Origin of the sequence: Candidatus Nitrospira nitrosa (assembly GCF_001458735.1) — a bacterium.
Taxonomy (GTDB): Bacteria; Nitrospirota; Nitrospiria; order Nitrospirales; family Nitrospiraceae; genus Nitrospira_D; species Nitrospira_D nitrosa.
In genome coordinates this window covers 114,606-345,291 of the sequence record NZ_CZQA01000001.1, presented here as the reverse complement: position 1 = coordinate 345,291, position 230,686 = coordinate 114,606, and the positions used below count along the sequence as shown (strand labels likewise).

At 55.2% G+C, this 230,686-nt stretch carries 201 protein-coding genes, 4 tRNA genes, 2 other RNA genes and 4 pseudogenes (2 of these 211 only partly in view); 139 read left to right on the top strand and 72 right to left on the bottom strand.

Annotated elements, in window-relative coordinates:
• The 3 genes from COMA1_RS01610 to COMA1_RS01600 form a co-directional block, all read left to right on the top strand.
• A protein-coding gene (locus COMA1_RS01610; protein ID WP_090742833.1) for a DUF2868 domain-containing protein crosses the window boundary here: on the top strand, positions 1–1,112 show its 3' portion. The gene continues 385 nt to the left of window position 1, outside the view; 1,112 of the gene's 1,497 nt are visible here — the last part of the coding sequence; the start codon falls outside the window, past its left edge; it ends in the stop codon at positions 1,110–1,112.
• The gene (locus tag COMA1_RS01605; RefSeq protein ID WP_090742830.1) at positions 1,109–2,578 is read left to right on the top strand and encodes a GTPase domain-containing protein; all 1,470 of its coding nucleotides are present in this window, start codon (positions 1,109–1,111) and stop codon (positions 2,576–2,578) included. Before COMA1_RS01610 ends, COMA1_RS01605 begins: the two co-directional genes overlap by 4 nt.
• Positions 2,579–2,726: 148 nt before the next feature.
• Positions 2,727–3,968, top strand: a complete 1,242-nt coding sequence (locus tag COMA1_RS01600; protein ID WP_090742827.1) for an NnrS family protein — start codon at positions 2,727–2,729, stop codon at positions 3,966–3,968.
• A 116-nt stretch (positions 3,969–4,084) separates the two neighbouring features.
• Here COMA1_RS01600 and COMA1_RS01595 read toward each other — a convergent pair whose 3' ends face one another.
• Positions 4,085–4,762: a class I SAM-dependent methyltransferase gene (locus COMA1_RS01595; protein WP_218055281.1), complete on the bottom strand. Its 678-nt coding sequence runs from the start codon at positions 4,760–4,762 to the stop codon at positions 4,085–4,087.
• Positions 4,763–4,987: 225 nt separating this feature from the next.
• On the opposite strand from COMA1_RS01595, the gene ssrA reads away from it, so the two are divergent.
• Positions 4,988–5,337, top strand: a transfer-messenger RNA (tmRNA) gene (gene ssrA / locus COMA1_RS01590).
• 393 nt (positions 5,338–5,730) lie between these two features.
• On the opposite strand, the gene COMA1_RS01585 is transcribed toward ssrA, so the two are convergent.
• Positions 5,731–7,515 carry a glycoside hydrolase family 15 protein gene (locus tag COMA1_RS01585; protein ID WP_090742824.1) on the bottom strand — a complete coding sequence of 595 codons (1,785 nt, stop codon included), beginning with the start codon at positions 7,513–7,515 and terminating at the stop codon, positions 5,731–5,733.
• Positions 7,516–7,563: 48 nt separating this feature from the next.
• Here COMA1_RS01585 and COMA1_RS01580 point away from each other — a divergent pair, with 48 nt between their 5' ends.
• Positions 7,564–9,804, top strand: coding sequence for an alpha,alpha-trehalose-phosphate synthase (UDP-forming) (locus COMA1_RS01580; protein ID WP_090742820.1), 2,241 nt, complete (start codon positions 7,564–7,566; stop codon positions 9,802–9,804).
• Between the two features lie 21 nt (positions 9,805–9,825).
• A complete protein-coding gene (gene otsB / locus COMA1_RS01575) occupies positions 9,826–10,650 on the top strand; it encodes a trehalose-phosphatase (RefSeq protein WP_090742817.1) in 825 nt (274 codons plus the stop codon).
• Between the two features lie 135 nt (positions 10,651–10,785).
• On the opposite strand, the gene COMA1_RS01570 is transcribed toward otsB, so the two are convergent.
• The gene (locus COMA1_RS01570; RefSeq protein ID WP_090742814.1) at positions 10,786–12,333 is read right to left on the bottom strand and encodes a fused MFS/spermidine synthase; all 1,548 of its coding nucleotides are present in this window, start codon (positions 12,331–12,333) and stop codon (positions 10,786–10,788) included.
• Positions 12,334–12,530: 197 nt separating this feature from the next.
• Between COMA1_RS01570 and COMA1_RS01565 the strand changes: the two genes are divergently transcribed.
• Positions 12,531–13,850: a UDP-glucose dehydrogenase family protein gene (locus COMA1_RS01565; protein WP_090742811.1), complete on the top strand. Its 1,320-nt coding sequence runs from the start codon at positions 12,531–12,533 to the stop codon at positions 13,848–13,850.
• A 97-nt stretch (positions 13,851–13,947) separates the two neighbouring features.
• On the opposite strand, the gene COMA1_RS01560 is transcribed toward COMA1_RS01565, so the two are convergent.
• The 7 genes from COMA1_RS01560 to COMA1_RS01530 form a co-directional block, all read right to left on the bottom strand.
• Positions 13,948–14,655 carry a HEAT repeat domain-containing protein gene (locus COMA1_RS01560; protein WP_090742808.1) on the bottom strand — a complete coding sequence of 236 codons (708 nt, stop codon included), beginning with the start codon at positions 14,653–14,655 and terminating at the stop codon, positions 13,948–13,950.
• 35 nt (positions 14,656–14,690) lie between these two features.
• Entirely contained in the window at positions 14,691–15,455 is a 765-nt protein-coding gene (locus COMA1_RS01555) for a HEAT repeat domain-containing protein (protein WP_176697773.1), read from the bottom strand.
• A 72-nt stretch (positions 15,456–15,527) separates the two neighbouring features.
• Positions 15,528–16,628 (bottom strand): HEAT repeat domain-containing protein, encoded by a 1,101-nt coding sequence (locus COMA1_RS01550; protein WP_176697772.1) that lies wholly within the window; start codon positions 16,626–16,628, stop codon positions 15,528–15,530.
• A 5-nt stretch (positions 16,629–16,633) separates the two neighbouring features.
• Positions 16,634–17,731, bottom strand: coding sequence for a HEAT repeat domain-containing protein (locus COMA1_RS01545; RefSeq protein WP_090742799.1), 1,098 nt, complete (start codon positions 17,729–17,731; stop codon positions 16,634–16,636).
• Between the two features lie 222 nt (positions 17,732–17,953).
• Positions 17,954–19,309, bottom strand: a complete 1,356-nt coding sequence (locus COMA1_RS01540; RefSeq protein WP_176697771.1) for a HEAT repeat domain-containing protein — start codon at positions 19,307–19,309, stop codon at positions 17,954–17,956.
• Positions 19,302–19,769 carry a hypothetical protein gene (locus COMA1_RS01535; protein ID WP_090742794.1) on the bottom strand — a complete coding sequence of 156 codons (468 nt, stop codon included), beginning with the start codon at positions 19,767–19,769 and terminating at the stop codon, positions 19,302–19,304. Before COMA1_RS01535 ends, COMA1_RS01540 begins: the two co-directional genes overlap by 8 nt.
• Before the next feature lie 5 nt (positions 19,770–19,774).
• Positions 19,775–20,821, bottom strand: a complete 1,047-nt coding sequence (locus COMA1_RS01530) for an alkaline phosphatase family protein (RefSeq protein WP_090742791.1) — start codon at positions 20,819–20,821, stop codon at positions 19,775–19,777.
• 145 nt (positions 20,822–20,966) lie between these two features.
• Between COMA1_RS01530 and COMA1_RS01525 the strand changes: the two genes are divergently transcribed.
• The 3 genes from COMA1_RS01525 to COMA1_RS01515 all read left to right on the top strand — a co-directional run bounded on the left by COMA1_RS01525 (position 20,967) and on the right by COMA1_RS01515 (position 23,788).
• Positions 20,967–21,998 (top strand): YlbF family regulator, encoded by a 1,032-nt coding sequence (locus COMA1_RS01525; protein ID WP_090742788.1) that lies wholly within the window; start codon positions 20,967–20,969, stop codon positions 21,996–21,998.
• A 7-nt stretch (positions 21,999–22,005) separates the two neighbouring features.
• Positions 22,006–22,458 (top strand): hypothetical protein, encoded by a 453-nt coding sequence (locus tag COMA1_RS01520; protein WP_090742786.1) that lies wholly within the window; start codon positions 22,006–22,008, stop codon positions 22,456–22,458.
• Between the two features lie 61 nt (positions 22,459–22,519).
• Positions 22,520–23,788, top strand: coding sequence for a hypothetical protein (locus tag COMA1_RS01515; protein WP_090742784.1), 1,269 nt, complete (start codon positions 22,520–22,522; stop codon positions 23,786–23,788).
• On the opposite strand, the gene lon is transcribed toward COMA1_RS01515, so the two are convergent.
• Positions 23,785–26,181 (bottom strand): endopeptidase La, encoded by a 2,397-nt coding sequence (gene lon, locus COMA1_RS01510; protein ID WP_090742782.1) that lies wholly within the window; start codon positions 26,179–26,181, stop codon positions 23,785–23,787. The genes COMA1_RS01515 and lon overlap by 4 nt on opposite strands.
• 328 nt (positions 26,182–26,509) lie before the next feature.
• Here lon and COMA1_RS01505 point away from each other — a divergent pair, with 328 nt between their 5' ends.
• Positions 26,510–27,052: an NUDIX hydrolase gene (locus tag COMA1_RS01505; RefSeq protein WP_090742779.1), complete on the top strand. Its 543-nt coding sequence runs from the start codon at positions 26,510–26,512 to the stop codon at positions 27,050–27,052.
• Positions 27,053–27,124: 72 nt separating this feature from the next.
• Here COMA1_RS01505 and COMA1_RS01500 read toward each other — a convergent pair whose 3' ends face one another.
• From COMA1_RS01500 to COMA1_RS01490, 3 genes are all read right to left on the bottom strand, one after another.
• Positions 27,125–27,487 (bottom strand): PilZ domain-containing protein, encoded by a 363-nt coding sequence (locus COMA1_RS01500; protein WP_090742776.1) that lies wholly within the window; start codon positions 27,485–27,487, stop codon positions 27,125–27,127.
• Between the two features lie 229 nt (positions 27,488–27,716).
• Entirely contained in the window at positions 27,717–28,076 is a 360-nt protein-coding gene (locus tag COMA1_RS01495) for a PilZ domain-containing protein (RefSeq protein ID WP_090742773.1), read from the bottom strand.
• Between the two features lie 215 nt (positions 28,077–28,291).
• The gene (locus COMA1_RS01490) at positions 28,292–28,774 is read right to left on the bottom strand and encodes a hypothetical protein (RefSeq protein WP_090742770.1); all 483 of its coding nucleotides are present in this window, start codon (positions 28,772–28,774) and stop codon (positions 28,292–28,294) included.
• Positions 28,775–28,963: 189 nt separating this feature from the next.
• On the opposite strand from COMA1_RS01490, the gene COMA1_RS01485 reads away from it, so the two are divergent.
• Genes COMA1_RS01485 through COMA1_RS01475 form a run of 3 tightly spaced genes read left to right on the top strand, consistent with a single transcriptional unit; the run spans position 28,964 to position 30,805 of the window.
• Positions 28,964–29,680, top strand: a complete 717-nt coding sequence (locus COMA1_RS01485) for an A/G-specific adenine glycosylase (RefSeq protein WP_090742767.1) — start codon at positions 28,964–28,966, stop codon at positions 29,678–29,680.
• 7 nt (positions 29,681–29,687) lie between these two features.
• Complete coding sequence (locus COMA1_RS01480) at positions 29,688–30,092, top strand: (deoxy)nucleoside triphosphate pyrophosphohydrolase (protein WP_090742765.1); 405 nt, start codon at positions 29,688–29,690, stop codon at positions 30,090–30,092.
• Positions 30,089–30,805, top strand: coding sequence for a 3'-5' exonuclease (locus tag COMA1_RS01475; protein WP_090742761.1), 717 nt, complete (start codon positions 30,089–30,091; stop codon positions 30,803–30,805). The genes COMA1_RS01480 and COMA1_RS01475 overlap by 4 nt, the downstream gene beginning before the upstream one ends.
• Before the next feature lie 12 nt (positions 30,806–30,817).
• Here COMA1_RS01475 and COMA1_RS01470 read toward each other — a convergent pair whose 3' ends face one another.
• Positions 30,818–31,792 (bottom strand): hypothetical protein, encoded by a 975-nt coding sequence (locus COMA1_RS01470; RefSeq protein WP_090742758.1) that lies wholly within the window; start codon positions 31,790–31,792, stop codon positions 30,818–30,820.
• 84 nt (positions 31,793–31,876) lie between these two features.
• A complete protein-coding gene (locus COMA1_RS20855; protein WP_176697770.1) occupies positions 31,877–32,014 on the bottom strand; it encodes a hypothetical protein in 138 nt (45 codons plus the stop codon).
• A gap of 785 nt (positions 32,015–32,799) precedes the next feature.
• Between COMA1_RS20855 and COMA1_RS22270 the strand changes: the two are divergent.
• Positions 32,800–34,284 (top strand): annotated as a pseudogene (locus tag COMA1_RS22270) (DUF7948 domain-containing protein).
• 68 nt (positions 34,285–34,352) lie between these two features.
• Here the strand turns inward: COMA1_RS22270 and miaB are convergent.
• Positions 34,353–35,684, bottom strand: coding sequence for a tRNA (N6-isopentenyl adenosine(37)-C2)-methylthiotransferase MiaB (gene miaB, locus COMA1_RS01455; RefSeq protein WP_090742750.1), 1,332 nt, complete (start codon positions 35,682–35,684; stop codon positions 34,353–34,355).
• Positions 35,681–37,018, bottom strand: a complete 1,338-nt coding sequence (gene mtaB / locus COMA1_RS01450) for a tRNA (N(6)-L-threonylcarbamoyladenosine(37)-C(2))-methylthiotransferase MtaB (protein WP_090742748.1) — start codon at positions 37,016–37,018, stop codon at positions 35,681–35,683. The genes miaB and mtaB overlap by 4 nt, the downstream gene beginning before the upstream one ends.
• A 125-nt stretch (positions 37,019–37,143) precedes the next feature.
• On the opposite strand from mtaB, the gene COMA1_RS01445 reads away from it, so the two are divergent.
• The 3 genes from COMA1_RS01445 to COMA1_RS01435 all read left to right on the top strand — a co-directional run bounded on the left by COMA1_RS01445 (position 37,144) and on the right by COMA1_RS01435 (position 39,492).
• Entirely contained in the window at positions 37,144–37,548 is a 405-nt protein-coding gene (locus COMA1_RS01445; RefSeq protein WP_176697769.1) for a hypothetical protein, read from the top strand.
• A 198-nt stretch (positions 37,549–37,746) separates the two neighbouring features.
• Positions 37,747–39,033 carry an AmpG family muropeptide MFS transporter gene (locus COMA1_RS01440; RefSeq protein ID WP_245630803.1) on the top strand — a complete coding sequence of 429 codons (1,287 nt, stop codon included), beginning with the start codon at positions 37,747–37,749 and terminating at the stop codon, positions 39,031–39,033.
• Between the two features lie 195 nt (positions 39,034–39,228).
• Positions 39,229–39,492, top strand: a complete 264-nt coding sequence (locus COMA1_RS01435) for a hypothetical protein (RefSeq protein ID WP_090742742.1) — start codon at positions 39,229–39,231, stop codon at positions 39,490–39,492.
• A gap of 68 nt (positions 39,493–39,560) precedes the next feature.
• Here COMA1_RS01435 and COMA1_RS01430 read toward each other — a convergent pair whose 3' ends face one another.
• Complete coding sequence (locus tag COMA1_RS01430) at positions 39,561–39,851, bottom strand: hypothetical protein (protein ID WP_090742739.1); 291 nt, start codon at positions 39,849–39,851, stop codon at positions 39,561–39,563.
• A gap of 98 nt (positions 39,852–39,949) precedes the next feature.
• Between COMA1_RS01430 and COMA1_RS01425 the strand changes: the two genes are divergently transcribed.
• The 5 genes from COMA1_RS01425 (at position 39,950) to COMA1_RS01405 (ending at position 47,018) form a co-directional block, all read left to right on the top strand.
• Positions 39,950–40,321, top strand: coding sequence for a DUF4359 domain-containing protein (locus tag COMA1_RS01425; RefSeq protein WP_090742736.1), 372 nt, complete (start codon positions 39,950–39,952; stop codon positions 40,319–40,321).
• A gap of 279 nt (positions 40,322–40,600) precedes the next feature.
• A complete protein-coding gene (locus COMA1_RS01420; protein ID WP_090742734.1) occupies positions 40,601–44,134 on the top strand; it encodes a vitamin B12-dependent ribonucleotide reductase in 3,534 nt (1,177 codons plus the stop codon).
• A gap of 249 nt (positions 44,135–44,383) precedes the next feature.
• The gene (locus COMA1_RS01415) at positions 44,384–44,794 is read left to right on the top strand and encodes a hypothetical protein (protein WP_090742731.1); all 411 of its coding nucleotides are present in this window, start codon (positions 44,384–44,386) and stop codon (positions 44,792–44,794) included.
• A gap of 3 nt (positions 44,795–44,797) precedes the next feature.
• Positions 44,798–45,475, top strand: a complete 678-nt coding sequence (locus COMA1_RS01410) for an SPOR domain-containing protein (RefSeq protein WP_090742727.1) — start codon at positions 44,798–44,800, stop codon at positions 45,473–45,475.
• Between the two features lie 274 nt (positions 45,476–45,749).
• Positions 45,750–47,018, top strand: a complete 1,269-nt coding sequence (locus COMA1_RS01405; RefSeq protein ID WP_090742723.1) for a hemolysin family protein — start codon at positions 45,750–45,752, stop codon at positions 47,016–47,018.
• Positions 47,019–47,020: 2 nt separating this feature from the next.
• Here COMA1_RS01405 and ligA read toward each other — a convergent pair whose 3' ends face one another.
• Positions 47,021–49,036 carry an NAD-dependent DNA ligase LigA gene (gene ligA, locus COMA1_RS01400; protein WP_090742720.1) on the bottom strand — a complete coding sequence of 672 codons (2,016 nt, stop codon included), beginning with the start codon at positions 49,034–49,036 and terminating at the stop codon, positions 47,021–47,023.
• A 95-nt stretch (positions 49,037–49,131) separates the two neighbouring features.
• Between ligA and COMA1_RS20530 the strand changes: the two genes are divergently transcribed.
• A complete protein-coding gene (locus COMA1_RS20530) occupies positions 49,132–49,374 on the top strand; it encodes a hypothetical protein (protein WP_141654176.1) in 243 nt (80 codons plus the stop codon).
• A gap of 302 nt (positions 49,375–49,676) precedes the next feature.
• Here COMA1_RS20530 and COMA1_RS01395 read toward each other — a convergent pair whose 3' ends face one another.
• On the bottom strand, positions 49,677–50,693 hold the full coding sequence (locus tag COMA1_RS01395) for an IS110 family RNA-guided transposase (RefSeq protein ID WP_090742717.1): 1,017 nt from the start codon (positions 50,691–50,693) through the stop codon (positions 49,677–49,679).
• Between the two features lie 179 nt (positions 50,694–50,872).
• On the opposite strand from COMA1_RS01395, the gene COMA1_RS01390 reads away from it, so the two are divergent.
• From COMA1_RS01390 to trpA, 8 genes are all read left to right on the top strand, one after another.
• The gene (locus COMA1_RS01390) at positions 50,873–51,523 is read left to right on the top strand and encodes a LysM peptidoglycan-binding domain-containing protein (protein WP_090742712.1); all 651 of its coding nucleotides are present in this window, start codon (positions 50,873–50,875) and stop codon (positions 51,521–51,523) included.
• Positions 51,524–51,544: 21 nt separating this feature from the next.
• A complete protein-coding gene (gene trpE, locus COMA1_RS01385; RefSeq protein WP_090746705.1) occupies positions 51,545–53,029 on the top strand; it encodes an anthranilate synthase component I in 1,485 nt (494 codons plus the stop codon).
• A 103-nt stretch (positions 53,030–53,132) separates the two neighbouring features.
• Complete coding sequence (pabA, locus tag COMA1_RS01380) at positions 53,133–53,696, top strand: aminodeoxychorismate/anthranilate synthase component II (RefSeq protein ID WP_090742709.1); 564 nt, start codon at positions 53,133–53,135, stop codon at positions 53,694–53,696.
• A 22-nt stretch (positions 53,697–53,718) separates the two neighbouring features.
• Positions 53,719–54,732 carry an anthranilate phosphoribosyltransferase gene (gene trpD, locus COMA1_RS01375; RefSeq protein ID WP_090742706.1) on the top strand — a complete coding sequence of 338 codons (1,014 nt, stop codon included), beginning with the start codon at positions 53,719–53,721 and terminating at the stop codon, positions 54,730–54,732.
• Between the two features lie 7 nt (positions 54,733–54,739).
• Positions 54,740–55,567: an indole-3-glycerol phosphate synthase TrpC gene (trpC, locus tag COMA1_RS01370; RefSeq protein ID WP_090742703.1), complete on the top strand. Its 828-nt coding sequence runs from the start codon at positions 54,740–54,742 to the stop codon at positions 55,565–55,567.
• A 14-nt stretch (positions 55,568–55,581) separates the two neighbouring features.
• Positions 55,582–56,211 (top strand): phosphoribosylanthranilate isomerase, encoded by a 630-nt coding sequence (locus tag COMA1_RS01365; RefSeq protein ID WP_090742700.1) that lies wholly within the window; start codon positions 55,582–55,584, stop codon positions 56,209–56,211.
• Between the two features lie 48 nt (positions 56,212–56,259).
• Positions 56,260–57,453: a tryptophan synthase subunit beta gene (gene trpB / locus COMA1_RS01360; protein ID WP_090742697.1), complete on the top strand. Its 1,194-nt coding sequence runs from the start codon at positions 56,260–56,262 to the stop codon at positions 57,451–57,453.
• Positions 57,450–58,253 carry a tryptophan synthase subunit alpha gene (gene trpA / locus COMA1_RS01355; protein WP_090742694.1) on the top strand — a complete coding sequence of 268 codons (804 nt, stop codon included), beginning with the start codon at positions 57,450–57,452 and terminating at the stop codon, positions 58,251–58,253. The genes trpB and trpA overlap by 4 nt, the downstream gene beginning before the upstream one ends.
• Before the next feature lie 323 nt (positions 58,254–58,576).
• Here trpA and mrtJ read toward each other — a convergent pair whose 3' ends face one another.
• On the bottom strand, positions 58,577–58,903 hold the full coding sequence (gene mrtJ, locus COMA1_RS22085; protein ID WP_407921309.1) for a JDVT-CTERM system glutamic-type intramembrane protease MrtJ: 327 nt from the start codon (positions 58,901–58,903) through the stop codon (positions 58,577–58,579).
• Positions 58,904–59,124: 221 nt separating this feature from the next.
• Between mrtJ and COMA1_RS01345 the strand changes: the two genes are divergently transcribed.
• The 6 genes from COMA1_RS01345 (at position 59,125) to COMA1_RS01320 (ending at position 75,438) form a co-directional block, all read left to right on the top strand.
• Positions 59,125–59,885, top strand: a protein-coding gene (locus tag COMA1_RS01345; protein ID WP_090746701.1) for an IS5 family transposase whose coding sequence is annotated in 2 segments (ribosomal slippage) — positions 59,125–59,458 and positions 59,458–59,885 — 762 coding nt in all. Because the reading frame shifts where the segments join, the coding sequence is not laid out codon by codon here.
• Between the two features lie 389 nt (positions 59,886–60,274).
• Entirely contained in the window at positions 60,275–69,298 is a 9,024-nt protein-coding gene (locus COMA1_RS01340; protein WP_176697768.1) for a DUF4347 domain-containing protein, read from the top strand.
• A gap of 21 nt (positions 69,299–69,319) precedes the next feature.
• Entirely contained in the window at positions 69,320–71,245 is a 1,926-nt protein-coding gene (locus COMA1_RS01335) for an ATP-binding protein (RefSeq protein ID WP_090742685.1), read from the top strand.
• Between the two features lie 101 nt (positions 71,246–71,346).
• Positions 71,347–73,659: a PBP1A family penicillin-binding protein gene (locus COMA1_RS01330; RefSeq protein WP_090742683.1), complete on the top strand. Its 2,313-nt coding sequence runs from the start codon at positions 71,347–71,349 to the stop codon at positions 73,657–73,659.
• A gap of 100 nt (positions 73,660–73,759) precedes the next feature.
• Entirely contained in the window at positions 73,760–74,203 is a 444-nt protein-coding gene (locus tag COMA1_RS01325) for a bactofilin family protein (RefSeq protein ID WP_090742680.1), read from the top strand.
• 137 nt (positions 74,204–74,340) lie between these two features.
• Positions 74,341–75,438, top strand: a complete 1,098-nt coding sequence (locus COMA1_RS01320; RefSeq protein ID WP_090742677.1) for an AI-2E family transporter — start codon at positions 74,341–74,343, stop codon at positions 75,436–75,438.
• Positions 75,439–75,647: 209 nt separating this feature from the next.
• Here the strand turns inward: COMA1_RS01320 and COMA1_RS01315 are convergent, their stop codons facing one another.
• Genes COMA1_RS01315 through COMA1_RS01300 form a run of 4 tightly spaced genes read right to left on the bottom strand, consistent with a single transcriptional unit; the run spans position 75,648 to position 80,243 of the window.
• Positions 75,648–76,241 carry a Tll0287-like domain-containing protein gene (locus COMA1_RS01315; RefSeq protein WP_090742674.1) on the bottom strand — a complete coding sequence of 198 codons (594 nt, stop codon included), beginning with the start codon at positions 76,239–76,241 and terminating at the stop codon, positions 75,648–75,650.
• On the bottom strand, positions 76,190–78,673 hold the full coding sequence (locus tag COMA1_RS01310; protein ID WP_090742671.1) for an ATP-binding protein: 2,484 nt from the start codon (positions 78,671–78,673) through the stop codon (positions 76,190–76,192). The genes COMA1_RS01315 and COMA1_RS01310 overlap by 52 nt, the downstream gene beginning before the upstream one ends.
• A complete protein-coding gene (locus COMA1_RS01305) occupies positions 78,670–79,779 on the bottom strand; it encodes a sensor histidine kinase (protein WP_090742668.1) in 1,110 nt (369 codons plus the stop codon). The genes COMA1_RS01310 and COMA1_RS01305 overlap by 4 nt, the downstream gene beginning before the upstream one ends.
• A gap of 29 nt (positions 79,780–79,808) precedes the next feature.
• Positions 79,809–80,243, bottom strand: coding sequence for a response regulator (locus COMA1_RS01300; RefSeq protein WP_090742665.1), 435 nt, complete (start codon positions 80,241–80,243; stop codon positions 79,809–79,811).
• A gap of 247 nt (positions 80,244–80,490) precedes the next feature.
• On the opposite strand from COMA1_RS01300, the gene COMA1_RS01295 reads away from it, so the two are divergent.
• The 3 genes from COMA1_RS01295 (at position 80,491) to COMA1_RS01285 (ending at position 82,110) form a co-directional block, all read left to right on the top strand.
• Complete coding sequence (locus COMA1_RS01295; RefSeq protein ID WP_090742662.1) at positions 80,491–80,730, top strand: BolA/IbaG family iron-sulfur metabolism protein; 240 nt, start codon at positions 80,491–80,493, stop codon at positions 80,728–80,730.
• A 6-nt stretch (positions 80,731–80,736) separates the two neighbouring features.
• Complete coding sequence (locus COMA1_RS01290; RefSeq protein ID WP_245630793.1) at positions 80,737–81,063, top strand: glutaredoxin family protein; 327 nt, start codon at positions 80,737–80,739, stop codon at positions 81,061–81,063.
• Between the two features lie 216 nt (positions 81,064–81,279).
• A complete protein-coding gene (locus tag COMA1_RS01285; protein WP_218055278.1) occupies positions 81,280–82,110 on the top strand; it encodes a cyclase family protein in 831 nt (276 codons plus the stop codon).
• On the opposite strand, the gene COMA1_RS01280 is transcribed toward COMA1_RS01285, so the two are convergent.
• A complete protein-coding gene (locus tag COMA1_RS01280; RefSeq protein WP_176697767.1) occupies positions 82,082–82,747 on the bottom strand; it encodes a DUF429 domain-containing protein in 666 nt (221 codons plus the stop codon). The two genes, COMA1_RS01285 and COMA1_RS01280, sit on opposite strands and share 29 nt — an antisense overlap.
• Before the next feature lie 353 nt (positions 82,748–83,100).
• On the opposite strand from COMA1_RS01280, the gene COMA1_RS01275 reads away from it, so the two are divergent.
• The gene (locus tag COMA1_RS01275; protein WP_090742653.1) at positions 83,101–83,874 is read left to right on the top strand and encodes a slipin family protein; all 774 of its coding nucleotides are present in this window, start codon (positions 83,101–83,103) and stop codon (positions 83,872–83,874) included.
• Positions 83,875–83,998: 124 nt separating this feature from the next.
• Here the strand turns inward: COMA1_RS01275 and COMA1_RS01270 are convergent, their stop codons facing one another.
• The 3 genes from COMA1_RS01270 to metK all read right to left on the bottom strand — a co-directional run bounded on the left by COMA1_RS01270 (position 83,999) and on the right by metK (position 87,974).
• The gene (locus COMA1_RS01270) at positions 83,999–85,201 is read right to left on the bottom strand and encodes a PrnB family protein (RefSeq protein ID WP_090742651.1); all 1,203 of its coding nucleotides are present in this window, start codon (positions 85,199–85,201) and stop codon (positions 83,999–84,001) included.
• A gap of 243 nt (positions 85,202–85,444) precedes the next feature.
• On the bottom strand, positions 85,445–86,704 hold the full coding sequence (gene ahcY, locus COMA1_RS01265) for an adenosylhomocysteinase (RefSeq protein ID WP_090742648.1): 1,260 nt from the start codon (positions 86,702–86,704) through the stop codon (positions 85,445–85,447).
• A gap of 121 nt (positions 86,705–86,825) precedes the next feature.
• Entirely contained in the window at positions 86,826–87,974 is a 1,149-nt protein-coding gene (metK, locus tag COMA1_RS01260) for a methionine adenosyltransferase (protein WP_090742645.1), read from the bottom strand.
• Positions 87,975–88,302: 328 nt separating this feature from the next.
• On the opposite strand from metK, the gene COMA1_RS01255 reads away from it, so the two are divergent.
• Positions 88,303–88,860: a peroxiredoxin family protein gene (locus tag COMA1_RS01255; RefSeq protein ID WP_090742642.1), complete on the top strand. Its 558-nt coding sequence runs from the start codon at positions 88,303–88,305 to the stop codon at positions 88,858–88,860.
• A gap of 5 nt (positions 88,861–88,865) precedes the next feature.
• Entirely contained in the window at positions 88,866–89,609 is a 744-nt protein-coding gene (locus tag COMA1_RS01250) for a cytochrome c biogenesis CcdA family protein (RefSeq protein WP_090746695.1), read from the top strand.
• Between the two features lie 92 nt (positions 89,610–89,701).
• Here the strand turns inward: COMA1_RS01250 and COMA1_RS01245 are convergent, their stop codons facing one another.
• Positions 89,702–90,631, bottom strand: coding sequence for an outer membrane protein assembly factor BamD (locus COMA1_RS01245; RefSeq protein ID WP_176697766.1), 930 nt, complete (start codon positions 90,629–90,631; stop codon positions 89,702–89,704).
• Positions 90,632–90,844: 213 nt separating this feature from the next.
• On the opposite strand from COMA1_RS01245, the gene COMA1_RS01240 reads away from it, so the two are divergent.
• From COMA1_RS01240 to COMA1_RS01230, 3 genes are all read left to right on the top strand, one after another.
• Positions 90,845–91,837, top strand: coding sequence for a 3-oxoacyl-ACP synthase III family protein (locus COMA1_RS01240; RefSeq protein WP_090742635.1), 993 nt, complete (start codon positions 90,845–90,847; stop codon positions 91,835–91,837).
• 77 nt (positions 91,838–91,914) lie between these two features.
• Positions 91,915–92,535, top strand: a complete 621-nt coding sequence (locus COMA1_RS01235) for a DUF47 domain-containing protein (protein WP_245630791.1) — start codon at positions 91,915–91,917, stop codon at positions 92,533–92,535.
• A gap of 103 nt (positions 92,536–92,638) precedes the next feature.
• Entirely contained in the window at positions 92,639–93,631 is a 993-nt protein-coding gene (locus COMA1_RS01230) for an inorganic phosphate transporter (RefSeq protein WP_090742632.1), read from the top strand.
• Here the strand turns inward: COMA1_RS01230 and pnpS are convergent.
• From pnpS to COMA1_RS01200, 6 genes and pseudogenes are all read right to left on the bottom strand, one after another.
• A complete protein-coding gene (gene pnpS, locus COMA1_RS01225; RefSeq protein WP_090742629.1) occupies positions 93,604–95,463 on the bottom strand; it encodes a two-component system histidine kinase PnpS in 1,860 nt (619 codons plus the stop codon). The two genes, COMA1_RS01230 and pnpS, sit on opposite strands and share 28 nt — an antisense overlap.
• A gap of 5 nt (positions 95,464–95,468) precedes the next feature.
• Positions 95,469–96,170, bottom strand: a complete 702-nt coding sequence (locus COMA1_RS01220; protein ID WP_090746689.1) for a response regulator transcription factor — start codon at positions 96,168–96,170, stop codon at positions 95,469–95,471.
• A 177-nt stretch (positions 96,171–96,347) separates the two neighbouring features.
• A pseudogene (locus COMA1_RS01215) lies at positions 96,348–96,662 on the bottom strand (integrase core domain-containing protein); the annotation flags it as partial.
• 18 nt (positions 96,663–96,680) lie between these two features.
• Complete coding sequence (locus COMA1_RS01210) at positions 96,681–97,145, bottom strand: hypothetical protein (RefSeq protein WP_090742626.1); 465 nt, start codon at positions 97,143–97,145, stop codon at positions 96,681–96,683.
• 355 nt (positions 97,146–97,500) lie between these two features.
• Positions 97,501–97,995, bottom strand: coding sequence for a cupredoxin domain-containing protein (locus COMA1_RS01205; RefSeq protein ID WP_090742623.1), 495 nt, complete (start codon positions 97,993–97,995; stop codon positions 97,501–97,503).
• A gap of 176 nt (positions 97,996–98,171) precedes the next feature.
• On the bottom strand, positions 98,172–99,578 hold the full coding sequence (locus tag COMA1_RS01200; protein ID WP_176697765.1) for a c-type cytochrome: 1,407 nt from the start codon (positions 99,576–99,578) through the stop codon (positions 98,172–98,174).
• 330 nt (positions 99,579–99,908) lie between these two features.
• On the opposite strand from COMA1_RS01200, the gene COMA1_RS22080 reads away from it, so the two are divergent.
• Both COMA1_RS22080 and COMA1_RS01190 read left to right on the top strand, forming a co-directional pair.
• Positions 99,909–100,202: a dodecin domain-containing protein gene (locus COMA1_RS22080; RefSeq protein ID WP_090742617.1), complete on the top strand. Its 294-nt coding sequence runs from the start codon at positions 99,909–99,911 to the stop codon at positions 100,200–100,202.
• A 13-nt stretch (positions 100,203–100,215) separates the two neighbouring features.
• Complete coding sequence (locus tag COMA1_RS01190) at positions 100,216–100,887, top strand: MlaC/ttg2D family ABC transporter substrate-binding protein (protein WP_090742614.1); 672 nt, start codon at positions 100,216–100,218, stop codon at positions 100,885–100,887.
• A 140-nt stretch (positions 100,888–101,027) separates the two neighbouring features.
• On the opposite strand, the pseudogene COMA1_RS01185 reads toward COMA1_RS01190, so the two are convergent.
• From COMA1_RS01185 to COMA1_RS01175, 3 genes and pseudogenes are all read right to left on the bottom strand, one after another.
• Positions 101,028–101,783: pseudogene (locus tag COMA1_RS01185) on the bottom strand (IS5 family transposase).
• 43 nt (positions 101,784–101,826) lie between these two features.
• The gene (locus tag COMA1_RS01180; RefSeq protein WP_176697763.1) at positions 101,827–103,395 is read right to left on the bottom strand and encodes a B12-binding domain-containing radical SAM protein; all 1,569 of its coding nucleotides are present in this window, start codon (positions 103,393–103,395) and stop codon (positions 101,827–101,829) included.
• A 2-nt stretch (positions 103,396–103,397) separates the two neighbouring features.
• On the bottom strand, positions 103,398–104,393 hold the full coding sequence (locus tag COMA1_RS01175) for a hypothetical protein (RefSeq protein ID WP_090742608.1): 996 nt from the start codon (positions 104,391–104,393) through the stop codon (positions 103,398–103,400).
• Positions 104,394–104,803: 410 nt separating this feature from the next.
• Between COMA1_RS01175 and ispH the strand changes: the two genes are divergently transcribed.
• Both ispH and smc read left to right on the top strand, forming a co-directional pair.
• Positions 104,804–105,766 (top strand): 4-hydroxy-3-methylbut-2-enyl diphosphate reductase, encoded by a 963-nt coding sequence (gene ispH, locus COMA1_RS01170; protein WP_090742605.1) that lies wholly within the window; start codon positions 104,804–104,806, stop codon positions 105,764–105,766.
• Positions 105,767–105,983: 217 nt separating this feature from the next.
• Positions 105,984–109,664 carry a chromosome segregation protein SMC gene (gene smc, locus COMA1_RS01165; protein ID WP_090742602.1) on the top strand — a complete coding sequence of 1,227 codons (3,681 nt, stop codon included), beginning with the start codon at positions 105,984–105,986 and terminating at the stop codon, positions 109,662–109,664.
• 108 nt (positions 109,665–109,772) lie between these two features.
• Here smc and COMA1_RS21310 read toward each other — a convergent pair whose 3' ends face one another.
• On the bottom strand, positions 109,773–110,093 hold the full coding sequence (locus COMA1_RS21310; RefSeq protein ID WP_218055277.1) for a septal ring lytic transglycosylase RlpA family protein: 321 nt from the start codon (positions 110,091–110,093) through the stop codon (positions 109,773–109,775).
• A 12-nt stretch (positions 110,094–110,105) separates the two neighbouring features.
• Entirely contained in the window at positions 110,106–110,486 is a 381-nt protein-coding gene (locus tag COMA1_RS21305; protein WP_218055276.1) for a hypothetical protein, read from the bottom strand.
• 303 nt (positions 110,487–110,789) lie between these two features.
• Here COMA1_RS21305 and COMA1_RS01155 point away from each other — a divergent pair, with 303 nt between their 5' ends.
• The 26 genes from COMA1_RS01155 (at position 110,790) to COMA1_RS01030 (ending at position 138,688) form a co-directional block, all read left to right on the top strand.
• On the top strand, positions 110,790–111,047 hold the full coding sequence (locus tag COMA1_RS01155; protein ID WP_090742599.1) for a hypothetical protein: 258 nt from the start codon (positions 110,790–110,792) through the stop codon (positions 111,045–111,047).
• Positions 111,048–111,489: 442 nt separating this feature from the next.
• Positions 111,490–113,673 carry a squalene--hopene cyclase gene (gene shc / locus COMA1_RS01150; protein ID WP_090742596.1) on the top strand — a complete coding sequence of 728 codons (2,184 nt, stop codon included), beginning with the start codon at positions 111,490–111,492 and terminating at the stop codon, positions 113,671–113,673.
• Positions 113,670–114,497: a phosphorylase family protein gene (locus tag COMA1_RS01145; protein ID WP_090742593.1), complete on the top strand. Its 828-nt coding sequence runs from the start codon at positions 113,670–113,672 to the stop codon at positions 114,495–114,497. The genes shc and COMA1_RS01145 overlap by 4 nt, the downstream gene beginning before the upstream one ends.
• A gap of 205 nt (positions 114,498–114,702) precedes the next feature.
• Positions 114,703–115,476 (top strand): MlaE family ABC transporter permease, encoded by a 774-nt coding sequence (locus COMA1_RS01140; RefSeq protein ID WP_090742591.1) that lies wholly within the window; start codon positions 114,703–114,705, stop codon positions 115,474–115,476.
• 2 nt (positions 115,477–115,478) lie between these two features.
• A complete protein-coding gene (locus tag COMA1_RS01135; protein ID WP_090742587.1) occupies positions 115,479–116,249 on the top strand; it encodes an ABC transporter ATP-binding protein in 771 nt (256 codons plus the stop codon).
• Positions 116,249–116,692 (top strand): outer membrane lipid asymmetry maintenance protein MlaD, encoded by a 444-nt coding sequence (gene mlaD / locus COMA1_RS01130; protein ID WP_090742584.1) that lies wholly within the window; start codon positions 116,249–116,251, stop codon positions 116,690–116,692. The genes COMA1_RS01135 and mlaD overlap by 1 nt, the downstream gene beginning before the upstream one ends.
• Before the next feature lie 62 nt (positions 116,693–116,754).
• Positions 116,755–117,396, top strand: coding sequence for an MlaC/ttg2D family ABC transporter substrate-binding protein (locus tag COMA1_RS01125; RefSeq protein WP_245630787.1), 642 nt, complete (start codon positions 116,755–116,757; stop codon positions 117,394–117,396).
• Between the two features lie 30 nt (positions 117,397–117,426).
• The gene (locus COMA1_RS01120; RefSeq protein WP_176697762.1) at positions 117,427–118,623 is read left to right on the top strand and encodes a BamA/TamA family outer membrane protein; all 1,197 of its coding nucleotides are present in this window, start codon (positions 117,427–117,429) and stop codon (positions 118,621–118,623) included.
• A gap of 419 nt (positions 118,624–119,042) precedes the next feature.
• Entirely contained in the window at positions 119,043–120,989 is a 1,947-nt protein-coding gene (gene dxs, locus COMA1_RS01115; protein WP_090742580.1) for a 1-deoxy-D-xylulose-5-phosphate synthase, read from the top strand.
• Positions 120,990–121,034: 45 nt separating this feature from the next.
• Positions 121,035–122,219: a flavodoxin-dependent (E)-4-hydroxy-3-methylbut-2-enyl-diphosphate synthase gene (gene ispG, locus COMA1_RS01110; protein WP_090742577.1), complete on the top strand. Its 1,185-nt coding sequence runs from the start codon at positions 121,035–121,037 to the stop codon at positions 122,217–122,219.
• 110 nt (positions 122,220–122,329) lie between these two features.
• Positions 122,330–123,676, top strand: coding sequence for a glycosyltransferase 87 family protein (locus COMA1_RS01105; RefSeq protein WP_090742574.1), 1,347 nt, complete (start codon positions 122,330–122,332; stop codon positions 123,674–123,676).
• A 62-nt stretch (positions 123,677–123,738) separates the two neighbouring features.
• Positions 123,739–123,813: transfer RNA gene (locus COMA1_RS01100), tRNA-Cys, on the top strand.
• Between the two features lie 598 nt (positions 123,814–124,411).
• Positions 124,412–125,428 (top strand): adenosyl-hopene transferase HpnH, encoded by a 1,017-nt coding sequence (gene hpnH, locus COMA1_RS01095; RefSeq protein ID WP_090742571.1) that lies wholly within the window; start codon positions 124,412–124,414, stop codon positions 125,426–125,428.
• A 65-nt stretch (positions 125,429–125,493) separates the two neighbouring features.
• The gene (locus tag COMA1_RS01090) at positions 125,494–125,886 is read left to right on the top strand and encodes a hypothetical protein (RefSeq protein WP_141654174.1); all 393 of its coding nucleotides are present in this window, start codon (positions 125,494–125,496) and stop codon (positions 125,884–125,886) included.
• A 463-nt stretch (positions 125,887–126,349) separates the two neighbouring features.
• A complete protein-coding gene (locus COMA1_RS01085) occupies positions 126,350–126,877 on the top strand; it encodes a hypothetical protein (protein ID WP_090742565.1) in 528 nt (175 codons plus the stop codon).
• 61 nt (positions 126,878–126,938) lie between these two features.
• Positions 126,939–127,421, top strand: coding sequence for a c-type cytochrome (locus COMA1_RS01080; protein WP_090742562.1), 483 nt, complete (start codon positions 126,939–126,941; stop codon positions 127,419–127,421).
• Between the two features lie 381 nt (positions 127,422–127,802).
• The gene (locus tag COMA1_RS01075; protein WP_176697761.1) at positions 127,803–129,515 is read left to right on the top strand and encodes a cytochrome ubiquinol oxidase subunit I; all 1,713 of its coding nucleotides are present in this window, start codon (positions 127,803–127,805) and stop codon (positions 129,513–129,515) included.
• A gap of 39 nt (positions 129,516–129,554) precedes the next feature.
• Positions 129,555–130,367, top strand: coding sequence for a c-type cytochrome (locus tag COMA1_RS01070; RefSeq protein WP_090742557.1), 813 nt, complete (start codon positions 129,555–129,557; stop codon positions 130,365–130,367).
• The gene (locus tag COMA1_RS01065) at positions 130,367–131,302 is read left to right on the top strand and encodes a QcrA and Rieske domain-containing protein (protein WP_176697760.1); all 936 of its coding nucleotides are present in this window, start codon (positions 130,367–130,369) and stop codon (positions 131,300–131,302) included. Before COMA1_RS01070 ends, COMA1_RS01065 begins: the two co-directional genes overlap by 1 nt.
• Before the next feature lie 18 nt (positions 131,303–131,320).
• On the top strand, positions 131,321–132,442 hold the full coding sequence (locus COMA1_RS01060) for a cytochrome b (RefSeq protein ID WP_090746684.1): 1,122 nt from the start codon (positions 131,321–131,323) through the stop codon (positions 132,440–132,442).
• Between the two features lie 24 nt (positions 132,443–132,466).
• The gene (locus tag COMA1_RS01055) at positions 132,467–133,462 is read left to right on the top strand and encodes a hypothetical protein (RefSeq protein ID WP_090742551.1); all 996 of its coding nucleotides are present in this window, start codon (positions 132,467–132,469) and stop codon (positions 133,460–133,462) included.
• A gap of 16 nt (positions 133,463–133,478) precedes the next feature.
• The gene (locus COMA1_RS01050; RefSeq protein WP_141654173.1) at positions 133,479–135,338 is read left to right on the top strand and encodes a cytochrome ubiquinol oxidase subunit I; all 1,860 of its coding nucleotides are present in this window, start codon (positions 133,479–133,481) and stop codon (positions 135,336–135,338) included.
• A gap of 92 nt (positions 135,339–135,430) precedes the next feature.
• Complete coding sequence (locus COMA1_RS01045) at positions 135,431–136,054, top strand: c-type cytochrome (RefSeq protein WP_090742544.1); 624 nt, start codon at positions 135,431–135,433, stop codon at positions 136,052–136,054.
• A 9-nt stretch (positions 136,055–136,063) separates the two neighbouring features.
• On the top strand, positions 136,064–136,780 hold the full coding sequence (locus tag COMA1_RS01040; protein WP_090742540.1) for a c-type cytochrome: 717 nt from the start codon (positions 136,064–136,066) through the stop codon (positions 136,778–136,780).
• Between the two features lie 52 nt (positions 136,781–136,832).
• Positions 136,833–137,666: an ethylbenzene dehydrogenase-related protein gene (locus COMA1_RS01035; RefSeq protein ID WP_090742537.1), complete on the top strand. Its 834-nt coding sequence runs from the start codon at positions 136,833–136,835 to the stop codon at positions 137,664–137,666.
• On the top strand, positions 137,663–138,688 hold the full coding sequence (locus tag COMA1_RS01030) for a c-type cytochrome (protein ID WP_090742534.1): 1,026 nt from the start codon (positions 137,663–137,665) through the stop codon (positions 138,686–138,688). Before COMA1_RS01035 ends, COMA1_RS01030 begins: the two co-directional genes overlap by 4 nt.
• A 110-nt stretch (positions 138,689–138,798) precedes the next feature.
• On the opposite strand, the gene ubiA is transcribed toward COMA1_RS01030, so the two are convergent.
• Positions 138,799–139,692 carry a 4-hydroxybenzoate octaprenyltransferase gene (ubiA, locus tag COMA1_RS01025; RefSeq protein ID WP_090742531.1) on the bottom strand — a complete coding sequence of 298 codons (894 nt, stop codon included), beginning with the start codon at positions 139,690–139,692 and terminating at the stop codon, positions 138,799–138,801.
• A 315-nt stretch (positions 139,693–140,007) separates the two neighbouring features.
• Between ubiA and COMA1_RS01020 the strand changes: the two genes are divergently transcribed.
• Both COMA1_RS01020 and COMA1_RS01015 read left to right on the top strand, forming a co-directional pair.
• A complete protein-coding gene (locus tag COMA1_RS01020; RefSeq protein ID WP_090742528.1) occupies positions 140,008–141,822 on the top strand; it encodes a hypothetical protein in 1,815 nt (604 codons plus the stop codon).
• A gap of 102 nt (positions 141,823–141,924) precedes the next feature.
• Positions 141,925–142,000 (top strand) — tRNA-Thr (locus COMA1_RS01015).
• 217 nt (positions 142,001–142,217) lie between these two features.
• On the opposite strand, the gene COMA1_RS01010 is transcribed toward COMA1_RS01015, so the two are convergent.
• On the bottom strand, positions 142,218–142,970 hold the full coding sequence (locus tag COMA1_RS01010) for a hypothetical protein (RefSeq protein WP_090742524.1): 753 nt from the start codon (positions 142,968–142,970) through the stop codon (positions 142,218–142,220).
• Positions 142,971–143,317: 347 nt separating this feature from the next.
• The gene (locus COMA1_RS01005; RefSeq protein WP_218055275.1) at positions 143,318–143,692 is read right to left on the bottom strand and encodes a DUF4870 family protein; all 375 of its coding nucleotides are present in this window, start codon (positions 143,690–143,692) and stop codon (positions 143,318–143,320) included.
• Positions 143,693–143,873: 181 nt separating this feature from the next.
• Between COMA1_RS01005 and COMA1_RS22075 the strand changes: the two are divergent.
• A pseudogene (locus COMA1_RS22075) lies at positions 143,874–144,008 on the top strand (Na+/H+ antiporter NhaA); the annotation flags it as partial.
• A gap of 65 nt (positions 144,009–144,073) precedes the next feature.
• Here the strand turns inward: COMA1_RS22075 and ftsH are convergent.
• The 3 genes from ftsH to COMA1_RS00985 all read right to left on the bottom strand — a co-directional run bounded on the left by ftsH (position 144,074) and on the right by COMA1_RS00985 (position 148,770).
• Positions 144,074–146,236, bottom strand: a complete 2,163-nt coding sequence (ftsH, locus tag COMA1_RS00995; RefSeq protein WP_090742513.1) for an ATP-dependent zinc metalloprotease FtsH — start codon at positions 146,234–146,236, stop codon at positions 144,074–144,076.
• Positions 146,237–146,857: 621 nt separating this feature from the next.
• Positions 146,858–147,535 (bottom strand): transposase, encoded by a 678-nt coding sequence (locus COMA1_RS00990; RefSeq protein WP_090742510.1) that lies wholly within the window; start codon positions 147,533–147,535, stop codon positions 146,858–146,860.
• A gap of 929 nt (positions 147,536–148,464) precedes the next feature.
• Positions 148,465–148,770, bottom strand: a complete 306-nt coding sequence (locus tag COMA1_RS00985; RefSeq protein WP_090742507.1) for an RNA recognition motif domain-containing protein — start codon at positions 148,768–148,770, stop codon at positions 148,465–148,467.
• A gap of 273 nt (positions 148,771–149,043) precedes the next feature.
• Here COMA1_RS00985 and COMA1_RS00980 point away from each other — a divergent pair, with 273 nt between their 5' ends.
• Positions 149,044–149,943 (top strand): integrase core domain-containing protein, encoded by a 900-nt coding sequence (locus tag COMA1_RS00980; RefSeq protein ID WP_090742504.1) that lies wholly within the window; start codon positions 149,044–149,046, stop codon positions 149,941–149,943.
• A gap of 47 nt (positions 149,944–149,990) precedes the next feature.
• Here COMA1_RS00980 and COMA1_RS00975 read toward each other — a convergent pair whose 3' ends face one another.
• From COMA1_RS00975 to COMA1_RS00960, 4 genes are all read right to left on the bottom strand, one after another.
• The gene (locus COMA1_RS00975) at positions 149,991–150,287 is read right to left on the bottom strand and encodes a hypothetical protein (protein ID WP_090742497.1); all 297 of its coding nucleotides are present in this window, start codon (positions 150,285–150,287) and stop codon (positions 149,991–149,993) included.
• Between the two features lie 822 nt (positions 150,288–151,109).
• Positions 151,110–151,382: a hypothetical protein gene (locus tag COMA1_RS20520; RefSeq protein ID WP_141654172.1), complete on the bottom strand. Its 273-nt coding sequence runs from the start codon at positions 151,380–151,382 to the stop codon at positions 151,110–151,112.
• Between the two features lie 58 nt (positions 151,383–151,440).
• Positions 151,441–151,812, bottom strand: a complete 372-nt coding sequence (locus COMA1_RS00965; protein ID WP_090742492.1) for a hypothetical protein — start codon at positions 151,810–151,812, stop codon at positions 151,441–151,443.
• Between the two features lie 857 nt (positions 151,813–152,669).
• The gene (locus COMA1_RS00960; protein WP_176697759.1) at positions 152,670–153,302 is read right to left on the bottom strand and encodes a LuxR C-terminal-related transcriptional regulator; all 633 of its coding nucleotides are present in this window, start codon (positions 153,300–153,302) and stop codon (positions 152,670–152,672) included.
• 421 nt (positions 153,303–153,723) lie between these two features.
• Between COMA1_RS00960 and COMA1_RS00955 the strand changes: the two genes are divergently transcribed.
• Together COMA1_RS00955 and COMA1_RS00945 are read left to right on the top strand one after the other, a co-directional pair.
• Positions 153,724–154,209: a thermonuclease family protein gene (locus tag COMA1_RS00955; RefSeq protein ID WP_090742486.1), complete on the top strand. Its 486-nt coding sequence runs from the start codon at positions 153,724–153,726 to the stop codon at positions 154,207–154,209.
• A gap of 634 nt (positions 154,210–154,843) precedes the next feature.
• A complete protein-coding gene (locus tag COMA1_RS00945; RefSeq protein WP_176697758.1) occupies positions 154,844–155,344 on the top strand; it encodes an NUDIX domain-containing protein in 501 nt (166 codons plus the stop codon).
• 138 nt (positions 155,345–155,482) lie between these two features.
• Here the strand turns inward: COMA1_RS00945 and COMA1_RS00940 are convergent, their stop codons facing one another.
• The 3 genes from COMA1_RS00940 to COMA1_RS00930 form a co-directional block, all read right to left on the bottom strand.
• On the bottom strand, positions 155,483–155,785 hold the full coding sequence (locus tag COMA1_RS00940; protein WP_090742477.1) for a hypothetical protein: 303 nt from the start codon (positions 155,783–155,785) through the stop codon (positions 155,483–155,485).
• A gap of 166 nt (positions 155,786–155,951) precedes the next feature.
• Positions 155,952–156,299 (bottom strand): 4Fe-4S dicluster domain-containing protein, encoded by a 348-nt coding sequence (locus COMA1_RS00935; RefSeq protein WP_090742474.1) that lies wholly within the window; start codon positions 156,297–156,299, stop codon positions 155,952–155,954.
• A gap of 273 nt (positions 156,300–156,572) precedes the next feature.
• On the bottom strand, positions 156,573–156,980 hold the full coding sequence (locus COMA1_RS00930) for a hypothetical protein (RefSeq protein ID WP_141654171.1): 408 nt from the start codon (positions 156,978–156,980) through the stop codon (positions 156,573–156,575).
• Between the two features lie 333 nt (positions 156,981–157,313).
• On the opposite strand from COMA1_RS00930, the gene COMA1_RS00925 reads away from it, so the two are divergent.
• The 7 genes from COMA1_RS00925 to COMA1_RS00895 all read left to right on the top strand — a co-directional run bounded on the left by COMA1_RS00925 (position 157,314) and on the right by COMA1_RS00895 (position 165,212).
• On the top strand, positions 157,314–157,820 hold the full coding sequence (locus COMA1_RS00925; protein ID WP_090742469.1) for an NUDIX domain-containing protein: 507 nt from the start codon (positions 157,314–157,316) through the stop codon (positions 157,818–157,820).
• Between the two features lie 391 nt (positions 157,821–158,211).
• On the top strand, positions 158,212–158,475 hold the full coding sequence (locus tag COMA1_RS00920) for a hypothetical protein (protein ID WP_090742466.1): 264 nt from the start codon (positions 158,212–158,214) through the stop codon (positions 158,473–158,475).
• 1,033 nt (positions 158,476–159,508) lie between these two features.
• Positions 159,509–163,279: a GumC domain-containing protein gene (locus COMA1_RS00915; protein WP_176697757.1), complete on the top strand. Its 3,771-nt coding sequence runs from the start codon at positions 159,509–159,511 to the stop codon at positions 163,277–163,279.
• A gap of 2 nt (positions 163,280–163,281) precedes the next feature.
• Positions 163,282–164,112, top strand: coding sequence for a hypothetical protein (locus COMA1_RS00910; RefSeq protein ID WP_090742460.1), 831 nt, complete (start codon positions 163,282–163,284; stop codon positions 164,110–164,112).
• A 71-nt stretch (positions 164,113–164,183) separates the two neighbouring features.
• A complete protein-coding gene (locus tag COMA1_RS00905; protein ID WP_090742457.1) occupies positions 164,184–164,465 on the top strand; it encodes a hypothetical protein in 282 nt (93 codons plus the stop codon).
• 76 nt (positions 164,466–164,541) lie between these two features.
• Entirely contained in the window at positions 164,542–164,814 is a 273-nt protein-coding gene (locus tag COMA1_RS00900; protein WP_090742455.1) for a hypothetical protein, read from the top strand.
• 149 nt (positions 164,815–164,963) lie between these two features.
• On the top strand, positions 164,964–165,212 hold the full coding sequence (locus tag COMA1_RS00895; RefSeq protein WP_090742452.1) for a hypothetical protein: 249 nt from the start codon (positions 164,964–164,966) through the stop codon (positions 165,210–165,212).
• Positions 165,213–165,389: 177 nt separating this feature from the next.
• Here COMA1_RS00895 and COMA1_RS00890 read toward each other — a convergent pair whose 3' ends face one another.
• On the bottom strand, positions 165,390–167,186 hold the full coding sequence (locus tag COMA1_RS00890) for an OmpA family protein (RefSeq protein WP_090742449.1): 1,797 nt from the start codon (positions 167,184–167,186) through the stop codon (positions 165,390–165,392).
• A gap of 571 nt (positions 167,187–167,757) precedes the next feature.
• Here COMA1_RS00890 and COMA1_RS21735 point away from each other — a divergent pair.
• The 4 genes from COMA1_RS21735 to COMA1_RS00870 all read left to right on the top strand — a co-directional run bounded on the left by COMA1_RS21735 (position 167,758) and on the right by COMA1_RS00870 (position 170,942).
• The gene (locus tag COMA1_RS21735; RefSeq protein WP_090742446.1) at positions 167,758–168,792 is read left to right on the top strand and encodes an SEL1-like repeat protein; all 1,035 of its coding nucleotides are present in this window, start codon (positions 167,758–167,760) and stop codon (positions 168,790–168,792) included.
• 279 nt (positions 168,793–169,071) lie between these two features.
• On the top strand, positions 169,072–169,971 hold the full coding sequence (locus COMA1_RS00880; RefSeq protein ID WP_141654170.1) for a hypothetical protein: 900 nt from the start codon (positions 169,072–169,074) through the stop codon (positions 169,969–169,971).
• A gap of 147 nt (positions 169,972–170,118) precedes the next feature.
• Positions 170,119–170,388 (top strand): hypothetical protein, encoded by a 270-nt coding sequence (locus COMA1_RS00875; RefSeq protein ID WP_090742440.1) that lies wholly within the window; start codon positions 170,119–170,121, stop codon positions 170,386–170,388.
• Between the two features lie 206 nt (positions 170,389–170,594).
• Positions 170,595–170,942 carry a DUF3574 domain-containing protein gene (locus COMA1_RS00870; RefSeq protein WP_141654169.1) on the top strand — a complete coding sequence of 116 codons (348 nt, stop codon included), beginning with the start codon at positions 170,595–170,597 and terminating at the stop codon, positions 170,940–170,942.
• Positions 170,943–171,761: 819 nt separating this feature from the next.
• On the opposite strand, the gene COMA1_RS00865 is transcribed toward COMA1_RS00870, so the two are convergent.
• Both COMA1_RS00865 and COMA1_RS00860 read right to left on the bottom strand, forming a co-directional pair.
• Positions 171,762–172,211 carry an HIT family protein gene (locus COMA1_RS00865; RefSeq protein ID WP_090742434.1) on the bottom strand — a complete coding sequence of 150 codons (450 nt, stop codon included), beginning with the start codon at positions 172,209–172,211 and terminating at the stop codon, positions 171,762–171,764.
• Complete coding sequence (locus COMA1_RS00860) at positions 172,187–172,825, bottom strand: hypothetical protein (protein ID WP_090742431.1); 639 nt, start codon at positions 172,823–172,825, stop codon at positions 172,187–172,189. Before COMA1_RS00860 ends, COMA1_RS00865 begins: the two co-directional genes overlap by 25 nt.
• A gap of 153 nt (positions 172,826–172,978) precedes the next feature.
• On the opposite strand from COMA1_RS00860, the gene COMA1_RS00855 reads away from it, so the two are divergent.
• From COMA1_RS00855 to COMA1_RS00815, 9 genes are all read left to right on the top strand, one after another.
• A complete protein-coding gene (locus COMA1_RS00855; RefSeq protein WP_090742428.1) occupies positions 172,979–173,851 on the top strand; it encodes an HD-GYP domain-containing protein in 873 nt (290 codons plus the stop codon).
• 9 nt (positions 173,852–173,860) lie between these two features.
• A complete protein-coding gene (locus COMA1_RS00850; RefSeq protein ID WP_090742425.1) occupies positions 173,861–174,283 on the top strand; it encodes a secondary thiamine-phosphate synthase enzyme YjbQ in 423 nt (140 codons plus the stop codon).
• Between the two features lie 121 nt (positions 174,284–174,404).
• Entirely contained in the window at positions 174,405–175,394 is a 990-nt protein-coding gene (locus COMA1_RS00845) for a S1C family serine protease (protein ID WP_245630785.1), read from the top strand.
• Positions 175,395–175,455: 61 nt separating this feature from the next.
• On the top strand, positions 175,456–177,192 hold the full coding sequence (locus COMA1_RS00840; RefSeq protein WP_090742419.1) for an AAA family ATPase: 1,737 nt from the start codon (positions 175,456–175,458) through the stop codon (positions 177,190–177,192).
• An 88-nt stretch (positions 177,193–177,280) separates the two neighbouring features.
• Positions 177,281–178,807, top strand: coding sequence for a proteasome accessory factor PafA2 family protein (locus tag COMA1_RS00835; RefSeq protein ID WP_090742416.1), 1,527 nt, complete (start codon positions 177,281–177,283; stop codon positions 178,805–178,807).
• Positions 178,804–178,998, top strand: a complete 195-nt coding sequence (locus COMA1_RS00830; protein WP_090742413.1) for a ubiquitin-like protein UBact — start codon at positions 178,804–178,806, stop codon at positions 178,996–178,998. Before COMA1_RS00835 ends, COMA1_RS00830 begins: the two co-directional genes overlap by 4 nt.
• Positions 178,999–179,100: 102 nt before the next feature.
• On the top strand, positions 179,101–179,868 hold the full coding sequence (locus COMA1_RS00825) for a proteasome subunit alpha (RefSeq protein WP_090742409.1): 768 nt from the start codon (positions 179,101–179,103) through the stop codon (positions 179,866–179,868).
• Between the two features lie 13 nt (positions 179,869–179,881).
• Entirely contained in the window at positions 179,882–180,691 is an 810-nt protein-coding gene (locus COMA1_RS00820; RefSeq protein WP_090742405.1) for a hypothetical protein, read from the top strand.
• A 4-nt stretch (positions 180,692–180,695) separates the two neighbouring features.
• Complete coding sequence (locus COMA1_RS00815) at positions 180,696–182,183, top strand: proteasome accessory factor PafA2 family protein (protein ID WP_090742402.1); 1,488 nt, start codon at positions 180,696–180,698, stop codon at positions 182,181–182,183.
• Between the two features lie 145 nt (positions 182,184–182,328).
• On the opposite strand, the gene COMA1_RS00810 is transcribed toward COMA1_RS00815, so the two are convergent.
• Complete coding sequence (locus COMA1_RS00810; protein WP_176697756.1) at positions 182,329–183,342, bottom strand: YheT family hydrolase; 1,014 nt, start codon at positions 183,340–183,342, stop codon at positions 182,329–182,331.
• 88 nt (positions 183,343–183,430) lie between these two features.
• Here COMA1_RS00810 and COMA1_RS00805 point away from each other — a divergent pair, with 88 nt between their 5' ends.
• Positions 183,431–184,093: a class II aldolase/adducin family protein gene (locus COMA1_RS00805; RefSeq protein ID WP_090742396.1), complete on the top strand. Its 663-nt coding sequence runs from the start codon at positions 183,431–183,433 to the stop codon at positions 184,091–184,093.
• 98 nt (positions 184,094–184,191) lie between these two features.
• Here COMA1_RS00805 and COMA1_RS00800 read toward each other — a convergent pair.
• The 10 genes from COMA1_RS00800 to COMA1_RS00755 all read right to left on the bottom strand — a co-directional run bounded on the left by COMA1_RS00800 (position 184,192) and on the right by COMA1_RS00755 (position 190,995).
• Positions 184,192–184,267: transfer RNA gene (locus tag COMA1_RS00800), tRNA-Asn, on the bottom strand.
• A gap of 63 nt (positions 184,268–184,330) precedes the next feature.
• A complete protein-coding gene (locus tag COMA1_RS00795; RefSeq protein WP_090742393.1) occupies positions 184,331–184,600 on the bottom strand; it encodes a hypothetical protein in 270 nt (89 codons plus the stop codon).
• A 78-nt stretch (positions 184,601–184,678) separates the two neighbouring features.
• Positions 184,679–184,957: a pyruvate ferredoxin oxidoreductase gene (locus tag COMA1_RS00790; RefSeq protein ID WP_090742390.1), complete on the bottom strand. Its 279-nt coding sequence runs from the start codon at positions 184,955–184,957 to the stop codon at positions 184,679–184,681.
• 18 nt (positions 184,958–184,975) lie between these two features.
• Positions 184,976–185,683 (bottom strand): 2-oxoacid:acceptor oxidoreductase family protein, encoded by a 708-nt coding sequence (locus COMA1_RS00785; RefSeq protein ID WP_090742387.1) that lies wholly within the window; start codon positions 185,681–185,683, stop codon positions 184,976–184,978.
• A gap of 18 nt (positions 185,684–185,701) precedes the next feature.
• Positions 185,702–186,610 (bottom strand): thiamine pyrophosphate-dependent enzyme, encoded by a 909-nt coding sequence (locus COMA1_RS00780; protein WP_090742384.1) that lies wholly within the window; start codon positions 186,608–186,610, stop codon positions 185,702–185,704.
• A 53-nt stretch (positions 186,611–186,663) separates the two neighbouring features.
• Positions 186,664–187,875: a transketolase C-terminal domain-containing protein gene (locus COMA1_RS00775; RefSeq protein WP_090742381.1), complete on the bottom strand. Its 1,212-nt coding sequence runs from the start codon at positions 187,873–187,875 to the stop codon at positions 186,664–186,666.
• A 40-nt stretch (positions 187,876–187,915) separates the two neighbouring features.
• Complete coding sequence (locus tag COMA1_RS00770; protein ID WP_090742377.1) at positions 187,916–188,551, bottom strand: carbon monoxide dehydrogenase beta subunit family protein; 636 nt, start codon at positions 188,549–188,551, stop codon at positions 187,916–187,918.
• A 268-nt stretch (positions 188,552–188,819) separates the two neighbouring features.
• A complete protein-coding gene (locus tag COMA1_RS00765; protein ID WP_176697755.1) occupies positions 188,820–190,031 on the bottom strand; it encodes a tetratricopeptide repeat protein in 1,212 nt (403 codons plus the stop codon).
• 207 nt (positions 190,032–190,238) lie between these two features.
• Entirely contained in the window at positions 190,239–190,520 is a 282-nt protein-coding gene (locus tag COMA1_RS00760) for a YciI family protein (RefSeq protein WP_090742371.1), read from the bottom strand.
• Positions 190,521–190,545: 25 nt separating this feature from the next.
• Positions 190,546–190,995, bottom strand: a complete 450-nt coding sequence (locus COMA1_RS00755; RefSeq protein WP_245630780.1) for a DUF2203 domain-containing protein — start codon at positions 190,993–190,995, stop codon at positions 190,546–190,548.
• Between the two features lie 457 nt (positions 190,996–191,452).
• Here COMA1_RS00755 and rho point away from each other — a divergent pair, with 457 nt between their 5' ends.
• From rho to COMA1_RS00660, 19 genes are all read left to right on the top strand, one after another.
• The gene (rho, locus tag COMA1_RS00750; RefSeq protein WP_090742368.1) at positions 191,453–192,700 is read left to right on the top strand and encodes a transcription termination factor Rho; all 1,248 of its coding nucleotides are present in this window, start codon (positions 191,453–191,455) and stop codon (positions 192,698–192,700) included.
• 97 nt (positions 192,701–192,797) lie between these two features.
• Positions 192,798–193,004 (top strand): 50S ribosomal protein L31, encoded by a 207-nt coding sequence (gene rpmE / locus COMA1_RS00745; protein ID WP_086424673.1) that lies wholly within the window; start codon positions 192,798–192,800, stop codon positions 193,002–193,004.
• An 84-nt stretch (positions 193,005–193,088) separates the two neighbouring features.
• Positions 193,089–194,168 (top strand): peptide chain release factor 1, encoded by a 1,080-nt coding sequence (gene prfA / locus COMA1_RS00740; protein ID WP_090742365.1) that lies wholly within the window; start codon positions 193,089–193,091, stop codon positions 194,166–194,168.
• A gap of 18 nt (positions 194,169–194,186) precedes the next feature.
• Positions 194,187–195,080, top strand: coding sequence for a peptide chain release factor N(5)-glutamine methyltransferase (gene prmC, locus COMA1_RS00735; RefSeq protein ID WP_090742362.1), 894 nt, complete (start codon positions 194,187–194,189; stop codon positions 195,078–195,080).
• Positions 195,073–196,341, top strand: a complete 1,269-nt coding sequence (gene murA, locus COMA1_RS00730; RefSeq protein ID WP_090742359.1) for a UDP-N-acetylglucosamine 1-carboxyvinyltransferase — start codon at positions 195,073–195,075, stop codon at positions 196,339–196,341. The genes prmC and murA overlap by 8 nt, the downstream gene beginning before the upstream one ends.
• 9 nt (positions 196,342–196,350) lie before the next feature.
• Positions 196,351–197,049: an ATP phosphoribosyltransferase gene (gene hisG, locus COMA1_RS00725; protein WP_090742357.1), complete on the top strand. Its 699-nt coding sequence runs from the start codon at positions 196,351–196,353 to the stop codon at positions 197,047–197,049.
• On the top strand, positions 197,046–198,329 hold the full coding sequence (gene hisD / locus COMA1_RS00720; protein ID WP_090742354.1) for a histidinol dehydrogenase: 1,284 nt from the start codon (positions 197,046–197,048) through the stop codon (positions 198,327–198,329). The genes hisG and hisD overlap by 4 nt, the downstream gene beginning before the upstream one ends.
• Positions 198,326–198,934 carry an imidazoleglycerol-phosphate dehydratase HisB gene (gene hisB / locus COMA1_RS00715; RefSeq protein WP_090742351.1) on the top strand — a complete coding sequence of 203 codons (609 nt, stop codon included), beginning with the start codon at positions 198,326–198,328 and terminating at the stop codon, positions 198,932–198,934. Before hisD ends, hisB begins: the two co-directional genes overlap by 4 nt.
• 520 nt (positions 198,935–199,454) lie before the next feature.
• A complete protein-coding gene (locus COMA1_RS00710; RefSeq protein WP_090742348.1) occupies positions 199,455–200,705 on the top strand; it encodes an acyltransferase in 1,251 nt (416 codons plus the stop codon).
• 254 nt (positions 200,706–200,959) lie between these two features.
• Complete coding sequence (gene hisH, locus COMA1_RS00705; protein ID WP_090742345.1) at positions 200,960–201,568, top strand: imidazole glycerol phosphate synthase subunit HisH; 609 nt, start codon at positions 200,960–200,962, stop codon at positions 201,566–201,568.
• The gene (locus COMA1_RS00700; protein ID WP_090742342.1) at positions 201,559–202,308 is read left to right on the top strand and encodes a hypothetical protein; all 750 of its coding nucleotides are present in this window, start codon (positions 201,559–201,561) and stop codon (positions 202,306–202,308) included. Before hisH ends, COMA1_RS00700 begins: the two co-directional genes overlap by 10 nt.
• A gap of 1 nt (position 202,309) precedes the next feature.
• Positions 202,310–203,035 carry a 1-(5-phosphoribosyl)-5-[(5-phosphoribosylamino)methylideneamino]imidazole-4-carboxamide isomerase gene (gene hisA / locus COMA1_RS00695; RefSeq protein ID WP_090742339.1) on the top strand — a complete coding sequence of 242 codons (726 nt, stop codon included), beginning with the start codon at positions 202,310–202,312 and terminating at the stop codon, positions 203,033–203,035.
• Positions 203,036–203,097: 62 nt separating this feature from the next.
• Positions 203,098–203,880: an imidazole glycerol phosphate synthase subunit HisF gene (hisF, locus tag COMA1_RS00690; RefSeq protein ID WP_090742336.1), complete on the top strand. Its 783-nt coding sequence runs from the start codon at positions 203,098–203,100 to the stop codon at positions 203,878–203,880.
• A gap of 4 nt (positions 203,881–203,884) precedes the next feature.
• Positions 203,885–204,553 (top strand): bifunctional phosphoribosyl-AMP cyclohydrolase/phosphoribosyl-ATP diphosphatase HisIE, encoded by a 669-nt coding sequence (gene hisIE, locus COMA1_RS00685; protein ID WP_090742333.1) that lies wholly within the window; start codon positions 203,885–203,887, stop codon positions 204,551–204,553.
• Positions 204,554–204,617: 64 nt separating this feature from the next.
• Positions 204,618–204,962, top strand: coding sequence for a histidine triad nucleotide-binding protein (locus COMA1_RS00680; protein WP_090746675.1), 345 nt, complete (start codon positions 204,618–204,620; stop codon positions 204,960–204,962).
• Between the two features lie 122 nt (positions 204,963–205,084).
• Positions 205,085–206,908 carry a DNA primase gene (gene dnaG / locus COMA1_RS00675; protein WP_176697754.1) on the top strand — a complete coding sequence of 608 codons (1,824 nt, stop codon included), beginning with the start codon at positions 205,085–205,087 and terminating at the stop codon, positions 206,906–206,908.
• A 2-nt stretch (positions 206,909–206,910) separates the two neighbouring features.
• Entirely contained in the window at positions 206,911–208,725 is a 1,815-nt protein-coding gene (rpoD, locus tag COMA1_RS00670; protein WP_090742327.1) for an RNA polymerase sigma factor RpoD, read from the top strand.
• 155 nt (positions 208,726–208,880) lie between these two features.
• A tRNA-Ile gene (locus COMA1_RS00665) sits at positions 208,881–208,957 on the top strand.
• A 53-nt stretch (positions 208,958–209,010) separates the two neighbouring features.
• The gene (locus COMA1_RS00660; RefSeq protein ID WP_090742324.1) at positions 209,011–209,787 is read left to right on the top strand and encodes a zinc ribbon domain-containing protein; all 777 of its coding nucleotides are present in this window, start codon (positions 209,011–209,013) and stop codon (positions 209,785–209,787) included.
• Between the two features lie 230 nt (positions 209,788–210,017).
• Here COMA1_RS00660 and COMA1_RS00655 read toward each other — a convergent pair whose 3' ends face one another.
• The 3 genes from COMA1_RS00655 to rnhC form a co-directional block, all read right to left on the bottom strand.
• Entirely contained in the window at positions 210,018–211,928 is a 1,911-nt protein-coding gene (locus tag COMA1_RS00655) for an alpha amylase C-terminal domain-containing protein (protein WP_090742321.1), read from the bottom strand.
• Between the two features lie 347 nt (positions 211,929–212,275).
• Entirely contained in the window at positions 212,276–212,791 is a 516-nt protein-coding gene (locus COMA1_RS00650; RefSeq protein WP_090742319.1) for a hypothetical protein, read from the bottom strand.
• Between the two features lie 110 nt (positions 212,792–212,901).
• Positions 212,902–213,567, bottom strand: coding sequence for a ribonuclease HIII (gene rnhC, locus COMA1_RS00645; RefSeq protein WP_090742316.1), 666 nt, complete (start codon positions 213,565–213,567; stop codon positions 212,902–212,904).
• Positions 213,568–213,681: 114 nt separating this feature from the next.
• Between rnhC and COMA1_RS00640 the strand changes: the two genes are divergently transcribed.
• The 16 genes from COMA1_RS00640 to COMA1_RS00565 all read left to right on the top strand — a co-directional run.
• On the top strand, positions 213,682–214,545 hold the full coding sequence (locus tag COMA1_RS00640; protein ID WP_090742313.1) for a M48 family metallopeptidase: 864 nt from the start codon (positions 213,682–213,684) through the stop codon (positions 214,543–214,545).
• A gap of 90 nt (positions 214,546–214,635) precedes the next feature.
• Positions 214,636–215,062, top strand: an RNA gene (gene rnpB, locus COMA1_RS00635) — RNase P RNA component class A.
• Between the two features lie 235 nt (positions 215,063–215,297).
• The gene (gene ilvB / locus COMA1_RS00630; protein ID WP_090742310.1) at positions 215,298–217,073 is read left to right on the top strand and encodes a biosynthetic-type acetolactate synthase large subunit; all 1,776 of its coding nucleotides are present in this window, start codon (positions 215,298–215,300) and stop codon (positions 217,071–217,073) included.
• 96 nt (positions 217,074–217,169) lie between these two features.
• Positions 217,170–217,688 carry an acetolactate synthase small subunit gene (gene ilvN / locus COMA1_RS00625; protein WP_090742307.1) on the top strand — a complete coding sequence of 173 codons (519 nt, stop codon included), beginning with the start codon at positions 217,170–217,172 and terminating at the stop codon, positions 217,686–217,688.
• Positions 217,689–217,743: 55 nt separating this feature from the next.
• Positions 217,744–218,757 carry a ketol-acid reductoisomerase gene (ilvC, locus tag COMA1_RS00620; protein ID WP_090742304.1) on the top strand — a complete coding sequence of 338 codons (1,014 nt, stop codon included), beginning with the start codon at positions 217,744–217,746 and terminating at the stop codon, positions 218,755–218,757.
• Between the two features lie 145 nt (positions 218,758–218,902).
• Complete coding sequence (locus tag COMA1_RS00615) at positions 218,903–219,553, top strand: phosphatidylserine decarboxylase family protein (RefSeq protein ID WP_090742301.1); 651 nt, start codon at positions 218,903–218,905, stop codon at positions 219,551–219,553.
• On the top strand, positions 219,550–220,356 hold the full coding sequence (gene pssA / locus COMA1_RS00610; protein WP_090742298.1) for a CDP-diacylglycerol--serine O-phosphatidyltransferase: 807 nt from the start codon (positions 219,550–219,552) through the stop codon (positions 220,354–220,356). Before COMA1_RS00615 ends, pssA begins: the two co-directional genes overlap by 4 nt.
• Before the next feature lie 555 nt (positions 220,357–220,911).
• Complete coding sequence (locus tag COMA1_RS00605; RefSeq protein ID WP_090742295.1) at positions 220,912–222,459, top strand: 2-isopropylmalate synthase; 1,548 nt, start codon at positions 220,912–220,914, stop codon at positions 222,457–222,459.
• Between the two features lie 63 nt (positions 222,460–222,522).
• A complete protein-coding gene (locus COMA1_RS00600) occupies positions 222,523–222,885 on the top strand; it encodes a cupin domain-containing protein (protein WP_407921308.1) in 363 nt (120 codons plus the stop codon).
• A 35-nt stretch (positions 222,886–222,920) separates the two neighbouring features.
• Positions 222,921–223,994 (top strand): 3-isopropylmalate dehydrogenase, encoded by a 1,074-nt coding sequence (gene leuB / locus COMA1_RS00595; RefSeq protein WP_090742290.1) that lies wholly within the window; start codon positions 222,921–222,923, stop codon positions 223,992–223,994.
• A 16-nt stretch (positions 223,995–224,010) separates the two neighbouring features.
• Positions 224,011–225,219 (top strand): NHL domain-containing protein, encoded by a 1,209-nt coding sequence (locus tag COMA1_RS00590; protein WP_141654168.1) that lies wholly within the window; start codon positions 224,011–224,013, stop codon positions 225,217–225,219.
• Between the two features lie 7 nt (positions 225,220–225,226).
• Positions 225,227–226,249, top strand: coding sequence for an aspartate-semialdehyde dehydrogenase (locus COMA1_RS00585; protein WP_090742284.1), 1,023 nt, complete (start codon positions 225,227–225,229; stop codon positions 226,247–226,249).
• Between the two features lie 237 nt (positions 226,250–226,486).
• Complete coding sequence (locus tag COMA1_RS00580) at positions 226,487–226,741, top strand: DUF2905 domain-containing protein (protein WP_090742281.1); 255 nt, start codon at positions 226,487–226,489, stop codon at positions 226,739–226,741.
• Positions 226,738–227,958, top strand: a complete 1,221-nt coding sequence (locus COMA1_RS00575; RefSeq protein WP_176697753.1) for a SpoIID/LytB domain-containing protein — start codon at positions 226,738–226,740, stop codon at positions 227,956–227,958. Before COMA1_RS00580 ends, COMA1_RS00575 begins: the two co-directional genes overlap by 4 nt.
• Entirely contained in the window at positions 227,958–228,977 is a 1,020-nt protein-coding gene (gene queA / locus COMA1_RS00570) for a tRNA preQ1(34) S-adenosylmethionine ribosyltransferase-isomerase QueA (RefSeq protein WP_090742275.1), read from the top strand. The genes COMA1_RS00575 and queA overlap by 1 nt, the downstream gene beginning before the upstream one ends.
• A gap of 239 nt (positions 228,978–229,216) precedes the next feature.
• Positions 229,217–230,686, top strand: the 5' portion of a protein-coding gene (locus tag COMA1_RS00565; RefSeq protein ID WP_176697752.1) for an nSTAND1 domain-containing NTPase. The gene runs 1,266 nt beyond the window's last position; the window shows 1,470 of its 2,736 coding nt (coding positions 1–1,470); its start codon is at positions 229,217–229,219; its stop codon lies beyond the right edge, outside the window.

Sequence of the window (230,686 nt, the reverse complement as noted above, 5' to 3'; positions counted from 1 at the left end):
TTGGGTTGCTCTACAACTTCGTCGTGTCTCGATCAGAATCAGATCTGGAACAGCCCGGCCTGCCGGGGCTGGTGGAATGGTTTGTGGGACTGACGGTGAAGGGACGGCTGAGTCGCCTGCGGTCCGATCGGGTCCAGAGTCCTGGTGAAGTGCAGTGGATCACCGCATCCCTTGCGTCTTACGCCGTGCATCTGCTCCACAGTAGTCGAGGCTTGGTGGTGACCCATGCCCGCAGCCTGTTGCACATGGCTGCGGCAGCGCTGGCGATCGGTGTGATCGCGGGGCTCTATATACGTGGCATCAGTTTGTTGTATCAGGCAGGTTGGGACAGCACCTTTGTGGAGGCTGAGGGGGTCCATCGATTTCTCTCAATCCTCTTTGCTCCAGCCAGTTGGCTCTTGAGCATTCCGATTCCCGGCGTGGATGCCATCGCCGGCTTGCGCGGCCCGGCGAAGGCTCATGCGGCGATTTGGATTCACTTCTGGGCGATGACGACAGTGCTATTTATTATCCTCCCACGAACCTTGCTGGCGGTGGCTGCCTGGAGGAGAAAGACTCGCCTGGCTGCTGACATGCAGCTCCCAGTCAACGAGCCCTACTTTCGACGCCTGCTGAATCCATATCAAGGGAAAGGGCTGCTTGTGGAGGTGCTGGCGTACAGCCATCGGGTAAAAGATGCTGACGATCGTCTCCTCACATTCCTCAGCGAGGCCTTTGGTCTTCTGGCTCACATCCAAGTCGGGAACTCAGTCCAATACGGCGACCGGCATCCCCAGTTTCAGGCCGACTCCGATCGCGGTCTGTGCGCGGTGGTCTTGTTCAATGTGGCCCAGGCGCCCGAGGAGACCCACAGTGAATTTTTGGAGGAGCTGAAAGCGACAATCCAAAGCAGAGGCCGACCGAACATGCTGTTGATTGTGTTGGATTGCGAGGCGTACGCGCAACTTGACCACGAGAAACGGCTCAAAGAACGGTGCCAAGCCTGGGTGGCTCTGGCAACCGAGTGCGGGCTTCGGGCTGTGCGATACCGAGACCCTTCTGGATCGCCGGATGGAGAACTGCAGGCTTTACCCGATTGTTTGTGGCCCGGTGATTTTCGAGGCACAAAATGAGCGTGCAGAAATCCCAGATCGCGCTCTCTTTGATTTCCCATACCAACATCGGGAAGACCACCTTAGCAAGAACGTTGCTCCGGAAGGAGATCGGACTCGTCGCCGATCGAGCCCATGTCACACTCGACAATCAAAAGTATACGGTGCTCGAAACGGAAGCAGGGGAGTCGCTGCAACTGTGGGATACGCCAGGCTTTCCCAACTGTCAGAAGATCCTGGCGCGACTACAAGGGGCTAAGAACCCGATCCTTCGGATTCTGACGGAAGTATGGGACCGATTTCGCGATCGGCCATCCTGGTGTGCCCAGCAGGCGGTCTTGAACGTTCAGCACGAGGCAGATGTCGTGCTCTATCTTGTGAATGCGACCGAAGAGCCGAACATGGCCGGCTACATTGCATCAGAACTGCAACTGCTCGAATGGATTGGGAAGCCGGTCATCATCCTCTTGAATCAAATCGGCCCACCCAAAGCCCGCGACGAACAGCAGCGTCTTGAACAACCTTGGAAGGACTACTTTGCTCGGTATGGCTTCGTCAGGGCGGTGCACAGTCTTGATGCGTTCAGCCGCTGTTGGGTCCAGGAAGGCATCCTCTTTGAGACCATTCAATCGTTGCTTCCTCCGGACGACCGTCAGCTGATGACACGCCTGTTTGTTGCCTGGAAGCACACGAATCTCACGGTGTTCCACGCGGCGATGCAGCAGTGGGCGATGCTGGTGTCGACTGCCGCAAGAGCTCGGGTGATGACCAAAGGTGACGGCTCGCCGATGGAGCGGCAAAAACAGCAGGCTGTCGATGGTCTGTTGAGGGGGTTGGTGAACGAGGTGGGGGCGACGACGAAAGCCGTCATTGCTCTGCATGGCCTGGAGGGAGATGCAGTTGGGATCATCCAGGCCAGAATGGAGCATGTGGAAGTTCAACGGGGCTCGCGTGGCCTTGATGAGACGACCCTCGGCGGTACTGCGATTGGCGGGATCGGTGGAGCCTTGACCAGCGGGGCCTATGCCGGGCTCCATCTGGACGCGGCGGCTGGCGGAGTCAGCATGGGGCTGTTTACGGTCGCCGGGGCAGTGGTTGGGGGTGTCCTCGGATTTTTTGGAGGAGAGGCCTGGGCGGAACGACGTGTCGGTAATACACCGACCCCAGTCACGTGGTCGGATGAGTATTTGGATTTGCTGGTCCAAGACGTCATTGTACGGTACCTCGCCATCGCGCACTTCGGCCGAGGCCAGGGGCAGTATGTGTCGGATCCGGAAAATCCCAGGTTCTGGGTCGAGAAAGTAAAAACCTTGGTAGCGAGGCAACAGGCGACCTTGCACGAACAATGGACTGTTCTGCGGGCGCAAGACTCCAAACCTCGAACGGATAAGAATCCGACACCACTCACTGCGCTGCTGACATCCATGACGCTCGAACTGCTCTGGAGCGTCTACCCTGCCTCCAAACGGTTTCTGGATCGCATGTGAAGGTTGTGCGTCAGTTGACCGACCTGCTTTCAGTACATCACCGCTTCATGCGCTCTGCTGGTTTCCCACCTTTCTGACACAGACGTATCTATGTGATGCATGCACTCGGTTGACAGGAATCTGATCCGCACACGAGAATCAGGGGCCTATGCCATCGAAAGAGATACCAGTGGTTGGTCAGCCAGCTGCAGCCGTGCAGCAAGCAGATGAACCCACATTTCCTCGTTATGCCGGGCCGGCATTCCTCTCTTATGGCTTCAGACCATTCTTCCTTGGCGCTGCCGTGTTTAGCGCGGCATCAGTCTTGGCTTGGGTGGCGATCTATGCAGGGTATGGACAGGCCGACTTTCTCTATCCTCCACGCGAATGGCACGTCCATGAAATGTTGTTTGGGTATATTCCTGCCTTGATTGCGGGATTTCTGCTGACAGCCATGCCCAACTGGACGGACCGCATGCCGTTGAGAGGCGTGCCGTTGCTGGCAATGTTTCTACTCTGGCTTGCAGGGCGGCTGCTCATGGCCATACCGTTTACGAGCGGTCCGGCTGCTGCGGTCATCGATGGAGCGTTTTTGGTGTTTTTGGCTGCCTATGTCTGGCGGGAGATCAGTGCCGCACATGCCTGGGACCGGACCCCGATAGGTGTCCTCGTAAGTCTCTATGCGGCTACGAATGTGTTGTTTCATCTGTCGGCAGTCCAGCATCTCTCCACAGACCTTCCTGAACGGCTAGCCTTGTCGATTATGACGATGATGCTCACGGTGATCGGAGGTCGGCTGACGCCAACCTTTACGATTGAGTACTTGGAAGGACGGAATGAAGCAAAACTGCCTGCTGTGTTTACCCGTTTCGATGCCGTCGTGATGCTGTTGGTTCTTCTAGCTGTTGTTGTCTGGGTGGTTCAGCCGGAAAGTAACTGGACAGGGATCGCGTTGATCGTGGCAGGACTGGCGAATCTGGTGCGTCTCCTCCGATGGCGAGGGTGGAAGACGTGGCGTGAACCGTTGGTGTTTATCTTGAATGTCGGTTATGGATGGGTTGGACTGTATTTGATAGCCCTTGGTGCTGCGATTCTGGGGGTTGGGTTTGAGCCTGCCAACGCAGTTCATCTGCTGACGACTGGTGCGATGGGAGCCATGACGTTGGCGGTCATGAGCCGTGCAAGCCTTGGCCACACGGGACGACCGCGACACGCGGATCGGCTCACCGTGGCGATCTATCTGTTGGTCAACGCTGCGGCGTTGTTTCGAATCTTTGCTCCGCACCCCGAGACACCCACTGCGCTGACTCATGCCATGCTCGGGATGTCTGCGCTTGGCTGGAGCGGGGCCTATCTTCTGTTTGTCTTCCACTATGGGCCGTACCTGGTCCATCCCAGTCTTGATGACTAGCGCCTGCATGAGAAAGTGATTGCTGGTTCTTGGGGAGAGGGAGTCGATATTGGAATCCGGACCTCTGCGGCGCCTCGGCTTCTTGAAGGGGGGCAGGTGAAGATTCGAGAACCAACCTACGATGTCACGTGGCAGCGTACGAAGTTCAGCAGGTGTCCTCGATAAGATGGCTTGAGCGGTTCGCTGAATTCAAGATGCGTCTCCGTATAGCCATAGCCTTGTGAGGTGAGCTTGGCACTCATCTCGCCGCACCGGTGTCGGCCGGGATCGGCGAGCAGTATTTGGCAGGTTGGTCTCGCATGTCCGGCCAGAAAGCTTGCCAGTAGGGCAGGATGATTTCGCTCGTACAATAGGTCGCTGCCGATGATGAGATCGAAGCGGCCCAGCTCAACAACAGGATTTAGCCATGGGGCGTTGAAGAAGGGAATGGGTGCGAGCCCGTTGAGATCTGTGTTTCGGCGGAGGAATTCCTCTGCCAGAGGGTGGTAGTCACAGGCGGTGATATTGGCACCACGCCGTTGCAAGACGAGGCTGGGGAGGCCGATCCCACACCCGACCTCGAGAATCTGTTTGCCTGCGATGGGAAACCGACTCATCTCCTCAGCGAGCGCGAGTCCGGCCGGCCACACGACACCAAAGAGAGGCCAAGAGGCGGAGGAGATTCCGATTCGTTCGGCGCAACCGTCAGGGTCGGAGAACTGACGTCGATCGCGGAGGGCTCGAATCTCATAGGACACCGTCCCGATCTGATAGCGGGTCGTCTCGACCTCGTACCCTTGTGTAGTCACATCCACGTAGGATCCACTATAGTCCCATGTCGAAAATGGGACTAAGGATTTCGTGATTTCGATCAGGGAGGGCGGTTTTACGAGGTCCTGGTATTCCCTTGACCGGTGCGGTATGGTAAAGACGTAAAATGTGAGGTGTGAAAGGTGAACGTTGCTTGAGTGTAGAGTGAATCTTTTTTACGCTGCACGTCTCTCACTTTGTACATTTTACTTTTCGAGATTTTGAAGAAAGGGGGCGACCGGTTTCGACGGGGGTACTGAGGTCACTGTCGCATGTCGAGCTCTCGGGAACTCGTAAAAGTCCGAGAAAACGCAACTGCCAATCAAGAACTGGCACTCGCAGCCTAATTTAGGCTGAGACGTCGTTCCATCTGAGGCCCGCGGGGGTGGAATGGCGCGATGCAGCGGGCTGGTCCCAGGCCGGTGCTCAGCGGCCGAGGACGAGAACTTTCTGGGCTAGTGGCTGTTCTAAGCCTGCCGACGGGCGTGGATGGCTGCGAAGCTTAAATTGTCGGCTACACATGTAGACACAGTGCACTGACGATCTTCGGACAGGGGTTCAACTCCCCTCGCCTCCACCAAACAAAGCTCGCTCGACCCGGAGCCCTTATGATGGCTCCGGGCGACGGGATAAACACCTCCAGTGTCTTTCTTCTAATTCCACACTTCGTGCGTACCGGCGGCTCACTCCCTGACTGATGCCGCTGGATAGAGTCTTCAACCCATAGGTACCCCCACTTGCTCGACCCTGAGTCTATATAATGATTCCGGTCGACGGGGGACACTCCACCAGTGCTTCCTAATTTCTTGGTAATGCCTCGCTTGCGTGTGCCGGCGGCTTATCCCTCGATTGACGGTGTTGGAAACAGTCCTCAACTCACCAGTGGTGGAGTGGTTGGATAGGCACCGATTTCGTCTTGGGATCGAACAGGTGTTATCGATAGAGAATAAGAGCGAGAAGTCTTCGCCTGTTGCTACAGCACGTCACTCCAGGGAGGGCTGAGGGCGAAGGCGGCGTTGATCAGGCCGACGTGGGAATAGGCTTGGGGAAAGTTCCCGAGTTGCATATGGGTGTTCGGCACAAAGTGTTCGGCAATGAGTCCAACGCTGTTGGCGCCGGTGAGGCACTGATTCATGATCTGCTTGGCTTCCGGCAAGCGACCGAGTTTCGCCAAGGCCTGAACGACCCAGAATGAGCAAATCACAAAGCTTGCCTGGGGTTTGCCGAAGTCATCTTGCCGCAGGTACCGGTAGAAAAACCCGGTCTCCTTCCCCTCGTGCTTGAGGGCGAGAGAGTGCTTGATCTGAGAGACCGTTGTATCGCAGACCTCTCGATCCGGAAACCCGACAATGGCCAATTGCGCTAAGGAAGCATCGTAACTGTCGTCCTTGGGGCCGTTCCGTAAGGCCTTGTCCTTCATGGCTCGAAGCAGGGCGTTGGCTGCCTTCGCTCGTGCCGCGTCGAGATCGATCGTGAGGTCGCGGAGAAACCCCGCTCGCTGGATTCGGTAGGCGCGATCGAGGCCAGCCCAGCACATGAGGTTCGTGAAGGAGTGTTCCTGCCAACCGTTCCGAATTTCCCAGAGCCCGGCATCCGGTTGGGAGATGCTTCGTTCGCATAGTCGGATTAAGTTTGCGACCAGCGCTTCATGATCCCTTGTCCGAAGGTCATAAAAACGGTTGTCAAAAAAGATCGGTGCCAGCGTAAGAAGCATCTCACCGTAGACATCATTTTGCACATGCTCGGCGGCCTGATTTTGGCTGCGTACTGGTCCGCTTCCCAGAAAGCCTTGCCAGTTGGAATGTTCGGTTTCGGGGAGAGGGAGGTCTTGGCTGAGTGTGTAGACCGGCGCCAGCCGATCATGTGATTGTTCACGGGCATAACAGACGTTCAGCAAAAACTTCAGGAACCCTTCCATTTCCTCAAAATGTCCCAGGTTATAGAAGGCAGAAAGTGAAAAATGCGCGTCGCGCAGCCAACAGTAGCGATAGTCCCAATTCCGAGTGCCGCCGGGTTCTTCAGGGAGGCTCGTCGTCAATGCCGCAAGGATTGCCCCCGTGTCTTCGTAGCAGTGGAGTTTGAGTGCAAGGGCGGAGCGAATGACTTCTTCTTGATAGAGTACAGGGATTGAGCAATGTTTCACCCAGATGCGCCAATATTTCGTGGTCTGGTCCAGAAATTCGTGGCTGACCTTGACAAGGTCGTCTTCAATTCCGATCCCCCAGGTCAAGGCGAAGTACATCTTTGAGGTCAGCGCGACCGGCGTTTCCTCGCAGAGGTAGGTGAGTGGCATATCGGTCAGGAGCCGCAAGTATTCACCGCGTATGTCGTACCGGAAGTGACTATTGCCACGAACGAATCGCACCGGCGTTTTGTCCCATCCGGACACCGGCTTGCAACAGACGCGAATGGAAGGAGTGCCGCTGAGCGGCTCCACAATTCGAAAGAGGGCGGTCGGCCGATAGACGCGTCCATACTGCAGAAAACGCGGACAGAAGTCGGTGATTTGATACGCGTCTCCGTTCGGGAGGGAGACGGTGGTCACCAGGATATTGGTGTTCGGGAGATAGTGTTGCTTGGAGGTCGTTTCTGACAGAGGGACCGACGGGTCGATCGAAAAATGGCCCCCTTCTTGGTCTAGGATCCTCCCAAAAACAGGGGGACTATCCGGTCTCGGCAAGCAGAGCCAGTCGATCGACCCATGGGTGCTGATCAACGCCGAAATTTGGCAGTTTCCGATGAGGCCGAACTGGTACACAGCATGACCATATTTGATTTCTGGATGAAAGTAAACTAACTTGTTTCCATGAGGCTCTTCGCGCTTTCGCTAAGGTTTGTCCTCCCCTTGGTGATCGTATTAGCCGTGATCGCCTACGGGGTTATTCCGCTGGTCGATTCATTCCAACTGAAATGGTTTGTCCGCGATCTCGATATGCGGTCCAAGCTCATGGTCAGCACAATGGGGGGGCCGCTGGCCGATCTACTGGTTTCTAACTCAAAGGGCAAGATCTCCGCCTATTTTACCCGTATCATTCAGGATGAGCGGTTATACGCCTTAGGTTTTTGCGACCTGGAGAACCGACTTCTGTATGAAACGCAGGCTTTCCCGGAGGATGTCACCTGTCAAGAAATGACGAGTCTCGCGCCAAACTTTTCCACCGTACGCACGTTCGGTAGCGGACCGCTGCATATCACGTCGGCAACGATCGAATCCAGCGGACGTCGGCTAGGACGTCTTCTCCTTCTCCACGACATGAGCTTTATCCAGCAGCGGAGTAGCGATACCAAACAATATGCCTTCTATCTGTTTGCCGCGCTCACGGCGATTATCTCACTGGTGACCTTGCTCATTGCGCATTTCAGCTGGAAGGAGTGGGTGGCCGGAGTGCGGGCGATGGTCAAGGGCGAGCGGCTCTTGACTCCATTGGCGCAGGAGCAACATGCCCCGGAGCTTCAGCCACTGGCGAAAGATTTACGCTCGTTGGTAGAGGCGCTTGAAGCCGATCGTCGCATGCGCGATGAGAGTCAGATTTCATGGACCCCGGCCAGTCTCAAGTCGATTCTTCATGAGCAACTTGCCGGAGACCAGGTACTGATTGTCTCAAATCGGCAACCCTACGCCCATTATTGGCAAGGACAAAGCATTGCGGTACAGGTGCCGGCCAGCGGGCTGGTGTCGGCGCTCGAGCCGGTGATGCGCGCCTGTTCAGGCATCTGGGTTGCGCATGGAAACGGATCCGCGGACAGGGACGTTGTGGATGAGCGCCACCATGTCAGTGTCCCACCTTCGAATCCCTCGTATCAAATTCGTCGGGTGTGGCTTACTGCGGAGGAAGAGGCTGGGTATTACTATGGATTTTCCAATGAGGGATTGTGGCCGCTCTGCCATATCGCACATGTTCGGCCGACCTTCCGGTCATCAGACTGGAAACAGTATGTGGCCGTCAATGAACGGTTTGCCCAGGCCGTGTATGAGGAAGCGACGACCGACAATCCAGTCGTGCTCGTTCAGGACTACCATTTTGCCCTCCTCCCGAAGCTCATCCGAGACCGTTTGCCGACCGCCACGATCATCATGTTTTGGCACATTCCATGGCCGAACGCGGAAAGCTTCGGAATTTGTCCCTGGCGCGAGGAAATTTTGGAGGGGCTCCTGGGGAGCAGCATTCTCGGGTTTCATACCAGAGTGCATTGCAATAATTTCATCGATAGTGTCGATCGTACCCTCGAGGCACGGATCGATCGGAACAGCTCCACGGTGTCCTACGGGGGGAAACTGACGGCGGTCAACCCCTATCCGATCTCCATCGAATGGCCGTTACAGTGGCTCCCTAGCCAGCAATCGATCCAAGAATGCCGAGCCAAGCTGCGGGCGGCATACGGCATGCCGGAGGATCGCTTCATCGGCTTGGGGGTCGAGCGGTTGGATTATACGAAGGGCATACTCGAGCGGTTCATGGCGGTGGAACGGCTGTTGGAACTCCAACCGGAATGGATCGGAAAGTTTACCTTTATTCAGATCGCGGCTCCGAGCCGCTCCGTCATCGAACAGTACCATCATTTTACCAGTCAGGTCGCTGCGTTGGCCGAGCAGATCAATAAACGCTTCGGGCATGCCGGCTATGAGCCGATCTGTCTCCGCATTCAACATCACGAGCCGGCTCAGGTCTGTGAGTGCTACCGTGGAGTGGATCTGTGCGTGGTGAGCAGTCTTCATGATGGGATGAATCTCGTCGCGAAGGAGTTTGTCGGTGCCCGGGACGATGAGCAGGGGGTGTTGATTCTGAGCCAATTCACGGGGGCTGCTCGGGAACTGACGGAGGCGCTGGTGATCAATCCCTATGACATCGATCAGTTCGCCGCAGCGCTTCATCTTGGTCTGACGATGCCGAAGGTGGAGCAACGGGCCAGGATGCAGAGCATGCGTGGGCTGATCCAAGAGTTCAATGTGTATCGGTGGGCGGGCCGGATGCTCATCGATGCGGCTCGCATGCGACAAAAGGAACGAGTGATGAAACAGGTACGACGGCCAAGTTTACTGGGTTGAGGGAAAGGTATCACAGGCATTATGGATTACCTCTTGACGGAAGCAGGCAAGCTGGAGTTAGCGAAACTCGTAAAAGGGAGGTCGCTGTACGCGTTTGATTTTGACGGCACCTTGGCGAAGATCGTCCGGGAGCACCATGCGGCCAAACTGTCGCGCCCCATCCGCGTCTGGCTCGAAAAACTTGCACAGGGAGTCCCCACCGCAATTATCTCGGGACGCTCCGTCGAAGATCTGCACTCACGGGTCGGGGCGATCGTGCCCCACTTGATCGGCAACCATGGTTCAGAAGGCCCTCATACGCGCCAAGAGGATCAGCAACAGGTCCGCGAGACCTGTCGGGCGTGGTTGCAGTCGATCACCGAGCGGTTTCACGATGAGTTGTCACAATGTGGAGTGTCCATTGAGCATAAGTCCTATTCACTCTCCTTTCATTATCGAACCGTCGGTCACCGAGATGCGGCACGGCTGCTGATCTCTCGGGTGATCGGCGAGTTGTCTCCGCCTCCTCGCATTGTTCTTGGGAAATCCGTCGTCAATGTGATGCCGCCAACGGCTTCACACAAAGGGACGGCATTGTTGGAGTACATGCGTCGGCTTGACTGTTCCCTGGCGCTTTACGTGGGGGATGATGAAACCGATGAAGATGTCTTTGCGCTGCATGACCATCGCATCCTGACGGTGAGGGTCGGTAAGAAGAAGGGTTCGTCAGCCCGCTATTTTCTGAAAAGACAGGCAGAAATTACCGCCGTACTCCAGTTCCTGGTCGAGGGCTGTGATCGTGGTCTTCAGAGCTGGAGCGGGTGCCATGAACAGGGAGTTCCCAGTCCCATCCCCCCACTCTCATGAAACGCGTTGGCTGGATGTTGAAAGAGTTCTATGTTGTCGTGCTTGGATCGGTTCTACGTGTGTGAACGCTATCTCGTGAAGCGCCGTTCGGTTTCGAGATACAAGGTGTGAATAACGAGGGAGGAACAATCGGTTTTACTCCACCAATTGCGATCGCTCTCGACCAAGCAGCAGGTCGTACGGGGCGAAATCGTCGGTCAACACCACACCCTGTGGCCAGGGGTCGGTTCGTCGCGTACTCAATAACGCGATCGTTTCCATCGGCAATCGCTGATTCATCGCTGTCTCGGTAATCTTCGCCAGAACAGAGTCTGCTGAGGTTTGTTCAATGAAACGGCCTCCAAAGAATACCAAGTTCTTCGCCGGGGACATGCCGGTCTTCCAAGGCCCTTCCACGGCGAAACTCTCCAGGGCTGGGAAGGCCTGCTTCATCGTCTGCACGACCGCGGATGCGCGGGCGAGGTCACCTTCTTTTCCGGACGAGGCCAGGTTGACCGCAACAATGCCGTTTTGGTTGAGGTGTGTCCGTACCAGCGAATAGAACTCCGTCGTGGTCAGATGAAACGGGATCATGTCTCGTGCGAAGGCGTCGATCCATATAAGATCGTATGTTTGTTCTGTCGCGTTGAGAAAGGCTCGACCGTCTTTCACAAACACATGGTGATTGGTCGGCGCCTGATAGGCAAAATACGCTTCTGCCATACGGACGACGACCGGGTCGAACTCCACGATATCCAGCTCCAATGTCGGCCACTGTTGTGCCAACCACTTGGCCAATGACCCACCGCCATGGCCGATGATGAGACCACGCTTTGGTTCGGACACCAAGGCCAATGACGCGACCATCATTTGGCTGTAGGGGAGAAAGAGAGACGTCGGTTCGACTTTCCACATGGTGGCGTGGAATGTCCTGTCCAAGACTAGATACCGAAACAGATCATCCTCACGAATACGGACCTGCTGGTAGGGACTTTCCTCTTGATGGACGGGAGCTCTGAGTCGTTGAATAGGGTTGAGGGCCAACATCCCCAGTAGCCCGATGCATCCAACCGCGATCAGCGGGACGAAGGGGCGAGCGGGTGTTGCTCTCATCAGCCACAGAGCCCCAAGTCCGACCTGGATGCCACCCAGGCAGGTAAGGAGCGATTGGCTCCCAAGCCATGATAACAGGAAGAAGGCGGTTCCCCAGGTGCCGGCCAGACTGCCCACGGTCGAGAGGGCGATCATACGGCCTGTCTGTCGACCGAGGTGATCCATGTCGGCCACGGCTAGTCGTAACATGGCGGGTAAGACACCGCTGAGGCCGAATGCGGGTGGAGCAAGAAGGACGGTAGCGGCGAGACAGGGGCCCCAACGGGGGTCCTGCACGAGTTTCTCGATCTCAAATAGAATAGGCTGGTTCGCCCATGCGACGAGAAACGTCCACCCTCCGGAAAACAGCAATAGGGCCGCCAGAACTCGTCCGCTGGGATATCGATCGGAAACCCATCCACCGAATGCATATCCGCTGCTCATCGCGGCGAGAATCACGCCGATCAATGCGCCCCACACGAACAATGAACTGCCGAACACAGGGGCCAACAGCCGACTTCCCAAAATTTCCAAGGCCATAACGACTGCCCCGGTCACGAGGGCCGTGCCAAGTAAGAACCAGCGTGGAATTCGAGGTGGGTGAAGCGTCATCGGAATTGGATGGGAGTCTGGGAACCTTTCTCCTGCATTAAGTCCAGGGCGGCGTCGGATTGTACTCAACGCATTTTGTGAGAGTCAACGAAGGTCGATGGGCAATTAGTTGCGGGCCGATGATGGAATTCATTGCCCGAGGCGGTTCAGGTTGTTATACTTTTGAACAAATTCCTTAAGGTGAAGGAGGATCGGGCATGCATATCAGTGTGATCGGAACCGGCTACGTTGGACTGGTGACAGGGGCCTGTTTTGCTGAGTTTGGAGTGAATGTCACCTGTATGGATAACGACAGCCGAAGGATCGAGAAGCTCAAAAATGGAGAGATCCCGTTTTTTGAGCCAGGGGTGGCGGAACTTGTGGCGAAGGGGAGCAAGGAAGGCCGGTTAAGTTTCACGACGGATATTGCTCAGGCAGTGGACAAGGCGCTGGCGATTTTCATCGCCGTCGGTACTCCACCAAGCCCGGATGGCAGTGCCGATTTGTCGTTTGTCAAAGAAGTGGGGAGAGGCATTGCTCTCCATATGAACAGTTACAAAGTGATCGTCACCAAGTCAACGGTGCCGGTCGGAACCGGTGAAGCGATTCGTGAAGTGGTTAAAAAAACCCAGAAAACGCCGATCCGGTTCGATATGGTCTCGAATCCTGAATTTCTTCGAGAGGGATCGGCCATTGAGGATTTCATGCGGCCGAATCGCGTGGTGATCGGTGCAGACAGTGATCAAGCGGTCGCCATCATGAAGGATCTCTATCGTCCGCTCTACCTGATTGAAACCCCGATCGTCGTGACCGATGTGCCGACGGCCGAACTGATCAAGTATGCGTCCAATGCGTTCCTGGCGACGAAGATTTCGTTCATCAACGAGATCGCCAATCTGTGCGAGCGAGTCGGGGCCAATGTGCAACTGGTATCGAAGGGGATGGGATTGGACCATCGAATCGGGTCCAAGTTCCTTCATGCGGGCCCAGGATTCGGCGGGTCGTGCTTCCCCAAGGATCTCGCGGCGCTCATTCAGACGGGGGAGCGCAACGGCTATCCCATGCAGATTGCTTCAGCGGCGTCGCGTGTCAACGATGTCCAACGTGGGAAAATGATTGATAAGATCCGGGACGCTGTCGGTGGACTCAAAGGAAAAACCGTGGCATTCCTTGGCCTGTCGTTTAAGCCCAACACGAATGATCTCAGGGAAGCTCCGGCGCTGGCGATCGGGCAAGAACTGTTGGCAGAGGGCGCGACCATTCGCGCGTATGATCCAGAGGCGCTGACGGAAGCCTGTCAGTTGATGCCTAAGCTTCAGCCTTGCCAAGATGCCTACCATGCGGCTGAAGGTGCGGACGCCTTGGTGATCATGACTGAATGGAACATCTTCAGAAATCTCGACTTTGAGAAGCTGAAGTCTACCATGCGCGCGCCGCTCCTGATCGATCTTAGGAATGTCTATGATCCTGAACGAGTCACTGCGGCGGGCTTTAAGCACGTATCAGTGGGACGGTCGGCTTACAGCCCCAAGGGGTAGGAGCTGAACAGATTTAAGTGTTTCATTTCTGGACCGGCTCAGGGCGGGCCCTTTGACCCGCCTGCTCTGAGCGATCGGTTTATCAGTGATACCTGCGCTACGTCAGCCGCGGCAATTCAGCTTTGGGAGCCGCATCCTTTGTTTTGGGTTTATACCCCATTCGGTCCAGCACCTTCATAATCCTCGTCTTGAGCCGATCGTCGGCATCACCTAAGGCCGTAGCGAGCGGTTCAACGGCGGGCTTGCCGATTTTTCGGAGAATTTCCGTCGCCGATTGGCGGATCTCGTCTTCTTCCGATACGAGGAGTGGAATCAGTGAGGAAACGGAAGGCCCTCCGAGCTTGATGAGTGAATCGTAGGCGCGTTGGCGGACATCACCGACTTCGTCGGTCAATGCCGCAACGAGCGGCTCAACCGCGCGTGGATCTTTTAGTTCACCCAGCACTTCTGCCGCGTACTTCCGATTCAGCCAGTGCGAATCCTTCAGGTCGAGCAACATGGCATCGGCTCGCGCGGTATTCGGATCTTTGGGACGGATCTTGAAGCTCTTTGCGACTCGCTTCCCGCCTTCCTCCACGACACGGATGGTGGCGCCGTCCCCAGCCTTGATTTTTTTAAGATCCTCTAGTGCCTCTTCCGCCACCTCCAACAAGACCGTCTTGCCGTCGTAGGCCAGGAGTTCGACCTCCAGCTGCCGGCTCTCTGGATTAACTGCGACAACCCGTTCTGTGACGAGGTTAAAGCCGTCTTTTTTCTCGCCGCCCTTCGGCGCAATCTGAATCAACTTTGGTGCGTCATCTGCCATGGAAATTTATCCTCTTGAGTATGAAGTAAAAGGGTTTACTGTTCAGGAGTCCACCCGAGGCTTGCCAATACCGCCTCGACGGTTTCCTGGACCATGGTATTTTCGTCCTCACGTAACGGCAACAAGGGTTGAATGGCTTCCTGTGCGCCGAGACGAGCCAGTGACTCGGCTGCATTACGCCGGACGAGCCAATCTTCGTCGCCCAGCGATTCAATCAAGGGCCCGATGCCTCGGCGATCACCGATCTTGCCCAGCGCCTCTGCCGCATGACGGCGAACCATCCAATTAGGCCCAAGCAGTCCGTCGATCAGGGCTTCAACCGCTCGCACGTCGCCGACCTTCTTGAGCACGCGGGCTGCATCCTCTCGGAGCGTGCTGTCCATGAGGGCTTCAATCAATCCAGGGACGGCTCCTGAATCGCCGATCCGCTCAAGTGCCCATACTGCGGCTGTCCGTACCGCTCCGTCACGGTCCTTGATGGCCTTCACCAACGGTTCAACTGCACGCCGGTCTCGCAATTTTCCGAGTGCGGATGCCGCCTGTTCGCGGATCGCCCAGGAGCTGTCTTGAAGCGCCTCGATCATCGGTTCAACAACCGAGAGACCCATTCGCACGACGGCGCTGGTCGCAGCCTCTCGAATGACCACGTCCTCATCGGCCATCAGGTCGATCAGCCGGGGCAGTGCGTCCTGGCCGGTTTGGCCGAGGCTCGCGATCGCGTGATCACGTAGGGCTTCGTTTTCGTCGTAGAGCGCATGAATCAATTGCTCGATACGATTAGACTCAGAATGCTCAGACATGCTCATTACCCTCTTCTCGGATCTGGTGCTCCGATAGATATCAATTGCTCGATGCGATCGAATGTAGGTTGCTCAGTCATGCTCGTGGTCCTCTTCTCGGGTCTGGCTTTCCATAGCCATGATGGCCTCAAGCTTATCAGCGATCAGGCCGGCATTATACGAGACCAGGCCGTCACGATCTGTCCGAAGTTGGTCAAAGGTATCCTTGTACGGACGCAAAACTCCCACATCCTTGATCTTGGCCAAGGCTTCCATCGCATAGACCCGGAGCGGTCGGATGGGAATGGCATTGAGGTAGAGCTGGGTCGGACGTGAATCGCCGATCAACCCCAACGCTTTGATCGCCAGCTCCTTCACTCCGGTATCCTTGTCCTGTTCAAGTCGCTTCATCAGTGGGATGACGGCCCGTACATCTCCGATTTTTCCAAGAAGGTCGGCTGCCGCTTCGCGCACGAGCCAATCCTCATCTTCGAGATATTCGAGAAGGATTTCCACACTCGGTCGTCCAATCCCCAGGAGGTCGATGACGGTCGCCATCCGCGCCTCTTCCCGCTCACTGGCCCCTTCAACGTCGCGCAGTGCATTGAATGTCATATCAATGCGTTCTCGAATGGCACTCAGTTTTTTTAATGTGCCGACGGCGATTTCTCGAACAGCCGGCTGTCCCATCGCATCGATGAAGGCGTCGATGGAACGGGGGTCTAGCAATTGATCAAGCATCAGTGCCGATGCAATTTGCGCCTCAGTATTGGGGTGTTTGAGTAGGTCGCACAAGGGAAGCACAGCGGTGGGAATGGCGCCGATCAGGTGCGTGAGCACCTGCCTTGTCGGCCCTTCCGGTGTGTGGGGTAACAAAGAGACCAACGCTCCTGCAGTGTCCACATCAAGCACACCTGCCATCTGTTCAAGGGCCGTCGCCGCAGCCTTGCGGACACCGTCCTCATCGAGTTCGAGCAGTTCGACAAGGGCGACTCCGGCCCGTGGGTCCTTGATACGAGCCAACATTGCCGCCGCTTCCTTCTTCAGCTCGGTAGAACCGGTTCGTAGGGCATCCATCAGCGCCTGGACTGATCGTGGTCCACCGGCCACACAGGCTGCCGTCGCCCGCATGCGGCGCCAATCTTCTTCGTGCGTGAGTTCGGAGACCAGAGTCTCAATGGTTTCTTTTGACATGGTGTTCAGAGGCGGCTGATGGAGATCTGCCGTGGTCTCCATCCCACGAGGGTCAAGGTCTCGCGAACATGGAACCGGAGGTTGTCGTCCAGCGAATCAGTTAGCAGTGGAATGAGAACGGGAACGACCTTCGATCCGAATTTGGCCAATGAGGCGGCTGCCTCTGCGCGGGTATGGGTCGGACTCAGCGCCGCGACGAGCGAAGGAATCGCCCGGTCGTCACCGATCAGCCCCAATGCTCGTACGGCGGCCCCTTGCGTGATGAGCTCCTCATTCCACTGATCCCCACAGCCGACTGCTGTCCTGGTCGCTTCCGGAGGGGCGCCGCCTGTGACGACATCGATTAGGACGGGCACGGCGGTGGGATTGCCGATACGTCCGAGTGCCTCGACCGCTACGGTCCGTAACCCCGGTTCACGCATAGCTACGCATAAATGATCGACGGCTTCAGCATCACCGATTTCGCCCAACGCCCGCACGGCATCTTCGCGAACGGCGGAATCAGCATCGTTGAACAAGGCCGAAAGCAGCGGTTCCACTGCACGAGGGGATCGCGTCTTTCCGAGCGATTCCACTGCATGCAGGCGAACCAGCCAGTCTTCATGCTTCAACGCCTGCACTAAACATGGGATGGCGGTGTCACCGATGGCTGCCAGAGCTGTGGCTGCTTCCTCGCGAACCGCCTTGACCTTATCCTGCAGCAGCGGAATCAGGGCGTCGACGGTATCTGCGCTTTTCACACGGCCCAAGGCTTGAGCCGCGTGCATCCTGACGATCCAGTCGCTGCTCTTCAGTGCCAACATGAGTTGAGTGAGCACTCGTTCATCCGCGATGGTCGCCAGGATAGACGAGGCTGCCTCTTGAACTGCCAAACTGCTTTCAGCCAGACAGGATCCGAGCGCTTCTACTGCCGGAGTTCCGATAGCACGCAACGCTTCTACTGCCGCTTCACGCACGGAACGGTCCTCGTCCCCAAGAAGGGGCACGAGGGGAGCCACCGCGCGCGGATCTTTGAGCTGACCGAGCAGACGTGCCGCCTCCTCACGGATCGCCCAATCCTCATCCTTGAGTGCTGCGATCTGTTCTGCAACCCTATCGACCATGTTGCTCTCTACCAGGATGTTGAAGCCGTCCGCCAGATTCCTTTGTCGCGTCGCTCGGAAGCCTCAACATACGGACTTAAGTATGCGGCGCCTCGTCACTGGTCGCGGTCTTGCTGGCCGGTCGTTTGAACATCCTGTGGGATAGTGACATGCTACGTGCGATGGTACAGCAACCTGCTCAGTGACTGTGTTGCGAAGGAATGCGGCATCCGCCGGATTGAATCAGACAATGTCACCGGATGGCCCAAACCGTCCGGTCTGTCCCAACGGCCGATCGATTCGCAGGTTGTCGGCTTGGCTGGAACTGATCTCGACCTCCTCATCGGAAGGGGTCCATCCAAGCGTTTCCAACGTTTCGAGCGTAATCTGCTTGAGAGCATCTTTGGCCGTCAGGCGAACCGAGGCGTACGAGAGCACCCGTTCCTTTTCCGCTTCAACTTCCGAGGCTTTGGGGTCGTAGAGAAAGGCAATAAGGGGTTCGATCGCCGCATCGCCGATGACGGTCAGGGCTGCCGCGGCTTTTTCACGTAAGACTCCGTCTTTCAACAGCATGATCAGATCAGGAATCACGCGTGGATCGCGAAACTGGCCCAGCGCGGTCGCCGCCGCTTCTTTGATGAACGCATCCTCGCTGACGATACATCCCGGTGTCGGCGAACCCTCCTGCTTGATCCCTTTACCCTTCAAAGCGTCCAGTACGGCGGGGAGTGCACGCGGGTCGCCGATCATGCCGAGTGAGGCGATAGCATGGCGCTTCACGGCACCGTCTTTCATGGCCTCGATCAGCGCATCGATTGCTCGTGGGTCGCTGATCATGCCGAGCGCGATCGTCGCATCTTCACGAACGGCCCGATCCTGGTCTTTCAATGCGGTGATGAGGGCTTCTACCACCTTGGCATCACGGACCCAGGTTCGGCCGATTTGATAGTCCGTCGTCATCCCACCCAACGCCCGGGCTGCGTGACAGCGGACCACGAAATCCTTGTCGCTGAGGCTCTCAATCAGCGGATCGACCGATGGTTGTCCGATGTACATCAGCGCGGTTCCTGCGGTTTCTCTGACGATTTTTGAAGAGTCCCGGAACAGTTTGATCAATACTGGAACGGCCGTCGGATCGGCGATTCGGCCAAGGGCCTCTGCCACGGCACTCTTGACGGCTCCGTCTCGGTCACGACAAGAAACCATCAGCGCTTCGACGGCACGAGGATCTTTTATCTTGCCGGCAACTTTGGCGGCATGTTCTCGGACGCGCCAACGCTCGTCCTTCAACGCTGTTATTACGCGGTCGACGGCAGGTGAGCCTACCTTGGCCATGGCCTCGACTGCCTGGTCTCGAACCTCCATGATCGGGTCATTGAACAAACCGATCAGGGCTTCAATTGCCTTGGGGCCGCCGATTTTTGAGACGCCACAGCCCGCATAGGCCCGAACCGACCAATAGTCGTCGCTGCAGGCAACGAGTAACGCCTCGAGGGTTGACGGATCACCCAGATCGGCGAGGGCTTTCGCCGCCTCCTCACGAGTAGCGTCGTCCACGTCCTCAAGTGCGTCTAATAGGTTGTCGAGTGCGTTAGCCATTGTTTGGTTTCTGGTTGTAGTAAGGGTCAGGCTGTCCACCATGGGGGTAGGTGCGTTTGCACAGCACAACCAAGGTTTGGGTTCCACGACCTTGCACGCATTGGTCCAAGGCCGGTGAAAAATCGATGGTGCCGTTCAGGCCGACGGTAAATGGAAAATCGAAGGTGAAACTGATGAATTTGTACTTGCCGGGTCGGAGCGAGAGGTCACGACGCTCAGATGTCTTAGGGGCATCAAGGGACTCCGGATCGGAATTCCAGATCGAGGGCGTCACGCCGGGTATCTGCCACCATGACATGGGGACTAACTTGGTCGCATCAATGGTGATCTGGTGTTCATGAAGATGGGCAGCCGGACGGTCTCCGGCGAGGCTCTCTTGAAAAAGCACGACAGTCAGCAGGCCAATGGCGGCGATGCAGGGGAGGAAGAGCCGGTATGGTATTTCGGTCTTGGAGCGCATGGTGGTTAGCGTTTCTTAGCACGGGGTACAGCACGGGCGGCTGTGTCGTTCTGGAAAATCTCTTCGATCACCTTGCTGTCCCATTCCGTATGGGTCTCCATCTTGAGCATTCGCATGACCGTCGCTCCGGTATCGATGATGGACACTGGTTGACGGATGACCTGGCCACGCGCGATACCTGCTCCGGAAACGATCCAAGGAACAGCCGGCGCCTCAGCTTGTGTCGTTTCCCCACCGGCGTCATTCCCCTTGGTGCTGAGCGTTGTCACGAGGACGGCTGTTCGGTCTAAGAGATTGTAGTGATTGAAGAGGTCCAAGACGGATTTCATCGCGGTATCAACCGTCTTGAGCGCCTCCTGGTACTCTTTTGAGTTCCAACCGTGAAGCACCCCGGCCCGCCCCGCTTCTGGAAGATGTACTACTAACAGATGTGGGAGGGCATGGACTGCATGGCCGTACCCATGACCGCTTGAGGCCTTCTGGAAATACTGTTGAATGTAAGCGACGAGCTTCTGTGCGCCGCACTCCGGCCGCAATGCCCCACAGAGTTGATAGTCGGTGTAGGGTGCCGGTTTCGCGAGTTGATAGAGTGCCTCGTCCATAAAAAAGACGGCACTGTCTCGGCCTCCGGCGACATCCAAATAGTCGAAGAGGCTAGGGGCGCGTGGATAGCCCCGGCTGAACTCAAACGAATTCCAGGTAATCCCATGTTTCTCAACCGGTAGGCCGGTGACGAGCGACGCCATCATGGGAAGCCGTAAGGCCGGCTGAACCGCGTTGGCCGACCATGTCACAGACCCTTCTTTGACGAGCTTGCTGAGAACCGGCATGGCGCCGCTCTTGAGCGAGTCCTGGCTGAATCCTTCAAGGACGAACAGGATGACATGCTCTGTTACGGAGTTGAGCGGAGCGGCTGCTTCGCCGACGGGAGGCGTCGCATAAACGGGTGTGGAGGCTCCGATAGCAAGCCAGCAGGCGAGAAGAGCTCCCAACCTTGTGCATATGCGCGAAGAACGATGTGTCATGACGTGACGATGATCCGCTTGTTTCATAGGCGAAAGGAGTACCCTAACATGCAAATTTTCCGGAAGGCAAGGTGGAGACGGCACCCGCCGAATGCTGGCAGAACCGTTGTCTCGGTGTTAAGCTGATTCCACCAGTCGTTCCATCTGCCGCGTACAGGCGAGAGGGTATGCGATGTCCGGTCGATTCCAGCAACCGTCATTGCCCCGCTATGTGGCTCTGTACAAGACGTGTCTTCTGGTTTCGTTCCTGCACATCATCGCTGCCGATTTCTTTCTCCTACCTCCTGCATTTGCAGAACCTCGAGTCGTGAATGCCCAAGGCGAGCATCGCATGGGCAACCGCGATACTCGTGAGGATGCGATCCGGCTCGCGACGGAGGCGGCGAAGCGGAATGCCTTGGAACAGGTTGCCACGTATCTGGAAAGTGTGACAATCGTGAATGGCATGGACGTGACCAAAGACGAGATTCGCACGTATACCGCCGGTTTGGTGCTGGTGCTCAATCAACAGATCTCCACGACTCTCGACGGCGATGTTGTGGTCATCAAGGCAGACCTTCTGACGCAGATGGATACGGAGGAAGTCGCACGCGCGATTACGGCGCTCCGAGAAAACGAAGATGCCCGCGTGCAGTTGGCCGAGCTGAAGCAAGAAAATGAACAGCTGCAAGAGGAACTCCAGGCAGCCAATCAGGCGCTGGGGACTGCGTCCACACCGGATCAAGTGCAGCAGGCCGCGCTCAGGCGGAAAGAAATTCTGAACCGTGTGCAATCGAATGCGATGGTGTCGCAGGCTTGGACCAATTGGGTGCTCGTCTCGCCGATGGGAATCCCGCAAGGTTTCTTGAACAGTGCGAGCGGCCTCTTCCCGGCCAATCCACATATCGCTATTGCCCAACAGATCATCGCCTACCGGCAACCCCATACAGCACCGGCTCCCCCGCGACCAGGGAGTTACCCAGGTCGGATGCCGAGCCATGAGCTTGTCCCACCTCCAGGCGGATCTGTAGGGGCTCGCCCGCTCAATGAGTCTATTCATCGGACACCTCGTGGGGTGCCTCAGGGGGATCGTCAACCAATGGGTCAATCGGGACAGGGGTTTGGCGGAGCGAGGCGAATGCCTCAGGGACAGTCTGGGTTACAACAACCAGGCTCGCCTCATCGGGGAGCTCCGTCTTTCGGACTGCCGGGTGGAGGTCGCTAGGGTTAAAATGTTGAAGAAAAGCTTGGGAATTATTGTAGTCACGGTGAGTCTCTGGCTAGGTTGGGGACTTGTTTCTGATACGGCGCCCGCCTCTGAAGTTGGCTACTCTGCGGATCAGTACTGGATCGGTAAAGGACAGGGCGATCTGGCCAAAGGGAGAGCGATCTGTCTGCGCGTGTCGGAGCTGTCGGCTCGGACGGATCTGGCCAAGCAGATTCGTGTGTTGGTCAAAGAGCATCTTATCGACCGTGTTCGTGAACGGTCTGGGCGTGAGACCGAGCAGGACATCGAACTGACCCGCGAAGAAATCGTTCAAGAGTATTTACAGGATGTGAAGATTGTCGACCGACGAATTGATGAGGAGAATAAGATTTGTACGGCCACTGCTGTGATGTCGAAACGTCAAGTACTGCCGAAGCTTCCTGATCCAACCCCAAGCCCCTCTGATACCCATCAGTAACGTATCGCTATCCGGCAGGTTGAGTTGCAGTCCTGAATCCAGATCGGATATGTAATCTGTCATGCCGATCGAAAATAATTTCCAACACGATGAGCTGTCACGGAAGAACCCTGGTCAGCGTTTGCATATCGCCGATCTGACGGACGTCGTTCCTTCGGATTCTCCCCGATGGGGCGAGGCGATGGCTCAGCATGGGACGAACCTGTCTCAAGCCGGTGTCGCAAGCGTGGTTTTTCTCCATGGCTCGATCCATGGGACCGATCTTTTTGGCATGCAGCGGTTGGATGAGGCGGGTGGATTGAAACGGGGCTATTCACGAGGTGTGTCGGGGGTCGATGCCGTACTCGCGGCGATGCGCGAGGAAAGCAACGGGATTCCCCTCCTGCCGAGAGGACTCAAGCCACCGTTGGTCAACGATGATGCTACGAAAACCCTTCTGGATGAGCAGATCGGTGACGCGGGGAACTTCACGGAGGCCTACGTTCAATCATTCAAGAACGCCATCAACAAGAATCTGTCTCAGCCCATCTCATGCCGCAGGTTGCTCTGGTCATGCGAACACCACCATCTGGGGCGGGCTCTCGGCGCTGTGTCCCTGCTCGCAGAACTCCATAATCTCTGTAAACAGCAACGGTTGGGAAAAGGGCATCGAATTCTTGTCCAAGCGCATGGACAAGCGGGACTGGTTCTGGCGCTGGCTTCAAATATGCTCTGCCCGAGTCCCATCACTGGGCGACCTAAGCTGTTCAAGACCCTGAGCAGTTATGCTGAACAGACGAACCAGTCTGGACTCGCTGACACTGTGCAGTGTATCGAATCTCTGTCGTCAACAATGACACCCCTGAATGGTGTTGTGCTCGACATCGTGACTCTTGGTACACCAGTTCGCTATGGGTGGGATCCGTTCGGCATCGGGAAGCTCCTGCATATCGTCAATCATCGAAATTTGCGGACGGACGGAAAAAGCTGGTTGGCCAAGATGGAACTGCCTCAAATTACCATGGAGATGCCTATTGCCTGGGGTGGGGATTATGTTCAGGAGTTAGCAGTGGCCGGCAGTGATGCTGTGCCAATAACGGAACCAGCTAAGGCTGCGAACAAAATGGTATGGGAGATAGTGGAGCCTTATGATGGATTTGAACGGTGGCTGGAATGTGCGAGGCGGGCCGTGCGGTTTCCCAGCGAAGGCCGCTGTCTGCTCGTCGATTACAAAGACAGCACCGGCTCAACGAATCCGCGTGACCATTACTTTGGTCACGCGGTGTATACGCGTCGGCACGCGTTGCTCTTCAACACCGCACAGATTGATCAGACTCTCTACCACTCTTAACGGTCTTCCGTGGTGCTGACAGCGCCTACGGGTTCGCTGCCAGCCGGCGCATTGTGGGAATCGAGATTGAAGGCTGCCGGCAAGACTTCCTCAATCCGTTCCGCCAGGATGAAGGTCAGTTCGTCGCGTACTTCCTGCGGAACATCTTTCAGATCTTTCTCATTGGCCTTCGGCAGAATGATCCGCTTGATTCCGGCGCGATGGGCCGCCAGTACTTTTTCCTTGATGCCACCCACGGGTAAGACGAGTCCACTCAGGCTAATTTCTCCTGTCATCGCCGTGTCGCTTCGCACGGCTCTGTTCTCATAAGCGGAAGCCAAGGCGGTGGCCATGGTGATGCCAGCCGACGGACCGTCTTTTGGAATAGCCCCAGATGGGACATGGATGTGGACTCCGTTTCGCTTGAAGCGTGAGATATCCAATCCCATACTTTCAGCGTGCGACCAGAGATAACTTCTTGCCGCACGTGCCGACTCCTGCATCACGTCGCCTAGTTGCCCAGTCAAGGTCAACTCGTGGCCACCAGGGAGTAAGGTGGTTTCAATATAGAGTACATCGCCGCCGGTCGGCGTCCAGGCGAGACCTGTCGCGACGCCGGGAGGCAAATGTTTCCTTGCTTCTTCCGGCATAAACCGCTCGGATCCCAACCACTCGCTAAGCATGTCGGCCTGTATAGCGACGGGTTGGCGATGCTGGCCGTCCGGCAGATCAGCGAAGGTTAAGGCGACTTTTCTGGTCAACCGTCCCAGCATCTGTTCGAGTTGTCGTACGCCGGCTTCCCGTGTGTAGCGCGAGATCACAAGATTCAGCACGTCATCTGTGAGTACCGTCTGGCTTTCCTGAATGCCGGCTTCCGTTAGTCGCCTGGGCCAGAGATAACGACGAGCGATTTCGGCTTTCTCACGCTCGCTATACCCCTGAAGGCGAATCACTTCCATCCGATCCAATAGGGGTTGGCTGATGGTATCGAGCGTGTTCGCCGTGGTGATGAAAAATACCTTCGAGAGATCGAAGGGAAGATCCAAATAGTGATCGCGGAACGTATGATTTTGTGCTGGGTCCAGAACCTCGAGCAGCGCAGCTGCGGGGTCGCCTCGGAAATCGCGTCCCATCTTGTCGACCTCATCGAGCATCAAGACAGGGTTGTTGACCCCTGCCCGACGGATAGCCTGAATGATACGGCCGGGGAGCGAGCCGACATAGGTGCGGCGGTGGCCTCGCAATTCAGCCTCGTCATGGACGCCGCCCAGACTGAATCGCTCGAAGGTTCGGCTCATGGCCCTGGCAATCGATTGACCGAGGCTGGTCTTGCCGACACCAGGTGGTCCGACGAGACAGAGAATCGGGGCCTTGGCCTTTGGGTTGAGCTTCAAAACCGCCAAATGTTCGACGATCCGTTCCTTAACTTCCTTGATGCCGTAGTGATCTTCCTCCAACACCTCACGGACCGTAGCGAGATCGAGGTGCTCCTCAGAAGCTTTTCTCCAGGGGAGTTCGAGGACCAGCTCAAGGTAAGTCCGAAGGACCTGATGATCCGGTGAGGTTGGTGGTACTTTGCCTAATCGGGTGACTTCTCGCTCGACTTCTTTGCGGATATGGTCAGGGAGATCCGCTTCCGCGATTTGGCGCTTGAGGCGAGCCACTTCATTCTCATCACTCTCGCCTTCACCGAGTTCCTCCTGGATGGCCTTCAATTGTTCCCGTAAGACGTACTCGCGCTGGGTTTTCCCGATTTTTGTCTGTGCATCTCGGGTGATTTTTTCCCGAAGTTGCAAGATTTGGATTTCTTTCGACAGAGCGGCATAGAGAGTGCGTAGGAGGTCGAGAGTCGATGCAGACTCAAGCAAACGCTGTTCCTCCACTACATTGAGATTCACCAGAGAGGCGATACGATAGGCCAGCGCGACAGAGTCATTTTCATTGCTCAATATCGTCCCGACTTCTTGAATGGCAGGAGCTTGGATCAGTCTGGGCAACTCGGACACAAGTTCTTGAATGGCTCGGTGAAGGGCTTGCACCTCCGCTCCCTCGTCCGACGGACGCTCAAGAGTCCGAACGCGTACGGTGGAGTAAGAAGCTGATGATTCCTCTTTTAAGAGGACGACGCGATCCAGGCCTTGAACGAGGGCGTGGATCGTTCCCTCTGAGGCTTGACCGATTTGTTTGATGGTGGCTTTTGTCCCGATGGAGTACAGATCAGCCAACCCGGGCTCTTCGGTCTGGGGATCTCGTTGCGCCACGACGACGATCGTCTTTTCCTCCGTCTTCATCGCGGCATTGACAGCGGCGACGGATCGTTCACGACCAATCGTCAGCGGCATCATGATTCCTGGAAACAAAACCGTGCGCTTGACGGGGAGTATCGGCAGTACCGATAAGACACTCTCATCCATAGGTAACCATCCTTGCTGAACGTTCATGGCATTATAACAACCTAATAGGTTGCTCTGTATAGAAGTCAAGGGGATGGCAGTACTGCACGTCGATAACTTGTTGAAAGCTAATCTCTTTGCCGTATTTCTTAAGTAGGAGCCTGAATGGCATCGGTTCAGATCTACGCCAGGCGGGGTGTTTGTCCTTTAGAACAATGGGCAGCCGTCGGTGTGACGGAGGTGCGGTACCGACGTGCAAAGCCTGAGCGATTGTGTTATCCATGCCTACCAGTGCAGTTGTGTTGCCGACATTTCGTTCTTGGTAGGTCAGCCTGGGAACCCATCGGCTATGAACTATTGTAGTCATTGTGGCGCGACCGTCACACACAAAGTTCCAGTGGGTGACAATCTTCCGAGGCATGTGTGTGGCCAGTGTGAGCGCATTCATTATCATAACCCCAAGATTGTCGCGGGCTGTATTCCAGAATGGGACGGCCAAGTCCTCCTCTGCCGTCGTGCGATTGAGCCACGTCTTGGACTCTGGACGTTCCCTGCGGGATTTATGGAGTTGGGCGAAAGTACTGAACAGGCGGCAGTGCGTGAGACGATGGAGGAGGCGCAGGCTGATGTCACGATTACCGGACTCTACGCCGTGCTCAGTCTACCTCATATCGGACAGGTCTATCTCGTGTTTCGGGGACGGATGAAGGCACCAACTTTCATGGCGGGACCTGAAAGCTTGGATGTCAGGCTCTTCTCACACTCCACCATTCCTTGGGAGACCATGGCTTTCCCGGTGGTCGGCGAAGCTCTGAGGCGCTATGTTGCCGATGCGAAGAACGGGGAGTTCCCAGTCTACCTCGCCAGCCTGCCGGATCAACCTGCGTTTTAGTAAGCCGCGAAAAATCTCTTGGATGTTCTGTTCCCTGGTGTGGCGTGGTCGTATGCCTATTTCGCGGTATCCCTATTCCAGTAGGTACTCCAACCATTCCGGCTCTTTTTTTCGGTCGGCCCGTAACTCCACACCGAACCATCGCCCGTTTACCCAAGAGACGGTGGCCTGGGGAATGCAGAGCGGACTCTCCTGATCAGGCAGTTCGAGGAACAGGCCAAGCTCCATGCCGACCTTTACGTGTTGATTTCCTTGGATCCGGAATCCATATCGGCTCAGGTCGGTGATGGTGCCGTGGCCGATGATGATGTCAGCTCCTTCGGAACCGGAGTATCGTACTTTAAACGTTCCTCCTATGCGAGGCTCTCGTCGGCGGTCGGAGTCGAGACGAACGGCTTCTTGCTTGGCTTTTGCTGAGGACTTCCACCACTTCACAGCTCTCTCCCAGCCTAAGTTACAATAATGATTCGGCAATCTGCCGACGCAACTTGAGAGAAATGAGGAGGAATTGATTCACACTTCTTCATCAGGAATGGGGTAGGCCAACTTCATTGTGTCTAAGGCAAAACCAAACTCCTTCGCCAGTAGGTCTTCGTTGATAAGAATCTCGCAGGAACATCAGTGCGGAGACGATGTCCGAGAGGAGCGTGTCTGAGGGAAACAGTCACTTCTTTGGTAGCTCGCCTTTCGGTACGATCAGGGCCTGTCCTGCTGTGAAGGAGAGCTGTTCCACCATTTGTTTGAGGCGTCCTTGGTCTGAGGCGTCAATGGTTACAAATTCGACGCCAATACCTTGAGACCCGGACCATCGAACCGTTCCCTTGCTGATGTGGATTGGGGTGGCATCTGCTTCCATCTGGATGAACAGTTCTACTTGCATGCCGGTGAAGGGACGAAGGGTACTTTCCAACCGGCATCCTTTGAGGGAAAGGTCTTTCACCACGGCGTTGTATCGCAATTTATCCCGTTGCACTAGCGTGCTGGGAGCTGAAACCGGAAATCGCGGAAACTTCCGAACAACCATCTCGTATCCCTTTGATTTAGGTCTTGCCGTCTGCCAATGAGTGGGCTCGAGAAGTATATGAGTCCCATGATCGGGTGGATATGAATCGGTCTCGATCACACCCTACAGAGCAGGCTATGTGGTGAGGGCGTCGTTGTCAATGAAAAGCCCGATCTGAACAGTAGTGAAGCAAGCGGGAGCTGTAAAGGTCTCTCCGTCGCTGTCGTCTGCTGCCATTACCATCGATAGCCCCAATAGCCGAAGTGCCGGTGTCCCCAATAGGGGCGGTAGTACGGCGGGGCGTAGAACCCAGCGTCTCCGAAATGGAGGCCTAAGCCGAGTCCAAGCCCAAGAGCCGGTGCTAGGGCGTAGCTATAAGGATTGCCATATGAAAATGGAACGACGCTGGTCGTGGGGCGCTCAGCAAGCTGTCGTTGCAAATTAGTCGTTGCTGCAGATTGCCGGTCCAGCTGTTCCTTGAGTTGGCCGACGGTACTTTGCTGGGCCTGGAGTTTCCCTTCCAGCTCGGAGATTTTCTTTTGTTGCGCTTCCATGAAGGCATTTACACAGCGAGTCTGTGCGTCTGTCGTATAGTTTGAACATTCCCACGGTACTTGGAGGGTTTCTGCTCCGGATGGAAAGGGGGTGAGGACACAAGTCAAACTTCCAGCGAAGACCGAAGCTCGTATCCATTGATTTCGGAAGGTCTTCCAGCTCATGGCCGCCCTCCTATGCTTTTGGTTAGAGCGTACCATGCGAAATTCACTTTGAACAGACGGTCTCCGTTGACTGTGAGGTGCCGATCGATACGGCCGTGATCAAATGGCCTGTTTGATTTTTGTGGAACGGGACTCCTACAATGCCACCGGTTATGTGAGTGTGAGCAAGCGTGAGTAGAGGTTCGGTACATGCCAGGTCGACGCCCTTCCAATAAGAAAAAACCACGCAAGGCAACGCTTCCCGATCTTTCTGCAAAGCGGCGGTTTCAGCAGCGACTCTTGAAGTGGTATGGAGAGCATGGTCGGGATTTGCCTTGGCGAAAAACATCGGATCCCTATCACATTCTTGTATCCGAAGTGATGTTGCAGCAGACGCAAGTTGATCGAGTCATCCCCAAATACCAGGAGTTTCTCAAGCGCTATCCGAGCTTTGAAGATTTGGCGGAGGCGCCGGTGGCTGATGTGAAGAAGACGTGGTATCCGCTGGGATACAACGTTCGCCCGGAACGGTTGCATGGGATTGCTTGTGAAACGGTGGAACGGTATGGGGGGAAACTTCCCAGTGATGCGGAGGAGTTGCTTTCGTTCAAAGGGATCGGACGGTATACCGCCGGAGCGATTCGCTCGTTTGCGTTCAATGAAGATGCCCCTATTCTGGACACAAATGTGATACGGGTCCTACACAGGGTGTTTGTCGCCGAAGGGGACCCGAAAGCGCAGAAGACGATGCTATGGGAATTGTCGGAAGTCCTGATCCCTCCGAGGAAAGGGTACGACTTCAATCAGGCGATCATGGATTTTGGCGCGATGGTCTGCACGGCGCGCGATCCGTACTGCCTGCTCTGTCCGATGAAGGCATTTTGCAAGACCTATCCATTCAGCCCAATGGAACGGAGACGGTCGTAGAGTGTCTATGCAGGTCATAGAGGTGGCAGCCGGCCTGATCAAACGGAATAATCGCTATTTGATCGCCCGTCGGAAGGCTGGTGTTCATCTCGCCGGATTCTGGGAATTCCCCGGCGGTAAACGGGAAGCAGGTGAATCATTTGCGGACTGTTTGCAGCGAGAGCTATGGGAGGAGCTCAACATTCGGATCGATTCTCCCATTGCATATCAAATCGTTCGGCATGAGTATTCCGACAAGGTTGTGGAGCTTCACTTCTTTCACTGCGCGATCGAACAGGGAGAGCCGGTCCCTCTGGGATGTGAAGAGATTCGATGGGTATTTCCTGAGGAGCTGACGAAGTTTACGTTCCCCCCTGCTGATTACGCCGTGATTCAGTCGTTGCAGCGTGAAACCTCTGGAGTGTCGCGATGAAGGTTGTCCTCGATATCGAAACGGTCCAAGCGCCTCGTGAGGAGTGGGCTCGTCTCGTGGGGAAGCCGACAGAATGTCAGGGCCCTGTTTCTGAGGAACCTGGCTACGATCTCTTTACGGTGAGTGCGGTGGAGGAAGCGCGTCGTGCGGACGACGAGGCTTACGCAAAATCAGCGTTCGATGGGACGTTCAGTCGCATCGTTTGCATCGGGCTGCTGGAATTTTCTGATCAGATGGAGGCGCGCAGCGCCATTGCCTGGTATGGGGTGAATGAACGCGAGTTACTGCGGCAATTTTGGGCCAGGTTGGCTCAAGACAGGCCGACGTTATACATCACGCACAACGGGCTGGGGTTTGACCTTCCCTTTATCAAGAAGCGATCAATCATCAATCAGGTGAAGCCCAGTGTCGAAATCAATCTGGCCAAATTTCGGACGGAGCCGGTGTATGACACGATGGCCATTTGGAGCAATTGGGATACGAGAGGCTGGGTCAAGCTCGATGTATTGGCCCGAGCATTACAAGTCGATACGAAGTCAGGGAGTGGGGAGCAGGTCGCCGAAATGTGGGAGAAGCGGCAGGGGCGCGAGCTGGCTCAATACTGCTTACAAGATACCTATGTGACGTATGCCTGTTACAGCCGCATGAATTTTCGCCAGCCGCTCTCCAGAGAAGTCATTCTGATGCAACCGGAATTGTGCGACATCGGCTGAATCAATTGGTCTTCAGCGCGTCCGGCGCGCTTCCGCCGTTTTCTTCTTCGGAGCTGACGGGGCTGAGGCCTTACTGGCCTTCAAGGCTTTGACTTCGTCTGTCCGCTGCCGGAGTTCCTTCTTTACCAGCGAGGCTTCTTTCTTGAGCGTCGCGATTTCAGAATCTTTCAGTTTGTTCGCCTCTCGCGCTGCTCGGAGCTCGTCCAGTTTTCTATTGAGCAATTCATCGGTGCTCAATTGGAGTGCGTCTGTTTCGGTCCTAATAGGGGCTGAGGTTCCTGAAGGATCAAGAAGGGCCTCATCGTCCCGTGACAAAGCGGCGTCTGTGACTTGGGTACTCGGCACCGATGAGGCAGCGTCTTTTGGGGCATCGGCTACGACAACCGATCCCGGCGTCGAAGCCTTAGCAACCGCCTGGTAGTCGATCACCAGGGTCATGGCTCCCTTTCCCATCGCCACAAAGGAAGGGGCCTTTTCGATACGAGCGGCAGTTGGAAGAGCGTATCTTTGCCGCTTGTTCGCTTGAGCAGAAGCAATCGTCAGATAGAGGGACCCCTTGTGCACATAGAGGGTGCCCGCTGTGGGTTCAGCGCCTGACCCTGCCGATGAAAACACCTTGAAACCGACAATCTGCTCCGGTTTCGCTTCTGATAGACCTTGGGCTAGCAGGGGAGCGAGAAACTCGGCGTCTTCATCGCTGAATACTCTCATCGGCTTGCTGCCACTGGCGGGCATGTTGGATAACGGTTTGATGGTGTCCTCGGTTATCACTCCTTTGACGACTGTGCGGATGGTCGTCTGGTCGATCGTCGCAGGATGGCTCGCCTCAAACGACCAATCGGCGATGTCCTTGAGATAGACGGATCCCTTCGTGGTTTTCGCAACTTTTGATTCTCCCGAGAGGGTTGAGCATCCGGTCATGATCAAGTTGATGGCCAAAAAGGCGCCGGCATACTGGGCACCGCGGAGGCTCAACCATGTATCCATAAGAGGTCTCCTTTTGTACTACTCGCAAGAAGTATCATGACTCTGGGATGAGGCCCAGGAGTTTTCGTTTTTCTGAATGCCCTGCTACCAAATGCCGAGACCCATGAGCACTATACCGATGGCCAACCAACCGACTACACCGACAGAAATGATTGCCTCGAGCGTGATGCGGGAATCGGATTGGTTGGGATTGGGTTTTGATTCAGCGTCTGTGGGTTTCATGACGTGCGAAACTCCCTCTGATCATTTATTGGGGCGGACGTGGAAGATTCAGCAAGGTCCATGCCTTCTAGTCTTTCGATTAGAGGGGCGGTGCTGATGTCGGGCACAGAACGAGTTCTTTTTGACGATCCCTTCATGGGCATGAAGAGGAGTGGGTAGGACTCATAGCGGCAGACAGATAATGTGCTTTGGGAATCATGTAGTTAGCCTTGAGCGGTGGTTGCGCAGGACAGGGAAGCATGTGGTGGCACGGTCGGCTGTGGCGAGGTGATACAAAATAAGAAAGGGGAAACACGGTTCAATCAGCCCTTGGCCGATACGCAAGGGAATCGCCAGAAAATGTCCATTTCTACCGTTGGCCGTACAGAATTGTCCTAGGACAATGGAATGAGACAGCTGTTTGAGACAGCGAGACGCATGGATCGAGACAACCATGATGAGACCGACGGACATGGCTGGGGTTCGCTCGTTCTGTCCCGTATACAGTCGCACCGAGGCAGTGCACAAGAGGAGAGCCGTGGCAGGCTGAATCCTTCAGTGGCCGCCTGACAGAACCTCGAGTGCGGTAGAGCTACTTAGAAACACGATCATGAAGGAGTATTTTAAGTATAATTACTCAAGCGTTTTAACGTAGAGTAGTCCACGGTCATCGCTCGTACGGCCAACTTGTGTACGACGGCCACCGGTGGCTCAGCCGTTTCATTGCTGCTAGGGCGCATCTGGTACTCGTCCCCCTCGCACCTGAGCATTCTCTTCAAGACCATAATTTAATAAGGAGGGCTCGTATGACTAATGTTGGGTATACGTCCCGATGTCTCAGGCCTCTGCTCGTGCTCCTCGCCGTGAGTCTTACCCCCATGCCCATTCTGGCGGAGGACTCGCCGGAGAAACCGACGTTATCCACACCCTCGACCGCCACCGTGCAGTCGGCCTATGGCAAACTGCCGCTCAGCTTCGAAGCCAATCAGGGGCAGGTCGATGCACAGATCCAGTTTCTTGCGCGTGGGCGAGGCCAGGCGCTGTATCTCACGCCAAGCCAAGCGGTGTTGACCGTGCGAACCGGTGAGACGAAGACCGACGGAGGCGCGGAGCACGCCGTTCAGCACAAGCCGTTACGCAGCCCGTCGAATATCCCACAGTCGGTCGTGCGGATGACATTCGCCGGGGCCGATTCAGCAGCCAAAGTGGCGAGGCTCGAGCCGCTGCCGGGTATCGTCAATTATTTCATCGGCGATGATCCCTCTCGGTAGCGCACGAACATTCCGACGTACCAGAGGATAGTCTTCAAAGACCTTTATCCTGGGATTGACCTGGTCTATTACGGAACGGAGGGCCGGCTCGAGTATGACCTCATCCTGGCCTCTGGGGCTGATCCCACCCAGATCAGGGTGGCGTTCGAGGGCGCGGACCAGCGGGCGGTGGACCAGGCGGGCGATCTCGTCCTGACCCTGCCGCCAACCTCGATGTAGACAGGCACGGGCATGGCTCCCACGCTGCGTGTGCAAAAGCCGGTGGTCTATCAGCGAGATGTCCAGGGGGAGAAGCACCTCCTGGCCGGGAGTTATATGCTGCTGGCTGTGGAGTCCGCGACCACCCACTCGGCGTCGGTGGTGCCCCTGTCACGCACCACAGCGCAAGTGGCTTTTCAGGTAGCGGCTTATGACCAGAGCCGACCGCTCATCATCGACCCCGTGTTGTCTTGGGCCACCTATCTGGGCGGCAGTGGTTTTGAAGCAGGCACTGGGATTGCGGTGGATGCGACGGGCAACGCCTCTGTGAATGGGTTTAACAAATCGTCGAACTTTCCGGGGACCACGGGTAGTGCCCAGAGTACGTACGGCGGCAATACCGATGTGTTTGTGGCGAAGATTACCGAGGGCAGCTCGATCATCTCGTTCGCCGCGATTGGGCCGAAAGCTGAGATCCATGTGCTCGATCAGGCATTCGAGCTGCAGGCGACCTTCACCCTCGGTTCCGGTAATAACGGGATCGCTCCGCTCATGGAGCCGGTGGTGGTTCATGTGGGCACGTTCTCCACCACGATTCCGGCCGGCTCCTTCAAACAGTACAAGGGACGCTTCGTCTTCGAGGGGACGATTAATGGCGTGCACCTCGAAGCGGTGCTGCGGTCGTTGATTCTCGGCAACGACTACGGACTCACGCTAGAGGGACACGGAGTGGATGTGACCGGCGTCACGAATTCGGTGACGGTGAGCCTGACCATTGGAAACGACAGCGGGAGCAAGTCCATTACCGCAGAAGTGAAGTGAGTGCCTGGAGCATCACATCTGGGGGGCTGCCGTCGGCAGCCCTCTACCAGACGGTAGAGACGGAATTCTTATTTCCCGTATAGGGTTGCAGCTGAGGCGTCAAAGATGTGTTTAGTCAGCAGTGTTCCTGGCTTGGAGTGGCCGGTGTGTTTGTCCCAAACGACCGTGATGTTTCCGTCGGTTTTCCCCATGCCCTGTGTTGAGGACTTGGTTGCGTCGCCTTCGATCAAGATCTTTACGGTTTTCCCGATGTAGCGACGGTTGCGCTCCGCAGTAATGGCCCGTTGAATCTCCATTAACTTGGCTACCCGCTGCCCCTTCAGCTGATCCGGCACATCGTCGATATACTTTCGTGCTGCGATCGTATTCTTCCGCTCCGAGTACTTGAAGATATAGGCAGAGTCGAGTTGGGCTTGTTCCACCAGGCGAACGGTGGCCTGGAAGTCTTCATCAGTTTCAGAACAGAACCCGCAGATGATATCCGTGGTCAGGACGACATCGGGGATGATGGCTCGGATGTGTTCTGCCAAGGATAGATATTCAGCACCGGTATAGGTGCGCCCCATCATGTCGAGGATCCGATCGCTCCCCGACTGAAGCGGGAGGTGAACATGCTTGCAGATTTTAGGATGTGTGGCGATGGCTTCGATCAAGGTCTGAGGAAAGTCTTTGGGGTGTGGCGAAGTAAACCGGACTCGCTCAATGCCAGGCTGGTCTGCGACGGCGCCGATGAGCTTGGCAAAGTCCCATTCCTCATGGCGGTAGGAATTTACATTTTGGCCGAGCAAGGTGATCTGTTTGAACCCACGGGTTGCGGCATCACGAGCTTCGAGTAGAATGGATTCCGGATCACGCGATCGTTCACGTCCCCGAGTATAGGGAACGACACAGAAGGAGCAAAAATTATCGCAGCCTCGCATGACGGTGATCCAGGCATTGACCCCGTCGTCGCGGTCCGGGAGGATTCCTTCATACGTCTCATATTCGGAAAGGTCGAGCGCAAACCCCTTCCGAGCGAGTCCCTGTTCTTGGGCGTCAAGCGCAGTCGTCAACAACGTGGGGAGTTGTCGGTACGAATCTGGCCCGGCCAAGACGTCAATGAGCGGTTCCTTTTGGGCCAGCTCGCTTTTGAGATTCTGAGCCATGCACCCAAGCACGCCGACGACCAGCGGGCGTTGCTTTTTTACCGCCCTGAGTTCGGAAAGATGGAGGTAGATCTTTTTGTGCGCATTCTCCCTGATCGCGCAGGTGTTGACTAAGACTACATCCGCCCGTTCACGGTCCTCAGTGAAGACGAACCCTTCCTGCTTCAGCATCGCACGAACGAGCTCGCTGTCAGACTCGTTCATCTGACAACCGAACGTCTCGATATGAACACGAGGAAGGGTTTTCATGCTCATAGCAGTGCCATAGTAGAGGGCATCGCTTGGGCCGAAGCGATGTGGCCGAATCCGTGACGGTCCGTTGCAGCAGTAATGGTCACGGGCATGATCTGATTCTGAAGATCACCAGCGTCTGTCACTGCCACTCGTGTAAAGTTGGGGGTGGTGCCGAACCGATGGGCGCCGCGGGTTCCGGCTTCAAATAGGACCGAAACCGTCTTTCCAATCTGTTTGTTGTGAAAGGCAAGCCGCTTGGTACGATCCAGTTCCAACAGCAGCTCGGTGCGTTTCTTCACCAAGGCTGACGGGACCCGCTGTTTCAGACGAGTGGCTGCCGTGCCAGGTCTCGCGGAGTAGGGGAAGACATGCACATAGGAAAACGGAAGGTCCCCTGCGATCGCCAAGGTATTTTGGAACGCCATCTCAGTCTCTCCAGGAAATCCTACCATCAGATCTGTTCCAAGGCCGAGGTCGGGAATCTTGGCGAATGCCCTATCAATTAATGCCCTGTATTCCTTGATGGTGTGGCGACGGTTCATGGCCTGCAAGATCTCGTCGTCTCCGCTTTGCAGAGGGATGTGCAGATAGGGGCAGAATTTTTTGGACGAGGCGAGGAGGTCGAGCAATTCGTCGGTGACGGTCGTGGGTTCGATCGACGAAATGCGGATTCGTTCAAGGTCCGTAATTTGGTCGAGGCGGCGAAGCATCGTACAAAAGTCAACGCCCTGCTGCTTGTATTGGCCGATATTTACCCCCGTCAGCACAATCTCCTTATAGCCCCCGGCCGTTAAACTCCGTACTTCGCTCAGAATATCGTCAAGCTTCCTGCTGCGTTCATGCCCCCGTGCGAATGGAATGATACAGAAGCTACACATGGCACTGCAGCCATCTTGTATCTTGAGTAAGGCACGAGTCGAGCCAGGCTCGGCGAAATAGGGTAGCTCAAAGTCTGCGCGCGAGATCGTCTTCGTGTGGTGAACCTCTGCGGCTGGCCGTTTTCGAAGCTCATGGGGGGGAGGAAGGTACGCCGGCAGGTCCATCTTAAACTGCTGGCCGACAATGAGATCGATCCCGGATTGTTGCGTGAGGCTCTCCATGCCCGTCTGGGCATAACAGCCGGTTACGGCGATGAAGGCATGGGGAGAGTGTTTCAGCGTTTTACGAATCAGGTAACGCGAGGTACGTTCGGCGTCCTCCGTCACAGAACAGGTATTGAGGATCAGTACATCCGTCGGTTGGCCGAACTCGACGAGCTCAAACCCCTTTCGCCTGAGTCCTTCCCCAAGGATCGAGGTTTCGGCTTGATTCAGCCGGCAGCCGAGCGTATGTAGAGAGGCACGGGTTGTTGCCATAGGACCGGCATTATAGGGAGGTCATGCGTAATCCGGCAAGGTTGTCTCGCCACCGATTCAGCTCTTTCCAGTGCCTTCTGGTGGCTGAACAGAGGAAACAAGCTCGTCCAGTCTGGGTGTGATGAATGGTGCGACTGTTTGCCATTCTGTCGGTTTCCTGTTGGCTTCTAGCTGGCCCTCCCGCGGCAGGGTGGGGGAAGGATGCCCTCCCGGCTGAACCTGATCTGAACTCTCGTATCGATGAGCTCTATGATCATGAAGCCCGCCTGTTCATTCTCCTCTATTCCCTGAAAGGCAACGGCCAGATCGATTATGTGACTGGCCGACTGGTGCAGGAGTATTCGCGCAGCAGCTACGGCAATCCTGTGTACCAGACAGAAGTCCAGCCGTTGTTCTATTGGTGGAATCACACGATGTGGAGCGATCCTGAGCAGGATGGGGTCAACGGCAATGAACGGGTCTACCAGGAAAATACCGAGTTCGATCTGTCTCGTTACAAACCCTGTCTGTTCAACGGACAGCCCTGTTGATTTCAATGCCAACCGGATAGTGCTGCGTTTCAAAAGTTCTTATCAGAGTCCGTTCATCCTGAGCTTGTCGAAGGGCGCGTGTTTTGTGATTCTACTGAGGCACAGTGAGCGGCGATGGTATCCTGCGTTCCACTGAGGGTTTATTTGCTTCACAGAGACCAGTCCAATTCAATCCATGCTCATAATAGGTACGTTGCTGTGACACAGGGCTCATCCAATTTCGGTGCACTATTGAATCGACGCCTCCTCGTGATGCTCCCTCTGGGGTTTCTATCCGGGCTCCCGCTCGCGCTCACCTCGGGAACTCTCCAGGCTTGGTTGACGGTTGAAGGCGTCGATCTCAAGACGATCGGCATTTTCACGCTGGTCGGACTGCCCTATACGCTGAAGTTCCTCTGGGCGCCGGTGATGGATCGCGTGGTACCACCGTGGTTGGGGCGGCGTCGTGGCTGGATGGTGCTGACGCAGCTTTGTGTGGCAGTTGCCCTAGGGCTCATGGCAGTGACCAATCCAAAGCTTCACCCGGGGTGGCTTGCGGCCTATGCCGTTCTGGTTGCATTCCTTGCGGCGTCGCTGGACATTGTGTTTGACGCCTATCGCACGGACACACTCCAGCCTCACGAGCGTGGGTTGGGTGCTGCGGTCTGGGTCAATGGCTATCGAATCGCTCTCTTGGCCTCCGGGGCCGGTGCGCTGGCGCTGGCGGACTATGTCGGCTGGCAGATGACCTATCTCGCGATGGCCGCTGTCATGGTCGCCGGGGTGGGTATTGTTTTACTCAGCCCTGATCCGACCCTGGTGGTCGCTGCTCCCAAGAGTCTGAAGGAGGCTGTCGGGGCACCGTTGGCAGAGTTTTTTTCCAGACCCACGGCCTGGGGATTCTTGACCGTAATCGTTCTCTACAAGCTTGGAGATGCCTTTGCGTCGGCACTCCAAACCGCTTTTCTCATTGGAGGGTTGGGGTTTTCTTCGACCGAGGTCGGCGCCGCCAAGGGGCTTGGAATTTTTGCTACGTTGCTAGGGGCCTTTATCGGCGGACTTTTAATGACAAGGTCTGGACTCGTCCGATCGTTGCTGATCTTCGGCGTCTTGCAGGCTGTATCGAACCTGGGCTTTGTCGTATTGGCCTTGATGGGGAAACATGCCGGTGCGCTGACGGTGGCCGTCGTGATCGAGAATGTGACGGGTGGGATGGGGACGGCCGCGTTCGTGGCGTTAGTCATGTCGCTCTGTGATGTTCGATATACGGCAACACAGTTCGCGCTACTGTCCTCGCTCGAGGCGCTGGGCCGTGTATTTGTCGGCCGCCCTTCGGCGGATCTCGTTGAGGTGATGGGATGGGCGCAATTCTATGTTTTAACGGCAGTCGCAGCCTTGCCGGGCCTCTGGGCCGTGTGGCGAATCCGTCACTCTATCGAGCCAGAACAGAAGACAGTTAGACAGACCTCTGTAATGGAATCAGCGGCCTCGCCTGTTCCCAAATGATTCGCCATACCAACTTTTCTTGTCTTCTCACCTCAATCGCCTACAATTCGAGTAGATGTTGTGGAGGTAGGAAGGAATTAGAGACCAGGTATACGACGTCAAGCCCCGATCTTAATTACACGAGGAATTATCCCGCGCAGGCGCAGGAGATAATGATTTCCAGCAATCAAGAATTCCCATGTGAGGAAGTATTCTATGATCATATCTGATGAGAAGCTGGAAGAAATACGCCTGCGATGTGAAGCGGCAACTCCTGGGCCGTGGACTTCACATATTGAAGGAAGGGATCATTCTAGTGGGACAAGCTTCATTATGACGGGATGCGGAGGAGATAGAGGAAATGACATAGAACTCTCAGGAAGTACCGATGCCGACCAAGACTTCATCGCTCATGCCAGGCAAGACATACCCATATTGCTTGCTGAAGTGAAGAGGCTAAGAGCGTTGCTCTCGTTATAGGGATTGGTTGGGAGCCTTGGACTCTATAGCAAACGTAGAGAGATAGGCTGGATTTCCCGTGTAACTGACTATGATAGTCGCCGCTGGAGGAACAGGACGAAGATCATCAGGGTGGGAAGTGGCGCGAGGACGAACGGCACGAGCCAGAGCCAGACGTTTTTGCCGCGGACGCGGGCTTGGTCGAACATCCAGACAAAGAGCCAGATGAGCAGGCAGGCATAGTTCAAAATGATCCACTGGGTCGTGTGAGTCTTGAGGACGCTGGTGCTCTCCGATGGGCCTTGGAGGAGGAAGGTTCCCAGTAGCAGCACGAAGATGCCTAACAGGACTCCAACGAGTTTCTTGCTCCAGACGAACATAGCTCCTCCAGACTGGATAAGACGGTGTATGCTGAATCTGGGCTAAACTAATCGGCCCGATAATTGTTTGTCAAACGGAGCTGGTTTCTCAGAACGTCATGAGTCTCCTTCGCTTAAGCGTGCTCGTCGTTACCCTCGCCGGAGCCGTCGGTCTGGTATGGTCGAACCCGACCATGGAGGACTATTTGCGTTTTGTGGAACAGGAATTGGGGAAAGCGATAGACCGAATGGATCAGGGCACATCGTCTCGGGAGCAACAGTTTATTCGGCAGGTATTCCAGTCACAGAGTCGAAAGCTTCTCGAGTCAATCGTTCGGCCCAATACGGCACGACACAACTGGGGACTCGTCAGTCAGTATGATACACAGGTGGCTGGTACGAACGTTGTGGTGCTTGGGATCGGTGGTCGATTCATCCCTCTTCGGGGTGTTGAAGAGGCTACGTTAAAAATCGGCCGAATGGCCTTTTAGTGATAAAAAATGGCTGGGGTCATCTGCTGTGTGGCTGTTTTGAGCAAGTTTTCTGTGGATAACCTCGTTCCTACGTCATCAAAATAGGCTCTGCAACTCGCGTCTCGGCTATTCACAGCCTGTCCCCTCATTTCCCAAACATCCACAATACTTGGTGTTGACAAAAAAACATGCTAGCTATATGTAGAGTCGTCGCTTGAAATTAGACGAGATCACATACCTGATGGCTCCTAACCAACGCATCGTCATAACCCTTTTCCTCTCCTAGGAGGGCTACCTGTGAGAATTGATCGGAAATTTACCCGTCGTGGAGTGAGTCCATATGAGGGGCTGGCGTTCGTCAAACGATCGTCCGAGATTCGGAACCCGGACGGATCGACGGTCTTCAAACTTGAGAATATCGATATTCCTGAACCCTGGTCTCAGCTGGCGATCGACATTTTGGCGCAAAAGTACTTCCGGAAGGCCGGCGTTCCGCAGTGCGATCAGAACGGCGAGCCGATGGCCGATGCCGATGGCCAGCCGGTGCTGGGCGGCGAGCGGGATGCCCGACAGGTCTTTGAGCGCATGGCCGGGTGCTGGACCCATTGGGGCAGGGCCTATGGATATTTCAAGACACCGGAAGACGCAGAGTCCTTTCATGATGAGATGTGCTACATGCTGGCGTACCAGATGGCTGCGCCGAACTCCCCCCAGTGGTTCAATACCGGCCTGCATTATGCCTATGGATTATCGGGACCGGCCCAAGGGCACTATTACGTCGATCCGAAAACGCAAGAAGTGGTGAAGGCGACGAATGCGTTCGAGCATCCACAGCCGCATGCCTGTTTCATTCAATCGATCGAGGATGATCTGGTGAATGAAAACGGCATCATGGATCTGTGGGTTCGAGAGGCGCGATTGTTTAAGTATGGCTCAGGAACCGGAACAAATTTTTCGAGACTGCGCGGCGATGGCGAAGGACTGTCCGGTGGAGGGCGGTCTTCCGGGCTCATGTCCTTCCTGAAGATCGGTGATCGAGCGGCCGGAGCGATCAAATCCGGAGGAACGACGCGCCGTGCCGCCAAAATGGTCTGTTTGGATTTGGACCATCCTGACATCGAAGAATTCATCGATTGGAAAGTCATTGAAGAACAAAAAGTGGCGGCGATGGTGACGGGGTCGAAGATCTGTGCGCAGCGCCTCAATGCCGTCTTGAAGGCCTGTCATACCGTCGATGGGAACGGTGCGCTCCGGCTGGACCTCGATCGAAAGACGAATTCGGTCCTGCGCGAGGCGCTGGCGTCAGCCCGCCGCGAGATGGTGCCGGAGGCCTATATCCAACGGATGTTTTCCTATGCGCAGCAGGGGTTCACACATTTTGTCTTTCACGAATACGATACCAATTGGGACGGGAAGGCCTATCAAACAGTCTCCGGCCAGAATTCGAACAACAGCGTCAGGATTCCAAACGAGTTTTTCGCCGCGCTCGAAGCCGATGCCGATTGGGAGCTGAAACGACGCACCAACGGCAAAGTTTGCAAGACCATCAAGGCCAGAGAGTTGTGGGATCGGATTGCGTGGGCCGCCTGGACCTGTGCCGATCCAGGGACGCAGTATGATACCACCATCAATGAATGGCACACGTGTCCGGAGGATGGCCGAATCAATGCCTCAAATCCCTGTTCGGAATACATGTTCTTGGATGATACGGCCTGTAATCTCGCGTCGCTCAATCTGACGAAGTTCTACAGCGCTGACGGGCAGTTCGAACTCGAGGAGTTCCGTCATGCCGTTCGGCTGTGGACGATCGCGTTGGAGATCAGTGTCTTGATGGCGTCCTTCCCGAGCCAATCGATCGCCGAGAAAAGCTATCAGTTCCGGACGCTGGGGTTGGGGTACGCGAATCTGGGGACGGCCCTCATGCGTCAAGGCATTCCTTACGACTCGCCCAAGGCGCTCGCGATCTGCGGCGCCATCACGTCTATCATGACGGGGGAAGCGTATAGTACGTCGGCGGAAATGGCAGCTGAACTGTCGGCCTTCCCGGGCTATGCGAAGAATCGGGAACACATGCTGCGTGTCATTCGCAACCATCGACGGGCAGCCTATCAGGCGTCTGTCGACGAGTATGAACGGCTGACCATTGCTCCTGCGGGAATCCGTCCTGAACATTGTCCCCCGGAATTACTCCTGGCCGCCCGGAGAGCTTGGGACCATGCGCTCGAACTTGGGACAGCGTACGGGTATCGCAATGCTCAAGTGACGGTGATCGCTCCGACCGGGACGATCGGGTTGGTCATGGATTGCGACACCACCGGGATTGAACCGGATTTTGCGCTGGTGAAATTCAAGAAGTTGGCCGGTGGAGGGTATTTCAAGATTATCAATCAAAGTATCCCACTCGCCTTGACCAATCTCGGGTATGCGGATCAGCAAGTAAAGGACATCGTCCACTACTGCGTCGGGGCCCAGACCCTCAAAGGCGCCCCGTTCATCAATCACGACACACTTCAGCGGAAGGGGTTCGATGACGCCGCGCTCGATCGTTTGGAGCGCAGCTTGTCGCAAGCATTCGAGATCCAATTCGCGTTCAATAAATATACGCTTGGGGACACTTTTTGCATCGAGCAACTTGGTCTGACCGAGGTACAGCTGAACGAGAAGAACTTCAATATGTTGAAGGCGCTCGGCTTTACGCAGGAGGAGATTGCGGCCGCGAACGATTTCTGTTGCGGGACGATGACCATCGAAGGCGCGCCACATGTGAAAGCCGAGCACCTGGCGGTTTTCGATTGTGCGAATCGATGTGGTCGTATTGGGCAACGCTCCATTGCCGTCGACGCCCACATCCGCATGATGGCTGCGGCGCAACCCTTCATCAGCGGTGCGATCAGCAAGACCATCAATATGCCGTCTGAAGCCTCGATCGAAGACGTCAAGGCATCATACTTCCTTGCTTGGAAGAGCATGGTCAAGGCGGTGGCGCTCTACCGCGACGGGTCCAAACTCAGTCAGCCGTTGAGCGCCTCGTCCGATAGCGGGAAGGATTTGGAGGCGGTTCCTGGTGTGCTGGAAATGGCCGAAAAAGTGACCGAGCGCGTGCTCGTCCGGTATCTCGCCAAGCGGCGTCCACTCCCCAGTCGGCGCAACGGGTACACGCAAAAAGCCATTGTCGGAGGGCATAAACTCTATCTCCGAACCGGTGAGTACGAGGATGGGACGGTCGGAGAAATATTTTTGGACATGCATAAGGAGGGAGCGGCGTTTAGGAGCCTGATGAACTGCTTTGCCATCGCCATCTCTCTTGGGCTTCAGCATGGCGTGCCGCTCGAAGAATTCGTAGAGGCCTTTGTCTTCACCAGGTTTGAACCGAACGGCCCCGTGAAACTGAATGATCGAATCAAGATGTCGACGTCGATTATCGATTACATCTTCCGTGAATTGGCCGTCACGTATCTTGATCGATATGACCTTGCCCAGGTCAAAGAAGAAGATCTGCGTATGGATTCGATGAAACAAGACGACATGGATCCCGAATGCTTCGATGAGGAAGCGGATCTTGCGACATTGGCCAAGTCTTCCGTTGTGACAGAACATCTTCCGATCCGCCGGAACGGTGGAAAAGGAAATGGCCATAACCATGGGAACGGACATAGCGTCGCCCAGCAAGTGGAAGTCATGCGGGAAACGCTGACATTGACCGAAGTTCAAAATGCCAAGGTGAAGGGATATGAAGGTGACCCTTGTCCTGAATGCAAACAGTTCACCATGGTTCGGAACGGCACATGCCTCAAATGCGTGAGTTGCGGCGCAACGAGCGGATGTTCATAGGGGATCTTTCACGATCATGCAAAGTAAGCGGCCTTCATCCTGTGTCGGGCATCGAAAGCGGCGTATCCTGCGGACTCATCCTGGAGCCAAGAGACGTTCAATCAGGCGAACCAGGGTTGGAAAGTCCTGTTGCCCTTTATCGCCGTGGGGGACTCAGGTGAATCGTCATCAGGCCTGGACTCCATTACAGGCGGCTCGTTCAGCAAAACGAAGAAGATTGTGATATCAGCTAGCTACGGGGAGTATCCTATGCCGACTACAACACAGCTCGTCATCAGTGGATTGAGTAAACCAGGCACACTTGCCGGAGTGACGGCAGTCCTTGGCGCAGCGGGCGTGAATATCAAGGCATTTTCAGCTCCGGAAGTCATGGGGACAGGCAAGTTGCGGTTGCTCGTGGCTGATCTCGACGGGGCACGTGCTGCTTTGCGGGCGGCAAAGATCAAATTCCGGGAGGAGACAGCTCTTGTCTTGAGCCTTGAAAACAAGCCTGGAGCATTGAGGAAAGTAGCGGACACGCTGATGAGGAGCCGGATCAATATCAAGTGCGGCTATTGCACACCATCGCGGGAAGGGAAACGGGCTATTGTGGTTCTGACCGTTTCTAAGACCGAAAAGGCGCTCACCATTCTGCGCAATCAATCGCTTGACGAGTTCTAGCCCATGCGGCTGAGGCCGTTCACGGGCCCGTCGGCTTTCCTCATCATTGCCGTTGGGCTTGGGGTTGTCCTGTCTCAAGGGTGCGCCTCATCTGTTCGTCAGGTCGATCAATTTCCACATTATCCTGTTGGATTCGTCGAGCGAGGGGTGGCCTCATGGTATGGCCCAGGGTTCCATGGGAATAAGACCGCCAATGGGGAGCGGTACGACATGTATGCGCTGACGGCTGCTCATCAAACCTTGCCCCTGGGATCCGTCGCAGTTGTCTACTCATTAACATCAAGCCGGCACGTCACGGTCAGAATCAATGATCGCGGACCCTTTGCCAGGGGGAGAATCCTGGACCTGTCATTGGCCGGTGCCCAAGCTCTTGGGATGACCGGCAATGGAACCGACCAGGTTGAGCTTCGAGTCGTAGGCTATGAGCCTCGCCCAGAAGGGATGGGGGTTTTAAGGGTTCAAGCCGGCTCCTTTGCAGATCTTCGCAATGCGCAAGCTCTACTTGCGCGGATCCAGCGCAACTTTGCCGACGGGCGTATTGTCCACACAGATCTTCCTGAAGGGCGTCGGTACCGAGTCCAGATCGGTCGGTTCTTGGTCGAGCCAGAGGCGCATAAGGCTTCCACGAGTCTTGACCGAATGTTTAGTCTCCAGTCCTTCGTGATACGAGATGATGGGTAGGTGTTGGAAGACGACGGCAGAAGATAGCGAGGTCAGACCGTCGTTATCCGATGGTCAATGTGGAACTGGTTGATTTTTCAGCATGAATTTCTGAATTACTTGCCTGCTTGTGATCCCTGTGATAGATGTATTCGCTGTGAGCCTTATACTAAGCGGTCCCGGTATCCTAATCGTACGATCCTCTAAAGGGTGCACCAAGAGGTATCCTCTGGGAGACGCCCGGCTTCTCATCAGGCCAGCCAAACTGGTCCAACGTCCCTAAATAGATGATTACATGGACATCCTCATCCTTCTAGGGTTGATAGGGTTATCCGCTATTATTTCCACTGCCGAGATCGGCTTCTTCTCGGTCAACGAAACCAAGCTGAGGGCGTTGGCCCAGACTGGTAGCAAGCGAGCGGAGAAAGCCCTTGAGCTCCGCAGTGACCCTCAGAGACTCTTTTCGGCCATTCTTGTGGGGGATCGCTTGGTCAGTACGGCGATTCCGATGTTTGCCACTTTTATCACGTTGAATGCGTATGGTGAGAAGACCATTTTGGAAGAGGCCATTGCCGTCATGGTCGGGATCCTCACCTTCGTGCTGTTGGTCTGCGTGGATGTGGTGCCGAAGACGTTGGCGGCGAAGTTTTCTGTGCCTGTGACTCTGAATCTGGCCTATCCGATTTATGGGGTTCAGGTGATGCTGCGGCCGCTCCTGTTCTTAATGGTGCCCCTGATCTACAGTTTGACCGGAGGAAAGGGACTCACGCATCCCCTGGTCACGGAGGAAGAGTTGAAGATCATGCTCGACCAGGGAGGAAAGGCGGGCGAGATTGAATCTGAAGAAGTGAAGATGATCAAGAACGTGTTCCAGCTGAAGGGAATTACTGCTGAAGATGCGATGACCCCTCGTATCTATGTATTCTCTTTGGATGGAAATCTTTGTCTCAAAGAGGCACAAGAGCAGCTCTACAAGTCCAAATACTCTCGCATTCCACTCTATGACGGCACCCTTGATAACATCACGGGCATTCTCTACAAGACCAAGGCGCTGACGGAACTGGCGAAAGGGCGAACTGATTTACGGTTACGGGATATTGCTCATCCCCCGCTCTTTGTTCCAGCCGGGAAGACGGCGGATGATTTGATGAAGCAGTTTCAGCAGGAAAAACGACATATGGGCGTGGTTGTGAACGAGTTCGGCGGTGTTATGGGGCTCGTGACGCTCGAAGATCTCCTCGAAGAGGTGGTCGGTGAGATTGTCGACGAAACGGACATCACGGAAGAACTCATTAAACGTATCGGAAAGAGTCAGATCCTGGTTCATGGTCGGACTGAGGTGCGGAAAGTAAATGACTTTCTCAAGGTCGAACTCGGGGGAGATGAAGCTTTGACGATCGGAGGATTGGTCCAAGAAAATCTCGGTCGAATCCCCAAGGCGGGCGAAGAACTCCGCATCGAGAACTGCCGATTGGTCGTCCACGAGGCCGATCCTCGTTCGATACGCAGCGTCACTATTTTCAAGGATGAGAAGGTCGCGGTTCCGGTCGAAGCCTCTGTGTGAGCCTACCGCTTTTCGGATGTTGTGATTAAATCCTTGAATTCGTCCTCATCAAGGATCCGTACCCCCAATTTGCGAGCCTGGTCAAGCTTGGAGCCCGCTTCAGAGCCAGCCACAACATAGGTTGTTTTCTTGCTGACGCTGGATAGGACCATCGCACCCAGTCGTTCAACCAGCGACTTGGCCTCCTCTCTTGAGTAACTCAACAGCCCCCCGGTGAATACGAAGCTTTTCCCTGAGAAGGGGAGTGGAGTGTGACTTTGTGGAAGGCTGGGTTCGATGATTGAGACGCCCAATTGCTGCAGTTGGTCGATGACCCGACGGTTGGACTGTTCCTGAAAGTAGGACACCAGGCTTTCTGAAATTTCAGGTCCGATCTCTCTGATGGACTGAAACCGATCGCGGTCCGCTGTCATGATGGCCTGGAGCGAGCCGAATTCACTCGCCAGCACTTTCGCGATATGCCGGCCGATCTGACGGATTCCCAACCCCATCAGGAACCGCTCAAGCGGCACCGCCCTACTTTGGGCAATGGCTTCAAGGAGAAGTGTCGAGGATCGCTCCGCAAAGCCTTCCAGTTTGAGGAGCTGCTCCTGATTCAGTCGGTACAAGTCCGAAAGATCCTTCACGAGTCCTTGATCGACGAGTTGCGCGACAGTCTTCTTGCCGAGTCCATCAATGTTCAGGGCTGTTTTTGATGCGAAATGTTCAATGGCTCCTTTAAGCTGCGCGGGGCAGGCCGCTTGCCCGGTGCAGTAGTAATATGCCCCTTCTTTTGCCACAGCGGAACCACATATCGGGCAGTGTTGCGGCATCAGAAAGGGTTCATGCCTCATGTGACCGGAGATCGGGATTCGTTCGGTGATCGCCGGGATGACGTCTCCAGCTCGCTCAACCCGCACGGTGTCGCCCACGCGGATATCTTTTCTGGCCACCTCGTCGGCATTGTGGAGGGTGGCACGGCTGATGGTAACCCCCCCGACCTCAACCGGCCGTAGCAAGGCGAGAGGGGTCAACGTGCCAGTCCGTCCGACGGAGATGGCGATGTCCTGGATCTCCGTGATTTCTTTTCGCGGAGGAAACTTGAAAGCCACGGCCCAGCGAGGGCTTCTGGATTTCATGCCCAGCTTGGTCTGCCAGTCCACACGGTTGACTTTCACCACGACTCCATCGATTTCGTAAGGGAGATTGTCGCGCTGGTCCTGAGTTTCCCGGTGAAAGGCCAAGACCTGGTCGATGGTTTCGCACCGTCGGCGGAGAGAGGGAACTGGAAGCCCCCACTCGGCTAACCGTTCCAGTTCGTCCCAATGCGTTGAGGGATGGGCGTCGGTCATTGCCATCACTTCATAGCAGGTCACGACCAAGGGTCGAGAAGCTGTCATGTGCGAATCAAGCTGACGCAGGGAACCGGCCGCGGCATTTCGTGGGTTGGCGAACGTGTCATCTCCCCGTTCCGTCATACGACGGTTGAGTGCGTGAAAGTCGGAGAGGCGCATGTACACTTCGCCCCGCATGACGAGATGATCCGGATAGCTGTCGGTTTGTAGCTGTAACGGGAGGGAGCGAATCGTGCGGAGGTTAATCGTGACGTCCTCGCCGACTGTTCCGTCACCACGGGTGGCTCCACGAACAAAGACTCCTCGGTCATAGACGAGTTCGACTGAGAGACCGTCGAATTTCGGCTCGACCGTGTACTCGATCTGCTCTGTCTCAAGCTCCCGTTTCATCCGTTGGTCGAAGGCCAAGACTTCGTCAGGTTGCATCAAGGAGTCGAGGCTCAACATGGGCCGTTCATGCGGAACTTTCCCAAGTTCGTCCAAGGGAGGGGCCCCGACGCGTTGGGTCGGGGAGTCGGCGGTGACCAGGTCCGGGTGTTTCAGCTCGAGATCGAGCAGTTCTCGGAACAGGCGATCATACTCCCCATCGGAAATCTCGGGGTGGTCCTTCACGTAATACAGGTAGTCGTGGTGCCGGATTTGGTTTCTGAGTCTGGCGAGCCGATCTTCATCGGTCTGACGCATGTCGGCGGGCGTGGGTACGTCGTTAAAGAGGGAATCCTGTTGCATCGTTGTGCTCAGCGATGTGAAGTTGTTGAAGTCGGCGTGAGGATGTCCTGATGGTCGTAACTCAATATGAATACGACGAAAGGTTTGGATCGGATCTGACCGTAGCACAGGCCAGGGAAACGGTCAAAGGGGTCGCCCATCTCGAAGGCTCCGGTCAAGAGGGCACAGCCGATCATGCCCTCCGTATCCTACAAACGGGGCGAGGTCTCCGACGACGTCTTCCCTCGCCATGGTGGTCGCGTGACTCCGTCGCATCCCGGTTGTCGTCGTCAGCAGTGTCAGCTCGGATTTGAGCCGCACCAGTCACCCATCAGGATCAAGGCGTGGGAGCGAGCCCCGTCGGGGATCCACTCCAGCCCCTGGCACCTCGTGCCCCAGACAACCGTCGGTTCCCGGCCGTGTCCAGCATACCTACGCACAGGACGTCTGGCTACCAGCGGGCTGGCGCCAACCCCATCATGGCTCACGGTCGAGGCGTCTCAGTCCCCACGCCAGTGGCGAGGGAGTTGAAGGGGGAAGACCGGGGCTAATCGGGAGTGCGAGGTGTGGCCTCAACCCCTTTGCGAGCTCCCAGCTCCCCCCAGCTCTGCCGCGCCTAGCCAAAAGCGCGGGACAGATCGAATGGCACCTGCGCACGGAGCATGTGATAGCAGGCCCGCGCCAATTTATGGGCCACGGCCTTCAGCGCCACAAGGGGATGCGTCCGTGCCTGCTTGCGCTGATAATACGTGCGAATCACGGCCTCATAGCGAATGGCGAAGTGCGCCGCCTCGATGAACGCCCAGCTTAAATACTTGTTGCCGTTCTTCGTGTTGCCAGCCCCTTTGCGTTTGCCGTTACTCACATGTTCGCTGCCGACACAGCGACAGTAGGAGGCGAAGTGTCCCACGGTCGCAAACCGCCGCAGGTCACCGGCTTCCAGGAGAATGGTGCCCGCCAAGATCGGCCCGATTCCGGGGACGGTCTGTAAGAGCACATAGCCCGGCTGAGTCCGCCCCGCTTCCCGAACCGTGCCCTCAATCGTGTGAATCTCGTGCTCCAGACATTGCAGCACAGCCAACGAACTGCTGACCGATTGCACATGTTCGGGAAATGGCACAAGTGCCTGAATGCCCTCTGGGGTGAGCTGTCGAAGCCGAGGGAGGGAGAGCCGATTGCCAGTCAGTCGTGTCAGCAGGCTTTGTAGGCTCAGCACGACCATGGTCTTGTGCCGAACCAACTGACTGCGCTTCCGCAACAAGTCCCGCACGGCCCGTTCCGCTTTGGGGTAAATGTACCCGGTAGGGAGCAAACCTAGCCGGAGTAAATGGGCTAACCACTGCGCATCGTGTTGATCGTCAACATGCTTGAGCCCACTATACTGCGGCAGGGCTGGTGCATGAGCGAGGTGGACCCGGTACCCTGCTTCCATGAGCCCGTCGACTAACCAGTACCAATTATAGGTGGACTCAACGACCACGCCCTGCAGCGTGGTCTGATACGGTGTTAAGGCCGTGAAGATCACGGCCAGGTCATTGCGGAGGCGTTTCTGATACAGCACTCGATCCGCTTCATCAATCACGACCAGCACACTATTCGTGGCATGGAGATCAATGCCCGCATAACACATCATCGCAACCTCCTCGGTTAAAGTGGATGAGCCCGTCGCGTTAGCAACGACTCTACTCTTCAAGAGAGGAGCCTTCGAGATGATTATCGGGGCTGCTCTCTTTGACTTTCGCACCAGTGCCCACTATTCTAAGCGTCTCTTCGTCCTCGGTAATCGGTGACGGCCGGGCAAAAGGAGGGTGTATGCGGAGGGATGAGCAGCCAATCTGTGCACGAATGGGGAAGACCGCTCTCTTCGTAATCCTATTATTTGGAGGGACGGTGATGAGCGGGTGTGTGGTGTTGGAAGAAAAGTTCAATGCTGAAAAGGCGAGAAGCCTTAACTTTCAGCGACTCCTGGCCCAGGAGGAAAAGCGTACGGCTGAACTGGACAGTGAAGTGAAGCGGACGAAGGTGGAATTAGCCGAGTTCGAGGCGAGAAATCGTGAACTGTCGACACAAGTACAGATGGCGCGGGAGCAGATGGCCCGTCTCCAGGAAGAGACCGAAGCGATCAGGGAAGCCACGGTGCTCGAACGAAAAGCGCTTGAAGATATGCAGCGGAAAAGTCCTTCTGCCGTGGGAAAACCCAAGAAACTTGAGCCATTCAAAGAACCGACAAAAGTAGTCCCGACCGAATCTGGTGGTGGCGATGCCAAAAGTTTTTCGTCTCAAAGTACGACCAATGCCATGCCGAAGCTCGGCCAGACGGTCCATGTTGTGAAGCCGGGTGAGACGCTCTTTGGCATTAGCCGCCGGTATGGTCTCGATATCGAGAAGGTGAAGAAGATGAACAAGTTGCCCGATGATATCATCGAAGTGGGCCAAAAGCTCATGATGGTGGAAAGCGAGTAGCGAGACGAGGTGCGGTCTGTGATCTATTCGCTCAGCCTGGATGAGTTTCGTTCCTACGCGAAACAGGGCAATCTCATTCCTCTATTTCGCGAAATCCTGGCGGATCAGGATACCCCTGTATCGGCTTTTGCCAAGATCGACCATGGCCCCTCTGCCTATTTGCTGGAAAGCATTCAAGGAGGGGAAAAATGGGCGCGCTACTCTTTTCTCGGCAGCGGATCCCCGCTCGTCATCTACGAAGACGGGGGGGACTTATGTGTCAAGAAAGGCGGTCGTGTTCGTCGTATCCCCAGCCAAGGTGCTCCCTTGGACCGTCTGCGGGAAATTCTTGAGATCTATCGTCCCGTGACCGTGCCGGAGTTGCCCCGCTTTGTTGGCGGAGCCGTGGGGTTTCTCGGCTACGACATTGTCAGGACGTTTGAGGACCTTCCTTCTCGCCGAAAAGACGATCTCAATCTTCCGCAGTTCGCCTTTCTCCTGACCGAGACGCTGCTGATCTTCGACAACGTGTCACAGAAGATAAAGGTTGTTGCCAATGCACATGTGAAGTCCGGATCGGATCGGGACATTCGCACAGCCTATCGAGACGCGACCACCCGCATTGAAAAGATGATTGCCAGACTTCGTCGGCCGCTTCGCCGAATCAAGCCACAACGTCGGCGGGCGCCGCTCCGCTTTACCTCCAATATGAACAAGGCGGCTTTTGAGAAAATGGTCTCGCGGGCGAAAGAATACATCAAAGCAGGAGATATCTTTCAGTGCGTTCTGTCACAACGGTGGGAAGCCAATCTGCAGGCTCCGCCCTTTCAGCTTTATCGCGCGCTTCGTGTCGTGAATCCATCGCCGTATATGTATTACCTGCGTATCGCGGGAGTGGAACTGGTCGGCTCATCCCCGGAAATTCTTGTGCGTTGCGAGGACGGTCTCGCGGCGCTGAGACCGATTGCGGGGACCAGGAGACGTGGCGCGACCGCCGAAGAAGATGTGGAACTCGAGCGACGGCTGTTGGCTGACGCCAAGGAGCGGGCCGAACACATCATGCTGGTGGACTTGGGGCGGAACGATATTGGTCGTGTTTCCGAGCGGGGGTCGGTGTGTGTCGAATCCTTGATGAATGTCGAGCGGTATTCCCATGTCATGCATATCGTGTCGAATGTCACCGGAAAATTGAGCAAAGACAAGACGGTCTATGATGTGCTAAAGGCCTGTTTTCCGGCGGGCACGGTGTCCGGAGCACCGAAGATCCGGGCGATGGAAATCATCGAGGAATTAGAGCCGACGAAACGCGGTCCTTATGCCGGAGCGGTCGGATACATCAGCTTTTCTGGGAACATGGATATGTGCATCAATATTCGTACTGTCGTGGTCTCACGTCACCGGGCCTTTATCCAAGCCGGCGCCGGTATCGTGGCTGATTCCAATCCGGTCCATGAGTATGAAGAAACTTGTAACAAGGCTCGGGCAATGATGAAAGCCATTGAATTGGCGGAGCAGGGGCTGGAGTAGGAACGTGCGTATGGCACATCGCATATGGCCGGTAGCAAGAGAACGGATGGTCGGTTCTCTCGCTTATGCCATCAGCCATCGGCCATAAGCGCTTATTGCAATTATGTTACTCGTCATCGACAACTACGATTCCTTCACCTACAACCTCGTTCAATATCTGGGTGAGTTAGGCGAGGATGTCCAGGTCATTCGAAATGACAAGATCACCCTCGATCAGATTGAGGAGTTGCATCCGGACCGTCTGGTGATTTCTCCCGGACCCTGCACGCCGAAGGAGGCAGGGATATCGGTCGATGCGATCAGGCGATTTGGAGGCAAGATCCCTGTTCTCGGCGTCTGTTTGGGGCATCAGTCGATGGCCGTGGCCTATGGAGGGGAAGTGATCCGTGCATCTCGGCTGATGCATGGAAAGACGTCACAGATCCAGCACGACGGCAAGACGATCTTTCGCTCATTACCCAACCCATTCGAAGCGACGCGCTACCATTCGCTGATCGTCAACCGATCGAATCTGCCGGACTGCTGTGAGATTTCCGCCGAGACTGCCGAGGGTGAGATTATGGGGCTTCGTCATAAAACACTCGCCGTTGAAGGCGTGCAGTTCCATCCGGAATCGATTCTGACCAGGGTCGGGAAAGATCTCCTTAACAACTTCCTCAAGCTCTAGCCGGTTCATCCGCTGTGTGACCATGGTCAAAGACGCACTTGCCAAGCTAGCCGACCGAATCGATCTCTCCGCGCAGGAGGCCGAGACGGTCATGTCTGAGATCATGGATGGGATGACGACTTCGGCACAGATGGGTGCCTACTTGATGGGACTCAGGCAAAAAGGTGAAACAGCCGATGAGATCGTCGGCTCGGCCAGGGCAATGCGGTCACGGGCTGCTCGTATCAGAGTGGGGGCGTCCATCGTGGTGGATACCTGTGGGACCGGCGGCGATGGAGCGAATACGTTTAATATCTCCACGACGGCAGCATTCGTCGTGGCGGGGGCTGGCATCACGGTGGCGAAACATGGCAATCGTTCCGTATCTTCCAGAAGTGGAAGTGCCGATGTGTTGAGCGCTCTGGGAGTCAAGATCGATTTGGAACCAAATCGCATGGTCGACTGCATCGACGAAATCGGTATCGGATTCTTGTTCGCTCCGCATTACCACGGCGCGATGAAGCATTGTGCCGGGCCGAGGCAGGAGATGGGCATCCGGACCATGTTGAATGTGCTTGGGCCGTTGACCAATCCGGCCGGGGCAACGCACCAAGTGCTTGGCGTGTATGAGGCACAGAAGACAGAAATCCTGGGACGGGTTCTGATGGAGCTGGGGGCGCAACATTGCTTTGTGATTCACGGCATGGATGGACTGGATGAGATCAGCTTGTCGGACCGGACAAAAGTCTCCGAAGGTAAAGGCGGGGTTGTCTCAAGCTACTTTATCGCACCGGAGGAATTCGGTCTGTCCCGTGTCCATAGAAAAGAGTTTGCCGGTGGTTCCCCGGATGACAATGCGCGAATTGTGAAAGAAATTTTGCAGGGCCGGAAAGGGTCGAAGCGGGACATCGTTTGCCTCAACGCGGCGCCCGCCATGGTTGTAGGCCAAAAAGCGAAAACCCTACAAGACGGATTCCACCTTGCTCAGCAGATCATCGACTCCGGGGCCGCCGCTGAGAAACTCGATCGACTGATTGCATTGACTACGAAAGCCTGATGGGACAATGATTCTCGATCGCATTCTGGAGCATAAAAAGGCAGAACTACGGCATAAGCAGAGCCGTACCTATCTGGCTGATCTCAAGGCAGCGATCCGTGACGCACCTCCCACCCTTGGGTTCGCTGTCACACTCGATGCGACGAAACCTTCCGCCAGTCCCTCGCTCATTGCTGAGGTCAAAAAGGCCTCACCGAGTCTGGGGCTTTTGCGGGAAGAGTTCGCGGAGAGGTTTGACCATCTGGGACTGGCACGGGTCTATCGAGAACAAGGCGCGTCGGCCGTTTCAGTCCTGACCGACAAGGATTTTTTCCAGGGCGACCTCCGGTATCTGAAAGAGATTAAACAAGCATTGCCCATTCCAGCACTCAATAAAGAGTTTATGGTCGGGGACATCCAGTTTTATGAGGCGCGGGCCCATGGCGCCGATGCCATTTTGTTGATTGTGGCGGCATTGGAGAAGCGGCAATTGATCGACTTTCATGCCTTGGCCACAGAACTGGGGATGGATAGCCTGTTTGAGACGCACCATGAGCGAGAGTTGGATACGGTATTAGAGTGGGTTCCGACCGCACGGATGATCGGGATCAACAACCGGGATTTGAAGACGTTCACGACCGACCTCAGTGTGACGTTTCGCCTGGCAAAACGGATTCCATCGGACAAACTGATCATCAGCGAGAGTGGGATTCACAAACGGGCGGATGTCGTCAGGTTGAATGAGGCCGGTATTCACGCGATGCTGATCGGAGAGTCGCTCATTCGTGCGGACAACACGGCGGATAAGGTTCGCGAATTGCTCGGAACCACAGCGCAGAGTGCCCAGCCTGCGTAGGTGATGATGTTACGATGGTAAAGATTAAGATTTGCGGCATTACAAATGTGGGGGATGCGAAGGTTGCCGTAGCAGCCGGTGCGGATGCCCTGGGTTTTGTGCTGTATCGAAACAGTCCTCGTTTTGTGGAACCGGCCATGGTGAAACGTATCGTGGCCGGGCTTCCGCCGTTTGTGCTGCCGGTGGGTGTTTTTGTGAATGAAGAACCTGGCCTGGTTCGGTCGCTTCTGGATGACTGTGGACTGGCACTGGCACAGCTACATGGAGATGAAACCGCATCGTATTGTCAGGATCTTGGACGTCCCGTACTGAAAGCCCTTCGTCTCAAAGATCGGGGGACCTTTCTTGCGTTAGCGGAATTCCAAGGCCGGGCCAATGTGCGAGGGGTGCTGATCGATGCCTTTTCCAATCAGGCCTATGGGGGTACGGGTCAAACCGTGGATTGGACGTTGGCACAGGAAGCGGCCCGATCCACGTCGGTCGTTCTGGCTGGTGGGCTGACTCCAGTGAACGTTGCTGAGGCTATTTCGCACGTTCGTCCCTATGGTGTGGATGTCAGCAGTGGGGTGGAGCTGAGCCCTGGAAAAAAAGACCACGATAAGGTAAAGGCGTTTATCGAAGCCGCCAGACTTGTGGCCGTCTAATTACCATCGTTATACTGCTCGAAATGTCCGTAAGGAGGATCTGATTCCATGCCGACGCTTCCCGATAACCGTGGCCGCTTTGGACCCTATGGCGGGCGGTATGTGCCTGAAACCCTCATGCCGGCCCTGCTTGAGCTGGAAGAGGAGTATGCCAAGGTCAAAAAAGACCGCCGTTTTCAAGCGGACTTAGCTTATTACCTCAAGCAATATGTCGGGCGCCCGACCAGCCTGTATCGCGCCGATCGGCTGACCAAGAGACTAGGTGGTGCCAAGATTTATCTGAAACGGGAGGACCTGTGTCACACGGGCGCCCATAAGATTAATAATGCGATCGGACAAGCGTTGCTTGCGGTCCGCATGAAGAAGCCTCGCGTGATCGCTGAAACCGGGGCGGGCCAACACGGCGTGGCCACAGCGACGGCTGCAGCGATGTTCGGGCTGGAGTGCGAAATTTATATGGGTACGGAAGACATGGAACGGCAGGCCTTGAACGTTTTCCGTATGCGCCTGTTGGGGGCCAAGGTGACTGGTGTGGATGCCGGCAGCCGAACACTCAAAGATGCCATCAGCGAAGCGATGCGCGATTGGACGACGAATGTACGGACCACTCATTACATTCTCGGTTCGGTGCTTGGGGCACATCCCTATCCGATGATGATCCGCGATTTTCAGGCGATTATCGGACGGGAAGCACGGAAGCAGATTTTGGCTGCAGAGGGCAAGTTGCCGAACTATCTTGTGGCTTGCGTCGGCGGCGGAAGCAATTCAATCGGGCTCTTCCATGCCTTTTTGAAAGACCCCAAGGTCAAGATGGTCGGGGTCGAGGCCGGGGGAACCGGAATCACGAGCGGAAAACATGCGGCCCGATTCTCCGGTGGAAAGCCGGGAGTCCTACAGGGCACGATGACGTATCTGCTTCAAGATGAAAATGGACAGATCAATTTGACCCATTCCGTTTCGGCGGGTTTGGACTATGCCGCGGTTGGGCCGGAGCATAGCCTTTATCACGATCTGGGTCGGATCGACTATACCTACGCGACGGATAGTGAAGCGATGGCGGCGTTTGATCTCTTGGCCCGCGAAGAGGGCATCGTTCCCGCGTTGGAGAGTGCCCATGCGATCGCCCATGTGGTCAAGTTGGCGCCCACGCTCAAGAAGTCACAACTTATTATCGCGAATCTTTCAGGGCGTGGGGATAAAGACGTCCAGCAAGTGGCCAGGATGCGAGGAGTCACACTATGAGCGGGCGATTGGACAGCACGTTTTCACGTCTCCGTCAGAGCAAAGAGAAAGCCCTCATCGCCTATCTCATGGCTGGAGATCCAGGACTTCCTGAAACTGAGCAGCTGGTTGTGGCGTTGGAGCAGGCCGGCGCCGATATCATCGAGCTTGGTGTGCCGTTTTCAGATCCCATTGCCGATGGGCCAGTGATTCAGCAAGCGGCGGAACGGGCCTTGAAAAGCGGCACATCGCTTCGCCGTATCCTTGCGTCAGTCACCTTGCTCAGGCAGCGCACAGAGATTCCGATTATCCTCATGCTGTATTACAACTCCATCCATGCCATGGGCTGTGGAGAATTTTGCAAAGCGGCAAATGCCGCTGGAGTGGATGGATTGATCGTCCCCGATATGCCGCCGGACGAAGCGGGGCCGCTCAAGGGTCCGGCAGATGCGGTGGGGCTGCCACTGATCTTCTTGCTTGCTCCGACCAGCACGACCGATCGACGGAAACTGGTGGCCAAGGAGTCGCACGGGTTTGTCTACTATGTTTCACTGACAGGCATCACTGGGGCAAAACTGAGCAATGCGACAGACATCCAGCAGAATATCGAGAAACTGCGAAAGGTTTCCACAGCTCCCGTTGCCGTGGGGTTTGGTGTGGCGACACCGGAGGATGCCGCGCGGGTCTCGAAAATGGCTGATGGGGTGATCGTCGGGAGTGCAATCGTGAAACAGATTGCCGCGCATCAACAAGATCCTGGTATGGTCAAGCATGTTGCCGAGTTCGTGCAATCGTTGAAAGCGGCGATGGCCGTCGGCTAACCATCCAACTTTATAGATCCCTCCTCCTTTTAGTCCGCTTGATTTTGAAGACTCTTGCGGGCTCCAAATTCGCCTTGAGAGGCGATTGTGGCGTGCCTGCCAGCTATCCAGTCCTAGATCGTCCATGCCAACGAATAACCGAAGTCTTTCGTGCGCATGGAGCCACGCGGTATCTGCTTCAGAGATTACTGGACCACATCACGTGTAATCGAAGCCGGCAACTTACCTCATTGATCGGCATCGTCATGTGCCTCGAGATTGCTCGGGTCCACACCGGGCTGGTTTCGGTCTATTTATTTCCTGCATGTTGCGGCGGGGAACTTTTACTGGAGGTCGGACTGTGTGGGAAGCTGCGAGGAATCGATCAAGAAAAAATACCCGCCGTTGTACCACATGTGCATCAAACTTGATGGTACCGTGGAATTGAACTGATCACGAAGATAGCCAAAGACCAGTGAGGGGAAGAATACCAGGGCAGCCCAGATTGGGCTATGGCTCCAGAGGTGAAAGACTGTAAACAAGAGAGAAACCGCAATATTCGCGCTGCTCAAACCATAGACCCAGCATCGTGTCCAACCACGCTCTATGAGTTCGCCTTGCAACAATCCTCGAAATAGCGGCTCTTCCCATAGCGGATACCATAGGACCACTGAGGCAAAGCCCAACGGTCATACTTGGGCCATGGAGGTTGAACGAACGGGAACGACCCATGCCATGATGGCCCAGACCAACGGAGCAGCCCCTACACAAAGAAGAAAGGTTTTGCTGGCATAGAATGCGCGAGGCCAGCAAGGCCCTAGGCTCAGGACTCATTAAGTTCGAGGGTTTCCCTCAGTCACTGATCTGTGCTTCACTCTGGTTGGAGGTAACCATGAGTGACGTGTTGCTGTTAACCACGCAGCAGTTGAATCGGATCAAGCCCTATTTCCCGGTGGCATACGGTGTGCCTCGAGTGGATGATCGACGGGTGATCAGCGGGATCATCTATGTGATCCGGTACGGCCTTCAATGGAAGGTTGCACCGAAAGCCAATGGGCCGCACAAGACACTGTACAACCGATTCGTGCGCTGGAGCCAAGCGGGGATCTTTAACAAGATTTTCCGCGAGTTGTCGCGACACTCTGAAGCGTGCGACTGTCTGATGATCGATGCCACCCATCTGAAGGCCCACCGAACGGCAGCGAGTCTGCGTCAAAAGTGGCTCTCCCTCGCTGTATTGGTCGCACGAAAGGGGGGCTGAATTCGAAGCTCCACGCGGTGTGCGACGACGCGGGCAAGCCGGTGTACCTGCTGCTGACAGCGGGGCACGCCAGCGATGGCACCGGCGCCCGCTGCCTGTTGCCCAATCTTTCCCACGCCAAACATCTGATTGCCGACCGCGGCTCTGATGCGGATTGGTTCATCACTGCCCTCAAGAAGCAGGGGCTCACACCATGCATTCCCCCACGTAAGAACCGAACGAGACGGCGCCGCTACAGCAAAACCCTCTACAAACAACGGCACAAAATCGAGATCATGTTTGGGCGGATCAAGGATTGGCGTCGGATTGCCCTGCGGTATGATCGCTGTGCCCACACCTTCTTCTCGGCGATCTGTCTCGCCGCAACCGTCATCTTCTATCTGAAAGAATGAGTCCTGAGCCTAGAAGGCTATGCGTACGTGCGCCATCATTCACCCGTTGCACTTGGAACTTGAAACCGCCGAGTTTCACTTGAGAGCCAGTGGAATCTCTAACGTTTTGAGAGGTGCCTGGGCAAAAGTGAGAATTAACAAGATCTTCACAAATATTTGACCTAGTATTCAGTTTGTAGGGTTTACTCTGACGCTTGAAGCCTCCATCGAACATGCCGAAAAAGACGTGATCCAGTATTAGTCTGGGAAAGCAAACGCACGATGTCTTGGTAAAAACCCCGACCATGTCTCAAGACAACAAGAAGAAGCCGAGCAAGCCGGGGCCTGCTTCTAAGAGGCCAAGAGGATCTCAGCCGAAGTTGTCACTCCTCTCCCTGGAGTCCCGCCTCATGTTCGATGTCGCCGCCGCAGCTACGGCAGCGGAAGTCAAGCAAGAACAAGTGGCGCAGGAACAGGCCGATGCGGCGGTGGCCGGCGACAGTGCAGGCGGTGAGGCGCAAGCGTCGATCGACAGTCAGGACTTGCTCCAGGCCATCTCGACGTTCATGCCGAACGAATCGCGGACGGAGGTCGTCTTCGTTGATCCGACGGTACCGAACTATCAGGACCTCCTGAGCGGCATGGATCTGACTATCGAAGTCATCGTGCTGGATGGCGGACAGGACGGGATCGAACAGATAGCCAGTGCTCTGACCGGTCGCACCGGCATCGACGCGATACATGTCATTTCGCACGGCGATGCCGGAACCTTGCAACTCGGCACGGGCACCTTAACGACGGAGTCGATGACGGGGCAGTATGCTGATGAGCTTGCGACGATCAAACAGGCACTATCGGAGCAAGCCGACTTCATGGTCTATGGGTGCGACTTTGCGGAAGGCGTCGTGGGGCAGGCGGCGGCCACGTTGCTCAGCGAGCTGACCGGCGCCGACGTGGCGGCCAGTACCGACGCCACAGGGTTTGCCGGATTGGGCGGCGACTGGGTCTTGGAAAGCCAGACGGGCAGCATTGAGACGCAGCTCGTCGTCCGTGACGACGTGCAGATGGACTGGGTCGGCTTGCTCGACATCTCGACCGGGCTCCTCGGCCAATGGACGTTCGATTCGAATGCGACGGATTCAAGCGGCAATAGCAATGATGGCACGCTGACCAACGGCGCGGCTATCAACACCACCACGTCCACGAACATCGTCGGCGCGGGGAAGCTGTCGCTAGACGGGACGAATGATTATGTCGATCTCACGGCACATCTCACGGATTTTTCCGGTCTCACCCAGGGCACCATCTCCGCGTGGGTGAAAACGACGAGCACCTCAGGCGTGATCTTCGCTAGCAACGACATCGCGGATTCAGCGAGTGGGACTGTGTTGTGGGTCAACGGTGGCCGCTTGGGGTTCGCGGTCTACGAGAACAATACGGCACTGTTGGATGTGAGGACGACGGCCTCAATCAACGATGGCAACTGGCACCTCGTCACTGTGACGAATGGCACATCCGGTAACAAACTCTACATTGATGGGGTCCAGGCTGGAGTAACGTACAACACCGGTTCGTCGGCGACGAACCGTTTCTTCGACGATGTGACGGGCGAAGACAAGTTATACATCGGGCGTGACCAGCGCAGCGGGGGCAGCACCTACTTCAATGGTACCATCGACGATGTGCGAGCCTACAACCGCGTTCTCACCAGCGGCGATGTCGCGCAGCTTTATGCGACCAGTAACGACGCCCCCCTCAACGCCCTGCCCAGTACGCAGAGTACCAACGAAGACACGAATCTGGTGTTTTCATCGGGCAACGGTAATCAGATCTCGATTACGGATCCCGACTCGAGCGGTGCGAATTTTGAGGTGACGGTCTCCGTGACCAACGGCAGCCTCACACTCGCAGGCACCACGGGCCTGACTTTTACCAGCGGCGACGGGACCACTGACACGACGATGACCTTCCGTGGCACGGTGGCCAATATCAATACAGCATTAAATGGACTGACCTATGCTCCAACCTCTGACTACAACGGCGGCGCGACTCTAACAGTTGCCACGCTCGATAGCACGCTCGTCTCGCTCGACATCGACGCGAACCTTCAAGCTCGCTACACCTTCGAGGGGACAGCCAACGATGTGGCTCCAGGCACGGCGCAGAACGGCACGCTGGGGGGAAATGCCACCTATGTGACGGACGGAACACGCGGACAAGTGCTCAGTCTCGACGGCGTCGATGACTATATGCAGATTGCCGGGAGATTCGGCGATCCGGCCAACGTGACGCTGGCGGCCTGGGTGAACCTGACGGCCGCGGACAGCCTCGGCTCCCACGTAATCTCGTTGGGCGACAGCGTGCTGCTCACGGTGGACGAGCCGAGCGTAGGGAATGGGGTATCAGGCGTGTACTACAACGGCTCCACCTGGGTCAAGCTTCCCTCCGGGCAATTCATCGCCGGCACCGGGTGGCACCATGTCGCCTACACCTTTGACGACACGAATAATACGAACACACTCTACATTGATGGCGCGGTCGTGGCAACGGCGACGGCCGCTGCGTCTATTTCGTACACACAGGGGGCCAATAGTTTTATCGGCAAGCATGGCAATGGCCAAACAGCGTTCGACTTCAACGGTCAAATCGATGATGCGCGGGTGTACGATCGTGCCCTGACGGCCGGCGAAGTGGCATCGCTCGCTGCGGATTTATCCCTCACCGATACCGACACAGTCGCGATCACAGTCATGCCGGTCAACGATGCCCCAACGATCACGAATCTGAACGGCGATAGCCTGGCTTATAGCGAAGGCGACGGGGCGGTGGTGATCGAGCAAGCCGGCAATGCGCTGGTGGCCGATATCGACTCATCGAATTTCGATACCGGCACACTCACCATCTCCATTCCATCCGGCGGGGACAGCACTGAAGATGTGCTCAGCATTAGGGACCAAGGGACGGGCGTCGGTCAGATCGGCGTGAGCGGCAGCACGGTCACCTACGGCGGCGTGACCATCGGCACCTTCACCGGTGGCAGCAATGGCACGAACCTCGTGATTACCCTCAATAGCAGTGCCACGCCCACGGCCGTCACGGCGCTGATCAAGAACATCACCTATGCAAATACCGACGCGGCGTCTCCCACGACCGGGGCCCGCACTGTCCGCTATGTGCTCACTGACGGGGACGGCGGCACGAGTGCGAACTACGACACGACTGTGACGGTCAGCGCAGTCAACGATGCGCCGGTCTTGGCACTGGACTCCACCAATCTACTTACGAACGGTTCGTTCGAAAGCGGGGGGGCCGGTTGGACCGGGAATTCGGGTGTGGAAGCGACGACCAGCCCATGGGATTATGGAATTCCTGCTCCCCCGGATGGAACGGGCTTCCTTGAGGTAGAATGCGTAAATGCGCCGGCCGGTACCGAGAGCTATGTCGAGCAAACTTTCACGACCGTCGTGGGGCAGACGTATGCGGTCAGCCTGTCCGCGATTACAAGGATGGATGTCAATGTGCAGGATCGAGGGGCGCTCAGTATCAACGGTGTGGAGATCGGCCAGTTCACTACCGGCACGTCCTGGCAAGACTACGCGGTCAGCTTCACGGCGACCTCAACTTCGTCCACCCTCCAGATCATCTCGAAGGGCTCGCTTTCGGGTGTCGCTCCTTTAGCGGGGGATGCCGGAGGTTTGGTCATCGATCATGTGCAAGTCGTGGCCGTGCAAACAGCGGCAGCTTACACCGAGGGGGGAGCACCTGTGGTGTTGGCCGGTACTGCCCGGGTCTTCGATGCCGAGCTGAGTGGCCTGAATACGTTCAGCGGGGCGACCCTAACCCTCGCGCGCAACGGTGGCGCCGATGCCGAAGATATCTTCTCCGCTACCGGTACCCTTAGCTTGTCGTCCGGGAATCTGATCGTCAGCGGCACCACCATCGGGACCTACACCAACAGCAGCGGCACACTCCAGGTTACGTTTAATGCCAGTGCTACGAATACTCTCGTCAACTCGGCGATGCAGCAGATTGCCTACAGCAACTCAAGCGATGCGCCGCCTGCGTCCGCACAGATTGACTGGACATTCAGTGACGGCAATAACGGCAGCCAAGGCAGCGGCGGGGCGCTCTCTGCGACGGGGAGCACGACCGTCACCATTACGCCGGTCAACGATGCCCCAACAATCACGAATTTGAGCGGCGATGGCCTGAGCTATAGCGAAGGCGCCGGGGCGGTGGTGATCGAGCAGGGCGGTAATGCGCTGGTGGCCGATGTCGACAGTACCAACTTCGATACCGGTACCCTGACTGTGTCGTTTGCGGCAGGCAGCGATAGTGTGGAAGATGTACTGAGTATCCGCAATCAAGGGACTAGCGCAGGTCAGATCGGCGTGAGCGGCTGGAACATCACTTACGGCGGCACCACCATCGGGACGTTCACCGGCGGCAGCAGCGGCAGTAACCTCGTGATCACGTTCAACAGCAATGCCACCTCCACGGCCGTGACGGCCCTGGTACAGAACATCACCTACGAGAACACGGATACGGCAGCCCCGACGACGGGGGCCAGAACGGTGCGATATGTATTGACCGACGGCGACGGCGGCACCAGCGCCAACTACGACACGACCGTGACGGTCAGCAGCGTCAACGACGCGCCGACCTTTGGCGTGGGAGATGGGCAGGCCACGACCAGCTTCGGGTCGGGCTGGGAGTTCGGCAAGGAAACCATCCTCCAACCGGACGGCAAGATCCTCGTCGCCGGGTACAGTGACAGCGGCGGCAGCGATGACTTCAGCCTGACGCGCTACAACGCCGATGGCACCCTGGATACCAGCTTCGGGGGTGGGGACGGCATTGCGCTGGCTGGCATCATCGGACGCGCCGAAACAGCGGTCCTGCAGCCGGACGGCAAGATCGTCTTGTCCGGGTACACGACCAATGGCGGCTACCAAGTCTGTTTGGTGCGGTTCAACGTCGACGGGACGCTGGATACCAGTTTCGGTGGCGGCGATGGGATTGCCTCGTCTGGAGTCTATGGCTCGGCGAAGGATGTGGCGCTTCAGACCGATGGCAAATTCTTGGTCGCGGCCGACCTGTCGAACAACAATTTCAACCTGATGCGGTTCAATAGCGACGGCTCGCTCGATACCAGCTATGGCGGTGGCTCGGGGTACGTCAGTACCGATCTCGCTGGGAGCACGGATCGTGCGGACAGCCTCACCATCCAATCCGATGGGAAGGTGGTGCTTGCAGGGTTTGGGTTCAACGGAACCAGCTTCGATTTCGCGCTGGTTCGGTACAACACGGATGGGACGCTGGATACGAGTTTCAACGGTACCGGAAAGGTGTTGACCGACTTTGGCGGGAACAGCAGTGATACGGGCAACGAAGTGCGGGTCCAGGCCGATGGAAAGATTGTGGTGGCAGGATGGAGCGACACCGGGGGTACCAACGATGTTGCGATCGCCCGCTACAACGCCAACGGGACGTTGGATACCGGGTTCGGCACCGGAGGCCAGGTGATCCTCAACCTCGGTGGGAACGATCTCGCTGAGGGGCTCACGATTCAGGCCGATGGGAAGATTCTCGTCACAGGTACGGCCGGGATCAACGGAAACGATTTTGGCCTGGTGCGACTCAACCCCGACGGCTCCTTGGATACGACCTTCAGCGGCGATGGGATTGTCACGACGGATTACACGGCATCCAGTGATGACCGGGCCTATAGCGTGGTGGTGCAGAGCGACGGGCACATTGTGGTGTCAGGCACCTCGAAGGTTGGTGCGCTCGGGGAGTACAACTATGCGTTGACCCGGTATACCAGCACCGGTGCGTTGGATACCACCCTCGATCCGGTCAACACCCTGGATGGGACGCCGACCTTCACTGAAGGCGGATCCCCGGTCGTTCTGGATGGCGATGTGCAGATCGTTGATGCGGAACTCTCGGCGCTGAACAATTTCAACGGGGCGACCCTGACCCTCACGCGCAACGGCGGGGCGAATGCCGAAGATGTCTTCTCCAGCAGCGGCACGCTGAGCTCCATTACTGCGGCCAGCGGGAATGTCGTGGTGGGGGGCACCACCATAGGAACCTATACCAACAGCGGCGGCACGCTGGTATTCACCTTCAACAGTAATGCCACGAACAGCCTCGTCAACTCGGTCATGCAGCAGATTGCCTACAGCAACTCAAGCGAGGCCCCTCCGTCCAGCGCCCAAATCAATTGGACCTTCAACGATGGGAACACAGGGGCCCAGGGAAGCGGTGGGGCGCTCACTGCGACGGGTAGCACCACCGTCACGATTACGGCCGTCAATGATGCGCCGACGATCACGAACCTTGCCGGGGATAGCCTGGCGTATATCGAGGGCGACGGGGCGGTGGTGATCGACCAAGGGAGTAATGCCCTTGTGACCGATCTCGACTCTGCGAATTTTAATACGGGGACGTTGACGGTCAGTATTCCCGTAGGAGCTGAACCCACGGAAGATGTGCTCACTATTCGCAATCAAGGGACCGGGGCGGGTCAGATCGGTGTGAGTGGTTTTGATGTGAGTTATGAAGGTATGACCATCGGGACCTTCACCGGCGGCGCCGGTGGAACCGATCTTGTTGTGACGCTTAATGGTAATGCGACAGCCACGGCTGTGACTGCCTTAGTCAAAAACATTACCTATGAAGACATTAATACTGATTCTCCGGCTGAAGGCGGTTTCACAATTCGCTTTGTCCTGACTGACGGCGATGGTGGAACCAGTGGCAACTACGATGTCTCAGTCTTGGTATCCGGCGTCAATGACGCACCAACGGATCTGACACTCTCTGCCAATACGGTCGCCGAGAACGCGGCGAACGGGACGGTGGTGGGGACGGCGACGGGGACGGATCCGGATACGGGGGATACCAAGATCTACAGCTTCACCGATTCGGCGGGCGGCCGGTTTGCGATCAACAGCAGCACCGGCGAGATCACGGTGGCAGACGGCAGTCTGCTCAATTATGAAGCGGCGACGAGCCATGCCGTGACCGTGCGGGTGACCGATTCGGGCGGTTTGACCTACGACGAGACGTTTACGATTAATCTGACCAATGTCAATGAGACGCCTACGGGCACCGATGCCACGGTGACGATCAACGAAGACTCGTCACACATCCTCACCACCGCCAACCTCGGGTTCAGTGACGTGGATGCGGGAGACAGCCTGAGTGCGGTACGGATCGATACGTTACCAGGGGCGGGCAGCCTCACTCTGTCTGGGGTGGCCGTGACAGCGGGCCAGGTCATCACCGTCGCCGACATTACCGCCAGCAATCTGGTCTTTACCCCAGCGGCCGACGCGAACGGGATAGGGTATGCCAGCTTCACCTTCTCGGTGCGGGACAGCAACAACGCGTACGATGCTGTACTCAATACGCTCACCTTCAATGTCACGGCGGTGAACGATGCGACGGTAGTGACGGGGGGCACGAGCGGGACGGGCCCCGAAGACACGACGGTGACAGGGACCCTGACGGCGACCGATGCGGAGGGCTTGAGCGACGGCACGGTGTTTAGCGTGACGACGGCGGCGACCAATGGGACGGCGAGCATCGATCCGGCCACCGGCTTGTGGAGCTACAGCCCGAATGCCGACTGGAACGGCGCCGACAGTTTCACCGTGACGATCACCGATGATGCGGGCAATACGGCGACGCAAGTGATCAGCGTGACGGTGACGCCGGTGGCGGATATCATCAATGACAGCCTGACGACGGCGGAGGATACGGCGATCAGTGCCAACGTGCTGACGGGGACGAACGGGGCGACGGCGGATAGTTTTGAGGGCACGCCGGTGCTGACGAGCGTGACACAGGGGGCGAACGGGAGCGTGACGTTCCTGGCGAACGGGACGGTGACCTATACGCCGACCGCCAACTTCACCGGCAGCGACAGCTTTACCTACACCATCACGAGCGGCGGGGTGACGGAGACCGCGACGGTCACGGTCAATGTCACGGCGGTGAACGATCCGCCGGTAGTGACGGTGAATTCCGGTAGTACAGTGGCAGAAGGTGGGACCGATACCATCGACGTCAGTGAATTGGTGGTCACGGATGTCGAGCAAACCGGGGCGCAATTGAGCTATTCCATTGGCACCGGGCCTCTTTATGGGCGATTGGAATTGACTACTGCTCCGGGCATCTCGGCCACGACCTTTACTCAGGACGACATCGCCGCGAATCGGCTGATCTACATCCATGATGGGTCCGAAACAACGAGCGACAGTTTCACCTTCACGGTGAACGATGGGGCTGGGGGCTCCCTTGGCCCAACCACCGTGACGTTGACGATCACGCCCGTCAATGATACGCCGACGATCTCCAGTGACGGAGGTGGTGCCATCGCGTCCTTGAATGTGGCGGAAAACGTGAGTGCCGTGACCATTGTGACCGGAGCGGATGTGGATCTTCCGGCGCAGGCCCTCTCCTACAGCATCAGCGGGGGTGTCGATCAAGTTCTGTTCACCATCAATACAACGACCGGAGACTTGAGCTTCACAGCGCCACCGGATTTCGAGGTGGCGACGGATGCCAATGGCGACAACGTGTATGTGGTGCAAGTCCGGGTGACTGATAGCCAAGGGGCCAGTACCACCCAAACCATTCAGGTCACGGTGACGGATGTAGCCGAAAGTGTACCTCCTTCTCCGCCGCCGGCTCCGACCGTTCCCCCGGTACTGGTGTCGCCAATCCCACTGCCTTCAGACGGAGGGCCAACGCCAGGGCCCGGAACGTCTCCACCTGCCGGTCCCGTCATCCCCGGCAACAAGGGGCCAGCTCCGGTGCCAGGTCCACTCGGACTCACCGTGCCTCCGCTGGAAGTGCGCTCCATCAGTCAGGGTTCCTTCATGCCGGTGCCGCCACCGAACCGTCCTGTAGAGCGGGTGCCCGAGGAGTCAAAACAGCCAACGGCCGATGAGCGAGAGACCCCTCTCTTTCTTGTCAACGATGACCAGGGCCGTCCGCTCTTCAGCGTCCTACCCGTGGAGCCGGTGCCTACATTGGAGCCAGACCCTCCAGCGCGCATCCCCTCCGTGAGCGATCTGCTCATGGCCAAGCTCGATGAGATGACGGTTTCGCTCGAACAGGCCGTGAGTGTGTCACAAGAGCGCCATGAACTCATGGCGCGGGTGGCGGCGGTGACGGGAACCACCCTGTCCGTCGGTTTTGTGGCCTGGGCGCTCCGGAGCGGCGCTATCTTGGCCAGTTGTCTAGCGACCATGCCGGCCTGGCGGCATTTTGATCCGCTGCCGGTGGTGAAACTCACGCGCAGTGAACGCAAACATCGGCGTGACGAAACCGCACGAGCGCAGCAGCAAGAAGCGGCGGAGTTCAAGGGGTTGAACCGCGTGCTTGACGACAAACCTCCCCTCAAGCGGACAGCCTGATCGGCCGTCGACAAGAAGACTATGAATCGGTTTTTACCTATTCTGGTGATCAGCCTCTGTCTGGTCGGGATCACGATCGGTGCTCTGGCCATAGGAGCGGCACTGGTTGATCTGGACTCTGCTGAGCGGACCCACATCTTTGCGGCGCGAAAGACCCTTAGTGAATCACTGGCTATCGAGTATGCGATCCTTGCTGCTTCCAGCCAACAGTCGGCGCTGGAGAGTGCCGTGCGGGCGTTAGTGGCGCATGAATCAGAGATCCAGTCCATGGCCATTCAGGTAATGGGTGGCGAACGGCTGATTACCGTCGGCGATCACGATCGGTATTGGGTTGAACCGCCGGCGCGACAGTCAACCTTGACTCACATACAGGTTCCTATCCACCGGGCTTCCTCACCCTGGGCGACGTTGCAGATCTCCTTCAAACCAATCCATCGGTCTGTTGAGGAGACCTGGCTGACCGGTGCATGGCCTCGGTTTGTGGCCGTGGTTGCCGTGCTGATGTTCATCGGTACTCTCGCCCTCCTGGCGAGGACACTCCGACATGTGGACCCATCAGAGGTCATCCCTCCACGGGTGAAAGGCGCGCTCGATAGCCTCACCGACAGTGTGGTACTGGTGGACCGGTCAGGGGCTATCATCTTGGCCAATGAGGCATTTTGCCGATTGGTTCATCAATCGTTATCATCCATCCTGGGTCGTCCCCTCTCGCGGTTTGACTGGAAGCAGGACCCTGACGCGCCATCTTCCACACTGTCCGCATATCCATGGGAACGCGCCATCGAATGCAAGATGCTCCAGCAGGGGGTTCGGCTCGGGTTTCGTGTCCCAGCGGGCGGACTCCATACGCTGTCTGTGACCAGTATGCCAATTCTCGAGGAAGGGGACGTTGTGAGAGGCATCCTCGTTTCATGTCACGACGTGACGGATGTGGATGACGCCAAGGCGCAGCTGCGGGATGCCATTACCAAGCTTGAGCAATCACAATCCAAAGTGGTCGCACAAAATGAACAGTTGGAACAGGCGAATGACGCACTCACGCAGGAGGTCGAAGAGCGGAAACGGATTCAGACGGAACGGGAGGAGTTGAATCGCAAATTACTTGAACGTTCTCGGTCGGTAGGGATGGCTGATGTGGCATCAACCGTGCTGCACAATGTTGGGAACGTACTCAATAGCGTCAATATTTCCATCGATGTTGCCACGCGTGCCTTGAAGCGAGTCCCAATCGACGACATCGCCGTGCTTGCCTCGCTGTTGCAACAACATCGGCATGAGCTCGTGCATTACTTGTCCGAGGATGTGCAAGGGAAGCAGATTCCCTCCTACCTGACGATGCTGGCCGAATCGGTGACGGAGAATCACGCTCAGGTGGAGTCAGAACTCATCGGATTGAGTCGCAATGTCGACCATATCCGCCAGGTGGTCGACCGGCAGGTCCACCTGGCCAGATCAGCGCGAGCGATGTGGGAGCCGGTACGCTTTCAGAATATGATGGAGCAAGCCCTCGCCATCCACCGTCCGACGCTTGATCGACGAGGCTACGAGATTGTGGAGCGGTACGACAAGGACCTCGAAGGGTTCTGTGACCGGCATCAGGTTCTGCAGGTATTAGTCAACCTGGTCAGCAATGCCCAAAAGGCGATGGAAGCGCTACCGGACAAGCCTCACCGATTGACGCTCCAGGTTGGCGCCGCAACGGATCGTCCCGGTTTTGTTCGGTTTGAGATCATGGATACCGGTGTGGGGATCGCGGAAGCCCATCTCTCTCGCCTCTTTACCCAGGGGTTTACCACCAGATCCGATGGGCACGGCATTGGACTGCACAGTGCGATGCTTGCTGCCAAGAATCTTGGGGGGACACTTCAGGCCCGTAGTGACGGACCGGGACGAGGGGCTACCTTCGTGTTAGATCTGCCGGTCACTCCAATTGAGGTTCCGGTCTGACGATTCTGCAAAATGGCTATGGACGGCCTTTTCACAAACTGTCGCTCTTTTCTTCCAACGCCCTATTCCACTTCTCAGAGTCTGCAGGGTAAGCTGAGTGCATGGCATCTCGTGCTCGTTCTCGGCTCTATTCATTCGCGAAGCGGTTTGTTCTACTCATCCTCCTTCTCTTGGGCGGAGCTCTCGCTCTGTTAGGAGGCTATGGCGTCTTTCTTTCCGGCAGTTTGGCGCTGCCGAAGAGTGATGAACATCCTCCGCTCCTGATCTACGGGGCACCGTTTTCCCTCGCACCTGGCCTGCATCTTCAGGATGCAGGTTTGTTTGATCGTCTCCATCGTTTGGAATACCGGCGAGTCAATGGTCGTCCACGGGCGGCCGGTGAATATGTTGCGACCAATGAGGCCATCGACATCTTTCTCCATGCTCAAGAGGAAAGCCGGCTGCCGGCGCGTGTGGTCAGATTGACGCTGGCGGACGGGATTGTGACCGAGGTGCTCTCGGCATCCGATGGGCAACCGACTGCACTGGTTTCGCTTGAGCCGACGTTGATCAGCGGCATGCGCGGCGGAACCAGACAGGTTCGAGAATGGATTCCCTTGAACCGTGTGCCTCCCACGCTGATTCGTGCGCTCCTGGCGGTCGAAGATCGTCGATTCTTCTCCCATGTCGGCGTTGATCCTATTGCCGTTGGCCGTGCGCTCTGGACCAACCTGACGCACGGCGCCGTGGTGCAGGGGGGGAGTACTTTGACCCAGCAGCTTGCGAAGAACCTCTTTTACTCCCCGCAGCGCACGATGGGGCGAAAGATACGGGAAGTCGTGGCTGCTGTGGCGCTTGAGTTCAAGTACCGCAAGGAAGACATCCTCGAAAGTTATCTCAATGAAATTTACCTCGGCCAGGCGGGGCCGGTCTCCATTTACGGTGTGGGAGAGGCAGCCCACCGATATTTCGGCAAGACCGTGGAAAGCCTGTCGATCGAAGAGGTGGCATTGATCGTGGGGTTGGTGAAAGGGCCGAACGTCTATTCACCGGTCAAGAACATTGAGAATGCCACCAAACGGAGAAACGTGGTGCTTCGCCGACTCCGGGACGAGGGGCTGTTGACGGAGGACGCCTTGAAGCGTTCGCTGAATCGACCGGTGAAGGTCGTGCTGGCTCAAGATGTGCTCACAGATGCGCCGTATTTTGTCGACCATCTCCTTCGAGAAATCGAAGAAGGTATCAGGCAGGAAATTCCTGAGGGTGCCCGGGTCTACTCGACCCTCGATCCTCGAGCGCAGCAACTTGCCGCGCAGGCTCTACAACGGGGGTTGGCCAAACTTGAAAAAACGTATCCGTCGCTGGTCGATGGAGACTCGCCGCTTCAAGGTGCCGTCGTCGTATTGGATGTCAAGCATGGCCATGTGCTGGCGATGGTCGGTGGGCGGGACTATCGCACAAGCCAATTTAATCGGGCGGTGCAGGCCCGTCGATCCGCTGGGTCTCTGTTTAAACCGTTTGTCTATCTGGCCGGTTTTGAAGCGGCACGGGATCAAGGAGAGGCCGGGTTAACGGCCGCGACCTTATTGGCGGATGAACCATTGACGTTGGAATCAGGCACCGGGTCATGGTCGCCTCAGAATTACGATCGACAGTATCGAGGGCAGGTCTCCGCTCGAACGGCGCTGGAACAGTCGTTGAACGTTCCTGCCGTACGGACGGCTCACCGAACCGGCATTGCGCCGCTTACGAGCCTGCTCCAGGCATTCGGGATTGCGACACCGCTTGCGGACAATCTGTCCTTGGCCTTAGGAAGCTCCGCGGTTTCTCTGCTCCAGATTACGGCGGCCTATACGGGGCTCGCAAACGGAGGCGTCGTCGTCCATCCCGTGGCCCTTTCCAACCTCGTGAGGGACGGTGGGGAGACGATCTGGAGTCCGACGGTCGATCGGCGCCAAGCCGCCAGCCCCCAAGGCACCTTTTTGGTCACCTCATTGCTGAAAGGCGTGGTGGATCATGGGACGGCCGTCAAGGCCAGAGCCATGGGGGTGCAGGGGCCTGTTGCAGGGAAGACCGGAACGACGGATGGCTATCGGGATGCCTGGTTCATCGGCTATACACCTGATCTTGCGATCGGAGTCTGGGTGGGGTTCGACGACGAGCGTCCGATTAAACTGACCGGTGCACAAGCTGCTCTTCCGATTTGGAGTGAATTGGCCGTGCGACTGATTCCACGACAGCACGGCGACTTTGAGCCGCCTCCCGGGATTGTGGAGCGTCGGATCGATCCGCGAACCGGCCAGCTCGCGACGGCACAATGTCCCGAACAGAGAACGGAGTTCTTTATCGTGGGGACGGAGCCGACCGTCTACTGCGAAGTGCATGGAGGTGGGTTTCTTGAACAGCTGAAAGAGACATTTGGGGTCTCTCCTTAACCGGGGTGGACGTGCCTCGCTGAATTCCACAAACCGTTAGGTCTATCCATGGCCCTCAGGTACTCTTGTAGAGACGATTGGCCTGTATGGGGGAGGTCCCATGAAGAAGACCGGGTATGGAGACGACGGCAATATTACGCTGTTGGCGAAGGGGGTTGAGCTGAAGGGTGAAATCAGAGTCGACGGCACGGTACGTATCGATGGGCGATTGGAAGGTGATGTGCACACGAAAGGGGAGGTCATTGTCGGCGAGGACGGTGTGGTGAAAGGCGCGATCCATGCGGACTCCCTCGTCAGCAGTGGACGGATCAAAGCAACGGTGACCGCAACGGGGAAGGTGCAACTCCTCAAAACCGCAATTCTCATCGGTGAAGTGCATTGCCCCACGCTGCTGATGGAGGAGGGTGCCAAGTTTCAAGGGGTGAGTGATATGGGTGTCACCGGCTGGCCCGAAGAAGCTCAGCGGTTGCCCGGCAACGTTCGCGACATGAATGCGCATCGCAATAAACCGGTCGCATTAATCGGAAGAGAAGTCGATCTCTAGTCCAGCACTTCTTCTCGTGCTCCTTCCCCACGGCATCCGATAAGCCTGTTACTGTCAGCCTTCCAGCTCCTCTCGTGACAGACGCCCTCAGATCTGCTATTTACTCAGGACCTTTTCATGAGACTTCGGCATCTTCCATGACTCGACAGCAGATCTTTTCCGTGGTGTTCTTTTCGCTTCTGGTACTCCTGCTCTACCAGATTGGTTTGATGTTTAGGCCATTTGTCTTTTCCGCCTTGTGGGCCGGCTTGTTAGCGCATTGGGCGTTTCCTCTCCATCAGAGACTGACGCATCTATTTGCCGGAAAGGACGCGCTGTCCGCCGCGCTGCTGACCGTCGGCGCGTTGGGCATTGTAGTCGTGCCGTTGGTGGCGATGGGGGTGATGCTGGTCCGGGAAGCGAGCGGGGCTGAAGAAGCCATTCGGACCTGGATCTCAGCCGGCGGATTGCAGCGGTTGCCGGAACAGGTGGCGGCAATTCCGGTCATCGGCGGGTGGCTGAAGTCTGCGATGTCAGGTGCCGTTACCCCGTCGATTTCATTGGAGCAGTCCGTGATGACCGGGGTGAAGGAGCTCAGCCAATTGCTAGTCGGCGGGATGGGAGGATTGCTGAAGAATACCTTCGCACTCGTGGCCAATTTCTTCATGACGCTGCTGATTCTGTTCTTCCTCCTCAAGGATGGCCGGCAGTGGCTCTCTGTGCTCTACGACCTGATTCCGATGGAAGAGTCACATAAGTCAAAAATCCTGATTCGCTTGGATCAAACGATTCGGGCGGTCGTCAAAGGGATGCTGGTGACCGCTATCGTCCAGGGACTCCTGGCCGGAATGGCGTACCTTGCACTCGATGTCCCGTTTCCGATCGGACTGATGGCGTTAACCGTCGTGCTGGCACCGATTCCGTTTGGGGGGACCGGATTGGTTTGGGGACCGGTAGCACTCTATCTCTTCTGGATGGGGACGACTGGTAAGGCCCTCATCATGCTGGCCTGGGGAATCGGAGTCGTGTCGATGGTCGATCAATTTCTTCGGCCCTGGTTGATTGGCCAAGATGTGCAGATTCCGGTCTTGCCCCTTGTACTGAGCGTCCTTGGAGGTCTCGCTCTGTATGGCATCCTGGGCATCTTCATCGGACCGATTATGGTCAGTTTGTTGATGACGGCTGTCCAGATCTATCGTGAGGAATACCACCTCAAGCAGACCGCTATTCTCGTCGACCCGTCCACTCCTTCCTAACCCGCAGCATTCATGAACGCTTCTGCTGCAATCGCGAATTCACTGCTGCGACGAGCCTTCGGCAGGCAGGCTCGCCCCTCGCAACCTCGATATACTGTTTCACGTATGCTTCGGTTCCTCAGGGCTCCATGTGCTCGTCTCGCAACGCGACTACGCGATTTCACAATGAACCGTCACGAATAGTGTGGGCTAACGCTTTTCCCATTCTGCTACTCCAGTGGGATCGTAATCGCGATTCCGCCCATGACATCGTTCAGCTTGAAATCCTGTTTTGGACTGAGTGGGTGGCTATTGTGGCAGGCAACGCAGGCAGGCGACAGGGCACGATCTGCATAGATGGCCTGGAAGTACTGTTTCTTGCCGCTGGATACCACTCCGGTGACTGGTCGATCTGGCTGCCGTCGAAGGAGCTCCAGCGCGCTTCGTTCAAACTCTGTGGCCGGTGCATTGCGCTGATAGATTGGGGAGAATCCAATGAGCTTGTAGCGAATGCCGTAGCCGGCTTCGGCAACCAGTCGACCGGAATGTTGGAGGAATTGTGCCGGCAAGGGGAGTCCTTTGCCTTGCTCCCACTGTTCCGTCGCGGCCACAATCCCCTGTTCCTGCATTCGGTTGACGACGTGTGTGGTATAGAACGAACGGTCCGCTTCCAAGACCGCATGGATATAATCGGCGACTTTCTCCGGAGCAATACCGGCAGCCGTTGACCGCTCCTTGGCAGAAAGCAGTGCGCCCGCTCCCCAGAGTCCCCCTACGAGGAATGTGATGGCTGTGGTGCGGAGTGCGAAGCCGAAGTAGTCCATGGGTCTCCTTGCTGTAATGGTGTGGAACAAAGCGGCAAGGTGATCGAGCAGATGGTGCCTTCTCCTTCATGACTCTCAAGGCGGATGTCGCCACCACATTTGCGGATCAGGCGCCTTGCAACGGTGAGCCCGAGGCCTGATCCTTCGCCCTGCCCCTTTGTTGTGAAGAATGGATCGAAGACCTTCGAGAGGTGTTGTTTGGAGATGCCCGGACCGGAATCAGCGATCGTCGTGGTCACGGTCTTACCTGTTACGGCGGTGGTCAGCGTGAGTGTGCCACATCCGTTCATAGCCTGGACGGCATTGGTCACGAGGTTCACCAAGGCTTGTCGAAGCTGGTCCGGAAGGACGAGGACCGGTGTTGTGCCTGCATAGTGCTTGTGGGTCACGATGTTTTGCATTTCCAGCGTAGCCTGGGCTGTGGTTAGGGCTTGATCCACGATGTGCTCCATGGGGACCGAGATCGGTTTGTCGGACGTCTCACGGTCTATCACGCCGGTGAAGTCACGGATGATGGCGGCCATACGTCGGCCATGGGCCACAATGTCGTTGGCGTAGCTCTTGATCATTTCCATATCTTGTTCATCCTGCATGACCTCGCCTAAGCCGATGATACCGAACAAGGGATTGTTCAGCTCGTGGCCGATTCCAGCGGTGAGTACGCCAAGGCTTCCCGACTTTTCGGCCTGGACCAGCTGATCTTGTAGTCGACTCTCATCCGTCGTGTCCCGAAGCACCAGCCCAATGCTGTCTTCTCCTCCAGGTCTGGCCGGCAGACGAAACCATTGATACCGGTAGATGCGTGATCCGATCTGGAGTTGAGCACGATGCTTCGCCGAATCGTGATCGGTGTCCGGCATCAACGGATCCCGTGGCGCGGTCTCTGATGTACTCATGGCTGCGGTGAGCAGTGCGTTACCGTTCGCTCGGAACTCCGTTTGTAGCCGTTTCTGTTGTGCCTGGTCGAGGGAGAGAATTGAAAACAGTGACGAGCCTGGCACCGTCCCCTGCGATGGGAACGATTCGCGTCCAGCTTGATTGATATACTGCACGACTTCGTGCGCGTCGATCAGAAGAATAGGTGTCGGAACGGCATCCAGAATTTGGTCTGTCGACTGTTGAAGGACTCGGACTTCCTGGGTTTTCAATTCCACTTGGCTGGTGAGGCCGGCAAACGCGGCTTTCAACTGTGCATCCATGCGATTAAATTCATCGGCGAGATCTTCCAGCTCATCACCGGTATTGATCTGAATCGGTCGCTTGAGCTCGCCGCGTCCGATGGCCTGGGCTGCCTGCTGAAGCTGTCGGACAGGAGTGACGATGCGGCCGGCGGCGACATAGCCCAGTGAGGCCAGGAGTGTGATGGCCACCAGGCCGAACATCAGCACCCAACTGAACAGATGCTGAATCGGCGCGAAGAGCTCATCGGATGACTGCCAGACGAACGTGTGCCAGGATCCCTTCTCGATTGAGCCGTTGGTGGCTCGGCTGGTTTCCGGGAGTGGCGCAAAGCCGATGACGGACGTTTCATGCCCTCCATGGCCGTCGCTTGATGCTTGGACCCATCCGGAGTGATTTGGAGTGATGAGGGGCGTCAAGCTCGAATCGGACAGCGGAACGCCGGTCGGGAGAATAGGACAGCTGATGACGATGCCGTTGGTATCGATCAACATGACGTGACCGGTCTTCCCAAACCGAATGGTATGGGTCGAAGGGGAGAAGAATTCCTTGGCATCGATCACACGATGGAGCACGCCGACGGCGCCATGTCGGAGACTATCCATGATCGGCAGTGAGATGGTGAACACATAGACATTCACCCTCTCGTCAAAATGGAGGTCTTCGATGTAGAGCTTGCCGACACCCTTGTTGAAGGCGCCGCGCCACCAGCGAGCGTCCTGATGACGAAAAGCCGGGTGGTCGGTCATAGTTCCGACCAGTGTGCCTTGGGCGTCGGTCAGGAACAGCATCTTGGTCGAGGAGCGAACCACTTGAGGAAGCAACTGCCCCGGTGCGCTATGGACCCCGGAAAAGTAGTCTTGGAGCAGCGCACTGAGCGAGTTGTTCGTCAGGGACTTGACTGCAGTGTTCTCTCGGTTCATCCATCGCCGTTCCAAGTCCGTACTCGCTCTGGAGCTGCTAGGGGTGTCACGCCTGCGCTCAAGCTCTCGGATGATGGTGGGATCATTCGCGATTCGAGCGGTGTGCGCGATCTCTTCCACCACGAGCAGGTCGAGTTTTCGGGCCGCTTCGGTGGCTAAGGCTTCGAAGCTTTCCCCACTGACCTCTCGGATTTCTTGAGACCCCTGCCTGAACGCCATGCCCAGGCCAACGACGAGTGGGAGCAGCCCGACAAGCAGCATAGACACGATGATCTTGGTCTTGAGTCCCCATCTGGCGCCGGTTGGCGAAGAAGGTGAGGGGGCGTTCATGATGATCCCTCTCCCTGCGGGCTGGGTTCTCCAGGGAAGGTGAGTGTGAAGGTTGATCCACGTCCGACCTGGCTTTCCACGGTAATGGCTCCATGCATGTGATGGATGACATTCTTGATATTGTAGAGGCCCAAGCCAGTTCCCTTGCCGGGCGGCTTTGTCGTGAAGAAGGGATCAAAAATGCGGTTCAGCAGTTCCGGCGCAATGCCGCTGCCGGTGTCCGATACACGGACCTGTGTCCCTCCGTCTACCATCGCGGTTTCCAGGGTCAAGATCCCTTGGTGTTCCATCGCTTGGACCGCGTTGGTAATGAGATTGACGAACACATGGAGGAGCTGATCAGGGTTTCCCTTCGCAACTACGTCCGGTTGGTAGTGCTTGCGAATCTCAATGTCTTGGAGGGCGACGGCGTAGCGGGCGATCTTCAGGGCCTCATCGAGCTTACCGTTGACGCCGATGAGTCCATCTGGTCGAAGTGATGTACGGCGAGAATAGGACGTCAGGTCTCGACAAATCGCCGTCGTTCGTTTTACGGCTTCAATAATGTCGCCTGCTTGAAGGTGCACTGCGTCGAGGTCTGTTTCGTCGGTGAGGTTTTCCGCCAAGCCCAGAATGAGCTGGAGCGGATTATTGATGTCGTGGGCGATGCCGGCGGCAAACGAGCCGATTCCCGCAAGTTTCTCCGCATGGAGTAGCTCAGTTTGCAACGTCGTTTCATGCTGGATAAGCAACCAGAGCAGCCGCGACGTCTGGCCATTGACGATGTCGGTTCCTGGAGGCACCTGTTCTTGGAGCACTGACTCCATCGCGGGGTCACCAGTCACATCCATGACGAGACTGGGGTGTCGGTTTTTGGTCAGGCCCGATACCTGATCAAAGACCGGCACGTTGAGATCATGGGCTCGCCGGAGGCCGGGTGCCGTTGGATTCTTGTCGACGATACCGACGACCTCAATCGTGCCGATTTGATGGAGTACATCAAGGAGGGCCGTTCCCCCACGACCCGCTCCGATGATGGCGACTCTCATCAGAGGCAGCGGGGGAGCCTCTGCAGTCCCTTGAGACTCGGTTCGTGAGGGAGCAATGCTCGGTGAGAAGATCGTCATGTGTGATCCCCCGGCTGTGGCTCAGCTGATCAGAGATGGGCCAGTTCACGTTGCTCCATGGCTCGTGCAACGGAGGCCTTCAGTTTCTCCCCCTCGACTGGCTTCACCAGATAGTCCACCACGCCCTGACGGAGTAATGAGGTGGCCATGTCGGTGTCCGGGAATCCAGTCAACACAATCAACGGAACGCGAGGATAGTTCTGGCGGAAGTAGGCAATCGCTTCGATGCCGTTGACTTTGGGCATCCGGATGTCGCAGATGATGACATCGAGGAGCAGCCGATTCTCGCCGGAGTTGATGGCCTCAATGGCCTTTTCCCCATTCTCGGCTTCGAGAACATCATACCCGCCCTTTTGGAGCGTCATGCGAACGACCTTACGAATGTCGGGCTCGTCATCGACGACCAGTACTCGCCCATTGCAGCTCTCACCTCCAACGAAGAATCCTGACTTGAATTCGCTCATAGCAACCTCCTTGGTGAACAGCGGCGATTGGTTTCCGTCTATACACCCGATAGTCGCAAGGTCGGTGCCGAACTGTGAGAATTATGAAGGTGCATCTTTTCAATGCCTTGATTGTTTGGGATTGTGACCTCCTGTACGAAGTTGGCTGATATGCACCACCACCATGTTGAAAACCACCAGGTGAGGGACACATTGCCTTTCACCGCTGATTTGGGCTAGGGTATTAAAAACAGAGGAGTGGAGGCCGGTGATTACCCAAGATGTGCTGACCGACTACATTCGCAAGTCCTTGCCAGATGCGGTCGTGACCGTGACAGATCGTACGGGAACGATGAATCACCTCAAGGTGGTGATCGTTTCGGATGGGTTTCAGGGGAAAAATCTCTTGGACCGGCATCGTATGATCTATCAAGCATTAGATGCGCCGATGAAGGATGGGCGGATCCACGCCTTGGAACTGACGGCACGAACGAACGACGAAGCGTAGGAGGAGATGATGGCCGACCAGATGGACGAAGAAATTCAGAAGGAAGTGAAGGCCCATAAAATTTTAATCTATGGCAAGGGAACGAAGACGATGCCGATGTGTGGGTTCACCAGGGAAACCATGCAGTTTTTTGACAAGTATGGATATCCGTACGAATTGATCGATGTCCTGTCTCAGCCGGCAAAACGCGAAGCCCTCACGAAGATGACCAACTGGCCGACGCTCCCCAAGGTATTTATCGACGGCACCTTTTACGGCGATACCGACATTCTTGATCCGATGGCTGCCAAGGGCGAGATCGAGCCGCTGCTGAAAAAAGCATTTGGGAAGTAGGCAGGGGACATCCCTGCCAGTCTCGTGTTCCCCAACCGCGCACGCGGGAACAATCACAATCCACAATTATGGGCGGTGCTCGGTCGACGGGCATAGTGAGACCGCCAGGGACGCCCTGCTAGAGGAAGAACGAGAAGAGTGTGTCTTCGCTTCCGACAACCTCTTCGCGCAGCCGTTCCATCCAAGTCTTGGGGAGGAGCGACAAGGAAGAGTCTGATGTTAAGAAGGCTCACGCACATGACGAGCATGGTCATCGCAGAGCTGTGCTTCCTCTCAATCATTGGATGTGTCGCGAATCCTCAGCATGGTCAGTTCACTTGGGAGCAATCGCGGATTATCGATCTGACGCATTCATTCGGATCGGACACGATCGTCTGGCCGACGGAGGAGGATTTTAAGCTCATTGTACAGCATGCGGAACACACCTCGGCTGGGTACTACTACGCGTCAAACCGTATGGAGTTGCCTGAGCACGGAGGCACCCACATCGATGCACCGATCCACTTTGCGAAAGGGAAACAGACGCTGGACCAGATCCCGATCGATCGGATGGTCGGAGCGGCTGTCAAAATTGATGCCACTGGACTGTGTGCTCGTGATCGGGACTATCTTGTGGCCATCTCAGATTTTGAACGCTGGGAAGCAGGACACGGTCGCATTCCGAATGGTGCCATCGTGCTACTGAACACAGGCTACGCCAAGTTCTGGCCAAGCCGGAAGTATTATCTCGGAACGGAGTTGAGAGGTGAGGACGGGGTGCGAGCACTACATTTCCCAGGTTTACATCCCGAAGCTGCTATCTGGCTGGCGCGTGAACGGCACGTGAAGGCAGTGGGGATCGATACCGCCTCGATCGACTATGGCCAGTCGACCAAGTTCGAGACGCATGTTGCGCTGCTGTCTCACAATGTGCCGGTGTTTGAAAATCTGGACAATCTGGATGAGCTTCCTGGTCGTGGCTTCGATGTCATCGCGCTACCTATGAAAATTGCCGGCGGTACTGGCGGCCCGCTGCGGATCATTGCGGTGGTGTCCCCCTCACGCTAGTGTTCGATTCCGCCTTTTGACGCGATGATCTCTCTCGTGCCCCATCTATCGCTGGGATTAGAATTCCCCAGTCTCCACCAAGCATCCGCCCCTGACCTAAGAGAAACCACCGGCCTACAAGGGCCGCTGTCGCGGCGTCGAGTTCATCACTTGTTGCTGACTTCTTAAGCCCACGCAGACCCAGCCTTCTTAGGCCAGTCAGAAGACCAGACCGATCTCGGTGTTGGCGAGGAATATCCCACAGGTCTTGGGCAGCGCCGGGGTAGCACTCCACAGTCTGATAGCCCATGGTTGTGAGCTGTTGCTTCAGTGCCAAACCACGCTCTGTCAACATGCGCATGGGACCGAGTGTAATAGGGAAGAAACGAATACGGCGTCGGAGCAGCTCACGATCACAGTCACGCAGGTGTTCCCGTGAACGATCATGGACGGTCTTCCGTCCATTCGGCAGACTGAGTGGGGCATCAATCGGGACGAGCATAGGTTGAGCCTTTTTCACGAAATCGAGGATGTTGTCGTCGCTAAACGCCACACGTGTTTCAGCCTTAAGATCGCGTAGTACGCATACACCGGTCGGTCGCTTCGGCGACCCAGCGAGATCGATTCCTACTACAACTAGCGGTGTGCACTTAACCATCGGAGGCTCTGTTGTTGGTAGGATTGTAGAAGACCAACAAGTTGAGAGTTGCAGTCGGTGAGGCAACGAGGTCATTTTACAAATGAAGGGAGGGAAATGGAAGTTTCTTGCCCGCCGATAACGTCAGGTCTAGATTCTATTGTGGATGGAGGAGTCAAAGGCAGCCATTGTGACATCATCACTATGGCTTTGCGGCTTCTCCGAGGGTACGCCTTTGGGCGTGAAGGTTCAAAGCCTTCCTAGGTCTAGCTCAGGGAGTTGGCGGAAACGCAACAGCGCAATGGCTTTGAAGGTTAAAACCTCCGCCCTTGAACTGTGACTCCCTGAGTTGGGCTTCAAAATAACGAGGAATCATGGAAAACTTGTTCATAGCGAGTTTTGTGGTTGGTGGAATCCTGGTTCTCTTTCGGTATTGCTTACACCGAGCTACGATCTATGAATACGAGACCGGTCTCAAATATGCGCGAGGCCATTTTTCAGGCCTTCTGATGGCAGGACAGTATTGGTACTTTCCGTGGTGTACAACGATAACCAAGATAGATATTCGCCCACGTTCAATTTCGGTTCCAGGGCAAGAGGTTCTAAGCTCTGATAGCGTAGGCATCAAGATTAGCCTCGCTGTGCAGTTCCAAGTTGTAGACGCTGCTAAGGCAATAAATAAAAGTCAGGACTATCAAGCGGCTCTATATCAGGAGTTGCAGGTTGCGCTAAGAAGCATTGTGAGTTCAAAAACCATGGATGAAACTCTTGAGCAAAGGGGCCAGATGGGGGACACGCTGAAGAATATGGTTGAAATAAAATGCCAGGAGTTAGGGGTACAGCTTCAGTCTGTTAGCATCAAGGACATGATGTTTCCCGGTCCGTTAAAGGCAATATTCACTCAGGTTGTTAAAGCCAAGAAAGAGGGATTGGCTTCGCTTGAAAAAGCTCGAGGTGAAACAGCCGCCCTCAGAAGTCTTGCTAATGCTGCGCAGATGATTAAGGGGAATCCGGAATTGTTGCAACTCCGGGCGCTACAATCAGCTTCGAGTAGCAGCATAGTTGTGGGTGTACCGCAGCAGAGTGGAGTTATTCCTATTAGTGGGCAGACCTCAGGGCACAAAGATAATAGTCCTTCCAGCAGTTAAAGAAGAAAAGCCATTTTCCTTCAAACGGTAGAGTACACCTTTTCCTTTTTACTTCTCGCAGCGAGCTAAAAGATGTGAAAACTGGAAGTGGCTGAAGGACTGCGGTCCATCCGGTTGCGTGCGCCTACGCCCCGATGGTCTGTTTTGTTTCGTCCAGGTGCTTCTGTAGATATGTCATGAAGGGAGTGCCGCCGGTGCCTACTGCCGTAGGGTTGGTCGCACTGGTCTGGTGCTGGCGGTGGATGTAGCTGTCGGCGTAGCCGATATGGATTTCACGGAACTGCGCCAGTAGGTCAACGCAAGCACAGTAGGCGGACCAAATTTGAGGATTGCGTTGTTTGTGGTCATGGACATAGGCAGACAGGAGGGCCTGCCCTCTCCTGCCAGTTTGACTCTCCAGAGCATGAATAAGCGCACGATGGCGGGGTGGCATATACTCCCGCATTTCTTGGAGGTATACCGTCAATGGGTCAGGCGCATGGTGGATGCCCAGGCCTGCGTCTAAGCACGGCACGATTGAACTTTGTGCCCCGGTCTCACCACGAAACTGCTGTGGCTGTTGCGCGTAGGCCTCGACCTTGTCATAGATGAGGCCGTTGGGGAGTGACGGGCTGTTCTTCCAGCCATGGATGTAGGGCCTCACACGAGTGTAATACACATAGGGATCGCATCGCTCTTTCATGCGGAGCAGCGTATCTCGCATGGCGGCTTGCGCGGATGCTAAGGCTTGCAAACCCAGCAGCACCTCATCTTCCTTCCCTGTCGCAGCCCCGTTGATCGCCCGCAGCAATCCTTCCAGGCCAGGTCCTGCCTGGTACTCAATCTGGATGTGGACGACGACGAACCACTCCTCATCCAACCCACCGAGAAAGTTTTGCCGCAGCACGATGTTGTCGAGCTGAATGGGTTGTGCCCGATCAAGCCGTCGCCAGTTATCCAGTGCATAGGAGGCGTAAGAAAGCACTGGTGGACGACAGTTCTTCTGGGCTAGCTCGTACCAGGGCTGTGCAAGTTGGGCGGGGAGCTTGGCAGCCGGCTGTCCCGGTGTTTCCCACACATAGGCATGGCCGGCAAAGGAGAGGATACGCATTGCGGTGCGATAGTCATCCTCACCCCAATTCGATGGGATGGATGACAGGAACGACGGCTCTTCATCGACAAATCGCCGGACTTGGCGAGCGCTTAACAGCTTGGGAAGCTCGTGACTTAGGTGGTTCAGCGTTGGACAGTCGGGCAGCGATTCACAAGGATCCGACGGGAGGAAACCCCGTTCAGACGAAATTCCAAAATCCGCAAGTGACAACGGCTGGAACTCGTGGGAGTTCATAGAGCCCTCTTCGCCCTCACTTTACCACTCCATAATTAGATTGCAACCGTAGCCGGTTCAGGATGATTGGATTGAGAGTAGCGTAGGTTTTCTTGGAGAAGGAGAGGAGGGTAACCGAAAATTAAAAGGCCGCCTCAGTTGAGGCGGCCTTTCTTTTCTCTCTCTTCTTGATGGTGCAGTGTGGGTGCTCCCTACTGCGCGCATTGACCGAGCATGGAGAGTGCCCTCTCCGCGTCATGCTTTCTAGGTTCCCATCTCCCATGATGCCAGATATTTTTTCTGCTCTGTTGTCAGTGTATCGATGGCGACTCCCATGCCCGCCAGTTTGAGTCGGGCTATTTCCTTGTCGATCACTTCGGGAACCGGATAGACTTTCTTCTCGAGCTGTTTGTAATTTTTGACGAGATATTCCGCGCCGAGCGCTTGGTTGGCGAAGCTCATATCCATCACGCTGGAAGGATGGCCTTCAGCGGTGGCCAGGTTGACGAGTCGGCCCTCGCCGAGCAAGCTGACGCGGTGCCCGTTTTTCTTGAGGGTGAACTCTTCCACGCCGGTGCGAACCACCCGGCGCTTACCGGCCATTTTTTCGAGAGCCGGGATATCGAGTTCGACGTTGAAGTGTCCGCTGTTGCAGACGATGGCACCATCCTTCATGGCGGCGAAATGTTCGCCTCGGATGACATGGATGTTGCCGGTGACGGTGACGAAGAAATCGCCGACCGGGGCAGCTAATTCCATCGGCATCACGCGGAAGCCATCCATGACGGCTTCCAGGCCTTTCAACGGATCAATCTCAGTCACGATGACATCGGCCCCCATGCCCTTGGCGCGCATCGCGATGCCGCGTCCACACCAGCCATAGCCGACCACGACTACCACAGAGCCGCAGACCAAGCGGTTTGTCGCCCGGATGATGCCATCCATGGTGGATTGGCCTGTGCCGTACCGATTGTCGAACATGTGCTTCGTATCGGCATCGTTGACGGAGATCACAGGGAATTTCAGCACTTTCTTCTCCGCCATGCTCCGTAAGCGAATGACTCCGGTGGTGGTCTCTTCCGTTCCACCGATGACGTTCTTCAAGAGTTCTTTCCGTTTGGAATGGAGGTGCGAGACCACATCGGCCCCGTCGTCCATGGTGACGTGTGGGCGATGGGCAATGGCCGACTCAATGTGACGATAGTACGTGGGGTTGTCTTCGCCCTTGATGGCAAAGGTCGGAATCCCTTCATGCTGCACCAAGGCTGCCGCCACGTCGTCTTGTGTGCTCAATGGATTTGAGGCGCAGAGGCGGACATCAGCCCCACCAGCCTTCAGCGTAATGGCCAGGTTCGCCGTTTCAGTCGTGACGTGTAAGCAGGCGGTCACACGAACGCCCTTTAATGGCTGCTGTTTCTTGAACCGCTTACGAATCAGCCGTAAGACGGGCATCGTGGCTTCGGCCCATTCGATCTTCAATTTGCCTTGATCCGCCAGCTTGATATCTTTCACATCATAATCCACGGAGATCCTCCTTCTGAAAGTTGTCGGTCGTGATTTGGTGGGGTATCGCTTGCCGTCATGACAAGGGGGACGGGTAACCACCCCGTCCCCCTTAGCGTTGACGTGATAAGGCTCACGAAGCTTAGAGCCCGGCGTCCTTGCTCAGGACCTTGGCCTTGTCGGTCTTCTCCCAGGTAAACTCCGGCTCGTTGCGGCCGAAGTGTCCATAAGCCGCCGTCTTTTTGAAAATGGGCCGTCGAAGCTTGAGATGATCAATGATGCCACGTGGCGTCATGGGGAAGTGCTTGCGCACGAGTTTGTCGAGCTTATCAACCGATACCTTTTCCGTGCCCTTGGTATCGACCAGCACGGAGACAGGGTCGGCGACGCCGATGGCATAGGCCAGTTGCACTTCACACTTGCCGGCTAACCCGGCAGCGACAAGGTTCTTGGCGATATAGCGCGCCATATAGGACGCGGACCGATCGACCTTTGTTGGATCTTTCCCGGAGAAGGCTCCACCGCCATGGCTGCCATGGCCGCCGTAGGTATCGACGATGATCTTACGCCCGGTGAGACCGGTGTCACCCATGGGGCCGCCGACGACGAATCGACCAGTCGGGTTGATGTGATGCTTCACACCGGTCGGGTCATACAGGCCCTTCGGCATGACCGGCTTGATCACCTTTTCCATGATGTCCCGTTCAATTTGCTTCGTGGTCACTTCGGGACTGTGTTGTGTGGAAACGACGATCGTATCAATCCGTACAGGCTTGCCGTTTTTGTACTCGACCGTGACTTGGGATTTCCCGTCTGGTCGTACCCATTTGAGAATGTTTTTCTTGCGCACTTCGGCGAGACGCTTGGTCAAACGGTGAGCCAAGACGATCGGCATCGGCATAAGTTCAGAGGTTTCGTTGGTGGCGTACCCGAACATCAATCCTTGATCGCCGGCTCCGCCGGAGTCCACGCCCATCGCAATGTCACCAGATTGTTGGTGAATCGCGGTGAGAACGGAACAGGTATGATAGTCGAATCCCCAGGAGGCATCGCAATAGCCGACGTCTTTGATGACTTCCCGGATAATATCCGGGATTTCAACGTAGGCCTTGGTTGAGATTTCTCCCGCCACCAGCGCGATACCCGTGGTGAGGATTGTCTCGCAGGCTACGCGGGAGTATTTATCCTGAGCGATAATGGCATCCAAGATGCCGTCTGAGATTTGATCGGCAATTTTATCAGGATGTCCTTCAGTCACTGATTCCGAGGTAAAGAGAAAATTATCTCGCATAGGCCCCTCGTGGGTTGAGGTTATAGAAATCCAACGTCGGTCTGTCTACGGAGTCTGGTAATGTGAGAAAATAGTGGCGAGTGACAAGCCACGAACATGCGAAACAGATTCTAGAGGAAATCGCTTGGCTTTGTCCATCATTTCATGTGGTTTATTCAGGAGAAAAGGCAAGCCTCGTTTACTTGACTCAGGATTTTAGGGACTTGTAACATAACCTGAGTATGGAGGGAACATCGTGAGCTGGGTGTTGGTGAATGTATCACCATGTACATTACGATCTCGCTCTTGCGAAGGTGAATCTCTCAGCATTGTGCTCTGAGTGTTGAATATGAAGTTGATTCGAAAGATCTCGATTCTTCCGGTGCTGCTCGCAGTCGGTGGGCTGGTTGCAGCATCTGTTGTTGAGGCTCAACCGCCGCAGTCGGTCAAACAGTTGGCTGTTGCCCGCGGAGTCGTCCAAGTAGGGGATGAGGCTCCGAATTTTATATTGCGGGATCTTGCCGGGAATGCCATGAGTCTCTCGCAGCTCAGGGGAAAGGTCGTGCTGCTGAATTTTTGGGCGACCTGGTGTGGACCCTGTCGTGTCGAGATGCCGGCGATGGAACAACTCTATCGCACCTTGCCACGAGGTGAGTTCGAAATTTTGGCCGTGTCGACGGATGCCCAGGGAGCAACGGTCACGCGGCCTTTCCAGAAACGGATGGGCTTTACGTTCCCGATTCTTCATGACTCGGAGTATCGGGTTGGGCTGGCCTATGGTGCCCGAACGATCCCCGTCACGTTTATGGTCGATCGCCAGGGCGTCGTGCGACAGAAAATCTTTGGCGCCCGAGATTGGGACTCACCAGAGGCCCGTGACTTAATTCAGGCTCTGATGAAGTCTTAGTGATCATGCAATCCATTCCACAGATTTCACTGATCGCGGCCTTTTCTGCCGGGCTGCTTTCGTTCGTGTCCCCCTGTGTTCTGCCGCTGGTGCCGAGCTATATTTCCTACATCACCGGACTTTCGGTCGAGCAACTTACCGACGCCTCTGAACGAGAAAAGTTCAAGAAGGCGATCATTGTGAATTCTCTGCTCTTCATCGGCGGGTTTTCGTCGGTGTTCATCGCGTTCGGTGCTTCCGCGAGCTTTCTGGGACAGCTCTTGATTAGCCACCAGGATCTCATTCGCCGCATCGGCGGTGTCGTGATCATTCTGTTCGGGTTATATCTGCTCGGGATCCTCAATCTCACATTCCTCAAGATGGAGCATCGGTATCAGTTTCGCAATCGACCGGCTGGGTACTTGGGATCGTTCCTGATCGGGGTGGCCTTTGCGGCCGGATGGACCCCGTGCGTCGGGCCGGTCCTGGGTTCGATTCTGCTCTATGCGAGTACGACCGATTCCATGTTCAGTGGGGTTGTGTTACTGACCTTCTACTCATTGGGGTTGGGGCTGCCGTTATTTCTGACGGCGCTGGGTGTCGATCGATTCTTGGCTTACTTCAAAGAAGTACGAGTCTATTTGTGGGGTGTATCGACCGTGAGCGGAGTCATGCTGATCATCGTCGGGGTGATGATCTACGCCAACTCGTTGACGATGATCACCAGCTTCTTGGAGCGATATGGGATCGGCTGGTATTTGGGGCAATGAAATGCTGTATCAGCTCGCTTGGTCGCCAACCCTCTCCGAGTAGTCTTTCTTCTACCTCAGCACTCGATATTCAGTACTCAGGTCTTCTTGGATTAGCACCAGGCGCCAAGGCGGCAGGCGGTGAACCCTGATTTCAGCGAATGGGTTGCCGCAGCACCAAGGGAATCGAGGGAGGGCTGGATGCCAAATATTCCCATCGTAGATGATGGGGGAGAGCCAGCAGGGGATTGAGATAAGAAGCTGGATTGGCCGTTTCGTGCTAGGCCTGGTCCGGCATCCGAGAGGGATGAGGATTCAGACTGTTGCGCCAACAACGCGTTTGGCTGAGCCGGGCTGATTTTTGCGAGCAGTTGTTTTCCGTCGCCGGCGAACTTGCTGTCTGGGTATTTTTCCGCCAACACCGTGAGATGGTCTTTTGCCCAGTCATCGGCACCCATCTCGTGATATGACTTGGCGATGAAGTACATCGCGTCCGCCGCAACAGGCTTGTCCGGATAGGTCTTGAGCACTTGCTCGAACCGGTGCGCTGCCGCCAGGTATGAGCCTCTTCGATAGTAGAATTGACCCACGAAGAGATGCATCTGCGCCAGCCAATCGTGACACTCCTCGAGTTTTTGCTGTGCTTGCGCATCATACCGACTGCCGGGAAATTCTTTCCGCATCTGCTCGAATGCGGCGATCGCCTTTTGAATCGGTTCAGGGTCGCGATCGATCGTTTTTGCCATCTTGACATGAATCTCCCCAATCCTAAAGGCGGCATAGGGAGCGAGCACGTGATTCCGGTGGAGTTCTAGGAAATGTTTGTATTCGACGAGTGCTTCCGAATACTCTTCCTTCTCAAAGTAGGCCTCGCCGCGTTTCATGATCACATTGGGATGGTAATGGTTATCGACCGTGTCCCCGAGAAAGATTTGCTCATCCGTACTGCTGAGGGCCTTTTTGAGCCCACTTCGGACGTCGCTGGCTGTAAGATCGCCGGCGCAGGAGGAGAACAGCAGGCAGTAGAGGCCGAGCGAAGTCATCAGGCACAGCCTGGACGGTGTGAATCGAGAGGCACTATCTGCTTGCACGAGACCCATCTGCATATCTTATATGGATAGCAAGGATATAGACAAAAAGCAATTGGGTGTGTGGTTTTGTTGACCTACCTTCTTGCCGCCCCTATAATCCCGCTCCACATCCAGAGTCCCATATCGGGTTTGCCCGACTGATTCAGGAGTGGTGCGAGCAGGGCCATGATTAGAACACGAGTAATTGGAACGGGCAGCTACCTCCCGTCTCGGGTCGTGCCGAACGAGGAGATTGCCCAGGTTGTCGGGGTATCCCCAGCCCACATTCAACGGCTGACGGGCATTCGGTCACGTCACTGGGCAGGGGAGCAAGAAGCGGCATCGGACCTGGCGATTGCTGCGGGGCGCCGGGCGTTGGAGGCTGCCGGTTGTGAGGCCTCGGCCATTGATGCCATTGTCCTTTCTACCACGTCACCGGATATGGCCTTCCCCTCGACGGCCTGCTTGGTGCAACGGGGGTTAGGTTGCAAGCCGGTGGGGGCGTTTGATGTGTCTGCCTCCTGCTCGGGATTTTTGTATGGGCTCTCGATGGCACAAGCCATGATTCACAGCGGCCAGGCGAAGACGTGTCTGGTTGTGGCGGCTGAGGTGAAGTCTCGTGCGCTCGATCTTCAGGATCCTGCGACTGCGCTGTTATTCGGGGATGGCGCCGGGGCCGTCATCCTTCGAGGAGAGCACGATTCCACCCCGGAGTGGCGAGGAATCCTTGGAATCAGGCTGTACGCGGACGGGGCCTCTCATGGTCTCATTCGAATCCCCAGTGGGGGATCACGGAGTCCTGTATCGGCAGATACGGTGAAAAAGCGAGAGCATATGTTGCACATGCAAGGCTCGCCGTTGTTTCGGGTGGCCATTCGACGCGTGGAGCAGGCTGTGCACGAGATCTTGAAGGAGTTCGGTGTACAGTCGGGTGATCTCAAGCAAGTGGTGCTGCACCAGGCGAACGGACGAATCCTGGATCAGATCGCGGATCGGTTAGAGATCGAGCGGTCGAGAGTCGCATCGGTGATTGAACGCTACGGCAATACGTCTTCGGCCTCGCTTCCCATCGCGCTCGATGATGCAGTCCGGCATGGGCGCATTTCACCTGGAGATTTAGTCCTCCTGGGCAGTTTTGGTGGAGGGCTCACCTGGGCAACGAGCCTTGTTCGGTGGTAACGCCGATGATCAACAGAGGTCAACATGAGCCTGCATTTTCGTCCGAATGAGTGCCTGATTCAGGAGTACAGAGAATCATGATCTTCAGCATACTTCCCAAAGAGGAAGCCTTCTTCGAACTCTTTAAGAAGGCGGCGCGTAATGTGATTGAGGGCAGTCGGTTGCTCAAGGATTTGATGGAAGACTATACGAATAGTCAAGAAAAGATTGCGCGTATTAAAGAGGTGGAACATATCGGCGACGGTATCACGCATGATATCGCCATGCGTCTCAATCAAACGTTCATCACGCCGATTGATCGAGAGGATATTCACGATCTCGCCAGCGCGTTGGACGACATTCTTGACGCGATTGAAGCGGTGGCGGATCGGTTCGCTATCTACAAGATCGAGCAGCCGACTCCTTGCGCTGTTCGGTTGGCGGATATTCTTTATCAGGCATCCGTGGCGGTGGGGCGCGGAGTGGATCGGATCGGCATGTCGCATGAAGAAGTAAAAGAATATAGCGTGGCGGTGAACAGTTTGGAGAACGAAGCCGACCGAGTCTCGCGTGACGCGATTTCGGCACTCTTTGAAAAAGAAACGAACCCGATCGCCGTCATCAAGTGGAAAGAGATCTACGAGACCTTTGAAGAGGGAACCGATCGCTGTGAGGATGTTGCCAACGTGATCGAATGTATCGTCCTCAAGCAGGCTTAGGTGGTGCTATCCGGACCTGACTCCTCAGAGCGCACGGGTAGGAGAATCTCCCACCCAGGTCAGTGACCCCAGTCTGTTTTCCTGAACAAGAACGAGAGTGCCCATGCCTGAATTGAGCGGATTATTGCTGGTGACCGTGGTGTTGGCTCTGCTGTTCGATTTTTCGAACGGTTGGCACGATTGTGCCAACGCCGTGGCGACGGTCGTTTCCACGCGCGTCCTGAGGCCGCTGACAGCGGTCTTGCTGGCCGGGGCACTGAACATTGCCGGCGCCTTCTTTTCGACCGCCGTTGCAAAAATGATCGGTGGGGGGATTGTGTTTCCAGACGCGATTACAAACGTCGTCGTGGCCGGTGCGATGGCGGGTGCCATCTGCTGGAATCTGTTCACACTGATTCTGGGGCTTCCGACGAGTTCGTCTCACGCATTGATCGGCGGCCTTGTGGGCGCAGCGGTCGCTCATGGAGGCTGGGCGGTCGTGCAATTCAAGGGGTTGAACAAGATTCTTGAGGCCATGGTCCTGTCCCCGCTGCTGGGGTTTGGGATGGGGTTTCTCATCATGGCGCTCGTGAGCTGGTCGTTTTTTCGTGTTCATCGAGGTGTGGCGACAAAACTGTTCAGTCGGCTTCAGCTTGTCTCGGCGAGCTTCATGGCATTCAGTCACGGGGCGAATGACGCGCAAAAGGTGATGGGCGTCATCACACTGGCTCTCGTGGCTTCAGGTCAGCTGACATCGAGCGAAGTGCCGACGTGGGTGATTGTGTCCTGTGCCTTGGCGATGGGGTTGGGAACAACCGTCGGTGGGTGGCGCATTATCCATACCTTAGGTATGAAAATGGTCAAGCTCGAACCGGTGCATGGATTTGCCGCTGAGACCGGGGCGGCGACGGTCTTGCTGTTTACGGCTCAGTTTGGGCTGCCGGTGAGCACGACTCATACGATCACCTCGTCGATCTTAGGGGTCGGCTCGACCAAACGTCTTTCTGCGGTGCGGTGGGGGGTCACGACCAAGATTCTCTCGGCCTGGATCTTCACCTTACCAGGTGCTGCCTTGCTGGGAGCCGGTGCTTATACGGTACTGTCCTGGTTCCACTGAGTGAGCAATCTCTTTCCGCCCTTGATCGGTAGTCGAACGACGAAACGACTGCCTTGAGGCTGATTGGCTTCTACCCACACCTGGCCACCGTGGCCCTCAACGAGGTGCTTCACGATGGCGAGTCCCAGGCCTGTTCCACCCAGGTCTCGCGATCGAGCCTTGTCCACTCGGTAGAACCGCTCAAAGATACGAGGGCGATCCCGTTCGGGGATGCCAATCCCTGTGTCAGCCACGATCAGATCGATCGTGTGGAGCAATGGCTCGGCAGCGTTCGGTGACGGGGTTGATGTCCCACCGACCGTGATGGTCCCGCCTTCGGGGGTATATTTGATGGCGTTATCAAGCAGATTCGTGAGGACTTGCACAAGCCGGTCGTCGTCACCTGCAATCAGCTGTAGCGATGGATCGAGAGCGGTCACAAGTCGGTGGCCTTTTCGGTCGGCAATCGGTTTGATGGTGGACAGCGTTCGGTCGACCAGGGCTCGCACGTCGATGGGTTCTTCCTTGAGCGAGATCTGGCCCGATTCAATCTTGGAGAGTTCGAGCAGATCCTCAATGATCAGATTGAGCCGGTCGCTCTGTTTCAGGATGATATCCAAGAATCGTCCGGCAACCGAGGGATCGTCTTTGCCGCCGTCCAGCAGCGCCTCCACATATCCCTTGATCGAGGTCAACGGGGTTCTCAGCTCGTGAGAGACGTTCGCCACAAAGTCTTTCCGAATCTTTTCCAGCCTACGTAAGTCCGTGACGTCGTGGAACACCAGGACGATACAGGCTTCGTTGTCCCGCTCACCTCCCGCGGGAGAGGCCTCGATATGGAGATGGCGCCCACTGAGCGGGAGCACGATCTCATCCTCATGAGGGGTACGAGCCTGAAGAATCATTGCCACCAGGTTGTTGAGCTGTTGATGACGAAACAGCTCAGCGCAAGGACGCCCGCGGGCTTCCACACGTGAAATGCCGAACATCCGTTCGAGCGCGGGATTGATCTGCAGCACATGGCCGCGGGCGTCCAGTACCATGACTCCCTCGACCATTGAGGTCAGCACGGCCAGGAGCTGCGCACGGTCTTCAGAGAGCTCTTCAATTTTGGTATGGAGTTGGTCGGCCATCTGGTTCAACGTTGACGCGAGTAGCCCCACCTCATCCTGCGTCGTCGTCTTGATGCGCCTCGTGGAATTTCCCAGACTCAAGGCTTGAGCCGCAGCGGCAATTTCGGCGAGGGGCTTTGTAATACTGTGAGCCAGCCAGATACTCAGTGTGACGGCAAGGAGAAAGGCCACTCCGATGGCTAGAACGAGTTGGCGCTTGAATTCGTCGCTTGCGCGGTCTACTTGAGCGAGTGGAAGCGCGGTGCGCACCACCCACGGGGCTGTGTCGTGCGGTACTTTCAGCAGTCTCGCGTGATACATCGTCCGTTCGCCGGTTGTATGGCTGGGACGAACATCTTGCCCCTGGCCGGTCGCGAACGCTTGCGTCACTTCGGGGCGGGATGCGTGATTGTCCAGGGTTGGGATATCGATATCACGGACGGCCGTGTCTGCCAGGACGGTGCCGTCAGCCGCGATCACGGTAATGCGTGTGGAGGATCGGCTGCCGAGTTCACGCGCAATATCTTGTAGCCGAGCAGGCGTGACTGAGGGAGTGGACGCGTGAAACAGCGCCAGAAATCCGTAGTCGACGAGTTTTGCCTTTGCCTCCAAGGTCTCGCCGAATTGCGTGAGATAGCGCTGTTCAAGGGCTTGGATCATCATCCAGCCGGCGATCAGCAGACCGCAGGCTACCGCCACGAGTGTGCCTACCGCGATCTTCCATCGAATCGACCACGACATGGCGATCAATCTGAGTCTTTCAGTTTATACCCGAGGGACTTCACGGACACGATGGCATCTTCCAGGGGTGGCAGCTTCTGCTTCAGCCGGCGGATATGCACGTCCACTGTTCGGGTTGTGCCATAGTAGTCATATCCCCAGACGGCATTGAGCAGCACCTCCCGTGTGAGTACACGACCACGATGACGAAGGAGGTGCTCGAGGAGGCCGAATTCCTTGGCCGTCAAAGGTACCTCCTCCTGATTGAGGCTGACCTCATGCCGAGTCGAATTCATCGTCAACGCACCATACCGGTAGTGCTCCGCTCCGGTTGACGGGGTACGATCAATCCGACGCAGGAGCGCTTTCACGCGGGCAACCAGTGCTTTGGGGCTGAAGGGTTTGGTGACGTAGTCATCGGCCCCCAATTCCAAACCGACGATCGTGTCGGACTCTTCAGCTTTGGCCGTCAGCATAATGATGGGAAGCATCGCAGTCTCCGGCGCGGAACGCACGCGCTTGCAGACTTCGAGTCCATCCATCTCAGGCAGCATCAGATCCAGGACGATGAGGTCCGGCTGCTCTGCCTTGACCTTCTTCAAGGCCTCGACCCCGTTTATGGCCGTGACCGATCGAAAGCCGTCTTTCTGTAAGTAGTGCTGGACGAGTTGTGCAATATCCTGCTCGTCTTCAACGACCAGGATTTTCTTACCCGCAGTCGCTTCCATGATGTTGTTCAGCGTACGGGGGAGGGGAGAGACTGTCAAGTGAGGAGGCTTGACCATGGGGGTGGAAGGCTTCTCCTGTGGGCGCGTTTCGTTAGCAGTGGATCCCCAACAGTGAGAGGCCGAGTCGAAACCAGTAGAAGACAAACACGGCTTCATTGTCTGTGCGTAGGAATAGGGCTAGGTGTTTAGTCCCAGCATTTGATGGGGTGGGTTAGCGGTGAAACGTTCTGGTTCTTGTGTCCAGATGTTACCGATGTATTCGAAGGGCGTGAGGCCTTTGAGGGTTTTGAGCCGCCGCCCATAGTTATAGGCGTTGATAAAGTCGTGCAGGTGGGCTTCAAGCTGACGATGGTTGTCGTCATGATCGCGTTTGAGGGTGGCATCCTTGATCGTTCGGTTCATGCGTTCCACCTGGCCATTCGTCCAGGGAGGCTTGATCTTGGTGAGGCGGTGCTCGATCCCGTGTGCGTTGCATTGCATGTCGAACCTATGGCCGCTCTCTGTCCCTAACTACTTCATTACGGTGATGCTTCCTCCCATGTCGTCATCGGCCCGATGAAGAGGACAGTAGAAGCGATAGGTGACCGGCTTCCCCTCAGTAAGCGCATCCCTCGTGATGCGACTCCTATCTACGACGATCTGTTCGGTCTCGTCTGGCGCAATGGTAATCCGAATGGGTCTGCTGATCCGAAGGCCGCCCTCCTCTACGGACTCCAATAACCCCGGTGCTTCGAATACGTGAGTCCTTGCCGTTGGATTGTCAAACCGAAAGATCAACGGCTCTGTGAAATCTGTACTTGGTTGGAGGATAATGTCTCTGGGAAGCCACACCGCCTGCTGATCGTCGAGATCACGAGCCACGAACAGAATCTCCTTCGCCGATCCGGTCGATGGCCAGATCATCGCTCCAGCGGCGATCACACATCCAAGCCATGCACCCACGGCTCGAGTGTAGAGCCTCTCCCGTTCCTTCATCCGTTGTCCCCTTTACGCATCGACTGGCTCGCAGTGTGGTGGCAAACCCAAGAACGAGCTCGGAAATGGAGCTCTGCCTGAGGTCACGAACGTCTGGAGAATACCGCCCAGGCTGTTCAGAAAGGCCATCCAGCGAGGCGAGAACGCCGCTGGTGGACTTTGTCAACAGCCTGCTAGCCGCTCATCGGCACATCCCATCACGCATCCAAGAACAGGATCGCCAGTCCTGGCTCAGTTTCACGCGATCGCTTGCCGGCCAGGACTGGAATCCTCATTGTCCTTCCCCCTCTAGAGGGAGGCTCCCTGATTCTACTCGGTAGGAGGAGTAGGTGTCGGACCGGAACGTAGTTCCGGCTCAGCCCCCTCCGATGTCGCCTCGTGTTTCGATCACGAACAATTCACCTTTGACGTCAGGATGAATGTCACACCACAGTGCGTGCCGAATACTTTCAGCTCCACCGGTTTGCGGGTCAAAATTTGAGGGCGCTGTGGAGAAGCGGAGCGTCATGGTCTTTCCTGCGTCGACATGAAACGATTTGAATTGTTTGCCTCGGACCTCTGTCCCTCCCTCCACCTTCACCGCCAGGTTTTTGAACAACGTGGACGCTAAGCCGTGGGTCACGGAATCCTGGTTTCGGACGACGACGATCGTCTCCTGCGAAGGCATCGTGAACCCTGCCGTCTCATAGCCGTGCTGCCGGTCCTTGATGGTGATCTCCAGTTTTGAGGGTGGGGCCTCCATCCCCTTGGCCTGTGCGAATACCATGCTGGACCCACCACTCCAGGCCGTCAATACTGCAGCCGCCAGCGGAACGACCAACAAAGCCGGCCCCTTTCTTCGGACACCCATTTCTGCCTCCTTTGTATGATGATAGAGCACTGTTCACCCCGTATCATTTCTTATTACTGTCTTCAGACCCCACACGTCTGTACTCGCCCAACCACCCCCTTCCAGAAGATCTTCCCAACTGAAGCGGCGTGCCGCTCTGCCCATTCATCGAACTCGCACGCACTGCATGGGCGCAATCACTTTGCAAGACTTCGAATATAGTGAATCAGCTGCCAGACCTGTTCGTCCGGTAATGACGCGAATGACATCATCCCGGTTCCCGGCGAGCCGTTTTTGATGATCCAGAATAGTTGGCCGTCCGGGATCTCGCGCATCATCGCTCCACAGGTAAAGTTTCGTGGCGGTGGCACGAACGCAGCTCCCATCACGCCTTTGCCGTCCCCCTGTTCGCCATGGCACATGACGCAGGCAACAGGCTGGGCTGTCCTGAGAAACAGTTCCTTCCCCGCCTGAACGGCAGTGGAAGATGACGGCAGTGCATTTGTCTTGGTGAGGAACTCACTCGGCGCTTTGGCCGTCTTGCGCGGCTGCATACAGGCACTGCCTTGACCTCCGCTCGGGGACGTAGCCATCTCAGGCACGCCCTTGAAGGTCACTTTCAGGTACGCGATCACGTCGGCTACGCCCTGCTGCCCGATGGTCAATCCCCAGTACGGCATGTTCGGCGACTTGCCGATGGCGGGGCCGCCATGGTTGATCACGTTGTAGAGATAGTCCATCGGCAGTTTGTCGAAGGGGATGTTGGCATGCACGGCCGGTTTCGGCTCAATTCCGGATGCGGCGGGACCGTCACCCTTGCCTGTAAATCCATGGCACTGCGCACAATATTCCTTGTAGAGCGTTTTGCCTCGATCCACGCTCGCATTGGTGAACTCTGGACTGGTCCAGGGCTCATAGTACTTGAAGTCCTCAAGCCCTTGTACGGCAAGGTAGCCGATCACCGCCCGCAATTGCGCGTCGGTCGCATCAGCGAGAAATTCCCCGTTATGGGTGGTGAAGTCTTGCGGATTCAGGCCGAAACGATACAGCCAGTCTGCGTTATACCGCCGGCCGGCATGTTGCAGCGCCGCGCTCTGCGGTCCTCCGATCAATTTGCCGTGTTCTTCGATCGTATGGCAGCCCAAGCACGCATGCGCTTTAAATGCGGCTGCGCCAAGTTTGACATCGAACTTCGTGACCTTCGCTACATCAAATGCCCCAACGGTCACACGCGGATCTTTGTGGTGTTCGGCAAAATAGTCGGCAAGGGCATTCGCCTCCGGCTCCGTGACGATCAGGTGTTTGGTCGGAACGTTCGTGAGATCCCACAGATACCCCTTCGCGTAGAGCGGAGCCTCTTTCCCGGTCAGCCAACGAATGAGCCAGGATCGTTGATATTTGCTGCCTGCCCAGATCAAGTCAGGAGCGTGAAGTTTGAACCGTGATTCCGCAACACCCTCGAATCGGTGACAATGGGCACAGGTCCCCTGGATGAGCTCCTTTGCGCGAGAGAGATCGCTCGCAAAGAGAAGAGGGGGTGAGAACATCACCATACCCAGTGTGAGGACCATGGCTCCGACAACTACTCTCTTCTGCACATGCATAATCACTCCCTTTCTCGATGGCGAATGGAATCGTGGGTATCTGACTGCAACCATGTCGGTCGGCTGACCATGTCCCAACAGTTCAATCCGGTGTCCCAAGGAAGCCTCGGTCCATTTCCGTGAAGTCTCCGACTCATTCGCTACCCTTGTGAGACCGACCAGCAAAAAAGGATTCATAACTCAGATTCGTCAGCAGCCGGTTTGTTTATGTATCCATTGGTTCTTTTGCTGCGGACTGCGCCGCTACCCCGTGGCATTGTTCCCTCAATTTCGGTGAGATTCCTGTTCTGTCCCGTTGCTGACCCTTGGCGATCTCACGGGAGCACGTAGGTGGAGGTCGGATTTGTTTTGACGGCGGCTTTGCTGGATACATGCATAGGTGGGCGATCACGTCATGTCGAGCAGGGGATCAGGAGGCTTTCCGTGCGTAGAATTGTCTGGCTTGAGAGGAATGGGATAATATCAGTTGCCAAGCTCATTGAGATCAGTACCGACTTGCCAAGGTATCCAAGCAGGGTCCACGCTATCAGGTCAGTTTGGGTGAAGGAGCAACATGTTACGGCCGAGAATGGGAAAGTGGCGTTGTCTCGTGTAGACTTAAAAGCAGCGTTTGCCTTGGATTGACGACCTACAGAAGATGAACGACTTACATGTATTGAGTCTGGGTAAGACAGGAGGTGGCGCATGGCGTTTGCTGACGGTTGGGCTTATCGTTGTGCTTGCCGCACCTTTTTCTGTGTCTGCCTCTTCGCAAGGCACAGAGATCCCGATGCAAGCGGTGCGCGAGACCGTCACCCAGGTGCTCCGCGTCCTGGACGATCCTAAGCTGAAAGACCCGAGCAAGCAGGAGCAGCGTCGTCACCAGTTGGAAGACATTGCCGCCGACAGATTTGACTATGCGGAGATGGCGAAACGCGTGCTGGGCAGTTATTGGAAGCCGTTGACGGAGGCTCAGCGGAAAGAATTTGTCGAGCTGTACCGGAGCTTTCTTTCGGACAAGTATGCCGGACGAATCGAAGACTACACCGGCCGAAGACAGGAAGTGGGGTATCTGACGGAACGGATTGAAGGCCCGTATGCGGAGGTGAGGACGGAGTTCCGGTCGGAAAAAACAACGATCCCGATGGATTACCGCCTTTCTTTAAAGGATGGTCGTTGGTCCGCCTACGATATCATCATCGACGGCATAAGTTTGGTCAGTAACTATCGGAGCCAGTTTCAGAAGATCATTCGCGAAAGCTCGTATGAAGCGCTGGTTAACAAATTGCGCGAACGAACTGCCATCGACGAATCACAATCAAAACGATAATTGAGGTGCTTTCACCCTCCCCCAACTAGCCGCCATTCCACGACTACCAATTCCTGTCTATCTCCCTGACTCTGCAACGAAGGCCGTGCTGGTCTCGTAGTTATCCTCTTTCGATTGGTCGATACTAGGGCCTGTTCACGCTATCGTAAGCCATCCACGATCAACGCAAAATTGATGACCACGACAAACATGACATCGAGCGTGTCCAACCGCGAGAAGAGGCGCCGAAATCCTTTGAGCCGGCGGAACAGCCGTTCGATCGCATTCCGTCGCGTATACCGAGCGTGATCGTAGTCCCAGGGCGTGCGGCGATTCTGCTTGGGCGGCACCACCGGCACATCCCCGAGCTCCACGGCCAGGGGTCGCGTCTCATCGCCTTCATAGGCCCGATCCATCAACAAGGGGATCGGGCACGGCCTTTTTCCGAAGCGGTGCAGCCGCTTGCGTCCCTCAGGGGCATCGTGGGCCTGGCTCGGGACAGGGCAAACGTCAAGGCCGTTCGAGCATCCGCGGCAACCAGATGAATCGTGGTGGTCCACCCGCTGCGGGAGCGGCCAAGGGCTTGCGGGCTATTTGTTTAACGCTCCCGTCCCATCCGGATGGACCTTGATGATCGTACTGTCCACCGCGACGGCTTCGATCGTGAGGCGGAGGATCTGCACCTGTTGCAACTGGGTCAAGACGCGGTCGCGCACCCCACTCTTCGCCCACCGGTTCCTGCGCGGATCGATCGTGTGCCAGTTCCCGAACTGCCTGGGCAGCCCGCGCCAGTTGCACCCCTGCTCAGCGACAGACAAGATCGCGTTGAGGATCTGCAGATTGTCGAGCGTGACATTGCCGCGTTGGGTCGGCAAGCAGCGCCCGATGTGACGAGCCTGAGCCTCGGTGAGTTCCATGGACGCAGTATCGCAGAAACAGAGGCAGTCGTGTTAACGGGCCCTAGCGGAACAATAACTCGTATGCAGATTCGCCGGTACGCTCCATGGCCATGAGTTGCCGCCGAATGCTCTGATCCTCTGTCCTGGCAAATCGTGCTAAATTGACGAGTTCGTGGTGCTCCAGCGTCTGAGCTTCTCCTGATTCGATCAGCTCGATCGCATTTTCTAATGCATCCAGCATGACTCCGTTAGAAGCCTGGACCAATGCGCGTGCGGCTGCATCGCGGTCTGGGTCTCGGCGTCGACCGGGCATATCGAGGTGGGTATCGAACAATAGCCCTCTCAGTACGTTCCATGTCGCATGTGTGCCGAAATTCCGTCCTTCGAAGGCCATTAAACAGAAGTCCCACAGCAAGTCGACACGCGTATCCAGGAAGCGATACTCAGCCTCGAGTGATGATCCGTTGAGACGTCCTTCTTTGCGCAGCCGTCGCTCGATCGGGGTTCCCACATATGGCAAGGTTCGGCAAAATCCTGCCACTGCCCAACCGTCTTCGGTAAAGAGGCGGAGGAATTCCATGTTGTTGCGCGCGGTCTGTAGGGTGGACCAGGGTTCCAGTAACATGAATCCAAAATCGAAACTCACATTCAGCTCGCGCAGAATCTTTCCTGCATGAAGATGGACGGCCGGTTTCAAATGTTTGTTAAGAGCGGCAAGACTTGCGTCGTCGCCTCCTTCCACACCCATGTAGACATGGCATAATCCTGCAGCGACGAGGGGAGCCAGCAGATCGGCGCGGATTTCGTCTGATCGACAGGCGATTTTCCAGCGCATTTCTTCTTCTAGCTTACGATGAACGATTTCGCCGGCCACCGCTTTAGCCCATGCTTTGGCCTCTGTTCCACCTGCAAGAAAATCATCGTCCTGGAAGAGAATCAGCTTCACGCCACGTTCTCGCACTAAGTATTCTACTTCATCCACAACGTTGATCGGATTGCGGCGACGACGACCGGTCGTTCCGTTCGCCTCATAGAAGGTAATGATCGAGCAAAACGAACATTTCCATGGGCAGCCGCGTGATGCAAGCACCGATGCCGTGGGCAAGTCTTGCCGTCGATAGTCGATGTCACGGCGATCGGGCTCGGGGAAATCATCGATGTGGGTACGACCTTGGCGAGGTGGATTGAGCACCGTCTTGCCCTGATCCAGCCAGGCAATGCCGGGAACCTGCTTCCAGAGTGACGGGTGATCGAGATTTTCAACAATCTCAATCAAGGTATCTTCGCCCTCGAAGCGAACGACGGAGTCGAGTTCGGGGATGTGTCGGAGCAATTCCTCCGGCTCGAAGGAGGCATAATGTCCGCCGATGGTGAAGTGCGCATGCACGCCTGCGTCCCGTAGCGCACGGATCATCCGTGCAAATTGGGGGACCATGTATTGGAAGATCAGCGAAAACCCTATGACATCGGGGTGCTCAGTTTGAATGAGTTGCAGCAAAGGCCCCGGATCGTCGCCGAAGGCAACGATCCGGGTATGGTGCCCCTGTTGCAGCAACCGACTGGAGAGATACCGAATCCCAAGATTGTCCTGGTCCTCGTATCCAACCAGGAGAACGCGTCGACTCCGCACGTTCATTTTCTGGGCTTCGAATTCTTCATCATGGATTCCAACGTTCGCAGCGCCGCTTGGCCTCTGAGCAAGGTTGCCTTCGTTCCCGCAATCGTGCGCTTGAGGTCGGCAGGTTTCATCTTCTTGGCCGCACCAAGCAGACTTTCAAACGCGTCGTAATTCGTGACGGTTCCCCCTCGCACGACGTCAAGCGATTCACTGATCAGTTTTAAACGGATGATGTCTTCAGGGGACGGATCGCCTTTATCAATGAATTTGCCGGGATCGAAAGCCCGGATGAGCTCGATCAGTTTCTTGAAAATGTCGATGTCAGGTTTTGTCGGCAGCACATAGCCTGCCATAAGAAAACTGCTGTTGTTCTGGGGGACCGTGAAAAACGGCGATGTCGAATTTGCGATACCTGTCACTCCGCTGCCTGAGGTGATGTCATCGTCGTTTTCTTCAAAATAGCCGCTGCCATCTCCGCCATAGATGAGTTGCTGCCATGAGGAAAAGTTTAACAGTGGATCACCGAGATTACGCTGGACATGGTCTTTGGCATGGATCGTTGCCGCTCCCCACTGCGTGAGGACAACATGGTCATTGCCGCCGCCTGGCCATGCGACCGGCGTGCCGCCTGGTGCATTGACAAATGTGCTGCCTGGTCCATCGATCGGAGTCGGATTAATCGGTCCGGTCCCGACCCAATGGGTAGCTGTTGTTACATGAGGTGTTCCTGGAGGGCCATCCGTAGGAGTGCCGTAATAGGCAGCGGCAGGCCACTCGGACCAGTTGGTAGGATGATTAAAGGTCCAGCGGACTTTGCGTTTGCCAGTAATACGACGGCCGGTATCCCAGTAAAGGAATGACCGGGAGACCCCATCGGCATCCGGCAAGGAGGGGGGCGCAGTTTGTTCAACCGTGGTGCCGGCAGCAGTGACTGTGACATCCAGTGACCCGAACGAACTGAGATCGGTCGCTTCGGGAAATAGTTTTCCCTTCGTCGTAAAGTGTCCCATACAACGTCCCTCCCTTTCCTGAATTGGTCGACTAACAGATAGGATGGGTATCACTATCTCATCGTTCATTAATTAAGAAAAACGAAATGCATATCCACGTAGGAGAGTCTGAATGGCTCGATCGTATGAAGCGAACGAGTGGGTATGTGCGGTATGCTTTGGATAGGGGAATGCCTGCCATATCTGGATAATGACCGGAAAATTTGATGCGCTGACTATCGACAAGAGCGTAAATACGGGAATACTCGTTTGGCTTACACCATGATTCCAAGTCTATGGACAAAGCGGCGTGGATGGGGTGACAGTAATTCGGTTGACGGACCCTATGGATCTGACGTATCGTGAGCGATTAATACTGTCAGAGAAAATAGGCTGTCTTGTAGAGCCTGAACGAAGGAGCTACGACGACCATGAAGATATATCTCGCCAATCCCCGTGGGTTTTGCGCCGGTGTCGATCGGGCGATCGATATCGTGGATCTGTCGCTCAAGAAATACGGCGCGCCGATTTATGTTCGGCATGAGATCGTCCATAGCCGACATGTCGTGAATACCCTTCGCCGGAAGGGCGCCGTCTTCGTGGAAGAGCTGAACGAAGTCCCTGAAGGGTCGGTAGTGATTTTCAGCGCGCATGGTGTCGCGAAGTCGGTATGGGAAGAAGCGAATCAGCGGCGTCTGCATGTCATTGATGCGACCTGCCCACTTGTGATCAAGGTTCATAATGAGGTGAACCGCGACTATACCCAAGGTTATGAACTGATCCTCATCGGTCATGCCGGCCACCCCGAAGTGATCGGAACGTTGGGGCAGGTTCCCGACAAGTTTCATCTCGTGTCGTCGGTCGAAGACGTGGAAAAACTGAAGGTGGACAATACGGTCAACCTCTCATATGTCACGCAAACCACGTTGAGTGTCGATGAATGTCGGGACATTGTGGGGGCGTTGCATCAGCGGTTTCCCAACATCAAAGGGCCCCATCAAGAGGATATCTGTTACGCCACGCAGAACCGGCAGAATGCCGTCAAAGAGTTGTCGCGTCTCGTGGATGTCATTCTGGTCATCGGGTCTCCGAACAGTTCCAATTCGAACCGGTTGCGGGAATTGGGAGAGCAGTGTGGCATCCCCTCCTACCTCATCGACTCGGCTGCCGATATCGATCCTGTCTGGCTCGAAGGGGCGAAAGCCGTTGGCATTGCCGCTGGTGCGTCAGCACCGGAAATTCTCGTCACGGAAGTGGTCGCGTTCTTGAGAGCGTCGGAGCCGTTCGAAGTCGAAGAGTTAACCGTCATTGAGGAAGATGTTGAGTTCCTGTTGCCGAAGGAACTAGTTCAAATCGAGTCTTCGAAGAAGCCGATGGCCGGCGTTCCACGATAGTATAGTGTGGAATGTGAGAATGCGATGGCTGACTACTGCCATTTAGTTCCTAATCCTATCTAAATCCATGAATTGTAGGGGGAGCGCTTGGATCCCCCTACATACTGTGTTTTGATTTTGATTTCCTCAGATTGCTATGGTACAAGGTCGCGGAGTTTTCCGTTCCTAGGGGTGTGTCCGTGGAGTGTGCGTCTTACGTCACGATGAAGGGGGGCTGATGCATTTAAAGACTATGAGCATGACGGGCTTCAAGTCGTTTGCCGAGGCGAAGATCGAATTTCCCGAGGGTGTGACGGCGATCGTCGGTCCGAATGGAAGCGGGAAAAGCAACGTCGTGGACTCAATCCTCTGGGTGTTGGGTGAGCAGAGCACAAAGACACTCAGAAGTGAAAAGATGGAAGATGTCATATTTAATGGGACCGAACTCCGAAAGCCCCTGGGCATGGCCGAAGTCTCTCTGGTCATTGGTGGGCTTGACCCCACGATGATGAAGCTCGATGGGAGCTCGAGCCTTCCCAACGAATTGACCGAAATGCAAGAGATGATGATTACTCGCCGATTGTATCGTAACGGCGAAAGCGAGTATCTCCTCAACAAGGTCCACTGCCGGCTCAAGGATATTCGCAGTTTGCTGCTCGACACGCGTGCGGGAAGCAAAGGGCATACGGTGATCGCCCAGGGGCAGATCGACCAGATTTTGAACGCGTCCCCCCAGGATCGCCGTGAATTGATCGAGGAGACGGCCGGGATCATTCGCTATAAAAAGCAAAAGGCCGAAGCGCTGCGTAAGTTGGAATCGACTCAACAGAATCTCCTCCGTGTCCGAGACATTGTCGCTGAGGTCAAAAAGCAGTTGAACTCCCTCGAGCGTCAAGCGCGCCAAGCCCGAACTTATCAGGTCTTGCAAGGAGAGGTGCGTGAGATCGAAGTGACGCTGCTGACCAAGGAGTTCCGGACCTTGCGGCAGGCGTTACAGGAGGTCGAGAGTGATGTGCTGAATCTCGACCAGCAAGAATCGGAGAAGGCGGCTGAGCAGGCTCGGCTCACGACCGATCTAGAACAAGCCCGCCTCGATGCGATTACCATGTCCGACACTATCGCCAAGATTCGTGAAGAATTGGCAGGTGTTGAGCAGCAACAGGCCCAGGCGTTGACTGCGGCGGAAGTCGAACGGAGTCGAGGGCAGTTGTTTGGACAACAACAGGTGCAGGAGTCGGCTGAGCTCGAGGAGCTAGGTCGTGCGCAGGGCCAGGTGGCTGAGACGTTGCAGCTGATCGAGACGTCCTTACGGTCGGTGGACGAGGAGATGACGCTTCGGGTTCAGGCGCTCGAGGAATTAGATCAGGAGCTGATGCGATTGGTCGGTCAGCGGGCAGCAGCCGTCGCGGAGGAGGAGCGAGGCCGCAAGGATGTGCTCCAGCTGGCCGTGCTTGTGGCGAATACCGAACAGGCCATCTCACAACTGGCGAGAAAGATGGAAGATCTCATAGGGCGCGGGGCACGGTTGACGGGAGAGCGAGAGGAGCTCGGCGGCCAGCGTGCTACGGCGATCGAACGGCATGAGTCGTTGCGGAACGAGTATGGAGAGGCCGATCGGCGGGTGTCCGAACTGCGTGCGGAGCTGCGCGCGGTGCAGGAAGAGGCCGCTCAAGCTGCGGGGAGCCTGCAATCCTTGGATCAGGTGATTCTGCGCCGTTCGGAGGAATTGGCAGGAGTCGATTCACGTCTTGAGGCGCTCCAAAGCGTGGTGCGTGAAGAAATGGGCTATGGCCGGCAAGGTACCCAACAAGGTCCTGCTCTGAAGTCTTGCGAGGGCGTGCGGGACGCGGTCGCCGAGTGGCTGGTCGTTCCGTCGGGGATGGAGCGTGCGGTCGAGGCGGTACTGGGGGAGCGTGTGCGCGGATGGTTTGTAGATGAGCCGTCGGTCGGCAAACGGCTGATTCGATTTCTCCAGCAAGAGACGCTCGGACGAGGCAGCTTTATCCCACAGCGTCCTCGATGGGACGGGGCCTCGACTCCCTCGTGGTGGGCGACGATTGCTGCGGAACCCGGCGTGGTGGGGCGAGCGGTCGATCTGGTCCAAACGGATGCCGCGCAAACGGCGGCTCGTGACGTCTTGTTCGATCGCGTGGTGATCATTCGGTCCTTGGATCAGGCGTTGCAGCTATGGGAGCGATCCGAATGGGGCGCTCCTCACGGACCGATTCTCGTCACGTTGGATGGGGAAGTGGTGGATGCCTCGGGTATCGTGACAGGTGGCCAGGTACAAAGCACGCCCGGTCTGCTGGAACGGCGTCGAGAGGTCATCGATCTTGAGGCCAAACGAGAGTCGTTTGTGACTGAGCTTGATCAGAGTAAGCAACAGCGGGATATGGTCGTTGCACAGATTCAGATGCTCACCCAGCGTGATCGCCAGCTCGGCGATGCCCTGCGCGAAGCGGAAATGCAGAATCTGTCGTTGCGCAAAGATGAAGAACAGCTCCAACACAAGCTGACGGATCTGGACCATCGCTTGCAAGCTGTGGACGCGGAGATTCAGGAGGGCCTCACTGAGCGAGGTCGAGTTGAGGAAGAATCACAGTCCGTGCAGGCTCAATTGGGACAATGGATTGCGGAGAAAAACGGGCAGGATGCCTTGGTGGCGCGAGTACGAGAGCGCTTGGGGTTGCTTGACCAGACGATGAACCAGCATCAGGAGCATGTGACTCAGGCTAAGCTGACGGTAGAGGGGTTGCGTGGCAAACGAGAACATGAACAGCTGAACCGGGTTCGTGTCACGCAGCAGATACAGGAGGCTGAAGAGCGGCGGCGAACCTTGGGTGAACACCTCAACAGCTTGAAGGGTTTGATCGAGCAGAGTCGGGAGGAACAGGTCCGGCAAGAGACGCTGTGCCAAGATCTCGGTCAGAACGCCGGGCGGATCAAGGGTGAATTGATTGCGGCTCAGGAGCGACAGGCGCAGCACATGACAGCGAGTCAAACACTTGAAGCCGGTTTAGAGGAGGTGCGGCGAGGGATGTCGGTCGTTCGAGAGGCTCGAATGACCGTGGAGGTTCGTCGCGCCGAGGTGCGTCTGCACTTAGGGACGGTGGAGGGTACGCTGACCGGCACCTATCAACTTGATCCACTGACCCTGGTCGATGCTCCGCCGCAATCAGTTGAGTCGGCGGGCGAGGCGGAGGTTGCCGTGCCGCAAGAGACGGACGAGCGTTCAGATGCGGAGCTGAAAGAGCAGTTGCAGAAACTCCGTGATCGCCTGGATCGCATGGGGCCCATCAATCTGGCTGCGATCAGCGAGCACCAGGAATTGGAGGAGAGGCACAACTTTTTGTCGGCGCAAGAGCAAGACCTTTCGAATTCGATTGCCTCGCTGAAGGAGATCATCCAGCGTATTAACCGGACGACGAAGGAGATGTTTGCCGCCACCTACGACGAATTGCAGCAGAAGTTCACCGAGGTGTTTGGGCAATTTTTCCCCGGGGGACGGGCCGAGCTCCAGTTGGTCGAGGAACTGCCTTTGGAGAACGGTGAGCCATCCGGTAATCAAGAGCCTGGCATCGAGATTGTGGCTCAACCTCCCGGCAAACGGCTGAAGAGCATTACCATGCTGTCGGGTGGAGAAAAAACGTTGACGGCGATGGCGCTCTTGTTTGCGAGTTTTCTCATCAGGCCGACCCCGTTCTGCCTGTTGGATGAAATCGATGCGCCGCTGGACGAGGAAAACATCGGCCGTTTTACGGCGGTCTTGAAAGACCTGGCACAGAATGCTCAATTTCTCGTCATTACGCACAATAAACGCACGATGAGCATCGCTGATTCGCTTTTTGGCGTGACGATGGAAGAACCGGGTGTGTCGAAGCTTGTATCCGTCAGGCTCGGCGATCTCCAGCCGGCTTAAACGGTAGGCGTCGTAACAGAGGCGCAGTACTCTTTACTCTCTTTCGTGAATGATTGAAGCGGCGGCCTATTGGGCCAGCTGCTGAATGAACGGTTATCTGGCCACGGCTTATCCTTCTTGCAGCTGAATCGTCTCGAGGTGGACTCGGGCGGTACCTTGTTCGACGAACCCGAGTTGTTCGGCTGCCCCTCGGCTTACATCAATGATTCTCTTCCCGGAGACAGGCTTATGCCGACTGGGAAAGGGGCCACGGTCATTGACTCTCACCATGAGTGACCGTCCGTTTTCGAGGTTCGTCACTTGTGCGTGAGTCGGGAGTGGCAAATACTTATGGGCTGCCGTCAATCCGTCGGGAGTGAACAGTTCGCCGTTGGCCGTCATGGAGCCGCCTGGCAACCGTCTGGTTTCTTCTCCATACCACGAGGCCAAGCCAGTTTCCTCCTAGGTCTGTGCGCTGGTCACCGTCATCGGGATATAGCGGGAGCCGTTGACGGTATAGGGAGCGGTTTTCACACGTCCGAGCCGAATCGCCTCTGTGACAGGGAGGCCATCAATGGTCTGGAGCTCATCCCTGACCAAGCAAACGTCCAATGGAGCCCGTACAACTTCAAAGGTGAATTTCCCGATGTGGTAGACAAGGTTGGTCGCCTCTTTCGTGAATTGAGATGTTTCGCGTACGATCCACACGGTTCCTTTGACGGTGCGCTTAGTGACTCGATAGCACGTTTTGATCGTTGAGACGGTTGCCTTGAGTACAGAGCAGGAGGTGAGTGTTATGATGAAGATGCTTAGGAGCCATAATGGGAACGTGACTCGGTTCATCCGCATATGCTCATAAAGAATCCGTTAGCGGCACAGAGGAGATCCCTCGATATCCATACAGATGGCGTAGTTGTGTATGGCAAGGCAGACTCCCATCCGTAACGCATCGTTGGGTACAAGCAGGAGTGTGTTTGGATCGTGCAGCGCAGGCTGGGCGTGGGCGATTGCTACTGTACGCAAAAGAGGTGATATCCGTTCAGCCTCAGCCGGAAAGAAAGAAGGTTTTCGTATGGGCGGAGGATAGGCTCGGGTATTCTGTACGTGTAGCAACAGGGAGATGTTACCGCTATCGAGGAGGTAATCATGACACCTGTCCAAGGACCAGTCAGGCTCCCGTATCCGCAATCAGTCGACGATTTCGTTCGTGCTCAGGTGATCTTGGAAGCACTCTGTACTTCACATGGGAGGAGAGACGGAACGCTGGTTCGCCGAGAAGATGTGGAGAGGCTGGAGGCGTTTGATGATCACCCCTTGGCGCCTGCCATGGGAGTGATCAATGGGCTGAAGTTATCGGCTGTCCTATGGGGCGTTATCTTCCTGGCTGTCGTCTTGATCTGGTGATCCGTTTCTCCCGCAGCGGTTTGACGTCACGTTTTTCAAAAGAGTTCCTTATTTAGGCTCATTGTCTTGTCCTAATAGAATTATATCCATATAGAGCGGTGGCTGTACTGGCCGATTCCCTCCAAAATATCAAATAGCCCGCAGTCAGACTCGCGTGAGTTCCTCTCTAATATCTAGGATGGTCCCACGTCGTGCCTCAACATAGCTTTCCAACAGGCTGTTCGTCATCACCCTAGCCACCATACTGTTCTCAATCACCTACAGGATTCGAATCCGGCAGGTACATCGGGCGCTTCTGTGTCTCTCGCGCTTGACTCGATTTTAGGTGTCTGTTATAACGCAGCAGTGCTTGTGTAGGTTTTTTCAAACACACACAAGGAGACCTGTTGTAGATGACGGTTTCTTGCCTGCCGATTGTTATTGTTTTGAGTCCTAACCATTCATGAACCTCATTAAGGCGCTTTTCAATCGCCTCTCTGACAGCTTGCTCTCTGGGACGCCGGGGAGGCTGGATCACGCAACGGAGTTCAACCCCGTGGCACCGCTTCGGTTGGTGTCGGAGAAGCCGGTCGTACTTCCCGCCTTAGATACGGCCGCAGGTCGTCGGCCAATTGGTCATGCTGTGGGACAGCCTGATTCGGTTGATGAGGCAATCAAGCGGAGCCAATCATGGTTCTTTGCCCGCCAACATGCTGAGGGCTACTGGGTTGCGGAATTGGAAGCCGATACCACTCTCACATCAGAATATCTGATGCTTCGCCGCTTTCTTGATCGGGTGGATCCAAAACGGGAAGAGATGGCGGTTCAATATCTCAAGTCGATGCAGCTTCCTGATGGAGGATGGCCCATTTATTATGGAGGACCATCAGAGATCAGCGCTTCGGTAAAGGCCTATTTTGCGTTGAAGCTGAGCGGTGTCTCGGCAGATGAACCGTTCATGATTCGGGCCAAGGAAGGTATCTTGGCCATGGGCGGAGTCCTCCAGGCCAACGTGTTTACGAAAATCACGCTGGCATTGTTCGAGCAGTATGATTGGGAAGGGGTCCCCCACATGCCTGTGGAGATCATGCTGCTTCCCAAGAAATTCTATTTCAGTATCTATGCGATCTCCTACTGGTCACGGGCGGTCTTGATCCCGTTACTGATTGTCTTCGCTCACCGGCCGGTCTGTCGGATTCCACGGGATCAGGGGATCGACGAGTTGTATTCCGTCCCGCGCGAAGAAGTGCGATATTGGAAGTATCCTCCGTTCAATAAGGATCAGGCCTGGTTTACCCCGCACAACTTTTTTGTCGCTTTGGACGCGATGTTGAAGTTGTATGACCGTATGCCGATGCGCGCGTTACGGGAAAAGGCATTGCACAAGGCCGCGGCCTGGATGGTGGATCACATCAAAGGATCTGGGGGGCTCGGCGCGATCTATCCGGCGATGGCGAACTCCATCATGGCGCTCGAATGTTTGGGTTACAAGGCTGATGATCCGCTCGTCGTCAAAGCCCTGCGTGAAATTGAGGAGCTGGAAGTCTATGATTCGGCGATGATGGATGGTGAGCGCGTCTCCACCGTGCATTTGCAGCCGTGTTTTTCACCTATTTGGGATACGGCGTTGTTGACCAATGCGTTGATCGAGGCTGGTGTGTCGCAGGATCATCCATCGCTCCAAAAGGCAGGCCGCTACCTGATGTCCCGCCAAGCCAAGACGGTAGGGGATTGGATCATCTCCTCACCGAGTGCAGAACCGGGTGGGTGGTATTTTCAGTTTGAGAATGAACTCTATCCGGATGTCGACGATTCCGCTGTTGTCATCATGGCGCTCTCAAAATTGAAGATCCCCGAACAAGAAGGTGAGCTGGACGAATCCATGCGGCGTGGCATGCAATGGGTCCTGGCTATGCAGGGCTCTGACGGCGGTTGGGGAGCCTATGACAAAGACAATAACCGAGTGGTCTTCAACTATATTCCGTTTGCCGACCACAAGGCGCTGTTGGATCCCAGCACGGCTGATCTTGCTGGACGGTGTTTGGAAATGCTCGGTGCCCTAGGGTATGACCAGACCCACCCATCAGCTGGACCGGCGCTGGCCTTTCTGAAGAAGGAGCAGGAGAAGGACGGAAGTTGGTATGGGCGGTGGGGTGTCAATTACATCTATGGGACATGGTCCGTATTAGCCGGTCTGCGTGCCATTGGTGAGGATCTTTCGGCTCCCTATATTCGCCGTGCCGTGTCGTGGCTTGAATCAAAACAAAATTCTGACGGCGGGTGGGGTGAATCCTGTCTCTCATATCGAGACGATGGTGATGATCATGGAAAAGGAGAGAGTACGCCATCCCAAACCGCATGGGCACTGATGGGCCTGATGTCGGCCGGAGCGGTTGATTCCTTCAGTGTGGCGCGTGGTGTACAGTTTCTGCTTCGGCAGCAAACGAAGGATGGATCATGGCAGGAGATTGCCCATACCGGTACGGGATTTCCTCGCGTCTTTTACCTTCGGTACCATTGGTATTGCCAGTACTTCCCCTTGTGGGCGTTGGCCATGTATCGTAACGTGCGTTCTCGTGGGAAAACACGGGCTGATGAACTGCGCCATCATCTCAAAGGAGCTGACCTCCCTCGGGCCGAGCATTGACCCCCGCTGGTCTTTTCCCTCCATTGTCTTTGATTGGGCAGCCGGGCACACGCGTCGCTATTTTTGCGGCGACACCATGGGAAATGAGAGCCATACGTTCAGCGTTCCATCCTCTGGTCAAACGAACTGTCGGTGGAATTCAGACGCTTGTGCATGCGGCTGAGGAGCAAGAGTATTGTCTGGTTCAAACCGGTGTCGGTCCGGAAAAGGCACGGCAATGTGCTGCCCGGTTGCTTGATAACCAGTCCTTCTCTCTCATAATCTCCACGGGATTTGCCTGCGCACTGATCGCAGTAGGTATTGGTGCGCTCTTAGTCGGTCATGAGGTGGTGCACAGTGGTGAGGAAGGTACGGAGTCCGTACTCCCTATCAGTGTGCCTGGGGAAGAACGGGATCGTATGGTTAGATACACTCAGGCCATAATACCTGCGGTGCGCATGGGGCGGTTTATCTCAACTGATCAGGTGATCGGGACTGCTCGGGAAAAACGAGCGTTTGCAGACAAGACGCAGGCGATCGGCCTTGATATGGAGAGCGCAGCGTTGGCGGTCGAAGCAAATCGAGTTCGTACGCCATTTATCATTATTCGAACGGTGTCGGATCTTCTCGATGAAGATCTTCCGCTTGACTTCAATCTCTTTCTCAGGCCCACTGGGTGGCTCAAAGGGATTGGGACTGTTCTAGCCGCTCCGTCCTGTCTCTTGGGGCTTGGTCGGCTTCGTCGGCAGAGCATCACCGCAGCGGAAGCCTTGACCGATTTTTTTAGGCAATATGCGACGACGAGGGCTCATCAAGGACGAGAACGCGCGTCGACCCCGATGTGACCATGAAAGTCCTTGGAGTACGAGCTCAATGAGCTCTCATGTACGTGAATTAGAGCAGGTCGGCTGCTTCGTTGCGCTTCTTAAGGCTAAGTCGGTTTCGTCGGCAGAGTATCATCACGGTGGAAGTGTTGGCCGGTTTTTTTAGGCAGTATGCGACAACGAGGGCTCATCAAGGACGAGGACGCGCGTCGACCCCGATGTGACCATGAAATTTCTTGAAGCACTGGGCCGCTGGGCTCTCACATCTGTGGCTGAAATGGGTCGGATGCTGATCTTCGTGCTGTCGGCCTTCGGCTGGTTGGCACGTCCCCCGTTTCGAGCCATTCAAACCGTTAAACAACTCCATTTCATCGGCTATAAATCGACATTCGTCGTTGTGTTGACGGCAACCTTCACGGGTATGGTGCTGGCGCTGCAGGGGTATCATACGTTGCGGAAGTTCGGATCGGAGGGGTTGCTTGGAGCAGCTGTGGCGGTCAGCATGATTCGTGAGCTGGGGCCGGTGTTGGCAGCGTTGATGGTGACGGCGAGAGCCGGGTCAGCCATGACGGCGGAGATCGGAATCATGCGGATCACGGAACAGATCGATGCGCTCGATACCATGGCGGTCAATCCGCTTCAATACTTGATTGCGCCAAAATTGGTTGCAGGGTTGATCGGCGTGCCGCTCCTGGTCGCTATTTTTGATGTCGTGGGAATTTACGGTGGCCATGTCGTGGGAGTGGAGCTGCTTGGCGTGAATGCCGGGACCTATTGGAATTCCATAGAGTCTGCGGTTGAGTGGAAAGATGTCTATGGGGGCATCCTGAAATCCATCAGTTTTGGGCTGATTATCAGCTGGGTTTGTTGTTATAAGGGGTTCTTTACCAAAATGAGTGCAGAGGGCCTGGGGAACGCTACGACTGAAGCGGTCGTACTCTCGTCGGTCCTGATTCTCGTGTGGGACTATTTTTTGACCGCCCTCCTCTTTAATCTGTAATCATGTTGAAGCTTGTCGGGGTGACGAAGACACTAGGTGGGCAGCAGGTATTGAGGGGCGTCGATCTTGCCGTGCCGGAAGGAAAACTCACGACGATCATCGGGCGCAGTGGAGAGGGCAAGAGTGTGCTGCTGAAACACATGATCGGTTTGCTCCAGCCTGATTCCGGCGAGGTGTGGGTCGATGACGTCGAAATTTCCCGGCTTCGCGGGCATGCGCTGAATGAGGTGCGCAAGCGATTTGCAATGTTGTTCCAGGGCGCGGCGTTGTTCGACTCACTGACGGTCTTCGAAAATGTCGCCTTCCCTCTCCGGGAAAAGCTCCGATTGAAAGGGCCTGAGGTGACCAACCGGGTTGAGGAAAAACTCGATCAAGTCGGCTTGACCGGGATGGGACATAAATTTCCGGCAGAATTGAGCGGAGGCATGCGTAAGCGCGCAGGGTTGGCACGGGCGTTGGTCATGCAGCCCGAGATCATGCTGTTCGATGAGCCGACAACGGGGCTTGATCCGCTCATGGCCAAGTCGATTCATGACTTGATTACGAGCATGCAGCGAAAGTTTCGGTTTACCGCTGTGATGGTGAGCCATGAAATTCCAGAAATCTTTGGGATCTCTGATTACGTGGCGATCTTGAAACAGGGGAAGATCGCGGCGATGGCCGAGCCCTCTGAGTTCCAACGAACCACTGACCCGGAAATCAAGGAATTTATTTCGGTGGGAGGGACGGTGCTGATGCACGCGCAGGCTTCAGAGGCTAAAGGAGTATCATGATGGAGAAGGCCAAGCTGGAGATGGTTGTCGGCATATTCGTATTGATAGGGATCATCTCGTTGGGGTATCTCTCCGTCAAGCTGGGGAAATTGGAACTGATAGGGGGAGATCTCTATGAGGTTGATGCGCTATTCAATTCCGCGACAGGACTGAAATCCGGAGCGGCTGTGGAAATCGCGGGCGTTGAAGTCGGGCGGGTCAAGGCGATCAGCCTCAAGGAGGATCGGGCACTCGTGCGATTGGGGGTGCACAATGGGACGAAGCTGTATTCCGATACCATAGCCTCGATCAAGACGCGAGGGATCATCGGAGAAAAATACCTGTCCCTGTCGCCGGGTGGAGGAGGCGATCCGTTGAAGCCGGGCGAGACCATCCGAGATACGGAGTCCGGCCTCGACTTGGAGGAATTGGTGAGCCAATACGTGCATGGGAAAGTCAATTAGTTCGAGTTCACGTATTTGCGCACTGCGGAAGAAGCCATCGAGTCAAAGGGAGTAGGTGGGGTATGGTGATGGGGAAGTGTTGGAACAGTGGAGGCGTGTTTCGTCGGTCAGCCGTGGGATTCTTGCTCATGGCGGCGGTGATTGTGGCAGTACCTACCCAAAGTATTGCGGGGGATCCCACGGTCGCGATGAAGGCAACTATTGATGAAGTGCTCCGGATCGTACGGGATAAAGAGCTCAAACAGCCGGGGAAGGTCGACGCGCGTCGACACATGCTCGAAACCGTGGTGGCGGCACGATTTGATTATGCTGAAATGTCTCGGCGGGCACTAGGGGCTCCCTGGAATCAACTGACAGACCAACAGAAGCAGGAGTTCGTCGATCTATTTCGAACGTTGTTGACGAATTCGTATGCGGATAAGATCGAGACCTATTCCGGCGAGGGCGTGGAGTATCTCCATGAGCGTACGGAGAAAGAGTACGCCGAAGTCCGGACAAAGGTGCTATCGGGGAAAACCGAAATTCCTTTGGATTATCGACTCGTCAATAAGGCTGACGAGTGGCGGGTGTACGATGTCGTCGTAGACAACGTCAGCCTGGTGAATAACTACCGTGGGCAGTTTACGAAAATTCTTCGTGCCGCTTCCTACACGGATCTCGTCGAACAGCTTCGCAAGAAATCAGACAAGCTCAAGGCACCATAGCACCCCGGTTCTGACGTGATGACGACGTGTATGCGTAGCCTTGCGGTCGGCCTTGCTCTTATCTTGTTCGTAGCCCTGTGCCTTGCGGCTCCCGGCGAGCTTCAGGCCGAAGTCAAGCTCTTCCCGATCCCTGCCGTCAGCAGCAGCAAAAACGACGGCAACGATATCGGGATGATCGTGCCGGCTCTCTTTACCGGGCCGGATGGGGATTTGAAGTATCTTGTTGCCCCGATGGTGGTCTACAACTCGATCGTTGGGACGCGCGGCACCGTCAATTTGTTTCGCTATGAGCCGGGAGGAAAGGAGCTGCGGGGAATCGCTTCGTGGACTGAGCGGATCGAGAGGAAGTTTTTGTTAAGCTATGTCGATCCAGGTTTTAGTGACGGCCGATATAGTATTGGCTTCAGTGCGACGCATTTCAAAAACGCCACGGTGCGCTTTTTTGGGGTCGGGCCGACAACGCGGCAAAATGACGAGACGAATTATACGGCATCCGAAACAAGATTGAACTGGAAATTTGGTGTCTATGCCAACGAAGTGACACAGGTCGCCGTGAGCCAACGACTTCGCCATATGCAATCGATCCAGGAAGGGGCGACGGATCTTCCTTTTTCAGGCTCAAATTTCCCAAACGCTCCGGGTGTCGATGGCGCAACCGTCCTTGGTCAACGGATCAGCTTCCATTACGATACTCGGAACAATCTCGTGACACCGACCGATGGGATGGCGGTGACGGCTTATGCCGAGCTGAATTATAACTTCAAAAACGGCGAGCATCCGCTCTATTCGCGGTATGGGCTTGATGTGAAGAAAATGTTTGCCAGTGAATCCAAACGGGCCATTTTGGTCATTCACGGGGAACTACAAGCGACGATCGGGACGGATGTGCCATTTTTCGAGCAAAGCTCGCTCGGTGGACAGAATTCGTTGCGTGGTTTTGGCGTGGATCGATACATCGACAAGCAGATGATCGCGTTCAGTGTCGAAGAGCGAATTCATATCCTGCGAGCGCGTCTTGCCGGGGTTATGGCCGATTTTGAGATTGCCCCGTTTATCGATACGGGGCAGGTGTTCAACTCGTTCAAGAACGTCAGCTTCAAAGACTATCGCATTACACCGGGCATTGGGTTTCGGGGAATTATTCGTCCGAATGTCGTGGGACGAATCGACTATGGCTTTAGCAAGGAAGGGGGAGCCATTTTTGCTGGACTCGATTTCCCATATTAACAAGCCTGGGGCAAAACTCTTCTCGCTCCCATACATAGGGCGAGCACAGTGTGCATGTGATCGAATCTGAATAGTCTGAGGGAGGCTCAACATGGCATCTGGCAAGGTTCCTGCCGGTTGAGATGTAGTGCCACGACTGTATTGTGCGTGAAGCCTCTCCTGAACGGTGGGAGCACGAAGTTCGAGGATTTTTGGGCACCCGGTCCGCTATGAGCTGGGAGAGATCGACGACTCAATCAGGGTTCGTGCCACTGGCGCCGTGAGTGATTTCTGATCTCCGTGTACCTTTCGTAAGTACTTGACTTCATGTAGTTTCTGTGTGAAACTTCACCCAAAATCGCTCCTGGATCATGCCAGGGAGAGCGTATTCCTGCCAAAGGCGGTCAGCGTCAATGGTAGACAAACGAAGGAGAGTATCCATGTCCATCTTGAAGAAGATCCATAGTCCGGCTGATCTGAAACGACTATCTCCCGACCGCTTCCCAGCGTTGTGCCAAGAGATTCGTGAACAGATTATCGGCGCGGTCTCCAGTGTCGGTGGACACCTGGCTTCAAATTTGGGAGTCGTTGAGCTCACAGTCGCGCTGCAGTATCTCCTCGATACGCCGACCGACAAGATTGTGTGGGACACGAGTAACCAGTCTTATACACATAAACTACTGACCGGTCGCCGAGAACAGTTCCATACGCTTCGCCAATATGGAGGACTGAGCGGGTTCTGTAAACGGGAGGAAAGTGAATACGACACATTCAATGCCGGACATGCCGGGACTGGGGTGTCGGCTGCCTTCGGTATGGTGGAAGCCCGTGAACAGTTGAAGCAAAAGCATAAAGTCGTGTGTGTCGTCGGTGACGGGGCGATGACGGCCGGTATGACGCTCGAGGGTCTGCACCATGCCGGAGGGCTCGGAAAAGATTTCCTCGTGATCCTCAACGACAATCAGATGTCGATCTCAAAAAATGTCGGGGCGATCTCCGCGTACTTGAGCCGAACGATTACAGGCGAGTTTTACGGGAAGATGCGTGAAGAAACGGGGCAGCTGCTGGGTAAGATTCCTCATATTGGTAGTGATATGCAAAAGCTCGCCCGTCGTGCTGAAGAGCTAGCAAAAGGCGTGATTCTTCCTGGATTGCTGTTCGAGGAGCTTGGGTTTCAGTACAGTGGTCCTATCGATGGACACAACTTCGAGCATCTTCTTCCAACGCTTGAGAATGTGCTGAAAATGAGGGGACCGGTCCTTCTCCATATCATTACGAAGAAAGGGCTCGGGTATGAGCCGGCGATGAAGAATCCCGTGTGGTTCCATGCCTGCCCACCGTTCGTTCGCGAAACGGGTGCCCCCGCGAAAAAAGCCGCGCGGCCATCCTATACGGCGCTCGCCATGGAGACGCTGGTCAAATTGGCCCGTGAGGATAAACGCATTGTTGCCATCACGGCAGCCATGTGCGAAGGCACAGGTCTGACGGCGTTCGAAAAAGAATTCCCCGATCGTCTCTACGATGTCGGTATTGCCGAACAGCATGCCGTGACATTTGCGGCAGGGCTTGCAGCCCAAGGGCTGAAGCCGGTCGTGGCGATGTATGCGACGTTTCTCCAGCGAGCGTATGATCAAGTCGTGCACGACGTGGCGACGCAGAATCTTCCCGTGGCATTCTGTATCGATCGTGGCGGCCTCGTGGCTGAGGATGGAACCACTCATCACGGTGCCTTCGACTACGCCTTCTTGCGCCATGTTCCCAACATGGTTGTGATGGCGCCAAAAGATGAGAATGAGCTTCAGCATATGATGAAGACATCCTTGGAACATAATGGTCCGATTTCGGTGCGCTATCCGCGCGGAGTGAGCCTGGGCGTGAAAATGGACGCGACTCCGCAGGCGCTTCCCATCGGGAAAGGTGAGTTGCTGAAGGATGGGACAGATGTGGCGATCATGGCGATTGGCGTATCCGTGTGGCAAGCGATGGAAGCCGCGAAGCGCCTCAGCGAAGAAGGCGTCTCCACGGCGGTCGTCAATGGGCGGTTTGTGAAACCTATCGATCAGGAACTGGTCGTGGATGTCGCGAAGCGGGTTCGGTATGTCGTGACGGTTGAAGAAGGCTGCAAGATGGGTGGGTTTGGCTCCGCAGTGCTTGAGACACTGGCCGAGGCGGGCGTCTCCGGCGTGAGGACCAAGGTGCTTGGTTTGCCTGATTGGTACATCGAGCAGGGGCCGCAAGATTTGCTGCGGGAACGATATGGGTTGACGGCGGAAGGAATTTATCAAAGTGTCAAGGAGCTGATCGGCAAGGCGCCGGCAGAAAAAACACAATTTGTCGGGACAGCACATGCTGGTCATCTTCCACATGGAGACGAGCAGGGCAGTTAAGAGTTACGTAAGGAGTGAAGGATACGGGGTAAGGCGAGTAGCTGGATGCATATTTCAAGGCGAAAAACTCGACAGATTCAGGTTGGTTCAGTAAAGATCGGTGGCGATGCCCCGGTGTCCGTGCAATCGATGTGCTCGACCGATACGCGCGATGCCAACGCGACGATCGAAGAGATTCGCCGACTCGAAGAAGTCGGCTGCGAACTCATCCGTGTTGCCGTGCCGGACGAAGAAGCGGCGGCCGCTCTTCCGAAGATCAAGGCGGCAATGACGGTGCCGTTGATCGCTGATATCCATTTTGATCATCGTCTTGCCTTGAAAGCAGCGAAAATCGTCGATTGTGTCCGGATCAACCCTGGAAACATCGGTGCCTGGTGGAAAGTCGAAGAAGTTATTAAGGCTGTGAATGACCGAGGCATTCCACTTCGCGTCGGAGTAAACGGGGGGTCGCTTGAACGACCTCTGCTGGAAAAGTACGGGTGGCCTTCTCCTGAAGCCTTAGCCGAGTCAGCGTTGAACGCGGTTCGTTCACTTGAGGATGTCGGCTTCACCAATATGAAGGTGTCACTCAAGGCTTCTGATGTACACCATGCGATTGATGCCTACTACCTCTTTGCGATGCAGTCGAACTATCCCTTGCACATCGGCATCACCGAAGCCGGTACGGCGATGACCGGCGCTGTGAAGTCGGCCATGGGCCTCGGATATCTTCTTTCTCAGGGAATCGGGGATACGTTGCGGGTGTCGCTTGCTGCTGATCCGGTAGAAGAAGTGAAGGTCGGCTATGAGATTCTAAAGTCGCTCGAACTCCGCCACCGCGGAATCAACGTCATCGCCTGTCCGACGTGTGGACGGGTCGAGATCGATGTTGTCAGAATGGCGAATGAATTGGAGAAAAAACTCGGCCATATCAAGACACCGTTGAACGTATCCGTGCTCGGCTGTGTGGTGAATGGGATCGGAGAAGGAAAAGAAGCCGATATCGGGATTGCCGGCGGCGAGGGGAAAGGTATTTTGTTCAAGAAAGGCAAGCTTGTCCGAAAGGTCCCGATAGAAGAACTGATGGACACGCTGATTGTGGAAGTGGAGCAGCTCGCGAAGGAGAAAGAAGCGGAAGGCAGTAGTGAGCCCGCTGCTTCCATTGCTGCTAACGGATGGGAACCTCTTATTCCTCAGGGCGATCAGCCCTCAACGCTCGGCAAAGAAATTCCAGTCCTGCCTCACAGATAGTTCAGTTCTCGCACTACGGCATTTCGCACCTATTCAGTTTCCCTCTGGACATGGCTCATCAAAGAAACAATTGACGTGTCGTTCTGGCGCATGTCACTGTGCGTGGCAGCATGCAATTGCAATCGATCATCCATTGGATTTGTGATCTCGCCAAAACTCCGTTCTTTGTCCGACTAGCAAGACTCGGCCTTACCATTGCCGCAGTCATACACGGCTACATTATTTCCTTCGGGCGGTCGTATCACTTCCGTGACATCGATATCCATCGCGAGATCGGACGGCGCTTTCTCACCGGCGAATATCTCTACGCCAATGACTACTGCTACATGTATTTGCCAACCACCGGGATTTATTTTGCTCCACTGCTCATGCTGGAAAGAAATCCAAGTCTGGCCCTGCGGTATGCCGTGGCTATCGGATGTTTAGTCATGACGGTGATATTCTTTCACCGGATGGTGTGTGGATCATCCGTCACGCCACCGTGGAGTCGATTGCTGATAGGAGTCGGCGCAGGTGCATTAACACTCCAGTTCATCTTGAACGATCTTGATGACGGCGGTCCACATCTCATGCTGTTAGGGATTATTGCTGGGGCAATCTATGCGATATGGGTCGGGAGGGAATGGCTGGGCGCTGCCTTGATGGGCTTCAGCATCGTTCTGAAGATTACGCCTGCGCTCTTCGTGCTGCTGTTTCTCTGGAAGCGGCAGTGGCGGCTTGCCTCATACACGGTCCTCGCGACCGTTCTTTGGATTCTGCTGCCCATTCTTTATATGGGGCCGACGAGTTGGTGGGACCATCACATGGAATGGACGAGGAATGCTGTGTTATCGGTACTTGATCGACAGGTGGAGGGGCGGCAGGAAAATGAGCTGCAGAAGGCCAACCTTTCGCTCCGCCATACCATGCTGCGGTATCTTGTGACCTATCCCCCAACTCATCGATTGCGGCTGGTAGATGAGAGTTACAAGCCGGTGTTGGATTTTCCTGGACCGCTGGCGAACGCCATTGTTGGGGTGGCTGTCATCAGTATCGTCGGATTATTCGCCTGGTCTAGTCGGCGAACATTTCAAGGGCCTGGAGATTCGGAATGGGGGCGAGAGTGTGCGGGAGTCCTTCTCTTGGCACTGTTTCTTTCGCCCATCACGTGGGACCAGCATCTCGTCTGGATGATACCGGCGGCCTGTATCGTCGTAGCTGCAGCAACAAAGATGAGCGGAGCGTTGAGCCGAACAGGATACACGATGCTGGCGGTGTATGTGGTCCTGACGATGGTACTGAATTATGAAGTGGTGGGGAGAGTCAGATGGGAAGCCTTAAAAAGTTATCATCACCTCGGTTTTGCCATGCTCATTTTGTATGGTTTGCTTCTCAGTACTAAGAATCGAGGGATTTCCTCTAAGCTTCGGTCAGAACCTATACTTCCTTCCTCTCCTCGAATTGCAAGTGAGATCTAATATGCTGGCGTCGTTCTTGTCTTGAGTTCTGGAAAACGAAGCGATTATAATGCCGATCCCGGGGCGCCGTACCCAAGTGGTAAGGGAGCAGTCTGCAAAACTGCGATGCAGCGGTTCGAACCCGCTCGGCGCCTCCATACGTTGCTGCCCGCATCGGTAACCCACTAAAGATAGAATCAGCTCTTCACGACAGCTGGCTGGATAGACATCGGCGTCAGTACTGGAATTGACTTTGCTTGACGTCTGAGCCATGTCCTCGTAAATTTTGTGTGGAGTGGCTTATCCTTTAGCAACCGCTTTCTGCTCGGTCGCAGACGAACAATAATTCGTCAGATTTTCTCTTTCGACATTGAGACAGGGAGACTTTGTGTCGATGGGATGAGCCCTTCCAATATGTATTCTCTTCTCTAAGGCATGGTTGCATAAGGTACGGACGAGACTTGTGCCTGTCCGTGTATTCGCCTGAGCGGGAAGTATCTTTGTCGCGGGTCAGAAAACTACTAAAAAAAGATCATGTCAGTCACATAGGTGTTGATCCCATGCTTGTCGAGATGGCCGTGGGCAATTCTTCGTTGCGGCTCTTCTCGGTCTGATCGATAAGGAAATTGACGACTTATAGGCGAGATGTTACAATCCCGAACATTCTTGTGCCTCCAAGTACAGCTATACTGATGTAGCTGTTCAGATATAGACAGGGCTCTTAAAAGTACAATCAGTTAGGTGAAGGAGAGCGGAATGGCTGTTCCGATTTCCCAGATGTATACCGTGGCAAGTTACGTCCTTTCGAATAAGCTGAAGGGGATCAAGCGATATCCCTTGGTGTTGATGTTGGAACCGCTGTTTCGCTGCAACCTGGCTTGTGCTGGCTGCGGGAAAATCCAATATCCCGACCATGTGCTCGATAAACGATTGACCCCGGAGCAGTGCTGGGCCGCGGCTGAGGAATGTGGTGCGCCGATCGTCGCTATCCCAGGAGGGGAGCCGATGATCCATCCCGAAATCGGACGGATCGTCGAGGGCTTGGTGGCGCAGAAGCGCTATCTCTATGTCTGCACGAATGCGATCTTGATGGAACGCAAACTCAAAGAGTTCGCACCGTCGAAGTATCTGACGTTCAGTGTACATATGGATGGATTGAAGAAGGAGCACGATCTCGCAGTCTGCCGAGATGGGGTCTACGACGTGGCGGTCAAGGCGATCAAGGAAGCGCTGAAGCTGGGCCATCGCGTGACGACGAACACCACGCTGTTCGACGATGCCAACCCGGACCGGGTGCGCCAGTTCTTTGATGAGATGATGTCGCTCGGCGTGGAAGGCATGATGATTTCGCCGGGCTATAGCTATCACAAAGCGCCGGATCAACAACATTTCCTGAAGAAGGCCAAGACAAAGGAGCTGTTCTCGAAGATTCTCGGTCAGCCGAAGGGGTCGTGGAAGTTCAATCAGTCCCCGCTCTTCCTGGATTTTCTGATGGGGAAGAAAGAGTATCAGTGCACGCCCTGGGGGAATCCCACATACAATGTGTTCGGCTGGCAGAAGCCCTGTTACCTCTTGCAGGAAGGGTATACGAAGAGCTTCCGCGAGTTAATGGAGACCACGGCCTGGCAGGACTACGGCACAAGCGCCAACGAGAAATGCGCCGAATGCATGGTCCATTGTGGATATGAGGCTTCGGCGGTAAGTGATACCTTCGGCACCGTGTCAGGCTTTGCGCGCACGGCGAAGTTGACCTTAATGCCGACCTCGCGATAATTGCGTCACATGTCATTCGTCGAACCATGGCACGAGTCTTTAGGTACGCTTGACGGGGCCTTGTCATGACTGATACCAAAAGCCATTCATCCAGTCCATCCGGTTCCCTGGAAGGCCGTATGGTTACGCCGGCCACGGAACAAGAAAAGGCGGAGGCCATTGAGATGGCCTTCGATTACCGTGGCGATGTAACACTTGGGCTGGCATCGGGTGAGCACATCGTCGGGTTTCTCTTTAACCGCCACGCCAGCGGAGAGCATCCCTCAATCGATTTTTTTCCTGAGGACAATCCCTCCCCTCGCACTATCTCCTACGCATCGATCATCTCGATCGCCTTTACCGGCGAAGATACGGCAAACGGCAAGTCGTGGGAGGCCTGGGCATCGAAAAAAGAATCCGAGCGCTGCGCAGAAGCGGCTCGCGTCGAAGAGGATGCACGCACACGGGGCTACCTCTAGCGAACCGTGAAAAGCGAAGCCGCGCGTGACCGACCGAACCCCTCATCGATGCGGCTCAGCTTTCCTGGTTATCCGGACGAAATAGATTTCGTCATCGCATTTTCTTTGCACCATCCCTGTCCGTGGGGTGCACTGAGTAAAGTAGAACCTACCTGAGTCGAGGGGGATGGCAGGGCAGCCAGGGATCGTTCTTTTCACCCGCGAAGGGTCGAAGCCTCACCCGTTGGGTGTCGACGGAGAGGCGAACAAGACCGATCGGTTTTCATATCCTCGCTCACGTCATCATCTATACATGTATTCTAGATCCTAACAAACGATGCCCTTGGCATCCATGTCCCTCTCGGAAGGCCTGTCTGTTCATTGACAAAGACCAGTTGCTGTGCTAGAAACCCGTGCCCCGATGCGGCGCGCTCGGGCTCCGGCGGTGTGCATTTTTTGAGGAGCGACGAGTAAGCAATTGAGCGTGAGGTTTGGTAAGAGAGCGTCAGGACGGCTACTCGTAGTTGTAGGTTATATCGTTCTGAATGCCGGTTTTCCTTCCATAACTTCGGCGACGCACGAAGCCGATCACCGCTTCATGGTTGAAGGCTATGTCTGTGGGGAGGGCGGGGTTGGTGTCTCGAATACCGATGTGCTCGTGAAGGACACGAGGATTTCGTATGGTCAGGTCGTAAAAACTAATGGGGATGGGTACTATAAAGCCATGTTTCATCTCCATAACGACAATCTTGGTGATCCGTTGCTGATTGAAGCGCGTGGAGAGCAGAAGAATTTGAAAGTTGAATTCGACGTTAAAGATCTCGAAAGTGATCGGAAGATCCGGGTTGATTTTGGAGTAGAATGTAGTGCAGGGAACCCACCGTCTTGGATTTGGTGGGGAAGTGGTGCAGCTGTCCTGGTGGCTGGCGGGGCAATTGGCGCTCGGCTCCTCAGTTCTCCTGGTGATAAGGTGAGGGGTAAGGGGAGGTCGCAGGGTAAGAAAAAGGCGTAGTCGTTGCTGTTGGTCTGCCACCGTACCCGTTTTGTTCCTGTAAAGTCGTGGTTCTAAGTTTATGAAATTTCGATTTCCTCATGTCCCGGTCGCTCTGAGTCTGGGATTACTAGTCGCCTGTAGTGGTGGTCAGGAGAGTGAGGGGCCGATAGTGCCTCCACCCCCGGCTCCCGCTGAGTATGCGGATAAACACATGCCGGCGAATTGGTGGGAGGATGCACAGAAGCTGGAAGAGGGACGCAAGCTTTTCGCGGGCGAAGCGAATCCAGATGTCAATTGTGCCAGCTGCCATGGAAAAGATGGGAAGCCGGTCAAGGCAGGGGCTACCGATTTTCGAAACCCTGAACGGATGAAGCTCTATTCTGATGCGGTATGGTATTGGCGGATTTCCGAGGGTGTGCCGAATACGAAGATGAAGGGGTGGAAAAGTAAGCTCTCGGATGATGACCGGTGGAAGCTTGTGTTATATGAGCGAAATTTTGGTCTGCCTGGCAAGTTTTGGAGTGTGGAAAAATCTCAGTGGGTTGATGTGGGCGGTAAGTGATGTTCGACCGATATGAGATGTCAGCATATCAAGCAATTCACTGGGTCGCGATGTCATGCTGGTGGTGGTCTTCTCGCTGAGGTATGGGAGAGCTGAGAAGTCTCAGGGGTTTTTCGGGAGGTACTCAGGGATTCACTTACTCGTTCATTGACTGCGGATCTGAGATACTCCCGCCGGGTTTTTGACAATTTTGGGGAGGCTGTGGGACTCAGTTCTCATGGGTTCTAGGTAGGCTAGTTCGTCAAGATGTAAGTGCTGGTCTGGTGGTTCTCTGACGTTGTACGTATGTGGATGCTTGCAAATGGTAGAGGTAGTTGTGAGTCATAGGCTCCTCAGCGTTAGATTCTTCTGTATACAAAGGATAGGGGGCAACGAGGCACCGTGAAAACACATTCGAGCAGTCTCCTGGCTCTCGCTCTTCTGGCGTTGCTGTGCGGTTTGGGTATTTCAGACGTATTTGCCCAGGAAGCTGGGATTTCTCCCGTAGACTTCCCGTACACCGGAAATCGAACGGCGGTATGGATCGTCGCGCAGCTACATATCTTGTTTGCAGCCTTTATTCTTGGAGCTCCAATCTTCGTCGTGATTTCCGAATGGTTGGGCTATCGGAAGCAAGATGCACGATACGATCGTCTTGCTAAAGAAGTGACCAAGGTGACGGTGATTCTTTTCAGTATGACGGCAGTGACCGGCGGGTTGTTCATCTTTGTTCTTCTTGCCGCCTACCCCCAGTTCACCACGTCTTTTATCAATCAATTCTATGTTGTCTTTGCGATTCTCTATCCAGCCTTATTTATCGCCGAGACCATTCTCATGTATGCCTATCTTTATACCTGGGATATTTGGAAGGGTGAGAAGAAGGGGCGTCATATTGCATTAGGTGTGCTGCTGAACCTGGTATGCCTGCTCATCCTGTTTGTGATCAACGGTCCCACATCGTTCATGAATACCCCACCGAAGGCCGAGGGTGTTTCACCGCAGGACTTTCTTGCTGCGGCGACCTTGTGGGATAAAATTGCGAACCAAAGTTGGTTTCCGCTCAGCTTGCATCGAATCGACGGGAACGTCGCATTTGGTGGTTTCATCGCCGGGCTGATTGCTGCCTATATGTACATGGCGGCCAAAACAAAGGAAGAACGGGCCTATTACGATTGGATGGGGTTCGTCGCGATTTGGATTGCGGTCGGGGGATCGTTGTTACAGCCCTTTACTGGACTGTTGTTGGCCTACGAGATGTGCGACTACGACTTCTCTTTTTGCCCCTACATGATGGCCGATCAGCTCTCGATGTTTTTTGAGATGCAGGGGATCATGATCGGGCTCTTGTTTCTGGGGATCAACTATTACAGTTGGTTGAGTGTCAAGCGTATTGAAGGGGCTGACAATGTTCGGATAAGCATCCTGGCCCCCATTGTGTTAATTGTCCTGCTCCCGGTCACCATGTGGGTCATGAACAGTTGGTGGATTCCGGACCCCATGTCGCTGGCCTTCCTCCTGCCTCTAACGCTGTCGCCGTTCCTCCTTGGCCGCTTTGTGCCAATGACGGTTTCTGCACGGACGGTCATCAAGATTGGGTTTATCGTCATGCTCATCAGTGACGCGGTCTGGCTCACTCCTGCTGGTTTTGTGGCTACAGGGACCGACATGCCAGATGAGATGAAATTGCCGGAAGGCTGGGACTATTTATCGTCTATGCCGGCTAAGCTGTCCGCCATTTTGACATTAGTGTTTGTGACCATCGTCAATTTCGTCTTGTACAACCGTGCGATCAAGCAGGGCACCATTATATGGGGGAAGATTGATTTCGCAGCTCAATTCGTCTTGATCTTCCTGGCGTTCACATCCACCTGGATTATGGGATTAATGGGAGCGGTACGCTCGCTCTTGAAGAAGTATTTTCATACCTACAGCCTGGTATCGGATCTTAGTGCGGAGTCGTTTACTCCAACGCTTTCATATTCTGCTGGATGGATTACTGCGATCACGGTATTTTTTATCGCTGTTGTGACAGTTGCAGCTCTGATTGCCATTCGGCCGTCTGTGGCGCCGGCCAAAGAGCCTGAGGCGAGTCCTGTTCCTGTTCCGGTCAAGTAATCACTTTGTGGAGTGTCTACCGAGGCAGCGAGAAATCACATGTGGAACTTATTTAAAAAGTTAGCGGTTGGATTAATTGTCGGTGGCGGGCTGGTCGCCATTGCGAATTCGCAAGAAGTGCCTGTTAGCTTCCAGCTCTTATTCTTTGCCATCTCGGTGATTGGCGCAGGGATCTTTGCGCTTCTTGACGCAAAGACCATGGACGTGATGAGCGGAGGGATGTCTTTCCTCACCGTGACCGCGTTCTGGGTCTTTCTGATCTCGGTGTGTGTCGCGGGTGCGTCATTCTTGCCACAATTCGATCCTGAGGATGAAAAGGCTAAGATCGGAAAGCTCCTGGATAAAGAGCGAAAACAGTCCGCCCAAGGGAAGACGGAAGAGCTGATTGCTCGCGCTAAGGCTCTCGATCAACAAGTGAAAGCGCTTGAGGATCGCCTCAAGGGGGTAGGTGGAGGGCAGGCGGTAGCCGCACCACAAACTCCTCCTGCTGGAGAAAAGGCCGCTGCTGCAGGTGGTGGCGCAGCCTCCGGCGACATCATGAAAATTGGTGAAGAGCAGTGGCAATTGCAGGAATGCTACAACTGCCACAAGCTGAGGGGAGAGGGCGGTAAGAAGCGTGGTCCGGAGTTGGATAACATCGGCACTCTGTTGACTGTCGAGGAGATTCAGCAAAAAATAGCTGACCCCAAGAGCTTTATGGCCGAGGGGTATGACAAGGAATGGCAAAAAGGCATTATGCCCGACAAGTTTAAGGATCTCATGGATCCTAAAGAAATGTTGGCGCTTGCCACATGGCTAGGTTCCTTCAAAAACACCGCAATCAATACTCCCAAGCCAATCAAGAAAAAGTAATGCTGCAACCAAAATTGAAATCTAAGGTCCGGTGTACGGATCACGAGATCGGGGAAGTTAGCCGGGTAGTCCTTGATCCCCTTTCCCATGAAATCAGTCATATCGTCGTCTCCATGAACGGCAGTGGGGAGCGACAGGTCTTGATGGCCCAGGTGCAGGATGTCACGGAAGAGGCGGTTCAGCTCCGGGCTCCTTCTGCGGATATCTTGGCGTTGCCTCCCTTCAAGCGAGAAGACTATGTCACGACGCACGAGGTAGAGATCTCGCATCTTGAAGATAATATCCATGTCACGCCTGGCGAGGTGTTGGTCCCTCTTCCCGATCTAGAGAAGAGCGTCAAGCGTCGAACATTTTTCATGAACTTTACCCATGTCATTGGGTTTTTGATCGGACTGCCTCTCGCGTATCCCATCCTCCGGTTCCTGATGAAGCCGATGTATGCTGATTTTGACAACGCCTGGCTTAAGGTCGGGAATGTGAGCAAGATCAAGCAAGAGGATGTCGGAACTCAATTTAAATACAAGAAACAGGTCAAAGAAGTGTACATGCCTGAATACGAAGTTGAGAAGAATGTCTGGGTACTCCGGGCGACTCCCGACTTACTGGAGAAGGTATATCAGGGTAAAGATGTCGACTTTCATGACGCCAAGGGGAAGGTAATCTGGACGAATAAAAAAGATATTCCCTATATCGCATTTTCCGGTAAGTGCCCCCATCTTGGGTGTGGCTTCAAGTGGCGCCAACACAAGACCCTGGGCCAGGTATTTCTCTGTCCCTGCCATTTGAGTATCTACGATGCGGGCGGGAAAGTTCTTGATGGGCCGGCTCCCCGTGGCTTGGATGCACTGCCGGTGAAGGTTTCCCCTTCCGGCGAGGTTGAGGTCATCGATATGGAATTTAAGGCCGGCACGAAGTCACAAATTCGGATTGTGTGAGCGCGTAGCATCATGGATATGAAACACTCATCGCCTGCTGTGATCCCAGACCATCAGCCCAGCACCAGTGAAAAGGTTCTTGCCTTTCTTGATGAGCGGCTTGGACTCAAGGAAATGCAGGCAAAGATGCTTAATGAGCCAATTCCGGGAGGCTCGCGTTGGGCCTACGTGTTTGGTTCGATCTTATTGTTTATCTTCGCCATGCAAGCGGTCACTGGTACCATGCTCATGTTTTACTATGTGCCGACCGCGGACCACGCATACGATAGCACGCAGTATATTATCCACGATGTCGATTACGGCTGGTTCTTGCTCAGCTACCATTTCTGGGGATCCAGCGCGATGGTTGTCTGTGTGTTTGCACATATGTCCCAGGTCTTCCTCTGGGGGGCGTATAAAAAACCTCGAGAGCTTCTCTGGCTGGTTGGGATCGCTCTCTTTGGAATCGTGATTACATTTGGTTTTACCGGGTATCTCTTGCCCTGGGATCAACGGGCATTCTGGGCGACACTTGTGGGTGTTGAGATTCTGGATAAAACACCGATCGTCGGCGATTTTATCGCAAGGTTTTTAAAGGGCGGTGCGAGTCCAGGGCAGATGACGTTGAGCCGCTTTTTTGTTCTCCACGTCATGATTCTCCCTGCGGCGTTGATGGCTTTGGCAGGGCTACACATCTTCTTGTTTCGTGTGGCGGCCCCAGCTGGTCCCTTTAAAGGGACAAAGGAAGAAATCCAAGCCAAAACCGACTATTTCTTTCCCCGTCAAATTTGGAAAGACATCGTTGGGATGGCTTTCGTCTTTGTCGGCCTTTGTGCCTTGGCTCTTTGGGAACCTGTTGTGCTGCTTGACAAGGCGACTCCTGATCCTGGGGAGTACCATCCAGAGCCGGAATGGTACTTTTTATTCTACTTCCAGCTGCTGCGACTGAAGCTGTTCGCTGGGCAGTTCGGCCAGTTTATGGGAGCGGTTGCACTGCCGGTCCTATTTATGGGGCTGATGGTCGCGCTTCCATTTTTCGATAAGGATCCTGAACGGAATATTTTTAAGCGACCGATTGCGCTGATTATCTGGATCGCGATTATGGTCGTGATCGCACTCTTTACAGTGGCGGCCGTTATCAATCGAGAGTTCCTAGACTAACGACATTTCGTACGAACTGAGCATATGGCTGAAGAACGCGAATCAATGTCCCCCACGAAGATCGGATTTGGCATCCTCTGGTCGGCCTGCTGGACCGGTATCCCGATCAAAGCAGTGTTTGCCGTGATGGCCATGACCATGGGGCTCGTCCATTTTGAGGGCAGATTTGGGCTTGCCTTTCTCATGTTGCTCGCCAGTCCTGTGACTGTTTTCGCGGCTCCGGCGATCATGGCAATCTATGACACTCATTTCGGTGAGGGGATTGGTCTTCCACTCATCTTCGGCGCCTCAATCCCTATTGATATCTGGGCGCTCGGTCTCGTCGGTCGAACCTTCTTTCTGGAACGCCTTAAGAAGGAGCCACCTCACGACGGGCTCGGTTTTGCCATTTGGTGGAGAACCGCTTTGATCGGCACAGTGATCATGCCGATTTTGTGGGGGGTCGTCAGTCGAGTGACGGAGACGGCCATCAGTGCCTCGCACACACTCGCGGACACGGAAGCCTTACGACACATCTATGACACGGGGTTGCCGGTTGCGGAACGCATCGGTCTGGAGCTGACAGTGTGGGGTTCGATTTCCTCGGCGGCGCTCTTCATACTGGCAGCGATCGGCGTATCAGTTCTTGGGCAAGCCATTCGGCGTCTTGCGGAGGATTGCCGTTCGGCTCCGGAAAACTATCAGGGACTTGTGACACGGTGGGATCTGATGCGAGTGCCGAACGACCAAGGGTTGCTGTTGGCCTCGCTGGCCGGAGCCGGGGTGGTTTTCTCACTTGTGTTCTGGACCATTCTTCCTGTGACAACCCCTCATCCCCATGAGTGTTGTGCGAAACCGGAGATTCAAGCAGAGCCGGTTTATAAGCCTGTCGATGCCTTGAATAAGAACACCCAACGGCTTGCTGCGGTGGCTGCACAAGTTGAGGCGATGGAGAAGCAGAAATCTGAAACCAAAGGGCAAAAAGAGAAGGGCAAGGGGAAGCCGGCAGGGGCGGCCCCATCTGACAATTCGAAACCGTAACTTGCGAGGTGATGTGGTGAGTGCCATACAGGAGGTCGAAACAATTCAACGGGCTCTCCGGGCCATGCGTGGTCAAGAGAGATGGCTTGTCGGTCTCTTGTTGACGGTTGGTTGGTTCCTCCTTCTCCCTTCAATGGGTCTAGCGGCTGAGGGAACCACTGCCGGACCGACCGAGTATCGGGACATTCCCTACATCGGTAGCCGGAACCTGGTGTGGATCGTAGCCCAGCTCCACCTCTTGCTGGCTGGTTTCGTTCTGGGTGTACCGATCTTTGCCTGGCTATGCGAAGTCATTGCATGGAGAGGCGGAGAAAAGCGTTACGATAAGCTTGCGAAGGAGTTTACCAAGCTTCTGACTTCAGCCTATGCCACCACGGCGTTGTTCGGCGGCATTCTGTTGTTTCTCTTGGTGGCTTTTTATCCCAAGCTCATGAACTATTTGACGGATGTGTTCTTCCCGTCCTTTTTGGTCTACTGTCTCCTGTTCTTGCTCGAAACGGCGACACTGTACCTGTATTGGTACGGGTGGGATGCGATGCAGGACGGCAAGAAGAAGACCCTGCACGTGTTTCTCGGTTTCCTGCTTAATTTCTTCGCCTTATTCATCATGATCGTGCCAAATGCGTGGGCGACATTCCAATCAAGCCCGGTCGTGATCGCTGACGGGACGGCGTTCGAGCGTGCCTGGGCCGCGACGTGGAATCCGACTTGGTGGCCGATCAATATCCATCGGTTAATCGCCAACGTCGTGCTAGGCGGATACATCTGCGGAGCGTATGCGGGCGTCCGGTATCTTTCGGTGAAGAGCCCAGAAGATCGGGAACATTACGATTGGATGGGGTACGTCGGTAACTTTATCGGGGTATTCGGTCTGCTTGCCTTGCCGTTCGCGGGCTATTGGCTTATGCGCGAAATTTACCAGTATAACCAACAGATGGGCATCACCCTGATGGGAGGTTTCCTCTCCTGGCTGTTTATCATCCAGGCCATGCTGATCGGTGTGCTGTTTCTTGGCTCAAACTATTATTTCTGGCTGGGAATTACCTACCGGATTCCAGGATCGGAGGCGAAGTATCGACGAGCGATGTTGATGATGCTCGTCAGCTTGCTGCTCTGTCTTGCGGTCTGGATGACGCCGCACTCACTCGTCGCCAGCATTGAGGAAGCTCAAAAGATGGGTGGTGCGCACCATCCTCTGCTCGGCGTACTGGGGGTTATGTCGGCCAAAATGACGGTCTCCAACCTCATGATTCTCATTACGTTCATGAGTTTTGTTATGTATTGGCGGGCAGGAAAACAAGATACGGCAGGATGGGCGAAGCTGGGAAAGGCAGTCATGGGTGCCGTCCTCGTGGTCGCCAGCCTTGCTGTCATCGTTCTTGGCATATGGGGCTATTTTGTGCCGGCGATCGTCCGTATCAACTACTTTTCAACGTCCCAGGTGGCGATCGTGGGTTTTGTTATTCTGACGATCACGCCGTTGACGGCCCTATTGCTCAAGAGTGCCAAGACGACGACGGAGATGGTCTGGGGCAGCATGCCCCCTCGGGCTGGCTATGCGCTGGTGCTCAATGCAGTCATGGTGATTTTGCTGATGACGTTGATGGGTTATGCAAGGTCTTCCTCCCGGGTTCATTGGCATGTGTATGGAGTTCTTCGTGATACATCGCCCTATGCCTATTCGCCGGCACTCGGCAGCGCTTCGTTGATTATGGCGTTCTGTACGTTTTTCTTCTGCATCCTCGTGGCGTTTATCTTCTGGGTCGCGACCATGGGTGATAAATACAAAGCGACAGCCGGAACTGGAAAAGGGGAGCTGCCGCATGGCATTCCTGCCCTGGCCGGCGGTGCACCGGAGGAGCGGCAACAAGGATAGAGTCAAGGTGATTTGGGGTTCAAGATTGTCACGATTGAGTTCTGTACTCTGACCTCAACCGTGGCCACTCAGTACTATAAATTAGAGGGCATATGAGTGAAGTAGCGCAATTACAGCTGATCGCATTGTCGATTGTCGGGGTCGGGATTCTCATCCTCCTCTTCATTAAGGCCGTCTTTGTTCGGGTCACAGGATTTGTCTTTATCGTCCTGGGGCTGTTTTCACTGATGTCCCTAGCTGTGCCTCAGCTGGCCTCCCTGCCTCCGGCTGAAGAGAAAATCGATATCAGCAGTATCAAAACCCCAACCGATATTGCCGCAATCGGGCAAACGGTATTTTTCAGTAAAGGGCAATGTGCTCTGTGCCATTCAATCGGACCCAGCGAGTCCGCACGATGCCCGGATTTGAAGGGCATTGGCGCTAAATTAAGCAAGGATTTTCTCTATGAAAGCCTGACAGATCCACAGGCATTCGTGTACCAGGACTACCGGCATGGTGGTGTGCCTAAGGAGTATCCAGCGACGATGCCCGCTATCAATAAGGATCCCATCGGGTTGTCGAAGAATGAGATTTTGGCGATTATCGCATTTCTCCAGCAAATGAGCGGCGAGCCGATCTCCGTCAACGTCTCAGAGCTTGAAATTCCAGGTAAAACGCCGGCTGCTCCCGTGAAATCAGCGGAAGCGGCACTTGTGGCGGACGCACACACGAATTAGGAGGCATGTATGGGGGCGTTAGGGAAGCCGATCATTCTCATGGTGGGCATGTATGCGTTTCTGAAATTTGTATTGCCAAATATACCGGGCTCAGCCCCATTGCCATCCAGCTTGATTTTTCTCTATCTGCTCCTGACGGCGTCTGGGATCGTCATCTTTGAGACACTGAGCGGAGAGTCGAAGGATGCTTTCTGGGGACCCATCCAACGGTTTCTCACGGGTGAGAACATCGGCGGTCTCCAAGCACTTCGTTACGGGGTCTTCATCCTCTTTCCTTTACTGGTCGGATGGCAAACGTATGGGAGTACCGCGGTGAGTGACCTTCCGCCGACGGAAAGCCGGACGATTCATCCCGCACCGCCTGGGGAATACACCGGTCTCTCAAACCCTGTTCCTAAGACCCCAGAAAATATTATGCAGGGCAAAGGGTTTTATGCAGCCTACTGCTCACCCTGCCATGGGGGAAACTTTGATGGGAAGGGACCGGCTGCTCGTGGGTATATTCCAGCACCGGCCAATTTCGCTGATCCCACGACGATCGCCATGTTGCAAGAGAGTTATCTGTTTTGGCGAATTAAGAAAGGTGGGATTGGCCTTCCAATCGAAGGGGCACCGTGGAAATCTGCAATGCCTCGCTGGGAAGTTGAGTTACCTGACGAATGGATTTGGAAGATTATCATGGGAGAGTACGACGGAGCCCACCAGTCACCACGAACCTGGGAGTAGGGGAGCCGCAGAGTGTGGATGGACATAGGTGTGTAGGGAGAATGAGGGCAGCATGAAACCGGCGAATCAGATTATACGGCATGTTCTGCGTGGTGGGATCGGTGTACTTACGGCGATCATGGTTGGGGCGGCAACGATTGGCTTTGCTCAGGAGAGTGTTTCGGTGCGGGCTACGCTGATGACAGGGGGAGTCCCCGTGGACGATCCGAGTGCGGCAGCCTGGAGTACGGCACCGGCTGCCACGTTCCCAATGTCCCCACAGGTACATTGGCAGAATCGGATCCAGGAAGTGACGGTCAAGGATGTGATTGTGCGTGCCCTTCATGATGGGAAACAAGTGGCTGTGCTTGTTGAATATACCGATCCTACCCAGGATCCGGACGATGCAGCTGCGCTTGAGTTCATGGTGGGTGATAAGAAAGCGCACTTTGCGCATGGCCAGCCAATGCTGCAGGTTGAAGGTGGACCGGTCAATATCTGGTTCTGGAAGAACAAGGCGGGTAAAGCCGTTGATATGAATGCGAAAGGTTTCGGCACCTTGAAGGCGCAAGAGCATCAGGATGTGAAGGCAAAAGGTGTCTATTCGAACGGGACGTGGAAGGTGGTGTTTTCTCGAGACTTGGCCACTGGGCATGCCGAAGAGGATGTACAAATTTCCCCGGGTCAATTCATCAGTATTGCTTTTGCGGTCTGGGATGGTCGGAAAGATGGCGCTGGAGATCTGGTCGAGAAGGGGTCGCAAAAGGCCGTTTCGTCCTGGTGGTATTTCAGAGCCGATGCCCCGCCGGACTATTCCGGTTATATGTACGCAGCGATTGCGGCTGCATTGGCCTTGGGGTTCCAGTTTGTCCTGATCCGAAAACTCAAGAAAGGGCAGTCAGCATGAAGGCGGCACGGCTGGGTGTCATTGGATTAGCGGTGGGGATGATCGGCGGCTTGGCTGTGCTCACTGGCGGGTGCGCCAACGAGCAAGAGAAGCGAGGTCATGAACTCTATACCCACTACTGCAGTGATTGTCACGGGGAAAGCGGTAAGCAGAACGAAGGCTTCAATTGGTCATCGATGCCGGATCCAAAACCAAAGGATCTGTCGAATAAATCTGAGATGGGTACGTTCAAAGATGAGGAGCTCTTCGCGACGATCTCACGCGACATGTTGGACACCACTGAAGAAGGCGGTGATCCGATTGGAGATGATGATTTTGCGGTGCCGACCATGCCAACGTTCAAGTATACGCTATCGGAGGATGAGGTGTGGGCGATCGTCGGGCATGTCCGCACGTTACATGGCATGAAGATGGAGTTTAATGTCGCTGCACGCAAGACCTCGCTGGAAGAAGGACTGAAGGTCTCACAGACCAAGTTCGAGCAAGCGAAGCAGGCCTATGAGGCCGCGGAAAAGAAAGCCAGTGACGAAGCCGAGCGAAAGAGTGAGCAACTGAAGAAAGATGTGGATGTCGATGAGTCTGCCTACGCGGCTGAACAAGCCGCAATGGTGCAGGCTAAGAAAGAAATGGATGTCGCACAGATCGCACTGAATAATTTCTCGACCAGACCTGGCAAAGGGGTGAGTGTTCCCCGGCCTGACCTGGCGGTCAAACCAGCCGAGACGGCAAAATTGGTCGATCGTGGGAAACAACTCTACGAAAACAAGTACGGGTGTAACGGTTGTCATAATCTTGCAGGCGAAGGTGGAAAGATTGGTCCCGCGCTTGATCGCGCTGGGTTTCGGCTGAATGCCACATGGATCTACCGCTGGCTGAAAAATCCGCAGGCGATGGATACACATACTCGTATGCCGGCCTTGGGCCTCAATGATGCGGATGCGAAAGCGGTCACTCTTTATGTGTCGACGCTTAGAGCCCCTAAGGAGGAACCGGCTGTTGTGAAGCCGGTTGAGAAGCCCTAACAGGTTGTGCACTCAGCTTAGCCGTCAGCTTTAGGTTATAGGATCATCCTATGAAGAACAGCGTCGAATGGCACGCTTCTCCTACGCAGGATCCAAAGGCTGTTATTCTGCTAGGCTAATAAACCTGAAAGCAGTCCAAGCAGGAGCGCAAGGCCTGCCCAAATATGACTGCGGAACATGGCGAACGCGTCGGCCGGAGAGACTGGTTGTTGAAGGCGTCTCACCTGGTTCATGAAAAATAGCCCCACACCCGCCAGTGTACAATAAAAAGGCCATTGCAGCTGGTTGAGCCAACCGGTGATGGTGAAAAGGGCCAGCATGGTTGCGAACGCAAGGCCCACTCCGTGATGGAGCGATGCGCCAAGGTAGAGTGCCGCTGACTTGACTCCCACTTGCCGGTCATCTTCTAGGTCTTGTACGGCGTAGATCGTGTCGTAGGCTATGGCCCACACGGTGGTGGCACCAAAGAGAAGCCAAGCAGAGAGTTCGATTTGCTCTCGGACTGCAGCCCAGGCCATGATAACGCCCCAGCCGAATGCAATCCCTAGCATGGCCTGAGGGATATGGATCCATCGTTTCGTGAAGGGATACAAGGCTGCTAAACCCACGGCAACGGGGGAAAGCCAGGCAACAAATGGGGGAAGTAGGAGCAGCAGGCCCGCCGCAACTAGTAACAACAGGCCCAGCAGCGTATAAGCTTGCAGGCGAGACAACTCTCCGGAGGCCAGTGGGCGAGTCTTGGTGCGGGTCACCTGTCGATCGAAGGCCTGATCGGCTAAATCGTTCATAATGACACCGGCGCTTCGCATGATGAATGCGCCTCCCATAAACACCACGAGTAGCTTCAAGGGTGGGATTCCTCGGGCTGCGAGGACCAACGCCCACAAGGTGGGCAAGAGTAACAAATACGTGCCGGTTTGGTTCGGCAGGCGGATCAATCTGGCCAGAGCAGACCAAGGAGTGACAGACGAAACCGCTGATGAGGAAGTGACGGGGGCGGACATGATGCGACCTTAGCCCAGCGGAAATTGGCTGTCAACGGGCCTTGACCGGTTGTGACGCCACAACGAATTCTGTATAAACACTCTGTGAAGAATCTCACAACTCCTTCCATCCAACGTGCAACGTTGCGAGGTGATGTAGTCAGCTGCGGTAGCCTGGCAGGGATTCTCCTGATCGTTGTCGGGTGCTCCGTTCTCACCCGTACACCGCCGACCGTGAGCCCACAAACGGTTTCTCTCACACCCGCCGTTTGGTTCTCCCCCAGCGTCACTGCCGCTGAAGTAGCGTACGACACCCCCTGCGGTGAAAAAAGGACGATGGCTCTTGCTGATCGGTTGATCACGTCCGTTCCAAAACAATTGAACCGCACGTTCACCCAAGTGACCACGGAGAATCAAGCCGAGGAGCCCCTCGCCTCCGATGGGGCAATTGAAGTTGGCGTTGGCACCAGACGAATCAATCTGGCTGTTCCACCTCAAGGCCATGGAAGCTATCCAGCTACGGCAGCTTTGGGAATGGAAATGGTATTCCTGGCTCGCGATGGGACGGTGCTTTTCAGTAAGAAGCTCGAAGGCGTTGGGCGTGGGACGGTGACCGTCGCTGAACGGTCTTGTGTGGTTGAAGGGTTGGATGGAATTCTGCAGGAAGCCATTGACTCGGTGGCGGACGGATTGGCCAAGCAGATGGCGCTCTCATCCCAGATACGAGAGTATGCTGCGACGAAAGACACATGGAAGTCGATTGCCGGGCAATCCAAACCTGAACCAAAACCAACGGCCCCTATCTCTGGGGCTGCTGTGATACCTCCTCCTGCTGCCCCGGAACTGACTCAACCCGTCCAGGCGACTCCTTCCGAACTGGTTCAGCCTGCGCACGTCAATTTTCGGGCGATTATTCGGGATGAAAGCCGAGACCAGTTTCTGGACCCTGACGAGTCCATCACGATTGAAGTCGAGGTCAAGAATGAAGGGCCGGTGGACGCCAAGGATGTCGTCCTTGTGATGGAAGGAAAGGATAAGCTCGCCGGTGTATTTCCGGGTGAGATGGCGGTTGGGACGCTCCAACCGGGCGAAGTCAAGCGAGCCACGCTTACCAAGCATGTCACCGCCACGGAATCAACCAGCCATGGCGAACTCTCGCTGAGCTTGCGGTCCGCAAGCCCACTGGGCCTTGTGCCGCCGCCCAAGATCTTTGTCTTCGGGGCGAAGCCCAAGCAGCCTGAGAATGTGATGGCTCCGGATGTCGATCAGTTGCCGAGCACACTCACGGCGTTTAAGGAGCCGAAGGCCGTGATTATCTCAATCGGTGTCGGACGCTTTCATGACGAACAGGTGCCGGTGGTCAACCATGCCAGCCACGATGCGGCGGTGATGGCAGAATATTTTCACACAATCGGGAATGTGCCCCGTGAACGGATGCGAGTGCTGCTCGATCGCCAAGCTCAGCTAGGGGATTTTAAAGAAACGTTTGAAAAGTGGTTGCGAAAGAAAGCAGATGCAGCCACCGACCTCTATGTGTTTTTTTCCGGTCGTGCCCTGGTTGATGGCGCCAGTGGGGCCGTGTCGTTGATGGCCTACGATGGGGCGCCGGCTGGTCCAACGGGAGTCTATCCTCTCCGGCAGTTGCAGGAGGCGATCCAACGACTTCCGATTCGCAGGGCCGTGCTCGTCTTTGATGTTTCGTTGGATCCCGCTCCTGGCGCCGATCTAGCCACCATCCCCCAACCGGATTGGGAGTCCGGGCGTAGTGATGCGGGGAAGGATGTGGAGATGTGGATGGTGGGCAACCTGAAATTGCAGGAAGCCCAGGCGCACGACTACAGCAAACACGGGTTGTTCACGTACTATCTCCTGAGGGGACTACAAGGGGTGGCCGATCTCAATCGGGATAGTATTGTGACGGCAGGGGAACTCTGCACCTATGCGAGAAACCAGGTTATTCAGGTCACCCGTGACCAATTGAAAAGCAGGCAGGAGCCTTTCTGCTTGCCGCAAGTCGGTCGAGGAGGCATGGCTCGGATCTATCCCATCGCCAGAGGAAACAATCCCAAACCTCCGGTGATCCAGAAAGCGCCGGAGACTCCTGCAGATCCCTCAACACCACGTCCCAACTTCATGCAGGTTGGGCCATGATGGCTTGGGCCAGCACGGCAGACTGCAATTGACAGCCACGCTGGTGGTCGCTATCATGACCGAATATTTTCCTGTCAGACCATCCTCCAGTCTTACCAAGGTGCCGGCGTAGCTCAGTTGGTAGAGCAGCGGTTTCGTAAACCGCAGGTCGCCCGTTCAATCCGGGTCGCCGGCTCCACATTGGACAAAACGACCTCATCGATATTGGGAGTAAGAATTCCAGGCGTAACGATCCCTATTTTGAACAGGGACCGCCTCATACTGCTTCACGTATGCAGCGGGCTCAGGCTTTCTCTTGTGAGCCTTGTAGGGGTTTTTTAGATTCGGTGACGGACCATTATGGATGTAATCATCGGGTAGGAGGTTTCAATTACTCAGAAGCCTCCCCATCTGCTCTATTCAGAATAGACGACCAGCAGCAGACCAAAGAGCACCACGCATCCACCCCAGGTAACCTCTAACCGTTTCCTCATGAGAGGCGAGGTGCCGGGTAGCCAGGATGCGAGGCCTTTCGCCAGGCCCGCACAGACACCCACGCTTCCCAACACTGCATGATGCAGGTCGATCCTAGCCGCGCCGGGATGATTCGCGTGGGAATGAACGAAGAGCAAGAGGCTTCCGGCCAGGGTTAAGAATACCAGTGGAGCCACCCAAGCGGGATGTCGCACGCGGCCGGTTCGTCGGAGTGCCTCGCACACGGCCATGACTATGGCAATTATTCCACAGAACTTGTGCTCAATAATTTCCCGATCCTGGCCGAAAAATGTGTCGGCAAAACTGAGGGAGCCGATGGGCCAGGCATCATGGTCACTCCAGATGATATTATAGACTCCAACTACACCAAGGATGGCCGGCAGTGCAAGGCGGGTCCATAGGGGCAGGGGATACTGTAGCGCTTGGCCTAACTCTGCAAACCCAAATAGCATGTCGCTGACACCGGCGAAGTGATGGTTAAACTCGGAATAGGCAATGCCTTCCGGTGATCCTTCCCAGCGTCCACTGTCGTGATCGTGATGATCAGTGGGAACACTAGTTTCAGTCGAGCCATTCTGATGATCTGATGGTACCTGCGCGCGTACTTCTGAAATGCTGGCAACCGAGACGACAAGGGTGAGAAGGGCATAAAACAGATGGGCCCAACGATTCATACCCAAGGACCTCCGAGCAAAGTAGTGTGGTTCATCGATCGAGCGCACGATAGCACACATTACTTAGTACAGCTATACGCAATATGGAGGAAGTTGATCAAGTAGAGCTACAGGGGCAGATACCGATACGGGCCTCTCAAGAGTCATGCAGTTCCTCGAAGTATCTCAACAGGCATCACAGCACGCTCCCTGGTCGGTTCTGACTCCGCCAGGTCTTCGGAGGTAGGCTCCGTGAGAGATGAGAACGATACTGCCTTCCTTTCTCTTGTGGTGTTGCAAAGGTATATGGATGAAGCCTATGACCGGATGGGGTTGGGTCAGTTGTGTGAGGGTGACGGCTATCCTGCTCATACGTACATGGGCCGAGCGTCGCTCAGAGTCACCCAGCCACGAACGATGCGGTAGATGAACCAGAGTCCGACGAGAGTGATGGGTAGCCACATAAAGAGGAGGCCTATCCCAAAGGTCGCAATGATGAAAACTACGCAAAGGGACATCCACAGCAGTCCAAACCAGAACGTTCGAATCTGCCAGCGAAAATGGGATTCAAGCCAAGTGTCCCGCACTTCGCTCCGCTTCATATAGTTGAGAATGACTGCAATGATCGAAGGCCAGCCGGTCAGGAATGCGCCGACGACCGTGGCCGTACCGATGATGCCGGTCAGTAGGCTGAATGCGTGTAGGGCGTATACGACCTTTGTCCAGGTAATAAGCGAATCCACTGGTTCGTTCCCTTCTTCCATTCTGTGGTAGCTGTTGCATCTATACTGAACTGATGTTCAGCATACTCACCGTCTTTGGCCTAACGCAATGTCAGACCAGAGGAATCGGCATGGTCTTGAGCAGCGGAAGAACAGGCCCTGAATGATTGCAACATCCTGGACACCGCGAGCCTTGGGGATAATGAGCAGTATTTGCACATTTCTCAGACTCGAGTCCGCCGGTGGCATTCTGCTGATTCTTGCCGCCGGGATTGCCATCATTTGTGCCAATACCTGCTTGAAGCATCTGTATGAAAGCCTTTGGGAGATTCCCGTCTACGCTCGACCCGTACAATGGATCTCGCTCGATTTAAGCTGGCTAAGTCAGGTTTTCTATGATATTCATGCCACCGGTTGCCCGGGAGAGGGGTCAGTGCTCCTGCTGCGGGCATCGGGATCGGGCAGCTTCCCAGTCTCTAGGGCCGGAGCATGAGGGAGCCCGGTCACATCGAGAATCTCCAGTTCGTTGAGTGTCTCGCGTGCAAGCAAGGCTTCGGCAAGCATATCAAGTTGCTTGCGATGCGCGGTGAGAAGCCGACGGGCTGCGCTGTAGCTCTCGTCGATAATCTTGAGCACCTCAGCGTCGATGACTTTAGCCGTCTCTTCGCTGAACGGTTTCGCGTCTCCGTAACCGTTCAGGCCGGTTAGATAAGGGTTCTCCCTTGGTGCGAGCTGCACGAGGCCAAGCCGCTCACTCATACCCCAACGTGTGACCATTCGACGGGCGAGACCCGTGGCTTGCTCGATGTCGTTTTCGGCCCCGGTGGTTTTGGTCCCGTAGACAATTTCTTCCGCGGCACGCCCTCCCAGCATTCCAATGAGCCTTGCGCGCAAATAGGCTTCCGGATAGTTATAGCGGTCACTGTCCGGGCGCTGATAGGTGACACCAAGAGCCTGCCCGCGGGGCACGATCGTCACCCGGTTCACTGGATCTGCGCCGGGCACGACGAGTCCGAGAATGGCGTGCCCCCCTTCATGATAGGCAATGCGTTCCCGGTCGGATCGGCTCATGAGAATCGGGCGCTCTGGGCCGAGCACGATCTTCTCCAGCGCGTCGAGAAAGTCTTTGTGATGGACCTCGTGTTGCTCGCGGCGAGCTCCCAGTAAGGCGGCTTCATTGACGAGATTTTTCAGATCGGCCCCCGAGAGCCCCGGCGTCAGGGCCGCTAGGTTTCCCAGTACGGCGTCCTGCGCGAGCGGGACATTGCGGGTGTGGACTTTCAGGATCGCCTCTCGTCCTGTCTTGTCCGGGAGATTCACCACGACCCGCCTGTCGAATCGTCCTGGTCGCAGGAGGGCTTTGTCTAATACGTCAGGCTGGTTGGTAGCCGCCAAGACGATGATGCCTTGCCGACTTGAGAACCCGTCCATCTCGGTCAGGATTTGATTCAGCGTTTGCTCCTGTTCGCTGGATCCGCCGATTGCCATCTGCCCGCGTGCGCGCCCGATGGCATCGAGTTCGTCGATGAACACGATCGCAGGAGCATTCTCACGTGCCTCCTTGAAGAGATCGCGCACCCTCGCAGCGCCCACTCCGACGATCATCTCGACAAACTCCGCGGCGCTCATCGAGAAGAAGGGCACCCCCGCTTCTCCTGCAACAGCTTTTGCGAGAAGCGTTTTCCCTGTTCCCGGCGAGCCCACCAGCAACACCCCTTTCGGAGCGGTCCCTCCTAGGCGGGTGTATTTCTTGGTATCCTTGAGAAAGTCCACGATCTCGACCAGCTCATTTTCGGCTTCGTCGATGCCGGCCACATCTTCGAAGGTCACCTTCGTCGTTTGCTCCTGGTCATAGCGGCGGGCTCTGCTCTTGCCCATGCCCATCAGACCTCCGCCCATCATGCCACCGCCTTGTTGCGCAGCCCGACGGAAGAGCCAGATATAAAAGCCGATGAAGAGCAGACCCGGGCCGAAGCTAAAAAAGATCGTTGCCCATGGGTTCGCACCTTCTTGAATAGGTTTCGCACTAATCTCGACCCCGTTCGAAATTAAGAATTGTTCTAAGCCAGGGTCTACGAAAGCAGGCAAGGTCGTCATGAACACACTGATTGTTTGGGACAGGCTACCGGTGCTTCTACCGCGGTCGTCCGTCGATTTGATCTCACCGCCGGGTATTGAATTCTTTTCATTCTTTGTTTTCGTCTCGCCGCCGGATCCCGAGTCCTTTTCTCCCAACGGCTGATATACGATTGAAGTTGTGAATCGGCCCGTAATAGTGTCCCCTTGACTGTAGATCGCCGCGACGTTTCTTTTTCCAACTTCCTGCTTGAAGAGGGTATAGGGCACTGTGATCGGCGCTTCCGGAGTAGGGATCAGAAGCCTTCCAAGCAGGAAGTTCGCGACCAGGATGAATACGAACCAGAGCCATGTCTTGCCCGGAGGCACGTTTGCCTGCTCCGTATTCTTTCGGGAACCAGACCCACTATCGGCTGGTTGGAGGCGTCTGGCAGGTGTGGATGTGGAATCTCTGCTATTGCGGCCAGTCTGCTGTTCCGTCCTGCTCATGGTGATATCCTCGCACGTACTGGTTAGTAGTCAGCGTAGGTGTGTGCAGCTTTAGGTAACTCTAACATTTCCCTTCTTTCGCAAACCATAGGGGGAAGGGCGCAGGTAGGCTGCACCCTAGACTAAAGAAAGTCTGCGCTCTCCATTCATAACCTCCCTGCGCGAAAGGAGGAAACGAATTGTCTGCGACCGGGGAAGCCGATGCGTCGGTCAAACAGAATCAACAGAGGTCCGGTGTTTCCGTCCACGCACCGGGGATGCTCGTCTGAATAATAAATGGGGCTGGAGTAGCTACGCGACCCCTGGCGGCGTTACGTATTAGCAAATAATCTACCTGCGAAAGAGTCGAATGTTGATCCAGCTCCAGCAGAAGCTCTTGGAGCATTGCGTGGCAGGCACGACTGCACGGGCGGCGGCGCTGTTCGTCGGAGCTCAAGCGAACACCGCAAATCTGTTTTAGCAGCGGGTGAGACAGCTCATCGCCAGCACGCAAGAGAGTTATTTGCTGGCTGGTGCGATTGAAGCGGACGAGCGTTATTTGGGCTGGGTGCGTAAGGGCCGACGAGGTCGTGCGCAACGGGGAAAGTGCCCGTTTTGGGTGTATTATAGCTAAGTTCATAGTTACTGATAGGCTTTGATGATTTCATCAAGGGACGCGGTTTTCTGATACTCTCTGCGTTTCTTCAGAACGGCGAAGTCGTGGTTGATCGGGTTGAAGTCGGGAGAATTCGACGACAGGAACAGCAGCGTGGCGCCAGTTGTCTCGATGAGCTGCGCTGTTTCGGGCGAAGTATGAAATACGGCGTTGTCCATGATCACGAGGTGGTGGGCATTCAGCCGTGGGCACAACCTCGTCTTGAGCCAGGCATTGAAGAGCGCTGTATCGTAGGTTCCATCGAATAGGTACGGTTCTTCGAGTCGCCCGTCCATGCGAGCAGCAATCAGCGAGGTGCGTGGCCGTCGATACCCAGAAACCAAGCCGTCTACACGCTGGTCTTTTGGTGCATACCCCTGGCGCCGCGTCGATGACGAGAGAAACCCATATTCATTGATGTAGACGGGCTGTTTGCCGCGACGGAGGAACCGCTTTCGTTGAAGCGGGCCGCGCCCGTGGTACCTCCGTCTTTTTTTATGGGGCACCACCAGTTTTCGCAGTGCGTTCCAGATGTAATATCGGGAGACCTGGAAATGCCGAGCCCGTTCTGCTTGTATCCGATCAGGGTGGTCATCTACATGACGGCGCAACGCACCCCAATCCAGCTGGTGGGGCCGCCGTGGACCGGATCGCTTGTAGGCCACGCCGCAGATTGTCAGTGAGTTGTTGTCGTTCTACCCAGGCAGGGTGATGGTTTGGGTCATTGATTCGGACGAGTGAACAGGCAACGGATTGGATACCGTTTCCCGTCTCTGACTAGGAACGACACGTAGAAATACCCCAGTTATCCTGCGTGGATCAAAACTGGCCCTGATGAGCCCTGTCCTGGGCCTGAGAGGACAGGGCTCATCAGGAATGAGGATCTTACAACTCGGCTACTTGCCCTTCAGATACACAATCACTCCGCCGATCCCAAGTGCCACGATGACGAATGCAAACGTAAGTGTATTGACGTCCATGGTTGCTCCTTATCTTGTGTGCTACGAACACGCACTGTGTGGTTTATGACTCTCCATCAATTGAGCGATGCTTGAGGGCTCGAGAGTTTCTTTGCGAGACCTGATGTCTTTGTGGTTTTCCCACCTCAACCGTTCACATGCAGATCGATGGCGTACTGCCCGCATAGGTCGTCAGCTCAGTATTCACCTCGGATTGCGAGGGCACAGCGGACGTAGCTGCTTGCTAGGAGAGCCTTAGCCGTGAACCGCCAAGCGTGACTGCCGACTGATCGATGAAATCGCGCAGGAACAGTATGGGGAGGGAAGAGCGCGAGGGGCAGATTCAATACAACTTCACTCTACCACATCGGGTTGTAGATAGCGAATGCAGTGCGAATGGCTGGTGGATATTGCGCGGAGGGGAGTTTCATAAAAGATCACAACGACATGAGACGGCTCATAGCCAGGGCAGAGAATACTGTGCCGATGAGCGAACGGTAGCATGAGTAGAGTAACCGGAGATGAGAGGTCAAACGTGAAGGGCCATCTTGAGTCTTAATGCCGATTCGACACTCACCGACGGGGCGCCTCAGCTGAGGCGCCCCGTCGGTGAGTCATCTTCAACGTGCTTGGCGTTAGAAGCGGCTACGCTTCGGACCACTGCTAAAACGACCACCACCCCCAGACCGAGGTTCCATCGGTTTGGCCTCATTGACGGTTAAGGATCGACCATCCATTTGTGACCCGTTCAAGGCTGTAATGGCGGCTTGCCCCTCTTCAGCGGTCGACATTTCGACAAAGCCGAATCCGCGAGATTGGCCGGTAAACTTGTCCGAGACGATCCGGGCAGACTCCACGGTCCCGTGTTCGGCAAAGAGGGTGGTCAGTTGCGACTCAGTTGCCGCGTACGGCAATCCGCCGACATATAACTTTAAACTCATGAGCATCTCTCCTTCAGAAATGATATTGACCGAGACTCGAGAAATGGTGCGTGAGAGGAAGGAGAGGGCCGAAGACGCGACCGGAGAGGCGGCTTAGGTCAGACTTCCGATCAGATTTCCCGGCAGGAACAACATCGGTGATGGGCCATTGTCATCTTGTTTCATGCGAGGCCCTGCGCGATGAAGTCTAGGTATCCTAGCAGGTGTCGGCGCAAATAGCTATCCGGCGCATTGTTGCCGTAAATATCCGACAGTCCAGAGTAGACTCTGGACATGGACACAAGAACTCGGATCATTCTTGCAGCGGAACTGGCGACTCAAGGGCTCTCCGTTTCCGCGATCGCGGGCCAACTTGAGCGCCATCGAGAAACCATAGGACTCTGGCTGAAGGCGGTTCGAATCGAAGGACTCTCTGTCTTTCTGGATCGCTATGCTGCGGCCAAGACGGGGCCACGTCCGGCACGACAGGTCCCGGGAGCGGTCAAACGCCTTGTCTGGGCGATTCGCGCCCGTGAATACGACTGCTGTGGGCAGAAGATTCAGTACTTTCTGGCTCATGAACAGCATATCCATCTCTCTGTTCCCAAGATCTATGAAATCTTGGCTGAACGATACGTCTTACGGCCTCGGGGCCGGACCAATCAGCCACGCGGCGTTGTGCCGATTGCCACGGCTCCCCGCGCGGTCATTCAGATGGATACCGTGGTTTTTGGCGAGGTCTTCGCCTTTACCGGGGTGGACATCTATACGAAGGAAGCGGATGTCGTTCTGCGGACCGGACTAACAAGCGAGGATGGGGCCATGTTTTTGCGCACAGCCATGACTCGCCGCTTTACCGGGCCTGTGCAGATCATCCAGACCGATGGGGGCTCAGAGTTCAAAGGCGTGTTTGCCCAACAGGTGCTCCAGTATTGTACACGACATCGCATCGCCCGTCCCTATAAGAAGAACGAGCAGGCGTATATTGAGAGCTTCAATCGAACCCTGCGCAAGGAATGCTTGGGGTGGATCTCCTATCGAGTAGAAGAACTGCCCACACTCCAGGGCGAGGTGCGTGCATTTCTGGACCGGTATCACTATCATCGGCCGCATCTTGGATTCACCCCGATGCGACCGCCGTTATCGCCAAGCCGTGAAGGACCTGACGGACTGTCGGATATTTACGGAGAATAGTGCGTCCGGCGTCTCAGGCAACCTGGATTCCGTGACCCATCGAAGAATCACTGGTTGCCCGATGATCGTGGCCCATGCCAGATCAGGTAGGGTGGTTTCTTCATCGACTCACACGCGTTGGGGTAGAGACGCAGGGTATAGCTGTATGCCTGTTCTTGGGCAGTCAGGCATGTAGATGAAGCGAGGAGGTGACTCGCGATATTGCGGAAGTCCGTGCGATCATCGGTTTCGACGACCGTATAGACTGAGCAGGAAAAGTCGCCCTCCTTCGAGCATTCCGTACTGATCGCGAGGTAGGATCCATCCGAAAACGTCATGAGTGGTTCTAGATTCAGACGGCTCATCTCGATTCCTTTCGTTTCAGGGGATTGTGCGCGCGGGCCAGCTTAAGCGGAGAAGCGCGATCGGTAAGCCATATGCCCCATAGTCCTTGATTTCACTCACTAGCCAAGGCGTAAGGATATGGTCGTGACCGCAGAAGCCTGAACCTTACGAGAGGGTACCGGGTCAGATACCGTCTCTAGCAGGCTGTTGACAAAGCCCGCCAGCGGCGTTCTCGCCTCACTCAGAGGCTCAACGTACGGCAGAGAGTACGATTCCCCTCTTCATTCGCTGCGGCCTTGCTGGACAGCCTTTCTGAACAGCCTGCGGGCCACTCTGCTCCCGTTGGAGACTTTGAATGCTGTGCGTTCTCAGCTTGGTGAAAGTGTTTGTCAACACACTGCTGGCTATTCATCGAGAACTGCCTGGAGAATTCTCTCGACGATCGTACGTGAAGCGCAGCTGCCCGATGTCAACTCCATTACTGCGGAGAAGGGGCTAGAGAGACAATCGCGTTCTCAATCCCGCATGCTACTCTCATGAATATGAAAGTATTGCGCTGTCTATGGTTTTCCTATGCTGGAATCAACCATAGGCAACTACGAGGGATGGCGGATTCGTTCAATAGAGCGGTGCTTGAGGACCCCACTGTAAACCAGCCAGATCTGGGTCCTCACCTTCTTGGGCTGGGCGGTCCGGTTTGTTTGCCTTCCGCTCTATACGGCGCGCTTCTTTGTCGCGCTGCTTCTGTTGACGTGATTTTTCTCGGTCTCGCTTAGCGGCTGTAGTTTTTCCTGGTCCTCCGATGATAGCCTCCTTTCGGGTGCAATGTGCGGACGTTCAGGTTATGACGACGAAGCAGGATTCCGTTTGCGGGCAGGCCCCGACCGCTTCGCGCCTGGTCCTGAGCGCCCATCCTGCTGTTGGGAACGGGATACGGTATCGGGACTCAACCCCTGACTGGCGGCTGATGTAATTTGACGACGAAGGTCTTCAATCGACGTGGCCGATGACGATCCTGCCGGGTCTTGGAGCCCAAGCTTTTCCCACCGTACCTTGGTTCGAAGTACGACTCGCCTCCGCTTATTCGGGGATTTCGTTCCCCATGATGTCTTCATGCTAGCTCCATGTGACAGGTTCAGGTGCAAAATCGATGGTTCGATATCTGCGTGACCATCACCGAGACTTTTGACGGGACGCCGACGCCTTGTCAGTCGCAGCCACAAACCGATCTTCCGGAAGGACTGCGCGAAGTCGGGTGGTGAGAGAGCGACGGTACAGTTCAGATTCACGACCGACCAGAACTAACTGGTTGGTATCGATCAGAACATTCAGATGTTGCTCCGAAACCAGCAATCGCGTCCCACCTTCCACCTTGACGCGATACTGCGTTTTTCCGTCGGGATTACGCTCCGTCCCGGACACGATCTCTGTAAGTCCGTCGATAATCCCTTCGTAGGCTTCCGATCGATGACGCACTCGTGTGCCGTTTGGAATGCGGACCCAATGCTCTGCGGGTGCTGGTCGGGTATTGCTCGCTGTTGTCATAAAGAGATCCTCTCCGAAAGTCTAAGGTGCCTGGTTCGGCTCGTGGGGCTGATATCAAACACTGTGCTCTTGGGGATTGTATCTGTCACTACAATCCTGCCAGGCGCAGGCCGTGGCATCCTCACACGCCCCGCAATGGCTCACAGGAAAATCTTGCCCAAGGAATTTACTGCTGACGATCGCGCAAGCACAGAGTTCGGAAGGGATGGGCGCGAGGAGCAAAATTCGTATCCAGTAGTGTAGCATATCACGGCTATAATTGCGAATGCGCAGTCACACCAGGGACCTGGTGAGTCAACGGAGACATCTTGTCACTATCATACCTTGCGTTAATCAGACCATCGTCGGACAGGGTATGGATTGTGGCGGAAGTGGGATGAGGCGGTCCCTGACGAGGGTACACGGACATCCTCACGGAACGGGGGAAGTCGCTAAGCCTGGTGGCTGATTACGGCAGGAAGATAGAGATTGCCAGAACTACCAGCCGGCGATGGCTCCGGCAGAATTCTTGGCGGTCAAGACTGAGGGGTTTTCCTCCGCATGGTCCTCGACCTTGTGCGCTACTCAGTCCGCAAAGCTGACCCTCATCAACACAAAGACGTCGACACCAATTAAAAACGCTGCGCACAGGAATGCCCACCCTGGCTCCGATCTTAATTCATCGAGTATGTGTGCCTCACGTATGGTAGGTGACTTCCTTGCGTGATAGATACATGAGAATGATTCGGTGTGTGTTTGGATCGCCCTCCGTGGTTGCCTGAATGTTAAAAAAACCGATTTGTCTTTTCTCCATCGCTGTGAGGGTGGAATTACTGTCTCCGTCGATCGGGTGACGAGGGGGCGGCTGTACGGCAAGGTTACTGAGCACGAAGAAATGCGATAACGGCTTCAACGCGTCCCTCCACTAATAGCTTCTGGTAGATGTGATGCAGGTGTGTCTTCACGGTTTCAACGGAGACGCACAAATGATCGGCAATTTCCTTATTGCTTTGACCAGCCGCCGCACAAGCCAGTATCTGACGTTCACGGTCGCTCAGAGTGGACAGCCGCAAGGCGTTGCCTTCATAGGGGGTTCGTAACGAGTCAGGAACATTGTGTGCGAAGCGATCCGGCAGGATCGGGGACAAAATCGGTTGGCTGTTTGCCGTTGATCTGAGGACGCGTAGGAACTCCGTCCAATCGGCGTCTTTGAGGATGTATCCAGCAGCACCAGCCTTCATTGCTGCCACGATTCGCGCATCTTCATCGTACCGAGCTAAGAGAAGAACTCGCGTCTTGCGGTGGTACTTGTGGAGGAGGTGTGTGATTGATGCCACGTCAAGATGCAGCATGTCCACGTCGAGTAACACGATGTCGGGGCTGTGTGCCATCGCGAGCCGACAGACTTCTTGTGTATCGGAGGCCTCGAGAACGTCGGTAATGTCACGTTCCCTCTCCAGCAGAAGGTGCAGACTCTGTCTGAACAGGCGCTGTGCTTCGGTGAGCAGCACACGGATGGATCCTGACGATACTCCGTGTTTGGAATGACCCTGGGCAGCTCTCTCGCGATGGTTCGACGTAGAACTCCCCCTCCCTTCATCGTGGACCACAGAGACACAACGGTGGAAGGTTTTGTATCAGGCACACACAAGCACGGTGAGACCTGGTCGACAATTCAATGAGTCGATTGACAAAAGAGAACGACGAGGAGGACCACACTCGACAAGATCTGCTAAGTTGGTCTGCTGTTTTCCGGACACACATGAGAACCACCTCCTATTTGCTGAGGCGGCATCACATTAGCAATCTACGCTTGATGCGACACCATGGTCAAGGCTTGGGCATGGCGCGTCATGGACTGGATCGCTTAGTCGCTGCATGAAATTGGGAAAAGGTTTGCTGAATCAGCGGAGCTCGGTAGCATAGAGCGTCATGAGACTCTCTTCCGCCATCGTGGGAATCTTGCTGGTCATGCCCGTCCAGGCCTTAGCTGGGACGGAGTTCGTCGCACGGGTGCTGACCGTACATGAAGGCGACCGTGTAACGATTCACTATCAGGAAAAGAACCAGATAGTGGCTCTTCGCGATGTGGATTGCCCCGAGCTGAAACAACCTTATGGGAAGCAAGCGAAACATGCCGCGGCGGCGTACCTCGCCAATCGCGATGTCGTAGTGAGGGAACTGAAGAAGGATCAGCGGGGCCGCATGACAGCCGATATCTTACTGACAGATGGGCGAAACATCGCCCATGAATTGGTCAAAGAGGGACTTGCCTGGGTTCTGCCTGGTGAAGTCCACGATCCGGCTCTCAAGGATATGGAAGAACTCGCGAGAGCTTCCAAGCACGGCCTGTGGTCTGAACCCGATCCTATCCCACCGTGGAAGTGGAAACCTCCCATACCAGCTCGCCACAATTAGAAATAGACAGAGCCGAAGTCACTTTTCAGACGAATGATTAGTCGGACGATCTTCATTCCCCATCTTCTGTGGATATCTATGTGGGCAAGTTCTGGTTGCCAGGTAAGATGCCACGAATAGCGCGTGAATTTATCAAAGTGCCTATTTTATAGGCATCCGCTCTCGAGCCTCTGTACCACAAGGAATAGTGGTCTAAGTAGACGTTCCTGATTCTATTGCATATTCCTAGAAAAATCGTCTGAGGTTATCCACTCAGTCAGACCGATACCCATGCTATGCCCAATCTACTGACTGGCTATCCACAGGTTGTAAAGTTTTCTGGGGATGACGTTCTCTGCAGCAGGAGTGTGGATTCATTTCTGTCAAGGGGTGAGCTTCAGAAAGACGGCTCTATTTTGATCGGAAAAACAGTCTTTGGACCAGGCCTCCTGTCCATGTCCAACCGGATGAAATCGAAGAGCATTGTATACATTGAAGCTATAGCGCAGGGGAGTCTCGCTGATTCCATCCAGTTTGAACGATGGCTTACGGCGTCATGTTGAATCTCTCCATGCAACCACTACCTTGTCGTTGCTGATTCGAGCTGGTAGTTCGGCTCGCTTCTTTGGGTGGAATGCCGTACTCTATCGAGCGTATGGCAACTCCCGAGTTTATCAAGTCTCTCCGTGAAAAAATCGGAACGGACTTGTTGCAAGTGCCGACGGCAACGGTCCTGGCCTATGACGATCAAGGGCGGCTGTTACTCGTCAAGAATATTGCATCGGGGCTGTGGGGGCCTCCGAGCGGCATCGTCGATCCCAACGAGCTGCCGTCGGATGCAGCGGTACGAGAAGCCTGGGAGGAAGCGGGAGTATTTGTCGAACTCACGCATATTCTGGGCGTCTTTGCAGGAATGCATTTCTCAGGTGTGTACCCGAATGGTGATCAGCTATCAGTGGTGGCCACGGTCTTTGCGGGAAAGCTGATCAGCGGCATGCCACGAGCCGACCATGAGGAAACTTCCGACGCGAGGTTCTTCTATACGAGCGAGATAGAGAATCTGTCCTGCTATCCCCATTTCCATGCGATCCGTCAAGCCAGTAGTCAATCCCAACCCTACTTCAAACCGGCAACCTGGCGTCCGCACGGTCTATAGGCGGGTCTTGTTTGCCCCCTCTATCCAGTATGTCGCTGCTTCCTACGGGGAGTTTATGGAGGGGCACATTCATGTTCAGGTGGAAAAGGCTAAGGCGAGCAGCCGGCAGGAGTGAGGCGGACAGAGACTTCGTCTGGCTTATGGTTCGTCTTTTGATGATTCTTCGCTCTGTTTGAGCCAGAGTTCCAGCAGTCTGGTCTCGCGTTCAGACTGGGAGATGTGCTCCAACGCAAACGCACCAGTCAGGCGATCTTCATAAAACGCCCGTTGCTTGGCGTAGGTTTTCTTAAAGGCTTCGGTCTTTAGGGCTTTCCAGTTCGTGTCGGAGATTCCGGCCTGGGACCGCAAAAGGTTGATCTCGATGGCTTGGAAGGCAAAGACTTTAGCTAATACCTTGATGACGGTCGCATTGGTCAGGAATCGGGGACCCTTTTCAGACATAACTCATCGCTTCAGTTGCGGTGGGGCACACAAGCCTGGACCGATGCCGTCTCTCCGTCCTGCGGGCGATACTAACTGACTCCGTGCCCTTGATCCGTGAGACGCATCAAGGGCACGAAGAGTTTTTTAACAGCCTAATTCAATCGAAATGCCGACGCGGAATCGCTCAGTTCCGAACCCCGCTCCACACTTTTGCCGGATCGATCGACTTGTCTGGATTGAGGGTCTTGGCCTTTTCAAGCAAGACATCTGATCCCTCAGGATAAGCCGGATCAGAAATACAACAGTTATCGACCGGGCAAACTGCGGCACACTGGGGTTCGTCAAAATGGCCGACACATTCGGTGCACCGATCATGAGCGATCACGTAAATATTATCGCCCACGCCTTGACCGTCACCCACATGCAGACCCTTTTCTTCCGCGCCGCTGCGCGTTTCGAAGATCGCCTCGTTCGGACATTCCGGAAGGCAGGCGCCACAGTTGATACATTCGTCGGTAATCAGCAATGCCATGATCCTGGTCTCCTTCTGCTCTAAAGATTAAACCCGGCGTTGTATATTCTTTTCTCCCTAATTGATGCAAGCGTCAAAAAAATCAACGAGGAGCATATGGTGCACTTTCGCAAACGCATCTGTCAATGCGGTGGTCCGAAAGACGGTTTCCCGGCAACGATAACGAATGATGATGAGTGCGACTGGCTTTAGCGATCTGTACTGCGTCTGTGGCGTCCTGGTTCAGGACCAGGGTAGGCCATGTGAGTGTTGAAGACGTAGTCAGCGCAAAAGTTATTCCGGCGGTCCCACAAAGTAGAGGCGCTTTTCTCCTGAGAGATGCTGGGGTTGGACAATGTAGTCCCCTGTCATTGAGGAAATCCAGATGGACTTGGCCAACTCCGTGTTTCCGCCAGTCACTGTCCACGCGAGGCCACTCACAACACCTCCGCCGATGGCATAGGCGACTTTCATGGCGCCATAGGGCATGCTCAGAGCCCAGCAGGCGGCTTGGAGCCCCGCAGCCTTCGGGCTAGCTGGGTTTGGCGAGATCGATTGGCTTGCATGTGCGGTACTTATCTCGGATATACCGTCACCATGGGCCAGGGCTGAATGCGCTGTCATGAGTAAGGTTGAGAGCAAGACAGCTCCGACAAGCAGCAGCCGTACGGCCAGCATAGGTAGAAAACGATGTGCGCGCATAGTTGTTCTCCAGTGGTGTGGGCGAGTCAGGAGGAGCACACCCTAAACAAGGGCGTACTCTACCGGTTCTGGTTTTTGGAACGCAAATAGGTGCGCGGCAACGGATAACATCAAAGAAGTGGAATGTGAGGGGGAGGATTGCGTGAGCTCGTCATCACGGAATGAGCCGGCGTCAGTCGGGACATAGCCCTGAACGGTTGTTCCAGCAAAACTGGCTGGTTGAGAGGCATCGTGAGTCGTCGTGCTTGCGTGCGATACCAGTTATGTGTCACGGGCCGGACACCGGCGTATTGCTGCTCGCTTCTTCGCTGAGAATAGCGTAACGTCCGGCGCATGGCGATTCCTGCGTTCATCAGAGCTCTTCGCGCAAAAATCGGGACCGCGTTGTTGCACGTCCCGACGGTGGCGGTCCTGGCCTATGATGATCAGGGACGGGTGGTGCTCGTCAAGGATAGGGCTTCAGGCTTGTGGGGGGCGCCGAGCGGGATTGTCGACCCTCATGAGTTGCCATCGGATGCGGCGGTGCGGGAAGTATGGGAAGAGGCGGCGGTGTATGTCGAACTTACACAGGTTCTTGGCGTCTTCGCAGGGGAACGGTTTTCCGTGGTCTATCCGAACGGCGATCAGTTGGCAGGGGTGGAGACCGTCTTTGTGGGGCGGGTAATCAGCGGAATGCCGCGAGCCGATCAGGAGGAAACCTCCGACGCCGGCCTCTTTCATCCTGGCGAAATCGAGCATCTTCCTTGTTATCCCCATTTTCTTGAGATTCACCGGGCCGTTGGCCGACGCCCACTGCAACCCTATTTCAAGCCGGCCACCTGGCGTCCACCACAAACGTAAACGGGCTTGAGCGGTGTCGCTGCGTCGTCGAGCGGCTCGTACGGCATGAGGTGAATCCTGTCAGGAATTGGACTCAAACAGGGCGCGAATCATCAAGGGCTTGGATGCCATCGTGCAGTTCCCTTCTGCCCCTCTGCACACCGCAATTTCCGGTGCAGGATTGTTGGAATCCAGCAGGTTGTGGGGTTGAACTCTGGGCCTGCCGGTTGTATGGTGCATTCAGGCTGATCCCCTCAGAGCTCAGATTTCGGGGATGTCATCAACAACAGGCCCGCTGTGTTGTCAGGATCCTGATTGGTGGGTCAGGTTGTTGGGACTGGGGTGAGCCGCGTGTACGTAAAGCAGACATTAGTGCTGTTTCTGTCCACCTTCTCATAAAGGAGCGTATCCCATGGCAGAAGTTACTGAGCAGATTACCAAGGCCCTCGAACATTTCAAGCAGCAGCGCGATGAACTTCAAGTGCAGTTGCATTTGGCGAAGGCGGAAGCCAAGGACGAATGGGCTCGGCTGGAGACTCAGTGGGACGAGATCAAGCCAAAGTTGGAGGCCGCACGGGAGGAAGTGGGGAAAACGGCGGTGTCCGTCGGCGATGCACTGAACCAGGCGATCGAGGAATTGAAGAACGGGTACGAACGGCTACGGAGCCGACTCTAATTCATGACGTTGAAAAAGCCCACCAGCGGTGTTCTTGCCCCGCTGGATGGGCTTTTAGAACATCCTGTGCACACCTTTACAACGGCGATTCTTGATTCCGGGGGCTGAGCAATCACGATTTTCAATCATCGATTCTTGCTCTCCCCCTTGTCCGTATCGTTCATCGTGATCGGTTTACTATCCTCAGAGCCCACGGCTTTGACTCTGTCACCCTACAGTCCTCCGTTGATCAGCACCTGCACGACGTAGTCCGCACGGGGTCGGGAGAGTTCCTGATTGTCCCGAAAGCCCTTTCGATGGTCGGACCGGAACGGGTGTTGTCGGTATGTCCGGCCACCTCGATCCCTTGGTACCTGGATCCGTGCAAGCCGGCGCTGATTTGTCCTAGTAACAAGGTGTCGCCGAGAGGCATCCTCATGCCGCGTGCTGATCTCCCACCCGCCCACTCGTTGTCTGGTAGCGGCCCTTGCACGATAGATGTGAACACACAGTAGGTTGCTCGGATGTTTTGCATTGTAGGTACAGACACATGGTGCGATGCAAGTATAGTTACTTGTGTGCCATAGGTATTGTGCCTGTATTAACTAGTAAAAAGGGGTCCTGCAGATAGGTGCATTCCAATCTTGGTTGGAGTGGGAAATTGGCAGTATAAGTACCCCGCGCTGTGGCCGATTGGTTTCGATGAGCGGTTCTCGATGGCCTTTTCTGGGGGGATAGACGGATTGGTAGACACCTATGGATATCCTCTTGTTTCCACTTGTACCTAAAAAGTGTACGCACAAAATGTGCGGGAAAATATTGTGGTGAGCCTGAATCTGGGGTGAGTGGGCGATACACACGTCCCAAGCCGCAGCCTAAGTGTGTAGGGGCAGCTATGATTCGGCTGAGTTCTATACGAGAGAAGGACTGAATATGATTGGCGCAGCATTCAGGATGCACTGAGGTTTTAATCAGGGTGTCTCTGGGAAGAGGGCTAATCTCATGCAGAAAACATGTTTGTATCAAAAGCAGGGCTGCGATGGGAGATTCAGTCATGGCAGATAAGATGACACCTCTACTGATCGGCCAAAAGGGAGACCTTCCTAAGAAGGAACGCTACACCACCGTCAGCATCACACAGGGGTACACGGAACGGATGTTCAACGGTGTCGCGGGCATGACCACGCGGAAGATCCGCGTCTGCGGCGTGAAGCTGATTTGGGATGAGTACGAAAACACCAACCCCACCGGCAACCCGGATGAGGTGACGACCAAACTCTTCAACTACAGCGGCAGCAACGACATCGAATCGTTGGAGATGTATGCGGACGAAATCATCATCCGGAGTCCGTTAGTCTTTCCGCAAACCGATCTCTGGATCTGCACCCGCAAGCTTGTCTTTGAAGGGAACGGCAGTATCACCACAACTCCGATTCCTCATCCTCCCGCCTACACGACGAAGCGCGACAACAACGGCAGACCCCTGAACGAGCAAGGCCAGATCGAGGCAAAGAACGGCCTCAATGGAGCACGCGGCGGCCATATCATGCTGTGCCTGCCGGAAAGTGCCAATATCGCTGTTCCTGCCTCACCTACGCCGGTGCCACGATTCATCACGGTAGGCGGAAAAGGCCAGGATGCTGAGAGCGGCGGCTATCTGGATTATGTGCCGAAAGAGAATCAACGGAAAAACGCGGGCGACAAAGAGTCTCTCAAGTATTGGGAATCGAAGGATATCGAGTATGTCCTCAAGAATAGCCATCGATTGAACTGGCCTAGTGGATGGAGGGACCTGCTCGACAAGTCCTACTCCGTCATACATGTCAAAGTCGTGATGATGGATGACCTGCTTGGGAAAACTGAGGCGCTTTCGTATGAGAAGGGAGAGCGCGTCTGGCCGGGTGGGGTTCCAGACGCGTTTCCCTCAGGCAAAGCAGGAGACGGTGGTGATGGAGGCATGTTCCGGTGTTTCTGGGCCATGAATGTCGTCGCGGTTGACGGAGCACTGTCGGGTGAGAGCACAGCGCTGTATGTGCAGACCGAAAGCGGTGAACCAGGAATGGCCTCAGCAGTAGCGGCCCGTCGACCACAGGCGACAACCGATTCGAGCAGGCCACCGGCTTTCGTGACCCTCCAAGTCACAGCCCAGAACGAGCTGTTCACGTCCAAAATTCAACCCTCCTATTCGATCGAACGGTGTCCGCTCCCTATCCTTGCAGGCCAGGGGGCTGCCTCTCGTAATGGTCAGAAGGGGCAGCACGGTTCGCGCAAACCATTCTATCAAGAGGTGTATCCGTACCCCTTGCCCGCCTCGCCTGAGAAGCGCAAACAATTACTGGACTGCTACCCCAACGGTTGGCCAAATCATCTCGCCATAGAACCGGCGTTGCAGTATGCGCGCGACGCCTATCTGAACGGGTATCGTGACGAAGCACGTGAAATCCTCACCTGCTACCGCGACGTCATTGAGTGGGTTCCGGAAGACGCGCGCAGTGCGGCGCTGGTTGGGCAGGCGACCGAAATTGCCGCGCTCCTGACGCAACTCAAAGACAATCTCGACTACTACGGCAATCCACCGGGCTGGTTGCCTCGCCTGTCACTGATGTCGAATCTGCAACTGTTCCTCGAAGACCAGAAAAATGCGGTGAGCCTTCTCTATTTTGCCTACAAACTCGAGAAGTCCTGGGCTCAGGTCCAGAACCATGCACAGTTGCTCAAGAGCACCCGCCAAGCGCTGTCTGCCGCCATTGCGCTGGCGAAAACGAATTACAGCGAAGGTCTCGCCTTGCTCGAATCGAGCCGCAAGGAGCTGGCTACCGTGCAGGGACAGGCACAGGAAATCGGCCGCCGGGTCAAAGCGCTGGATGAGACGATCACGAAACAGGCTGTGGACAAGGCAAAGGAACAGGCCATTCTCACCGGGATTTGCGGGATTGCCTCCGGCTTGTGCAAGGTCATTCCCGTCGGCCAACCGTTTCTCGGCGCCGCCAGCGACGCCGTGTTTCAGCCGGTCGCAAACATCGATCTGTCCAACCCGAATGCCGCGGAAGAAGCCTTCAAATTTGCAGGCGGGATCGGCGAAGGCATCACGACCTTCGTGACCAACAACCGAGATGATGTCCTCGCAGCCTCCGACACCTCGTTCACAAAGAAGCTCGAACGGATCGAGGGGAACTTCAACGCCACTGAGGAGGAAATCTCCACAATCAACGGTCAGATCGAAACCGAATTCGATAGCAAGGTCGGCGACTACAAAGCCAACCTGGAAAAAGAGATCGCGACTCTGGAGGAAGAAGCCAAGACCATTACAGACGAAGCCAAGAAAAAACAGAAGAAGGCCAAGGCCCTCTCATTCAAGGAAGAGCTGGCGCTCTACAAGAACCGAAAACTCGATGAAGCAGTAGTACGGCTGCGTCAACAAATTGCCGATGCCGACACCAACGCCCTCACCAAGGCGGAACGAGATGCGAAGGATAGGCTCTTGACGCAGGTGGCCGCCCTTCAGGGAAAAAAAGACGATCTCGCGAAGAACTCTATCGCGCTCAAGCAGAAACAATCGGATCAACAGAAGTTTCTCGGCGAGGCCATGACGCATGCGGCACGCATCGGTCAGGGAGTGAGCACCATGGCCGCCGGTTTGACGAAGCTCGTCGTGCCGGTTGACCGCAACTCGCCGGAAGTACAGGCGATTAAGAACAAGATCGCCGAGAGTGCCCAGTACAAGGCGGAATTTCAGGGGCTGATGGACTCGCTCGACAAGCTCGTGACTCAAAAGGCTCAGCTCTTGGAGGGGGTAGAACGGGCCCAGCATACCTTGTCGGAATCCTGTGCCACCATCTCCAAAAGTCTGCTGCAAAGCGCGGCCATCGGCCGCCAGATGCAGACCATGGGTAACGCTTTGGATCTGGAAGTGAAACTGTACGCGCGCGCGCTCCGGCAGCGCTCGGAGGAGCGCCTGAGAAAGTCGCTGTACCACGTGGTGAAGTCGTACGAATATCACACGTTGAGCCGGGTCCCTCAAGACTTTTTCCAAACCAGCATGATCGAGAAGATCAAGCAACTTGAGGAAGCCAAACTGGCAGCCGGACAGCTGGACCAGACGCTCGCAGAGAACGATTTTAACCAAATCTATGAAACGGTCTTCAAGGCCAAGTTCGCACAACTCGGGCAGAAAATTACCGACGACCTACAACGCGTCAGACCAAGCATGGAAAATCGCTACCTCTGCACGCTGAAACCCGCACAGCTCACGCAGCTCACGGATACCTGGCGATTCACGTTTAGGATCGTCGAGGACTTTGCGAAGACGAGCGGGAATTCAGAGAGCGTGATCGGCGCGCGCATCATCGGCATCGCACTCAAAACACTCGACATTGCCACTACCGACAGAGGCCTCTCGCTGGATGTTGAGTTCACGCACTCAGGCAAACATCTCATCACCGCGCCGGGTGGCTTTCAGTACTTTTTTCAAATCGGCAAGTATCCGATCGAAGCGCAGGACGGATCAAAAACCAAGCAATGGGTCAGCGACCAGCCTATTTCCTGGCGGATGGTCTACAACGCGGCGGCGGGCTCGCAAACGATCACGTTAGATGAGCAGGCCAAAGACGATCAGATCGTGCAGTTCCTGTTGCGTGAATACAAACCAGGAACAGAGAGCGATGCGAAGATGTTGCAGGAACATCGGCCGGGCTTCACCTCCGAGATCACGTTAACGCTGGATGGTGGACTCGACATCACCAATAGCAACTACGCAAAGAAAAAGAGCGCAAAATCGTTCAATGTCAGAGCACTCGAATTCTGGGTCTTCTTCAAGAGGCAATAACCATGATCGTACGCAGCATGCTGGCGGCAGTTGGCTCATTGGCGGTCGTGCTCTTATTCGGGTCAGGTTCAGGGCAAGCTCAAGGCGTGCCCGCCGAAACGGATGTCAAGCCTCCCTTCACCGTACAGTCCTTTTCATCCGTTTACGGAAGCGACGCGCTACCAAGTCCGCTTGGCGGTGGCATGGTCAGCTTGATCGGCGAAGCGGAGTCAAAGACCTTTGGCGTCTCATTCAATGGGACCCTGACCTCTTCAGCGAGCCTGACCGGCAAGGAAAAGCTCGTCGCGTCGCTGTATATCAAATGCGACGGCCAGGCACCCGGAAGTCGCGTTACCGTTGGCACGGTCGACCTGGGTGTGCTCAAACCTGCGCAGCCCGCTCGCGCGGTGATGGCCATCGGAGAGGCCACCGCTTTCGTGCCGCTGGCTAGCATCAAATGCGTGTCGCTTGCGCTCCGAATCGACGAGTCTGACAAAACACCATCCTTCGTCAAGACCTTCACAAAAAATGAGACCGAGATCGCAGAAGACGTCAAAGTCCTGAACTCGACGGTCAGATTAATCGGCGAACCCGATTCCAAGAGTTTCGGCCTTTCGTACTGCGGGACATTGCAGTCTGCGATCGAGTTGAGCGGTGAAGCGACATTGGTCGCTCATCTGTACATGAAATGCGAGAACGATTCACCCGACACAACACGCGCCATCCATGTCGGCACGGCCAAGATGGGCGAGGTCCCGAAAGGGCGAGGTGAGTCGCGCCGGATCATGAGCGCTGATGTCACGGCCTTTGTGCCACTGAGGGAGGTCGAGTGCGTCAAGCTGGGACTGCAGTAGCTGTTGGCAGAGACGATACATCGGACTGAGCTGAAACCTGTCCACTAACCTCACACAGAAAGGAGCCTGATGTGCCCAATCGATTGACGGTCATCCAACTGAAGCAAGGGTCCAGCGCCATTTGTAGCGCGACGGAAGGTGAGGCCAGTACGGATCGGGCCACCGTGAAGCTCACGAAGGGCATCAAATGGACTGTTCCGCAACCGATCGACTGTCTTCAAAAGCAAGTCACACTGACAGCCGTCATCCATGATGCCGGCGTCCCCGAAAAATCGTTCGCCAAACCCATGTACATTTCCGGTATCACCGGAAATGGTACCACTGTCAGGCTCACGGACAAGAAAGAAGGATAAGCACCCCGACTGGGTGGGCGGCTTTACGGACGTGAGCAGAGCGCCCTCTCCGTCACACGACACAAGGAGTGTCAGAATGCCGCTTTCAATCGCAGAGTCCAAAAATAAGACCAAAGTGTTCAATGAGGTCAAAACCAATTGGGACAAACAGGCCGCGAGCAACAACTGGACGGAGGCTACCTTTAAATTCAAGCCACCCAAAGACGACTGGCTGCTCGGACTCAAAACCTTGTCTAAAATCACCGTCGAGGTGAAATGGAATGCCGGATTCAAGGTAAACCTGATCGGCACGGCACAGGATGGTGGCCAGACAAAAGCTACCGTTGGCGAGCTCCCAGGAACCGGGTAAAGAGTGCGTTCATCAATTACGGTATCTGCAGGAAATGGCGCCACTGTCAGGCTGACAGAGCAAATGAAGGGTCACCTTCATGAGCATGGGGTGCCTTCACAGACTTCGCAGTGCACATTCGTTCGTGACACGACAGGAGGAGAAGCGAGATGCCACTGTCAATCGCAGAGTCCAAGGATAAGACCAAAGTATTCAATGAGATCAAAACCAATTGGGCCCCACAGGTTGCGAGTAAGAACTGGACAGAGACCACGTTTAATTTTACTCCTCCGGCAGACCATTGGCTGCTCACACTCAAAACCTTGTCCAAAGTGAAGGTTGATGTGAAGTGGGAGAGCGGATTCAAAGTGTATCTGCTCGGAACTCTGGAGAAGGGGGGGGGCAGCAAGCGAAGATAGTCGTAGGAACTCTGCCTGGAAATGGTTAATTCAGTAGACTCTGCTTCTTACCTGGTTTGTTATGGAGAGGGCAGACTGTAATCCCATTGGCTACTGCACCACTAAATCAGAAACGACAGGAAAAATCTCCGAACGATTTTTCCTGTCGTCTATGGGAGCTATAGTCCTTCCGGTCAGTCACCGCTTGTGTGACCCATCTGGTGGCTTCTTCCCAACTTGGGCTTTCCCCTCACCGATCGTGATTCCTGATTCCGGTGTCTGAGTAATCACGATTTCCAGTCGTCGGTTCTTGCTCTTGCCTCTGTCCGTATCATTCGTCGTGATTGGCTTGCTGTCCCCATAGCCCACCGCCTTCACGCGGTCATTCTGAAGACCCCCGTTGATCAGGATCTGGACGGCATAGTCAGCCCGCGCTCTGGAGAGCTCCAGGTTATCTCGAAAGCCCTTTCGGAGGTCTGATCTGAGCGGGATGTTGTCGGTATGTCCGGCCACCTCGATCCCTTGGTATCTGGATCCGTGCAAGACGGCGCCGATTCGTTCGAGCAAGGAGGTGCCGCCGAGGGTCACTGTGGCGTCACCGGTGGAGAAGAGATCACTATTGGCCAGCGCCAGGGTCAATTTATTGCCTCGCTGCCTCACAGTGACGCTGCCCTTCTTCAGTTCCGGCTGTAACAGACTTGAGAGGCTCTCACTGATTTTGCGCAGGTCGCTATTCCCTAGGAGGGTGAGCGTTTCTTCTTCTTCGGTAGTATCTGCATTGGGCCCGAGTAGGGTGGATGTGGAGAGTGTTTGATCGATCGACTGGAGCGATAGGGCAGGAGGGGGCTCGTCTTGTGCGGGTGCGGTGTCGGTCTGTTTTGAAGCGGTGGTGTTGGCATTGAGTTCAACGTCCACCAGCTGTTGCTTGATGCGAGCGAGTTCGGCTTCTTTCGCCGACAGTTGAGGATTCACATCAGCGAACTTTTGACTGATGTGTTTCAATTCTTCCTTCACCTGCGTCAGTTCTTGTTCCCTCTTCGCCACCAGTTGTTCCGCGTCCGTGGCCCGGCGCTTCGCCTGGGCCAGGTCTTGTTCACGCCCTGATGACGTCAGCTGTTGCTCGACCTCGGCGATCCGACGTCTTGCTTGTGCTAATTCAAGGTCTTTTCCTGCCAACTGTTGTTCGACATCGGTGACGCGGCGTTTAGCCTGAATAACTTCCTGGTCCTTTTTCGTCGTTTGCTGTTCGGCGTCGATGACGTGGCGTTTGACCTGGGTCAGTTCCTGCTCTTTCCCCGCCATTTGTTGTTCGACCTCGACGACGCGACGCTTGGCCTGGTTCAACTCCAGTTCTTTGTTAGCCGTTTGCTGTTCGACTTCGGAGACCCGGCGTTTGATTTGCGTGAGGTCCTGTTCCTTCTTGGCGGTCTGTTGTTCGGCTTCAGCAATACGGCGCTTGGCTTGGGTCAGTTCCTGCCCCTTTGCGGTCGCTGCTATCTGTTGCTCGACTTCGCTTACTCGGCGTTTCGCCTGACTGAGCTCCTCGGTTTGAGCCGCAAGGTCGTCCCGAAATTTCTTGGAATTGTCGATGGCATTCGACCGTAAGGCAGCGAGATCTGTCTCCCTGGCATGCAGCTGAAGCACCAGCTCACCGATGCGTTGCTTGAGCTCCTCGATCTTTTGCTTGGCTGCCTGGAGACTGTTTCTCGCCAGGCTTAATTCCTCTGAGGCCTGGCCGTCTGCCGCGCTTCGCACAGACTCGTCGTCAACTCTGTAGACCTGGGGAGCGGTCGACTGTGGTGAAACGAGTCGCGGTTCACGCCAGGTTCCATAGGATGACACGAGAAGGGAAGATGAAGACAGTTGGAGATGATGTAGCTGAGCCTTTGAGGAGGCAGGCATGGCCGGCGGTTGAGCAGCGGCAACTGAAACCGGCGCCTGTCCGTAGATCAGAGCGATTGCGCCCAGTACAACGGCAGAGAAATTCACAAGCATGATTGACCTACCAAATGGAATACAGTGTGGTGACGACACATGGATCGGCGCCTTAGGCACGCGCCTCCCCGCACGGATGTGGTTATGGACTCCGCTCAGAAATCACAGGCGGCAGGACAGATTGTTTCCCCCCACCCCGTTGGCGGCGCCGTCCCCTCATGACATGACAAAACAGAGCAAGAGGGAAAGAGGATCCTATCGTCTTCCAGATTCACTTTGCAACGGGGGTGTGAGGCGGAATCATTGGGACGGTCTGTGTGGGAGTGGCTGATTGTCACGGTCTGGAAGTGACGAGGTCCATCCCGCTGGGGCCCTCTTTTTGATGCGTCTTGTTCTTGAGGTGGACGATCTGGAATCCGAATGGTGACAACGGGATGTGGCATATGGACGTATGAGTCTTTTTTCGCCGATATTACTGGAACTTATTCATGGGTCAGCCTGCACGGCCTCGAAGGAGTCGCGGTAAGCTGTTGCTCTGTAGTGAGGCACGCGCTCCCGCCTTGAATCTGAATGTGGAATCTCGCTAGACTGCGCCCGCTCACCTTAGTTCTGCTTCTTCGGAGGGTATGCCATGAGGGGTCGCACGTTTTTTCCTGCCTGTATTGTGGTCGGAGTTCTGCTCTTGACCGGGGTGTATCACGCGGACGCAGCCGACCAGCCGCAGCAACTCAAAACTGCCTGTGAGAGGGGTACGCCGGCTGCCTGTAATGGACTTGGGTTGTTGTACATGAAGGGTGAAGGAGTGAAGCAAGACGAGTCACGAGCGGCGGCCATGTTCAGAAAAGCTTGTGACGTCGGTGATCCGAATAGCTGTTCCAACCTCGGGGTGTTGTATGCCGAAGGAACGGGCGTTCCCCAGGACGATGTGCAAGCTGTGGTCTTCTCGAAGAAGGCTTGTGACGGCGGAGATTCACGGGGCTGTTACAACCTTGGGGTGATGTATGCCGAGGGAACAGGCGTTCAACAGGACGATGTGCAGGCGTCCGATTTCACGCGGAAGGCCTGTGATAGCGGAAATATGAAGGGTTGCTACAATCTGGCCGTGATGTATGCCTCCGGAACCGGGGTGCAACAGGATGAGGTGCAGGCGGCCGATCTCTACAAAGCGGTCTGTGAGAGTGGGAATGCGAGAGGGTGCTACAATCTTGCCGCGATGTATGCAGGCGGAGCTGGGATCCAACAGGACGACATTCGAGCCGCCGACTTCTACCGGAAGGCTTGTGACGGCGGAAACGCACGAGGTTGTTACAATCTTGGGGTGATGTACGCCGAAGGGACCGGGGTTCCACAGGACGATTTCCAAGCCGCCGACTTCTACCGAAAGGCCTGTGATGGTGGAAGTGCAAGGGGTTGCTCCAACCTTGGCTCGATGTACGCTGCGGGTAACGGGATAAAGCAAGACGATGTTCGCGCGGCGACTCTCTACCGGAAGGCCTGTGATGATGGCGATGCCAAAGGTTGCATCAATCTCGGGGTGATCTATCAAGTCGGACGGGGTGTCAAATCGGATGACACGGAAGCCCTCAAACATTACGGAAAAGCCTGCGATCTCCGAGAGCAGAAAGGCTGCTCCCTCTATGCCAAGTTGAAGACGGGAAGACGATGAGATGCTGTGCGGTCAAGACGAGCAGCACCATCTTTAGAGGTTCAGCCAAAGCGACGGTCGTGGGTAGAACCTGATCACGTTGTCCAGGTCCTTCATCTGCGTCAGGGTGCCGTGAGATTGTCCGAATAGTTTTCCTGCAACCTATTGGCAAGACGGACACCCTATTACAGTCTCACCTCCGTACAGCCTCACGTGGTATTGGTGTTCGATGATGGCGAGGGACCAACTACTGGATCGAAACAGTGGTTCGAATGCGGCTGATTAGACTGGGAGGGTTGCTTGAGCACAGTTGTAGCTAAGGGGAGCACGATGGTGTTGCAGAGACGCATTATGACGTGGTGTGTGGGCGTGGCGGCATGCTTGTGCTGTGGTCCCGATGTCTTTGCGCATGGGCCTCAAGCGGTCCCTCCTTCCGAGAACTCGGAGATCCGAGCCGTGGTCGAGCAGGATGTTTCCTGGGACACGATTGAGTGGACGGAGCGACGCTATAAGATTGAGGCAGTCGGGTTCAAGGCACGGAATGAAACCGGCTGGGATTGGTGGGGGAGTGATGAGGTGATGGTCGGAACGGAGGACGCGAAAGGCTGGACTGTTTCGGCTGAGCTCAGCAGTGTCGATTCCGGTGAATTTTATTCCTTTGATCCTGTCAGGAGTTGTGTCGTTGCCGTGCGTGCCGGGATTGTCGTCTTGGGGAAGACGTCGGTCTGCGATGAGGCCGGTGAGCCTACTCCACTGAGTTTTGGAGTGGAACTGTGGGAGAAGGATGTTTTTGGGTGGCGGACGGGTTTCTGTAAGGCGTTGCCGCCCGGGAAGGATCTCCATGCGGGGCCCCATTGTGCGGACGATGGAAGCGGTGCGGATTTTATCGGCCGTGCCCGGGTAGATCTTTCCGCGTTGGATCTTGAGGCGGTGTTGCCGAATGTCGGTGATGAACACATCGAGACCGTTGTGTTGAGCCCTTGCCCCAGCGGCGAGGTGTGCAGCGATGCCGATTTGCCGGACTACAGTTTCACGTTTCGCGTCACGCGTGTGCGTGACGCACGGGTCGAGCTGCGCTCGTTACTCGATGAGACCATGCACCGAACGGGTGCGCGTTCTGAATTGGAAGCCATCGTGACCGGTCTGCGCTCCTTGCGCGCGCCGAGTCCTCGACAGGTGGAGCCGAGTCTGCCCAGGTAGGTCGGATGAGCAGCGCGTCCCCCCTTCGCTGGATTGAGGGGTGATGAGTTTCGAGGAGAATGTGACTGCAGCTTTACGGGCTATTGCCATAGACTTGTTCATAAATAATGAGACCAGAGATTGGTTGGATCGCATGGGGGTACCGTTATGATATTCAGACGACCAGAGCTGGAAAAGGACAATCCAATCGCTCCAGAGCCTTATGTCGGACCGCGTCGTCGTCTCGCTATGGCCCGTGCAGTGGCAGCGGGGAAATCTGCGGAGCCTGGTGATGTGAGGGAGACGTTGCAGGTTTTGGCGAAGGCAGCCGCTCAGGTGGTGAAACGTCTCTCCCACCAGGGGAAAGCCGACAAGGATCTGCAGACGCTCCGAGAAGCCATTGCCCAAGCTGAGCGAACACTATCGAAGTCAGAATAGTTTGGGTGGCCCATGAGCTGAGGGTTTGAGGTCTCACAAGGAGTAGACGGCAGGCTGTCCTGAGTAGAGCTCGGTTTTCAACAAGAGTGGTGGTGTCTCTGGATCAATCGAGTCAGAGCCGTGAGAGAAAGCCGGGCGTCCAGTGGAAAACCGGTTGGAGTTTCTTCGGCGCTCTCCTTTGGGTCGTACTCTCGGGCTGCGAGACGATGAACGGGTTGTCTTGCGGTGGTGGCGGGCAGCGCGCAGTCCAAGAGTCGGTGTATTTCGGAACCGATACGCCGTCTGGTTCAGTTACGTCGGAAGCCTGGGCGCAATTTCTTAGCGAAACCGTGACTCCGCGTTTTCCTCATGGGCTGTCAGCTTGGCAAGCGTCTGGCCAGTGGCAAGCAGCCTCAGGACGGATCATTTACGAACCCTCGTATGTGCTGAGTCTGATACATCCCGATAATGACCAACAGAACAAGGCGGTTCATGAAATTATCGCGTCCTACAAGACGCGCTTTCGGCAAGAAGCTGTGCTCCGTGTGACGACTCCAGTCTGTACCTCTCGCTAACAAATCCTGAAAAAAGCTGTCAGCGGTGTTCTTGCATCGCTCAGAGACTCAATGTACAGCCCAGAGTACGCGTCGCCTCATGTATACATTCCTGCGCTGGTAACAGAATGGCTACAAGGGAGTACGATGCGATCCATCTGGATCAGGACATGAGCATGTGTCCCCCAGCTTTTTGCTTTCTCTGATAGAGCCATATTTCTCATCGCCTCCCCTTGACAGATACGGAATCACGCTCCTGGAAAAGAGAACGTCATCCCCAGAAAACTTTGCAACCTGTGGATATCTCGTCAGCATGCTGGGAATAATATGGGAAACAGCATAATTAAGTGGATAACTCAGGACGATTTTTCTAGGAATATGTAAGAAGCGCAAGAACATCTCATTGAACCACTATTCCTAGTGGTTTGAATGTCGAGATGCAGATGCCTAAATAGTAGGCACTTTGATAGATTCGCACGTTTTTAGTGCTATTTTTGCAATGGAATCTGGTTTGCTCACAAGCTTATCCACAGAAGATGGGGAGTATGGACGTTCATCCTGTAGCAGTCTGTTAACACAGTCGCCAGCGGCCTTCTCGCGTCGTTCAGAGGCACAACGTGTGGGGCAGGGTCTGATTCGCCTCTTCGCTCGCTGCGGCCTTTCTGAACAGCCTACGAGGCAGCTGATTCTGCTCAGCAACCATACGCGTACAGATTGCTTTCAGGCAGCCAAGGATTGTCAACAGACTACTCGATAGGGACAACGCTACGAGCGATTGTGGGATTGTCGGTAATCGGCTCGCCCTCGGTGTTCCTGAGCAACAGCGATGAATGGTTTGGGTCACTCCTGCTCTCGAAGAGCGGATCGAACACGATCGATCGTGTGTTGAAGCGTCGACCCTGTGAGAAGGACAGGGGTACGAGGTACTCGCCACACCGGTTCCAGCGGGGCTGGATCATTCGTCAATCGGGGAATTACATGCCAATGGATATGGGGGAGTTGATTCCCTAAGAGTTCATAGTTGATCTTTTTCGCGTGGTAGATCTCAGATAAGGCGCTCGCGACGCGGCTGACTTCTTCGATCAGTTGCATACGTTCAGGCGGCCTCAAGTGGAACAGTTCAGTGATATGCCGCTGAAAGACCAGCACCGTCCATCCGGGGAAGAACTGGTCCTCGTGCAAGTAGGCCTTGGACAATCCAAGGTCTATCAGAAAATGGTCTGGGCGGGGCCACGTTCCAGTACAGGCCTTACAACTCGAATCGCTTACGGCTTGGTGGCCTTCTTCCATTCTTCTTCCGTCAAGACGCCTTTCTTGATCAGCAACTGAATCAGCATATCGATGGTCTTACGGTTGGCGGCTGCGGCAGCTTCCGGAGGAGCAATGGCAGAGGTTGAGCCTCCCGGACGCTTTGCGTCGGGCAGTACCCGTTTTTGTCCAAAGACCTTAAACGACGGAGTGAATACCGCGACATAGTCTCTATTTCTGATGCGTATGCTGGCAGGCAGGCTGTCCGATTGTGGAGTAAGATCCGGTGCGGACCCCGACGGGATATGAAAGTAGGGTTTCCCATCACTAGTCTGGCCGTCTTGGTCCAGCACCTCGAATCGCTTGAGGAATGATTCTCCCGTCAGCGCCTCGTGGTCCTCACCTGCGAGGTTCGTGATCTTATCGAGGACGATCATCAGCGAATCGCCGGTGATCGAATCCGGTGAAAGGTTTCTGACAGTGATGTCGTAGCGGTACTCACTGGAGAAGTTATCTCGGTTTTTCAATGTCACCAGAACCTGGACTCGTCCGGTGAGATCAGTCAGCTGATCCGGGGAAGCGCCGAAGGTGTCCAGTGGTGCCGTTACCATGAGGGCCATAGCAATGAGCCCGCCGCGTCGTAACCAATTCGTCATCCTGGGACCGCTCACTGGTGAGTGTGATTCGAGCATAGCAGACCAGAAAGCATTGAGCGAGCCGATTCCTCTTAGAAGTCGCCTTGACAGTTTCTTCTTCCTGACGATATTCTCGCCCGCATTCCCGTTATCCTGTGAGTTTGTCTATTACGTATGGCACGGTCAGCTCCCTCCCGATTACAGACGCCTGAGATTTCACGCTCGCTCGTAAAGGCCTTCATGGCCCTGTACGACTATCCTCATCCTCTTGACCGTGATCGGATCATCCGTGGCTACGACCGACCCCATGCTGTGCGGACGGCCAAGATGTGTGTGGCGGTCGCAGTACGCTTGGGACATCCTGCTGACCGGGTCCGGCTGTATCATGTGGCCTGTCTGCTGCATGACCTCGGGCGTGCAGGTCTGGACCGACGACTCTTTGGCACGATCTGGTCGTGGGCCAAGCAGCGGGGCATTCCCACAAGACCGCGTGAATGGCGAGCCGTTCATCCAACGACGCGATATGGTCGTGAGACTGAGGCGTTCGTGTCGCGCTATCGAAAAGATCTTGCGGCTGCGGGTGTGATCCTGGACCCATGGGCGATCGAGCAGGTTGAGATGAGGTTAGGATACGCCAGGCGCCTGGCGAGACGATTGCGGGCGGTGAAGCCGACCTTTGCGAAGCTAGGGGTGAGCTGGCAACCATGGATGCAACAGGTGATGCTGTACTACTACTATCCAGAACGGTTAGCCAAAGCACGATCATGGGTAAAACAATTGGCGGAAGTCCTTGTCGCCTGTGAACAATTTGAGGCCTATAGTAACCAGCGTCGAGGGCGTGATTATTATGCCAGGAGCAAAGAGAGCCTGGCGGAGGCTTTTGCATATCTGGGTAAGCTGAAACAAGAGGGGATACTCAGTGGCGAAGTCCTGGAGGCTGTGCGAGGCTTGACGGCTGAAGGGGCTTTTGACTCGATTCTTGAGGCAGCGCGAGGTGAACCGCTGACTCGACATGAGCGCCGGTACCTTCGCAATCTTACCGTCTAGGAGTGTCTGATGGCCGTCCATACTGTGACGTTGACGATTCAAATGGCAGGGGGGACTCAGATCGAAAATGTGACCAAGTCCGTCGTCGCTGCCGTGGCCGAGGCGAAGTTTCAGGCGGGAATTGTGACGGTCTTCGTGAAACATACCACCGCATCCGTGATGATCATTGAGGATGAGCCGGGGATCCGCGCGGACACCCACACGTTTTGGGATCGCCTCATCCCGGCAGATGCCCGATTGCGACATAATACGGTCAATCCGGGAGAAGACAATGGTCATAGTCACCTTCGGGGGCAACTCCAGGGGCCTTCCGTGACGATTCCGTTTGCTGCGGGGACCCTGTTGCTTGGAATCTGGCAACAAATCGTGCTCGTAGATTTTGATACACGTGCGCGAGCACGTGAGCTGGTTCTACAGGTGTTGGGTGAGTAACTCACTCAGCGGTCTCACGTTCCTCCTTTTCACCACTATACTGAGTTCAACGGCTTCTGCAGCAGACTGGGGGAAGCCGCTGGGAGCCAACCATGACGGTCCTGAAGGCAGGCCGCGCTCTGTGACGCCTGCATCCCCGGAGCTTGGTGCCGATGAGCGAACCACGATCACGGTCTTTGAGCGAGCGACGAAGTCCGTGGTGTTTATTGCCAATACCGCTATCCAGCAGGACATTTGGTCCCTGAACGTCATGGAAGTGCCGCAGGGATCGGGGTCCGGGTTTATTTGGAGCAAGCAAGGGCACATTGTGACGAACTTTCATGTCATCTATGGGGCTGATGCGATCAAGGTGACCTTGGCAGATCGGAGCGAACATCAGGCTAAGTTGGTTGGGGCCGATCCCGATCACGATCTGGCGGTGCTTCAAATACAAGTTTCGGACGGCCAGTTGGATCCGATGGCGATCGGCTCCTCCCATGATTTGCGGGTCGGACAAAAAGTGCTGGCGATCGGCAATCCATTCGGGCTTGACCATACCCTGACGACGGGCGTCGTCAGCGCCTTGGGCCGGACCATTAAGTCAATGTCTAATCGAACGATTGAAGGGGTGGTTCAGACGGACGCCGCGATCAATCCGGGCAACTCTGGTGGGCCCTTGCTCGATAGTGCCGGGCGGTTGATTGGTGTCAATACGCAGATTGTGAGTCCGAGCGGAGCCTATGCCGGTATTGGGTTTGCGGTTCCGGTTGATACCGTCAATCGTATCGTTCCTGAACTCATCAAGCATGGGAAGCTCATTCGTCCTGGACTGGGGGTCTCGCTCGTACCGGATGCGATGGCAAAGCGATGGGGAATCAAAGGGGTCATCATCGGTAAGGTGACTCGTGGTGGGCCCGCGGACCGCGCCGGCCTCAAGGGGGCTCGCGAAACGATGATGGGACAGATTCAACTCGGCGATGTTCTTGTCTCGGTCGCAGGGAAAGCCGTGACCACCATTGACGATCTCATGGATGCGATGGAAGAGCACAAGATCGGTGACCACGTTACAGTGGAGATCCTCCGTGGCAACCGGCGCGAAAAGGTGCCGGTGACGCTTCAGGCCGTCAACTAGCAAGACGGCAATTCATCACATCGGTATGGTAGGATCAGCCAGCTGGGGTGAAGGTATATGTATGAGTGATCACGGCTCTTTTGACCAAGAGACAAGGAATGATCGAAGCGATGAGCCATCGCTGAAGATCGGGACGGATCCGCTCGAGTTGATTGAACAGTGTCTGGCCACCTTTTCAGACGGTGATCCTCGGCAAAAGCTGCTGTACAAGCTGCGGCATGCCGTGATGTTGTCTCAAACCGCTTCTCAGCAACGTGAGGTGGAGTTCAAGAAGGTGAGCGAGGTCGTGGCCAAGCTCACGGCTCCAGCCAACCGGATCGGCACTTTACTTGAAATTCCGGCTCCGGGTCTCGCCCGTATCGTCGTCGGTGGGGCGGAGTATTATGCCAACGTGGATCCTCGCGTGGCTGATGACGATCTGCGGATCGGCACCCAGATCCTGGTCAATGAAGCCTATGCGGTCATTCGGACGCTGGGGTACGATCGGAACGGGCCCATTTTGAAACTGGCCGAAACGTTACCGGACGGTCGGTTGCGGTTTGAGCAGGATATGGGCCGGCAGTCGTTGATTTTGCAACGTTCGACGGATTTGGTCGGTGCCGATCTTAAGGCAGGGGACCACATTCGAATCGACCCCAGTCTCCGCGTTGCCCTTGAGAAGCTTGTGGACCAGAAGGCCGGCCGGCATGTCCTAGATGAAGCACCCACAGTGACATGGGACCAGATCGGGGGACAGAACGAGGCGATCACTGCAATCCGTAAGGCGATTGAATATCCTCTATTGCATGCGGAGACGTTCGAACGGTTCAAGTTTTCTCAACCGAAGGGGTTTTTGCTCTACGGACCACCCGGGTGCGGGAAGACGCTGATCGGGCAAGCTGCTGCCGGTAGCTTAGCCAAGCGGCTCAGTGAATCGCAGCAAGGACAGGCGCCTGACATGGATAAGCGCCCGCCCGTCACAAGCGGGGCATTTCTTCATGTCAAAGGGCCAGAAATCCTCAATATGTGGCTTGGGGAGTCAGAGCGGATGGTCCGTGATCTCTTTGAGCAGGCGCGAGCTCGACGAAAGGAAGGGGCTCTGCCGTTCATCTTTATCGACGAGGCGGAGTCAATTTTAGGGACGCGGCGTGCTATGCGTTCCTTCAACATCTCCAACACGCTCGTTCCGATGTTTTGCAGCGAAATGGATGGGATCGAGTCGTTGCGGGACGTCGTCATCATTTTGGCCTCCAACCGACCGGACCTGATTGATCCGGCCGTGTTGCGTCCCGGTCGAATCGATCGGAAAATTAAAGTGAGCCGGCCGAACAAGGCTGCCGCAGCCGAGATTTTGAAAGTCTATTTGACGTCGGATCTTCCACTCGACCCCACGTTGGTAAAGGACCGCGGGGGTGAGCCAGCGCAGGCGGTGGTGGCGCTTGTCGAAGACATTATTGAGGCGATCTTCCGTCGAACGGAGGAAACCCGTCTCCTCTCGATCAGACTGAGAAGTGGTCAGAGTACGGTGCTGTACCGCGGCGATCTTGTCAGTGGGGCAATCCTGGCGTCGATCGTTCAACGGGCGAAGGAAAAGGCGATCGATCGTACGGTTCAGTCCGGGCTGCCGGCGGGATTGCTGGAGGAGGATCTCCGGGTAGCCGTGTCCGAGGAATTTCGAGAGGGTGACATGTTGCCGCCGGACGATGCCGCCGAGGAATGGCTGAAATTGCTTGACCATCATCCGGAGCAGGTGGTCGGTATTTCGTCCTTCAGGCGAGGCCGTCAGGCCGAAGAACGGCTCACCAGTCAGATCATCTAAGGATGTGAAAGGTCAGAAGCTGATTGCTTAGGCGCTATGATCGAGTCTGACCGTCGCTTCAGGTTGTCCTTTTTACTTCTCACTCACTATGCGTCTTTTTGGAATTGAGACCGAGTACGGTATCACGCGCGATGATGTGCCGGACATGGATCCGGTGGTCGAATCAATGGAACTCGTGCGTGCTCATCTGGCAGCCTCTTTCGAGCGGCGGTGGGACTATGCCGGTGAGGATCCGCATGAGGATGCGCGCGGCTTCCGAGTCTCGGGCTTGCAACAGGATAAAGAGGAGGATGAGTTCGCACGCCGCGATGCCCATCGCCCCTTTTCGTTCCATGACATGAAAAGCGACCTCGTCTTGCCGAACGGTGCGCGATTCTACAACGACCATACGCATCCAGAGTACTCCACACCTGAATGTCGAACGCTTCGCGATCTGGTAGCGCATGATCGTGCGGGAGAACGGATCGTGCACCGTGCCGCCCAGCGGCGCAACCGGCTTTTGGGAGGAGCTCACCTGCGCCTGTACAAAAACAATACTGACTTCCACGGCCACAGTTACGGGTGTCATGACAACTATCTTGTTCCGCGCTCGATACCCTTTCCTGCGCTGGCAGCAGGCCTTCTTCCGTTTCTGGTCAGCCGACAGGTCATTGCCGGGGCAGGGAAGGTGGGAATCGAGGCGCAGGAATCCGGATGGGTTCCTGGCGCCTATCAGCTCTCGCAACGTGCAGATTTCATGGAGACGGAGCTGGGGGTCGATACGATGCACAATCGGCCCATCCTCAATACCAGAGATGAGCCTCATGCCGACCGGCGAAAGTATCGCCGTCTGCATCTGATTATCGGCGATGCCAACATGTGTGAGTATGCGACGGCGCTCAAGATTGGGACGACCAGGCTGGTGCTTGATCTCATTGAGCGAGGGGCGCTGCCTCCCCTGGAGGTGGAGCAACCGGTGGTGGCCGTCAAACAAGTCTCGCGTGATCCGGAGATGAAAACAATGATTCGGCTGAAGGATGGCCGAAAGGTTTCGGCGTTGGAGCTTCAGGCGCACTATTGCGAGATAGCACGTCGTGAGCTAGCCGGATCAGACGAGGAGTCAGATTGGCTCTTGAGTGAGTGGGCTGAGACGTTGCATACATTGTCGGAGGACCGCTCACGGTTAGTGGGGAAACTTGATTGGGTGACCAAACTGTGGCTGATCGAGACCTTCATGCGGGAGGAACGCATCGGCTGGGATGACCCCTGGTTGGCGAGCCTGGACTTGGAGTATCACAACGTCAACCCCGAGCAGGGGCTCTATCTTGGACTGGAGGCAGAGGGAAAAGCCTGGCGGTTGACCACTGAGGATGGAATCGAAGAGGCGCTTCGGAGCGGGCCACAGGATACTCGTGGCGGGGTGCGCGGGTTGTGTGTGCAGCGGTTTTCTGAGCAGATTCAGTCGATGCAATGGGAACAGATACAATTCAGAGGGAGCATCCGTTCTCAGCACCTCAATATGGGAGATCTCTTTGACCCGAAGGAAGTCCGACGATGCGTCGATATTTTCCAACAGGCGCGCTCGCCTGCTGATGCATTGGCTGTGTGGGACCACAGAAAGGAAATACAGACATGATCCAGAGCCTTATGCCGGAGAGACGAGAGAGGCCAGGAGATCCCATGCCGAAATCCCCCAGCCCCCTGGAAGAAGGAGGGGGGCCACGCCGCCCAGAAACCGGGTCACCCGATAAAGATAGTTTGCTCAAGCGGATGCGCAGAGTCGACCCCAAGCAGGCAGAGCGATATCGGCAGCGGACAGGGGAGTGATTGTGAAACGTAATCAGTGAGATGTGAAAGGTAGAAGATGGTCTCTGGAATATCGACCAGACTTCTTTCATATTTTACGCCTCACGTTTACCGAGGTTAAGTATGCAGGGTGATTTTTATCAGATACTGAAGGAACAGGGGTACGCATTGGGAGTGCCGGGACAGTCCGGAGCGGGGCAACCCCTGACCACCGCTACGACGATTCTTGCCTTCAAATATCGCGATGGGGTGCTGGTGGCTGGAGATCGTCGAGCGACAGCCGGCAACATGGTCATGTATGACCGAACTGACAAGGTCTTAGAGATCGATCGACATTGCGTCATGGCGATTGCCGGGGTTCCTGCCACCGCGTATGAGATGGCGCGCGTTCTGGAACACTCCTTTAAGTATTATCGGCGGACACAGCTGCAGGAACTTAGCTTCGAGGGCAAGCTTCGAGCCCTATCCAAACTGCTCAAGGAAAATGTTCCGGCAGCCTTGGCAGGGACGGGGGCCGTTGTCCCGATCTTTGCCGGATACGATGCCGACCAAGAGGCCGCAAAGATTTACTTCTACGATATCCTTGGCGCGGAGTTTGAGGGAGTAGAGTATGCGGTGTCTGGTTCTGGTTCGCCAACTATTCGAGGTATCCTTCACTATGTAAATACATGGGGTGAGCAACCTCTGAGTACGATGTCTCAAGAGCAGGCGTCTATTCAAGCATTGCGGCTGTTAACATGTGCCGCAGAATTCGATAGTGCGACCGGTGGGGTGAATCGGGAGGCTGGGCTGTATCCGGTTGTGAAATTGATCACAGCCGAGGGTGTGACGGCAATGGCTGATCCATCTCTCCGATCCTTGTTTGAGTCAAACGTATCGAAAGGCGTGTAAGGTCGTTCACGTTATGTACGAAGAACCCTATCGGTGGGTCGAAGCAGTCGGGAATCGCCGTCAGTATCTTGATGAGCAGTTTGCGCAGGGGAGTCCGGTGGTCGGGGTGGTCTGCGATCAAGGGATTCTCCTGATGACGATGAGTAAGGGTACCCCCAAGCTCTATGAAATCTATGACCGTCTCGCTTTCGGGGGAATGGGACACCCGGCCGATCTCGAGAAGTTGCGGTTCACGCTGTTGGAGATGGCTCACGTTGAAGGGTTCAACCGTTCTGCGGCCGATGTCACGGGGAGTCGTCTCGTCAAGTACGGCATCGCACCGGTCGTCAAGCAGGCGTTTGAGGAAGTATTTAAAGCTCCGTCCATCGTGAAGATCATGTTGGCCGAGTTGGGTCAGAAGGCTGGGAAAGACAGCTTCCTCACGATCAACTACGACGGAGTGTTCGAAGAAAAGAATCAGTATGCCGTACTTGCGGCAACGTCGTCGGTTGAGCAGCGGATGATAGAGTATCTTCGACCGCAGTCTTGTGTGTCTTTGAAAGAGGCTGTGGATCTTGTGATTCGCACCTGGGCGGTCGGGGATCGAGCACAGCGGCAAGCACATGAGCTCAGGGAAAGTCATGAGGGTGCAAAGGAGAGTTCCGATCAGTTGGTAACGGACTCTCAGACCCTCTTGACCCATGTGCGTCAGCGTATGGAGGAAAAAATGATCGAATGTGCGCTACTCGATCGTCATGTGTCAGGAACCTCTAAATACCGGACGCTGGGGTCTGTCGAGTTGAAAGCATTGCTTCCCAGTGACCTGAGTTCGGCACTGACGTAAACGTATGTTGCATCGAATTTTTGGCTTGGAGACCGAGTACGGGCTCTTGATCCATGAGGACCGGCCTGACCATTCCCCAACCTGGTTTGCCCATCAAATTAGAAATCATCTGTTCCAGGTCCAGCGTCGAGGGGTGCTTGATCTCCACCATCGCGGCCATGATGAGCCGCCTGGAAATGGGGGATTTCTCACTAACGGTGGGCGAATCTACCTGGATATGGGGCATTTAGAGTACGCCTCGCCCGAGTGTCACTCTCTCACGGATGTTGTGGCGTCTGATCGTGCAGGAGATCGCTTACTGCAGCAAGCGGTCGAAGAGCTTGGGTTTTCCGAGCACGTATCGCTGATCAAGAACAACATCGATCATGAGACGGATGCGACCTTTGGCTCACATGAAAACTATCTTGTCTCTCGTCGGTTCCCGTTTTCGAGGCGCGGGTTGGCCCCGTTTGTGACTTTTCTGGTGACTAGACAGATCTTTACCGGAGCAGGACGTATCGGTGCCGCCGGTCCACAGGATGCCTGGATTCAAATGGATCGATTGATTGTTCCACGTGCGGCCGCTGGGGCCCGAGGTGACTCGAAACTGCCGTTTCAAATTTCTCAGCGAAGCGATTACATCGTCAATGATTTCTTCGAGTGGGTGCAGCACAATCGGGCGATTGTGAATACGAGGGATGAGCCATTGGCGGATCCCAATGAATACCGGCGAATCCATTTACTGCTTGGCGATTCCAATATGGCTGAATACGCGACAGCGTTGAAACTTGGTGTGACCGGATTAGTTTTGCAGCTGATTGAGGAAGGGCATGCTCCTCAGGATTTAGAGATTGACGAACCGGTAGAGGCACTACAAGAAATTTCCCAGGACCAAGAGCGGAGCTGGGTTATTCGGCTTCAGTCTCAACGAACCATGTCGGCTCTTGATATTCAGGAGCGGTTTCTAGATTGTGCCCTGCGGCATTGTAAGGGGCAGGATGAGGAAACTGATTGGGTCCTTGCTCAATGGGCGTCGGTCCTCAACGATCTGCGCGGGGATTATCAGAAGCTGGTTGGCCGTGTGGATTGGGCGTCAAAGCTCTGGCTGTTGGAGTGTTTTAGAGAAGCAGAAGGACTGGATTGGGGCGATTCTCTGCTCAAGAGCTTGGATTTAGAGTATCACAACTTGAATCCTTCAAAGGGGCTTTATGCTGGGCTTGTGGAAGAGGGACGGGTTTCTCGTATGACGACCGATGCACTGATTCAGATTGCGATGGAGGAGGCCCCCAAGAATACACGTGCCTATGGACGCAGTGCATTGGTCAGGCATCTCTTGGGTGGATGGTCGCCTTCCAATGCAGATCAAGGGGCGAAGCCTGACGGACTATTTCCTGCCTATGTGATTAATTGGTCAATTTTCCAAGTTCGAGGTCGTGCCCCCTTTCCCATGCCGGACCCGTTTCGGACATATCATGACGAGGTGCGGACGCACCTCGATCCCGCCATCGTCTGAATGTTCCTTGCACAACGCACGTCGCCAGCCGTGGCTTGGATTTTCTCAGATGAGCAGGGGCGGACGCGTAGTCACCTTGTCGCTCTGCTTGTAGAGGGTGAATCAGTACACGTTTGGGCCGACTGAAAGTGTGTGATCCATGCAATCAGGACCGGTTCGGTCGCATCCCACGCAAGAAGTCTAGGATTCGGTTCTCCGACCAGTAGGGGTCCTCATCACGTCGTCCACCTTGGTAGAATCCACAATGTCCTCCATAACGAGGTGCGACCACTTGGATGTTTGGGTGTTGCTGAATCGACGGTACGGTAAACATTGAGTAGGGAATAAAGGGGTCATCCTGGGCCGTGATGATCAGAGTCGGTACCGCGATCTGCTTGAGCACATGTCGTGATCCAGCCCGGTCGTAATAGTCAGCGCCGTCCCGGTAGCCACCGTCACGAGCGGTGTACACATCGTCGAATTCGCTGATGGTTCTGATCTTGTCGAGGAGCGAGAGATCCCATTTCTCTGGGAACAAGGAGGCCTTTCGTCGTAAGCGCTCCTTGAGTTTTGTGACGAAATGACGGTGATAAATCCAATTGCGCGGTTCCTCCAGGGCATGGGCGCAGACGGTAGGATTGATATTGGGGCATACCGCAGCCACTCCGGCCAGAGCCGGTTCACTCCCCCCTAACTCCCCCGCGGCTTTGAGCACAAGGTTTCCTCCCATGGAATAGCCGGCCAGCCAGATGCGATCAAGGCCATCATGATGAATGAGTTCTTTCACGATAGCCCGGTAATCACTACTGAGTCCGCTGTTGTACAGAGTTGGGGAAAGATGTTCTGTCCCACCACAGGTTCGTTGGTTTAGGCGGATGACGTTGAACCCTGAGCGGAAGGCTTTTGCGGTGATCCCTCGCATGTATCGCGATTCGCTGGAACCTTCCAAACCATGGACCAGTACGACGGTGGGGAAGGCCTTGCGATCGGTTTGCCAATGACAGAATCCTTGGAGTTGTGACTGTGGCTCGACGGTAAAGAGTCGCGATTCCTGAGGTAAACCCGTCAGCGATATCTCCCGCGGCACGTAGCGAGGGATGAGGGTCATGAGATGAGCATTCTTGAGCGGCAGTGGAGGCTGAAAGGACAATGCAAGATCCTGCACGGTGAGATTTGTCATCGTATCAAGTATGGTAGGCTTCATTCGTGAGGCGGATGAGATGTGGGGAGCCTTCACGTCACTTTATTAGCATGCCAGGACGTAGGACATGGATGGCTCAGGCAAACATTTTAACGGAGGGATTATGCTGACGGCTATAGGGGATGTTATGAGGCGTTGTTATGAGAGAGGGTGGATTACCACTAGAGACGGCAATATCAGCATGAAAAAGCGAGAAGGCCGGTACTTGTACATCACTCCATCCGGTTGGCGCAAGACGATCGTCCATCCTGAACATGTCGTTCGATTAGAGATTGTCACTGATCCTAAGACCGGTCTACGCATACCAAAAATCAACGATCAACAGAAGCCATCCGGTGAGCTCTGGATGCATTGGAACCTACAGCGGGATTCGAAGCGAACACGAACCGTAGTCCATGTGCATGCAACGCATGTAGTGGCGGCGATCTATGCCGGATTTGACTTGCAAGACATCAGTAAAGAGTTTCCAGAGATCTCACGCTATACGCGGGTAGGTCGTACCGTTCCTGCCTTGCCGGCCTTGTCGCGTGAGTTGGCCGATACAACGGGGGAGTGTATAGGGGTGCGGAAAGATGGGACGCTTGAGTTTGACATTGTAGGACAGGCCAATCATGGAGTCTGTGCCGTTGCCATGGATCCCTGGGGTGCGTATGAGCACATTGAACGTTTGGATCACATCTGCGAGATTGTCCTGAAGAGTGGCGTAACTGCGAGACGAATACCCGGTTAATGGGATTTCAATGAAGCGAAAGAAGAACAGAAAGATCTGACGTTATTCTGAAGACTGGGGGGCAACTTGCCTGACAGTTTATAGTAAAAAGGAGACGTTGGCTCCCCGGGCAGGACTCGAACCTGCGACCAGCCGGTTAACAGCCGGCTGCTCTACCAACTGAGCTACCGGGGAACAGAAGTGTCATTCAATGAGAGGCGTATTTTAGCAAAACTTTTTGTAGAATAGGGAGATTTTTTAAATGTCAAAGTCCTCGGTCTCGTCTTCATCCGAGGAGGCATCTGTGTTGCCCTCTGCCAATGCCGCATAGTGTTTCGCCCAGGTGAGGTAGAGATTTCCACTGTCTCGCATGGTATCAGCTGCCTTAACTAGCTTTTCGACAAGATCGGGGTCTTTACCTGTGGCATCAATTACTGCTGCGCGACGCTCAATGGCTCGAGGGTACTCATTAATCAATCCGGCAATCTCTCTCAGGAGTTCGTTGATTACGTTATCTTCATGTTCCATGTAGGTACCTTACTGGCCGCCAACAAAAAACCCCATAGCGTCCGCGCTATGGGGTTTTCGAATTCAACCCAATATCGTTCAGCCCTGGTAGGCTTGTCCCAACGCTGCAGATTCACCTTTTTGGACCATCAGTTGGCCTGTGGCACTGACGGCCTGCATAGTGATGGCGAAGTGTTTGGCTGCATCACATACGATGACGCAGAGTTCACAGCCTTTACAACGGTCTATGAGGACTTCCGCCACCATCTTCTCGGTGTTTAAGTCCAGACAGTTCGCTTCAGGACAGTACATGATACACAGCCGGCAACCCTTCTTCGCTGTGCATTTTTCATCGATGACTTGCGCGACGTTATACATGCAATGTGATTCCTTCTTTTACGCTGCAACGGCCGGATCGCCGACTCGCAGCTCGATCTTGTTCTTGTCAGCCCATTCACTGGCGATTTCATAGGCTGCTTTAACTGTAGCCAAGTTCTTGGCTAACAGCATTTCCTTCTTGGCAAACTTCTTCTTGATGGCTTCGTCTAAGGAGGCAGTTCCTCCGGAGGCCACAAATTTCTTTCCGAACCGCTCCTGAAGCGCACCGTCGAGGGACTCCATTGAGACACATTTCGTAATGCCTGAGACAGAACCGATCATCGCCATATTCGTCGACAGCTCGGTTCCAGCCACCTCAATCGCCAACTCGGTACCAGCGATATAAAACACGGCGACGTTCAAATCCTTCAGCCGATCCACATCCTCATTGGATAGTAACGGCTGTGCAGAATTGATAATGACGACCCCGCCTTCCTTTACACCTGAGTAAAACGGCATGGTGTAGCTTTTTCCCATGGTAATGACTTGAGGATGGAAAACCTGGATGACATCAGGAAATACTAATTCACCACGATCATAGATTCTCTCAATGCCAATACGGCAATAGCTCTCTGCCGGAGCCATGCGTTTCTCGGCGCCGAAAAACGGGTTGGAGATGGAGAACTTACCGTCTCGGTTGGCAGCCATGGCCAAGACATGTGCTGCGGTAACCGCACCCTGTCCGCCCAAGCCTGACATCCGGATATTCAATCGCCTTTTAATCATGTCTGCCTCCGGTCTAAACTATGCGGATGCCTGCCCTGCCAGCTGCTTGGCGGCGGCTTTCCGCTCTTTATCCTTTGCTGCCAATTCTGCAAGCAATTGTTTGGCTGGTTCGCTGATATATTCCTTGTAAGCGAACCGTTCAGTTGGCTTTTCCGAGTCGCGCATTTCCTGCAACCCCTCCATGCTGTTCTTGCCAATTTCAAGAATGCATGGCGTATAAAGCTGGAGATAGGTTGGGCCGATTTCTCGGGCCACATGCACTGCATTTCGAATGACTTTTTCGACGAGCGATGGCTTGCTGACCGTGCAATTGACGACATAATGGCAGCCGGACTCGCGGGCGATCTCGGGCAGCCGTACCTTATCAAATAACTTGCCAACTGGTGCCATCTTTGCGACGAATCCCTTTTGCATGAGTCCGCTTTCCTGACCACCAGTATTGGCGTAAAGTTCGTTGTCGAAGCAGATGGTGGTGAACTTTTCCTGCCGGAACCAGGCCTGCAATGTCATATCCAAACCGATGTCGACCGTAGCTCCGTCACCAGCAAGGACGACGACATCCTTCACTCTGCCAGGGAATCTGACGCTCAGCGCACGCTTCAGACCGGATGCGACTGCATTCTGATTGCCGAACAGGGAATGGATGTTATGAACGGCAACCATCGGGAAGACCAAACTGGTACAGCCGGTTGATCCGACCATGACCGTATCTTCCGGGTTCGGCAGTGAAGCTAAGATGTATCGGAAGGCCATTGATTCCGGACAGCCAGCACATAGCGAGTGCTGTTCAATCAGCTCTTTTGAGGTTCCAATATCTTTCCAGCCACGATCTTCTTTGCCGTAGGTCGCACTCTTCACAAGATCTTGATAGTCCGACGGCATAATATCGTACAGGGCCTCGGAAATTTGTATACGCTCTTTGCTCATATATCCTCCTCAGTATCGCTTATTAAGGCGCACAGGTTCGAATTCCGCGAGTCTCAGCTTCCACGACCAGCCATGGAGAATGTTTTCATCCCTAGGGCGGTCTTGATTTCCGATACGATAATTTCTGGCGGCATGGTCATTCCGCCACAGACGTGAGGGCCAGCATGGACACGCTGGGAGTTTGGAACCGTAGCGCGAATTTCTTTGGCCAGCCAGCCGGTCACATTGAATTCCGGTACAAAGATGTGTTTTGCATTCTTGGTGGCCTGTCGAATCTCTTCCTCAGGCCACGGGCGTAGGGCCTTCACCTTTACCAGGCCGCATCGCACGCCTTCGTCTTCCAGCATGCGGATTGCTTCACGGCCTTGCGAAACAGCGGTGCCTGAAGCCACGATTACGATGTCCGCGTCCGTATTCTCTGTATCGACCAGGCCATTCAACCAATGGATCGTGTGTTTACGTGAGCGTTCAACTGCGGCCCAGATCTCTTGCTGCCAGCTAGCATGTGTTGCGTAGCTGATGTAGTTGCTCTTCATTACGAACGGATCGCGCATCATGCGCACGGGAGGACATTCCATATCCATACATGGTACAGGTGATCGATAAGGGTCATATGGTGGAAGGCACATGTCGGGAGGTGTGAGGTTCACCACATCCTTTGTATGCGTCACAAAAAATCCGTCACAACATAGCGCGAGTGGGAGGTGGACATCGGGCTCTTCAGACACGATGTATCCCTTCAGGATCCAATCAAAAAAGTCTTGAGCCGTCTCCGCATGCCATACCAACATGCCAGTATTCAGCAGATACGCAATTTCGAGCGTATCCGGTTGAATTGACAGGGGTGAGTTGATCCCCCGACACGTCACAATCATTTGAATAGGCAACCTGGCGCCGGACCACATCGGAAAATTTTCCATGGCGCGCATGGTGCCAGGGCCTGCTGTCGTTGTAAACACGCGGGCTCCACCGAATGCAGCTCCTGCACATTGCGACATCACGGCAAACTCGCTCTCTCCGCGGAAGTAGTCTCCGATATAGCCTTCGGCGAATAATTCACCGATTAATGCGGCGGCTTCACTCTGTGGGGTGATTGGGTAGGCGATCATGACATCGCAGCTTGCCCGACGGATGGCTTCTTTGATGACTTCGCTGCCTGTATAGAAGGAAGGCGTCCGCGGCGCCTCGTTCATCATTTTCCAGGTATCGGTATAGGTCTGGCCTTTTTTATTCTTGGTGCCAATTATTGAGTGTGTATCTGCCATAAGTTCAGCCTCCTTGTCATACGCTCACGGGGGCAAGTAGTTAACTTGAAGCCCCATTCTTGGCTGATGTCAGCCGTGGTTGGACCGTCCCTTTCAATCGTTTTACAGTATCGGCCAATCTCATAATCTTCTCGACCGAGGCATCACGGAATGAAAGCATTGCGTCTTCATGACCTGCCTGGGCACACATGGCAACGGTATAGCAAGAGGTACCACCACGAATGATCTTCAGTGATAGATTGGCCTGGTGGCAATGGACGCCAATGAACATGCAACAATCAATTTTATTATGCCAGATTGTTAAATTCGGGTGATTCGGGTTGATCTCAACCTCTGGATTGATTTTGGGATATTTGGGACGATAGTCGGGCATAGGAATCAGCATCGGTTTTTGCTCAGGCTGCACGCATTCCTTCAGAGTATTGAAGAGATGACGAACAGCTGTGGCTTTCTTCGCAGCCTTCTCATTCCATGCCCAGAGAACGAGTGGCCCTGGGAAGATAGTTGGAACCTTCGCCATCAAAAATTGGCGAGCAGCCTCTTCATAGGCCTTATCTTCTGAAGTGATGACACCATTGATATGAGCTTCTCCTGGATTGGGCAAGCGAATTCCCATACTTGCTGCAGCCGGGGGAAGAAAGTGTTCGGGGCCTGGGAGCACACGATAGTCACTCATCGCAACCTACACTCCGAATAAAAATAAAGGTTTATGGAAGAAATATCACTTTTTACGCACGTGGTTCGCTTGAGTACTTTAAGCTCTTTCCTCACCCTCTGCAAGACCGCAGAAGCCCCACACGAAGGAACTTTCGGGGCACTAGTTGGTTATATAACTTAGGCCCTTTGCCCATTAAGTCATAACTTTGGAAGGCACATACATTAGCGAGGGCGATTCATTATAGGTGTCGATTGTTTAGATTGTCAACGCAGGTTCAGCGAGAGTGCTAAGGTGCTGCACTCCTAGAGAGTGAAGAATGATTCGCTTCAGAAATGTTGTCTATAGGAAGTTGATTGCAGGCCATGATTGATCCAAGTTTGCAGGCCTGTGAGAGGTCATTTTTAGCAGAATGTCCCAGCATCGCATCTTGGTAGAGTTGCGCCCTTGCCTCCAAGGCCTGTTTATCAGATGGGTCAACCCTGAGGATGGTACTGAGGTCCTCGATTGCAAGGATTGGTTGCTTCAACTGTTGATAGATTGTGCTTCTGAGAAGATATGATTCCTTTTGGTAGGGAATCCAGCTCTCGTGTAGGTGGGGTAGGAGGCATTTTTGTAAGACAGAAAGGGCGAGGGACCATTGTCTAAGAGCTACTAGTTTTTTGGCCTCAGCAGTATACAGGGTGATCAGCCGGAGCCGTGCAAGATCAAAGAAAGGGGCCAATTCCAGTGCTTGCTCAAATACCGGTATGGCTTCCTGGGGTCGATTCAGCCAGGTATAGACATCACCTTCTCCAAGAAGGGCCCAGATGTTGTGGGGGTCGATACGGAGTGCACGGTCAAAATCCATTCGGGCACTGTCGACATACTCTGAATATTCGCTTAGCCTTCTCTTGTTCGAATGGGCAACAGATGCGAGGCTCAGGTAGGTCTGACCGCGCAGGATAAGCGGATCGACAAATTTAGGGTCTAGCGCAGCTGCTCGCGAGGTCAACTCGAGTTTCAGAGGGAGGTCTTGAATCGTCATCGCTTTCTTGAGAAAGGTTCGAGCTTGCGCTTGAGGTCTAGTGTTATGGCTGACCGGTTGGACCGTGAGGGTTCGCACCCCCGATGGTAAGGCTCTGAGAGTTTCAATCTGGGTCTTGAGAGAGGCGTTCTCTTTTTGAAGGCGACGATAATGTTCCGTAAGTCGCTGTTCCAAATGCCATTTTTGAACCGCTGCCTGTAGGCTGTCCAGATCGATGATTGCGCGGATCCTGACGTACAAATTAGGGCGATCATTTACGAAGGTGCGACGAGACTCAAGAATTTCAGTTTTTGTGATCGCCCCGGCGATGGTTCGAATCTCCAACGAGCTTATCTGGACGCTCCCGCCGGCTTCGGTTTTTTCTCTATCTAGGAAAGTAGATTCGATATACAGCCCAGCTTCCTCCACTGCCTTACGTTGGGCCCGTTGGAGTACCCGCTCCTCTGCTGCAGCAAGGGTGTCGCTATCTCCCATCACATAATGTGCTTCGGCTACGACAGCGGTTTCCAAGGCGGATGCGGGATGGGGCCACGCTAGTAGGAGGATGGTGATGAGGGAAGCTAGGTTCCATAACCGAAGGAAATTCATGCGCAAACTATATAGCTTGACCGTGCAACCAGACAATGCACCCAAAAGGGGAAGGCAGGGGGGCAATTGGGGGAAGTATCCTGCTAAGGAGAATTATTCCTGCGGAGTTGGGAAAATCTGCGTAAATGGATGAATTTCAACGCGTTCGAACACGCCGTGAATGGTATAGGGATCCTGTCGCGCGAATTCCTCAGCATCCTCCCTCGAGTCAAATTCTAAGACGAGTAAGCTTCCCGTCTTATCGGCCAGAGGCCCAGCGAGGATCACACGCCCTTGTTTATCAAGCTGTTCGAGATTGAGGAGATGGACGGCACGATGCACTTTCCGTTTTGCTTCTCCGTCCGGCCCATCATACCCAATGATGACGAATTTCATAATGATCAGGAGGACATAAAGGATTTTAGATTTCGGACGGATCTTCTTCGATGGGACGACGATCTTTATAGCCGTTGGTAACCTCGTGCCACCAGCGGACTTCTTTTTCACCAAGTTTCCAGCACAGATAGACGACTCGGCCCTCCCGAATATGTGGGAAGTCGCAGAGCCCTAGGTCAATGTCCTTTACAACGACGCCTAGCTCATGGATGGCTTGGAGATGGGTGCTGATGTCCAGGAGGCTTTTTACATACGGTCTCCCTACCGCTGTGCCGCCTCCAAAGACCGCGTTGGCAGAAGCCCTGCTCACTTCCTCTCTGGTTCTTACGAGCACCTCTTTCCCTTCTTGAACAGTCGAGAGGTGCTTCTGTAGTTGAGGGATCAGGTGGTTCGCCTCTGAGAGGGAGAAGACCCGCTCCGGAGTTATCTCGTTTTCTCCATGTGCCATAAGGTAGTCGTAATTTCTGTGTAGCATACTTCTGATCTTATGAACAACCTAGGGCGAACGGCCTTTTGAAAAATGTTGACGTGCGCATCCGGCAAAAAAATCTAGACGCCAGTTGACAAGTAGAGGGTGCATAGGTATGATCTGACTAGCATTTTGGTTGAGCTGATTCTCTCCATCGAATAATTCAATTCTGGAACCTGTCTCGATTTAAATCCTAAGCGGTGTTCGGTGTGGTGGAGTTCAGCTGTACAATGAATAACAACGTCTGATTTGTATTGCATGAGAGCAACGGTATTCTTCCATCACGAGTAGCGAGCCGACTTCCCCAAGTTTTCCACCCAAGACAGACTCAAGACCCAGGCAGATTACACAAAGACAAAAACACGTTTGCATGGCCCAAATCAGGTTGCGCGAATTTTTCCATTAAACGATAACCGAGCTAAGGCTCGAGAGGAGTCGTATGTCAGTAGCTAGGGGGGAAGTAATGCATCTTGCCGAACTGAAGCAGAAGTCCATCGCCGATCTGAATGATGTGGCGAGAGAACTGAAGATTGAAGGAGCTGCCAACTTAAGAAAGCAGGAGCTCATTTTTGCGATCCTGCAGGCCCAAACGGAAAAGAATGGGGTGGTCTTTGGAGAGGGTGTATTAGAAACATTGCCTGACGGGTTCGGCTTTCTCCGGGCACCCGATTCGAATTATCTCCCTGGGCCTGACGATATTTATATCTCTCCGTCCCAGATTCGGCGGTTTAATCTTCGTACCGGTGACATCGTCTCGGGTCAAATCCGTCCCCCTAAAGAGAGTGAACGATATTTTGCGTTGCTCAAGGTGGAAAAGGTTAACTACGAAGATCCTGAGGTTGCACGGGATAAGATCCTGTTTGACAACCTAACTCCATTGTATCCAGAGGAACGGCTCAATCTTGAATTTGACCGAGAGGAATACTGCACTCGCGTCATGGATCTGACGACTCCGATCGGTAAGGGGCAACGTGGATTGATCGTAGCCGCGCCTCGTACCGGGAAGACGATGTTGCTGCAGGCCATTGCTCGCGCGATCCTCAAAAACCACAAGGAAGTGACGCTGATCGTGCTCTTGATTGATGAACGACCGGAAGAGGTGACTGATTGGCAGCGCCAGGTCAAGGCTGAGGTTATCAGCTCCACGTTCGATGAACCCGCTCAGCGGCATGCGCAGGTAGCCGAAATGGTGCTAGAGAAAGCCAAGCGTTTGGTCGAACACAAGAAAGACGTCGTTATCTTGTTGGATAGTATCACGAGGCTTGCTCGGGCCTACAATACCATTGCGCCTCCGAGCGGTAAGGTGCTCTCAGGTGGGTTGGATTCCAATGCGTTGCAGCGGCCGAAACGTTTCTTTGGCGCAGCTCGAAATATTGAGAATGGTGGCAGTTTGACGATTATGGCGACGGCGTTGGTTGATACGGGTAGCCGTATGGATGACGTCATTTTTGAGGAATTCAAAGGGACCGGCAACATGGAAGTGCATTTGGATCGTCGTCTGGCCGACAAACGACTCTTCCCGGCGATTGATATCAGTCAGTCTGGGACAAGAAAAGAAGAGTTGTTGGTGGACAAGGATCGACTTAACAAGATGTGGATTCTGCGCAAGGTCCTTAGTCCATTGGGGACGATGGAAGCGATGGAGTTTCTCATGGATAAGATCGGCGGAACCAAAAATAACCAGGAGTTTCTGCAGTCCATGAATCGTTAAGGATGCGCTTGTATCTGGTCCGGTCTTCAGATAAAGTGTGACGCCTTGGCATATAGTTTAAATGGTTAGTCATTCTTTCGGTAAGGAGTCGCAGGTCATGCAGAAGGGTATTCATCCAGTCTATCGAGAGGCGACAATTCACTGCGCGTGTGGGAATTCGTTTAAGACCCGTACGACTATCGGTGATATCAGCGTCGATATTTGCTCCAATTGCCATCCGTTCTTCACCGGAACGCAGAAAATCGTCGATACGGAAGGGCGAGTTGAGCGGTTTAAGAAGAAGTACGCGAAGAAGGGCAAGTAGCGCGCCACGTGGTTATAAAAAGGACCCTGCTTCGTGTCTGAAGCAGGGTCCTTTTTTTGTGGTCAATGGGGAATAGGCTGGACAATGGAAGTCGTACTACTCAAGAAGTGGGAGAGTCTCGCGTCACGATTTCACGAGTTGACTGATCAGCTCATGGATCCGTCCGTCGTCAGCCAGCCGATGCTCTTGCGTAAGTTGAGCAAGGAGCGGACGGAGCTCGAACCGGTCGTGACCCTCTTTGAGATCTATCATGAAAATGCCAGACAGCTCGACGATGCTGTGCAGATCCTCAGTGACCCATCGGCAGGGAATGAGTTGCAAAAAATGGCGTTTGAGGAGCGGGTTGAGCTCGAACGGAGGCAGGGCGAAATTGAGGGACAGGTCAGGGAATTCTTGATTCCGAAAGACCCACGAGATGAAAAGAGTCTGGTACTGGAAATTCGGGCTGGGACGGGCGGGGATGAGGCGGCGCTCTTTGCCGGCGAGCTATTTCGTCTGTACGGCAAATTTGCGGAAAAGAAAGGGCTGAAGGTCGATACTGTCGAGGCGTCAGAGACAGGCATCGGTGGGTATAAAAATATCGTCGCATTAATTGAGGGGAAAGGGGCGTACGGCCAGTTCAAGTATGAGGCCGGTGTTCATCGAGTGCAACGGGTACCTGTGACTGAAGCAAGTGGTCGTATTCACACGTCCACGGTCACAGTTGCCGTCATGCCAGAGGTTGACGAAGTCGATGTGCAGATCGATCCGAAAGACTTGCGCATCGACACATTTTGCTCATCCGGGGCTGGTGGACAGAGTGTGAATACCACATACTCTGCTGTTCGTATTACCCATCTACCGACAGGGGTGGTGGTCTCCTGTCAAGATGAACGATCGCAGCTCAAAAATCGGACGAAGGCCATGCGGACCTTGCGTGCGAGAATTGTCGAAGCTGAGCGGGAGAGGCAAGAGGCCGAGATCGCACAGAACAGGAAGTCACAGGTGGGAAGTGGCGAACGGAGTGAGAAAATCCGAACCTATAATTTCCCACAGAATCGTGTGACGGATCATCGCGTTGGCTTGACGCTTCACAAGCTGGAATTGGTGATGGAAGGTGATCTCGAGGATATTGTTCAGGCTTTGAAAGCGCAACAACAGCAAGTCGAAACTGCAAAGGTCTAAGGAGCGACAACCCCTGTCATGTCAGACTCACAGGCTGTCGGGAAGTTACTCGTCAACGCACAGCAGATATTGGAAGGTGCAGGGATTGCGAACGCCGCGCAGGAAGCGCGGTGGCTGCTGGCCTATGCCTTAGAGATGAAGTACCATGAGTTAGCCAGTCGGACAGAACGGTCGGTAACGACGGAGCAACTCGCACGTGTGATGTCGGTGGTGCGTAGGCGGGAGTCGCGAGAGCCGCTCCAGTATATCTTGGGGTCGCAAGAGTTTTGTGGACTCGACTTCTCTGTGACTCCGGCTGTGTTGATCCCTCGTCCAGAAACAGAGCTTCTTATTCAAGAAACGGTGAGGGAGGGCAGATTCGCGGAGGGTGCCGTGCTGGTGGATGTCGGAACAGGTTCCGGTTGTGTGGCTGTGACGCTGGCGACCATCCTCGACGGCATGCGAATTTTTGCGCTGGATTGCTCGCACGATGCAGTAAAGCTTGCAAAGGGAAACGCGGACCGACATGGAGTTGGCGACAAGATTATCTGGCTGGAGGGGGATCTTCTCTCTCCATTGAAGGGATGCGTTGGTGTAGGACCTGTGGATGCCATCCTCTCCAATCCTCCGTATATTGCTGAAGCGGACTGGGCAGGTTTGCAGCCGGAGGTGCGGGACTATGAGCCGCGAGGCGCTTTGCTGGCAGGGCCGCAAGGGATCGAGTTCCATGAACGGCTGATCCATGACTCTAAAGAATTCCTCGCTCCCGGTGGGTTGCTGGTGATGGAACTTGGTCAGAACCAAGCACCACTTGTGCGACGCGCGGTAGAAGAAGCGAAGGGGTACACCGGGCTTCAAACCGTCGAGGACGAAGCGGGGATTGAACGCGTGTTCATTGCGCGGCGTGCGTGTGAGGGGCCAAGTCATGGATGAGATTCTTATTAACGGGGGCAACCGGCTTTCCGGTGAAGTCCGAATCAGCGGGGCGAAGAATTCCGCACTCCCCATCTTGGCCTCGACCATTCTCAGCGGTGGAGAATGTGTCATCACCAACCTCCCTAGGGTCGTTGATGTGCTGACGATGGGAAAGCTCCTGGGGATCCTTGGGGCAACGGTCTCACACGAGGGTAACCGAGCAGTAATTCAATCGGACCTGATCGCATCAACGGAAGCACCGTACGATCTCGTCAAGACCATGCGAGCCTCGGTTCTGGTCTTAGGGCCGTTGGTGGCACGATGTGGTGAGGCAAAGGTTTCTCTGCCCGGCGGCTGCGCGATCGGCTCCCGGCCAGTGAATCTGCACTTGACCGGATTGGCAAAGTTAGGGGCTGAGATTTCCATCGAACATGGCTATATCACGGCCAAAGCCAAGCGCCTGAGAGGCGCACGCATTTACTGCGATACCCCGACGGTAACCGGAACCGAAAACCTCATGATGGCGGCGTCACTGGCTGATGGGGTGACCATGCTCGAGAATGCGGCGAAGGAACCGGAAATTGTGGATCTGGCTCAATTCCTCGTCAAACGCGGCGCGCGGATTCATGGGGCGGGCACCGATGTGATCACCATCGAAGGAGTACCACAACTTCATGGTGGCGATCATGATGTCATCCCCGATCGTATCGAAGCAGGGACATACTTGGCGGCGGGGGCCATGACGCGCGGGGAGGTCACGGTGACGCACTGCTACCCCAGTCATCTTGAGGCGGTTCTGATGAAGTTGCGGGAAGCGGGAGCTGATGTGGAGGAGAAGCAGGATAGGGTGCACCTGGCTATGCCGGGCCTCCTAAGAGGGACTGATATAAAGACCTTGCCGTTCCCAGGGTTTCCGACCGATATGCAGGCGCAGATGGTGGCGCTGATGAGTCTTGCGGAAGGGACAAGTGTCATCACGGAGACCGTGTTTGAAAGTCGATTTATGCATGTGGAAGAGCTGCGTCGGATGGGTGCTGATATTCGGGTGGAGGGAAACCGACTCGTGGTGACCGGCCGCAAGACCCTGACCGGGGCACCGGTGATGGCATCCGATCTACGCGCCAGCGCCGGGCTCATTGTGGCGGGGTTAGCCGCTGAGGGGGTGACGCAGATTCAACGTGTCTATCATCTCGATCGTGGATATGAACGGCTTGAAGAGAAGCTGCGGGCCCTAGGCGCGGACATCCAGCGCCGACCGATGACGACAAAGATGCAGTAGAGGTGGTCGATGTTGACGATTGCGCTGTCAAAAGGAAAGCTTATCGAGTCTGCGCTGGATCTCTTTCGACGAGCTGGCTATGCAATTGCTGGGCTTTCTGCGGAGAGCCGGCGGCTGATCTTCGTCAGTCCGGAGCATGATATGACCTTTCTCATTGTTCGTCCAAGCGACGTGCCGACTTATGTGGAGTACGGTGGGGCGGACGCCGGCATTGTCGGGAAAGACGTATTGATGGAACAGGAAAGTGACGTATACGAACCATTGGATTTAGGGTTCGGAGCGTGTAGAATCGCCGTCGCGGCTCTCCAGGGTGAAGAGGCGGGTGTTCGATTGTCACCGAAGGTTCGGATTGCGACGAAATACCCACGGATCAGCGAGCGCTATTTTAATGCGCGCGGGATTCCGGTTGAGATCATCAAACTCTATGGTTCAATTGAGCTTGCGCCGGTCGTCGGCTTGGCCGATCGGATTGTTGATTTGGTCGAAACCGGCAGCACTCTGAAGGCCCATGATTTGATGGAAGTGGAAGTGATTGCCCGATCGACCGCTCGGTTTATCGTCAATCGGGCGAGTCTGCGTCTGAAGCAGGAGCCGCTGATGACCTTGATTCGGAACCTCCGTGCCGTGGTCCCGAGTCAACGGATGCTATCCGATAGCGGTCGTCCAATGACTCTCCAGACAGGCAAGAAAAAGATGGTTCGTTCATGAAAATTATTACTCACGCTGATCGAAACTTTCTCCCAATCTTAAAAAAAGCTTCTCTGCGAGGGCGGACCACCGGTGCGGCCGTTGAAAAGGCCGTCCGCACGATCTTGCAAACCGTTGAGCGAGGTGGAGATAAGGCGGTCTTTCGCTACACGGCACAATTTGACAAGGTGACACTCAAACCCGACACAGTACGGGTGACGCCGGAGGAGATCAAGAACGCCTATTTCCATATCAGAAAAGATGAAGGTGATGCGCTGCGGTTGGCCGCTGAGCGGGTGACCGCGTTCCATGAGCGACAACGGTCGAAGACTTGGATGTATCAGGACGGGGATGCGACGTTAGGGCAAATCATTGGACCGGTCGATGCGGTCGGGGTCTATGTACCCGGTGGGAAAGCGGTCTACCCGTCTTCGGTCCTGATGTGTGCCATTCCCGCCAAAGTGGCCGGCGTCCCCCGTATTGTGATGGTTACGCCGCCGCAGAAGGAGGGGATCAATCCCTACCTGTTGGTTGCGGCTGACATCGCCGGGGTGACGGAGATCTATCGTGTGGGCGGCGTTCAGGCTGTCGCCGCACTTGCGTATGGAACAAAAACCATCGAGAAGGTCGATAAGATCGTTGGGCCGGGTAATATTTATGTGGCGACGGCCAAGCGGTTGCTCTATGGCACCGTAGGAATCGACATGGTGGCCGGTCCCAGCGAGTTGCTTGTTGTGGCTGATGATGATGCGAAGCCGGCGCATGTCGCGGCCGATTTGCTCTGTGAAGCAGAGCATGACGAAGACGCGCAGGTTTTTCTGGTGACCACATCGGAGCGCTTGGCGAAAGACGTCTCGAAATTGATCGCGGCTCAATTGAAAGGGCTTCAGAGGGAGAAGATTGCCTCAAAGGCAATTGCACAGCACGCGGTCGCTTTCGTTGTCCCTACGATGGGTGAGGCGATTGCGGTGGCCAATGCAATTGCGGCAGAACACCTTACGCTGTCGGTAGACAATCCGTTCGATTATCTGGAGCAGATTCGTCATGCCGGCGCCTTGTTTTTGGGGCGGTATACGCCGCCGTCGGTCGCCGACTATATTGCTGGGCCGAACCATGTGTTGCCGACCGGTGGAACAGCCCGGTTTTTTTCCCCACTGTCCGTCAACGATTATGTGAAGATCAGCAACATCGTGCATTACACGAAGCAGGCATTGTCCAAAGTCAAGGATCCTTTGATTCGACTCGCTCAGATCGAAGGGTTTGATGCCCACGCAAAGTCCGCTCAGAGCAGGTTTTTATGAAAAAGAACGGATCAGCGCCTCGACAGGCGAGTGTTCATCGAGCTACCAAGGAAACGGACATCCGTGTCGAGTGGACCGTGGACGGCTGCGGTCAGGGGAAGATTGATACGGGCATTCGCTTCTTTGACCACATGTTAGAGCTCCTCGCCAAGCACGGGTTCTTCGATCTCATGGTGCAGGCGAAAGGCGATCTGGATATCGATGAACACCATACGGTGGAAGATGTTGGGATCGTCATGGGAAAAGCGTTGCACCAGGCTTTGGGTGAAAAGGCGGGGATCAAACGATTTGGGTTCGCCTCGGCGCCGCTTGACGAAACCTTGGCTCAAGTCACTATTGATCTCAGCGGCCGACCATTCCTTGTCTACAATGTTGCGTTACCAGACCGGAAGATCAAAGCATTCGATCTCGGCCTCTTCGAAGACTTTTTTCAGGCCTTTGTCACTCATGGTGGCCTTAATCTGCACGTCAATCTGCTCTATGGCCGCAACCCGCACCACATCATGGAAGCCATCTTCAAAGCGCTCGCCAAGGCCCTCGATCAGGCAACAATGCCGGAAGAGCGATTGGCTGGAAACGTCCTCTCGACAAAGGGCACGTTGTAACCGTGGCCAGTGTCTTATCTCGCTGAGTTGGTGGAGGGAATAGGCGGGAGGTCAGCGTAACAGCTCTTCAATGATCAGTTTTTTCTTCCAAACCGCATAGATCCCTCCTTCGTGGTGCCCTAAGATTCTCGGTTCTGTCGTTCGCATTTCAAACATCAGCGACGTTCGTTTGGGGAACACGCTTGCCCTCTGGCACTAAGTCTAGGGTTGGTGATTCTGGCATATTCACCGATCGGTGGGCTTCCGTACCCCCTTTCCCCTCGAAAGGTCCCCTAGGGAAGCTCTGATTAATTCGAAGTTTTAAGGAGAAGGCAGTTGAATCTCCAATGTTTTGAGAGACGATTGACCAAAAATCTGAATTAATCAGACCTTCCCTAGGTTAGAGCGTTCCTCTTCGGTACTATTCTGTGCCCGACCTAGGGGATTTCCTAGTGGACCATTCGCAATCCTCAGTGAGATGATTGTAAGAGGGTGAGAAGACCGTATATTTCCGTACCGTATAAGTTAGGAACAGACGAAGATGAGAGGCTTATGTAGTCTTGTGGGTTCGTTACCAACGAAAGACTGGCTGGCCACGGTCTGGTCTCTTATGGTGCCAGACCAGAAGAGGGAACAAGTTTCCACACGTATCCCCAGTATCGAGAGTTTCCGGGTATTGGCCATCTTCGCGGTGATCCTCTGGCATAGCCACTTTCTGTCAAGCATCTCGCAGTTCACCGATGGTAATTTCTTTGTCGTCCTCAACGGCTATCTTGTCTGGTGGGTGGGGGTCCCGTATTTCTTTATTGCGGCTGGCTATTTCTTTCAGCGATCGGTTTTGACACAGGGAAATCCTATGACGCAGTTCCATCGGTATGCGTCCCCCCTAGCGTGGATACTTCTTGTTTGGCTGTGTATTTACACTGTGACGCCAGCTGATTGGCCAGCCGAGGTCCGTCACCACGGTTTATGGCAGCCGTTTTACGCTGAAGTTCTGAAGAATATTCAGGTCCTAGAGTCTCGGCATCTTTGGGTTTTCATCGAAGGGGCGCGCCCAGTTTGGCATCTCTGGTTTCTTCCCGCGCTCATATTCAGTCTGGCTATCCTGACGCTGGTGGCTATCGGTCAGTTACAAAGACACCTGATGCTCTTGGCTGCGGGCATCTATGTGTTGATTCTGGCAGAGGAAAGTACACCGAGAAATTTGCTCAATGCTCCTGTCCCTCTTGGACAATGGATCATTGCCATTCCTCTCGTTGCCATAGGGGGGTGGCTTGCAGAACGACGAGAGTCAGTTCCAACGACCATGGCATGGAGTTTGATTTTGGGTGGCTACGCCGTCGCATTACTGGAAGGCACAGTAATGAACACGGTGTTCCATAGCTCGATGCAAGCCATTAAGGGACACCAGTTCTTGGGAGGAATACTCTTCGGCCTAGGGATATTTCAGTTGGCTCTCGCGAAGCCTCAACTAGGCCGGTCAACTCCCTTCCCATTCCTTGGGCAGTTGACCTTGGGAATCTATGTGGCACATGTCCTTGTGCTGTATACCATTACTCCATTCGTGTGGAAATTGTCCGACAAGGTTCCCTTGTGGGGACTATTATTAGGCCTGATGGTGTATGGTGCAACGGCGATATTCGTGGTTGCTTTAACTAGAGTGCCGATCCTCAAATTTCTGGTGATGAAGCCCGCGTGGAGCGTTGATCAAATCTCCAGACCGGGTTGGAAACCGATTGATAGTGCCCGTCAGAATGACACTGGAAGCCAGTTGCCTCCTCACGCGGCATAAGGCCCTTCTCAGGTTTCTTACCTCTCCTCATCTACTTTCGCCTGGCATTACTACTGGATACAGGGGTTAGATATGCGGTGAGTGCGCTTGTGTCCAGTCTGATTAGGTAGCGAGAATTCGCAACCACGGTTATTCAGGGGCTGAGTCGAGCCTGCTGTACAACATGATAATACCCATCGCGATGCGAGAATCCCAGTGGCAGGATCATCTCAGTTGCGGTATGGTTACGGTTCTTTATCAGGTCTGGAAGAGCTATGATTGCCATCATCGATTATGGAATGGGGAACTTGCGGAGCGTCTCCAAAGCCTTTGAGGCGGTGGGCTATCGGGCGATCATCACCCGTGATGCAAGCCTTATTCAGAGTGCGAGTCATGTGGTGTTGCCCGGCGTGGGAGCGTTTGGCGATTGTATGGCGAATTTGGTGCAATACGAATTGGTCGAACCCATCAAGGCAGCAGTCCGGTCTGGAAAACCATTCTTGGGAATCTGCTTAGGATTTCAACTGCTGTTTTCGGAGAGTGAGGAATTCGGCAAGCATGCAGGTCTCGATCTGTTTCCGGGGAAGGTGCGGGCGTTTCCCAGGGAGCAGAGGCTGAAGGTCCCCCACATGGGATGGAATCAGGTTGCGATCCAAAGCCCTTGTCCTGTTTTCAAGGGTCTCGCCGACGGATCGAACTGGTATTTCGTCCATTCCTTTTTTGTTGATCCGGCGGATCAGCAGATCACTGCCACCACGACGAGCTATGGCATCCCATTCACCTCCAGTATTTGGAAGGACAACGTGGTGGCCTGCCAGTTTCATCCAGAGAAGAGCCAGGCAGTTGGGTTGCAATTGATCAGGAATTTTGGGGGATGGAAGTGAGAGGAGTGCCGCTGCCCTTTCGCATGGTGCTAGTGGTCATTGTGATGGGATTTGCGGGGATGGGTGTGGGTTGTAGTGGGTCGAAAGTTGCATCGAAATCAGCGCCTGAATTGTCTCGTTACCAGATTCGCTCCATGGCCCTGATACCGTTTGTATCGATCGCAACGCCCCAGTCATCAGGTCAGGATGACCTCTTTATCCCAGCTCCGGACAGTATTCGCCGGTCCGATATCTCGATAGGCGTTCCGTTGGAGAGACAGCCGGGTACCTCCCAAACCATGCTTGTGCCGGGATACGCGGCAGAGCAAGTGACGGAGTTATTTTGGCGACATCTCCGGAATTGGAAAGGACTTCAGGTGGTATCCCCCGGTGATGTCGTGCGAGCCGCATCGGCGGATGCGGACCTTTCCAAGCTAGGGTCAGAAAAGGTTGCTGTTGCCGTCGCTAAGCGACTCAAGACAGATGCAGCGTTGATCGGACTTGTGTCCATATATCAAGAACGGGTGGGTAGTCGGCTCGGTGCTAATCCGCCGGCGATCGTGGGCTTTCAGGCAAAGGTCATGGCTGTCGATGGACAAGTTCTCTGGGCCGGTGCGTATTATGAACGGCAACGGCCGATGACTGAGGATCTCTTGGGGTTTCTGCAGCGGTGGTCTTTTGTGACGGCGGCGGAATTGGCGGAATACGGTGTCGATGAGGTGCTGAAAGAATTTCCCTTTGGCAGCGGAGAGGAGCGATAAGGTGCTAGTTATCCCCGCGATTGACTTGAAGGATGGACGGTGTGTGCGGTTGCGTCAGGGAGACATGGCGGCGGAGACGGTCTATTCGGAAGATATCGTCGCGGTTGCCAGAACTTGGCAACAGCGAGGAGCTGGCCTTATTCATGTCGTTGATTTGAATGGCGCGGTCGGTGGTGAGCCGAAGAATTTGCCTCAGATCGAAGCGGTACGCAAGGCGGTTACCGTTGATGTTCAAGTTGGTGGTGGAATTCGGACAATCGAGACCGTCCGGCGTTACCTGAAGGCCGGAGTATCCCGCGTGGTCTTGGGAACCGCCGCACTCATGGATCGGGCGTTTCTTGAGCAGGCGTGTAGTGAGTTCCCTCGACAAGTCGTGCTCGGCCTCGATGCACGCGATGGCAAGGTTGCGGTGAAAGGCTGGACGGCAGTATCAGAGACGAAGGCGATCGATCTATTAAATGAAGTGCGCGGGCTGGCGATTGGGGCGGTCATCTATACGGATATTGCGAGGGACGGCATGCTGAACGGGCCGAATCTCACGGCGTTACAAGAAGTCGTCGCCTCCTCGGCCTTTCCGGTGATTGCGTCAGGGGGGATCAGTAGTGTCGAGGATCTTCTTGCGGTGCGCTTGCTTGGGTCAAGGATTGAGGGAGCCATTGTGGGTAAAGCATTATATGATGGCAAACTTGACTATCAATCTGCCGTCGCGTCCATCGGTAAGGTGTAAGGCCCGAGAGGATTCTCGGATGCAAATGTTTCACCGTTTACGTCTCTGGTTCACGAGTCTCTATGTTGACCAAACGCATCATTCCCTGTCTTGATGTCAAAGAGGGGCGTGTGGTGAAGGGTGTGAGCTTCGTGAATCTTCGTGATGCGGGAGATCCGGTTGAAGTCGCGATGGGGTATGATCGCGAAGGCGCGGACGAACTTTGCTTTTTGGACATTACGGCCTCGCATGAGAACCGAAAGACGATTCTTGATGTCGTTGAGCGGACCGCGGCCTGTGTTTTCATGCCGGTGACGGTCGGTGGCGGGGTGCGGACGATCGAGGATATTCGCGCCTTGTTGAATGCGGGAGCGGATAAGGTCAGCATCAATACCGCAGCGGTCCAGCGGCCTGAGTTTGTTCAAGAAGCCGCACAGCGATTTGGGACGCAGTGTATCGTCGTCGCGATCGATGCCAAAGCGGTCGCGCCAGATCGGTGGGAAATCTTTACACATGGCGGTCGAAAACCAACCGGGCTAGATGTCGTTGCGTGGGCGACACGAATGGAACAGTATGGTGCCGGTGAAATTTTACTGACCAGCATGGATCAGGATGGTCGTCAAACCGGATACGATTTGGGCTTGACGGCGACGGTGTCTGGGGCAGTGTCGATTCCTGTGATCGCCTCGGGTGGAGTGGGAACGTTGGAGCATTTGTACAATGGGTTCGTGGAGGGGAAAGCGGACGCCGTCCTCGCTGCATCCATTTTTCATTTTCGGACCTATACGATTGCTCAAGCAAAGGCTTATTTGCGGGAGCGCGGTGTTCCGATCCGTATGCCGGACAACATAGCTCAGGTGGCGTGAATCGATGAGCCAGACAAGGGCTGACCAATTGAAATTCGATCAACAGGGCTTGCTCCCTGCCGTGGTGCAGGATTGGCTAGACGGTACCGTGTTGATGCTGGGGTATATGAATCAGGAGGCGTTGGCCAAGACGGTTGCGACCAGAAACGTCCATTTTTGGAGCCGTTCCAGAAACAAGCTGTGGGAAAAAGGCGAGACGTCTGGCCATAGACTTTCTGTGAAGGACCTCTTTATCGACTGCGACCGCGACACGATTCTAGTCAAGGCCCAACCAGTCGGACCAACCTGTCACACTGGTGAACGGGCTTGCTTCTTTTCTCGTCTGGATGAAGCAGGTGGGGTACTGGGAGCGTGCTCACAGGATGCGTCTGGCGGAATTCTCGAGGGTGTTCTCCGGACGATCCGAGAACGTCGCTCCAACCCCCAGGCCGGTTCCTACACGACGAAGCTGTTCGAGGGCGGACACGACAAGATCCTGAAAAAGGTGGCGGAGGAGGCCGGTGAGGTATTGTTGGCGTCGAAAGGTGGTAAAAGAGAGGAAATCGTGTACGAAGTGGCCGACCTCTTTTTTCACACCCTCATGGTTCTGGGGTACCACGACCTGTCTTTGCAGGATATCTATGAAGAACTGGGGCGTAGATTTGGGAAATCCGGATTGCGGTCAGAGAAGTAGCTGGCATTGTCTGTAAGAGCATCGGTCTGATGGAGTGAATGTTGAGTGGGTGGGAGGCATCGACATGAGCGAGTGCCTGTTTTGTAAAATTGTGGAAAAGAAGATTCCAGCAAAGTTGGTGCATGAAGATGCAGACACGCTGGCGTTTGACGACATCCATCCCCAAGCGCCTGTCCATACGTTGGTGATACCGAAACGACATGTAGGTTCAGTCCAAGATTTGGGTGAGGCAGATCAGACCTTGTTGGCGAGGTTGCTGCTGACTTGTCGGAAGGTCGCAAACGACAAAGGGCTGGCTGGTTCAGGGTTTCGCCTCGTGGCCAATACCGGACGAGAGGGGGGGCAAACCGTGTTCCACCTTCACTTTCATGTCATGGGTGGGCGACAGATGGGCTGGCCTCCAGGCTGAGAGAAGACGACGAATTGACAGGATTTCCACTCGTCTGTTAATCTGACCGGTCGATTATTCCGATTACTTAGTAACCAACTCGTCAGGTCGTGCGCGACGGGAACGTAGGAGTGGAGACTCTCGTGGGCCGAGGCCTGATTTCCGACGAGATTAAGAATCGAATACGAGACCGTGTGGATATAGCGGATGTCGTAGGCCAGCATGTCTCCTTGAGGCGGGCCGGTCAGAACCTGGTGGGGCTATGTCCCTTTCATCAGGAAAAGAGCCCATCATTTTCGGTCAGTTCCTCCAAACAAATGTTTTACTGCTTCGGCTGTAAGGCCGGGGGCGATGTGTTTGCCTTTCTGAGCAAGATGACTGGCGCCACCTTTCCTGAAGTGCTGCGTGAGCTCGGGGACAAGGTGGGCATTGCCGTGGAAGAGTCGCCTGCGGAACGAGGACAGCGCGGACAGGCGCATCGCATCGAAGAGATGAACCAGGCTGCGCTGACGTGGTTCCAATCGAACCTTCGCGATCCACAGCTTGGAGCAACGGCCCGTGAGTATCTCGTCAGGCGGGGAATCCAACAAGCAACCGTGGAGATGTTCAGGCTCGGTGTGTCCTCCTCCGATTGGGAAGGACTCTGTAAGTTCCTCGCCCGGAAAGGGTTTTCGGCCAGCGACAGTGTAACGGCCGGGCTCATCACTCCACGAGCAAACGGAAACGGATATTATGACAAGTTTCATCAGCGGCTCATGTTCACCATCACCGACCTGCGCAGGCGTGTAGTGGGGTTCGGCGGTCGCGTGTTGGGCGACGGCATGCCCAAATATCTGAATTCGCCAGATACCCCACTGTTTAAAAAGGGGCAAACGCTATTTGCCTTCGAACAGGCGCGGGAAGCCATTGTTCGGACCAAGACGGTGATCGTTGTCGAAGGCTATTTCGATGCCATCGCGCTCCACCAGGCCGGACTGACCCATACCGTGGCGACCTTAGGGACGACCCTGACTGCTGAGCATGTGCAGGCGCTACGGCGATTTGCCGAGCGAATCGTGTTGCTCTTTGACCCGGACGCAGCCGGGGTGAGGGCGGCACTGCGCGGATTGGATCTTTTTGTCAACAGCGGTTTAAGTGTCAAGGTTGTCACGCTCCCTGCGGGAGAGGATCCGGATACGTTTATCCGGAGAGCTGGTGCCGATGCATTTGCTCAGTTAGAAGCGGGGGCGCCAAGTCTGTTGGACTATGCATTGAACTACACGATCGATCAAGCTGATCCCGGTTCGCTTGAGAGCCGTATTCGAAGTGTCGATGAAGTCCTGCGAATTCTGCAGAGGAGTGAGCATCCGATTGAGCGGCAGGAGCGGATGAGAGTTGTCGCTGAACGGCTGAGAATCAGCGAGGCTCGGCTGATTGAGCGGTATCCGGCGCTGGCGGCTCAACCGAAGCCTGGGGTTGTCCCACCGCGCGTACAATTCCCACGGGGGATTTCTCTGACGACGCAGTTTAAAGGATTGCCCGAAGAAAGAGATCTTCTGCTTCTCTTGCTGCAAGGGAAATTGTCTGCTGCTGATGTGCGACGTCTGAAGCCAGAATCGTTTACCCTAGCCTCCGGACGAAAGCTGATCTCGATTGCCCTCACGCATGTGGATCGCGAAGGACGTATCAGCCTGAGAGCGGTCTTGGATGAAGCGACGGAAGATCCTGAGTGTGGTGGGTTGGCGACGGAATTGTCCATGCGTGAGGATTATTTCGATGATGTTCCGGCCCATGTCCAGGCCTGTCTGGATACGCTTGATCGTAAGCGGACGGAGCATGCGTTGCGGGATCTTATCGAACGACTCAAAACGGCTGAACGTGAAGGCCGAGCGGATGAAGCGGGCAGCTTGAACGTGCAGATTAATGAAGTGCGGATGCGGAAAGCCGGCACGCTGGGCGCTGGCGTGGTGACCTTGGTGAAGGAGTAGTCATGTCGAAACAAGAGTTATTGGGCGAGGTGAAGAAGCTGATCTCAATCGGGAAGGAAAAAGGCTTCCTGACGTATGACGAGCTCAACAGCACCTTGCCGGCTGAAGTGGTCTCATCCGATCAGTTTGGCAGCATCATGGCGATGTTTGGTGAGATGGACATCGAGATCGTCGAAGCGACGGAGGGAGAACGGGTTTCAAAGCGAGGCGATGGTGAGGGGGGGGAAGAAGGCGAAGAGGTGGAGTCGGATTCAGAGGACGACAACGATAAGGCGATCGATTTGACGCCAGGAGCATTGAGTCGCACGGATGATCCTGTGCGCCTCTACCTCAAGGAAATGGGCAGTGTAGCGCTCTTGAGCCGAGAAGGTGAAATCGAGATCGCCAAACGGATTGAAGAGGGGAAATTTGATATTGCGTCCGTGATCTACGGGATGCCGATGACGATTGAGTTTGTCTTGGCGCTCAGGGATCAGCTGAAGAATGGAAAAATCGATGTCCGCGAAATCGTTCCCGTGCAAGAGACAGAAGAGGATTTTGAAGAAGAGCAGCAACCGGTCGAACGTGATTACGAGGAACTCCGAGTCAAGACGCTCGATGCGTTGAACTCGGTACGGAAAGTCTCCCTCGCGCTCAAGGCCTTGGCGGAGAAGGGAAAACATCTCGGGAACGATCAGGCGAAGCAGAAGAAGTTTAAGAAACAGTTTGAAGCCGTCCGTCAGCAGGTGGTGAACAAGATCGAATCAGTCAACCTCCATGGGGTGCTGAAAGAGCGGATGGTGCAACGGGTCCGCGAGCTTGCCATCCAAATTCGAGTGGCCGAGCGAGAGGCGGTCAGCTGTCAGCGGCGTATTGGGGTTGGTGGCGAGACCGGAGCAGAGTTATTGAGGAAGATGTGCCGCAGCCGCCAGGATTTTCTGGCGGTGAAGCGGAAGACCGGCGTGTCGGAGGAGGCCTTGCTGGAGATTCGCAAGGTGTACCAAGCCGCCAAGGCACGAGTTCGGCAGCTGGAGGCCGAAGAAGCGTTGGTCCCTGCTGAAGAAATCAAGGACGCGGTCAAGCATCTTGATGTCGCGGAGGAGAAGGTCAAGCGCGGAAAGGCGGAGTTGGTCGAGGCGAATCTGCGGCTTGTCGTCAGTATCGCCAAGAAGTATACGAACCGTGGCCTTCAATTTCTCGATTTGATTCAAGAAGGCAATATCGGGCTCATGAAGGCGGTAGACAAATTTGAATATAAGCGCGGGTACAAGTTCAGCACGTACGCGACGTGGTGGATCCGGCAGGCGATCACTCGGGCAATCGCTGACCAGGCCCGTACGATCCGGATCCCGGTGCATATGATTGAAACGATCAATAAACTGATCCGCACGTCTCGGCATCTCGTGCAAAAACTGGGACGAGAACCCTTGCCGGAAGAAATCGCCGAACGGATGGATCTGCCGTTGGACAAAGTCAGAAAGATCCTCAAAATTGCCCGTGAGCCTATTTCGCTCGAAACACCGATCGGAGAAGAAGAAGACAGCCATCTGGGCGATTTCATCGAAGATAAGAAGGCCGTGTCACCGCTGGAAGCGGCCATTCGCTACGATTTGCAACGGCAGATCAACAGCGCATTAGAAACCTTGACGCCACGTGAGGAAAAGGTCCTGCGCAAACGGTTTGGGATCGGGGAAGCAACCGACCATACCTTGGAAGAAGTCGGTCAGGACTTTGAAGTGACGCGTGAGCGTATCCGGCAGATCGAGGCCAAAGCCCTCAGAAAGTTGCGACATCCGAGCCGCAGTAAGAAGCTGCGGAGTTTTGTCGAGAGTTTGTAGACGATCGGACTCACGGAGGCCTGATTTGACTCCGTTCGGAGGGTCGGCCTAGAATCCGCTCCAAGCTGAGGCTCAGGTCAAGAAGAGGGCGTGAGGAGAACTGTCGAGGCCATTTCCTATACCAGACCTCATCCTGGTTTTGACCATTCCGAAGAGGGCCCATAGCTCAGGTGGTTAGAGCGGCTGACTCATAATCAGCTGGTCCTAGGTTCAAGTCCTAGTGGGCCCACCAGCCGGAGATATTACTCGCGCCTTGAGTGCTTCGGCACTGATGGAAAGGATACGGTGAATCAGAAACTGTCCCCGCTCATCGAATTGCAAAAACTGGATCTCCGGATCATGGAGATCACGGAGATTCGAAGAAAAATCCCCGAACGTCTCCACGTGGCCGAAACTCCGCTTCGAGAACTATCCCAGGCCCTGACTGATACAAAAGCCGCAGTCGATGCGGCTACCAAGGAACGACGCGCGCATGAGAAGGATCTCGAAATGCACGAAGTGCAGACGGAGAAGATGAAATCACATGCGGCGAGTCTGAAGACCAACAAAGAGTATCAGGCACATTTGTTTGAGCTCGAATTGGCGAATAAAAAGCGGGGCGAGTTTGAGGAAAAGATTTTGCTGGCGATGGAAAAGATCGATGAACTCCAAAAGGTCGCCAAGGCGCTGCAGGAGAAAAAACAAGCGCAGGACAGTGTGTTCAGTCAGGAAAAACAGGAGTTGGACAAGCAGGACAAGGAGCTGGCGAAAGAACTGGCACGACTGGAAGCCGACTATCGAGACGCGGCTGGGAAAGTGGAGAAGAGCCTCCTGGACCGGTACAATCAGGTGAAGGCCACCAGAAGGGATCAGCCCTTGGCCGCAGTCCGTGATGGTATGTGTGTCGGGTGTCGCTTACAGATCCCACCCCAGCTCATCGCCCAGGTGAGGCGATCAGATGATCTCCACCTCTGCCCCTATTGTAGGCGGATTCTCTACTGGGAAGGCGAGCCAGCGAAAGAATCCGCTTCGGCCCTCAGTGAAGCGAGAAAAGCGGATATGGAAGTGGGGGAGTCGGTCTAAGAATAGGTTCTAGCCTTTCAGGAACGGGATCCTAAGGCATCGACCCTCCTGTGCCACAGCGATATGAGGTCGGTCCTGACTCCAGTTCATGGGATAAATCCATAATCGGCAAGGCTAGGTTGATTGCAAGAGCAGGATCACGGTGCCGCAATAAACGCAACGATTCTTCGATCCGCTTTGTCTCTTGTGTAAGATGCCCGAGGAAAAGAGAAGCAATATCTTGAACCGCGTTATCGAGTGAAGACCAGGATGCTGTTGGCTGGAAGGATAAGAGCTGCAGAAGAGTCGAAGCCATGCAAGGGCTGTGGATCCGCGGCCACTCGTCCGCCGTTGCCGACCACGCTTGGATTGACCCAGTTCTCATACACGTCGCTGTTGAACGCTTCGCGCCATTCTCCGCTGGAGGGGAAGCCGATACGATATTCGAACCGATGGAAGGGCGACAGGTGCACGACCACGATTGCGTCGTGACCTTCACCCTCGGCCCAGCGATGGAATGACAGCACACGGTTCTGATCATGCACATGCACCACACGAAAGCCTTGTCCGCGCAACCCGGGTAATTGGCGCCGAAGGGCGAGCAACTCTCTGACGAACCGCACGTGGTCCAGCATCTGCTTGTCGCCCTGATCCAGGCCTGCCCAGTAGAGGAGCAGATCATGGTGGGACACGAAATCGTCCGCCCACTGTTTGTCTTCTAGAAATTCCTGGCCCATGAACAGCATCGGAATCCCCGGAGCCGTCAGGCTGAGGCCTGTTGCTATACGAGAGCGGCTCCTTCCGTACCAGGAACGGGGATTGGACGAATCACCAAGTCGAGCAATGCGCTGCTCCCGCTCTCGATAGACGATGTCGTGATTTTCCGGACCCTGCACGAAACGCCACTGCTCACGAAACCCTTCAGGCCAGAGAGCCTGTGCGAGTCCCGTCATGTCGAGCGGACGGTCATCCGGTAGGCTTGCGTTCTCGATCGTGTTGCGGATCGCGATACGGAAACCGTCAGTGAGGGTCATATCGAATCCGGCCCCTTCCGGGGCTGGCTTCACTACATAGGGATTCACGTCCCAATACTCGGCGTGATGCAAGACTGAAGGTCGATGCGCGTGCAGCGTGGAGGTGAGGTCCTGGCAGAATCGCCAACCATGAGGCGCACCATCATGGTCGATCACGCTGACCTGATCATAGCGAAAGCCGTCGACTCGATATTCGTCGACAAAGAACTTGGCATTCTGAATCAAAAAATCACGCACCTCTGGTTCGGCGTAATCGAACACGAGCCCGCCTGCATGGCCCTTGTCGGAAAAATACAGCGAGTGCCGGTGTCCTCCTGCCGGATGTTGGCGATCAAAGAAGTAGAGGCTCTGGTCTCCGAATTCGCCGCCCGCATGATTGTAGACCACGTCAAGGATGACGGCGAGATCGTGAAGATGGGCCAGATCCACCAGGGCTTTGAGTTGATTCATTTCCCCGCGCAAGTCAGCGACGTGATAACGGCGCAATCCCTTCGCGTCGAGTAAGCGGTTCAGTTCGGCGACGTATGGAGGCAGCTCGGCATCCACTACGGCGAAATCCATTTCCGGTGAAAAATAGTCGGTGCCGTTGTAGCCCAGACTGAAGCTGGTTTGAAATTCCTGAATGGGCAGAAGCTGCAGGGCCGTCACGCCCAGCTCAGTCAGGTAGGGGAGTTTGCGAGCGACATCGAGAAACGTCCCGCCCTTATAAGGCAGGTTCGGGGTGAAGAACGTGCCGACGTGGAGTTGGTAGATCACCAACTCGTGAAAGGGTGGTGTGATGAACCCGTTCTCGTGCCAGGGAAAATCGGTCGTACGGACGATACACTCACTGGGGAAAGGGGTCTCAAGCTCGCGGGCGTACGGATCGCGTTTCGGTCCCTCGCTGCCCTCTCCCATGATATAGAACAGGTACCGCTGGCGATCCTTGACCCCGGGAATGAATCCGCGCCAGTGGCCTGACTCATCGCGCGTGAGCAAACTGGCGTCGGTGCGAAGCCGGTTGTTGAACTCCCCGATGACGTGAACGGTCCTGGCATTGGGAGCCCAGACCCTGAACGTTGCGCCGTCGGCAATCAGATTGGCACCCATCGGGGTGCCGGGGTGAATATGGTCAAGGGAGGCTGCCATAGTCCATCGACTGAGAACGGTAGGAGGATCTTACTCTCCTTTTGGCATGATGGTAAGAGGCTTTTGCTTCATGTGACTCGTTCCGGCTAGTCTCATCCTCTGTCGTATGAAGTGCGGCCGCGAATGCGCTGAGATATGTGCAAGTTGTGAAGACATGTTCAGGAGTCGGCTTGTTTCATCATGAAACGGTCTGGTGCCGAGCCGGTTCTCCCCATATTTTTCAATGATGATCTTCGCGGTAAGCTCAGTGGTGGGTGAGGTGTCTTCGGGGAGTGGGTGCTGACGTGTTCCGACATTTGCTCGCGGTGGTTCAGGTGGTTGCTCCTCGTTGTTCTCTCTGATCAAAGTTAGTGTTTGGCGGGCGTCGTTGATTTGAAGAGCGCCTGCATTACATCCGAATCAATGTACCTGATGATTGCGGAACGAGAGAGATTCAAATCGTACGGTGGCAAGATCGACTCGCCATGCCACAACAGGTGTCCCACCACTTTATGATCCAGACTTGCACCGACGTGAATGGAATGGGCATCATGTCGATACGCGCTCTCGTAGCTGCTTGAGAGCTCGTCTTGGCGTCTTCTATCCGAAAAATCAAAGGCCAGTTGTAGGACGGCATCGGCTGTGGACTGATCTGGGACGACGGTGAATCCTGCTTGCGTGAGTTTGGCTTTGACGTCCTGTTCGACCTTCTCGATGATGCCGGCTATTCCGGTTGGGAGCGTTCGAGCATCGCTGCGAACGTCAACCCAGATGGTTTTCGTGTGCGCGAGAGTTTGTCGCTCCTGTTCGGTATACGGTCTGTGGCCAACACATGCGGTCTGTAGGATCGCAATGGCCAATAGCATTACGTGGAAGATATTCATGAGTGACTCCTCTTCGGAACTCCGTAACTTACTCAAAGTGTCTTATTGAACACAAGACGATGACGGGGTGAGAGACTCTGACTTTGACGAAGATCACCGGGGTGAAAAGTTTAGGATAACTTTGCCAGTACTGCCTTCGTGGTTTTAAAGTGCAGCTTGGCAATGGTGCCCAACCGGTCCTGTCCATGTTTCTTGATGACCATCTTTGCGGCAAGTTCGACGGCGGGCGAGGCGCCCTTGGGTAGCGTAGTACCTACCTCGCTGGAAAGCCGTTTGAGACGGGTCAGAAATTCTGCTCGTGCCAAGATGGATGCGGCAGCGACGGCCAGATCAGATTCTGCTCTCGGTCGTTGTTCCAGCGTAATCTTTTGCCCCTTTTCTTGTAGCACATTCAGAATCAATCGCTCATCGCCGAACTGATCGGAGATCGCTCGCTCGCAAGTCACGCCTCGTTCCAGTAGATTCTCCAGAGTTTTGGCATGGCCCCAGGCGAGCAAGCGGTTCAAGTTTTTGATCTTGGCGTAGAGCTCATTGTACTTCTGCGGCCCGATCGCGATGACGCTGTGCGGACAAATAGTCTTGATGTCGATCGCCATCTCTAGCACGCGCCCATCGGAGATTTTCTTGCTATCTCGTACCTCCATCAAACGTAGTTCCCCTTGCGTGGTCGCATCCACAAACACGGCGGCGATGACGAGCGGACCGAAGTAATCGCCCTTTCCCGATTCGTCGATGCCGATACGCTCAATCTGGTTGTGAGACCGAAGCTCGCTCATGCTGTTCCTGTACGCCAGGTGGAAATCTTGCTTGGGGGACGGTAATCTATCAATCGAATCCATGTTGGTCAATCATGTATGGATGGGGTTACGAGTATTCTCTGGAGAATGAATATGCAGACTCAACGATTCACCCGTGCCATCACGATAGCCTGTTTGATTGCAGGAGGAGTTGGCTTGGTGGGGTGTGAGACCAACCCCTATACCGGTCGAAGACAACTGTTGATGTCCTCAGTGGGGCAAGAAATGCAGATGGGCGCGCAGGCGTACAACCAGGTGAAAAGCGATCCTAAAATGCATCCCTCACAGGATCCGCGCGAGATTGAACCGGTCAAACGGGTGGCCGCTCGTATTGTTGAAGCGGCCAAACGGTCGAAGTATGCCGAGATGGCTCAACAGTTCCAGTGGGAAGTGACGGTGATCAAAGACGATAAGACGGCCAATGCGTTTGCACTCCCAGGTGGAAAGATGGCGGTCTACACCGGCATTTTCCCGATGGCGAAGACGGAGGCTGGGTTGGCGGCAGTCATGGGTCATGAAGTGGTGCATGCCCTGGCTCGTCATGGCGCGGAGCGAATGAGCCAGGGGCAAGCGGCGAACGTTGGCATGCAGGTCATAGGGGCGGCCATTGGGATTGGGAGCAAAAATCCTGCACTTGGCCAGGCGGCGATGGGGGCGCTTGGCGTCGGTGCACAGGTGGGTGTGTTGCTGCCTTTCAGTCGGAAGCATGAATCGGAAGCGGACTATATCGGCATCCTTCTCGCGGCCGATGCCGGGTATGACCCACGCGAGTCCGTTGCTCTCTGGGAGCGAATGGCACAGTCTGGTGGCGGGGGACAGCCGGAATTCATGTCCACTCACCCGAGCCATGACACCAGAATTGAGCAACTCAAAGAGTGGATGCCTGAGGCGATGGAGATCTATCAGAAGCGAACGCCCATGCCGACTACTCCACTTCCGGATGTTGGGAGCAGGTAAACCCCTGGGTGGTTGTCGCCAGCCGTCTTTGGGAAGTCGGGGCACTGCTTGTGGCTGACCGGAGCCATTCTTTATACTGGCTCAGCGTGGGCGGAAGGCTGGATGGTTGCTCGGGGCTTCGGCTCCGAGAGGAAAGTCCGGACTCCATGGGCAGGGCGCTGGGTAACTCCCAGGCGGAGTAATCCGACACCAGCACCACAGAAAACAAACCGCCGATGGCCAAGGCAACGGGATCCCATCTGGTTGCTGCGGATCAGGTAAGGGTGAAACGGTGGGGTAAGAGCCCACCGCGGGGGTGGTGACACCACCGGCACGGTAAGCGTCGCCTGGTGCAAGGCCAAATAGGAAGACAGGTGCCGTGCTCCTTACGGACTGCGGTACGCCGACTGGCCCGGTCGAGGTCTTCGGGTAGGTCGCTTGAGGTTCGGGGTAACTCGAATCCCAGAGAAATGATCATCCATGCAAAGGGGGAGACTTCTTTGCGGGACAGAATCCGGCTTATAGGCCTTCTATCCACGCACTTTCTTCAGCGAGAGTCTCTCTGGGCCGTCGATACCTCGTGCTGCTCGGCCACTGGGTGCCGACGGGGCTATATTGACGCTCATATGTGGGAATGCTACGATCAGAAATCTTTCCCCTTGATTTCAAACACATTTGTGCACGATGATGCGTGCTTCCGCCAGGGGGTGCTGTTGTAAGGTCTCACGATCGATCGGAGGCCTTCTACACATGCGGTCGGAGGGAGGAGTGTCATGAAACTCACCGGTGCTGAAATCTTCATCGAATGCCTGAAGCGGGAAGGGGTGAAAACCGTGTTCGCGCTTCCAGGCGGAGTCGTATTGAAGATTTTCGATACGCTCCATCAGCAGAAAGACGTTGAAGTGATCTTGACGCGCCATGAACAGGGTGCGGGGCATATGGCGGAAGGTTATGCCAAGGCGACAGGGAAAGCGGGCGTGTGCCTGGTCACCTCTGGCCCTGGGATGACCAACGTGATCACGGCGTTGGCCGATGCCTATATGGATTCGGTACCGGTGGTCTGTTTTAGCGGCCAGGTGCCGACGAACTTGATTGGGAATGATGCATTCCAGGAAGCAGACAATATCGGGCTGAGCCGCCCCTGCACGAAATATAATTTCCTCGTGAAAGATGTGAACGATTTGGCCGCCACCATCAAGGAGGCGTTTTATATCGCCACGACCGGGCGACCAGGTCCGGTACTCGTCGATATTCCCAAAGATGTCTCTCAGAATGTGGCGGAGTTCGTCTATCCCAAGTCGGTTTCGATCCGCGGCTATAACCCGACCGTCGAAGGAAATAAGTGGCAGATCAAGCAGGCCGCCGAAGCCATCATGAAGGCCAAGAAGCCGATTCTTTATGTCGGTGGGGGTGCCGTGTTCTCGGGCGCTTCCCAAGAGCTGCTCGAGTTGGCCGAGATGACGCAGATTCCGGTGGATATGACGCTGATGGGACTTGGAATATTTCCGGGCGAGCATCCGCTGTCCTTAGGGATGCTGGGAATGCACGGGACCTATCAAGCCAACATGGCGATGCATTATTCCGACCTGGTGATTGCGATTGGTGCCAGGTTTGATGACCGGGTGACGGGAAAGGTGGCGGAGTTCTGTCCTCATGCGAAGGTGATTCACGTCGATATTGACCCGACGTCGATTCGGAAAAATATTCATGTCGATATTCCGATCGTCGGTGATTGCAAAACGGTGCTGCGTGAGTTGAATCAGATTCTTCGTGCGACGGTCAATGGTGAGCAAAAAGATCTTCGCAAACCCTGGTGGGATCAGATCCGAGCCTGGCAACAGGCCCATCCCTTGACGTATCACCAGGAACAAGATGGGCCGATCAAGCCACAGCAAGTGGTTAAGCGGCTGTACGAGCTGACGAAAGACCGAGACCCGATCGTCGCCACCGATGTCGGTCAGCACCAAATGTGGGCCGCCCAGTATTTCAAGCTGGCCAGACCGAACCGGTGGTTGACCTCAGGCGGGCTGGGTACGATGGGGTTCGGATTTCCTGCAGCGATGGGGGCGCAAGCGGCATTCCGGGATCGCCTGGTGCTCTGTATTGCAGGAGACGGCAGTATTCAAATGAACATGCAGGAAATGGCTACGGCTGTGATCAGCAAATTGCCGGTGAAGATCATCATCCTGAATAATGGCTTTCACGGCATGGTCCGGCAGTGGCAAGACCTGTTTTACAACGGGCGATATGCGTCAAGCAATCTGGGAACGACGCCGGATTTCGTCAAGTTGGCAGACGCCTATGGGGCGGTGGGGTTGCGGGTCACGAAGGTCGGCGATCTCGATGCCATTCTGAAAGAAGCGTTGGCAACGGATAAGCCAGTCATTGTGGATGTTCCGACCTATCCCTATGAAAACTGCTATCCGATGATTCCTGCCGGCGGGTGCAACCATGAGATGATCTTGGAAGATCCCCCAGAGTTGAAGATGAAGCAGTCCGGTGGCGCCAAAGTGACGCCGGAAGATAAGGATACGGTTCTAACCGCATAGGAGTGAGAGCGTAAGGTGTATCGCTGATGGCAGAAACGGGAGGCCGTAGTCGGCTCCGAGCCATAAGCCATCGGCTATAAGCTCTGTGAGTTGAGAATGGAACATATTATTTCAGTCACCGTTGAAAACAAGTTTGGAGTGTTATCCCGGGTTGCGGGGCTGTTCAGCGGGAGAGGGTTCAACATTGAGAGCTTGTCGGTTGCTCCGACGCTGGATCCTTCCATGTCCCAGATGACGATTGTGACGTCGGGAGACGAACGGATCATCGAGCAGATCGTAAAGCAACTGAACAAACTGATCGATGTGATCAAGGTGGTGGACCTCAATGAAGCGGAGTTTGTCTCGCGAGAGACCGCGATCATTAAGGTTCACACGAAGGATGTGGATCGAGCCGAGGCGCTGAGGATCGTCGATATCTTCCGCGCGAACGTCATCGATTCAACGCCGACGACCTATACGATCGAAGTCTCCGGAGACCCGAAGAAGATTGAAGCAATCATTAATTTGCTTCAGCCGCTTGGAATCAAAGAGTTGGTCCGCACCGGTCGAGTCGCTGTTGCGCGGGAGCCTGTTCGTCAGGCTGCCGTCCAGGCGAAAAAAATTGCTCGCGAATGATGGTCTGCGTAATAAAAGAACGTCGCTCTAGCCTGACACATGGAAAGGGTGTTTCATGAACATCTACTACGATAAGGATGCTGATCTTCAACAGATTCGAAACAAGAAGGTAGCCGTGGTCGGCTATGGAAGCCAGGGCCATGCGCATGCCTTGAATATGAAGGAAAGCGGAGTCAGTGTGGTGATTGGACTGCGTGAGGGGGCGTCCTGGAAAAAGGCCGAACAGAGTGGACTGAAAGTTATGCCTGTGGCCGATGCCGTGAAGGCGTCCGATGTCGTGATGATCCTGGCGCCTGATGAAGCTCAGGCTGCCATCTATCGGCAAGACATTGCGTCCAATCTCAAGCCAGGGGCCTACCTCGCATTCGGTCATGGCTTCAACATTCACTTTGGGCAGATCGTACCGCCTGCCTCCATCAATGTCTTCATGGTGGCGCCGAAAGGCCCTGGACATCTTGTTCGTTCTGAATATACGAAGGGCAGCGGCGTGCCGTGCCTGTTGGCGATTCACCAGGATCCCAGCGGGACGACCAAGCAGGTTGGCTTGGCGTACGCGAGTGCGATCGGCGGTGGGCGTGCCGGTGTCATTGAGACCAATTTCCGTGAGGAGACCGAGACGGATCTCTTTGGCGAGCAAGCGGTGTTGTGTGGCGGTCTCACATCTTTGATTCAGGCGGGCTACGAGACGCTGATTGAAGCCGGATACTCCCCTGAGATGGCGTATTTCGAGTGCTTGCACGAAGTGAAGCTCATCGTCGATCTGATTTATCAGGGGGGCATTGCGAATATGCGCTACTCGATCAGCACGACGGCGAAGTACGGCGATGTGACTCGCGGCCCACGGGTCGTGACCGAGCAAACGAAGCAGGAGATGAAGAAGATTCTCGACGAGATTCAGACCGGGCGGTTTGCCAAGGAATGGGTGCTTGAGAATCAGGCCAATCGACCGGTCTATAATGCGTTGCTTGCGAAAGGGGAGGCGCATCCCATCGAAGCAGTGGGGGCCAAGCTGCGGGGAATGATGCCGTGGCTCAAGAAGGATCAACTGGTCGACAAAACGAAAAACTAGAGATGTTGAAACCAACCACCAGCTTCGTTCTCGCATCGTTCAAAGGCTCAACGTACAATAACCACGTACGCTTCGCCTTTTCACTCCCTGCGGCCTCGCTGGACGGTCGGTTTGAACATCTCTTGTGAAGAACTGAGGCGGCTCCATGGCGGATCGTGCAGTCGGCGTTCCATTTGCAAAAGAAGGAATTCCCTTCATCGCGCTTCCGGCAGGCGTTACACTGTTGACGGGGTTGTTGGGCTGGTCCTTTGTCGCGTTCCTCGGTGGCATTGCGACATTGTTTTCGGCCTGGTTTTTCAGAAATCCGGCCAGAGTGATTCCGCAAGGTCGGAACCTCATCGTCGCGCCCGGCGATGGTAAAGTGATCGCGATCGAAGAAGAGTTTGAGCCGAGGTATCTAAAGGAACGGAGCCTGCGGGTGACGATCTTCCTGAATGTCTTCGACGTGCATATCAATCGACTGCCCTGCGACGGAACGGTCGAAAACGTGCAGTATCAGCCGGGGTTGTTCATGGTCGCGAGTAAGCCCGAAGCCACGTTCATGAATGAGCAGAATGCATTGATGATCAAGACCGATGAAGGGATCAAGGTCTTGTGTGTGCAGGTAGCTGGGCTGATCGCTCGGCGCATCGTCTGTTGGATCGCGCCGCTGGAACGCGCTATTCGGGGTGAGCGATATGGGCTGATTCGGTTTGGGTCGCGCATGGATACTTTTCTCCCCATCGGCACCACTCTTCGGGTGGCTGTCGGGCAGCGGGTGAAAAGTGGTGAAACTATCCTAGGAGAGTTGCCATGAAAACAGCGAGCTTTAGAAGTTCGTTTGGAAAGGGAGGAAAGCGGAGGAAGGCGGCGATGCACCTGATCCCCAACCTCTTCACGACGGGCAACTTGTTTTGTGGGGTGTTTGCCATTCTATCGGTCTTCAACGGCAACTACCTGGAAGCCGCGATCGCGGTGTTAGTCGCCATGATCTTTGATGTCTTGGATGGAAAATCAGCTCGGCTGACCAACAGCACCAGCCAGTTCGGCTTGGAATATGATTCGCTTTCTGATGTCGTGTCGTTTGGTGTGGCCCCGGGGATCTTGATCTATTCCTGGGCGCTCAGTGGGCATGGTACGTTCGGTGTGGCCGTGATGTTTGCCTATGTCGCCATGGGAGCCGTCCGATTGGCGAGGTTCAACTCCACGGTGGCTGTGTCAGACGGTAAGTACTTTACCGGGTTGGCTATTCCCGCTGCTGCGGGTGTTGTGGCGTCCTTGGTCGTCATGGATCACTACATCATGAAGATGGGAACGGATGTCCGATCGATTGTAGTTCTATTGATGACGTTAGGGCTGTCGTTTCTAATGGTCAGCACGATCAAGTATCGCAGCTTTAAAGATCTGAAGTTCAAAGGGCATCGGCAGATCACCTATCTGGTCTGGGGTATTCTCGCGCTGATGATGGTCGCCGCATGGCCGGCCGTCATGGTCTTCGTGGTGTTTGCCGGCTATGCCCTGATGGGACCGGTTGAAAAGATCGTTGGACTGCTGGTTCCGGCCTCCGGGAAACGAAGTGGCGGAAAAGTTGACTTGCCGCCGGTTGAATCAAACCCATAACGATAGAGGGGAAAACCGAAGCGGGTGTGGATGGCTAGGACGAGGAGTAGTAGGCGAACGGTCTAGAATACAGAATGTTCAATTCGGTTATCCAGCAAGGCCGCAGCGAGTGAAAAGGCGAGGCGTATGCTTGGAGATGTACGTTGAGCCTTTGAACGATGCGAGAAGGCAGTTGGGAACCGGTTTCAACATTCTAAAGAGAGAGCTGGCGGGTGGTGCAAGCCAGCCTAGATATCGCTGAACTCGCCTCTGAGCTGAGTCTCCGAGCAGGAAGTAAGAGACTCCGTCTTGCCTCCGTAAGAGGCAGAAAGAAGGGTTTGAAGGTCAGGCGATCTTCAGGCTAAATCAGGGTGGTACCACGGAGTGCCTCAAGCCTTCGTCCCTGGGTCTAACGGGATGAAGGCTTTTTCTTTTTGCAAGCTGCTGAAAAAGCCTTCCGGCTGCGTTCTCAGTCGTTCGAACCCCTCAACGTACCAAACGCGTACGTCTCGGGGTGCTCGCTCCTTGCGGCCTTGCCGGAAGGACTTTTTGAACAGCTTGTATCGGAGGTCAAAGATGACACGCATGATCAGAATTTTTGATACCACCTTGAGAGATGGTGAGCAATCGCCTGGGGCCAGTATGAATGTGGAAGAAAAGGTCATGGTGGCCAAGCAGCTGGCACGGCTCGGCGTCGATATAATTGAAGCGGGATTTGCCTATAGTTCGCCCGGTGACTTTGAGGCGGTTCGGCGCATTGCGCAAGAAGTCGAGGGGCCGACGATCTGCAGCTTGGCACGGGCTCGTCCCGAGGATATTGATCGGGCATGGGAAGCTTTGAAAGGCGCGCCTAAGATTCGCATCCATACGTTTTTGTCGACATCTGACATTCATCTCAAGCACCAGTTTCGGATGACCAGGGAACAGGCCAAGCAGCGAGCCGTGGAGATGGTCCAGCGCGCGCGAGGGTATGTCGAGGATGTTGAATTTTCTCCCATGGATGCAAGCCGGTCCGATCCTGCCTATCTCTATGAGGTGATTGAAGCGGTGATTGCCGCTGGGGCTGGTACGATCAACATCCCCGATACGGTCGGCTATGCGGTCCCCCAAGAGTTCGGTGCACTCATCAAAGGGATTTGTGACAAGGTGCCGAATGCCAAACAGGCGGTGATCTCGGTCCATTGTCATAATGATCTTGGGATGGCGGTCGCAAATAGCCTGGCGGCGATCGCCAATGGGGCTGGGCAGGTGGAATGCACGATCAACGGCATCGGCGAGCGAGCGGGGAATACCTCATTGGAAGAAGTCGTGATGGGGCTCAGGACCAGAACAGATTTCTACCAGGCCGATACGCAGGTTCGGACCGAGGAGATCGCAAAGACCAGCCGTTTGGTGAGCAAGATCACAGGGATGGTCGTACAACCCAATAAAGCGATCGTGGGAGCGAATGCCTTTGCTCACACGTCCGGGATTCATCAGGATGGTCTGCTGAAAGACAAGACGACGTATGAAATCATGCGCCCGGAATCGATCGGATTGGTCGAAAGCCAAATGGTGATGGGAAAACTGTCGGGACGCCATGCTTTTCGGCAGCGCTTGGAGGAGTTGGGGTACAAACTCAGTGAAGACGAGATGAACCATGCATTCGAGCGCTTTAAAAAATTAGCGGACCAAAAGAAAGAAATCTTTGAAGAAGATCTGGAAGTGATTGTGTCGGAAGAATTGGCGAAGATGGCGGATCGCATTACGCTGAAATCGTTTCATGTTGCGAGTGGGACGGATCGCGTTCCAACCGCTACGGTTGAATTGGAGATCGACGGTACGGCCGTCACGCAGGCCGGGACGGGCGATGGGCCGGTGGATGCCGTCTATCGAACGATTGCGGCGATTACACGGACCAAGAGCAAGTTGCTGATGTATGTGGTAAAGGCGATTACTGGTGGGACCGATGCTCAGGGTGAAGTATCCGTTCGGGTGCAAGAGGATGGTCGAACGGTGTCTGGTCATGGCGCCGATACGGATATTATCATGGCATCCGCACGTGCCTATTTGAGCGCGTTGAATAAACTGGCCTATTTGTCGGCAAAACAAGCGCAGGGGGAGCAGAAGGTCAACTTGATTTGACGCTGAACCTCACGGTAGAGTTTCTCTCGCCCACGAGGATCAAGGTGGGAAGGGAGCGTGCTCTTGTTTAAAGTGACACCGGCGGATCGTCCGGAATTTCTGGCCGGCGACCATACGCGCTTGCGGGAGATTTTCCACCCTGCGAAGCACCAGCTCAATCTTGGGTACAGTCTCGCCCATGGGACGTTAAGCCCCGGACATCGATCGAAACGGCATGCTCTCGCCTCGTCCGAAGTCTATTACTTTATTGCCGGAAGAGGGCAACTGACCATTGATGATCAGGTCACGCCGGTTGAAGCGGGGACGACGGTCTATGTTTCGCCGGGAGGGCAACAGTACCTGGAAAATTTCGGAACGACGGACATCGAATTTCTTTGTCTGGTTGATCCTGCATGGCGGAGCGAAGACGAAACTGTATTGGAATAAGTTATCGGCCATCAAGCCACGAAAAGGAGTACGCAGTGAAAGCGAAGATTGCGGTATTGGCAGGAGACGGAGTCGGACGCGAGATCGTTCCCGAAGCCGTGAAGGTTCTGAAAGTCGTTGCGGAAAAGTACGGGCACTCATTCGAATTTACCCCGGGCGATATCGGTGGGCAGGCGATCGATAAGGTTGGTGTGCCGTTGCCGAACGATACGCTGACATTGGCGAAGCAGAGCGATGCGGTCCTACTTGGGGCCGTAGGAGGCCCTCGATGGGAAGGGTTGGACTATACGTTACGGCCCGAACGTGCATTGCTCGGTATCCGGGAGGCGCTGGGACTCTATGCCAATCTGCGGCCGGCGAAGGTCTATGCGAATCTGATCGATGCCTCGACGTTGAAGCGAGAGGTGATCGAGGGAATTGATATTCTGGTGATCCGCGAACTCACCGGCGGTATTTACTTCGGCAAACCCAAGGGGATTGAGAAGTTGCCGAACGGCGATGAACGGGGCGTCAATACCGAAGTCTATACGACAGAGGAAGTGCGGCGGATCGCCAAGGTGGCATTCGAGGCTGCACGGAAGCGTCGTAAGAAGGTAACCTCGGTCGATAAAGCGAATGTGCTGGAATCGTCGGAGCTGTGGCGCAAGGTCGTGATTGACGTCCATGCCTCCTATCCTGATGTGGAGCTCAGTCATATCTATGTGGATAATGCCGCCATGCAATTGGTGCGAAACCCCAGGCAGTTTGATGTGCTGCTCTGCAACAACATGTTCGGTGATATCCTCAGCGACGAAGCGGCGATGTTGACCGGGTCGATTGGAATGTTACCTTCGGCGAGCGTCGGCGCCAAGGTTGGTCTCTATGAGCCCATTCATGGGAGTGCACCGGACATCGCGGGGAGGAATATCGCCAACCCGATCGCGACGATCGCCTCGGTGGCAATGATGCTGTCCTATGCGTTTCAACTCGACAAAGAGGCGGATGCCATCGAGAAGGCTATCGTCAATACTCTCGACCTCGGCTATCGTACGAAGGACATTCAAAATCCCGGCGCGAAGATTGTGGGAACGGTTGAGATGGGCGACACGATTGCCAAACAGATCCAGTAGTTCTCAGCGTACACCCATGGCACCTACTCTTACTAGTTGGAGGATTCGAACAGTCGTTGGTACTGGCGAGCCCGGCTTTGGGGGAGATGGTGGTTTTGCGGTACAGGCGCAGTTGAACGAACCAAAAGGTTTGACGATCGATCATCACGGCCATCTTTATGTGGCCGACTCTGAAAATCACGTAATTCGCAGGATAGACCGTCTCACCGGTAGAATCTCCACGGTAGCGGGTACGCCGTTCGTCGAGCAGACGCCTGCGATCGCATCACCGGAACCACCGGCTGCGCTTGAGCAGGAAGACCCCTTTGCCGAGAATGGTGACGGACCAGGAACGCGTGCATATACCCAGCAGGCTGATTTGAGCGGAACAGTCCGGTATTGGACGCAGGGGCCATCTGCATCGACTCGATATGGTGGAGACGGTGGGCTTGCGGTCCGTGCGCAGCTGAATTTCCCAACTGCCGTGGTCGTTGATCGGGCCGGCAATCTCTATATTGTCGATACCATGAACCATCGCGTACGCATGGTGGATGCAGCCACGGGTATCATCACAACCGTGGCGGGAACGGGTCAAGCTCGTTTCTCCGGAGACGGTGGCCCAGCCAATCAGGCGGCACTCAATGATCCAGCGGCGCTGGTTCTAGGCGATGACGATACGAAGCTGTACGTCGCTGATCAGAGCAACCATCGTGTGCGGATGATCGACCTCAGAACCGGTGCTATTCAGACCGTTGCAGGAACCGGGGCGGCGACGTACGATGGGGATGGGAAGTCTGGGACCGACACGGCCTTGGCAGGCCCAAGCGGCTTGGCGCTCGTGGGCGACCAGCTCTACATCGCTGATACGTTCAATGGTCGAGTTCGTGCTCTCCATCTTCCGACGGGGCTGTTCTCGACTCTGGCGGGAGATGGCGGATCCTATCGATATGAGTCGGTGTCGGAGGCATTGTCTGCAAGTCTTTCACGTCCGACCGGAATTGCCGTTGATCATCAAGGGCGCCTCTTTCTGACGGACTCTGACAATCACCTCATCCGAGAATGGGACCGGGAATCGGGGGTGGCGGTGTGTGTGGCTGGGCAAGGAATCCCCTGTTATTCAGGTGATGGCAGTCTCGCACGAGAGGCCGGTGTATGTTACCCATTCGGTATCGTTGCCGATCGCGACGGAACGCTGCTGGTGGCAGACACGTTCAATCATCGTATTCGCGCATTGACATTGGAGTAGAAACGGCATGCTGAAGAGGAAACCAGGTTATACAGTGGCCATCCTTGGCGCAACCGGCGCAGTCGGCCAGGAAACGCTAGAAATATTGGAGGAGCGGAAGTTTCCGCTGACCAGTCTGAGGTTGTTTGCCTCCAAACGATCCGCGGGCGAGATTATGGCGTGCCAGGGCAGAGAGTGGACGGTGGAAGAACTAACTGAAAGCTCGTCGTTCGACGGCGTTGATCTGGCCTTTATCTCGGCAACGGATGCGATCAGCAAGGACTATGGGCAGCGATTGGGCGCCGCCGGTATTGCAGTGATCGATGATAGTGCCGTATTTCGTATGGATGACCAGGTTCCGCTGGTGGTTCCGGAGGTCAATGCCGCGGCATTACGAGACATGCCACGAGGCATCGTGGCTATTCCAAACTGCACGACCACACCGCTGGTCATGGCGCTGAAGCCGCTTCACGACGCGGTCGGGGTGAAGCGCGTGGTGGTGACGACATTCCAATCCGTATCGGGAACCGGATCGGCGGCCATGGATGAGCTGATGGACCAGACAAAAGATTTATTGGCGTTTCGTGACATCACGACGAAGGTCTATCCCTACCAAATCGCCTTCAACCTTCTACCACACATCGGCTCATTCAACGAGGGGGGCGACTGTTCGGAGGAGGTCAAGATCGCGAAGGAGACTCGAAAGATTCTTGGTGCACCACAGCTCAGAGTGACTGCCACGACCGTGCGTGTGCCGGTGCTGCGCTGCCATTCCGAAGCGATCAATATCGAGTTGGAGCGTCCATTACCGGTGAATGAGGCGCGCGCGGCGCTCGCAGCCATGCCCGGTGTGGTGATCTATGACGATCCGGCAAAGAAACTCTATCCCATGCCGCTCGATGCGACGGGAAAGGACGAGGTCTACATCGGACGTGTGCGGGAAGACGAATCAATCACCAATGGCCTCAATCTCTGGGTGGTATCCGATAATCTTCGCAAGGGGGCGGCACTCAATGCGATTCAGATCGCAGAGTGTCTGGTGAACGGCTGATCGGGCACTGAAGCAGGCCTACAGCTATGTTCTCGCATCGCTCGGAGGCTTGACGTACAGTCTGGGCAAACGCCTGCTCATACAGGCGATAGGTGGGCGGGTGAAAAAATGCGATGCGACTCGTCTCCTCGCAGGCTGCGGCCTTACCGTCGGGCACGTGCGGCTTGACGCGCAGGGGTGGGGTGGGTGAGTGAGACACAAGCCTGTGTGAGTACGCTCAGGTTGGGGTGAACGTTGATGCCGGAATGGACCACCCTCGGGAAACTTCTCATTGGAATAGGGTTTGGGATTGTTGTACTGGGGGTGTTGCTCATTGCTCTCGACCGGATTCCCGGTTTTGGAAATAGCTTCAGTTGGTTCGGTAAGCTTCCCGGTGATATTTCCATCAAACGAGAGAACGTCAGCTTCTATTTCCCCATCGCTACCAGTATTCTCTTCAGTATTGTTCTGAGTCTGCTATTCTATTTCATAGGATGGCTCTTTCGCAGATGATAACGGCACGGCTCTGGGCCGGTGCAGCGGGACTGGGAATCTGTCTGGGATCGAGCATGATGCCCGAGGCTCAGGCGGGGCAGTCGATTCGTGTGCTGTTGGCCTCCGATGTTGAACAGCTCGAGATCGCGAGTGAGCAAACGCTGTGGGTGACCGATGATCAGAATCAAGCCTGGTCTTATCAGTCTGGTCTGCACATCAAAGTGCGCGGCCATGCCTTGATCCTCAACGGCAAGCCGGTGGTGACGGATCGCTTAACGCTACGGGCAGGCAATCACGATCTCACTATGTGGCTGAATGGGGGTGGAACACGATCTGCGGTACAGCCCAGTGATGAACATGGCGCCCTCCGTGTCAGCGGGGTCGTTCAGCTCGTTCGGCGAGGGAAACGCCGCCTTCTCATCAACCGTGTGGATTTAGAGGAATATGTCAAAGGTGTCGTGCCGGCCGAAGTGAATTCAACCTGGCATCCGGAGATGCTGAAGGTGCAGGCCGTTGCGACTAGAACGTATGCCCTGTATCAGCGCATGCTGAATTCCACCCGAGCCTATGATGTGGCAGCTGGAATTCAGGATCAGGTGTATCGTGGTCGCCAAGGCATCGATGCCCGCGTAATCGCGGCGGTCGAATCCACAAGGGGGATGGTGGTGACGTACCAAGGCGCTCCGATCTATGCGGCATTTTCCTCCACCGCAGCGGGTCAGACGGAAGATGCGATGACTGTGTGGTCAAAAGATCTGCCGTATTTAAAGGGAGTGGAATGTCCGTTCGACATCGAGTCTCCCTATTATCAGTGGAGCGCCTCTGTGAAGATCGAGACGCTGGAGAAAAATCTGCGGCAACAAGGATTTTCCGTTGGAAAGATTTCAGCTATCGGCCCGCAGTCGTACAGCCGTGCTGGACGAGTCGCAACGCTACGAGTTATGCATTCAAACGGGGAGTTGGTGATACGGGGCGAGGATCTCCGCAAAGCGGTGGGGTATACGATTGTCCCCAGCACTCAATTTATGGTTCTGTCGATCGGGCAGGATCTTGTCCTGTCCGGCTATGGAGCCGGTCATGCGGTCGGTCTCTGTCAGTGGGGCGCAAAAGAGTTGGCAGAGTTGGGCTATTCATTTTCGAGCATCTTGAGTTATTACTATCCTGGGACGGAACTGCGCGATGCGGCGTCGACACAAGCACCGCCTGCTCCTCTGGCTTCCTCTCCACCATCCTGATGCAACTCTCCGAGTTCGATTTTCCCTTTGACCCGTCTCTGGTGGCGTCGCAGCCGGTAATCCCTCGTGACCAGGCACGACTGCTGTTCCTCGATAGAACCACGCAACAGCGTCGGCACCACCATGTCGCTGATCTCCCGACATTGCTGAATCCGGGCGACCTTCTGGTTGTGAATGATACGAAGGTTCTAGCCGCACGAGTGCCTGGAATCAAGAGACCGACTGGAACGCCGGTTGAGGTGTTGTTTGTCAGGGACCTGGGCGGAAACCGGTGGGACATCATGGTCAAGGGCTCGTTCCGCGTCGGCCAGGTCATCGAGTTTGATCAACAGTCCCGTGCGACCATCGTGAAACGGGACGCCACGGGGACCGAGGTGCTGGTAGAGAGTCTAATGCCCGTCACGAGGCTGCTTGAGGAGCGGGGGATGATGCCGCTTCCCCCCTATATCAAACGTGCACCCACTCAGGAGGACGGGAACTGGTATCAGACCCTCTTTGCCAAGCATGGGGGTGCGATTGCTGCCCCGACGGCGGGTCTGCACTTTACTGAAGAATTATTTAGACGACTACGAGAAGCTGGGATCAACATGGCCACGGTGACTCTGCATGTTGGTCCCGGCACGTTTAAGCCGGTGACGACCGAGAAGATAGAAGACCACCAGATGGGTGCAGAGATCTTTCACGTCGGCGAAGAGACCGCTCAGGCCATTACTGAGACTAAACGTACTGGCGGACGGGTGGTCGCCATAGGGACGACGGTTGCCCGTACACTTGAAACCGTCATGAAAGAAAATGGCAAGATGATGCTGCTGTCAGGCGAAAGCCGCCTCTTCATTACACCGGGATTTGAGTTCAAGATTGTCGACGCGCTGATGACGAACTTTCACCTGCCAAAAACAACGCTCCTGATGTTGGTCTCAGCATTTGCTGGAATCGAACCGGTTCGCAACGCCTATGAAGAAGCGGTCAACGAGCGCTACCGGTTCTACAGCTATGGCGACGTCATGCTGATCCTGTAGCAGAATGCGGCTCCCCCTCCGTTCGTCCTGAGGCTCTCGAAGGACGAACGGAGGGGACATTTAGTATTCTCCTGTTATCCGTTCGTGCTGAGCATGTCGAAGCACATCAATTGAATTTTCCCACAGCCTGCCATTGTCCCCAGGGTCCTTCGCTCTCCATTCGTCATTCAGCTCAGGCCAGGCTTGTTGAAGTCGCCATACGATTCAGCGGTTTCCCTTCCTTAGGGTAAATGGGTAGAATGCGGCCCTACGTAGAGACCACGTTTCGGCTTGGGATCGCCATGGCGACGTTCTATCTGTCCTCAACCTATGAAGATCTGAAAGACCACCGCCGCGTGGTCTATGAGGCACTACGGAAAGCAGGCCATCAGGTCATCGCGATGGAAGACTATGTCGCGGGGGACCAGCGGCCGGTGGACAAATGTCTGAAAGACGTGGAGGCCGCCGATATCTATATCGGACTGTTCGCTTTCCGCTACGGGTATATCCCGCCGGCACAGCACGACAATCCCAAGGGCCTCTCGATCACAGAATTGGAATACCGTCGCGCCGAAGCTCTGAGGAAGCCCTGTCTCACGTTTGCTGTCAGCGATACGACAGCGTGGGCCCGCGTGTTTGACGATGCCTATACCGCGGAGGACAAGGGCGAGCGCATCAAGGCCCTGCGACAGCAGTTGCTGACCGAGAAGCTTGCCAGCCAGTTCTCCTTGCCACACGAACTTAGCACGCTCGTACTCGCAGCGGTCACCAAGTATCTGGATGAACACAAACAGCCGGAAGCGGCAAAGAAACAGGAATCAAGCGAAACAGCCATCACGTGGGATATCGAGAAGCTAGGCTCGCCGTATCCTGGCCTCATGCACTTCACACACACATATGCGCCGGTGTTTTTCGGGCGTGACTTAGAGGTGGGAGAGAGCCTCGACCGTGTCCGAGAGCCCGAAGGCCGTTTCGTATTGATCAGCGGAGCCTCCGGCAGTGGCAAGTCGTCCCTCGTGGATGCGGGTGTCCTCCCACGCATTGAACAGTATGGGATCGGAGGGAAAACCTATACCTGCGTGCGCATGCTGCCGAGCGAGGGGAGTCATCCGTTTGATGCGTTGCTGCGGCCATTGCACGCCCATACGGAACGCGCAGGGATGAAACCGTATCATGCGGCAGAGCACCTGAACCAACACCCAGCCGATCTCTCCCGATATCTCAACGACATTATCATGAAGGGTTTGGATACCGATGGGCTGGTGCTGTTCGTCGACCAGATGGAGGAACTGTTTACCGTGCGGGATCACCCTCAAGCTCACGTATTTCTGGCCGCGTTGTATCAGGCCACCCAGGATGCCGATCTGTACGTCGTCGCCACCATTCGGAGTGATTTTCTGCCGTATTGCCATGACCATCCGGATTTGCTGAAGGTGCTGAAGGGGCGTGGATACTACGCCTTTGCCGCTCCGGATGAACGAAGCATCTATGACATGATCGCCAAACCGGCGATCTGTGCCGGGCTCACCATTTCCGAGCGGCTGGTGCGGCGTCTTGTGCGAGAAGTTGAACAGGAGCGGGGGAGTTTTCCGCTGCTTGCCTTTGCCTTACAGCAATTATTCGAGAAGCGAGTGGATCATGAATTGACCGAGGCGGCGTATGATCACATGGGTGGACTGATCGGGGCGATACGGACGCATGTCTCTGCCGTCGAGAAAAGGATCGGCGAG

What these genes read in the sequence shown, in the direction of transcription:
- COMA1_RS01425 (WP_090742736.1), top strand. Translation starts at nt 39,950, where the DNA reads ATGAGTCTCCTTCGCTTAAGCGTGCTCGTCGTTACCCTCGCCGGAGCC.
- COMA1_RS00820 (WP_090742405.1), top strand. Translation starts at nt 179,882, where the DNA reads ATGTACGAAGAACCCTATCGGTGGGTCGAAGCAGTCGGGAATCGCCGT.
- COMA1_RS01325 (WP_090742680.1), top strand. Translation starts at nt 73,760, where the DNA reads ATGAAGAAGACCGGGTATGGAGACGACGGCAATATTACGCTGTTGGCG.
- COMA1_RS01035 (WP_090742537.1), top strand. Translation starts at nt 136,833, where the DNA reads ATGAAACCGGCGAATCAGATTATACGGCATGTTCTGCGTGGTGGGATC.
- COMA1_RS01525 (WP_090742788.1), top strand. Translation starts at nt 20,967, where the DNA reads ATGTCCGGTCGATTCCAGCAACCGTCATTGCCCCGCTATGTGGCTCTG.
- ispG (WP_090742577.1), top strand. Translation starts at nt 121,035, where the DNA reads ATGCATATTTCAAGGCGAAAAACTCGACAGATTCAGGTTGGTTCAGTA.
- hisF (WP_090742336.1), top strand. Translation starts at nt 203,098, where the DNA reads ATGTTGACCAAACGCATCATTCCCTGTCTTGATGTCAAAGAGGGGCGT.
- COMA1_RS01220 (WP_090746689.1), bottom strand. Translation starts at nt 96,170, where the DNA reads ATGGAAGCGACTGCGGGTAAGAAAATCCTGGTCGTTGAAGACGAGCAG.
- COMA1_RS00920 (WP_090742466.1), top strand. Translation starts at nt 158,212, where the DNA reads ATGGCAGAAGTTACTGAGCAGATTACCAAGGCCCTCGAACATTTCAAG.
- shc (WP_090742596.1), top strand. Translation starts at nt 111,490, where the DNA reads ATGAACCTCATTAAGGCGCTTTTCAATCGCCTCTCTGACAGCTTGCTC.
- COMA1_RS01255 (WP_090742642.1), top strand. Translation starts at nt 88,303, where the DNA reads ATGAAGTTGATTCGAAAGATCTCGATTCTTCCGGTGCTGCTCGCAGTC.
- trpC (WP_090742703.1), top strand. Translation starts at nt 54,740, where the DNA reads ATGATTCTCGATCGCATTCTGGAGCATAAAAAGGCAGAACTACGGCAT.
- rho (WP_090742368.1), top strand. Translation starts at nt 191,453, where the DNA reads ATGCATCTTGCCGAACTGAAGCAGAAGTCCATCGCCGATCTGAATGAT.
- COMA1_RS00700 (WP_090742342.1), top strand. Translation starts at nt 201,559, where the DNA reads ATGGAAGTGAGAGGAGTGCCGCTGCCCTTTCGCATGGTGCTAGTGGTC.
- mtaB (WP_090742748.1), bottom strand. Translation starts at nt 37,018, where the DNA reads ATGGCAACAACCCGTGCCTCTCTACATACGCTCGGCTGCCGGCTGAAT.
- COMA1_RS20855 (WP_176697770.1), bottom strand. Translation starts at nt 32,014, where the DNA reads ATGAAACCCACAGACGCTGAATCAAAACCCAATCCCAACCAATCCGAT.
- COMA1_RS00850 (WP_090742425.1), top strand. Translation starts at nt 173,861, where the DNA reads ATGGCCGTCCATACTGTGACGTTGACGATTCAAATGGCAGGGGGGACT.
- COMA1_RS00855 (WP_090742428.1), top strand. Translation starts at nt 172,979, where the DNA reads ATGGCACGGTCAGCTCCCTCCCGATTACAGACGCCTGAGATTTCACGC.
- COMA1_RS00865 (WP_090742434.1), bottom strand. Translation starts at nt 172,211, where the DNA reads ATGGAAGAAGGCCACCAAGCCGTAAGCGATTCGAGTTGTAAGGCCTGT.
- rpmE (WP_086424673.1), top strand. Translation starts at nt 192,798, where the DNA reads ATGCAGAAGGGTATTCATCCAGTCTATCGAGAGGCGACAATTCACTGC.
- COMA1_RS01270 (WP_090742651.1), bottom strand. Translation starts at nt 85,201, where the DNA reads ATGAACTCCCACGAGTTCCAGCCGTTGTCACTTGCGGATTTTGGAATT.
- metK (WP_090742645.1), bottom strand. Translation starts at nt 87,974, where the DNA reads ATGCGAGATAATTTTCTCTTTACCTCGGAATCAGTGACTGAAGGACAT.
- COMA1_RS00810 (WP_176697756.1), bottom strand. Translation starts at nt 183,342, where the DNA reads ATGACAAATCTCACCGTGCAGGATCTTGCATTGTCCTTTCAGCCTCCA.
- COMA1_RS01290 (WP_245630793.1), top strand. Translation starts at nt 80,737, where the DNA reads ATGATGGCCGACCAGATGGACGAAGAAATTCAGAAGGAAGTGAAGGCC.
- COMA1_RS00780 (WP_090742384.1), bottom strand. Translation starts at nt 186,610, where the DNA reads ATGAGCAAAGAGCGTATACAAATTTCCGAGGCCCTGTACGATATTATG.
- COMA1_RS00940 (WP_090742477.1), bottom strand. Translation starts at nt 155,785, where the DNA reads ATGTCTGAAAAGGGTCCCCGATTCCTGACCAATGCGACCGTCATCAAG.
- COMA1_RS01540 (WP_176697771.1), bottom strand. Translation starts at nt 19,309, where the DNA reads ATGGCTAACGCACTCGACAACCTATTAGACGCACTTGAGGACGTGGAC.
- hisD (WP_090742354.1), top strand. Translation starts at nt 197,046, where the DNA reads ATGAAAATTATTACTCACGCTGATCGAAACTTTCTCCCAATCTTAAAA.
- COMA1_RS00755 (WP_245630780.1), bottom strand. Translation starts at nt 190,995, where the DNA reads ATGCTACACAGAAATTACGACTACCTTATGGCACATGGAGAAAACGAG.
- COMA1_RS01060 (WP_090746684.1), top strand. Translation starts at nt 131,321, where the DNA reads ATGAAACACTCATCGCCTGCTGTGATCCCAGACCATCAGCCCAGCACC.
- COMA1_RS00890 (WP_090742449.1), bottom strand. Translation starts at nt 167,186, where the DNA reads ATGCTTGTGAATTTCTCTGCCGTTGTACTGGGCGCAATCGCTCTGATC.
- lon (WP_090742782.1), bottom strand. Translation starts at nt 26,181, where the DNA reads ATGGATGAGAGTGTCTTATCGGTACTGCCGATACTCCCCGTCAAGCGC.
- COMA1_RS00815 (WP_090742402.1), top strand. Translation starts at nt 180,696, where the DNA reads ATGTTGCATCGAATTTTTGGCTTGGAGACCGAGTACGGGCTCTTGATC.
- COMA1_RS01335 (WP_090742685.1), top strand. Translation starts at nt 69,320, where the DNA reads ATGAATCGGTTTTTACCTATTCTGGTGATCAGCCTCTGTCTGGTCGGG.
- COMA1_RS00590 (WP_141654168.1), top strand. Translation starts at nt 224,011, where the DNA reads ATGGCACCTACTCTTACTAGTTGGAGGATTCGAACAGTCGTTGGTACT.
- COMA1_RS01275 (WP_090742653.1), top strand. Translation starts at nt 83,101, where the DNA reads ATGGAAAACTTGTTCATAGCGAGTTTTGTGGTTGGTGGAATCCTGGTT.
- COMA1_RS00945 (WP_176697758.1), top strand. Translation starts at nt 154,844, where the DNA reads ATGGCAACTCCCGAGTTTATCAAGTCTCTCCGTGAAAAAATCGGAACG.
- COMA1_RS00680 (WP_090746675.1), top strand. Translation starts at nt 204,618, where the DNA reads ATGAGCGAGTGCCTGTTTTGTAAAATTGTGGAAAAGAAGATTCCAGCA.
- ispH (WP_090742605.1), top strand. Translation starts at nt 104,804, where the DNA reads ATGAAGATATATCTCGCCAATCCCCGTGGGTTTTGCGCCGGTGTCGAT.
- COMA1_RS01080 (WP_090742562.1), top strand. Translation starts at nt 126,939, where the DNA reads ATGAAATTTCGATTTCCTCATGTCCCGGTCGCTCTGAGTCTGGGATTA.
- COMA1_RS00655 (WP_090742321.1), bottom strand. Translation starts at nt 211,928, where the DNA reads ATGGCAGCCTCCCTTGACCATATTCACCCCGGCACCCCGATGGGTGCC.
- COMA1_RS01250 (WP_090746695.1), top strand. Translation starts at nt 88,866, where the DNA reads ATGCAATCCATTCCACAGATTTCACTGATCGCGGCCTTTTCTGCCGGG.
- COMA1_RS01475 (WP_090742761.1), top strand. Translation starts at nt 30,089, where the DNA reads ATGAAGGTTGTCCTCGATATCGAAACGGTCCAAGCGCCTCGTGAGGAG.
- COMA1_RS00770 (WP_090742377.1), bottom strand. Translation starts at nt 188,551, where the DNA reads ATGAGTGACTATCGTGTGCTCCCAGGCCCCGAACACTTTCTTCCCCCG.
- COMA1_RS00650 (WP_090742319.1), bottom strand. Translation starts at nt 212,791, where the DNA reads ATGAATATCTTCCACGTAATGCTATTGGCCATTGCGATCCTACAGACC.
- COMA1_RS00875 (WP_090742440.1), top strand. Translation starts at nt 170,119, where the DNA reads ATGATATTCAGACGACCAGAGCTGGAAAAGGACAATCCAATCGCTCCA.
- COMA1_RS01210 (WP_090742626.1), bottom strand. Translation starts at nt 97,145, where the DNA reads ATGAAGGAACGGGAGAGGCTCTACACTCGAGCCGTGGGTGCATGGCTT.
- COMA1_RS00915 (WP_176697757.1), top strand. Translation starts at nt 159,509, where the DNA reads ATGGCAGATAAGATGACACCTCTACTGATCGGCCAAAAGGGAGACCTT.
- COMA1_RS00955 (WP_090742486.1), top strand. Translation starts at nt 153,724, where the DNA reads ATGAGACTCTCTTCCGCCATCGTGGGAATCTTGCTGGTCATGCCCGTC.
- COMA1_RS01120 (WP_176697762.1), top strand. Translation starts at nt 117,427, where the DNA reads ATGCGTAGCCTTGCGGTCGGCCTTGCTCTTATCTTGTTCGTAGCCCTG.
- COMA1_RS01285 (WP_218055278.1), top strand. Translation starts at nt 81,280, where the DNA reads ATGTTAAGAAGGCTCACGCACATGACGAGCATGGTCATCGCAGAGCTG.
- miaB (WP_090742750.1), bottom strand. Translation starts at nt 35,684, where the DNA reads ATGAGCATGAAAACCCTTCCTCGTGTTCATATCGAGACGTTCGGTTGT.
- COMA1_RS01430 (WP_090742739.1), bottom strand. Translation starts at nt 39,851, where the DNA reads ATGTTCGTCTGGAGCAAGAAACTCGTTGGAGTCCTGTTAGGCATCTTC.
- COMA1_RS01010 (WP_090742524.1), bottom strand. Translation starts at nt 142,970, where the DNA reads ATGAATCGTTGGGCCCATCTGTTTTATGCCCTTCTCACCCTTGTCGTC.
- COMA1_RS20530 (WP_141654176.1), top strand. Translation starts at nt 49,132, where the DNA reads ATGGTCGTAACTCAATATGAATACGACGAAAGGTTTGGATCGGATCTG.
- COMA1_RS00965 (WP_090742492.1), bottom strand. Translation starts at nt 151,812, where the DNA reads ATGACAACAGCGAGCAATACCCGACCAGCACCCGCAGAGCATTGGGTC.
- COMA1_RS01155 (WP_090742599.1), top strand. Translation starts at nt 110,790, where the DNA reads ATGACACCTGTCCAAGGACCAGTCAGGCTCCCGTATCCGCAATCAGTC.
- COMA1_RS01410 (WP_090742727.1), top strand. Translation starts at nt 44,798, where the DNA reads ATGCGGCTGAGGCCGTTCACGGGCCCGTCGGCTTTCCTCATCATTGCC.
- COMA1_RS01070 (WP_090742557.1), top strand. Translation starts at nt 129,555, where the DNA reads ATGTGGAACTTATTTAAAAAGTTAGCGGTTGGATTAATTGTCGGTGGC.
- COMA1_RS00825 (WP_090742409.1), top strand. Translation starts at nt 179,101, where the DNA reads ATGCAGGGTGATTTTTATCAGATACTGAAGGAACAGGGGTACGCATTG.
- COMA1_RS00830 (WP_090742413.1), top strand. Translation starts at nt 178,804, where the DNA reads ATGATCCAGAGCCTTATGCCGGAGAGACGAGAGAGGCCAGGAGATCCC.
- COMA1_RS01445 (WP_176697769.1), top strand. Translation starts at nt 37,144, where the DNA reads ATGGTGCGACTGTTTGCCATTCTGTCGGTTTCCTGTTGGCTTCTAGCT.
- COMA1_RS01505 (WP_090742779.1), top strand. Translation starts at nt 26,510, where the DNA reads ATGAACTATTGTAGTCATTGTGGCGCGACCGTCACACACAAAGTTCCA.
- rnhC (WP_090742316.1), bottom strand. Translation starts at nt 213,567, where the DNA reads ATGAGCGAGCTTCGGTCTCACAACCAGATTGAGCGTATCGGCATCGAC.
- COMA1_RS01340 (WP_176697768.1), top strand. Translation starts at nt 60,275, where the DNA reads ATGTTCGATGTCGCCGCCGCAGCTACGGCAGCGGAAGTCAAGCAAGAA.
- dxs (WP_090742580.1), top strand. Translation starts at nt 119,043, where the DNA reads ATGTCCATCTTGAAGAAGATCCATAGTCCGGCTGATCTGAAACGACTA.
- COMA1_RS01200 (WP_176697765.1), bottom strand. Translation starts at nt 99,578, where the DNA reads ATGCATGTGCAGAAGAGAGTAGTTGTCGGAGCCATGGTCCTCACACTG.
- prfA (WP_090742365.1), top strand. Translation starts at nt 193,089, where the DNA reads ATGGAAGTCGTACTACTCAAGAAGTGGGAGAGTCTCGCGTCACGATTT.
- COMA1_RS00910 (WP_090742460.1), top strand. Translation starts at nt 163,282, where the DNA reads ATGATCGTACGCAGCATGCTGGCGGCAGTTGGCTCATTGGCGGTCGTG.
- rpoD (WP_090742327.1), top strand. Translation starts at nt 206,911, where the DNA reads ATGTCGAAACAAGAGTTATTGGGCGAGGTGAAGAAGCTGATCTCAATC.
- hisIE (WP_090742333.1), top strand. Translation starts at nt 203,885, where the DNA reads ATGAGCCAGACAAGGGCTGACCAATTGAAATTCGATCAACAGGGCTTG.
- COMA1_RS01580 (WP_090742820.1), top strand. Translation starts at nt 7,564, where the DNA reads ATGAGGCTCTTCGCGCTTTCGCTAAGGTTTGTCCTCCCCTTGGTGATC.
- COMA1_RS00775 (WP_090742381.1), bottom strand. Translation starts at nt 187,875, where the DNA reads ATGGCAGATACACACTCAATAATTGGCACCAAGAATAAAAAAGGCCAG.
- COMA1_RS01105 (WP_090742574.1), top strand. Translation starts at nt 122,330, where the DNA reads ATGCAATTGCAATCGATCATCCATTGGATTTGTGATCTCGCCAAAACT.
- COMA1_RS00980 (WP_090742504.1), top strand. Translation starts at nt 149,044, where the DNA reads ATGGACACAAGAACTCGGATCATTCTTGCAGCGGAACTGGCGACTCAA.
- COMA1_RS01090 (WP_141654174.1), top strand. Translation starts at nt 125,494, where the DNA reads ATGACTGATACCAAAAGCCATTCATCCAGTCCATCCGGTTCCCTGGAA.
- trpB (WP_090742697.1), top strand. Translation starts at nt 56,260, where the DNA reads ATGCCGACGCTTCCCGATAACCGTGGCCGCTTTGGACCCTATGGCGGG.
- COMA1_RS01395 (WP_090742717.1), bottom strand. Translation starts at nt 50,693, where the DNA reads ATGATGTGTTATGCGGGCATTGATCTCCATGCCACGAATAGTGTGCTG.
- COMA1_RS00615 (WP_090742301.1), top strand. Translation starts at nt 218,903, where the DNA reads ATGGCGGATCGTGCAGTCGGCGTTCCATTTGCAAAAGAAGGAATTCCC.
- COMA1_RS01415 (WP_090742731.1), top strand. Translation starts at nt 44,384, where the DNA reads ATGCCGACTACAACACAGCTCGTCATCAGTGGATTGAGTAAACCAGGC.
- COMA1_RS01390 (WP_090742712.1), top strand. Translation starts at nt 50,873, where the DNA reads ATGCGGAGGGATGAGCAGCCAATCTGTGCACGAATGGGGAAGACCGCT.
- COMA1_RS00785 (WP_090742387.1), bottom strand. Translation starts at nt 185,683, where the DNA reads ATGATTAAAAGGCGATTGAATATCCGGATGTCAGGCTTGGGCGGACAG.
- COMA1_RS00805 (WP_090742396.1), top strand. Translation starts at nt 183,431, where the DNA reads ATGGATGGCTCAGGCAAACATTTTAACGGAGGGATTATGCTGACGGCT.
- murA (WP_090742359.1), top strand. Translation starts at nt 195,073, where the DNA reads ATGGATGAGATTCTTATTAACGGGGGCAACCGGCTTTCCGGTGAAGTC.
- trpA (WP_090742694.1), top strand. Translation starts at nt 57,450, where the DNA reads ATGAGCGGGCGATTGGACAGCACGTTTTCACGTCTCCGTCAGAGCAAA.
- COMA1_RS01205 (WP_090742623.1), bottom strand. Translation starts at nt 97,995, where the DNA reads ATGGGTGTCCGAAGAAAGGGGCCGGCTTTGTTGGTCGTTCCGCTGGCG.
- COMA1_RS01190 (WP_090742614.1), top strand. Translation starts at nt 100,216, where the DNA reads ATGAACGACTTACATGTATTGAGTCTGGGTAAGACAGGAGGTGGCGCA.
- queA (WP_090742275.1), top strand. Translation starts at nt 227,958, where the DNA reads ATGCAACTCTCCGAGTTCGATTTTCCCTTTGACCCGTCTCTGGTGGCG.
- COMA1_RS01310 (WP_090742671.1), bottom strand. Translation starts at nt 78,673, where the DNA reads ATGAACGCCCCCTCACCTTCTTCGCCAACCGGCGCCAGATGGGGACTC.
- COMA1_RS00585 (WP_090742284.1), top strand. Translation starts at nt 225,227, where the DNA reads ATGCTGAAGAGGAAACCAGGTTATACAGTGGCCATCCTTGGCGCAACC.
- COMA1_RS01305 (WP_090742668.1), bottom strand. Translation starts at nt 79,779, where the DNA reads ATGACGATCTTCTCACCGAGCATTGCTCCCTCACGAACCGAGTCTCAA.
- COMA1_RS01605 (WP_090742830.1), top strand. Translation starts at nt 1,109, where the DNA reads ATGAGCGTGCAGAAATCCCAGATCGCGCTCTCTTTGATTTCCCATACC.
- COMA1_RS00930 (WP_141654171.1), bottom strand. Translation starts at nt 156,980, where the DNA reads ATGCGCGCACATCGTTTTCTACCTATGCTGGCCGTACGGCTGCTGCTT.
- COMA1_RS01365 (WP_090742700.1), top strand. Translation starts at nt 55,582, where the DNA reads ATGGTAAAGATTAAGATTTGCGGCATTACAAATGTGGGGGATGCGAAG.
- COMA1_RS00605 (WP_090742295.1), top strand. Translation starts at nt 220,912, where the DNA reads ATGACACGCATGATCAGAATTTTTGATACCACCTTGAGAGATGGTGAG.
- COMA1_RS01545 (WP_090742799.1), bottom strand. Translation starts at nt 17,731, where the DNA reads ATGGTCGATAGGGTTGCAGAACAGATCGCAGCACTCAAGGATGAGGAT.
- COMA1_RS00840 (WP_090742419.1), top strand. Translation starts at nt 175,456, where the DNA reads ATGAGTGATCACGGCTCTTTTGACCAAGAGACAAGGAATGATCGAAGC.
- COMA1_RS01490 (WP_090742770.1), bottom strand. Translation starts at nt 28,774, where the DNA reads ATGAGCTGGAAGACCTTCCGAAATCAATGGATACGAGCTTCGGTCTTC.
- COMA1_RS01330 (WP_090742683.1), top strand. Translation starts at nt 71,347, where the DNA reads ATGGCATCTCGTGCTCGTTCTCGGCTCTATTCATTCGCGAAGCGGTTT.
- hisG (WP_090742357.1), top strand. Translation starts at nt 196,351, where the DNA reads ATGTTGACGATTGCGCTGTCAAAAGGAAAGCTTATCGAGTCTGCGCTG.
- COMA1_RS00790 (WP_090742390.1), bottom strand. Translation starts at nt 184,957, where the DNA reads ATGTATAACGTCGCGCAAGTCATCGATGAAAAATGCACAGCGAAGAAG.
- COMA1_RS01045 (WP_090742544.1), top strand. Translation starts at nt 135,431, where the DNA reads ATGAGTGAAGTAGCGCAATTACAGCTGATCGCATTGTCGATTGTCGGG.
- COMA1_RS01550 (WP_176697772.1), bottom strand. Translation starts at nt 16,628, where the DNA reads ATGTCAAAAGAAACCATTGAGACTCTGGTCTCCGAACTCACGCACGAA.
- COMA1_RS21305 (WP_218055276.1), bottom strand. Translation starts at nt 110,486, where the DNA reads ATGAACCGAGTCACGTTCCCATTATGGCTCCTAAGCATCTTCATCATA.
- COMA1_RS01020 (WP_090742528.1), top strand. Translation starts at nt 140,008, where the DNA reads ATGGCTCTTGCTGATCGGTTGATCACGTCCGTTCCAAAACAATTGAAC.
- COMA1_RS01055 (WP_090742551.1), top strand. Translation starts at nt 132,467, where the DNA reads ATGGCTGAAGAACGCGAATCAATGTCCCCCACGAAGATCGGATTTGGC.
- COMA1_RS00895 (WP_090742452.1), top strand. Translation starts at nt 164,964, where the DNA reads ATGCCACTGTCAATCGCAGAGTCCAAGGATAAGACCAAAGTATTCAAT.
- COMA1_RS01125 (WP_245630787.1), top strand. Translation starts at nt 116,755, where the DNA reads ATGGTGATGGGGAAGTGTTGGAACAGTGGAGGCGTGTTTCGTCGGTCA.
- COMA1_RS01570 (WP_090742814.1), bottom strand. Translation starts at nt 12,333, where the DNA reads ATGACGCTTCACCCACCTCGAATTCCACGCTGGTTCTTACTTGGCACG.
- COMA1_RS01405 (WP_090742723.1), top strand. Translation starts at nt 45,750, where the DNA reads ATGGACATCCTCATCCTTCTAGGGTTGATAGGGTTATCCGCTATTATT.
- COMA1_RS01235 (WP_245630791.1), top strand. Translation starts at nt 91,915, where the DNA reads ATGATCTTCAGCATACTTCCCAAAGAGGAAGCCTTCTTCGAACTCTTT.
- COMA1_RS01175 (WP_090742608.1), bottom strand. Translation starts at nt 104,393, where the DNA reads ATGGGACACTTTACGACGAAGGGAAAACTATTTCCCGAAGCGACCGAT.
- COMA1_RS01320 (WP_090742677.1), top strand. Translation starts at nt 74,341, where the DNA reads ATGACTCGACAGCAGATCTTTTCCGTGGTGTTCTTTTCGCTTCTGGTA.
- ligA (WP_090742720.1), bottom strand. Translation starts at nt 49,036, where the DNA reads ATGCGTCAGACCGATGAAGATCGGCTCGCCAGACTCAGAAACCAAATC.
- COMA1_RS01435 (WP_090742742.1), top strand. Translation starts at nt 39,229, where the DNA reads ATGATCATATCTGATGAGAAGCTGGAAGAAATACGCCTGCGATGTGAA.
- otsB (WP_090742817.1), top strand. Translation starts at nt 9,826, where the DNA reads ATGGATTACCTCTTGACGGAAGCAGGCAAGCTGGAGTTAGCGAAACTC.
- ilvN (WP_090742307.1), top strand. Translation starts at nt 217,170, where the DNA reads ATGGAACATATTATTTCAGTCACCGTTGAAAACAAGTTTGGAGTGTTA.
- pnpS (WP_090742629.1), bottom strand. Translation starts at nt 95,463, where the DNA reads ATGTCGTGGTCGATTCGATGGAAGATCGCGGTAGGCACACTCGTGGCG.
- COMA1_RS21735 (WP_090742446.1), top strand. Translation starts at nt 167,758, where the DNA reads ATGAGGGGTCGCACGTTTTTTCCTGCCTGTATTGTGGTCGGAGTTCTG.
- pabA (WP_090742709.1), top strand. Translation starts at nt 53,133, where the DNA reads ATGTTACTCGTCATCGACAACTACGATTCCTTCACCTACAACCTCGTT.
- COMA1_RS00640 (WP_090742313.1), top strand. Translation starts at nt 213,682, where the DNA reads ATGCAGACTCAACGATTCACCCGTGCCATCACGATAGCCTGTTTGATT.
- COMA1_RS01300 (WP_090742665.1), bottom strand. Translation starts at nt 80,243, where the DNA reads ATGAGCGAATTCAAGTCAGGATTCTTCGTTGGAGGTGAGAGCTGCAAT.
- COMA1_RS00900 (WP_090742455.1), top strand. Translation starts at nt 164,542, where the DNA reads ATGCCGCTTTCAATCGCAGAGTCCAAAAATAAGACCAAAGTGTTCAAT.
- COMA1_RS00795 (WP_090742393.1), bottom strand. Translation starts at nt 184,600, where the DNA reads ATGGAACATGAAGATAACGTAATCAACGAACTCCTGAGAGAGATTGCC.
- hisB (WP_090742351.1), top strand. Translation starts at nt 198,326, where the DNA reads ATGAAAAAGAACGGATCAGCGCCTCGACAGGCGAGTGTTCATCGAGCT.
- COMA1_RS01600 (WP_090742827.1), top strand. Translation starts at nt 2,727, where the DNA reads ATGCCATCGAAAGAGATACCAGTGGTTGGTCAGCCAGCTGCAGCCGTG.
- COMA1_RS00765 (WP_176697755.1), bottom strand. Translation starts at nt 190,031, where the DNA reads ATGGGAGATAGCGACACCCTTGCTGCAGCAGAGGAGCGGGTACTCCAA.
- COMA1_RS00985 (WP_090742507.1), bottom strand. Translation starts at nt 148,770, where the DNA reads ATGAGTTTAAAGTTATATGTCGGCGGATTGCCGTACGCGGCAACTGAG.
- COMA1_RS01530 (WP_090742791.1), bottom strand. Translation starts at nt 20,821, where the DNA reads ATGAAACAAGCGGATCATCGTCACGTCATGACACATCGTTCTTCGCGC.
- COMA1_RS01515 (WP_090742784.1), top strand. Translation starts at nt 22,520, where the DNA reads ATGCCGATCGAAAATAATTTCCAACACGATGAGCTGTCACGGAAGAAC.
- prmC (WP_090742362.1), top strand. Translation starts at nt 194,187, where the DNA reads ATGTCAGACTCACAGGCTGTCGGGAAGTTACTCGTCAACGCACAGCAG.
- COMA1_RS01245 (WP_176697766.1), bottom strand. Translation starts at nt 90,631, where the DNA reads ATGACTTCGCTCGGCCTCTACTGCCTGCTGTTCTCCTCCTGCGCCGGC.
- hisH (WP_090742345.1), top strand. Translation starts at nt 200,960, where the DNA reads ATGATTGCCATCATCGATTATGGAATGGGGAACTTGCGGAGCGTCTCC.
- COMA1_RS00835 (WP_090742416.1), top strand. Translation starts at nt 177,281, where the DNA reads ATGCGTCTTTTTGGAATTGAGACCGAGTACGGTATCACGCGCGATGAT.
- COMA1_RS01065 (WP_176697760.1), top strand. Translation starts at nt 130,367, where the DNA reads ATGCTGCAACCAAAATTGAAATCTAAGGTCCGGTGTACGGATCACGAG.
- COMA1_RS01470 (WP_090742758.1), bottom strand. Translation starts at nt 31,792, where the DNA reads ATGGATACATGGTTGAGCCTCCGCGGTGCCCAGTATGCCGGCGCCTTT.
- COMA1_RS01565 (WP_090742811.1), top strand. Translation starts at nt 12,531, where the DNA reads ATGCATATCAGTGTGATCGGAACCGGCTACGTTGGACTGGTGACAGGG.
- hpnH (WP_090742571.1), top strand. Translation starts at nt 124,412, where the DNA reads ATGGCTGTTCCGATTTCCCAGATGTATACCGTGGCAAGTTACGTCCTT.
- COMA1_RS00975 (WP_090742497.1), bottom strand. Translation starts at nt 150,287, where the DNA reads ATGAGCCGTCTGAATCTAGAACCACTCATGACGTTTTCGGATGGATCC.
- COMA1_RS01555 (WP_176697773.1), bottom strand. Translation starts at nt 15,455, where the DNA reads ATGTCTGAGCATTCTGAGTCTAATCGTATCGAGCAATTGATTCATGCG.
- pssA (WP_090742298.1), top strand. Translation starts at nt 219,550, where the DNA reads ATGAAAACAGCGAGCTTTAGAAGTTCGTTTGGAAAGGGAGGAAAGCGG.
- COMA1_RS00870 (WP_141654169.1), top strand. Translation starts at nt 170,595, where the DNA reads ATGAACGGGTTGTCTTGCGGTGGTGGCGGGCAGCGCGCAGTCCAAGAG.
- COMA1_RS01030 (WP_090742534.1), top strand. Translation starts at nt 137,663, where the DNA reads ATGAAGGCGGCACGGCTGGGTGTCATTGGATTAGCGGTGGGGATGATC.
- COMA1_RS00935 (WP_090742474.1), bottom strand. Translation starts at nt 156,299, where the DNA reads ATGGCATTGCTGATTACCGACGAATGTATCAACTGTGGCGCCTGCCTT.
- COMA1_RS01520 (WP_090742786.1), top strand. Translation starts at nt 22,006, where the DNA reads ATGTTGAAGAAAAGCTTGGGAATTATTGTAGTCACGGTGAGTCTCTGG.
- ubiA (WP_090742531.1), bottom strand. Translation starts at nt 139,692, where the DNA reads ATGTCCGCCCCCGTCACTTCCTCATCAGCGGTTTCGTCTGTCACTCCT.
- ilvB (WP_090742310.1), top strand. Translation starts at nt 215,298, where the DNA reads ATGAAACTCACCGGTGCTGAAATCTTCATCGAATGCCTGAAGCGGGAA.
- COMA1_RS01280 (WP_176697767.1), bottom strand. Translation starts at nt 82,747, where the DNA reads ATGGTTAAGTGCACACCGCTAGTTGTAGTAGGAATCGATCTCGCTGGG.
- COMA1_RS01240 (WP_090742635.1), top strand. Translation starts at nt 90,845, where the DNA reads ATGATTAGAACACGAGTAATTGGAACGGGCAGCTACCTCCCGTCTCGG.
- COMA1_RS01135 (WP_090742587.1), top strand. Translation starts at nt 115,479, where the DNA reads ATGTTGAAGCTTGTCGGGGTGACGAAGACACTAGGTGGGCAGCAGGTA.
- COMA1_RS01230 (WP_090742632.1), top strand. Translation starts at nt 92,639, where the DNA reads ATGCCTGAATTGAGCGGATTATTGCTGGTGACCGTGGTGTTGGCTCTG.
- smc (WP_090742602.1), top strand. Translation starts at nt 105,984, where the DNA reads ATGCATTTAAAGACTATGAGCATGACGGGCTTCAAGTCGTTTGCCGAG.
- COMA1_RS01560 (WP_090742808.1), bottom strand. Translation starts at nt 14,655, where the DNA reads ATGGCAGATGACGCACCAAAGTTGATTCAGATTGCGCCGAAGGGCGGC.
- ftsH (WP_090742513.1), bottom strand. Translation starts at nt 146,236, where the DNA reads ATGAGCAGGACGGAACAGCAGACTGGCCGCAATAGCAGAGATTCCACA.
- COMA1_RS00760 (WP_090742371.1), bottom strand. Translation starts at nt 190,520, where the DNA reads ATGAAATTCGTCATCATTGGGTATGATGGGCCGGACGGAGAAGCAAAA.
- COMA1_RS00860 (WP_090742431.1), bottom strand. Translation starts at nt 172,825, where the DNA reads ATGACGAATTGGTTACGACGCGGCGGGCTCATTGCTATGGCCCTCATG.
- trpD (WP_090742706.1), top strand. Translation starts at nt 53,719, where the DNA reads ATGGTCAAAGACGCACTTGCCAAGCTAGCCGACCGAATCGATCTCTCC.
- COMA1_RS01485 (WP_090742767.1), top strand. Translation starts at nt 28,964, where the DNA reads ATGCCAGGTCGACGCCCTTCCAATAAGAAAAAACCACGCAAGGCAACG.
- ilvC (WP_090742304.1), top strand. Translation starts at nt 217,744, where the DNA reads ATGAACATCTACTACGATAAGGATGCTGATCTTCAACAGATTCGAAAC.
- COMA1_RS00580 (WP_090742281.1), top strand. Translation starts at nt 226,487, where the DNA reads ATGCCGGAATGGACCACCCTCGGGAAACTTCTCATTGGAATAGGGTTT.
- COMA1_RS20520 (WP_141654172.1), bottom strand. Translation starts at nt 151,382, where the DNA reads ATGAAGACATCATGGGGAACGAAATCCCCGAATAAGCGGAGGCGAGTC.
- COMA1_RS00575 (WP_176697753.1), top strand. Translation starts at nt 226,738, where the DNA reads ATGATAACGGCACGGCTCTGGGCCGGTGCAGCGGGACTGGGAATCTGT.
- COMA1_RS01315 (WP_090742674.1), bottom strand. Translation starts at nt 76,241, where the DNA reads ATGGACTACTTCGGCTTCGCACTCCGCACCACAGCCATCACATTCCTC.
- COMA1_RS01495 (WP_090742773.1), bottom strand. Translation starts at nt 28,076, where the DNA reads ATGGTTGTTCGGAAGTTTCCGCGATTTCCGGTTTCAGCTCCCAGCACG.
- COMA1_RS01140 (WP_090742591.1), top strand. Translation starts at nt 114,703, where the DNA reads ATGAAATTTCTTGAAGCACTGGGCCGCTGGGCTCTCACATCTGTGGCT.
- COMA1_RS00925 (WP_090742469.1), top strand. Translation starts at nt 157,314, where the DNA reads ATGGCGATTCCTGCGTTCATCAGAGCTCTTCGCGCAAAAATCGGGACC.
- COMA1_RS01480 (WP_090742765.1), top strand. Translation starts at nt 29,688, where the DNA reads ATGCAGGTCATAGAGGTGGCAGCCGGCCTGATCAAACGGAATAATCGC.
- mlaD (WP_090742584.1), top strand. Translation starts at nt 116,249, where the DNA reads ATGGAGAAGGCCAAGCTGGAGATGGTTGTCGGCATATTCGTATTGATA.
- COMA1_RS01535 (WP_090742794.1), bottom strand. Translation starts at nt 19,769, where the DNA reads ATGCGCTCCAAGACCGAAATACCATACCGGCTCTTCCTCCCCTGCATC.
- COMA1_RS01040 (WP_090742540.1), top strand. Translation starts at nt 136,064, where the DNA reads ATGGGGGCGTTAGGGAAGCCGATCATTCTCATGGTGGGCATGTATGCG.
- COMA1_RS00710 (WP_090742348.1), top strand. Translation starts at nt 199,455, where the DNA reads ATGAGAGGCTTATGTAGTCTTGTGGGTTCGTTACCAACGAAAGACTGG.